The organism is Marinomonas maritima (assembly GCF_024435075.2).
GTDB classification, from domain to species: Bacteria; Pseudomonadota; Gammaproteobacteria; order Pseudomonadales; family Marinomonadaceae; genus Marinomonas; species Marinomonas maritima.
The window spans coordinates 403,700-617,500 of the sequence record NZ_JAMZEG020000003.1; the positions used below are offsets into that span (position 1 = coordinate 403,700).

The 213,801-nt window shown below is 43.3% G+C and carries 186 protein-coding genes, 16 tRNA genes, 5 rRNA genes, 1 other RNA gene and 4 pseudogenes (1 of these 212 running past the window's edge); 90 read left to right on the forward strand and 122 right to left on the reverse strand.

What is annotated here, in order from left to right; genetic code table 11:
• Positions 1-284 precede the first annotated feature (284 nt).
• Both M3I01_RS14115 and M3I01_RS14120 read right to left on the reverse strand, forming a co-directional pair.
• Positions 285-830 (reverse strand): DUF2058 domain-containing protein, encoded by a 546-nt coding sequence (locus M3I01_RS14115; RefSeq protein ID WP_255896518.1) that lies wholly within the window; start codon positions 828-830, stop codon positions 285-287.
• Between the two features lie 169 nt (positions 831-999).
• Complete coding sequence (locus M3I01_RS14120) at positions 1,000-1,209, reverse strand: cold-shock protein (protein ID WP_024024079.1); 210 nt, start codon at positions 1,207-1,209, stop codon at positions 1,000-1,002.
• Positions 1,210-1,604: 395 nt separating this feature from the next.
• Between M3I01_RS14120 and M3I01_RS14125 the strand changes: the two genes are divergently transcribed.
• A complete protein-coding gene (locus M3I01_RS14125) occupies positions 1,605-2,552 on the forward strand; it encodes an IS30 family transposase (RefSeq protein ID WP_255896519.1) in 948 nt (315 codons plus the stop codon).
• 529 nt (positions 2,553-3,081) lie between these two features.
• On the opposite strand, the gene rrf (M3I01_RS14130) is transcribed toward M3I01_RS14125, so the two are convergent.
• The 8 genes from rrf (M3I01_RS14130) to M3I01_RS14165 all read right to left on the reverse strand — a co-directional run bounded on the left by rrf (M3I01_RS14130) (position 3,082) and on the right by M3I01_RS14165 (position 12,077).
• Positions 3,082-3,196 (reverse strand): 5S ribosomal RNA (gene rrf / locus M3I01_RS14130).
• A gap of 217 nt (positions 3,197-3,413) precedes the next feature.
• Positions 3,414-6,312: ribosomal RNA gene (locus M3I01_RS14135) — 23S ribosomal RNA — on the reverse strand.
• A gap of 289 nt (positions 6,313-6,601) precedes the next feature.
• Positions 6,602-6,677, reverse strand: a tRNA-Ala gene (locus M3I01_RS14140).
• Positions 6,678-6,700: 23 nt separating this feature from the next.
• Positions 6,701-6,777: transfer RNA gene (locus M3I01_RS14145), tRNA-Ile, on the reverse strand.
• Between the two features lie 74 nt (positions 6,778-6,851).
• A 16S ribosomal RNA gene (locus M3I01_RS14150) occupies positions 6,852-8,391 on the reverse strand.
• The 16S, 23S and 5S rRNA genes sit together here with 2 tRNA genes alongside, the layout of an rRNA operon.
• A gap of 417 nt (positions 8,392-8,808) precedes the next feature.
• A complete protein-coding gene (locus M3I01_RS14155; protein WP_255896520.1) occupies positions 8,809-9,981 on the reverse strand; it encodes a sodium ion-translocating decarboxylase subunit beta in 1,173 nt (390 codons plus the stop codon).
• Between the two features lie 18 nt (positions 9,982-9,999).
• Positions 10,000-11,793: a sodium-extruding oxaloacetate decarboxylase subunit alpha gene (oadA, locus tag M3I01_RS14160; RefSeq protein ID WP_255896522.1), complete on the reverse strand. Its 1,794-nt coding sequence runs from the start codon at positions 11,791-11,793 to the stop codon at positions 10,000-10,002.
• A gap of 32 nt (positions 11,794-11,825) precedes the next feature.
• Entirely contained in the window at positions 11,826-12,077 is a 252-nt protein-coding gene (locus tag M3I01_RS14165) for an OadG family protein (RefSeq protein ID WP_255896523.1), read from the reverse strand.
• A 241-nt stretch (positions 12,078-12,318) separates the two neighbouring features.
• Here M3I01_RS14165 and M3I01_RS14170 point away from each other — a divergent pair, with 241 nt between their 5' ends.
• Positions 12,319-13,236, forward strand: a complete 918-nt coding sequence (locus M3I01_RS14170) for a tRNA dihydrouridine synthase (RefSeq protein WP_394358980.1) — start codon at positions 12,319-12,321, stop codon at positions 13,234-13,236.
• 65 nt (positions 13,237-13,301) lie between these two features.
• Here the strand turns inward: M3I01_RS14170 and M3I01_RS14175 are convergent.
• From M3I01_RS14175 to M3I01_RS14215, 9 genes are all read right to left on the reverse strand, one after another.
• Positions 13,302-13,378: transfer RNA gene (locus tag M3I01_RS14175), tRNA-Arg, on the reverse strand.
• 60 nt (positions 13,379-13,438) lie between these two features.
• Positions 13,439-13,515, reverse strand: a tRNA-Arg gene (locus tag M3I01_RS14180).
• 60 nt (positions 13,516-13,575) lie between these two features.
• Positions 13,576-13,652 (reverse strand) — tRNA-Arg (locus M3I01_RS14185).
• A gap of 61 nt (positions 13,653-13,713) precedes the next feature.
• Positions 13,714-13,803: transfer RNA gene (locus tag M3I01_RS14190), tRNA-Ser, on the reverse strand.
• 74 nt (positions 13,804-13,877) lie between these two features.
• Positions 13,878-14,072 (reverse strand): carbon storage regulator CsrA, encoded by a 195-nt coding sequence (gene csrA, locus M3I01_RS14195; protein ID WP_255896524.1) that lies wholly within the window; start codon positions 14,070-14,072, stop codon positions 13,878-13,880.
• Positions 14,073-14,215: 143 nt separating this feature from the next.
• Positions 14,216-15,457, reverse strand: coding sequence for an aspartate kinase (locus M3I01_RS14200; RefSeq protein ID WP_255896526.1), 1,242 nt, complete (start codon positions 15,455-15,457; stop codon positions 14,216-14,218).
• A gap of 46 nt (positions 15,458-15,503) precedes the next feature.
• Complete coding sequence (gene alaS / locus M3I01_RS14205) at positions 15,504-18,122, reverse strand: alanine--tRNA ligase (protein WP_394358981.1); 2,619 nt, start codon at positions 18,120-18,122, stop codon at positions 15,504-15,506.
• Positions 18,123-18,332: 210 nt separating this feature from the next.
• Positions 18,333-19,433: an alanine racemase gene (gene alr, locus M3I01_RS14210; protein ID WP_275565147.1), complete on the reverse strand. Its 1,101-nt coding sequence runs from the start codon at positions 19,431-19,433 to the stop codon at positions 18,333-18,335.
• A 9-nt stretch (positions 19,434-19,442) separates the two neighbouring features.
• Entirely contained in the window at positions 19,443-20,699 is a 1,257-nt protein-coding gene (locus M3I01_RS14215) for a D-amino acid dehydrogenase (protein ID WP_255896528.1), read from the reverse strand.
• Between the two features lie 197 nt (positions 20,700-20,896).
• Between M3I01_RS14215 and M3I01_RS14220 the strand changes: the two genes are divergently transcribed.
• Positions 20,897-21,352, forward strand: coding sequence for a regulatory protein RecX (locus M3I01_RS14220; protein WP_255896529.1), 456 nt, complete (start codon positions 20,897-20,899; stop codon positions 21,350-21,352).
• Between the two features lie 92 nt (positions 21,353-21,444).
• Here M3I01_RS14220 and M3I01_RS14225 read toward each other — a convergent pair whose 3' ends face one another.
• The 3 genes from M3I01_RS14225 to M3I01_RS14235 form a co-directional block, all read right to left on the reverse strand.
• Positions 21,445-23,043, reverse strand: coding sequence for a coiled-coil domain-containing protein (locus M3I01_RS14225; protein ID WP_255896530.1), 1,599 nt, complete (start codon positions 23,041-23,043; stop codon positions 21,445-21,447).
• Between the two features lie 214 nt (positions 23,044-23,257).
• Complete coding sequence (gene recA, locus M3I01_RS14230; RefSeq protein ID WP_275565148.1) at positions 23,258-24,331, reverse strand: recombinase RecA; 1,074 nt, start codon at positions 24,329-24,331, stop codon at positions 23,258-23,260.
• Positions 24,332-24,424: 93 nt separating this feature from the next.
• Positions 24,425-24,919 carry a CinA family protein gene (locus M3I01_RS14235; protein ID WP_255896531.1) on the reverse strand — a complete coding sequence of 165 codons (495 nt, stop codon included), beginning with the start codon at positions 24,917-24,919 and terminating at the stop codon, positions 24,425-24,427.
• 79 nt (positions 24,920-24,998) lie between these two features.
• Between M3I01_RS14235 and mutS the strand changes: the two genes are divergently transcribed.
• On the forward strand, positions 24,999-27,629 hold the full coding sequence (mutS, locus tag M3I01_RS14240) for a DNA mismatch repair protein MutS (RefSeq protein ID WP_275565149.1): 2,631 nt from the start codon (positions 24,999-25,001) through the stop codon (positions 27,627-27,629).
• Positions 27,630-27,762: 133 nt separating this feature from the next.
• Positions 27,763-28,086 carry a ferredoxin FdxA gene (fdxA, locus tag M3I01_RS14245; protein WP_112140874.1) on the forward strand — a complete coding sequence of 108 codons (324 nt, stop codon included), beginning with the start codon at positions 27,763-27,765 and terminating at the stop codon, positions 28,084-28,086.
• 535 nt (positions 28,087-28,621) lie between these two features.
• Here fdxA and M3I01_RS14250 read toward each other — a convergent pair.
• Entirely contained in the window at positions 28,622-29,842 is a 1,221-nt protein-coding gene (locus tag M3I01_RS14250; protein ID WP_255896533.1) for an EAL and HDOD domain-containing protein, read from the reverse strand.
• A 149-nt stretch (positions 29,843-29,991) separates the two neighbouring features.
• Here M3I01_RS14250 and ilvD point away from each other — a divergent pair, with 149 nt between their 5' ends.
• The 3 genes from ilvD (at position 29,992) to M3I01_RS14265 (ending at position 34,021) form a co-directional block, all read left to right on the forward strand.
• A complete protein-coding gene (gene ilvD / locus M3I01_RS14255) occupies positions 29,992-31,836 on the forward strand; it encodes a dihydroxy-acid dehydratase (protein ID WP_275565150.1) in 1,845 nt (614 codons plus the stop codon).
• Between the two features lie 90 nt (positions 31,837-31,926).
• The gene (locus tag M3I01_RS14260; protein ID WP_255896534.1) at positions 31,927-32,769 is read left to right on the forward strand and encodes a 23S rRNA (adenine(2030)-N(6))-methyltransferase RlmJ; all 843 of its coding nucleotides are present in this window, start codon (positions 31,927-31,929) and stop codon (positions 32,767-32,769) included.
• 28 nt (positions 32,770-32,797) lie between these two features.
• Entirely contained in the window at positions 32,798-34,021 is a 1,224-nt protein-coding gene (locus M3I01_RS14265; RefSeq protein WP_255896535.1) for a sensor domain-containing diguanylate cyclase, read from the forward strand.
• A 64-nt stretch (positions 34,022-34,085) separates the two neighbouring features.
• Here the strand turns inward: M3I01_RS14265 and M3I01_RS14270 are convergent.
• Together M3I01_RS14270 and M3I01_RS14275 are read right to left on the reverse strand one after the other, a co-directional pair.
• Positions 34,086-34,509, reverse strand: a pseudogene (locus tag M3I01_RS14270) (secondary thiamine-phosphate synthase enzyme YjbQ).
• Positions 34,510-34,514: 5 nt separating this feature from the next.
• Positions 34,515-35,024, reverse strand: a complete 510-nt coding sequence (locus tag M3I01_RS14275) for a dihydrofolate reductase (protein WP_255896536.1) — start codon at positions 35,022-35,024, stop codon at positions 34,515-34,517.
• A 172-nt stretch (positions 35,025-35,196) separates the two neighbouring features.
• Here M3I01_RS14275 and M3I01_RS14280 point away from each other — a divergent pair, with 172 nt between their 5' ends.
• Positions 35,197-36,048, forward strand: a complete 852-nt coding sequence (locus M3I01_RS14280; protein ID WP_255896537.1) for a thymidylate synthase — start codon at positions 35,197-35,199, stop codon at positions 36,046-36,048.
• A 61-nt stretch (positions 36,049-36,109) separates the two neighbouring features.
• On the opposite strand, the gene lgt is transcribed toward M3I01_RS14280, so the two are convergent.
• From lgt to M3I01_RS14295, 3 genes are read right to left on the reverse strand one after another with little or no spacing between them, the layout of a single operon-like run.
• Complete coding sequence (gene lgt / locus M3I01_RS14285) at positions 36,110-36,907, reverse strand: prolipoprotein diacylglyceryl transferase (protein WP_255896538.1); 798 nt, start codon at positions 36,905-36,907, stop codon at positions 36,110-36,112.
• Between the two features lie 27 nt (positions 36,908-36,934).
• The gene (gene ptsP, locus M3I01_RS14290; protein WP_255896539.1) at positions 36,935-39,220 is read right to left on the reverse strand and encodes a phosphoenolpyruvate--protein phosphotransferase; all 2,286 of its coding nucleotides are present in this window, start codon (positions 39,218-39,220) and stop codon (positions 36,935-36,937) included.
• A 49-nt stretch (positions 39,221-39,269) separates the two neighbouring features.
• On the reverse strand, positions 39,270-39,755 hold the full coding sequence (locus M3I01_RS14295) for an RNA pyrophosphohydrolase (protein ID WP_255896540.1): 486 nt from the start codon (positions 39,753-39,755) through the stop codon (positions 39,270-39,272).
• 135 nt (positions 39,756-39,890) lie between these two features.
• Here M3I01_RS14295 and M3I01_RS14300 point away from each other — a divergent pair, with 135 nt between their 5' ends.
• The gene (locus tag M3I01_RS14300) at positions 39,891-40,547 is read left to right on the forward strand and encodes a histidinol-phosphatase (protein ID WP_255896541.1); all 657 of its coding nucleotides are present in this window, start codon (positions 39,891-39,893) and stop codon (positions 40,545-40,547) included.
• Positions 40,548-40,666: 119 nt separating this feature from the next.
• Here M3I01_RS14300 and M3I01_RS14305 read toward each other — a convergent pair whose 3' ends face one another.
• The 10 genes from M3I01_RS14305 to recJ form a co-directional block, all read right to left on the reverse strand.
• Entirely contained in the window at positions 40,667-41,863 is a 1,197-nt protein-coding gene (locus tag M3I01_RS14305) for a class I SAM-dependent rRNA methyltransferase (RefSeq protein WP_255896542.1), read from the reverse strand.
• Between the two features lie 146 nt (positions 41,864-42,009).
• The gene (locus tag M3I01_RS14310) at positions 42,010-43,077 is read right to left on the reverse strand and encodes an ABC transporter ATP-binding protein (protein WP_255896543.1); all 1,068 of its coding nucleotides are present in this window, start codon (positions 43,075-43,077) and stop codon (positions 42,010-42,012) included.
• 40 nt (positions 43,078-43,117) lie between these two features.
• Positions 43,118-44,782: an ABC transporter permease gene (locus M3I01_RS14315; protein WP_275565151.1), complete on the reverse strand. Its 1,665-nt coding sequence runs from the start codon at positions 44,780-44,782 to the stop codon at positions 43,118-43,120.
• Between the two features lie 74 nt (positions 44,783-44,856).
• Positions 44,857-45,924: a Fe(3+) ABC transporter substrate-binding protein gene (locus M3I01_RS14320; RefSeq protein WP_275565152.1), complete on the reverse strand. Its 1,068-nt coding sequence runs from the start codon at positions 45,922-45,924 to the stop codon at positions 44,857-44,859.
• 245 nt (positions 45,925-46,169) lie between these two features.
• Positions 46,170-46,997: an HDOD domain-containing protein gene (locus M3I01_RS14325; RefSeq protein WP_255896546.1), complete on the reverse strand. Its 828-nt coding sequence runs from the start codon at positions 46,995-46,997 to the stop codon at positions 46,170-46,172.
• A 143-nt stretch (positions 46,998-47,140) separates the two neighbouring features.
• Positions 47,141-48,346 (reverse strand): UbiH/UbiF/VisC/COQ6 family ubiquinone biosynthesis hydroxylase, encoded by a 1,206-nt coding sequence (locus M3I01_RS14330; protein WP_255896547.1) that lies wholly within the window; start codon positions 48,344-48,346, stop codon positions 47,141-47,143.
• A gap of 31 nt (positions 48,347-48,377) precedes the next feature.
• Positions 48,378-49,685, reverse strand: coding sequence for an aminopeptidase P N-terminal domain-containing protein (locus tag M3I01_RS14335; RefSeq protein ID WP_275565153.1), 1,308 nt, complete (start codon positions 49,683-49,685; stop codon positions 48,378-48,380).
• 14 nt (positions 49,686-49,699) lie between these two features.
• Positions 49,700-50,290, reverse strand: a complete 591-nt coding sequence (locus M3I01_RS14340) for a UPF0149 family protein (protein ID WP_255896550.1) — start codon at positions 50,288-50,290, stop codon at positions 49,700-49,702.
• A 126-nt stretch (positions 50,291-50,416) separates the two neighbouring features.
• On the reverse strand, positions 50,417-51,259 hold the full coding sequence (gene folD / locus M3I01_RS14345) for a bifunctional methylenetetrahydrofolate dehydrogenase/methenyltetrahydrofolate cyclohydrolase FolD (protein ID WP_255896551.1): 843 nt from the start codon (positions 51,257-51,259) through the stop codon (positions 50,417-50,419).
• Between the two features lie 120 nt (positions 51,260-51,379).
• On the reverse strand, positions 51,380-53,104 hold the full coding sequence (gene recJ, locus M3I01_RS14350; protein WP_255896552.1) for a single-stranded-DNA-specific exonuclease RecJ: 1,725 nt from the start codon (positions 53,102-53,104) through the stop codon (positions 51,380-51,382).
• 184 nt (positions 53,105-53,288) lie between these two features.
• Between recJ and M3I01_RS14355 the strand changes: the two genes are divergently transcribed.
• Both M3I01_RS14355 and M3I01_RS14360 read left to right on the forward strand, forming a co-directional pair.
• A complete protein-coding gene (locus M3I01_RS14355; protein ID WP_255896553.1) occupies positions 53,289-53,597 on the forward strand; it encodes a hypothetical protein in 309 nt (102 codons plus the stop codon).
• 77 nt (positions 53,598-53,674) lie between these two features.
• Positions 53,675-55,672, forward strand: a complete 1,998-nt coding sequence (locus M3I01_RS14360; protein ID WP_275565154.1) for a methyl-accepting chemotaxis protein — start codon at positions 53,675-53,677, stop codon at positions 55,670-55,672.
• A 125-nt stretch (positions 55,673-55,797) separates the two neighbouring features.
• Here M3I01_RS14360 and M3I01_RS14365 read toward each other — a convergent pair whose 3' ends face one another.
• The 10 genes from M3I01_RS14365 to ffh all read right to left on the reverse strand — a co-directional run bounded on the left by M3I01_RS14365 (position 55,798) and on the right by ffh (position 65,074).
• A complete protein-coding gene (locus tag M3I01_RS14365; RefSeq protein ID WP_255896556.1) occupies positions 55,798-56,850 on the reverse strand; it encodes a GGDEF domain-containing protein in 1,053 nt (350 codons plus the stop codon).
• Positions 56,851-57,030: 180 nt separating this feature from the next.
• Positions 57,031-57,750 (reverse strand): 16S rRNA (uracil(1498)-N(3))-methyltransferase, encoded by a 720-nt coding sequence (locus M3I01_RS14370; RefSeq protein ID WP_255896557.1) that lies wholly within the window; start codon positions 57,748-57,750, stop codon positions 57,031-57,033.
• A gap of 88 nt (positions 57,751-57,838) precedes the next feature.
• Positions 57,839-59,224 carry a threonine synthase gene (gene thrC, locus M3I01_RS14375; RefSeq protein ID WP_255896558.1) on the reverse strand — a complete coding sequence of 462 codons (1,386 nt, stop codon included), beginning with the start codon at positions 59,222-59,224 and terminating at the stop codon, positions 57,839-57,841.
• A gap of 13 nt (positions 59,225-59,237) precedes the next feature.
• Positions 59,238-60,539, reverse strand: a complete 1,302-nt coding sequence (locus tag M3I01_RS14380) for a homoserine dehydrogenase (protein WP_275565155.1) — start codon at positions 60,537-60,539, stop codon at positions 59,238-59,240.
• A 144-nt stretch (positions 60,540-60,683) separates the two neighbouring features.
• Positions 60,684-61,385, reverse strand: coding sequence for a thioredoxin fold domain-containing protein (locus M3I01_RS14385; RefSeq protein WP_255896560.1), 702 nt, complete (start codon positions 61,383-61,385; stop codon positions 60,684-60,686).
• 112 nt (positions 61,386-61,497) lie between these two features.
• Entirely contained in the window at positions 61,498-61,860 is a 363-nt protein-coding gene (rplS, locus tag M3I01_RS14390; RefSeq protein WP_112140923.1) for a 50S ribosomal protein L19, read from the reverse strand.
• A gap of 69 nt (positions 61,861-61,929) precedes the next feature.
• Positions 61,930-62,682, reverse strand: a complete 753-nt coding sequence (trmD, locus tag M3I01_RS14395; protein ID WP_255896561.1) for a tRNA (guanosine(37)-N1)-methyltransferase TrmD — start codon at positions 62,680-62,682, stop codon at positions 61,930-61,932.
• A gap of 22 nt (positions 62,683-62,704) precedes the next feature.
• Positions 62,705-63,250: a ribosome maturation factor RimM gene (gene rimM, locus M3I01_RS14400; protein ID WP_255896562.1), complete on the reverse strand. Its 546-nt coding sequence runs from the start codon at positions 63,248-63,250 to the stop codon at positions 62,705-62,707.
• Between the two features lie 15 nt (positions 63,251-63,265).
• Positions 63,266-63,514 carry a 30S ribosomal protein S16 gene (gene rpsP / locus M3I01_RS14405; RefSeq protein WP_112140929.1) on the reverse strand — a complete coding sequence of 83 codons (249 nt, stop codon included), beginning with the start codon at positions 63,512-63,514 and terminating at the stop codon, positions 63,266-63,268.
• 177 nt (positions 63,515-63,691) lie between these two features.
• Complete coding sequence (gene ffh / locus M3I01_RS14410; RefSeq protein ID WP_255896563.1) at positions 63,692-65,074, reverse strand: signal recognition particle protein; 1,383 nt, start codon at positions 65,072-65,074, stop codon at positions 63,692-63,694.
• A gap of 130 nt (positions 65,075-65,204) precedes the next feature.
• Between ffh and M3I01_RS14415 the strand changes: the two genes are divergently transcribed.
• The 3 genes from M3I01_RS14415 to M3I01_RS14425 all read left to right on the forward strand — a co-directional run bounded on the left by M3I01_RS14415 (position 65,205) and on the right by M3I01_RS14425 (position 67,855).
• Positions 65,205-65,987 carry a cytochrome C assembly family protein gene (locus tag M3I01_RS14415; protein ID WP_255896564.1) on the forward strand — a complete coding sequence of 261 codons (783 nt, stop codon included), beginning with the start codon at positions 65,205-65,207 and terminating at the stop codon, positions 65,985-65,987.
• A gap of 68 nt (positions 65,988-66,055) precedes the next feature.
• Positions 66,056-67,309: an HlyC/CorC family transporter gene (locus M3I01_RS14420; protein ID WP_255896565.1), complete on the forward strand. Its 1,254-nt coding sequence runs from the start codon at positions 66,056-66,058 to the stop codon at positions 67,307-67,309.
• 9 nt (positions 67,310-67,318) lie between these two features.
• Positions 67,319-67,855: an NUDIX hydrolase gene (locus tag M3I01_RS14425; RefSeq protein WP_255896567.1), complete on the forward strand. Its 537-nt coding sequence runs from the start codon at positions 67,319-67,321 to the stop codon at positions 67,853-67,855.
• Positions 67,856-67,915: 60 nt separating this feature from the next.
• Here the strand turns inward: M3I01_RS14425 and M3I01_RS14430 are convergent, their stop codons facing one another.
• A complete protein-coding gene (locus tag M3I01_RS14430; RefSeq protein ID WP_255896568.1) occupies positions 67,916-68,872 on the reverse strand; it encodes a LysR family transcriptional regulator in 957 nt (318 codons plus the stop codon).
• 225 nt (positions 68,873-69,097) lie between these two features.
• Between M3I01_RS14430 and M3I01_RS14435 the strand changes: the two genes are divergently transcribed.
• Positions 69,098-70,078, forward strand: coding sequence for a 2-dehydropantoate 2-reductase (locus tag M3I01_RS14435; protein ID WP_255896569.1), 981 nt, complete (start codon positions 69,098-69,100; stop codon positions 70,076-70,078).
• A gap of 67 nt (positions 70,079-70,145) precedes the next feature.
• On the opposite strand, the gene M3I01_RS14440 is transcribed toward M3I01_RS14435, so the two are convergent.
• The 6 genes from M3I01_RS14440 to hpaE form a co-directional block, all read right to left on the reverse strand.
• Positions 70,146-71,174: a TRAP transporter substrate-binding protein gene (locus M3I01_RS14440; protein ID WP_255896570.1), complete on the reverse strand. Its 1,029-nt coding sequence runs from the start codon at positions 71,172-71,174 to the stop codon at positions 70,146-70,148.
• 85 nt (positions 71,175-71,259) lie between these two features.
• On the reverse strand, positions 71,260-72,615 hold the full coding sequence (locus M3I01_RS14445; protein WP_394358982.1) for a TRAP transporter large permease: 1,356 nt from the start codon (positions 72,613-72,615) through the stop codon (positions 71,260-71,262).
• The gene (locus tag M3I01_RS14450; RefSeq protein ID WP_255896573.1) at positions 72,590-73,126 is read right to left on the reverse strand and encodes a TRAP transporter small permease; all 537 of its coding nucleotides are present in this window, start codon (positions 73,124-73,126) and stop codon (positions 72,590-72,592) included. Before M3I01_RS14450 ends, M3I01_RS14445 begins: the two co-directional genes overlap by 26 nt.
• 154 nt (positions 73,127-73,280) lie before the next feature.
• The gene (gene hpaD, locus M3I01_RS14455; protein ID WP_255896575.1) at positions 73,281-74,210 is read right to left on the reverse strand and encodes a 3,4-dihydroxyphenylacetate 2,3-dioxygenase; all 930 of its coding nucleotides are present in this window, start codon (positions 74,208-74,210) and stop codon (positions 73,281-73,283) included.
• A 27-nt stretch (positions 74,211-74,237) separates the two neighbouring features.
• The gene (locus tag M3I01_RS14460; RefSeq protein WP_255896577.1) at positions 74,238-74,618 is read right to left on the reverse strand and encodes a 5-carboxymethyl-2-hydroxymuconate Delta-isomerase; all 381 of its coding nucleotides are present in this window, start codon (positions 74,616-74,618) and stop codon (positions 74,238-74,240) included.
• Between the two features lie 73 nt (positions 74,619-74,691).
• Positions 74,692-76,155 (reverse strand): 5-carboxymethyl-2-hydroxymuconate semialdehyde dehydrogenase, encoded by a 1,464-nt coding sequence (hpaE, locus tag M3I01_RS14465; RefSeq protein WP_204359765.1) that lies wholly within the window; start codon positions 76,153-76,155, stop codon positions 74,692-74,694.
• A 293-nt stretch (positions 76,156-76,448) separates the two neighbouring features.
• Between hpaE and M3I01_RS14470 the strand changes: the two genes are divergently transcribed.
• The 9 genes from M3I01_RS14470 to M3I01_RS14510 all read left to right on the forward strand — a co-directional run bounded on the left by M3I01_RS14470 (position 76,449) and on the right by M3I01_RS14510 (position 83,768).
• Positions 76,449-77,186, forward strand: a complete 738-nt coding sequence (locus M3I01_RS14470; RefSeq protein WP_255896583.1) for a fumarylacetoacetate hydrolase family protein — start codon at positions 76,449-76,451, stop codon at positions 77,184-77,186.
• Between the two features lie 11 nt (positions 77,187-77,197).
• On the forward strand, positions 77,198-77,959 hold the full coding sequence (locus M3I01_RS14475) for a fumarylacetoacetate hydrolase family protein (protein WP_112140954.1): 762 nt from the start codon (positions 77,198-77,200) through the stop codon (positions 77,957-77,959).
• Positions 77,960-77,982: 23 nt separating this feature from the next.
• On the forward strand, positions 77,983-78,786 hold the full coding sequence (hpaH, locus tag M3I01_RS14480; RefSeq protein WP_255896585.1) for a 2-oxo-hept-4-ene-1,7-dioate hydratase: 804 nt from the start codon (positions 77,983-77,985) through the stop codon (positions 78,784-78,786).
• Between the two features lie 77 nt (positions 78,787-78,863).
• Positions 78,864-79,673 (forward strand): 4-hydroxy-2-oxoheptanedioate aldolase, encoded by an 810-nt coding sequence (gene hpaI / locus M3I01_RS14485; RefSeq protein ID WP_255896592.1) that lies wholly within the window; start codon positions 78,864-78,866, stop codon positions 79,671-79,673.
• A gap of 26 nt (positions 79,674-79,699) precedes the next feature.
• Positions 79,700-80,602, forward strand: coding sequence for a 4-hydroxyphenylacetate catabolism regulatory protein HpaA (gene hpaA, locus M3I01_RS14490; protein ID WP_275565156.1), 903 nt, complete (start codon positions 79,700-79,702; stop codon positions 80,600-80,602).
• 4 nt (positions 80,603-80,606) lie between these two features.
• Entirely contained in the window at positions 80,607-81,050 is a 444-nt protein-coding gene (locus M3I01_RS14495; protein WP_255896595.1) for a GlcG/HbpS family heme-binding protein, read from the forward strand.
• 16 nt (positions 81,051-81,066) lie between these two features.
• Positions 81,067-82,497, forward strand: coding sequence for an aldehyde dehydrogenase family protein (locus M3I01_RS14500; RefSeq protein ID WP_255896596.1), 1,431 nt, complete (start codon positions 81,067-81,069; stop codon positions 82,495-82,497).
• 82 nt (positions 82,498-82,579) lie between these two features.
• Positions 82,580-83,422, forward strand: coding sequence for a Bcr/CflA family efflux MFS transporter (locus M3I01_RS14505; protein ID WP_255896597.1), 843 nt, complete (start codon positions 82,580-82,582; stop codon positions 83,420-83,422).
• 10 nt (positions 83,423-83,432) lie between these two features.
• The gene (locus M3I01_RS14510; RefSeq protein WP_255896599.1) at positions 83,433-83,768 is read left to right on the forward strand and encodes a hypothetical protein; all 336 of its coding nucleotides are present in this window, start codon (positions 83,433-83,435) and stop codon (positions 83,766-83,768) included.
• Between the two features lie 182 nt (positions 83,769-83,950).
• Here the strand turns inward: M3I01_RS14510 and M3I01_RS14515 are convergent, their stop codons facing one another.
• The 3 genes from M3I01_RS14515 to M3I01_RS14525 all read right to left on the reverse strand — a co-directional run bounded on the left by M3I01_RS14515 (position 83,951) and on the right by M3I01_RS14525 (position 85,656).
• Positions 83,951-84,526: an NAD(P)H-dependent oxidoreductase gene (locus M3I01_RS14515; RefSeq protein ID WP_255896600.1), complete on the reverse strand. Its 576-nt coding sequence runs from the start codon at positions 84,524-84,526 to the stop codon at positions 83,951-83,953.
• Between the two features lie 37 nt (positions 84,527-84,563).
• Entirely contained in the window at positions 84,564-84,941 is a 378-nt protein-coding gene (locus tag M3I01_RS14520; protein ID WP_112140970.1) for a MerR family transcriptional regulator, read from the reverse strand.
• Positions 84,942-85,131: 190 nt separating this feature from the next.
• Positions 85,132-85,656, reverse strand: coding sequence for a GNAT family N-acetyltransferase (locus M3I01_RS14525; protein ID WP_317133931.1), 525 nt, complete (start codon positions 85,654-85,656; stop codon positions 85,132-85,134).
• 399 nt (positions 85,657-86,055) lie between these two features.
• On the opposite strand from M3I01_RS14525, the gene M3I01_RS14530 reads away from it, so the two are divergent.
• From M3I01_RS14530 to hpaR, 3 genes are all read left to right on the forward strand, one after another.
• Complete coding sequence (locus tag M3I01_RS14530) at positions 86,056-87,225, forward strand: p-hydroxyphenylacetate 3-hydroxylase oxygenase component (RefSeq protein ID WP_255896603.1); 1,170 nt, start codon at positions 86,056-86,058, stop codon at positions 87,223-87,225.
• A 69-nt stretch (positions 87,226-87,294) separates the two neighbouring features.
• Complete coding sequence (locus M3I01_RS14535; protein ID WP_255896604.1) at positions 87,295-88,209, forward strand: p-hydroxyphenylacetate 3-hydroxylase reductase component; 915 nt, start codon at positions 87,295-87,297, stop codon at positions 88,207-88,209.
• A 351-nt stretch (positions 88,210-88,560) separates the two neighbouring features.
• Entirely contained in the window at positions 88,561-89,082 is a 522-nt protein-coding gene (gene hpaR / locus M3I01_RS14540) for a homoprotocatechuate degradation operon regulator HpaR (protein WP_255896606.1), read from the forward strand.
• A gap of 26 nt (positions 89,083-89,108) precedes the next feature.
• Here hpaR and M3I01_RS14545 read toward each other — a convergent pair whose 3' ends face one another.
• From M3I01_RS14545 to M3I01_RS14565, 5 genes are all read right to left on the reverse strand, one after another.
• Complete coding sequence (locus tag M3I01_RS14545) at positions 89,109-89,954, reverse strand: DUF72 domain-containing protein (protein WP_255896608.1); 846 nt, start codon at positions 89,952-89,954, stop codon at positions 89,109-89,111.
• A gap of 11 nt (positions 89,955-89,965) precedes the next feature.
• A complete protein-coding gene (locus M3I01_RS14550) occupies positions 89,966-90,910 on the reverse strand; it encodes a LysR family transcriptional regulator (RefSeq protein WP_255896610.1) in 945 nt (314 codons plus the stop codon).
• Positions 90,911-91,188: 278 nt separating this feature from the next.
• Positions 91,189-91,527: a RidA family protein gene (locus M3I01_RS14555; protein WP_255896612.1), complete on the reverse strand. Its 339-nt coding sequence runs from the start codon at positions 91,525-91,527 to the stop codon at positions 91,189-91,191.
• Between the two features lie 31 nt (positions 91,528-91,558).
• A complete protein-coding gene (locus tag M3I01_RS14560; protein ID WP_255896613.1) occupies positions 91,559-92,809 on the reverse strand; it encodes an NAD(P)/FAD-dependent oxidoreductase in 1,251 nt (416 codons plus the stop codon).
• A 266-nt stretch (positions 92,810-93,075) separates the two neighbouring features.
• A complete protein-coding gene (locus M3I01_RS14565; RefSeq protein WP_255896614.1) occupies positions 93,076-94,107 on the reverse strand; it encodes a histone deacetylase family protein in 1,032 nt (343 codons plus the stop codon).
• Between the two features lie 780 nt (positions 94,108-94,887).
• On the opposite strand from M3I01_RS14565, the gene M3I01_RS14570 reads away from it, so the two are divergent.
• The 4 genes from M3I01_RS14570 to M3I01_RS14585 all read left to right on the forward strand — a co-directional run bounded on the left by M3I01_RS14570 (position 94,888) and on the right by M3I01_RS14585 (position 98,005).
• Complete coding sequence (locus M3I01_RS14570) at positions 94,888-95,691, forward strand: transporter substrate-binding domain-containing protein (protein WP_255896615.1); 804 nt, start codon at positions 94,888-94,890, stop codon at positions 95,689-95,691.
• A gap of 175 nt (positions 95,692-95,866) precedes the next feature.
• Positions 95,867-96,523, forward strand: a complete 657-nt coding sequence (locus M3I01_RS14575; protein ID WP_255896616.1) for an amino acid ABC transporter permease — start codon at positions 95,867-95,869, stop codon at positions 96,521-96,523.
• Positions 96,524-96,535: 12 nt separating this feature from the next.
• The gene (locus tag M3I01_RS14580; RefSeq protein ID WP_275565157.1) at positions 96,536-97,189 is read left to right on the forward strand and encodes an amino acid ABC transporter permease; all 654 of its coding nucleotides are present in this window, start codon (positions 96,536-96,538) and stop codon (positions 97,187-97,189) included.
• A 36-nt stretch (positions 97,190-97,225) separates the two neighbouring features.
• The gene (locus M3I01_RS14585) at positions 97,226-98,005 is read left to right on the forward strand and encodes an amino acid ABC transporter ATP-binding protein (RefSeq protein ID WP_449405575.1); all 780 of its coding nucleotides are present in this window, start codon (positions 97,226-97,228) and stop codon (positions 98,003-98,005) included.
• Positions 98,006-98,076: 71 nt separating this feature from the next.
• On the opposite strand, the gene greB is transcribed toward M3I01_RS14585, so the two are convergent.
• The 8 genes from greB to dinB form a co-directional block, all read right to left on the reverse strand.
• Positions 98,077-98,586 (reverse strand): transcription elongation factor GreB, encoded by a 510-nt coding sequence (gene greB, locus M3I01_RS14590; RefSeq protein WP_112140999.1) that lies wholly within the window; start codon positions 98,584-98,586, stop codon positions 98,077-98,079.
• Between the two features lie 83 nt (positions 98,587-98,669).
• A complete protein-coding gene (locus tag M3I01_RS14595; protein WP_112141747.1) occupies positions 98,670-99,500 on the reverse strand; it encodes a mechanosensitive ion channel family protein in 831 nt (276 codons plus the stop codon).
• 36 nt (positions 99,501-99,536) lie between these two features.
• Entirely contained in the window at positions 99,537-99,851 is a 315-nt protein-coding gene (locus M3I01_RS14600) for a hypothetical protein (protein WP_255896618.1), read from the reverse strand.
• 59 nt (positions 99,852-99,910) lie between these two features.
• Positions 99,911-100,366: a DUF2489 domain-containing protein gene (locus tag M3I01_RS14605; protein WP_255896619.1), complete on the reverse strand. Its 456-nt coding sequence runs from the start codon at positions 100,364-100,366 to the stop codon at positions 99,911-99,913.
• A gap of 100 nt (positions 100,367-100,466) precedes the next feature.
• Positions 100,467-101,285: an inositol monophosphatase family protein gene (locus M3I01_RS14610; protein ID WP_255896620.1), complete on the reverse strand. Its 819-nt coding sequence runs from the start codon at positions 101,283-101,285 to the stop codon at positions 100,467-100,469.
• Between the two features lie 29 nt (positions 101,286-101,314).
• Positions 101,315-101,983, reverse strand: a complete 669-nt coding sequence (locus tag M3I01_RS14615; protein WP_255896621.1) for an alpha/beta hydrolase — start codon at positions 101,981-101,983, stop codon at positions 101,315-101,317.
• A gap of 91 nt (positions 101,984-102,074) precedes the next feature.
• Positions 102,075-103,055, reverse strand: coding sequence for a hypothetical protein (locus M3I01_RS14620; protein ID WP_255896622.1), 981 nt, complete (start codon positions 103,053-103,055; stop codon positions 102,075-102,077).
• A 73-nt stretch (positions 103,056-103,128) separates the two neighbouring features.
• Complete coding sequence (gene dinB / locus M3I01_RS14625) at positions 103,129-104,190, reverse strand: DNA polymerase IV (protein ID WP_255896623.1); 1,062 nt, start codon at positions 104,188-104,190, stop codon at positions 103,129-103,131.
• Positions 104,191-104,594: 404 nt separating this feature from the next.
• Here dinB and M3I01_RS14630 point away from each other — a divergent pair, with 404 nt between their 5' ends.
• The 7 genes from M3I01_RS14630 to M3I01_RS14660 all read left to right on the forward strand — a co-directional run bounded on the left by M3I01_RS14630 (position 104,595) and on the right by M3I01_RS14660 (position 108,490).
• Positions 104,595-105,236, forward strand: a complete 642-nt coding sequence (locus M3I01_RS14630; protein ID WP_275565158.1) for an LPP20 family lipoprotein — start codon at positions 104,595-104,597, stop codon at positions 105,234-105,236.
• 2 nt (positions 105,237-105,238) lie between these two features.
• A complete protein-coding gene (locus M3I01_RS14635; RefSeq protein WP_255896757.1) occupies positions 105,239-106,432 on the forward strand; it encodes a flagellar assembly protein FlgT in 1,194 nt (397 codons plus the stop codon).
• Positions 106,433-106,493: 61 nt separating this feature from the next.
• Entirely contained in the window at positions 106,494-106,724 is a 231-nt protein-coding gene (locus tag M3I01_RS14640) for a cell division protein ZapB (RefSeq protein WP_255896625.1), read from the forward strand.
• Positions 106,721-107,194: a hypothetical protein gene (locus M3I01_RS14645; protein ID WP_255896626.1), complete on the forward strand. Its 474-nt coding sequence runs from the start codon at positions 106,721-106,723 to the stop codon at positions 107,192-107,194. The genes M3I01_RS14640 and M3I01_RS14645 overlap by 4 nt, the downstream gene beginning before the upstream one ends.
• Before the next feature lie 5 nt (positions 107,195-107,199).
• Positions 107,200-107,367, forward strand: a complete 168-nt coding sequence (locus M3I01_RS14650; protein WP_255896627.1) for a hypothetical protein — start codon at positions 107,200-107,202, stop codon at positions 107,365-107,367.
• 13 nt (positions 107,368-107,380) lie between these two features.
• Positions 107,381-108,355, forward strand: a complete 975-nt coding sequence (locus M3I01_RS14655; RefSeq protein ID WP_255896628.1) for a ProQ/FINO family protein — start codon at positions 107,381-107,383, stop codon at positions 108,353-108,355.
• Between the two features lie 51 nt (positions 108,356-108,406).
• Positions 108,407-108,490: transfer RNA gene (locus tag M3I01_RS14660), tRNA-Tyr, on the forward strand.
• 265 nt (positions 108,491-108,755) lie between these two features.
• Here M3I01_RS14660 and M3I01_RS14665 read toward each other — a convergent pair.
• From M3I01_RS14665 to M3I01_RS14710, 10 genes are all read right to left on the reverse strand, one after another.
• On the reverse strand, positions 108,756-109,016 hold the full coding sequence (locus tag M3I01_RS14665; protein WP_255896629.1) for a hypothetical protein: 261 nt from the start codon (positions 109,014-109,016) through the stop codon (positions 108,756-108,758).
• 41 nt (positions 109,017-109,057) lie between these two features.
• Positions 109,058-109,133 (reverse strand) — tRNA-Lys (locus M3I01_RS14670).
• Positions 109,134-109,165: 32 nt separating this feature from the next.
• Positions 109,166-109,242: transfer RNA gene (locus tag M3I01_RS14675), tRNA-Pro, on the reverse strand.
• Between the two features lie 3 nt (positions 109,243-109,245).
• Positions 109,246-109,321, reverse strand: a tRNA-Asn gene (locus tag M3I01_RS14680).
• A 36-nt stretch (positions 109,322-109,357) separates the two neighbouring features.
• Positions 109,358-109,433, reverse strand: a tRNA-Lys gene (locus tag M3I01_RS14685).
• A gap of 14 nt (positions 109,434-109,447) precedes the next feature.
• Positions 109,448-109,523: transfer RNA gene (locus M3I01_RS14690), tRNA-His, on the reverse strand.
• 25 nt (positions 109,524-109,548) lie between these two features.
• Positions 109,549-109,625, reverse strand: a tRNA-Pro gene (locus M3I01_RS14695).
• 3 nt (positions 109,626-109,628) lie between these two features.
• Positions 109,629-109,704 (reverse strand) — tRNA-Asn (locus M3I01_RS14700).
• Positions 109,705-109,747: 43 nt separating this feature from the next.
• A tRNA-Ser gene (locus M3I01_RS14705) sits at positions 109,748-109,838 on the reverse strand.
• Positions 109,839-109,900: 62 nt separating this feature from the next.
• Positions 109,901-110,965 carry a polysaccharide deacetylase family protein gene (locus M3I01_RS14710; protein WP_255896630.1) on the reverse strand — a complete coding sequence of 355 codons (1,065 nt, stop codon included), beginning with the start codon at positions 110,963-110,965 and terminating at the stop codon, positions 109,901-109,903.
• A gap of 206 nt (positions 110,966-111,171) precedes the next feature.
• Between M3I01_RS14710 and M3I01_RS14715 the strand changes: the two genes are divergently transcribed.
• The 5 genes from M3I01_RS14715 to glsB all read left to right on the forward strand — a co-directional run bounded on the left by M3I01_RS14715 (position 111,172) and on the right by glsB (position 117,151).
• Positions 111,172-112,380: a glycine C-acetyltransferase gene (locus M3I01_RS14715; protein WP_255896631.1), complete on the forward strand. Its 1,209-nt coding sequence runs from the start codon at positions 111,172-111,174 to the stop codon at positions 112,378-112,380.
• On the forward strand, positions 112,380-113,405 hold the full coding sequence (tdh, locus tag M3I01_RS14720; RefSeq protein ID WP_255896632.1) for an L-threonine 3-dehydrogenase: 1,026 nt from the start codon (positions 112,380-112,382) through the stop codon (positions 113,403-113,405). The genes M3I01_RS14715 and tdh overlap by 1 nt, the downstream gene beginning before the upstream one ends.
• A 72-nt stretch (positions 113,406-113,477) precedes the next feature.
• The gene (nudC, locus tag M3I01_RS14725) at positions 113,478-114,281 is read left to right on the forward strand and encodes an NAD(+) diphosphatase (protein ID WP_255896633.1); all 804 of its coding nucleotides are present in this window, start codon (positions 113,478-113,480) and stop codon (positions 114,279-114,281) included.
• Between the two features lie 112 nt (positions 114,282-114,393).
• Positions 114,394-116,076 carry a choice-of-anchor I family protein gene (locus M3I01_RS14730; protein WP_255896634.1) on the forward strand — a complete coding sequence of 561 codons (1,683 nt, stop codon included), beginning with the start codon at positions 114,394-114,396 and terminating at the stop codon, positions 116,074-116,076.
• Positions 116,077-116,239: 163 nt separating this feature from the next.
• Positions 116,240-117,151, forward strand: a complete 912-nt coding sequence (glsB, locus tag M3I01_RS14735) for a glutaminase B (protein ID WP_255896635.1) — start codon at positions 116,240-116,242, stop codon at positions 117,149-117,151.
• Positions 117,152-117,223: 72 nt separating this feature from the next.
• Here glsB and ppnN read toward each other — a convergent pair whose 3' ends face one another.
• The 5 genes from ppnN to M3I01_RS14760 form a co-directional block, all read right to left on the reverse strand.
• The gene (gene ppnN / locus M3I01_RS14740; RefSeq protein WP_275565159.1) at positions 117,224-118,597 is read right to left on the reverse strand and encodes a nucleotide 5'-monophosphate nucleosidase PpnN; all 1,374 of its coding nucleotides are present in this window, start codon (positions 118,595-118,597) and stop codon (positions 117,224-117,226) included.
• A 114-nt stretch (positions 118,598-118,711) separates the two neighbouring features.
• Positions 118,712-119,863 carry a cell division protein ZapE gene (gene zapE, locus M3I01_RS14745; RefSeq protein ID WP_255896637.1) on the reverse strand — a complete coding sequence of 384 codons (1,152 nt, stop codon included), beginning with the start codon at positions 119,861-119,863 and terminating at the stop codon, positions 118,712-118,714.
• A 77-nt stretch (positions 119,864-119,940) separates the two neighbouring features.
• Positions 119,941-121,155, reverse strand: a complete 1,215-nt coding sequence (locus M3I01_RS14750; protein ID WP_255896638.1) for an MFS transporter — start codon at positions 121,153-121,155, stop codon at positions 119,941-119,943.
• An 86-nt stretch (positions 121,156-121,241) separates the two neighbouring features.
• Complete coding sequence (locus M3I01_RS14755) at positions 121,242-121,907, reverse strand: glutathione S-transferase family protein (RefSeq protein WP_255896639.1); 666 nt, start codon at positions 121,905-121,907, stop codon at positions 121,242-121,244.
• 333 nt (positions 121,908-122,240) lie between these two features.
• The gene (locus tag M3I01_RS14760; protein ID WP_255896640.1) at positions 122,241-122,654 is read right to left on the reverse strand and encodes an HPF/RaiA family ribosome-associated protein; all 414 of its coding nucleotides are present in this window, start codon (positions 122,652-122,654) and stop codon (positions 122,241-122,243) included.
• 126 nt (positions 122,655-122,780) lie between these two features.
• Between M3I01_RS14760 and nhaR the strand changes: the two genes are divergently transcribed.
• Entirely contained in the window at positions 122,781-123,677 is an 897-nt protein-coding gene (gene nhaR, locus M3I01_RS14765) for a transcriptional activator NhaR (RefSeq protein WP_255896641.1), read from the forward strand.
• 21 nt (positions 123,678-123,698) lie between these two features.
• On the opposite strand, the gene M3I01_RS14770 is transcribed toward nhaR, so the two are convergent.
• The 3 genes from M3I01_RS14770 to M3I01_RS14780 form a co-directional block, all read right to left on the reverse strand.
• Entirely contained in the window at positions 123,699-124,871 is a 1,173-nt protein-coding gene (locus tag M3I01_RS14770) for a hypothetical protein (protein WP_255896643.1), read from the reverse strand.
• A 128-nt stretch (positions 124,872-124,999) separates the two neighbouring features.
• Positions 125,000-125,076 (reverse strand) — tRNA-Arg (locus tag M3I01_RS14775).
• A 202-nt stretch (positions 125,077-125,278) separates the two neighbouring features.
• Positions 125,279-125,572, reverse strand: a complete 294-nt coding sequence (locus M3I01_RS14780) for a putative quinol monooxygenase (protein ID WP_255896645.1) — start codon at positions 125,570-125,572, stop codon at positions 125,279-125,281.
• 146 nt (positions 125,573-125,718) lie between these two features.
• On the opposite strand from M3I01_RS14780, the gene M3I01_RS14785 reads away from it, so the two are divergent.
• Positions 125,719-126,054 carry a c-type cytochrome gene (locus M3I01_RS14785; RefSeq protein WP_255896646.1) on the forward strand — a complete coding sequence of 112 codons (336 nt, stop codon included), beginning with the start codon at positions 125,719-125,721 and terminating at the stop codon, positions 126,052-126,054.
• 18 nt (positions 126,055-126,072) lie between these two features.
• Here the strand turns inward: M3I01_RS14785 and rep are convergent, their stop codons facing one another.
• From rep to M3I01_RS14805, 4 genes are all read right to left on the reverse strand, one after another.
• Positions 126,073-128,121 (reverse strand): DNA helicase Rep, encoded by a 2,049-nt coding sequence (gene rep, locus M3I01_RS14790; protein ID WP_255896647.1) that lies wholly within the window; start codon positions 128,119-128,121, stop codon positions 126,073-126,075.
• A 145-nt stretch (positions 128,122-128,266) separates the two neighbouring features.
• The gene (locus tag M3I01_RS14795) at positions 128,267-129,196 is read right to left on the reverse strand and encodes a bile acid:sodium symporter family protein (protein WP_275565168.1); all 930 of its coding nucleotides are present in this window, start codon (positions 129,194-129,196) and stop codon (positions 128,267-128,269) included.
• A gap of 540 nt (positions 129,197-129,736) precedes the next feature.
• Positions 129,737-131,728, reverse strand: coding sequence for a methyl-accepting chemotaxis protein (locus tag M3I01_RS14800; protein ID WP_255896649.1), 1,992 nt, complete (start codon positions 131,726-131,728; stop codon positions 129,737-129,739).
• Between the two features lie 248 nt (positions 131,729-131,976).
• Entirely contained in the window at positions 131,977-133,485 is a 1,509-nt protein-coding gene (locus M3I01_RS14805; protein ID WP_255896650.1) for a YifB family Mg chelatase-like AAA ATPase, read from the reverse strand.
• 111 nt (positions 133,486-133,596) lie between these two features.
• On the opposite strand from M3I01_RS14805, the gene M3I01_RS14810 reads away from it, so the two are divergent.
• Positions 133,597-133,812, forward strand: a complete 216-nt coding sequence (locus M3I01_RS14810) for a TIGR02450 family Trp-rich protein (RefSeq protein WP_176336839.1) — start codon at positions 133,597-133,599, stop codon at positions 133,810-133,812.
• Between the two features lie 65 nt (positions 133,813-133,877).
• Here M3I01_RS14810 and M3I01_RS14815 read toward each other — a convergent pair whose 3' ends face one another.
• A complete protein-coding gene (locus M3I01_RS14815; protein WP_112141131.1) occupies positions 133,878-134,111 on the reverse strand; it encodes an accessory factor UbiK family protein in 234 nt (77 codons plus the stop codon).
• A 505-nt stretch (positions 134,112-134,616) separates the two neighbouring features.
• Between M3I01_RS14815 and glnK the strand changes: the two genes are divergently transcribed.
• The 4 genes from glnK to radA all read left to right on the forward strand — a co-directional run bounded on the left by glnK (position 134,617) and on the right by radA (position 139,527).
• On the forward strand, positions 134,617-134,955 hold the full coding sequence (gene glnK, locus M3I01_RS14820) for a P-II family nitrogen regulator (RefSeq protein ID WP_024023270.1): 339 nt from the start codon (positions 134,617-134,619) through the stop codon (positions 134,953-134,955).
• A gap of 88 nt (positions 134,956-135,043) precedes the next feature.
• Complete coding sequence (locus M3I01_RS14825) at positions 135,044-136,309, forward strand: ammonium transporter (protein ID WP_255896653.1); 1,266 nt, start codon at positions 135,044-135,046, stop codon at positions 136,307-136,309.
• 211 nt (positions 136,310-136,520) lie between these two features.
• Positions 136,521-138,050 carry a bifunctional GNAT family N-acetyltransferase/carbon-nitrogen hydrolase family protein gene (locus M3I01_RS14830; protein ID WP_255896760.1) on the forward strand — a complete coding sequence of 510 codons (1,530 nt, stop codon included), beginning with the start codon at positions 136,521-136,523 and terminating at the stop codon, positions 138,048-138,050.
• An 88-nt stretch (positions 138,051-138,138) separates the two neighbouring features.
• Positions 138,139-139,527 carry a DNA repair protein RadA gene (gene radA / locus M3I01_RS14835; protein WP_112141137.1) on the forward strand — a complete coding sequence of 463 codons (1,389 nt, stop codon included), beginning with the start codon at positions 138,139-138,141 and terminating at the stop codon, positions 139,525-139,527.
• Between the two features lie 129 nt (positions 139,528-139,656).
• Here radA and M3I01_RS14840 read toward each other — a convergent pair whose 3' ends face one another.
• Positions 139,657-139,929, reverse strand: a complete 273-nt coding sequence (locus tag M3I01_RS14840; RefSeq protein ID WP_255896654.1) for a DUF1289 domain-containing protein — start codon at positions 139,927-139,929, stop codon at positions 139,657-139,659.
• Between the two features lie 49 nt (positions 139,930-139,978).
• Positions 139,979-140,596 carry a COG3904 family protein gene (locus tag M3I01_RS14845; protein ID WP_255896655.1) on the reverse strand — a complete coding sequence of 206 codons (618 nt, stop codon included), beginning with the start codon at positions 140,594-140,596 and terminating at the stop codon, positions 139,979-139,981.
• Positions 140,597-140,754: 158 nt separating this feature from the next.
• On the opposite strand from M3I01_RS14845, the gene M3I01_RS14850 reads away from it, so the two are divergent.
• Positions 140,755-141,819 (forward strand): GGDEF domain-containing protein, encoded by a 1,065-nt coding sequence (locus tag M3I01_RS14850; protein ID WP_255896656.1) that lies wholly within the window; start codon positions 140,755-140,757, stop codon positions 141,817-141,819.
• A 57-nt stretch (positions 141,820-141,876) separates the two neighbouring features.
• Here M3I01_RS14850 and M3I01_RS14855 read toward each other — a convergent pair whose 3' ends face one another.
• Positions 141,877-143,367, reverse strand: coding sequence for a CoA-acylating methylmalonate-semialdehyde dehydrogenase (locus M3I01_RS14855; RefSeq protein WP_275565160.1), 1,491 nt, complete (start codon positions 143,365-143,367; stop codon positions 141,877-141,879).
• Positions 143,368-143,578: 211 nt separating this feature from the next.
• Between M3I01_RS14855 and M3I01_RS14860 the strand changes: the two genes are divergently transcribed.
• The 4 genes from M3I01_RS14860 to M3I01_RS14875 all read left to right on the forward strand — a co-directional run bounded on the left by M3I01_RS14860 (position 143,579) and on the right by M3I01_RS14875 (position 149,929).
• Positions 143,579-144,487: a LysR family transcriptional regulator gene (locus M3I01_RS14860; RefSeq protein WP_255896657.1), complete on the forward strand. Its 909-nt coding sequence runs from the start codon at positions 143,579-143,581 to the stop codon at positions 144,485-144,487.
• A gap of 171 nt (positions 144,488-144,658) precedes the next feature.
• Entirely contained in the window at positions 144,659-145,771 is a 1,113-nt protein-coding gene (locus M3I01_RS14865; RefSeq protein WP_255896658.1) for an efflux RND transporter periplasmic adaptor subunit, read from the forward strand.
• Positions 145,771-148,860, forward strand: coding sequence for an efflux RND transporter permease subunit (locus M3I01_RS14870; protein ID WP_275565161.1), 3,090 nt, complete (start codon positions 145,771-145,773; stop codon positions 148,858-148,860). The genes M3I01_RS14865 and M3I01_RS14870 overlap by 1 nt, the downstream gene beginning before the upstream one ends.
• A gap of 85 nt (positions 148,861-148,945) precedes the next feature.
• Entirely contained in the window at positions 148,946-149,929 is a 984-nt protein-coding gene (locus M3I01_RS14875) for a LysR family transcriptional regulator (protein ID WP_255896659.1), read from the forward strand.
• 79 nt (positions 149,930-150,008) lie between these two features.
• On the opposite strand, the gene M3I01_RS14880 is transcribed toward M3I01_RS14875, so the two are convergent.
• Positions 150,009-150,230 carry a DUF1653 domain-containing protein gene (locus M3I01_RS14880; protein WP_176336257.1) on the reverse strand — a complete coding sequence of 74 codons (222 nt, stop codon included), beginning with the start codon at positions 150,228-150,230 and terminating at the stop codon, positions 150,009-150,011.
• A gap of 157 nt (positions 150,231-150,387) precedes the next feature.
• Between M3I01_RS14880 and M3I01_RS14885 the strand changes: the two genes are divergently transcribed.
• The 4 genes from M3I01_RS14885 (at position 150,388) to astB (ending at position 155,515) form a co-directional block, all read left to right on the forward strand.
• Entirely contained in the window at positions 150,388-151,401 is a 1,014-nt protein-coding gene (locus tag M3I01_RS14885; protein ID WP_255896660.1) for an arginine N-succinyltransferase, read from the forward strand.
• Between the two features lie 108 nt (positions 151,402-151,509).
• A complete protein-coding gene (astA, locus tag M3I01_RS14890) occupies positions 151,510-152,553 on the forward strand; it encodes an arginine N-succinyltransferase (RefSeq protein ID WP_255896662.1) in 1,044 nt (347 codons plus the stop codon).
• A gap of 92 nt (positions 152,554-152,645) precedes the next feature.
• A complete protein-coding gene (gene astD / locus M3I01_RS14895; protein ID WP_275565169.1) occupies positions 152,646-154,118 on the forward strand; it encodes a succinylglutamate-semialdehyde dehydrogenase in 1,473 nt (490 codons plus the stop codon).
• A 50-nt stretch (positions 154,119-154,168) separates the two neighbouring features.
• Entirely contained in the window at positions 154,169-155,515 is a 1,347-nt protein-coding gene (gene astB, locus M3I01_RS14900) for an N-succinylarginine dihydrolase (RefSeq protein WP_255896663.1), read from the forward strand.
• Between the two features lie 54 nt (positions 155,516-155,569).
• On the opposite strand, the gene M3I01_RS14905 is transcribed toward astB, so the two are convergent.
• From M3I01_RS14905 to cbiB, 6 genes are all read right to left on the reverse strand, one after another.
• Entirely contained in the window at positions 155,570-155,902 is a 333-nt protein-coding gene (locus M3I01_RS14905) for a DUF1904 family protein (RefSeq protein WP_255896664.1), read from the reverse strand.
• A 53-nt stretch (positions 155,903-155,955) separates the two neighbouring features.
• Positions 155,956-156,363, reverse strand: coding sequence for a DUF2914 domain-containing protein (locus M3I01_RS14910; RefSeq protein WP_255896665.1), 408 nt, complete (start codon positions 156,361-156,363; stop codon positions 155,956-155,958).
• Between the two features lie 192 nt (positions 156,364-156,555).
• Positions 156,556-157,053: a xanthine phosphoribosyltransferase gene (gene gpt, locus M3I01_RS14915; protein WP_112141174.1), complete on the reverse strand. Its 498-nt coding sequence runs from the start codon at positions 157,051-157,053 to the stop codon at positions 156,556-156,558.
• Between the two features lie 94 nt (positions 157,054-157,147).
• Positions 157,148-157,669, reverse strand: coding sequence for a bifunctional adenosylcobinamide kinase/adenosylcobinamide-phosphate guanylyltransferase (gene cobU / locus M3I01_RS14920; RefSeq protein WP_255896666.1), 522 nt, complete (start codon positions 157,667-157,669; stop codon positions 157,148-157,150).
• Positions 157,666-158,766, reverse strand: a complete 1,101-nt coding sequence (locus tag M3I01_RS14925) for an aminotransferase class I/II-fold pyridoxal phosphate-dependent enzyme (protein WP_255896669.1) — start codon at positions 158,764-158,766, stop codon at positions 157,666-157,668. The genes cobU and M3I01_RS14925 overlap by 4 nt, the downstream gene beginning before the upstream one ends.
• Positions 158,751-159,761, reverse strand: a complete 1,011-nt coding sequence (gene cbiB, locus M3I01_RS14930) for an adenosylcobinamide-phosphate synthase CbiB (protein ID WP_255896670.1) — start codon at positions 159,759-159,761, stop codon at positions 158,751-158,753. The genes M3I01_RS14925 and cbiB overlap by 16 nt, the downstream gene beginning before the upstream one ends.
• A gap of 86 nt (positions 159,762-159,847) precedes the next feature.
• On the opposite strand from cbiB, the gene M3I01_RS14935 reads away from it, so the two are divergent.
• On the forward strand, positions 159,848-161,341 hold the full coding sequence (locus M3I01_RS14935) for a cobyric acid synthase (RefSeq protein ID WP_255896671.1): 1,494 nt from the start codon (positions 159,848-159,850) through the stop codon (positions 161,339-161,341).
• Positions 161,342-161,453: 112 nt separating this feature from the next.
• On the opposite strand, the gene galE is transcribed toward M3I01_RS14935, so the two are convergent.
• Together galE and M3I01_RS14945 are read right to left on the reverse strand one after the other, a co-directional pair.
• Complete coding sequence (gene galE / locus M3I01_RS14940) at positions 161,454-162,476, reverse strand: UDP-glucose 4-epimerase GalE (protein ID WP_255896674.1); 1,023 nt, start codon at positions 162,474-162,476, stop codon at positions 161,454-161,456.
• 48 nt (positions 162,477-162,524) lie between these two features.
• A complete protein-coding gene (locus tag M3I01_RS14945) occupies positions 162,525-163,895 on the reverse strand; it encodes an MATE family efflux transporter (RefSeq protein WP_255896676.1) in 1,371 nt (456 codons plus the stop codon).
• Positions 163,896-164,137: 242 nt separating this feature from the next.
• On the opposite strand from M3I01_RS14945, the gene M3I01_RS14950 reads away from it, so the two are divergent.
• From M3I01_RS14950 to M3I01_RS14980, 7 genes are all read left to right on the forward strand, one after another.
• The gene (locus tag M3I01_RS14950; RefSeq protein WP_255896677.1) at positions 164,138-165,055 is read left to right on the forward strand and encodes a lysine exporter LysO family protein; all 918 of its coding nucleotides are present in this window, start codon (positions 164,138-164,140) and stop codon (positions 165,053-165,055) included.
• 106 nt (positions 165,056-165,161) lie between these two features.
• Positions 165,162-166,343, forward strand: coding sequence for a glycosyltransferase (locus M3I01_RS14955; protein ID WP_255896685.1), 1,182 nt, complete (start codon positions 165,162-165,164; stop codon positions 166,341-166,343).
• A 36-nt stretch (positions 166,344-166,379) separates the two neighbouring features.
• Positions 166,380-167,717 (forward strand): PIG-L family deacetylase, encoded by a 1,338-nt coding sequence (locus M3I01_RS14960; protein WP_255896687.1) that lies wholly within the window; start codon positions 166,380-166,382, stop codon positions 167,715-167,717.
• Between the two features lie 474 nt (positions 167,718-168,191).
• Complete coding sequence (locus M3I01_RS14965; protein ID WP_255896689.1) at positions 168,192-168,926, forward strand: FKBP-type peptidyl-prolyl cis-trans isomerase; 735 nt, start codon at positions 168,192-168,194, stop codon at positions 168,924-168,926.
• 244 nt (positions 168,927-169,170) lie between these two features.
• Positions 169,171-170,490 carry an O-antigen ligase family protein gene (locus tag M3I01_RS14970; RefSeq protein WP_255896692.1) on the forward strand — a complete coding sequence of 440 codons (1,320 nt, stop codon included), beginning with the start codon at positions 169,171-169,173 and terminating at the stop codon, positions 170,488-170,490.
• A gap of 44 nt (positions 170,491-170,534) precedes the next feature.
• Positions 170,535-171,950 (forward strand): undecaprenyl-phosphate glucose phosphotransferase, encoded by a 1,416-nt coding sequence (locus tag M3I01_RS14975; RefSeq protein ID WP_275565162.1) that lies wholly within the window; start codon positions 170,535-170,537, stop codon positions 171,948-171,950.
• A 212-nt stretch (positions 171,951-172,162) separates the two neighbouring features.
• Entirely contained in the window at positions 172,163-173,350 is a 1,188-nt protein-coding gene (locus M3I01_RS14980) for an IS4 family transposase (protein WP_255896701.1), read from the forward strand.
• A 65-nt stretch (positions 173,351-173,415) separates the two neighbouring features.
• On the opposite strand, the gene M3I01_RS14985 is transcribed toward M3I01_RS14980, so the two are convergent.
• Positions 173,416-174,363: an IS30 family transposase gene (locus M3I01_RS14985; protein WP_255896702.1), complete on the reverse strand. Its 948-nt coding sequence runs from the start codon at positions 174,361-174,363 to the stop codon at positions 173,416-173,418.
• 71 nt (positions 174,364-174,434) lie between these two features.
• Here M3I01_RS14985 and M3I01_RS18590 point away from each other — a divergent pair.
• The 3 pseudogenes from M3I01_RS18590 to M3I01_RS14995 form a co-directional block, all read left to right on the forward strand.
• Positions 174,435-174,563, forward strand: a pseudogene (locus M3I01_RS18590) (transposase); the annotation flags it as partial.
• Positions 174,564-174,569: 6 nt separating this feature from the next.
• Positions 174,570-174,719 (forward strand): annotated as a pseudogene (locus M3I01_RS14990) (transposase); the annotation flags it as partial.
• 39 nt (positions 174,720-174,758) lie between these two features.
• Positions 174,759-175,089: pseudogene (locus tag M3I01_RS14995) on the forward strand (IS4 family transposase); the annotation flags it as partial.
• A gap of 52 nt (positions 175,090-175,141) precedes the next feature.
• Here the strand turns inward: M3I01_RS14995 and dnaJ are convergent.
• The 3 genes from dnaJ to grpE all read right to left on the reverse strand — a co-directional run bounded on the left by dnaJ (position 175,142) and on the right by grpE (position 179,041).
• The gene (gene dnaJ / locus M3I01_RS15000) at positions 175,142-176,272 is read right to left on the reverse strand and encodes a molecular chaperone DnaJ (protein WP_255896703.1); all 1,131 of its coding nucleotides are present in this window, start codon (positions 176,270-176,272) and stop codon (positions 175,142-175,144) included.
• A gap of 174 nt (positions 176,273-176,446) precedes the next feature.
• The gene (gene dnaK, locus M3I01_RS15005; protein WP_255896707.1) at positions 176,447-178,360 is read right to left on the reverse strand and encodes a molecular chaperone DnaK; all 1,914 of its coding nucleotides are present in this window, start codon (positions 178,358-178,360) and stop codon (positions 176,447-176,449) included.
• Positions 178,361-178,462: 102 nt separating this feature from the next.
• A complete protein-coding gene (gene grpE / locus M3I01_RS15010) occupies positions 178,463-179,041 on the reverse strand; it encodes a nucleotide exchange factor GrpE (protein WP_255896709.1) in 579 nt (192 codons plus the stop codon).
• A gap of 185 nt (positions 179,042-179,226) precedes the next feature.
• Here grpE and recN point away from each other — a divergent pair, with 185 nt between their 5' ends.
• The gene (gene recN, locus M3I01_RS15015; RefSeq protein WP_255896710.1) at positions 179,227-180,897 is read left to right on the forward strand and encodes a DNA repair protein RecN; all 1,671 of its coding nucleotides are present in this window, start codon (positions 179,227-179,229) and stop codon (positions 180,895-180,897) included.
• A 72-nt stretch (positions 180,898-180,969) separates the two neighbouring features.
• On the opposite strand, the gene fur is transcribed toward recN, so the two are convergent.
• On the reverse strand, positions 180,970-181,380 hold the full coding sequence (gene fur, locus M3I01_RS15020; RefSeq protein ID WP_112136384.1) for a ferric iron uptake transcriptional regulator: 411 nt from the start codon (positions 181,378-181,380) through the stop codon (positions 180,970-180,972).
• 69 nt (positions 181,381-181,449) lie between these two features.
• Here fur and M3I01_RS15025 point away from each other — a divergent pair, with 69 nt between their 5' ends.
• Positions 181,450-181,767 carry an outer membrane protein assembly factor BamE gene (locus M3I01_RS15025; RefSeq protein WP_255896711.1) on the forward strand — a complete coding sequence of 106 codons (318 nt, stop codon included), beginning with the start codon at positions 181,450-181,452 and terminating at the stop codon, positions 181,765-181,767.
• On the opposite strand, the gene M3I01_RS15030 is transcribed toward M3I01_RS15025, so the two are convergent.
• The 3 genes from M3I01_RS15030 to M3I01_RS15040 are packed head-to-tail and all read right to left on the reverse strand — an operon-like array spanning position 181,764 to position 183,841.
• Positions 181,764-182,048: an RnfH family protein gene (locus M3I01_RS15030; RefSeq protein WP_255896712.1), complete on the reverse strand. Its 285-nt coding sequence runs from the start codon at positions 182,046-182,048 to the stop codon at positions 181,764-181,766. The two genes, M3I01_RS15025 and M3I01_RS15030, sit on opposite strands and share 4 nt — an antisense overlap.
• Positions 182,038-182,481 carry a type II toxin-antitoxin system RatA family toxin gene (locus M3I01_RS15035; protein WP_255896713.1) on the reverse strand — a complete coding sequence of 148 codons (444 nt, stop codon included), beginning with the start codon at positions 182,479-182,481 and terminating at the stop codon, positions 182,038-182,040. Before M3I01_RS15035 ends, M3I01_RS15030 begins: the two co-directional genes overlap by 11 nt.
• 1 nt (position 182,482) lies before the next feature.
• Positions 182,483-183,841 carry a sodium-dependent transporter gene (locus tag M3I01_RS15040; RefSeq protein WP_255896715.1) on the reverse strand — a complete coding sequence of 453 codons (1,359 nt, stop codon included), beginning with the start codon at positions 183,839-183,841 and terminating at the stop codon, positions 182,483-182,485.
• A 181-nt stretch (positions 183,842-184,022) separates the two neighbouring features.
• Between M3I01_RS15040 and smpB the strand changes: the two genes are divergently transcribed.
• The 10 genes from smpB (at position 184,023) to M3I01_RS15090 (ending at position 192,834) form a co-directional block, all read left to right on the forward strand.
• Positions 184,023-184,502: an SsrA-binding protein SmpB gene (gene smpB, locus M3I01_RS15045; RefSeq protein WP_255896716.1), complete on the forward strand. Its 480-nt coding sequence runs from the start codon at positions 184,023-184,025 to the stop codon at positions 184,500-184,502.
• Positions 184,503-184,590: 88 nt separating this feature from the next.
• Positions 184,591-184,952: a transfer-messenger RNA gene (gene ssrA, locus M3I01_RS15050) on the forward strand.
• Between the two features lie 283 nt (positions 184,953-185,235).
• Positions 185,236-185,883 carry a hypothetical protein gene (locus tag M3I01_RS15055; RefSeq protein WP_255896717.1) on the forward strand — a complete coding sequence of 216 codons (648 nt, stop codon included), beginning with the start codon at positions 185,236-185,238 and terminating at the stop codon, positions 185,881-185,883.
• A 215-nt stretch (positions 185,884-186,098) separates the two neighbouring features.
• Positions 186,099-186,710, forward strand: a complete 612-nt coding sequence (locus M3I01_RS15060; RefSeq protein ID WP_255896718.1) for a Yip1 family protein — start codon at positions 186,099-186,101, stop codon at positions 186,708-186,710.
• 308 nt (positions 186,711-187,018) lie between these two features.
• Complete coding sequence (locus M3I01_RS15065) at positions 187,019-189,817, forward strand: monovalent cation/H+ antiporter subunit A (RefSeq protein WP_255896719.1); 2,799 nt, start codon at positions 187,019-187,021, stop codon at positions 189,815-189,817.
• On the forward strand, positions 189,817-190,182 hold the full coding sequence (locus tag M3I01_RS15070) for a Na+/H+ antiporter subunit C (protein ID WP_255896720.1): 366 nt from the start codon (positions 189,817-189,819) through the stop codon (positions 190,180-190,182). The genes M3I01_RS15065 and M3I01_RS15070 overlap by 1 nt, the downstream gene beginning before the upstream one ends.
• Positions 190,183-191,694, forward strand: coding sequence for a monovalent cation/H+ antiporter subunit D (locus tag M3I01_RS15075; RefSeq protein WP_255896721.1), 1,512 nt, complete (start codon positions 190,183-190,185; stop codon positions 191,692-191,694).
• Positions 191,691-192,176, forward strand: a complete 486-nt coding sequence (locus M3I01_RS15080) for a Na+/H+ antiporter subunit E (RefSeq protein ID WP_255896722.1) — start codon at positions 191,691-191,693, stop codon at positions 192,174-192,176. The genes M3I01_RS15075 and M3I01_RS15080 overlap by 4 nt, the downstream gene beginning before the upstream one ends.
• The gene (locus M3I01_RS15085) at positions 192,170-192,439 is read left to right on the forward strand and encodes a K+/H+ antiporter subunit F (protein ID WP_255896724.1); all 270 of its coding nucleotides are present in this window, start codon (positions 192,170-192,172) and stop codon (positions 192,437-192,439) included. Before M3I01_RS15080 ends, M3I01_RS15085 begins: the two co-directional genes overlap by 7 nt.
• An 8-nt stretch (positions 192,440-192,447) precedes the next feature.
• Positions 192,448-192,834, forward strand: coding sequence for a Na+/H+ antiporter subunit G (locus tag M3I01_RS15090; RefSeq protein WP_255896725.1), 387 nt, complete (start codon positions 192,448-192,450; stop codon positions 192,832-192,834).
• Here M3I01_RS15090 and amt read toward each other — a convergent pair.
• Together amt and M3I01_RS15100 are read right to left on the reverse strand one after the other, a co-directional pair.
• A complete protein-coding gene (gene amt / locus M3I01_RS15095; RefSeq protein WP_255896726.1) occupies positions 192,812-195,868 on the reverse strand; it encodes an ammonium transporter in 3,057 nt (1,018 codons plus the stop codon). The two genes, M3I01_RS15090 and amt, sit on opposite strands and share 23 nt — an antisense overlap.
• Positions 195,869-196,121: 253 nt before the next feature.
• Entirely contained in the window at positions 196,122-198,149 is a 2,028-nt protein-coding gene (locus M3I01_RS15100) for a hypothetical protein (protein ID WP_275565163.1), read from the reverse strand.
• A 398-nt stretch (positions 198,150-198,547) separates the two neighbouring features.
• Here M3I01_RS15100 and M3I01_RS15105 point away from each other — a divergent pair, with 398 nt between their 5' ends.
• Positions 198,548-198,841: a hypothetical protein gene (locus M3I01_RS15105; protein WP_255896728.1), complete on the forward strand. Its 294-nt coding sequence runs from the start codon at positions 198,548-198,550 to the stop codon at positions 198,839-198,841.
• A 32-nt stretch (positions 198,842-198,873) separates the two neighbouring features.
• On the opposite strand, the gene M3I01_RS15110 is transcribed toward M3I01_RS15105, so the two are convergent.
• A complete protein-coding gene (locus M3I01_RS15110) occupies positions 198,874-200,391 on the reverse strand; it encodes a Ppx/GppA phosphatase family protein (protein ID WP_255896730.1) in 1,518 nt (505 codons plus the stop codon).
• Positions 200,392-200,923: 532 nt separating this feature from the next.
• Between M3I01_RS15110 and rho the strand changes: the two genes are divergently transcribed.
• Together rho and M3I01_RS15120 are read left to right on the forward strand one after the other, a co-directional pair.
• A complete protein-coding gene (gene rho, locus M3I01_RS15115) occupies positions 200,924-202,189 on the forward strand; it encodes a transcription termination factor Rho (protein WP_217909077.1) in 1,266 nt (421 codons plus the stop codon).
• Between the two features lie 143 nt (positions 202,190-202,332).
• The gene (locus M3I01_RS15120) at positions 202,333-203,061 is read left to right on the forward strand and encodes an NAD(P)H-flavin reductase (RefSeq protein WP_255896731.1); all 729 of its coding nucleotides are present in this window, start codon (positions 202,333-202,335) and stop codon (positions 203,059-203,061) included.
• 92 nt (positions 203,062-203,153) lie between these two features.
• Here M3I01_RS15120 and M3I01_RS15125 read toward each other — a convergent pair whose 3' ends face one another.
• Both M3I01_RS15125 and mqo read right to left on the reverse strand, forming a co-directional pair.
• The gene (locus tag M3I01_RS15125; RefSeq protein ID WP_255896732.1) at positions 203,154-203,432 is read right to left on the reverse strand and encodes a hypothetical protein; all 279 of its coding nucleotides are present in this window, start codon (positions 203,430-203,432) and stop codon (positions 203,154-203,156) included.
• Between the two features lie 100 nt (positions 203,433-203,532).
• Positions 203,533-205,011 (reverse strand): malate dehydrogenase (quinone), encoded by a 1,479-nt coding sequence (mqo, locus tag M3I01_RS15130; RefSeq protein ID WP_394358983.1) that lies wholly within the window; start codon positions 205,009-205,011, stop codon positions 203,533-203,535.
• A 402-nt stretch (positions 205,012-205,413) separates the two neighbouring features.
• Here mqo and M3I01_RS15135 point away from each other — a divergent pair, with 402 nt between their 5' ends.
• Positions 205,414-205,821 carry a CBS domain-containing protein gene (locus M3I01_RS15135; RefSeq protein ID WP_255896733.1) on the forward strand — a complete coding sequence of 136 codons (408 nt, stop codon included), beginning with the start codon at positions 205,414-205,416 and terminating at the stop codon, positions 205,819-205,821.
• Here the strand turns inward: M3I01_RS15135 and hslO are convergent.
• On the reverse strand, positions 205,818-206,693 hold the full coding sequence (gene hslO / locus M3I01_RS15140) for an Hsp33 family molecular chaperone HslO (protein WP_255896734.1): 876 nt from the start codon (positions 206,691-206,693) through the stop codon (positions 205,818-205,820). The genes M3I01_RS15135 and hslO overlap by 4 nt on opposite strands.
• 231 nt (positions 206,694-206,924) lie before the next feature.
• On the opposite strand from hslO, the gene M3I01_RS15145 reads away from it, so the two are divergent.
• The 3 genes from M3I01_RS15145 (at position 206,925) to ppk1 (ending at position 212,346) form a co-directional block, all read left to right on the forward strand.
• Positions 206,925-208,850, forward strand: a complete 1,926-nt coding sequence (locus tag M3I01_RS15145) for an ATP-binding cassette domain-containing protein (RefSeq protein WP_275565164.1) — start codon at positions 206,925-206,927, stop codon at positions 208,848-208,850.
• Positions 208,851-208,983: 133 nt separating this feature from the next.
• The gene (gene hemB / locus M3I01_RS15150) at positions 208,984-209,973 is read left to right on the forward strand and encodes a porphobilinogen synthase (protein WP_275565165.1); all 990 of its coding nucleotides are present in this window, start codon (positions 208,984-208,986) and stop codon (positions 209,971-209,973) included.
• 153 nt (positions 209,974-210,126) lie between these two features.
• Complete coding sequence (gene ppk1 / locus M3I01_RS15155; protein WP_275565166.1) at positions 210,127-212,346, forward strand: polyphosphate kinase 1; 2,220 nt, start codon at positions 210,127-210,129, stop codon at positions 212,344-212,346.
• A 328-nt stretch (positions 212,347-212,674) separates the two neighbouring features.
• Here ppk1 and rrf (M3I01_RS15160) read toward each other — a convergent pair.
• Both rrf (M3I01_RS15160) and M3I01_RS15165 read right to left on the reverse strand, forming a co-directional pair.
• A 5S ribosomal RNA gene (gene rrf / locus M3I01_RS15160) occupies positions 212,675-212,789 on the reverse strand.
• Between the two features lie 217 nt (positions 212,790-213,006).
• A 23S ribosomal RNA gene (locus M3I01_RS15165) occupies positions 213,007-213,801 on the reverse strand; it runs 2,102 nt beyond the window's last position.

Consider the following 213,801-nt stretch of genomic DNA (forward strand, 5'->3'; position numbering starts at 1 on the left):
ATTAAAAAAGGATATTGAGTGTCATATAAATATCGTAAAAATAAATAAAATTGCTATTTTTCAACCGCTTAAATATCTTAAATTTAAAAACAAAATGAAATGTGAATTTTTTTACTTTAATGACACTTTAGAATGCATTTTTTGAAAATATTGCGTAAACACACAGCGGATTTTCGAAGAAAGGTAACAATTAAAGTGGAATGATTTTAGAGAAAGACGAAGAAATCAAAGTAGAAATGAGCTAGAGGGTCAGAGACCCCCCCTTAGGCGTGTAAAAAAATCTTTTACCACATTAAATCATCAGGAATTTGAAAGTCTGCATAGGGGTCATTATCAACACTCTCGACACGATTATTACAAACAAGTACGTACGAAGAATCCCGCTCATTAATCTTCACAGCAACCGGTTCAGGAATAAGTTCATACTGCTGATCAAGCTTAATGATAGCCAAGCGCCCACGGCTCAAATCATCATGCATTGACTGACTAATATACAGTTTTTTCACTTTTTTATTATCAGTAAAGTGATAAGCAATATCGCCATTTTCTTTTCGAACACGATTTTGATTTATCATCTGACGAATTTGCCCTTGCACCGCTTTAGACTCAGCAAGCTTTTGTCGCTCCAAATTCAAAGCTCGATCTTTCTCTGCTTTATCATCTCTTTGACGCTTCAGCTCTTCCAAACGCTCATCATGATCAGTGGTAACAATTTTGCCTTTTTTAACTTTTTGTTTATGTTGTAAGGTCTCTGCTTTTAATTTTTTAACCTTCTTCTTATCAACGAGACCTACACCCAACAACTGCTCTTGTAATGACTTAGCTGCCACAATAATTAACCTCCGTAATACCAACCAGAATATAATTAACAACATCAAACTGGATATAGAAAAGCCTTAGTATTGAAAGACCCTATCTCGATCTATAAAAACAAAAAAAGCGACTTAAAAGTCGCTTTTTAGCATTCGCACTGCTGAGAGAATCCTCAGCAACGTTACCTTATAAAGGTGTAACGTTTTGAGCTTCAGGGCCTTTTTTGCCTTGAGCTACTTGGAATTCAACTTTTTGGCCTTCAGCCAAAGTTTTGAAACCAGAAGTGTTGATTGCAGAGAAGTGAACAAAAACATCAGGACCTGAATCCTGAGTAATGAAACCGAAACCTTTAGTTTCGTTGAAAAATTTTACTGTACCAGTTACTACGTCAGACATGTCTGTTTATCCTGTAGGTTAAGTTAATTTATACGTAAGTGCTATCACCTACGTTATAGTGCTAAAAAAACTCGGTATTACTTATGATTTAACAGGACGAACATACTGACGTATTATTCGCAACTCTGGACATAAATATTGCCAACTCTTTTAAACGAAGTTCATTCTAGCCCGCTTTGAATCTCTAGGTCAACTAAGTTTTGAAAAAAATATCAATAAAATGTTACCTGTAATCAGATAAGAACAGTAAAAACTGTCGGTATGAATTAGATAGATTTATTTTTTAGTTATGCCTAAATTCAGATAATAAGTGCGACACTGCAATAGAGGTGTAGAGGAAGCCAACTGCTGAAGTTGGTATGATTCTTCTTACCACAGAATGAAGCAGTACCAACATGAATTATCAGCAGTTGACCGAAGGCAAAAGATACCAGATTTCCGCTCTTTTAGGACAAGAAATATCAGTGGCAAATATTGCACGAACACTGAATTGTCATAGAGCGACGGTTTATCGTGAGCTAAAGCGGAATAAAAAAGTAACAGAATATTGCCCTGACAAAGCTCAAAGCGCTTTTTTAATACGGCGAAAAACATCCGCTAAATATCGTATATCATCAAAGACGATTGATTTTATTCGTATTTTAATTGAAATTGACTGGAGTCCTGAGCAAGTCTCTGACGTACTCAAAAACTGTGGTGTTCCTGTTAGTCATGAATGGATTTATCAGTACATCCATGATGACAAAAGAAACAAAGGGACACTTTATCGCCATTTGAGACAAGGAAAAAAACGCTACCGGAAAGGCCAGCGAACGAAAGCAGAAGTGATTAAAAACAAGGTCTCTATTGATGAGCGCCCAGCCATTGTAGAGACAAAAAAGCGTTTTGGTGATTGGGAAATAGACACTGTTTTAGGCAAACATGGAACAGGTTCTATCGTCACCTTGTTAGAAAGAAAGACGCGCTTTTACCTCATAAAGAAAGTGGATTCGAAATCAGCTAAAGATGTGACTCAAGCGACTATAGAGTTATTGATGCCGTTTAAAGATCATGTACACACGATCACAGCCGATAATGGCCGAGAGTTTGCCTACCATGCTGAGATAGCTGAAGCATTAAATACGAAAGTGTATTTTGCTCATCCATATAGCTCTTGGGAGCGTGGCGCTAATGAAAATAGCAACGGACTTTTAAGGCAGTATGTACCCAAAGGCACTGATTTAAGAGAAGTTACAGAAGAGAGAATACACTTCGCGATGAGACGAATAAACTATCGTCCAAAAAAGTGTCTAGGGTTCAAGCAACCAGCGATGGTTTTTAAAGAAATGTGCTTAGTTGCTTGAAATAAAAAGTGTCGCACTTCGGACTTGAATTCGGGTGAAACAAAACCCCTTCTCATCTATTTCATTTGATCCTGAGCAACACCGACAGCAATTTAAAGACGCCCTCACGGCACCTCAAAATGCTTCACCTAATGAGATTATGGCCTTATTAGGTATAACTTTTAATACTCAACGCGCTCTCCTAGCAGCTATCCAAACCGCGAAAAGGCGAGTACCGAAGTGCCCAACAAGTCCTACTCAGTGAGTTAGCAGACAACACGCGTTAATCCATATCCCGCCTATACAAAAGTCCACTTCAGAATGAAGCAGGCTTTTTTTGTGCATAAAAAAAGGCTTATCCCCAGATTAGCAAGAATACATGAGGGTATTTATACTGTAAGTTTGCATTCAATCACCTCACACACTATCAGGCATCTTTATGTTCCAGCACCAAGATAGACGACGCCTTCCCTGATCACTTTTCTTAACCATTTATTTCAGCCAAAAAAAAGCCCTGACAGCGTTAGCTATCAGGGCTCTCTTAATTTAAGCTTGACGACGACCTACTCTCACATGGGATCTCCCACACTACCATCGGCGATGGCGCTTTTCACTTCTGAGTTCGGGATGGGATCAGGTGGTTCAACGCCTCTATGATCGTCAAGCAATTCTGCTGCGTTCGTTCCGGTGGTGTCTTTAGATGATAATGTCTATCCTCTGTTTCTTCCCACCAAAACACGCGAAGACATGCTTGGATCTTTAACAATTCTTTTTTGAAATAACAATAATCAAGGTTAAACCGATGTTCATCATTGCTGATGTGTATCGTAATCTGTGTCTGTGTTTTTAAAGTATTATTCTTTAAAACCACTTTGGTGTTATATGGTCAAGCCTCACGAGCAATTAGTATTGGTTAGCTCAATGCCTCACAGCACTTACACACCCAACCTATCAACGTCCTAGTCTCGAACGGCTCTTTAGGGGACTTATGTCCCAGTGAGATCTTATCTTGAGGGAGGCTTCCCGCTTAGATGCTTTCAGCGGTTATCCCGTCCGAACGTAGCTACCCGGCAATGCCACTGGCGTGACAACCGGAACACCAGAGGTTCGTCCACTCCGGTCCTCTCGTACTAGGAGCAGCTCCTCTCAAATCTCAAACGTCCACGGCAGATAGGGACCGAACTGTCTCACGACGTTCTAAACCCAGCTCGCGTACCACTTTAAATGGCGAACAGCCATACCCTTGGGACCGGCTTCAGCCCCAGGATGTGATGAGCCGACATCGAGGTGCCAAACACCGCCGTCGATGTGAACTCTTGGGCGGTATCAGCCTGTTATCCCCGGAGTACCTTTTATCCGTTGAGCGATGGCCCTTCCATACAGAACCACCGGATCACTAAGACCTACTTTCGTACCTGCTCGACGTGTCTGTCTCGCAGTTAAGCGTGCTTTTGCCTTTACACTCTACGCATGATTTCCGACCATGCTGAGCACACCTTCGTGCTCCTCCGTTACTCTTTGGGAGGAGACCGCCCCAGTCAAACTACCCACCACACAGTGTCCTCGATCCAGATAATGGACCTGAGTTAGAACCTCAAACATACCAGGGTGGTATTTCAAGATTGGCTCCAATAGAACTAGCGTCCTATCTTCAAAGCCTCCCACCTATCCTACACAAATAGGTTCAAAGTTCACTGTGAAGCTATAGTAAAGGTTCACGGGGTCTTTCCGTCTAGCCGCGGATACACAGCATCTTCACTGCGATTTCAATTTCACTGAGTCTCGGGTGGAGACAGTGTGGCCATCGTTACGCCATTCGTGCAGGTCGGAACTTACCCGACAAGGAATTTCGCTACCTTAGGACCGTTATAGTTACGGCCGCCGTTTACTTGGGCTTCGATCAAGAGCTTCGCTTGCGCTAACCCCATCAATTAACCTTCAAGCACCGGGCAGGCGTCACACCCTATACGTCCACTTTCGTGTTTGCAGAGTGCTGTGTTTTTAATAAACAGTCGCAGCCACCTGGTATCTTCGACCGACTAGTGCTTACGGAGCAAGTCCTTCACACCGGCCGGCGTACCTTCTCCCGAAGTTACGGTACCATTTTGCCTAGTTCCTTCACCCGAGTTCTCTCAAGCGCCTTGGTATTCTCTACCTGACCACCTGTGTCGGTTTGGGGTACGGTCAATGTATATCTGAAGCTTAGAAGTTTTTCCTGGAAGCATGGCATCAACCACTTCGCCCAAAAGAGGGCTCGTCATCAGTTCTCGATCTTCCCACTAAAGGGAGGTGCCCGGATTTGCCTAAGCACCTAACCTACCGCCTTAAACACAGACAACCATCGCTGTGCTGGCCTAGCCTTCTCCGTCTCTCCATCGCAATATACATCGGTACAGGAATATTAACCTGTTTTCCATCGACTACGCATTTCTGCCTCGCCTTAGGGGCCGACTCACCCTGCCCTGATTAACATGGGACAGGAAACCTTGGTCTTCCGGCGGGGGAGTTTTTCACTCCCCTTATCGTTACTCATGTCAACATTCGCACTTCTGATACCTCCAGCCTGCCTTACAGCTTGACCTTCAACGGCTTACAGAACGCTCCTCTACCATGCCTAATAAATTAAGCATCCGTAGCTTCGGTGTACAGTTTGAGCCCCGTTATATCTTCCGCGCAGGCCGACTCGACTAGTGAGCTATTACGCTTTCTTTAAAGGATGGCTGCTTCTAAGCCAACCTCCTAGCTGTCTAAGCCTTCCCACATCGTTTCCCACTTAACTGTAACTTTGGGACCTTAGCTGACGGTCTGGGTTGTTTCCCTTTCCACGACGGACGTTAGCACCCGCCGTGTGTCTCCCGTAATTGCACTCATTGGTATTCGGAGTTTGCATGGGGTTGGTAAGTCGGGATGACCCCCTAGCCCAAACAGTGCTCTACCCCCAATGGTGAGATACGAGGCGCTACCTAAATAGCTTTCGAGGAGAACCAGCTATCTCCGAGCTTGATTAGCCTTTCACTCCTATCCACAAGTCATCCCCAGCCTTTTCAACGGATGTGGGTTCGGTCCTCCAGTTGATGTTACTCAACCTTCAACCTGCTCATGGATAGATCGCCCGGTTTCGGGTCTATTCCCAGCAACTAAACGCCCTATTAAGACTCGGTTTCCCTACGGCTCCACTACATGCTTAACCTTGCTACTGAAAATAAGTCGTTGACCCATTATACAAAAGGTACGCAGTCACGGAACTAAGTCCGCTCCCACTGCTTGTACGTACACGGTTTCAGGATCTATTTCACTCCCCTCACAGGGGTTCTTTTCGCCTTTCCCTCACGGTACTGGTTCACTATCGGTCAGTCAGGAGTATTTAGCCTTGGAGGATGGTCCCCCCATATTCAGACAGGATATCACGTGTCCCGTCCTACTCGTTTTCACTATAATGGCATTTTCGTATACGGGGCTATCACCCTCTACGGCGGCTCTTTCCAGAGCCTTCTACTAACACCAAAATAACTTAAGGGCTAATCCCCTTTCGCTCGCCGCTACTTAGGGAATCTCGGTTGATTTCTTTTCCTAAGGGTACTTAGATGTTTCAGTTCCCCTCGTTCGCCTCGTATGGCTATGTATTCACCATACGATACCCGCAAGCGGGTGGGTTTCCCCCATTCGGACATGTTCGGATCAAAGTCTGTTTATCGACTCCCCGAACCTTTTCGCAGATTACCACGTCCTTCATCGCCTCTGACTGCCAAGGCATCCACCGTGCACGCTTGGTCACTTGACCATATAACCCAAAGTAGTTTCATGCCGAAGCACTTACTAACGTTAGATCACAACCAAAGAGCTTTTGTATCTCTTTGGATTTACGATAATAGAAGTCACTAGGTTAAAGTGAACTTCCACCGGTTTAACACTTGATTTATCGTTATTTCAAAATTCGAATTGTTAAAGAGCAAGTTTAGTGCAAAGCACTAAGTCAGAGACTAAAAATCATCAAGCACTTGAAGTGTTGATGCTTAGTATCTTGCTTAGGACTCTAGCTAAATCTTTTCACACAGAAAATAAGTAAGAAATGGTGGAGCTATGCGGGATCGAACCGCAGACCTCCTGCGTGCAAAGCAGGCGCTCTCCCAGCTGAGCTATAGCCCCATATCTTTTACTTATCGAGTATTTGGTGGGTCTGGGCCGATTTGAACGGCCGACCTCACCCTTATCAGGGGTGCGCTCTAACCAACTGAGCTACAGACCCAAATACTTTCTGTGCTTCTTATAAATTAGACATCAGATAATTTGTGTGAACGCTCACCAGAGGTTTCTATCGTTTAAGGAGGTGATCCAGCCCCAGGTTCCCCTAGGGCTACCTTGTTACGACTTCACCCCAGTCATTGACCACTCCGTGGTAACCGCCATCCCCGAAGGGTTAAGCTAGCTACTTCTGGAGCAATCAACTCCCATGGTGTGACGGGCGGTGTGTACAAGGCCGGGAACGTATTCACCGTGACATTCTGATTCACGATTACTAGCGATTCCGACTTCATGGAGTCGAGTTGCAGACTCCAATCCGGACTACGACGTACTTTGTGGGATTCGCTCACTATCGCTAGCTTGCAGCCCTCTGTATACGCCATTGTAGCACGTGTGTAGCCCTACTCGTAAGGGCCATGATGACTTGACGTCGTCCCCACCTTCCTCCGGTTTGTCACCGGCAGTCTCCTTAAAGTTCCCACCATTACGTGCTGGCAAATAAGGACAAGGGTTGCGCTCGTTACGGGACTTAACCCAACATTTCACAACACGAGCTGACGACAGCCATGCAGCACCTGTCTCACAGTTCCCGAAGGCACCATCTGATCTCTCAAATGTTCTGTGGATGTCAAGAGTAGGTAAGGTTCTTCGCGTTGCTTCGAATTAAACCACATGCTCCACCGCTTGTGCGGGCCCCCGTCAATTCATTTGAGTTTTAACCTTGCGGCCGTACTCCCCAGGCGGTCTACTTATTGCGTTAGCTGCGCCACTAAGTCATTACAACCCAACGGCTAGTAGACATCGTTTACGGCGTGGACTACCAGGGTATCTAATCCTGTTTGCTCCCCACGCTTTCGCACCTCAGTGTCAGTATTAGTCCAGGGTGTCGCCTTCGCCACTGATGTTCCTTCCTATATCTACGCATTTCACCGCTACACAGGAAATTCCACACCCCTCTACCATACTCTAGCTAGCCAGTATCGGGTGCCATTCCAAGGTTGAGCCCTGGGATTTCACATCCGACTTAACAAACCACCTACGCGCGCTTTACGCCCAGTAATTCCGATTAACGCTTGCACCCTCTGTATTACCGCGGCTGCTGGCACAGAGTTAGCCGGTGCTTCTTCTGGGGCTAACGTCAAAGCAATGAAGTATTAATCCACTACTCTTCCTCACCCCTGAAAGTGCTTTACAACCCTAAGGCCTTCTTCACACACGCGGCATGGCTGGATCAGGCTTGCGCCCATTGTCCAATATTCCCCACTGCTGCCTCCCGTAGGAGTCTGGGCCGTGTCTCAGTCCCAGTGTGACTGGTCATCCTCTCAGACCAGTTAGAGATCGTCGCCTTGGTAGGCCTTTACCCTACCAACTAGCTAATCTCACGCAGGCTCATCTAATAGCGGAAGGCTCCGAAGAGTCCCCTCCTTTCCCCCTCAGGGCGTATGCGGTATTAGCATGCGTTTCCACATGTTGTCCCCCTCTACTAGGCAGATTCCTACGCGTTACTCACCCGTCCGCCGCTCGTCAGCAGGAGCAAGCTCCCCTGTTACCGCTCGACTTGCATGTGTTAAGCCTGCCGCCAGCGTTCAATCTGAGCCATGATCAAACTCTTCAGTTAAAAGTTTGCTCACTCAAATCTTATTACACTAACTATAACTTAATCGATTCGTCATCCCGAAGAACAACAAATCAACATAAAGCGATTGCCGTGTAGACTCTCGTAAGACTTCAATTTTTTTGATCAACTACATCTCGGTAAAACCGGTCTGCGATGATCTTCTGAAGCCTCTAGCGAGCGCCCACACAAATTATCTGATTATCTATTTTAAAGAGCGATCTGATCTTCGGTTCAACGTTCTTACTAAGTAAGTTACAAACTGTTGTTTGCGTCGTTGTCCGTGTCAGTGGAGGCGTATAATACAGCCTGAATCTTTTAGCGCAAGCCCTTTTTTAAAGTTTTTTACTTTTGTTTCGTTCACGTTACAAATAATAGAAAAGGCGCCTCTGCGCCTTTTCTATAATAGTGATTAGATTATTAGCCACCAACGTAACTAAGCATAACACCTGCAGCTACAGCAGAGCCGATAACACCTGCCACATTTGGCCCCATAGCGTGCATCAGTAAAAAATTCTGTTTATTAGCTTCAAGGCCAACTTTATTAGCAACTCGAGCCGCCATAGGCACCGCCGATACACCCGCCGCACCAATTAATGGATTAATTGCTTCAGCTGAAAATCTATTCATCAGTTTTGCCATCAAAATACCTGCAGCAGTACCGATAGAAAATGCAATCAATCCTAAACTCAAAATCCCTAAGGTTTCTAAATTCAAAAAATCCTCGGAACTTAATTTCGAACCAACCCCTAAACCAAGGAAGACAGTCACAATATTAATCAAGGCATTTTGCGCCGTATCACTTAAGCGATCCACCACACCACATTCACGCATCAGATTGCCAAAACAAAACATACCCAAAAGAGGTGCTGCCGAAGGCAAAAACATAGCAACCAAAATAATTACTACGAGAGGAAAAACAATCTTCTCTTTCTTCGTTACTGGCCTTAGCTGCTCCATCTTAATAGAACGCTCTTCTTTAGACGTCAGAGCTCGCATAATTGGAGGCTGAATAAGAGGAACTAACGCCATATAAGAATATGCAGCCACAGCAATTGCACCCAGCAAATCAGGAGCAAGGCGACTGGCAACAAAAATAGCCGTCGGACCATCTGCACCACCAATAATACCGATCGCAGCCGCATCAGCTAGAGTAAAGTCCATTATTCCAGACGCACCCAACAATACCGCACCAATAACCGTCGCGAAGATACCAAACTGAGCAGCAGCACCTAACAACAAAGTTTTAGGGTTAGCCAACATAGGACCGAAATCCGTCATAGCCCCCACACCCATGAAAATAATCAAGGGAAACAGGCCAGTCTCAATACCACCATGATATATATAGTATTGCAGACCACCCGGTGAAGTCATGTGTCCAGCAGCGTCATAAACAGGCGCCGCCATAAATCCTGCACCAGGTATATTTACCAAAACCGCACCAATACCAATTGGCAAAAGAAGCAACGGCTCAAAACCTTTTTTTATTGCCAAATAAACCAGCAACAAACCAACACAGATCATCACAAACTGACCGAGCTCAAGCTGATAAATACCGGTATCGTGATAAAGATTAAGTAATTTGTTTTCCATTTTTTATACTTTCCCAGACTACAAAGTAAGAAGTGACTGACCCACTTGCACAGAGTCGCCTTCTTTCACATTAATGGAACCTACCACACCAGATTTAGGCGCTGAAATCTCCGTCTCCATTTTCATGGCTTCAAGAATGATCACAGTATCACCTTCTTCAACTTGCTGACCCGGCGACACCAAGATCTTGAAAATATTACCCGCTAACGGAGAAGGAACATCCTCACCTGAGGTCGATACAGGAGTAACGGATTGCGCAGGCGCGCTTGTAGCACTAACAGCAGGCTGAATATTACTAACATCACCACCCTCCAACACCTGAACTACAAAACGCTGGCCTGACACCTCAACCGTGTAAACACTCGCCTCAGATGCGGAAACAACAGAAGCTGGCTTATCAACAATAGTTTCTTCTAATGTTGGTACAGGCTCAAAGACACTTGCATCACCACGATTCTGAAGAAATCTCAGACCTATCTGTGGAAACAAAGCATAAGTCAGCACATCATCAATTTGATCATCCGCCAATTTGATATTCTTCTCGCGTGACAAGCCAAGCAACTCTTCGGTCAACTTATCCATTTCTGGAGATAGTAAATCTGCAGGGCGACAAGTAATCGCCTCAGCACCATCCAACACTCGAGCTTGAAGCTCCTTATTGAATTCTGCTGGCGCGGCGCCATACTCCCCCTTCAAAATACCAGCCGTTTCTTTTGAGATGGATTTATATCGCTCACCCGTCAAAACATTTAACACAGCTTGAGTTCCAACAATCTGAGATGTTGGCGTAACAAGAGGGATCAAACCTAAATCTTCACGAACTCTTGGAATCTCTTTTAACACTTCATCAAACTTATCCGCAGCACCCTGCTCTTTCAGCTGACCTTCCATATTAGTCAACATACCGCCAGGTACTTGAGCAATAAGAATTCGTGAGTCCGTACCACGAAGAGAACCTTCAAATTTTGCGTATTTCTTTCTCACTTCGCGAAAGTAAGCAGCAATCTCTTCCAATAAAGCCAAATCCAAACCAGTATCTCGGTCCGTCCCTTGCAATGCAGCAACAACAGATTCAGTCGCCGTATGCCCATATGTCATCGACATAGAAGAAATGGCCGTATCAACACGATCAATTCCCGCTTCGACTGCCTTTAGAATTGTCATATCAGACAGCCCAGAAGTAGCATGCGCATGTAACTGAACTTCTAACTGAGTTTGCGCCTTAAGCAAACTCACCAATTCAAAAGCATCGTATGGCGTCAGAATGCCAGACATATCTTTAATAGCAATAGAGTCAGCCCCCATATCCTCAAGCGTCTTTGCATAATCCACCCAATTCTGAGTGGTATGCACTCGACTCTTGGTATATGAAATAGTGCCTTGAGCATGCTTACCTTGTTGCTTAACCGCTTTAATCGCCGTCTCTAAGTTACGAGGGTCATTCATCGCATCAAAAATACGAAAAACATCTACACCATTAAATGCGGCTCGCTCAACAAATTTATTTACAACATCATCAGCATAATGGCGATAACCTAATAGGTTCTGGCCACGCAATAACATTTGCTGCGGTGTTTTTGGCATTGCCTTCTTAAGCTCACGAATGCGCTCCCAAGGGTCCTCACCAATAAATCGAATACAGGAATCGAACGTTGCACCACCCCAAGACTCAAGCGACCAAAAGCCAACTTGATCAAGCTTTTCAGCGATAGGAAGCATATCGTCAATGCGCATGCGTGTTGCAAACAAGGATTGATGAGCATCACGCAAAACGACATCGGTAATGCCTAGAGGTTGCTTAATTAGTGTCATGTTCAGCCTCAAAGAAATTAAATATTAGTAAGTTAAGAGTTTTTATTGTTTCTATGCTGATGCACCGCAGCGGTAATCACCGCCGTCAACTGCGCATCCACACCAGACGAATTAGAAGCGCCAGCCGCAGGCCGTGCTACTATCTCAGGTAAAACTTCAGGGAAAAAATAATTTAACAGGCGTGACATATAGCCTGTAGCGAAAATCAAGACAACCAGAAACAGAAAAACAAAACCCATTCCCAAGACCATCAACCCCAAACCATCTTCAAATAACCCGCTCATAGCATCGATACCTTTGCTTTCAACTTGTTTGTACTGATTAGATATGCTCAGATGCACATCAAATAATATTAGTTATTATTTATTAGCTATAATTTTTACCACAAACCAGAACAGTTTCATATTTTTTTTGCATAACAGTTAGACTTATTTCGTGAACAATTCCTCAAAAGCACCCTTACTCTTGAAAAATACCAGTCCAAATAATCAAATAATACTCGCTGTCGCTCCAATGGAAGGTGTCATGGATCACACAATGCGCAAACTGCTTTCGCAAATTGGCGGCATGGATTACCTCGTCTCAGAATTCGTCCGAGTCACCCAATATTCAATACCAGCGCACACTTTTAAGCGCCTTGTTCCTGAAAACAAAAACAAGGCAGAAACAGAACACAACCACCCCGTTCACACACAGCTTCTAGGAAGCAACGCCGAGCTGATGGCTGAAAGCGCCTTCAACGCCGTAAAAGCTGGAGCTACCCATATTGATGTCAATTTTGGCTGCCCAGCAAAACGCGTAAACGGCCACGGCGGAGGCTCAGTCTTACTGCAAACTCCAAGCGCTCTTTACGACATAATGCACGCCATCCGAAAAACACTACCGACAAACATTCCAGTATCAGCAAAAATACGCTTAGGGTACGAAGATGAAGCATTATTATTTGATAATGTTGCTGCGATAGAAAGTGCAGGCACAGGAAAATTAACCATACACGGCAGAACTAAAAAAGATGGTTACAAGCCACCTGCACGCTGGGAAAAAATAGGAGAGATACAAGATAAAACTAAAATGACTGTGGTGGCAAACGGTGACATTGTCGATGTGGGCTCCTTACTGAGATGCCAAGCCATTACAGGGTGCAACCACTTTATGATTGGCAGAGGATCACTTAGCAATCCATTCATTTACCAGGATCTAAGAGCCGCCATTCGAGGCAACACCATAGAGAACCATCAGCGTGAATTAGTCACGCTTTTCACACACTACACAAAAAGCCTACAACAAGACTATGACGAAGTAGCAACACTAGGAAGACTAAAACAATGGTGCGGACATTTGCGCTTTGAATTCGATGCCATAAGAGAAAATCTACAAACACTAAGACGCTGCAAAAGCGTGAGTGAACTATCACTAGCAATAGAATCAATTACAGAAGCATGAAAAAACAAAAGACAGAATACAGAAAATAAAGAAATATATTGAATTAACTAGGAGGGAAGTGAAAATGGTGCACCCGAGAGGATTCGAACCTCTGACCGCTCGGTTCGTAGCCGAGTACTCTATCCAGCTGAGCTACGGGTGCATAGCAATATTTTTACAAGAAATATTCTAAAGAGGACAACCTTAAAATACTTTTTTTAAATGGTGCACCCGAGAGGATTCGAACCTCTGACCGCTCGGTTCGTAGCCGAGTACTCTATCCAGCTGAGCTACGGGTGCATAGCATATCTTTTCACGAAGTATTTAAAAGTGGATAGCTTAAAAATACTTTATTTGGAATGGTGCACCCGAGAGGATTCGAACCTCTGACCGCTCGGTTCGTAGCCGAGTACTCTATCCAGCTGAGCTACGGGTGCACTACAACAATTCCAGCCTTTTTAGTTCAGAAAGAATAGTTTCTGAAAAGACAAACTTGAATGGCGGAGAGTGAGGGATTCGAACCCTCGATGAGTTTCACCCCATACTCCCTTAGCAGGGGAGCGCCTTCGGCCACTCGGCCAACTCTCCAAACAAGTGCGGCGTAGTATATACGGCTAAAAAATCATGTAAAGACTTTTTGGCGATTTATTTAAAAAATAATATTAAGAGTCTTGAACATCAGGCTGCTGCCCTTGCTCTTGTTGAATGCGAAGATAGATTTCTTCACGATGAACAGACACATCTTTAGGTGCATTAATACCAATGCGTACCTGATTGCCTTTTACACCTAATACAGTGACAGATACTTCATCACCAACCATTAATGTTTCACCCACTCGACGAGTCAGAATAAGCATAAAAATATCTCCCTGTAATAGCTTTTAATCGTTATATAGAAGAATTGCCCCACACACACTGTAGGGCAATTCCTACAAAGCTAATTGTAGCTTCTCAATAAAAATTAAACCATCCATAATGACAGGCTTTATGTATCCAATTGTTACGCCTCTCGAACACTAGATGTCACATCACTCAATTTAAACGCAGAGTGCAACGCCCTAACCGCTAACTCCATGTATTTTTCATCAATAATCACAGACACTTTAATCTCAGAAGTAGAGATCAGTTGAATATTAATTGACTCCGCCGCTAAAGCCCTAAACATAATACTTGCCACACCAGCATGCGAACGCATCCCGACACCGACAATAGATACTTTTGCTATTTTTGCGTCAGAAAGTACAGCAATCGCACCAAGCTCTTTCGCGATACCATTCAAAGTGGACAATGCTTGATTGTATTCATTGCGATGCACCGTAAAAGTAAAGTCGGTTGTACCATCGACAGACACATTTTGAACTATCATATCCACTTCAATATTCGCATCACTAATAGGACCAAGGATCCGCGCAGCAATACCTGGAATATCAGGCACACCTTTTAGAGTTAACTTAGCTTCATCTCTATTGAATGCAATCCCAGAAACCGCTGGCTGCTCCATACTATTACTCCCCTCAGTTGTTATCAACGTACCTTCACCCTCAACAAAACTAGACAGCACCCTAAGTGGCACTTGATACTTGCCAGCAAACTCTACAGCGCGAATCTGCAATACCTTAGAGCCCAGGCTTGCCATTTCCAACATTTCTTCAAAAGTGATCTTATCCAAACGTCGTGCACTGTCTACCACGCGAGGGTCCGTTGTATAAACACCATCCACATCGGTATAAATTTGACACTCATCTGCTTTTAAAGCAGCCGCCAAGGCGACCCCTGTCGTATCAGAACCACCACGACCCAGCGTCGTAATATTGCCAAATTCATCTGAACCTTGAAACCCTGCCGCCACGACCACACGCCCAGCGTCTAAATCTGCACGCATCGCCTCGGTATCAATTTTTTGAATTCTCGCTTTACCATGTGCGCTGTCGGTCGTAATACGAATCTGCGAACCAGTATAAGAACGAGCATCAAGACCACGCTTCATTAGCGCCATAGACAAAAGCGCAATCGTAACCTGCTCCCCCGTTGACAACAGGACATCCATCTCGCGCGCACTAGGTGAATCACTAATGCTTTTAGCAAGATCAATCAGCCTGTTGGTTTCACCACTCATAGCAGAAACAACAACAACAATGTCATCACCTTGCTGCTTGTACTTATAAACCCTATCAGCAACCGCCTCAATACGCTCAGCGGTGCCTACCGAAGTTCCGCCGTATTTTTGAACTAACAACGCCATAATCTTTCCATTACCTACATTCAAGGCTCAAATCGAGCGGACCTATTTATACCCGTTCAACAACCCAATCAGGCACCAATGCCAGCGCATTAGCCAAACCATCGGGATTATTACCGCCAGCCTGAGCCATATCAGGACGACCGCCACCCTTACCATCAACCAAAGGTGCGACCATCTTAATAAGGTCGCCTGCTTTAATTTTTTTCGTTAGCTCTTTAGTAACACCAGCAATCAAGCTAACTTTGCCATCGTTAACAGCCGCAAGCAAAATAACCGCCGACTCTAACTTGCTCTTCAATTCATCCAGCAAATCACGAAGCTCTTTTGGATCAGCAACCTCGACCTGAGCAACCAGCAATTTACCACCTTCAATCGCAACTGCTTGAGACGCCAAATCCGCCCCCGCCAAAGCCGCCATTTTACCTTTCAGTAAATCCAGCTCTTTTTGCAGGCTACGGGCATGTTCATTCAAGGCAACCACTTTATCGAACGTATTTTCTTTATTACCTTTAACCAATCCAGCCACATTACTTAATAGCAATTCAGTGTGACGAGTACTATCGATAGCCGCTTTTCCGGTTAACGCTTCGATTCGACGAACGCCAGCAGCAATGCCACTTTCCGTAATAATTTTAAAGAGACCAATATCACCCGTGCGCTTAACATGCGTACCACCACACAGCTCGATAGAATAGTCCGCTCCCATGGTCAATACGCGCACTTCGCTGTCGTATTTCTCACCGAACAACGCCATCGCACCTTTTTCTTTGGCCGATTCAACGTCCATGATGTCGGTTTCAACAGGACGATTTAGACGAATTTGCTCGTTTACCATGTCTTCGATTTGCTCAATTTCAACCGCAGTAACGCCTTCAAAATGAGAAAAGTCAAAACGCAAACGCTCAGAATCAACCAACGACCCTTTTTGAGTCACGTGATCACCCAGAATACGACGCAATGCTTCATGCATTAAATGTGTAGCAGAATGATTCAACGTTGTTGCCATACGCATCGAGCGATCGACTTCACCCGTCAGCACGTCGCCAACCGATAAATGACCTTCCTTTAACTCACCTTGATGCAAGTGCGCCTTGGCTTGTTTCGTCGTATTAGCCACTTTGAACGCACCAGGACCTCGCAACCAGCCCTTATCGCCGACCTGTCCGCCAGACTCACCGTAAAAAGGCGTACTTTTTAAAACAACCGCTGCAAACTGCCCCACTTCAATAGAGTCTACGGAAACACCATCCACAAGAATGGTTTCAACTTCACATTGACCAGCTAAGTCATCGTAACCTGTAAATTCGGTGACACTGTCGAGCGTGACGCTGCCAGACATGTCCATAGAGAAGTTACTAGCAGAACGCGCTCTAGCGCGCTGTGCATCCATCGCCACTTCAAAACCAGCCTCATCTATTTCAAGACTGTTTTCACGGGCAACGTCATTGGTCAAATCTGCAGGGAAGCCAAATGTGTCATACAATTTAAAGACGGTTTCACCTGGAATGATTTTTTTATCGCCCAGCTGTGAGATTGCCTCTTCGAGAATTTTCATACCTTGATCAAGCGTCTTCGCAAACTGTTCCTCTTCTTTCAGAAGAATAGACGCAACACGGTCTTTCAGCTTCCGCAATTCTGGGTAGGCATCACCCATCTCAAGATCTAACGCATCTACCAACTTATGAAAGAAAACACCTTTTTTACCCAATTTATTTCCATGACGAACCGCACGACGAACAATGCGACGTAAGACATAACCACGGCCTTCGTTAGAAGGGATAACACCGTCCACGATCATAAAGGAACAAGAACGGATATGATCGGCAATAACACGCAATGACTGAGCACTTAAATCGTCAGTACCTACTAATTTTGCAGCAGCCTTGATTAAATTCTGAAACAAATCAATTTCGTAGTTGCTGTGTACGCCTTGCAGAATCGCCGCAATACGCTCTAACCCCATGCCCGTATCAACAGAAGGCTTAGGCAACGGCACCATAGTGCCGTCCGCAGAACGATTGAATTGCATGAAAACTACGTTCCAAATTTCAATAAAGCGATCGCCATCTTCTTCCGGAGAACCTGGAGGCCCACCCCAAATATGCTCACCATGATCGTAAAACACTTCAGAACAAGGACCGCAAGGACCAGTGTCGCCCATCGCCCAGAAGTTATCTGACTGAAAACGTCCACCTTTGTTATCACCAATTCGAATAATTTTCTCTTTTGGCACACCAATCATGTCATGCCAAAAATCAAACGCTTCGTCATCGTCTGCGTAAACCGTCACAAGTAGCTTTTCTTTTGGCAATTTCAAAACGTCAGTTAGAAATTCCCAAGCGTAAGTAATGGCTTCTTTTTTGAAATAATCACCAAAGCTGAAGTTACCCAACATTTCGAAGAACGTGTGATGGCGCGCTGTATAACCTACGTTTTCGAGGTCATTGTGCTTACCACCTGCTCGAACACAACGCTGAGAGCTGGTCGCACGTGTATATGGACGCTGATCTTCGCCCAGAAATACATCCTTAAACTGAACCATACCGGCGTTTGTAAACAGCAAAGTTGGGTCATTGCCCGGAATCAATGAGCTGGATTCAACAATCTGATGTTGCTTACTTTCAAAATACGATAAAAATGACTGGCGTAATTCAGAACTCTTCATAATGGGGTGAGTCTCTATCTCTATTTTCTAGACGAATTGGATTGCGTGAATGGCAGAATAATTAAAACCTATTCGATGCAACGAAAAGCACAAAATAGTACACGCAAAGGATAGGTGTTTTCAAAAGAAACCGTAGGAATTTAGAGGTTATTTTGTGCAATTCTTAAACTAAAGCCTCTATTCCAGAAAAAATGAGGCTTTAGTTGGCTGTTAGGATTTGATTTCGCTAACCGTATGGTACTGATAACGAGGCCGAGTGGTCATTCTAGTCACCAATTCATAACCTATGGTACTGGCATAATCCGCGACGCTTTCAACCGGAATACTCCCCCCCCACAACACAACCTCTTGACCAATCTCAAAAGACTGACTGGCATCAGCAAAACGGACCGTAATCATATCCATCGATACTCGCCCAGCCAACATAGCAGGAGACGCGTTCACCTCTAATGGCGCACCGCTTTGAGTATGGCGAGCATAACCATCACCGTACCCAACAGCAACCGTCGCCAACTGGTGATCTTCTGCAGCCTCATAAGACAGGCCGTAACCGACCTTTTCACCCTTTTTCAAAGAGCGCACAGAAATAACCTTAGATGTCAATGTCATTGCTGATGCCAACCCCAACTGCTGACCCGTCAAATCAGCAAATGGCGATATGCCATACAACATGATTCCTGGGCGAATCCAGCCGCCCTCAGGGACAGCCCACTTCATGATCGCCGCTGAATTTGCCACACTTGCCTCAATGGTGCCTATTTCTTGACGCACTTTTTCAAAATACGTCAGCTGCTCCATGGTCGCGATATCAGATAAATCATCTGCACAGGAAAAATGCGTCATTAACAACACATCACCCACCAGATTACTTTCTCTGAGCTTCTTAACCAAATCACATGCACCCGCTTTATCTGCGCCCAATCTACGCATACCAGAATCTAGCTTCACAAATATTTTTTCAATATTTACTTGGCTAGCCAACAACCAATTCAGCTGTTGAGTGTTTTCAATTGCTGCCCAAAAGCCATGCTGTTCACACAACTTCCATTCATACTCTTCGAAAACCCCTTCAAGCAACATAACAGGAGAAACAATACCTGCCTCACGCAGTGCTAGCGCTTCTTCTATCGCAGCAACAGCAAAAGCATCTGCTTCATTATCAAGGTGTCGAGCAACTTCAATCGCACCGTGCCCATAAGCATTACTTTTAACGACAGCAAACGCTTTACACGTCGGCTGAAGCTTTTTGGCATAACGATAGTTCTGCAAAATAGCATTCAAATCTATCGTTGCGGTTAGTGGCCTTGCCATTTCAAGTCCTTATTTTTTATAACGTTTAACAGACAAATCCTGAGAGTTTATCTGTGTTTCATCACCAGCAATGATATCCGCAATAACAGCTGCAGAACCACAACTCATTGTCCAGCCAAGCGTTCCATGTCCTGTATTCAAATACAAACCATCAATACCGCTAGCACCAACAACCGGTGTGCCATCTGGCGTCATCGGACGCAACCCAGTCCAATACTCAGCTTCTGATAGGTCACAGCCTTTACCAAATAAATCATTTACAACATGACTAATCGTCTCTGTTCTGGATTTAGGCAAGTCCAAGTTATACCCAGTGAGCTCAGCGGTTCCCGCAGCACGAATACGGCCACCAAGACGCGTTACCGCCACCTTGTAAGTTTCATCCATCACTGTCGAAATTGGCGCATAAGCAGCGTCTAAAATAGGAACCGTCAAGGAGTATCCTTTCACTGGATAAACAGGAATATCGATATCACACGCTTTAAGCAGCTCCTTTGAATAACTACCTAAACAAACAACAACACTATCGAACACTTGTAGCCCTTGCTCGGTGATAACGCCATTCAACTTATTCGCTTGGGTACTTAATGACTTAATATCCGAATTAAACTGAAAGGTAACCCCCATTTCTTCACACGTTTCTTTCAGCGACTGACAGAACAAATAGCAATCCCCTGTCTCATCTCCTGTTAATCTCAATCCACCTTTGAATTTTTCAATCACAAGGCGAAGGCCTGGCTCGAGCTCAACAATCTGTTCTGGTGATAACACCTGATGGGGTACACCCAGCGCCTTTAAGACTTTGATGTCTTTTTCTGCTGCATCAACCTGCTCTTCTTTTCGAAAAAGTTGCAACGTCCCACCCTGTCCATCCTGATACTGAATTCCAATGTCTTTTCTTAAGGATATAAATTGATCACGACTGTATTCTGCTAACGCCATCATTCTGGATTTATTTACGCTGTATGCATCGTTATTACACTGCCCCAGCATTTTAACCATCCAGCTTATTTTTTTGATTTCTGGCTCAGCGCTCACCCTCAATGGAGCATGTTTTTGCATTAACCATTTAATGGCCTTTAAAGGAATACCTGGCGCAGCCCAAGGAGCCGAATACCCTGGAGAAATTTGCCCAGCATTAGCAAAGCTGGTCTCTAAAGCTACGCCAGGCTGACGATCAATGACCGTAACCTGAAAACCTTTTTTAACCAAATAATACGCAGTAGTAAGGCCAACAACACCAGCGCCAAGCACACAAATCTTCATAGAAACACCCCCAAATAATGGCAAAGTCATATCCCCCATAATCACATAAGATTTGCAGTTTTATCACCTTATTTATGGTGCATATAAAGAATAAAAAACCAAAAATTATTAAAACTAAAGTCTAATAGGATATTTCAGAAAAGACACTATTAACCTGATAAAATACCCACATTACAAAGACACGAAGAACAAACGACATGAAAGAACAGAAGATATCAACACTTGACCAAGCCCTGTCTCTATTAAGCCATAGAGAACACAGCTCAAAAGAACTGGCCACTAAATTAAAAGCAAAAGGGAACACGGAAAATGAAATCAGTTCGACTATTACACACCTTCAAGACATAAATTATCTCAATGACCAGCGCTTTACTGAAGTTTTTATAAGAAGCAGAATAAGTAAGCCCCTCGGCGTGAACCGAATACTACAAGAGCTCGTTCAAAAAGGCATCGACAAGGCTGAAGCTAATGAAGCCATTACAGATGCAAATGCTGACTGGTTCGAATTAGCAAAGAAATTAAAAGAAAGAAAATTTGGAGAAGAAACTAGTACAGACTTCAAAGAAAAAGCCAAACAGTCACGCTACCTACAATATCGTGGCTTTGACTTCGAACAAATTAAATACGCCATATCCCCATCAGATGAATACTAAAAATAATATTTTTAAAATACAGCCAAACCATTTTTTAAAAATGGCCCAGAGCATTAGCAGAGATGTATTAGCTAGTACGTCAGAGACCAGTTTTACAACCCATCTTCTTTAGCCATCAACGCCGCCAGATAGCGCTCCTCCATTTCTACATAGTTTTTTTGAACAGACTCAATTTTTCCATCCAATTCATCTATCTTACCCTGCAGTTTAGTAAATTCTTCCGATTGAACTTGCCCATCGTACAAATCAACTTCTAGACGCTTTCGTTCAGCCTCCAATTCATCATTAATCTCGCGAAGGTTTTCAATTTCCTCTAAGTCTTTGTTAATCAAAACATCCATTTCCAGACTTTCATCACTTGCGGCGTCCATAATCGAGTCTGGGTGAAGCAGCTTATGCTCAAGACTTTCACGCAAGACCTGTGCCTTCTCCAAATCCATTTCCAGCATTTCCACATAAAGCTCAGACTCATTCACCATTAAGCGTAAAGAACTCAGCTTTGAGGTCTGCTCACTCGCAAAAGCGTCGGACTCTTCAGTAAATGAGTCGTGATGAAGCAAATCTTCCATTTTTTTCATGGTGTTGCGCTCTTCATCAAAAACACCATATATATCCATCCCTTGAGTGAGGTCTACACCTTGTTTTTCAAGCAGAGCTTCTTTCTGCCTCAATGCCTCATCACGCTTAACAACATCAATATTTAAGTTATATTTAATCGCCTGTAAACTTTCCAGCTTCCCTTCTAAGCGCTTAACCACTCGACCACTTTCTAATAGCGATTTTTCTAGTCTGACGATATAAACATCATAGGCACCAATGTGCTTTCCATCACCTTCATGATCCAACTTAGCCTTACGAACATGTTCTTTTAGATCCGCAATGATGGTTTTTTGATAAGCAGCTAATTGCTTAAGGTCTGCCACTTTATCGTCCAACTCAGAACGAACAGAATGTAAGAAAACAGATTCATCGGCATCACTCAAAAATGCCTCTAGAGCATCAACGTAAAGCGCATTATCACCCTCTTCCTTAACTTCAGCTAAATGAAGCTTCAACCGTTCTGCAAACTCACACATACTTGCCATTTCAGCCCGAAGCAAGGCAAGCGCCCCATCCAACTCTCCCTCTTTGGCCAGCTGTTCTTGAAGTTTTTCGAGTTGTAAATTCAATTCAGATGTAACATTTACTTGGGCAAACACTTTTTCGCTAGTTCTTTGAATAACCTTATTTAGCTCTCGCAGTATAGTTTGATTTACTTTTAGCGCTTTCAAAAGCTCATCAACTTCCTGAGCCCGATCAATTTTATCCAAAATGCCTTTAAATGCCCCTAAGAGCGCTAACACGTCCGAATTAGGCACCGATTGCTCAATAACATGTATTTCGACATCCAAAAAAATTGCCCAACAAGACAAAGCAGCACGCCCCTGAAAGTCAGACTTAGGTAAATTTTCAAGAAGCTGAGTACAGATACTTCGCTGTTGATCCAACAAAATCAGCCATTGCTTTTTTTCTTCCGTTGAAGCCTCTTTCAAATCATTTTTTAATCTCTTCTGCTTACTAGGTTTATCATCTGCAATATTATTAGTTCCAGAAACTGACTTTTTTAGCGATAAATACCGCCTTAGAACAAATATGAATATCACCAAAAAAAGCACACTTGATGCAATAAGTCCCCATTGCCAAATCAACATATTCTCAAAATCCCGTTTAACACAAAAAACCAGAAAAGAACCCTAGTGGCGACTACACAGCAACAAGGCTTCTGAAAATAAACAATAATAGAAGGATATATCTCAAGAAACCATCAAACCACACTTTAAAACGCATTTACCACAAAAACAAAAAAAGCAGGCACAAGGCCTGCTTTTCAAAAAACAAAGTTTTTCGTAAACGATATGTTTCGTTCTAGAAGTCGAGTGACTCTTCAGCTGCCTCTTCTACATCAGCGGTTTTAGCATCTACCTTGCCTTCGGGTTTGGTTTTCTTAGGCAATAGATCTTCACGTACTTTCGCTTCTATCTCTTTCGCCATGTCTGGATTATCCGATAAATATTGTGCGGCATTGGCTTTACCCTGACCAATTTTATTACCAGCATAAGCGTACCAAGCACCCGCTTTATCCACAAAGCCTTGCTTAACACCTAAGTCGATAATTTCTCCCATGCGGTAAATACCTGCACCGTAGTGAATTTGGAACTCCGCTTGTTTAAATGGCGGTGCAATTTTGTTTTTCACCACTTTCACGCGTGTCTCGTTACCAATCACTTCTTCACCTTGCTTAACCGATCCGATACGGCGAATATCCAAACGAACTGAAGAGTAGAATTTAAGCGCATTACCACCGGTTGTCGTTTCTGGGCTACCAAACATCACACCAATTTTCATACGGATTTGGTTAATAAAGATAACAAGACAATTGGCATTTTTGATCGAGCCCGTTAATTTACGCATTGCTTGAGACAACAAGCGAGCTTGAACACCAACAGAAGAACTCCCCATTTCGCCTTCAATTTCTGACTTAGGAACAAGCGCGGCGACCGAATCAATGATGATCACATCAACACTGTTCGAACGGACCAACATGTCCACAATCTCAAGTGCTTGTTCACCCGTGTCTGGTTGCGAGATCAGTAGATCGGCAATATTAACGCCAAGCTTTTCTGCATAAGAAGGGTCAAGCGCGTGCTCCGCATCAATAAATGCACAGGTTTTGCCTTGCTTCTGAGCTTCTGCAATAACACTTAAGGTTAATGTTGTTTTACCTGAAGACTCTGGTCCGTATATTTCACAGATACGACCATAAGGAAGTCCACCCGCACCAAGCGCAATATCCAGACCTAACGATCCAGTAGAAACCGTATCAATATCAAGCTTGGCACCTTCGCCCATCTTCATGATGGCGCCTTTACCAAATTGACGCTCGATTTGAGACAGCGCTGCGTCCAGCGCCTTTTTCTTGTTGTCTGCGATAGATGACATAATGGAATCCTTGTGGCTAATTTTCGTTGGGGTAACTCTAGCGTTTTTTTTTGAGAAGCTCAAGAAATACTGTATATAAAAACAGTATTATTTTTAAAGATTATTAAGCATTTCTTTTACCCCTTGAAGAGCCGCCAAAACTGTTGCCTCTCTGATAGCTTGTCTATTTCCCGAAAATTGATAGCGCGTTACTTTGACGGGTCGCCCAGTTAACTGCCAACCAATATAAACACAGCCAACCGGCTTTTCTGGCGAGCCTCCCGACGGACCAGCAACACCACTAACCGCAACCGATAGGTCACCACCTAGTTGTAAAGCGCCAGCACACATTTCCTTCACCGTTTGCTCTGAAACAGCACCAAAGGCCGATAAAGTCTCCGCTTTTACAGATAAACCCTGTATTTTTGCTTCATTTGCGTAGCTAATTACGCCACCAAAAAACCATGATGAGCTACCCGCTACGTCGGTACATACGGCACCGATAAGGCCACCAGTACACGATTCTGCGGTCACTAATAAAAGATCTTTTGCCTTTAACATCTCGCCAACTTGGTCGGCTGACTGTGTCATTTTTTGCATCTGATTCATTATGTTTATCCCTTAAATCCTGAGCCAATATCCCGTAGAATAACGCTCTATTTTTTGGATCACAATCGAGCATCGCAAAATGAGTAAAGTAACAGAAGATAACCATACACCGATGATGCGCCAATACTTCGGCCTTAAATCTGAGCATCCAAACCAATTATTATTTTACAGAATGGGAGATTTCTACGAGATTTTCTATGACGATGCCAAACGTGCCTCTCAATTGCTTGATATCACACTCACGTCTCGTGGTCATTCTGGCGGCAAACCTATTCCAATGGCGGGCATTCCTTATCACGCTGCCGAGAACTACATTGCTCGTCTTGTTCGCATGGGCGAATCGGTTGTGATTGCAGAACAAACTGGCGACCCAGCCACCAGCAAAGGACCTGTTGAGAGAAAAATTGCTCGCATCGTCACGCCAGGTACCATTAGTGACGAGGCCTTTTTGGAAGAAAAGCGCGAAAATTTACTGTTGTCTCTTGCCCATCAATCTCGCAAAGGCCTCGATGTTTTTGGTTTCTCTTACCTTGATATGGCAAGCGGCCGTTTTTGCCTGTTTGAAGTAGATGGTCATGAAGCACTTGCCAGCGAATTACAGCGTTTATCGCCTATGGAGATTTTAGTCTCCGAAGACTTCCCGGCACGAGATAGGTTAAAACTTGAGAAAGGTGTCTCAGAGCTTGGCCCTTGGCATTTTGATTATGAATCCAGCTACCGCCAATTAATTCAGCAATTTAACACCAAAGACTTATCTGGTTTTGGTTGTGAAGCCCTCACCGCTGCCATCGCGTCAGCGGGCGCATTACTTCAATACGCCAAAGACACTCAGCGCTCAGCGTTACCCCACATTCAATCTATTATGGTTGAGCATAAAGATGACTCAGTATTAATAGACGGCGCCACACGACGAAACTTAGAAATAGACATTAATTTAACCGGTGGCACCAGTAACACCTTGGTGGAAGTGTTAGACGAATGTGCCACACCAATGGGCAGTCGTTTATTGAAGCGCTGGTTGCACACGCCGATCCGTGACTTAAACGAGATTCAATCACGCCAAAAAGTGGTTGCAGAATTACAAGTAAAACAAGCTTACGATACGCTGAAAACGCCATTGAAAAAAATTGGCGACTTGGAACGTATACTTTCTCGCGTCGCCTTACGCACAGCTCGACCTAGAGATTTATTGCGCCTAAAGTTTGCTCTTGAGGCTGTACCTGAAATCAATACTTTATTAGAAAACACCACAGCGGAACGACTCTTAGAGCTCAATCAGCGCATTCTTGCTCAACCAGAAATCACCCAAATTTTGTCACAAGCACTGGTTGAAAACCCACCTTCTGTGGTTCGCGATGGCGGCATTTTCGCAAAAGGTTACGACGACGAACTCGATGAACTCCTATCTCTATCCACGAATGCGACGGATTTTTTAGCGGAAATGGAGCGCAGCGAAAAAGCACGCACTGGCATTAGCTCACTAAAAGTCGGATTTAACCGTGTTCATGGTTATTACATTGAAATCAGTCGCCTGCACTCAGACCAAGCACCAGTGGAATACATTCGTCGTCAGACCTTAAAAAATGCTGAGCGCTTCATTACACCTGAACTAAAAATATTTGAAGACAAAGCACTCAGCGCCAAGTCCAAATCACTCGCAAGAGAAAAAGAGCTTTACGAAGGGCTATTAGATCGACTCAATGAAACGTTAAGGGAATTACAAACCACCAGCCAAGCGCTCGCTCAACTTGATGTGATGAACAATTTTGCAGAACGTGCTGATGCCTTGAGTTTTACCTGCCCAGAATTACACAACCGAGGCGGCATTCAAATCACGGGCGGCCGCCACCCGGTAGTGGAAGCCGTCATTTCTGAACCTTTCGTTCCCAATGATCTTGAACTCAACAACAAGCGCTCTTTGCTGATGATTACCGGCCCTAATATGGGCGGTAAGTCGACCTATATGCGACAAATTGCCTTAATCACCTTATTGGCGCACACCGGCAGCTTTGTTCCAGCCGAGTCCGCATCGATATCCGTGGTGGATCGTATATTTACTCGTATGGGCTCATCGGACGATCTTGCCGGTGGCCGCTCGACCTTTATGGTCGAAATGACAGAAACCGCCAATATTTTAAATAATGCCAGCAAAGACAGCTTGGTGTTAATGGACGAGGTAGGACGAGGCACCAGCACATTTGATGGATTATCTCTGGCTTGGGCGGCGGTGGATTATCTCGCTAAAGAACTAAAATGCTACGTACTATTCGCAACGCATTATTTTGAACTAACAGCCTTAGCGGACCAACTCGACAATGCGGCCAACGTTCACCTAACTGCTACAGAGTACGAGGATGAAATCATCTTCCTTCATAAGGTACACGAAGGCCCTGCAAGCCAGTCGTACGGACTACAAGTTGCTCAACTTGCTGGTGTACCGCGTGGCGTTATAGGTCATGCTAAACAAAAATTAAAAGAACTGGAAGTCGTTACTGGTATTAATCTTGAAGGCACAACCCTTCATAGCGATACAAGATCGCACTCAACTAAGACCCAAGAAAACAAAATGAGCTATCAGCCACAACAAGTCGACATGTTCGCCCAAGCAGAACAAAATGCATTAAAAAATGCGGTTGAAGCACTTGATTTGGATAACATGACGCCACTAGAGGCGATTAGCGCTCTTTACAAACTAAAATCTCAGTTGTAGTTGATATAAGCTGCTGTCGATATAAGCTAATAGCAGATAAATGTAGGTTATTCGCGATTGTTGCTTGCTGCGAAATAGCCTATACCTCTAAAATAGTGCGCAATCATTTTTATAGCTTGTAAGGAGAAGTCGAATGGCTTTCATCGTTACCGATAACTGCATTCGCTGCAAATACACCGACTGTGTTGAAGTTTGTCCTGTTGACTGCTTCTACGAAGGCCCAAATTTTTTAGTCATCAATCCAGATGAATGTATTGACTGTGCATTATGCGAGCCAGAATGCCCAGCAAATGCCATCTTCTCTGAAGACGAATTGCCGGAAGATCAAGAAGTATTTGTAGAGCTAAACAGAGACCTATCTTTGATATGGCCTAACATTGCAGAGAAAAAAGACGCACTGCCTGATGCAGCACAATGGGATGGTGTGGAAGACAAACTGGAACATTTAGAACGTTAATTTGATGTACTAAGCCTATAAGGAAGCGACCATAGTGTCGCTTTTTTTATATCTGATAGGTTATCTACTATAAGACAAAAACAAAAAAAGGGTGGCTTTTGGCCACCCTACATTTTGCTCACATCCTGTTAAGCAACTCTTCCGATGAGTAAAACATCACTGTTCGCTTCATCATGAAGCATCCAAACAATCCTTATTACATGGCGCCTTCCATCGAACCACGGTATCTCTTTGAACAATCCTTTGTTCTCAAACATCCAAGTTCGATCCTAAATACCGTCACTGGTATCGTATTCAGCACATCATGCGCTTTTCATCCATGAAATCCGTTTGGATAAGATTAATTTACCAGTTTTAACCTGATTCTCAAAATCGGAAAAATAAAGAGTAGAATATAGATTTTCTTTATTTATCAAATAGATACATTAAAATTACAGCAGTAAGTTATATTTGATCACATAACAAACGGAGAAAGCCTACAGGCGCGTAAGATATAGACTACGAGCACTCAAGGCTCAGTACCGATGTGAACGTCTTATATCGCAACAAGAAACTCATCTACCCATTTAACAGCACTCAAATAGGTGGTCTTCAAATCCTCAAAATCTTGCTGGTCTTTAATGATCCGACCATTATTATAATATTCCACCAAATCAAGAGCATTACCCACTCGACCAGAGCGATGCATAATGGCGTTAATAAATTCATTGGGCAAAGGCAGCTCTCCAAGAACTTCATCCAGCTTCATTCCTGTACACACATCAATCATAGACAACATTCCCGCTAAAAAATATTTGTCTTGATTATCGTACCCTCGGCTTTTGGCAAACAATTCTGCATGCTTAGCCCGCACCATAATTTGCTCAAGCAGCACGTGCCTATCGCCAACCATTTCAGACATTAACAATAAATTAGTCAGTGATTTAAGCTGCTCAACACCAATCAACATAATGGCTAAACGAACAGAATCTACTGATGCAACCAGACCGGTCAAAGGAGAATTCAAATAACGCAGTAGCTTATGCACAAGCCCAGCATCTTGACTAACAATTCTCTCCAGTTCATCCACACTAAATGAAGAAGTATTCAATAATGACGACATAATTTGCAGGAGTGTCATACTGTTTACTTTGGAGGTTTTGCTGGTTATGACTTCTGGTCTTTCAAAAAAATAACCTTGAAAGTATTCCACACCCAACAATCGGCAAAATTGATAATCTTCCCACGTTTCGACTTTCGCAGCGATAATTTTGACGTTGAAACCTTTTAGCGCTTCAACTTGTTGATGAAATTTTTCATTGCCTAACGTTAGCATATCCAATTTAACGTATTCGGCCAGATCAATAAAAGGCGTTAATTTACTGTGAAAAACGAAATCATCTAATGCAATAGAGCAACCAGCCTTAACCCAATGCCGTAAAGACGACAGTAGAATAGCATCGAAGCCTGCGTCTTCCATCACTTCAATAATAAGGTTTTCTTTATGAATAGGCATCCCGTTAGGACTTAATAAATACGCTCTAGGGAAGTTAACAAACGCTTTATTAGAGCCCACTAAATTCTCTATACCAAATTCAAAAAGACTAGCAGAAATCACTTGGGCGGTCGCACCTACGCCATCAATCACATCCGCCTGCATGGCGATAGGGTTCTTACGGTATAAAAGTTCATATCCCATAACAGAAAGATGACTATCGACAATAGGCTGTCGTGCCAAGGAAACATTAGAGTGAGCTAATAACACATTTTCGTTCATATCATTTCCGCTTAACAACGAGCACCAATAAAGCAACAGTAGCGTATTTTAATAGTGTCTCAATATTGCCTAAAAATTGCCATTGGGCATAGACAATAATCTTGGTAACATGGGTAACTATATAAAGCAAAAAAACTGTGGGGAAAATAATGCCAGTATACCGCTCCAAGACAACTACCTCCGGCCGTAATATGGCAGGAGCTCGTGCGCTATGGCGCGCCACCGGAATGACAGACGATGATTTTCAAAAACCCATCATCGCAGTGGTCAACTCTTTTACACAATTTGTACCCGGCCACGTTCATCTAAAAGATATGGGCCAACTAGTTGCTCGTGAAATTGAAGCTGCAGGTGGCGTAGCAAAAGAGTTCAACACTATTGCGGTAGACGATGGTATTGCAATGGGTCATGACGGTATGTTGTACAGTCTTCCTTCACGCGATTTGATTGCAGACTCAGTAGAATACATGGCCAATGCGCATTGCGCTGATGCCCTCGTTTGTATTTCTAACTGTGACAAAATCACACCGGGAATGCTGATGGCGGCGATGCGTCTTAACATTCCTGTTATTTTTGTTTCTGGCGGACCAATGGAAGCCGGCAAGACAAAATTATCCGAAAACAAGCTCGACCTAGTCGATGCCATGGTAATTGCAGCAGATCCAACTGCATCAGATGAGAAAGTGGCTGAGTACGAACGCTCTGCTTGTCCAACCTGTGGTTCTTGTTCTGGCATGTTTACCGCCAATTCAATGAACTGTCTAACTGAAGCGCTAGGCCTAAGCCTGCCTGGCAACGGCACAACATTGGCGACACATTCCGACCGTCGTCGTTTATTCCTAGAAGCCGGTCGTCGCATTGTCGACATCACAAAACGTTTCTACGAAAATGATGAAGCTAATTGGGCGCCACGCGCTATTGCAAGCTTTGATGCCTTTGAAAATGCGATGACACTAGACATTGCAATGGGTGGGTCAACCAATACCATTCTTCATCTATTAGCGATCGCTCTTGAAGCAGGCGTAGACTTTACGATGGAAGACATCGACAGGTTGTCGCGTCGCGTCCCTCAGTTGTGTAAGGTCGCACCCAACTCGCCTAAATACCATGTTGAAGACGTCCATCGAGCAGGCGGTATTTTTGGCCTGCTAGGCGAGCTAGATCGTGCCGGTCTATTGCACAACCAATGTCATACCGTTCATTCTAAAACATTGGAAGAAGCGCTTGAAACATGGGATATCATGCGTTCACCAACGCCAGAAGTGATTGAATTTTACAAAGCGGGCCCCGCGGGTATTCCAACACAAACCGCGTTTAGTCAATCGACTCGCTGGCCATCTTTAGACGGAGACCGTAAAGACGGTTGTTTCCGTTCTATTGAAAATGCTTTCTCTTTAGAAGGCGGGTTAGCCGTATTGTACGGAAACATTGCGCTAGATGGCTGTGTTGTAAAAAGCGCCGGCGTCGACGAATCTTGCTTAGTCTTTGAAGGCCCGGCCCACATTACTGAATCGCAAGACGAAGCCGTTAAGAACATTCTTGATGACAAAGTCAAAGCGGGCGAAGTGGTTATCGTGCGCTACGAAGGACCAAAAGGCGGCCCGGGCATGCAAGAAATGCTTTACCCAACCTCTTACATTAAGTCTAAAGGCCTAGGCCAAGCCTGTGCACTTTTAACGGATGGACGTTTCTCTGGTGGTACTTCCGGCTTGTCTATTGGTCACGTGTCTCCTGAAGCAGGTGCTGGCGGAGCAATCGGATTAGTAGAAAATGGCGATATTATCCGTATCGATATTCCAAACCGTACTATTAACGTATTGCTAAGCGACGAAGAACTACAAGCTCGCCGTGACGCGATGAATGCAAAAGGCGCAGATGCTTGGAAGCCCGCAGAAGTACGCCCTCGCAAAGTCTCTCCGGCATTGAAAGTGTATGCTCACTTTGTCACCAGTGCAGACAAAGGTGCCGTACGCGACATCAGTAAAATAGACTGATTTATAAGATAATACGTAAAAGGCCGCTTTGCCATATTAGGCTTGCGGCCTTTTTCATTCATAACGAGATTACTCACGACAGGACACAGCATGCTCAGCTATCGCCATATTTATCATGCAGGCAACCACGCTGATATTTTAAAGCATTTGACGGTAAGTCAAATCTGCCGCCATTTTATAAAAAAAGACGCGCCCTTTTTCTATTTAGATACTCACGCTGGCATTGGTCAATACTCATTAAACTCTGAGCAAGCGCAAAAGAATAAAGAGTTTCACTCCGGCATTGCTCGTCTATTTACCGAAGACAACCTACCAGAGCCTTTAGAAAATCTGTTAGACATTGTTCGGGAAATGAACCCTGCAGACGCGCTAAGTTTTTACCCTGGCAGCCCAAAGATTGTTGACTACTACGTACGTCAAAAAGACAAACTACACTTATGCGAGTTGCATCCGAACGACTATCCAACGCTGGCTGCGTTGTTCCCAAACAAACGTAAAGCCAATGTCGTCAAAGACGATGGTTTTACCGCCGTAAAAGCCATGCTGCCCCCGCCACAAAAACGCGGATTTGTTTTGATGGACCCACCGTATGAAGTCAAAAAGGACTACCAATATGTGGTTCAAGCATTGGAAGATGGCTACAAACGTTTTCCTCAAGGCACCTTCGCTATCTGGTATCCAGTGTTAAATCGCCAGCAAGCAAATACCTTTTTGAATTCGATAAAAGCAACAAAGATTCGCAATGTTCTTTCGCTCGAACTCTGTATTAGAAACACAGAAGAAGAGCGCGGAATGGCAGGAAGCGGTATGATCATTGTTAATCCGCCTTGGACTCTCGAAAAAGAAGCCAACGAATTTTTACCAGTGCTAAGCAAGCTATTAGCAGAAGACAGCGAGGCGGCATATCAAGTCACTTGGATCACGCCAGAATAATCCATCACCATTATAAAGGAGCGCGTTTATGAGTACCCCTTTCGAATTAGCGTTTAAGTACATGCCTACGCCCGCTTTTATAGTGGAGAGCAGTAGCGGAAAATTAGTGTCATATAATCACAACTTTGAAGTCTTGTTTGAGAATTTCAACGCAACACCTTCGAATACATGGGAATCTCTTTGTGCGGATGCCACGTCGGTCGAAGATTGGCACAAGCTCAACACCGAGATCCAAAACGGCAGTATCGAACGCTGTGAAAGTTTGATCCGAGTCGGTAACAAGCTAGTCACCATGCAACTTGAGCTGCAGCATCTTGGCGAATCGGTATTAGCTTGCGTTTACAATACCGATCACATGGATTTTTCAGCAGCTGAAAATACGCTACTTAAATTCGCCCTAACCGAATCATCTGCAGGCTTGTGGATTTGGGAAACGGAATCAGATTTGGTTTCTTGCTCAAAATCCATCGCAATGTTACTAGGGATTCCACAAGAGAAAACACCTCAATCAACTGCGGAATGGCATGCCATTGTTCATCCTGATGACGTTAAAAGATTAGGAGATTTGGTTGATGAGCATGTCGCTCACAATCAAGACTACTATGAAGTCGAATACCGGATTCAGAAGAGTGATAAAAGCTATTTGTGGGTCAAAGAGCGCGGAAGAACTTACTCAAAAAAAGTCGATGGCAGCATTAAAAAAGTCATCGGATTTGTTGTCGATATTAGCCATCAAAAAGCCCTTGAAGAACACCTCAGAAACCAAGCTACTTTCGATGAACTGACTGGTTTGTTAACAAGAGGCGCAGCGCTTACACACTTTAAAAAACAACTAGGATTGGCAAAGCGTCAGTATACGCCACTGACTATGGCTAAAATACACCTTGATGCCAACGACCGACTGTCGACGCTTTCCATGGAAGCCCGTAACATTGCAATTCAAACTTCGGCTCGACATATCTATAAAAAGATCAGAGAAGCCGATGTACTAGCACGCGTTGAAGGGGATAAATTACTATTACTGCTACCCAATACCAGTGTCAAAGAAGCCAAAAAATTGCTTAACCACATCATCAACCCAACCGAAGATGAAAAAACAGTCTTGTTAGAAGGCAATTCAGATCCTATGGATTTTTGTATTGGAATTGCAACCTTCCCAGAAGATGGTGAAACCATTGATGAGTTGGCTTTAAGCGCCAACCAGGCGGTGGAAGATGGACAAGCCAAAAGCAAGCAGATCGTCGTTAATTAAAGTCTATAAAACGAATAAGCGACATGCTCATCAGTATGTCGCTTATTACTCTCTTGTATTACCTTCATTTGCAAGGTTCGCCCTGCAAGGTCAAAACAATACATCTAACACCACCATGATCTCGATGTTCGCCTAAATAAGCGCCCTGCCAAACGCCTAAGTACAGTTTTTTATCTCGAATAGGAATAGTCAAAGAAGAACCCAGCAGACTGGCCTTAATATGTGCTGGCATCATCTCCTTCATACACATGTTCATAATACGGCTGATTTTCTGGCACCATATGAGAAAAGTGACGCTCCATGTCGCGCCTTACTGAAGGATCAGCGTTTTCGTTAATGCTTAAAGACGCAGAAGTATGAAGCAATTGAACATGCAACAAACCAATAGAGACAGGCGACATATTACGTAAAGCAGCCTCAATTTGATCGGTGATCAAATGAAAACCTCGACGCATCGCTGGTAATTTAACCTCAACTTGCTGCCACATACGGATTACTCTGCGCTGGTTCTTTGATATACCGAGAAACGATAGTCGTATGGATTAGGCCCTTCTGCCGCAAACATTTCTTCCCCCATCAAGGTAAAAGACGGCCAATCTACTTCTGGGAAAAACGCATCGCCTTTTACATCGGCGTCCACATGGGTAATGTACAAACGATCAGCACGCTCAAGTGCCAACTGGTAAATCTGAGCACCACCAATCACCATGACTTCTTCTTGACCATTTACCAAGCAAATATCCTCACCGAGAGAGGTAGCGTCTTCCAAAGAAGCCACCACATCAATCCCTTCTGCCTGATAAGCAATATCACGACTGATCACAATATTTCGACGGCCCGGCAATGGCTTACCAATAGATTCAAACGTTTTTCGCCCCATCACAATAGGTTTGCCCATGGTCGCCTTTTTGAAATATTTCAAATCATTCGGCAAGTGCCAAGGCAACGAGTTATTAATACCTATGGTTCGGTTAGTAGACATAGCAACAATCAGTGACAACATAACAAGCACCTTTCTTGTAAGACAGCCTGACTCTTGAGATCAAAGAGTAAGAGCTTCTGATATAATCGATAATAATCATTATACCTATGGCAGCTTAGAATGCATTTCCTAGACATACTTAAGGAGACGCTAAGCTCCTGTCGCCATTAAATACAAAACAAGGTAAGTCTTAATGAAACAATATCTAGACCTTTGCCACCGCATCGTCAACGAAGGCGAATGGGTAAGCAATGAACGCACTGGTAAACGCTGCTTAACGGTTATTAATGCCGACCTCACCTACGATGTGAGCAAGGGCGAATTTCCGCTCGTCACTACGCGTAAAAGTTTCTGGAAATCCGCGATTGCCGAAATCATTGGTTATTTAAGAGGTTACGACAACGCCGCCGACTTTCGTGCACTGGGTACTAAAACATGGGACGCAAATGCTAATCAAAATGAGGTTTGGCTAAACAACCCTTACCGCAAAGGCGAAGATGATATGGGACTTTGCTACGGCGCCATTGGCCGTCACTTCCCAAAGCCAGACGGCGGCCATATCGATCTATTAAAGCAAATCGTCGACGACCTAACCCGTGGCGTAGATAACCGTGGCGAAATCCTCACCTTTTACCATCCAGGTGCTTTTCATATGGCTTGTCTTCGTCCGTGTCTGTACAGCCATCATTTCTCGCTACTTGGTGACACTCTTTACCTAAACAGCACTCAACGCAGCTGTGATGTTCCGCTGGGGCTTAATTTCAATATGGTTCAAGTTTACGTGCTCCTAGCCATCATCGCGCAAATCACGGGCAAAAAAGCAGGCCAAGCGTTCCACAAGATAGTGAACGCTCACATCTACGAAGATCAGCTAGAATTGATGCGTGACGTGCAGTTAAAGCGCGAGCCTTACCCACTACCAACACTAAAAATCAACCCAGAGATTAAAACACTAAAAGACATAGAAACATGGGTTACCATGGACGATTTTGAAGTGGAAGATTACCAATTTCACGACCCCATCGCCTACCCATTCTCGGTGTAGAAATGCTTAGATACAAAAAAACCAGCCACACGGCTGGTTTTTTTATATCTATTCTAAAGTTTTAATTTTTCGGAAATGTTTTCAACTTGAAGCCTGCGATAATTAAACCGGCACCGACAATAACCATAGGCAAAGACAGCAGTTGTCCTTGCGTCAGCCAACCAAAAGCAAGGTAACCAATTTGACTGTCTGGTTCGCGCACAAATTCAACTAAGATTCTAAAAATACCGTAGCAAAGTAGGAAGATGCCGGAAACACAATAACGAGGTTTCGTTTTTTGAGAAAAGAACCATAAAATGCAAAACAGCGCGACACCTTCTAATGCAAATTGATACAGCTGAGAAGGATGACGAGCAAGTTGTAATGGGTCAGTAGGGAAAACCATTGCCCAAGACACATCTGTTGGCTTGCCCCACAGCTCACCACCAATGAAATTACCTAACCGCCCAGCACCTAAACCAATCGGAACAAAGGGTGCAATGAAATCGGTCACATCAACAAGGTGCTTTTTGTAGCGGCGAGAAAAAAGAAGCATGGCAGCAATCACGCCCAATAAACCACCATGAAAAGACATTCCGCCTTCCCAAATACGTACTATTATAAGTGGGTTATCAATGAACGCAGGAAATTGATAAAATAAAATATAACCAACACGACCACCTAATATAACGCCAAGTGCACCATAAAATATGGCATCACTGACCATCTCTGGTGTCCAAAGTCCGTTAGAACGCTTAGCTCGATACATGCCGAAAAAATACGCACCGGCGAAACCAATTAGGTACATAATGCCGTACCAATGCACGGAAATCGGCCCTATCGATACAGCAATAGGGTCAATGTCTGGATATGAAATCATAATTTTGTAATAAACCTCAGGTAGATATTAATCCACATTCGTGGTTTTGGATGGACGTATCAAGCGTTCAATATTGGCTTCACGCATGAGTCTTGTCATGGTTTGTGTGACCGCTTCTGCATGAGAAAGTTTCATCACCTCATCAAGCATGTCCTGAGCTTGTTTCATGGATATATTTCGAATAACCGCCTTCACTTTAGGCAAGCTGGTCGAACTCATGGATAACACCTCGTACCCCATCGCCATTAACAAAATAGCGCCCATCGGATCACCCGCCATTTCACCACACACACTTAATCCAACACCTTCTCCTCTCACCTGATCAACGATGCTAAGCAACGCACGTAAAACAGATGGATGAAACGAGTTATATAAGTCAGCAACGCGAGGATTATTTCGGTCTACCGCCAGTAAGTACTGAGTCAGATCGTTCGTTCCGACGGATAAAAAGTCGACCAGTTCAGACAATTCTTTGACTTGATAAACTGCGGCGGGAATTTCTATCATGACACCGACGCGAGGCATTTTAACGTTATAACCTTCTTCTTTTACCTCTGCATAACCTCGACGAATCAAGGCCAACGCCTCTTCTACTTCCGCTACATTCGAGATCATCGGCAACATAATTTTCAAGTTATGCAGATCGGCACTGGCTTTTATCATGGCACGAATTTGTGCCATGAAAATTTCCAGATGATCGAGCGTCACTCGTATCCCACGCCAACCTAAGAAAGGGTTTGCTTCATTGATAGGGAAATAAGATAACGCTTTATCACCACCAATATCCAGCGTACGAACGGTTACTGGCGCTGGCGCGAAACCTTCTAACTGTTGGCGATAAATAACAACTTGTTCAGCCTCGGTCGGAAAACGATCCCGCACCATAAAAGGCACTTCTGTTCGATAAAGACCAATGCCTTCCGCGCCACGATCCAAAGATCGTGCAACATCGGCTGACAACCCCGTGTTTACAAATAAAGATAAACGCTGACCATCTAGAGTTTCACAGGGTAAATCTCTAAGAGCTTCATATTCTTCTTCTAGTTGACGTTCTTCATCTACAATTTGCTGGTAGTTTTCTATCAGCGCTTCAGATGGATAAGTAAAGATTTTCCCAAGATAACCATCGACAATAAGATCGACTTTATCTAATTGGGCATAAGGTAAGTCCAGCGCGCCCATGACAGTTGGTATACCCATAGCTCGCGCTAAAATTGCCACATGCGAGTTACCAGACCCCATAACAGAAACAAGACCTTTGATCTTATCAATTGGGATTTCACCCAACATCGAAGCCGTCAGCTCCTCACCGATAATAATAGACGGCTCGCTAAAGCGCTCAGCAACATTCGGCGCTTTCTCTTGTAAATGAGACAGTATACGGCGACCAAGATCACGAAGATCAGACGCGCGCTCTCGTAGGTAAGGATCATCCATGCGATTAAACTGGGCAATGTGTGCCTGGATAACTTGTCTTAATGCGCCTTGTGCCCAGTTACCTTCTTTGATTTTTCGAACGATTTCGCCAGCAATGGAGTTATCATCCAATATTTTAAGGTACACATCGAAAAGCGCTTTTTCATCGACAGAAAGATGCTGGCTAATACGATTGCTAGCCCGGCGAATATCCTGTCGAACGGCATCAAGTGCTTGATAAAAATCTTGAATCTCTTCATCAAAATCAGTGGTACGACGATCCGGAATAACATCCAAATCGGCTGGAGGGAAAATGACAATGCCACGGCCAATCGCAACACCAGAACTACCAGGAACGCCCTTATAGCGAAAATCAGAGCCACTAATAGCATTAGAGTTTAAACTGGTAATAGCCCCTGTCGCTTCAGCGTGAGCAATAACACCTGCTAATTGCGCAGACAAGGTAATCAGGAAAGCTTCTTCACCTTCATCGAAGCGACGCTTGTCTTCATGCTGTACAACCAGCACACCCAAGACTTGGCGATGATGAATAATAGGCACGCCTAGGAAAGAGCGGTAACGCTCTTCACCTGTACCGTTTAAATAATGGAACGAAGGATGAATATGGGCGTCTTCAAGGTTAACAGGTTCTGCTCTTCGGCCAACTAAACTGACCAGACCTTCATCGGACTTTAAACTAACACTACCAGCAACATCCGCATTTAAACCGCGGGTTGCCATCAAGACATAATCCTTTGTATTGGCGTCTACTAGGTAAATAGAGCACACTTCTGCTCGCATCGCCCTACGAACCCGTCGGACAATAATATCCAACGCAGCCGGTAAAGACTGCGCTGCAGTCACCTCTTGTGTGATACGTCTTAACAAACCTAGCATAGCGCTCCCATCAATCTACATAACCTCCATTATTAAGCCTGTCAGTTTATCACTTTTCTAGTCGACGATGTGCGCTAGGAATAAGCTCTTTTAAGGCTCGTCGGTAGACGTCTTTTTTGAACGCTACCACTTGGCCAAGAGGGTACCAATAACTTACCCAACGCCAGCCATCAAATTCAGGAGTTTCAGTTCCATCCACGCACACAGAAGCATCAGGACAACGAATAGACAGAAGAAACCACTTCTGCTTTTGTCCAATACATAAAGGCTTACTATTGTGTCTTAGCATGCGCTTAGGAAGACGATAACGCAGCCAACCGCGGGTTTTTCCAACGATTTCAACCTGATGTGGATCCAGCCCTACTTCTTCTTTTAGTTCTCGAAATAACGCTTCTTCCGGTGTTTCGTCAGATTTAATGCCGCCTTGGGGAAACTGCCAAGCATTTTGCCCAACACGTCTCGCCCAAAGAAGCTGGCCACGCTCGTTCATCAATATGATGCCCACATTCGGTCTGTATCCGTCTGCATCAATCACGAGCCATCACCTTCTTATATAAGAATAAATTAGATTCATTGTTCCATAATTCCCCCATCCGCACAATTAAGACTACTGTTATTTATTATCGCCAAGGCTATAATTCGCGCACTTTAGAAGAATTGAGGACAGCTTGTGACACTCGCAATATTTGACTTAGATGGCACCTTATTAAACGGTGACAGTGATTACACTTGGGGACAATTTCTGGTTGAGAAAGGGTTAGTCGATACCCAAGCATACAAAGAAGCGAACGATAAGTTCTTTAAACAATACCAATCAGGCACGCTGGATATCCATGAATACCTAGCGTTTAGCCTCGCGCCATTAAAGCAATTCTCCAGCACTGAGCTTAACCACTTACATCAGACATTTATGCAAGAAAAAGTGCAACCGATGATGTTAAAAAAAGCGAAAGATTTGCTAAAAAACCATAAAAATCAAGGCCATTTCTTACTAATGATCACCGCCACCAACCAATTTGTTACTGGTCCAATCAGTGATATTTTAGGCATGGATCACATTATTGCACCGATACCAGAAATCATTGACGGCCATTACACAGGAAAGATTATCGGCGTTCCCAGCTTCCAAGAAGGCAAGGTAACACGCTTAAACGAATGGTTAGCCGAAACAGGACACACAATGGAAGGCAGCTATTTTTACAGCGACTCACGAAATGATTTGCCACTATTGGAATTGGTCGATCACCCTATCGCCGTTGATGCTGATGAGACACTGACAAAAATTGCACAAGACCGAGGCTGGCAACATATTTCCTTACGAGATTAACTTACGCCACCCACTGGTAAAGCGTTCGCTAAAACAAAAAACGCGGTTAGAAAGGCTCTAACCGCATTTTTTCTTAGTATCTTGGCAATGATCTGACCGATCAAATTCAATCAATACACTTATAAGCCCATATTGTTGTGAATTCGATAAAACAAGGCTTTCAAGTATTCTGTTTCTTCAATCGCAGGATGCACTGGATGATCTGGCGCTTGCGTACCGCGATAAATAAGCTGGGAAAAGCGTTCTAGCTGACGACTATTACTTCGAACAAGGTCATGTAAACGCGCTGTTTCAAGGTGCATAGAGCAAGACGCCGAGACCAAAACACCACCTTTTGCGACCAATCTCATCGCCAATTGATTGGCTCGATGATAAGCCCCTTCACCTGCTTTAATGTCTTTACGACGTGCAATGAAAGCTGGTGGATCCATAACAACCACATCGAAGCGTTGCTTGTCGTCAATCAAAGACTGCATGGCTTCAAATGCGTCGCCATGCATCAAGTTAGAGCCACCTTCATACTGATTCAGTTGTAAGTTGCCTGTCACATAATTAAGCGCTTTTTCAGAAGCATCAATAAAAGTCACATCTGTGGCGCCAGCAGAAGCCGCCTGAACACCCCAACCACCAACATATGAGAATACATCTAGCACTCGTTTACCGTCGCAAAAATTCTGCATGGTTTTACGGTTTTCACGGTGGTCATAAAACCAACCTGTTTTTTGACCATCCCAAACTGGCGCTTCGAATAAAACGCCATTTTCCTGTAAGAAAACCGTTTCTGGAACCGTTCCAAATGCTTCTTCAACGTAGCTATCTAGACCCTCGATTTGGCGCATTTTACCGTCGTTTTTCATCAAAATAGCAGAGGGTTTCACAACATCTTGCAAAGCTTCAATGATTTCGTTTTTTACGCGTTCCATGCCTGCCGTCGAAATTTGAACAACAAGAATGTCTGCAAAACGATCCACAACCAAGCCGGACAACCCATCAGAGTCACCAAAGACAAGGCGATAATACGGCGCAGGATACGTCATTTCACGTAATGACAAGGCAATATTAAGACGATGGGACAATGTAGACTTATTCAATACAGTATCAGTGCTACGGCTAATCAGCCGTCCACAAATTAATGTATTAGGGTTTATCATGGCGATACCAAGAGGTTTTCCTTGTGCTGTTTCGACAACAACCTGATCCCCTGGCGTAAATTGCTTTAATGGCGTCGCTGAGGTATCCACCTCATTGCTATAGATCCATTGATGCCCAGCTCGAAGACGGCGATCAGCCTGACCCTTTAGTCGAATAACACTCAAAGTTTTCACCCAGTATATGTTTAAAAAAACGCTATTATAGAGACTCTAGAATCAATTGCCATTTATTAAGGAAAGTTACACAACAGAAATTACTTGCTTTTCAAAAGACAAGCATTCTCTAAATACTATAAAATCGCAGACGCTTACTAACGCGGAAAAAGCACCAAATGGTCTAAATGAACACTTAATCCAATTTTCTGCCCTAAAGCGTGGTTATGATGGGAAGAAGCAAAGCAATAAACCACTTTACCGGAAGACAGTTTTACTCGATATAGAAAATGCGATCCACGGAACCACTTACTCACAATAACACCGACGAATGCACTATCATCGTCGTGCAAAATATCATCGGGACGCACCAATAAATCCACCAGCGCATTATCTGCGAACCCATGATCTAGGTCGCCACGAATATTACCTAGATCAGAATGCACACAGTCTGGCCCGCATACGGTAGCAGATAAAAAATCTCCATGACCAATAAAGCTCGCAACAAACCGTGTTTCTGGACGGTGGTAAATTTGATACGGAGACCCTGTTTGATGGATTACGCCAGCGTCCATAACGGACACTTGATCCGCCATGGCAAACGCTTCCATTTGATCATGCGTCACCAAAAGCGCACTCATTCTTTCATGCTGCAATATGTCGCGTATATCCGGTACCAATTCTTCTCTTAATTTTGCATCAAGGCCAGAAAAGGGCTCGTCCATTAGCAGTAATTTTGGCTTAGGCGCAATCGCTCTTGCTAGGGCAACACGCTGTTGCTGCCCTCCTGATAATGAATGAGGATAACGCGATTGGAAGCCCGCTAAACCAACCAGTTCTAATAAATAGGCAACACGTTCCTGCGCACTTTCTTTTGACCAAGATGACAAACCAAAAGCAATATTCTGTGCGATAGTCAGGTGCGGAAACAAGGCAATGTCTTGAAACACCATACCGATATGACGATCTTCTGGATTAACGCTAAGCGAAGAATTAGAAATAATCTGATCATCGATTATTATTTCGCCCGTCATTAGAGACTCAAAACCAGCAATCGCACGCAGCAAAGTCGATTTTCCACAGCCACTAGGGCCTAGTAAACAACCAATTTGCCCTTCCAATAACTGAAAAGCTGCATTTTTGACCACCACGCCACCATCATAACCAACCGACACGTTGGTCAGTGTCATTTCTTTCAACGTTTTATGAAGGGGTAACGAGGCCATATTGAATCCTATTTAGAGTGTTCACTAGTTAAAGTACCCGTTATTTAGAGTAATCCGTGCGTGAAGAAATGGAACGACTCAGTAAAATTACTGGCACTAAGCCCACCAGCACTATCATTAACGAAGCAGGAGCCGCATCCACAAGTCTTTCATCAGAAGCTAATTCAAATGCTCTGACTGCCAGCGTATTAAAATTAAATGGCCGAAGCACTAAGGTCGCTGGTAACTCTTTCAATACATCGACAAACACAATTAATATTGCCGTCAGAACAGAGCCTTTTAGAAGAGGAATATGAATCCGCGTCAGCACCTTAAAAGATGACATTCCAAGCGATCGGCCTGCCATGTCCATACTAGGCTTAATTTTTCCCAAGCCATTTTGTACCGCGCCTAAAGACACAGCCATAAAACGAACCGTATAAGCAAACAAAAGTGCGACCAAGGTACCTGAAAAGATCAAACCGACTTTGTCACCACTGTAGTACTTCACTAAATCAATAATTCTATGGTCAAGCCAAGCTAATGGCACAATAGTACCAATGGCAATAATTGTACCCGGCAAAGCATAACCTAAACCTGCAATACCCACCGACACACCCACACTACGACTGTTATTCAAACGGATGGCATAACTGAGTACCAACGCCAAACTCACCACAATCATTGATGCGATAGCAGCAAGATAAAAGGAGTTCCATGCCAGCTGAATAAAATTTGCTCCCGGCCGGTCTGCTTTAAAAATAGCCCAGTACGCCAATACACTAACAGGGATAATGAAGCCAACCAGAATAGGCGCCAGACAAAAAGCACTAGCGAAAATACCGCGACCGCCTTTTAGGGCCATTCGTCGGTTACTCGCCTTTTTCAGCCCAGAAGCATGATAGCGAATACGGTGTCGTGAATATCGTTCTAGTAAGATCAGCATGGCCACAAACATCAACAACACTCCCGCCAACTGTGATGCTGCGGCTACGTCACCAAAACCGTAAAAAGTACGCAGAATGCCTGTCGTAAAAGTATTTACACTAAAATATTGCACCGTACCGTAATCCGCTAATGTTTCCATAAGCGCCAAAGTAAGGCCGGTCACAATAGCAGGACGCGCCAGTGGCAGAGCAAGCTTAAAAAAGACAGCACGACCTGAGTAACCCAATGTACGGCTGACTTCTAAGGTGTTTTCAGACTGCTCTAAAAAGGCAGCACGGCTCATTAAATAAACATAAGGATACAGAACCAAGGTGAGCATCACCATGGCGCCTCCAAGCGAACGTATTTCAAAGAACCAATATTCGCCGTAACGCCAGCCAGTGACATCTCGAATAAAGGTTTGCACCGGACCCGCAAAATCCAGTACACCAGTGTAAGTATAAGCAATAATGTAAGCTGGCACGGCCATTGGTAACAGCAGCGCCCAAGATAGAAGTGAACGTCCTGGAAAGTCACACATGCTGGTCAACCAAGCACACGGTACGCCAATGACCAACACGCCAATTCCCACTCCCAGCATAAGTAAAAGTGAATTCGAAATGTACTCAGCCAGCACGGTATCGTAAAGGTGTCGCCACACATCACCATCACCGATCAGGACGTTGACCAACACAACCAATATGGGCAAAGCCAAAATGGCCGCAATAAGCATTGCAGCCATTTTTAACCCGTTAAATTTAGGTTTACTTGCGACACTAGAATGAGCTGAATCAGCCATTAACTATTAAAAATCCTATCAGAAAGCTCATTTCAAAGAGCCAATTTCAGAAAGCTCGTGTTACAGAGCCAAGGTTACTTCCAACCAGCGATGTCCATAAGCTCAACCGCTTCACGGTTATTGTCACCCAATTGACTTAACGAAATGGTATCCGCTCGAAACGTTCCAAATGGCGCCAACATTTCTGGCGCTCCAACGTCTTTTACAACAGGGTATTCATTATTTACATGCGCATACCATTCCTGAGAGGCACGATTGGTTAAAAATTCAAGCAGTAAAGTGGCGTTTTCAATATTCGTTGCGGCAGCGGTAATACCAGCACCACTGACATTCACATGAGCACCGCGTTCACCTTCACCTTGATTTGGCCAGAATAATTTTACGCTGTTATACACCGCTCGTTCATCCGCGCTATCACTCTGCCCTAAGCGGCCGTAATAATAAGTGTTTGCCAATGTCAGATCACAAACACCGGCTGAAACGGCTTTCAATAAATCAATATCACCACCAAAAGGGGGGCGAGCTAAGTTAGATACCAAGCCTTTAATCCAAGTTTGTGTGTTCTCACGACCATCCGCTTCTAACATAGACGCAACTAAAGATTGGTTATAGATATTGGCAGAGGATCGGACACAAATACGCCCCTTCCACTTCGAACTAGCGAGGTCTTCGTAGTTTGACAGGTCTTTCGGAGATACTTTATTAGGGTTATAAAAAATAACACGAGCACGTTGAGACAAACCAAACCAGTAACCATCACTGTCGCGTAAATGACTTGGAATGTTAGTATTTAAGACATTATTATTAAGAGACCGCAACACACCAGCGGCCTTTGCACGGTGTAAACGGCCAGCATCAACGGTAATGAACATATCGGCAGGACTGGCATCGCCTTCAGCTTTCAATCGGCTCAATAACGCATCGGCTGAGCCGGTTATCAAATTTACAACAACATCATTTTCTTTCGAGAAAGTATCCAGTACTGGTGCAATAAGAGACTCCTTTCTAGCAGAGTAAATATTGACCTCTCCTTTCGCCTGCAAACCAGTAGAAATAAGTAAAGATAATGCCAGAGTGATTAATCCAGCCCTTTTGAAAAAAAGCTTACGCTCTATAATATGAGTTGTTTTATGTGACTTCATCGCCGTACTCACCTTCCATAATTTGAAAACATTCTCTACGTATCACAGACACTTCCATGCATCATAGACAAAGAAAATAGGGCCAGAAAAAATGAGACAAGAAATTAGCACAACACAATACTAAACACTAGCGATTATCATTTATTCAAGTGGCCCATAAAGCACACCAACGTATTAATAATAATTGGGAAATTAAATCACCTTTCCAATCAAACTAGCCGATTCAAAAGGGCAATCTAGAAGCATTAATGAAGCAATTGATTAAGTTCATCACCGATCATAAGTGCATCGTCTAGTTCATACACAATGCCTTCAGGCAAGCCCGCCGCTTTAGCCACTGCCATAGGAAAACCTTCTCTCACTAAGTCGTAGTCACGATCATTACGAATACAGGCATTCAAATAACAGGCTAAATTTAAAACGCATGCCAATGGTTTTGGTTCATCATTATCAAATGGTCGCTTATGATGTTGTATTGCGTCACCAAGCCCAGCAGGAAACTTCCACAGATCCATTAACGCCTTCCCTGCATCCTGAGATGTAAAACCAAGTAAATCGTTTTCTGCCTTCACTCGGCTCGCTTTGCGATTTGCGACCAAAACCTGAATCTCTTTTGCGATCTGTGGTTCGGTAAGATGTAAAAGTAAACGGCCTATATTATGCACAATCCCTACCGTGAATGCTTCGTCAGCTTCAACCAAAGAAGTCCGCTTTGCGACCCATTGCGCCAGCTCAGCAACACGAAAAGAATCGGCCCAAAATTCAGATAACTTAATACCTTCTACGCTGGTCACAGAGTTAGAAAAACCAGAAGCGATTACCAAGGTTTTCAGTTTATCGATACCCAATAAAACCGTCGCTTCATCGATAGAAGAGATCTTTCTAGACAGACCAAAATACGCGGAATTTACTACCCGCAACACTTTTAGTGAAATCGTCTGATCGTGGGAAACCCTTTCAGCAATATCCGAATACTTTGCATTTGAATCGTTAAGAAGCTGAATCAGTTCGCGGACGACGTCGGGGACATTGGGGAGTTTATCCGTTTGTTTTAGAAGATCTTGGACTTGCATTCCATTCCGCCTTGTACAGTGTTTAGTGATGTATTTAGTTATGCAGAGTATGACAACAATCGTTTTTTTCAAGAAAAAATACGTAGTGTATTAAAAAAAAGTGGCGTATTGCCATTATAAGTAACGTAGATAATGAGGATGTATCAAGAAAAAGAAGCTAGCCCTGCCGCTCGAGCAATCAATCTTTTCTTTAACGCCACATCGTGATTAAAACGTTTCATTCCAATATTTCTGAGCTGAACAAACACTGGCTGCTGTGTCGAAAATAAACGTTTGAAAGCCTCCATCCCTACCGACATGGCAATGTTATCTAGCATTCTAGCTCGCTGATAACGTCTTAGGACGTTACTGGCACCCAAATATTCTCCTCGACGATGCGCCTTGCTTAATACTTCCACCAATCCTTTAACATCAGAAAAACCTAGGTTTGCACCCTGCCCTGCTAAAGGATGGATCGTATGCGCGGCATCACCGATCAAAACCATACCTGGTTTTACGTACTCTTTGGCATGACGTTGTCGCAATGGGATCGATTGACGGGCTTGCGTAACCCCCAAGACATCAAATCGTTTATCAATAGCGTAGTGCAAACGACGACAAAAGGCGTCAACCTCTAGCGCCATCAATGATTCGGCTTCTTTGGGTGGTACAGACCACACGATGGACACAAAATGCTTTTGATCAACACTGGGTAATGGAAGGAAGGCTAAAATACCTTCTTCGCCAAAACTTTGCCACGCGGTGTTTTGATGTGATTTATCAATTTCTATGGTTGCCACTATGGCACTATGGCCATAATCCCACTCGACCGTATCAAACGCATTCTCTGTACGAAGTTTGGACATGGCGCCATCAGCAGCCACTATTGCCTGAGCTTCTAATACGTGACCCGAAGACAGCTCAGCCCTAACACCAGATTCACTCAGCTCATGAGACTCTAGAGTATCACTCAAATAAAGATCGATGTTTTTAACACCTCGAATTTTCAACATAAGCTGTTGATTCAAAACCGTATTTTCAACCAAACAACCTAGTTCAAGCATCGATGTTGTTTCAGCGTTAAAATCAATATGACCGTCACCAAGGCCATCCCAAACAACCATATTGTCATAAGGTGCTATGCGGTCTAAGGGAATGCCTTGCCATACGCCGGCCGTTTCAAGCAAGGCTTTTGACTGACTGGAAATAGCACTGACTCTCGAGTCATAAGCGGGGGGCGTAGACAAACGATAATCACCATCGTGTTTATCCACAAGCGCAATTCGTAAAGAAGATTTAGCCAACAATATCGCCGACAGAGCGCCCACCATACCAGCACCAACGATAATCAGATCGTACGACTTAGCCATCTAACCTTACTCCAACGCTTCGCGTTTTTGATTAACGATTCTCAGCCATTAAAGCTTCAATCTCTTTAATTTCTTTTGGTAGGCCATGCGTTAATACATAAGGGCCATCAGCACGAATTTGCACATCGTCTTCAATTCGAATCCCTATACCCCGCCATTTTTCATCAACCGACTGATTATCAGCAGAAATATACAATCCCGGCTCAATCGTCAACACCATGCCTTCCTCAAGTAAACGCGACTCACCCGAAATTTTATAAGCGCCGCAATCATGCACATCAAGCCCTAACCAATGCCCTGTATTGTGCATGTAAAAATCTCGATATGCCTTGCTCTCGATCAGCTGATCAGCATCCCCCATTAATAAGCCATGAGTGACCAGACCTTCTGTTAACGTTCGTACCGCTGCATTGTGACAAGCTTCATAAGGGGTTCCCACGGTAAGCTTTTCCATACCGGCATGGTACGCATCCAATACCACTTGATACAACGCCGCTTGGGGCTCACTGAACTTGCCATTCGCGGGAAAAGTTCGCGTAATGTCGGCGGCGTAACAGCCTAATTCCGCGCCAGCATCAATCAAGATAAGATCGCCATCTTCAATGACTTCATCATTTTTGATGTAATGCAGCACACAAGCATTGCTACCAGAAGCCACTATGTTGTTGTACGCAGGTTGTCGCACGCCGGATTTCATAAAGACATAATTAAGCTCAGCTTCGAGCTGATACTCATTCATTCCAGGACGAACGGTACGCATCGCCTGTTTATGAGCCTCAACACTAATTTGTGCGGCCGTTTCCATAATGGCCGTTTCTTCAGCGTCTTTTCGCAAACGCATTTCTGAAACCACAGGTGCCAGATCGATAAAATTCGTCGGTGCCACCGCGCCCATTCTAGCGCGAGCCGCAACGGCACTGCGCCAAGTAGCGATTTTTTCTCTTAAAGTGGAATCATCAAATAAATAAGCAACGTGTAATGCGCCATCCAATGCAGCAAAAGCGACACGGTCTAACTCATCCAACGCCACGGCTTCATTTGCACCAAAGTTCGCTATTGCACCTTCTATACCGAAACGAAAGCCATCCCATTGCTCTTTCTCAGGATCCTTCGGTAAAGTCACTAAGGTCATATCGCCATGCCCATGAATCAAGGCATACGCACTGGGTTCTGGAAACCCGGTTAAATAGAAAAAGCTGCTATGAGGACGAAACTCATACTCGCAATCATTACTACGAGTTGACAACTCACCGGTACGCAGAATAACCACACTATTTTCAGGTAAGGATTGCATCAAACGCTCACGGCGCGCCTGATAAATTTGAGTTTCGATTTTCATAAAAGGTCTCGCTTTTAATGTAATGAATTCTTCTTGGTATGATCCACATCGGGATTGATAGCATGATGTTCTGTGTACATCATCATCGCTGACAATCTCACGTATTCAACCAATTCAGTTAAGTCTGCTTCATTGTCATTGCTGTCTTCAAGAGCACGCATTTCGGCTTGCATACCCGATATATTGGCAAAGTCACGAAGGATTTGTTTGGTTTCATCCGACAAAGTATTTTTTTGCCCAGATAAGCCATAGCCTGCTAAAAAGCCATGCGCCCATTGCGATAAGGTCACACCTCTTTCGCACAAATCGGCATCTTCATCTGAAATACTCGGCACAAGCGCAAACTCACCATTTTGAAGCAGAGTCAGCGTCGCGGTATAAAGCTCAACGATAACCACACGGCTAGCGTCTTCTTTCCACCCTTCAATATCACAAAACTCCACCACCATGGTAAGCCAATCTTCCAATGGCAAAGTCACACCAGAAGCCAGGTAGCCACACAATTGACCGTGTAATTCTGACGGCGAGGCCGTAATGGATTCTGTAACAAAAACATCGGCGATCAAATCGAAGTCCAACGCATCTTTTAACATTTCTGTGGACATATAATGTCTGCCTATTTCTGTTCAATTCATAAAAAAATAAGCCGCACCTAATGGCGCGGCCTTTCTGTCCCATTTTTCGACTCTATATCAATAATATGGGGCAGCGATACAAACCTTTCAAGCCCATTAGCCTAGTTGTTTAAGGCCAGACTCTAGCGTTTGCAAAATCAGTGTATTAATCGTCATTGGTCCAACACCGCCTGGAACTGGTGTATAAGCCGTAATGCGGTCAACTAAAGGCGCAAGCTCAATATCACCGACGCCACCAGGGTGATAACCCGCATCAACCACAACCGCGCCGTCTTTGATCCATTCAGCTTTGATGAACTCAGGTTTACCCACTGCCCCAACAATAACGTCGGCTTGTTTTACAAACTCAGATAAATTTTGCGTACGAGAATGGCAAATAGTGACGGTAGCGTTGGCATTCAACATCATCATTGCCATAGGTTTACCCAAAATCGGGCTGCGACCAACCACAACAACATGCTTACCTTCTAGATTTACGTCATAGGCTTCAAGTAAACGCATGATACCAGCAGGCGTTGCCGCGCCGTAAGCCGGTTCTTTCATCGCCATACGACCAAAGCCAAGACAAGTAACACCATCAACGTCTTTATGAGCCGCAATCGCATCAAAGCAAAGGCGTTCGTCAACTTGTGCTGGCACCGGATGTTGCAGCAAAATGCCGTGTACATCTGGGTTATTATTCAATTCATTGATTTTGGTTAAAAGCTGCTCTGTCGTCGTAGTTTCTGGCAATTCAATTGCCATAGAATCCATACCTACTCGACGACAAGCGTTGCCTTTCATTTTTACATAAGTGGCTGATGCTGGATCAGCACCCACTAAAATGGTCGCTAAAATTGGCGTGCGGCCGGTACGCTCTTTAAGCTCGGCAACTTGAGCTTGTAAGCGGTTTTCAGTTTCTTTGGCGCAAAGTTTGCCGTCAAGAACCAGTGCTGTCATGAATGAGCTCCAGTAAAAATAGAGTGATGTATGAGGGAGGCGCATTATACCTCAACTTTTGATCCGATACGCAGTGCCAAATCCAATTTGTTCGGCAAAACCCCAATCTTCGCGTTTGCTTTAAGCGGGCTCTAAATAGTCCACTAACAACTGCAAATTACGTTGACCTCGAAACTCATTGATATCCAGTTTATAAACCAGACGCGCTTGTGGCGACTTGTCATTGGGCCATTTTTCCAGATCCACAAAAAAACTGATCGCGTCTAATAAAAGACCGCTTTTTGGTTCACGCACCATCAATTTAAGATGCTTTTCGCCAACAATCCGCTGCTGCAAGATATCAAATACACCATCAAAGCAAGGCTCTGGAAACATCTGCCCCCAAGGCCCAGACAACCTAACTTGCTCTGCAAAACTCAAACTAAAGTCTTCTGGGGCTAGAGGTCCATCCGTCATAAGCGTCGCCTCTAGCTGCTCAGGTGTTACCCATTCAGTAATGATCGCATCAAACGCCAAACGAAATGCGTCATAATGAGATTCTTTAATCGACATACCTGCCGCCATAGCATGACCGCCAAACTTGCTCAGCAATTGCGGATAACGCTTGGCTAATAAATCTAAAGCATCCCGAATATGAACGCCGGGAATAGAACGAGCTGAACCTTTTAGTTCATCTTCACCGACTCGGGCAAACGCAATCACAGGGCGATGGCATTTGTCTTTCATCCGAGAAGCTAGAATCCCAATGACGCCCTGATGCCAATCCGCATCGTAAAAGCACATACCATTGGGCATGTCTTGTTCATCATCTAATAATGAAACCAACACTAATTCGGCTTGTTCTTTCATATCCGACTCGATCACTTTACGCTCACGGTTAAACTGATCGAGCTGCTGAGCATATTGGCGAGCTTGATGTGGATGCACCGCCAACAAACATTCAATGCCAACCGACATATCATCAAGGCGACCCGCCGCGTTTAGCCTTGGCCCAACAACAAAACCCAAGTCAGATGCTTTTAATTGGGTATGATCTCGATGACCCACCTCTAATAAAGCTAAGATACCAGGTCGTGCTAAGCCCGCTTGTATACGCTTAATGCCTTGTTGTACCAAAATTCGGTTGTTGGCATCCAAAGGCACCACATCGGCCACCGTTCCCAAAGCAACCAAATCCAAATAGTCAGCCATTTTCGGCTCAGGAATATGCTGCTCAATGAACCAATTTCGATGCTTTAATTCTGCGCGAAGTGCCGTCATCACATAAAATATAACCCCAACACCCGCTAAGTTTTTACTTGGAAAGCCACATCCAGGATGATTTGGGTTCACGATGGCATCGGCCATTGGTAAGCTATCACCGGGTAAATGATGATCGGTTACCACCACCTTCATACCATAAGACTTTGCGGCTAATACACCATCGATACTGGCAATACCATTATCGACCGTCACCAATACCGCCGGCTCTCTTTCTTTCGCCACCTCGACAATTTCTGGCGTCAGTCCATAACCAAATTCAAAACGATTTGGCACCAAATAGTCTGGCGAAATTGCCCCCATTGCCTCCAGAGCAAGAATACCAAGGCTGGTGCTAGTCGCGCCATCAGCATCAAAGTCTCCAACAATTAAGATTTTCTGCCCTGCCTCAATCGCATCCGCCAAAATACTTGCCGCTGTTTTTAAATCAAATAACGAATCCGGCCTTAATAAATGCGGCAGACGGTAATCTAATTCTCGGCCAGAATATACGCCACGCGCTAAAAAAATACGCCGTAAGCTCGAAGGCATGTCCACAGGTAAATCGTCATCACCTGCATGAAAAGATCGGTGTCTTATACGCATAGAAATACTCAAAAAAACAAATTTTCTTATAATAAAAGCAAAGAAGGGTAACACAATTGTATTATCGAAATTTACGGAAAGGTGATTAAATAATAGTAGCTATTGGCATTTTTTTGCTAAATTATCAAAGTCAGTCTATATATTTTGAATGAAGTAGCATCAACCAACTATTCTAGGATGAAAGATGGCCTTATCAATTAAAACACGTTTGATCACAATGGGCACCTTGCTAGCAGTGGTGCCAACCATAATTGCAGGATTAATTTTAAGTCAAAATGCACTAGACAAAGGAACAGATGCTCTCGTGCAAAGCACTAAAAAACAGCTAATTCTCTCAAGAGACCTTACTGCTCAATCAATCGAGACATATTTTTCCTTTATTGAAAAACAGGTCATCAGCCTATCTCAAAATAACAGCACAGTGGCGGCAGCAAAAGCATTCTCTGACGCTTTCATTGACTATTCTAAAGACAGCACTGACGAAAAAAACTGACTAATTACTATACTAATCAGTTTGATAAAAACTATCAGAGCCTAAACGCAGCTAAATCAAGCAAACCAGACGGGCTGTTGGCAAAACTGAGTCCTGTAGCCAAAGCTATTCAAACAACTTACATAGCCAATAACCCTGCACCACTTGGTGAAAAAGATACGTTAAATAAAGCGGGGGATGGTTCTGCATACGACAAAATACACCAAGAATTTCACCCTATGTTCCATCAATTCCAAAAAGAATTTGGCTTCTACGATATTTTTATTGCCGATGCCAAAACAGGTCATGTCATCTACAGCGTTTTCAAAGAACTCGACTTTGGAACATCTTTGATATCTGGACCGTACAAAGATACTGGACTGGCAAGTGCTTTTAAAAATGCCATTACTGGTAATAAACAATCTGCTACGTACCTAACTAAATTCGCACCTTATGGCCCATCCTACAATGCGCAAGCTTCTTTCATCTCATCACCCATTTTTAGTAACGGAAAGATCGTTGCTGTGCTCATTTTTCAAATGCCAATTGATAAAATCGATGACGTAATGACGCACGGTCAAACTTGGGAGAAAAACGGCTTAGGAAAAACAGGACAGACTTATCTTGTTGATCATAACAAAATGATGGATAGCAACGACCGTTCACTATTGCAAAATAAAGCCGCGTATTTAGAGAAAATTAAAGTATTAAATTTACCAAATAGTTCGATTGATGAAATTAATAGTCGCAATACAACTATTGGCCTTGTAAAAGTGAGTGGCACTGCCGTTAATGAAGCTATTGCAGGAAAAGAAGGCTTTACTATTGATATAAACTACCTTGGTGAACACTCTTTAAGTGCCTACAAACCACTCAAAATTAATGATATGAATCTGATAATCATTAGTGAAGAAAGCCAGTCAGAAGCATTTGAGCCGATGATAAGCTTAAGAAACAGTATCTATAAAACCCTTATCATCGTCTCTATCATTGCATTAATTGTAGGTGGATTACTAGGCCTTCTTCTATCCAGAGTTATCGTTCGCCCTATTGATGACATGGTCAAAATGATGCATGACATAGCCGAAGGAGAAGGCGACCTTACTCAGCGCTTACCAATCAAAAGTCAATATGAACTGGCAGAGTTGGCGAGGGGTATTAACTTATTTATCAATCACATTGATAAAACATTTTCGTCTATTCTATCTTCTGTCATTCGACTAAAACCTATTTCGGAAGACATGGCAGATGTAAATAGTAGGCTTGCAGCGGCAACTAACCAACAGAAACACCAAGCCGATAAAGTAAACGGCTGCTTGTCTGAAACCAATGAATCTACTAAAAGAGTGGAAGTAGAGCTTGAACAGATTAGCAAAGCTTCAACGCAAGGCAATATTATTGCGAATGACAGTGGACAAGTAGTAAATAAAGTAGCGATCACAATGAAAGAACTGTCGGTTGATATTACTCAAGCCGTTGACGCTCTTTCTAAATTAAAAGGAGATACCGACCGGATTGCAGGCATTATTGACGTCATCAATAGCATTGCAGAACAAACCAACCTATTAGCATTAAATGCTGCAATAGAAGCTGCCCGGGCGGGTGAAGCTGGCCGTGGCTTCGCTGTCGTAGCCGATGAAGTTCGCTCCCTAGCCTCTAAAACTCGCCAATCTACTGACGAGGTTGCCAGCATGGTTGGTGCGATTCAAAGCGGCACAATGGAAGTGGTCAAGCGCATGGAAACCAGTAAATCCAATGCAGAACAGTCTTCGGCACATGTTCAAGACGCAACCCAATCTTTGTCTCAAGTTAAAATGGCAATGGATACTATCTCGGAAAAAGTAACAAATATCGCTACTGCAATTACCAGTCAACAAAATAATTTTGTGGATGTGACCTCTCACTATCATCAGATGAGAAAGAGCTTCGTTGAAATCAATGAGCAGACAGAACACTCAATCACGGTTGGTAAGGACGTCATTCAACTGTCCGAAAACATTATGGTACACATTAATCGTTTTCAGGTAACCGATAAAAATTGGTCAACTGATCGAAGAGACCTTACCCGTCCTGTCATGGACAAAAAAGAAAGCTAAACGATAAAAACCCTGTATTAATAAGACTAAACAAGCAAAGACAAGATACAAAACAACCTTCTTGGTTTCTAAATAAAGAGACCAAGAAGGTTTTTTAATACCTTAAAAATCATTCGAGATGTCAGTTAACCTTTTCGTGTCTGATTTCGACCTGCGCGTTTCGCACTATACAAACGATTATCGGCAAGGGTTATTGTTTCTCTTAATGACGTAAATTCATTCATCGTGGCCACACCAAAACTCAGCGTCATACGAAACTTTTGATCCAAATATACAAACTCATGTTCTTCTACTTCCTGCCGAATGGATTCAGCTAAGTTAAAAGCATCAAGCTCTGTACAATCACATACAGCAACCAAAAACTCTTCACCTCCCCAACGAGAAGCCAATCCTCCTTTTGGCAGAGGTTTTTGAATAATCTTGCCCAACTCAGCTAAAGCGTAATCACCGACATCATGACCATACTCATCATTTATACGCTTAAAAAAGTCTACATCCGCCAATAATAAGTGATAGCTGGTATAAGTCGTGCCTTCTAAGCGTTGCATCATTCCTCTGCGGTTTAACAGTTCTGTCAAGGCGTCCGTATTAGCAACCAATTTAAGTTTTGCCGTCGTCTCTTTTAACTCTTGATTAGAGCGAGACATCGAATATTCATAAATGGCAGAAAGAAAAATAACAACCAAAAATGAAAATAGGATTCTAGATTTTAACGTAGGGTGGTAATCAGGCTCGACAAAATGACTGTCCATGAAGAACATAACAATCACTAGCGCTAGGGTAAAAAACCCAAGTTCTATCAGACCTCGCTTCAGACCATGTAAGAATAAAGCCACAGCAGGAAGACAATAAACCCAAACATGCCCAGTACCATGTACGCCACCCGTATAAATGAGATAAACCATCAATATATACAAAGGGTAAATAACAAAATTACCAGACACGGAATGATTATGAGTGTAACGCAAATAAATATGATTCATCGAATACAAAAAAGCGATGAAAATCAGCACTACACCGAGGACAACCTCTCCCTCATACAATGAAGAAAGGCCTAAAGGGAGCGTAAAAAGAACACCGACAGTCGCAAAAAGATTAACAATAAAAACTCGACGAGCATCCTCAGAGAACGCACCTTCATTTTTACCAACATAGAAAAATGTCAGCCAAGTAGACATCGTCTTATCTTTTATTCTATTTGTTTTAATGCGACTTACTTTTTTCGCCATCTATATTCTCTGATCTAGACAATCAAATCGTTACTTTACGAATAGACTTAATCCTACAGCAAAGTCTAAAATAGCTCCCTCTCTAATGCCACTCAGTTACAAATAACAACATTTCATGTATTTAACACCCTAAATTGGGTATAGACGCGACAATAATACAGGGACAACTGTTTCTACTTTTAAAATACGATCACCTAAATGAACAGACTCCATACCAGCCTCGTGCCACTTATCTACTTCGAATTCATTCCATCCTCCTTCCGGCCCAAGCGCGAGAACACACGGTTTTTGTATATCGATAGGGCAGCGTTTAGCTAAGTAAGGGTGGGCTAACAAGCCCACTTTATCCATCAGCAACGCCGGCAACTGATCTTCAACAAAGGGGCGAAATCTTGGTATCAAAGACCATGTCGGCATGACGGTGTCTTTTGCTTGCTCAAGCCCTTCAAGCAAACACTGTTGAATAGACTCAGTTTGTAACACAGGGCTCTGCCAATAACTTTTTTCCACCTTCGCAGAATGAATTAAATACAACTCCTTCACGCCCATTGCGGCAATGTTCTGCAAAGTTCGCTTAAGCATGTTGGGTCTAGGCAATGCCATTACCAAAATCATGGGTAACGGTTGAGGCGCAGGAATAGACAAACAAACAGAATGAATATACCCCAGCCGGTCTTCTTTCGGTGGTTCATACACTCCCTCGCCTATCTTTCCATTCAATATTCCCACTCTCAGCACATCGCCCTGCTTTGCTTTGATCACTTTCGAAATATGAGTTTGCTGCCGAGTATTTAGAGCATACTGGCCAGAATCTAATGTGTTTTTTGGGTCTAATAAAATGAGATTCATATGAGGGGCATGTAAAAGAGGAAAGAAACGGCCAGTTATTAATTGGCCGTTGTTACTGTTGCTAGATAATTCCTAGCCAAATCGTAAGTTATATTTTTTGCGTTACAAAAGCTTGAACGTCGCTCAGGCTATTATCAAGCACAGTGTAGGATTCCTCTCGTTCGAAAAGATCTGCCATGTGTTCAGGCAACACCGGCGTTTCACAGCCTGCTTTTTCAACGGCTTCAGGAAATTTAACCGGATGCGCAGTGGCCAATGTAATCATTGGAACTGATTTGTCTTTCCAACAATGACGAGCGGCCTCAAGACCAATCGCCGTATGAGGGTCAAGCAAGTACTGAGTCTTAGCAAAAACATCCGCAATCACGTCACACGTTTTTTCATCGTCCACTTTATAGCTATCAAAGTTCTCTTTCACGAACGACCAGGCTTGATCATCAAGAGAAACATCGCCTTTATTAAAGCGAGCCATCAAATCATCAATCTTGGCACCATCACGACCATGAGCATCGAACAATAGGCGTTCGAAGTTGCTCGATACCATAATGTCCATGCTTGGCGATAAAGTAACATTCAACGACTGACGACTCATGTCGTTCTGGGCAATCACACGATGCAAAATATCGTTCTTGTTTGTTGCTACCACGAGTTGATCAATTGGTAAGCCCATTTTTTTCGCCAAATATCCGGCAAAAATATCGCCGAAATTCCCCGTTGGAACCGAGAAAGATACCTTACGATGAGGCGCGCCAAGCGACAAAGCAGACGAAAAATAATAAACAATCTGAGCCATAATACGCGCCCAATTAATCGAGTTAACCGCACCCAGCTTGGCGCCTTTCAAAAAAGACTGATCGGCAAAGCTGGATTTCACCATACCTTGGCAATCATCAAAGTTACCTTTGACTGCAATATTAAACACATTATCATCGATCACCGTGGTCATTTGACGACGCTGTACTTCTGATACACGTTGATAGGGATGTAAAATAAAAATACTAAGGTGTTCAGAATGACGACAACCTTCAATTGCAGCTGATCCAGTGTCTCCTGACGTCGCACCAAGAATCACAAGTTTTTCTTTGCGTTCAGACAGAACATAGTCCATCAAACGACCCAGTAGCTGCAATGCAAAATCTTTAAACGCCAGTGTTGGACCACGGAACAACTCAAGTATCCATTCGTTATTACCAACTTGAACCATCGGTGCAATCGATGAATGATTGAAGCTAGCATATGCATCGTCAATCATTTTCTTAAATGCATCGGCAGGAATATCGCCTTCAACAAAGGGCCACATAATCTTAAAAGCGAGTGCTTGATAACTAAGGCTCGCCCATGATGCTATTTCTTCTTTGCTGTAATGTGGCAAGGTTTCCGGCACATACAAGCCACCATCATTCGCCAAACCAGCCAACAACACATCGCCAAAAGAAAGCGCAGGGGCTTTACCACGAGTAGAAATGTACTTCATATTTTGCTCTCTCTTACGCCAAGTTTTCGACGCGGATTCGTTGCACAGTTCCCGCAACGTCCGGCAAAGCTTCAATCGCTGCAATCGCCGCGTTCATGTTGCGTTCTTTTACATCGTGAGTCATCACAACCAAGGGCACTAACTCACTACCCTCACGCTCTCGCTGAATAAGAGACTCAATACTAATATCATTCATTGACAGAATTTGCGTAATATTAGCCAATACACCGGCGCGATCTTTAATCGTCATATTAAGGAAAAAACCACATTCAATTTCTTCTACTGGTAAAATCTGCATGCTGGATAAAGCGTCTGCTTGGAAAGCCAAGTGAGGAACACGATTAGTTGGATCTGCAGTTAATGTACGAGCAACATCAATCACATCCGCGACAACAGAAGACCCTGTTGGTAATGCCCCAGCGCCAGCGCCATACGTTAACGTCGGGCCAACCACATCACCTTGAACCATAATCGCATTCATAACGCCATTTACATTGGCTAGAAGCTGCTTACGGGAAATTAAGGTCGGATGAACTCGTAACTCAATGCCCATTTTTGAACGGCGCGCGATGCCCAAATGCTTAATCGCATAACCAAGTTCACTGGCAAAAGCGACATCTTCCGATGTAATGCGGCTGATGCCTTCTGTGTACGTTTTTTCAAACTGCAATGGAATACCAAAAGCAATGGACGCTAAAATAGTCAACTTATGCGCGGCATCAATGCCTTCAATATCAAACGTCGGATCTGCTTCAGCGTAGCCAAGCGCTTGCGCTTCTGCTAACACATCATCAAAATTACGGTTCTTTTCACTCATCTCAGACAGAATGAAATTACCAGTACCATTGATAATACCCGCCAACCAGTCAATTCTATTGGCAGACAGGCCTTCTCGTATCAACTTAATAATGGGAATACCACCCGCTACAGCCGCCTCGAAAGCAACAATAACGCCCTTCTCTTGGGCTCTTGCGAAAATTTCATTGCCGTGTTCAGCAATTAAAGCCTTATTGGCCGTTACAACATGCTTACCATTTTCAATCGCAGTAAGCACAAGCTCTTTCGCAACCGTTGTTCCGCCGATAAGCTCAAGAACAATATCTATCTCTGGATTATTAACCACATCAAAAATGTCGCGGGTAACGCTCACCCCGGAGGTGTCGCACATGTCATTGTCACGACGAGCACCTATCTGTTCGATAACAATACTGCGACCAACACGGCGTGTGATCTCTTCTGCATTATTACGTAGAATGCTAAAACTGCCGGACCCCACAGTCCCCAGCCCACAAATTCCGACTTTTACCGGTTTCAAAACAATACCCCACAGAGATAATTTAATTTTTATAGATCACTTAGTTAACTGAAAAACTGATTTATTATAACGCCAGTATCATTCAAACCCAACGTAGAAAAGAATGAAGAAGCCTCATGTTTAATGGAATATTTTGCGATAAGACTATAACCCAACTTCTTTTGCCAACTTATCTACAGGCAAATAACCCGGTAACAGCGTACCGTTGGGTAAAACAATAGACGGCGTACCTCGCACTCCCACCATCCGACCTAAATTAAATTGATCAGCAATTGGATTTGCACATTTATTTTCTGGTATTTTTTCTCCTAACTTCACTTTTGTTAGCCAAGATTTAGGGTCATCAGAACACCAGATGCTCACCATTTTATTATAAGCACCTGAACCAACACCCGCTCTAGGAAAAGCCACGTAGCGCACGGTGATGCCTCTTTCATTTAATGCTGGAACATCATTATGCAGCATTCGACAGTAGCCACAATCTACATCCGTAAAAACGGTAATATGGGCCTTCTCATCTTTCGCTTTATAAATAATCATTTGGGATTCTGGCAGAGCTTCAACCTTAGCAAGCTTCGCTTTCTCGGTTTCATTTTCTAATCGCTCACCATTAATTTTATACAAATCTCCTGCGACAAAATAACGGCCATCTGAGGTAACGTGTAGCGTCGGACCGCCATTCATCTCAGCAACATACAATCCTGATGCTTGGTGAAATTTAACACTTCCGACATCATATTGTGGTAGGGCTTTTTTTAAAGCGGAGAGGATCTGAGCTTCATCTGCCCAAATGGCATTAGAAAAAAGAGTTGAAAAAGCACATAAAAACAGAAAACGAGAAAACATTGACACATGACACCTCAAGTAAATAGGGAATTATTTACCATTAGGCCATAGATAAAGGGGTTAGTTCCATAAAAAAAGGCGACTCGCGTCGCCTTTTTTTAGAACAGAAAAATTAACGTTTTGCCAATTTCTCTTTGATACGTGCAGATTTACCAGAACGCTCGCGTAGGTAGTAGATCTTAGCTTGACGCACGTCACCGCGGCGTTTAACTTCGATGCTTTCAACCAAAGGGCTGTACGTTTGGAAAGCACGCTCAACACCAATACCGCTAGAAATTTTACGAACGGTAAATGCTGAGTTAAGGCCACGGTTACGCTTAGCAATTACAATACCTTCATAGGCCTGTAGACGCTCACGTGAACCTTCTTTAACTTTAACTTGAACAACAATAGTATCACCAGTCCCGAAGGCTGGGATTTCTTTTGTCATCTGTTCAGCTTCTATCTGCTGAATCAGTTTAGTTTTATTACTCATGGATGTGACTCCTAATGATATGGTTTCTTATCAGCATGAAGGCTCTTCTTTCTGATAAGCTCGCAATTCCTACTCTGCCGAGGTTGAATCTTCAGTTTCGCGAATAAACTCTTCTAACAACAACTGCTGTTCCTTGTCCAACTCAAGGTATTGCAGAAGGTCTGGCCGGCGTTCAAAAGTTCTTCCGAGCTTTTGCTTTAATCGCCAGCGCCTAATCTCCTCGTGGTTGCCACTAAGTAGCACAGATGGCACAGGTTCACCATTCAGTACTTCAGGGCGAGTATAATGCGGGCAATCCAACAAACCGTCAGCAAATGAATCTTCATCCGCAGACGCCTGCTTTCCTAACACTCCTGGAACCATACGAAATACAGTATCCATGAGTACCATAGCCGGCAACTCGCCACCACTTAGGACAAAGTCGCCAATTGACCATTCTTCATCAATCTGTGATTGAATTAAACGTTCATCAACGCCTTCATAGCGACCTGCTACCAGAATAAATTCTGCTTGTTTAGCAAGCTGCTGCACACCTTCTTGCGTTAGCGTACGCCCTTGAGGGGATAGATAAATAACTTTTGCATTGGGCACCGATACTTTGGCACTCGCAATGGCGTCTTTGAGAGGCTGCACTTTCATGAGCATCCCTGGACCACCACCATAAGGACGATCATCTACTGTTTTATGCTTGTCATGAGTAAAATCTCGTGGATTATAAAAATCCACCTCAACCAACCCAGACTTAATGGCTCTGCCTGTTACTCCATATTGGGTAATGGCCTGAAACATTTCCGGAAAGAGCGATATAACGCTAACCTTCACGTTGTGACCTCAGCTTATCTGTTTAAAATTCTGGATCCCAGTCAACTGCCATTTCCTGCTGTTCTAAATCGATGTTTAAAACATGAGTTCCTGGAGAATAAGGAATCAATCGCTCTTCACGATCAAAGCTACCTTCACACGCGCGGACAACAATCACATCATTCGCACCGGTTTCCATAATTTGAGAAACCTTCCCTAAGAGGACACCCTCTTTGGTAATAACCCTCAGACCTTCCAGTTGGCTCCAGTAATAATCACCTTCTTCCAATTCTGGTAGTTCTGCTGCATCAATATAAACGTCCATACCACAAATTTCTTTCACAAGGTCTCTGTCGCTATAGCCTATTACCGATGCCACCAAACCACGTCCTTGCAAACGCCCTTGGCTTAATTCTATGGTTTTCCACCCACTAGGAGTTTTCAACCACCAATGCTTGTAATCGAAGATTCCTTGCATTGGGTCAGTGTGTGAATATAACTTCACCCACCCCTTAACACCATAAACTGATGTAATGCGTCCAACGACAAGCGCTTGCTCAGGAGCGGCCGCTTGTTTTAATGCAGACATAGCACTACCTCAATATTAAGCGTTTTTGCCAGCATCTTTTACAAGCTGCGCAGCACGGTCAGAAAGTTGAGCGCCTTGGCTAACCCAATGATTTACGCGATCTAAATCGATGCGTAGACGTTCTTCTTGACCACGAGCAACAGGGTTAAAGAAACCCAAACGCTCGATATAACGACCATCACGTGCACGACGGCTATCAGCCACGTTCAAATGATAGAATGGGCGCTTTTTAGAGCCACCACGAGAAAGACGAATAGTTACCATATTATTGGTTCCTTATTGCTTAACGAAACGCCTCTTGCCGAGTCGATTTTTGACTCATACTACAAGAAGGCGGCATATTCTAGTCGATAAACTAGAAAAACGAAAGGGCGAATCACTCACCCAGACATTAAAAACGGCAGTTTTTTAACTACCGTTAATAAAAACAAGAAGATATGTTTAAAACTTAGGGAAATTTCCACCACCCGGCATGCCACCACCTGGCATCATTCCGCCTAAACCACGCATCATTTTTTGCATACCACCTTTAGCGGTCATCTTCTTCATCATTTTTTGCATTTGCTTATGTTGTTTAAGCAAACGATTCAAATCTTGTATCTGTAACCCCGCGCCCGTTGAAATACGTTTTTTTCGCGATCCATTAATAACATCAGGATTACGGCGCTCAGCTGACGTCATTGAATTAATTAAGGCTTCCATTTGAACGAACATTTTGTCATTCACTTTATCCTTAACATTACCCAATTGCCCCATGCCTGGCATTTTATCTAACATTGAGCTCATACCGCCCATGTTTTTCATTTGCTGAAGCTGTTCTTTAAAGTCTTCTAAGTCAAAACCTTTGCCTTTTTTCAGCTTCCCGGCTAATTTTTCAGCTTTTTCTTTATCTATTTTTTGCTCTGCTTCCTCTATTAAAGAAAGCATGTCCCCCATACCCAAGATACGAGACGCTAAACGATCAGGGTGGAAAGGCTCTAGCGCATCGGTTTTTTCACCAACACCTAAGAACTTAATAGGTTTACCAGTAATATGACGAACAGACAACGCAGCACCGCCACGAGCATCACCGTCAGTCTTCGTTAAGATAACGCCTGTTAAAGGTAAAACATCACCAAATGCCTTTGCAGTATTTGCGGCATCCTGGCCGGTCATTGCATCGACAACAAATAAGGTTTCGATTGGATTAGCCGCTGCGTGTAGCGCCTTAATCTCCGCCATCATGTCGTCATCAATGGCTAAGCGACCCGCCGTATCGACTATTAAAACATCTTTATGGGCTTTTTTTGCGTAATCAATTGCGCTGTTAACAATGTCAATTGGCTTCTGTGACAGGTCACTTGGAATAAAGTCAACACCCACTTCACCAGCAAGTGTTTCGAGCTGCTTAATAGCAGCAGGACGATAAACGTCTGCACTGACAACAGAGACAGATTTTTTCTCGCGCTCTTTTAAATACTTAGCCAACTTAGCAGCCGAGGTGGTTTTACCCGCCCCTTGCAAACCTGCCAATAAGATAACAGCAGGGCCAGCAACACGAAGATTCAGCCCATCGTTCGCCTGCCCCATTACATTTTCAAGTTCCTGCTTAACAATTTTCAGGAAAACCTGCCCAGGACTCAAACTTTTTGAGACTTCCGTCCCTATTGCACGCTCTCTGACGGCTTCAATAAAATCTTTGACTACTGGCAGTGCAACATCAGCCTCAAGAAGTGCCATACGCACTTCACGCAACACTTCTTTTATGTTGTCGTCAGTTAATTTAGCTCGACCTCGAATACGATCAAGCGAGGAAGTTAAACGATTCGATAAATTGTCGAACATATTGCCCTCAAATTTTGGCTCTAAATGGAAAAAAACCTACGGTTTCAGTTTATCCAAGGTGAAATTATCTCTATTATAACGGATAAATGTTTGTCACCCTATACCTTTACTCTTCGGAACCTTTAGTTTCATGATTCAATTATCGCTTTGGCTTGCTTGTATGGCTTGTTTGATCGCTGGCACAGCGTATTATCTTCGTCCGAAAAATCGTTCTACCCAGTATATTGGGGCGATGGCAATCGCCGTGCATACCTTTTCACTGACTCAATTATTACTTAACTATGACGGCTTTAATTTTTTAACCATAGGGCTTCTGATTGCCATTATCGGCAACAGCTTACTTTGGTTAAGTAATCGCGATAAAGATTTATCCCTATTACTAGGCACTGCTTTACTACTGAGTGCCATCATCATTGCTCTAAACGCCATTGAACCATGGGATTTAACACAGCTACACAGTAGCTCATGGGGCACTAGCGCCCACATACTTATAGCATCCGCTGCTTATAGTTTATTTACCACCGCTTGCGGGGTAGGAATACTCCTTTCTATTCAAGAGTACCAACTTAAGCACCATAAGCTTAAACAGTTACTGAGAGTCCCTCCATTACAAGTATTGGAGCAGTTAATGTTTGAGTTTATCTGGGCAGCCTTCATCTTGTTAACCGTCACAATAGCGACTGGGTTTTATTTTATTGAAGACATGTTTGCCCAACACCTCGTCCATAAGACATTCTTCACAATAGCTTCTTGGTTTGTTTTCGCAGGGTTATTACTAGGCAGACACCTTGTAGGCTGGCGTGGACAATTGGCGGTAAAACTTACCTTGAGCGGCTTCTTCTTACTAATGCTAGGCTATTTTGGCAGTCAAATTGTGCTACAAGTTTTATCAAACTCGTCGACAATGGGATAAAGTATGTTTGACAGTAAGACCTTAAGAACGAATAATCCATTTATCTACATAATTGAGGCGATCCCTTTTTGAACGAAGTACCCTTAGGTGTTCTTAGCGGAATACTTTTTTGTCTTATTTTACTTTCTGCTTTCTTTTCGAGTTCTGAAACAGGGATGCTGTCGATTAACAAATATCGACTAAAGCACCTTGTTAAAACCAAGAATCGATCCGCGATCAAGGTAAACTCCCTTTTAGAACGACCAGATAGACTTATTGGCGTCATATTAATAGGAAATAACTTTGTTAATATCCTTGCTTCTGCCATAGCAACCATCATTGCCGTTCGCCTCTGGGGCGATGCTGGTGTCGCAATAGCAACCGCCGCACTCACGATGGTGGTGCTGATTTTTGCGGAAGTAACACCAAAAACGCTGGCAGCAATACACCCAGAAAAAATCGCCTTTCCGGCCTCTTGGATTCTTGCCATTTTATTAAAGGTATTGTATCCACTGGTTTGGTTAGTGAATGGGTTGTCAAATGGGTTATTACGTTTAATCGGCGTTCATGCCTCTCAAAATAACAATACACTCGACTCTGAAGAACTGAGAACCGTTGTAAATGAAGCAAGTGGTCTCATACCAGCGGCTCACCAAGACATGTTACTTTCTATTCTCGACTTGGAGAAAGTGTCTGTTGAAGACATCATGGTTCCTCGGAACGAAGTGATCGGTATTGATATCGAAGACTCAATCGAAGAGATCATTGAGCAAATTTGCCAAAGCAGGCACACTCGTATGCCGGTTTATAATGGCGAAATTAATAAAGTCATTGGTATTCTTCATGCTAGACATGCGGCCGTTTTCCTTCGAGATCCGACGCCTTCTAAAGCAGCACTTTTAAAAGCGACTGTTGAACCGTATTTCATTCCTGAAAGTACATCATTAAACACAGTATTGCTCAATTTCCAAAAAGACCATCAACAGATGGGAATCGTGGTGGATGAATATGGCGACGTTCAAGGCATCGCAGCGCTAGAAGATGTACTCGAAGAGATCGTAGGCGAATTCACTCCGCCAACACAGGATGAAGAAGAAGAAATCCAAACACTAGATGATGGCTCTTTTAGAATAGAAGGTTCGACGCACATTCGGGAAATCAACAAAACACTCGATTGGCACTTACCGACTAACGGCCCAAAAACGCTGAACGGCCTCATTATTGAAACGCTAGAATTCATTCCTGAACACCCTATTAGTTTATGGGTGGGTCACTACATGATTGAAATTCAAGAAATAGAAGATAAAGTCGTCAAATACGCCAAACTTCGACTAAAGCGTTAAGGAAATATCATGAGATACTGCCCGCAATGCGGTCATGCCGTAGAAATGACAATCCCGGCTGGAGACAATCGTGTTAGAGCGGTATGCCCAAGTTGCGAGTATATAGATTATGACAACCCTAGAATCATCACAGGAACAATCCCCTTGTATAAAGGGCGACTTTTGTTGTGTCGACGTAATATCGAACCGCGCTTAGGTTTCTGGACACTGCCTGCAGGTTTTATGGAAAACCAAGAAACCACCAGTGAAGGCGCATTAAGAGAAACACTGGAGGAAAGCGGATCAATCGCTGTCTGTAAGCAAGCCTTCAGTATGATCAGCATCCCTCATATTAATCAAGTTCACTTGTTCTATCTTGCAGAGTTAGAGCGTGATGACTTCCACACCACAGAAGAAAGTTCTGAAGTGGCGCTTTTTGATCTAGATAATATTCCTTGGGATGAGCTCGCATTCAGCAGCGTCAGTAGAACAATAAAGCTATTCATTGAAGATCATAAGAATGAACACTACGGGTTTCATGAAGAAACCATTTTCATGAGTTCATAATAAAAATAGATCGTCATTCCTTACTCCCAATGCACACTTTCTAGTAACGCCCTAGTAAGCTTACGCGGTAGGATCACAAATATCACCTTGCCACCGACCAGCCTCACACTCTTGCTGAGTTACTTGGTGAATCAGCGGAACAACCGCTCTTAGTATCGCTGTTTCAGGGCGGCTCTGCGAGGTCGATATATATACATCTCGCCATAATGTCGGTTCCACGATCTCCAAAGCATGAATCTGATCCGTCTTTTGTAAATGATAAAAAGCTGAAGTGGGTGACAATAAAATACCATACCCATCCATTACATAACGCAGCGTCGTCATCAATTGCCCGAAAGCAGGTTTGTGAGGCACCCTGATCCCAGTCTTTGCTTCATACTGACGCAAGATATAACCTAATGAATCCCGCTCCCCTGTCACAATGACTTCGTGGTTCGCCAACTCGGCAAAAGTAATCGTCGACTTCGCTCTTAGCGCTTTGTGTGATGGCACTTTCGGATCGCAGCCCATGGAAATAAAAAGTTTTTCTCGAAACAGTTTTTCTTGACGCATTTGGCTTAAGTCACTGCCATCTGGAGATGATATAGCCACATCAATTTCTCCTGCCAACAGTTGATTAGACAAGCTATAAGATAATCCAGTATAGAGTTCCAACTTGATCTGAGGATAGTGCTGCTCAACCAAAGCCAATAAGGGAACAGAAATAATATTTCCTATAGGTTGAGTCATGCCTATAGACAACTGACCGGTAGGCTCTCTTTCGAATTGATGCACATCAAACTTCGCCTGTTCGACTTGGCGAATAATCGACTCTGCATGTGCTTTAAAAATCAATCCGCTTTCTGTCAATACCACACCACGAAAGCTGCGATTAAACAATTTCGCGCCAAGCTCATGCTCTAAATTTTCAATCTGCAGCGTAATACTTGGTTGAGCCACATCTAATGCCCGCGCCGCGGCTGCGATGCTATTAATCTCCGCGGTTTTAAGAAAAAATCGTAACTGTTTAGTATTCATAATCAAATGGGTACATAAAAAATATAGAGCTTCACCATAACCATTTTTAATTTTTATAGCCAGCCACTTATTTAACATGTTAATGACAATCAATCTACTTCAAAGCAAAGTGCTCCATAAAAACCTATAAGCACCACCATATTTTTTAGTGTTTTGCTCTCACCATGCTTTTTTTAACATGTTGATAAACATAGACAATACATAGATAAAAAAGGAAAAATAATAATGAAAATATGTATCGTAGGCGTTGGCGCTATCGGCGGTTTTATTGGCGCTCGTCTTGCTACAAACAGCCAGTTCACTGTTAATGCATTGGCTCGCGGTGAAAGCCTACGTGCGCTCAACGAACATGGTTGGCGATTAGAACAAGACGGAGAGATCATTCAACGACCTTGTGTTGCTGCAGAATCCGCTGTCGTATTAGGCCTTCAAGACGTTATCTTCATCGCGTTAAAAACGCCAGCTCTAGCGCAAGTTCTACCAACCTTAGCCCCTCTTATTAATGAAAATACACTGATTGTTTCTGCTATGAATGGCATTCCTTGGTGGTTTTTCCGAGATCTTGAAGAACAATCCAACCTTCCCTTTCACTCCGTGAACCCTAAAGGCGCTCACAATCTAGCAGTTCCCTACAAAAATATTATTGGCCTAGTCGTCCATGCCGCCGCCACACGCACGAAACCTGGCTTTATTCAACATAAGGCAGGCAATCATCTGCTTATTGGGGAGCCAGAAGGCGGGAAGTCGGCCAGAGTTCAAGCGCTTGCAGACACGCTCACTAAAGTGGGTTTTGACTGCCATCATTCATCGAATATTCGCTCTGAAATTTGGTTTAAATTGTGGGGCAACATGACCACAAACCCAATCAGTGCAATAACCGGCGCAACAGCGGATAAAATCCTTCAAGACCCCCTCGTTCGAAAGTATTGCTCTGCCGTTATGAATGAAGCAGCTATTTTAGGCGAGCAGATTGGTTGTCAGATCAATGAAGACCCAGAGAGCCGTCACGAAGGCACAGAAAAGCTAGGGGCGTTTAAAACCTCCATGCTACAAGACGTAGAAAACGGTCGCGCCATAGAACTAGACTCTATTCTAGGCATCGTTTATGAACTCGCACAAAGACTTGAAATAAGTACGCCTAACATTGAATCTCTGTTTGGCTTAACCAGGTTATTTGCAAAAACAAAAGGTTTATACGATCAATAATAAATGAAAGCGCCTTAAAAAACGCCCGATGGTATTCATCGGGCGCTTTAGTCTAAACGTCGCTTCATTACTTTTCGCTGTTAATGTCCTTCACGTATTGACGAAATGCTGCCAATCCGGCTTCTACATCAACATCACGATCTTTTACTGAATCCATCCAAAGCTGATCAATGCCTTTTGCCAATTTATTAAGATCTTTTACTCGTTGATCATCTTCGGCCAGGAACACCACATTGACGCCATTAGATTTGGCTTCCAAGATACCATTTTCATCTGCTTTACCCCAAGCAGCACCAGCCAGTCTAGATAGTTTCTCACCAGAAACGCTTATTATAGCGTCTTGGTCTTTTTTACTCAGACTTTCAAATGTGTCAACATTCATAACAACACTAAACGCCGTTGTGTATAGGCCTCTAGGAAATAAGGTCAAATCAGAGCTTATTTCACTCAAACGGAGAAACTTTTGCTCCTGCACTGGCAAGAAAGTACCATCAACAACGCCTTGCTGCATCATTTCATACGACTTAGGAGCAGGCGCTGCAACTGGCGTTACCTCTAAACGTTCAGCAAGGTCATTGATCAAACCGCCGCCAACACGCATTTTTTTACCTTTTAAATCGTCCAGCGAGTTAACAGGGAATTTGGTATGAAGTTGCCCCGGGCCGTGAACAAATAAAGCCAACAACTGCAAACCATCATATTCACCAGCCGATTCAAAATAATTTTTGTATGTTCTCCATAATGCCACTGACCCAGTTTCGGCGTCTGTGATTTCACCAGGAATTTCAGCCACACTGGTAAGCGAGAATCGGCCCGGAAGATAAGCATTCACACTAAAACCAACGTCATAGACGCCATCCTCTACTGCATCAAAAATCGTCTTCGGGTGTCCTGTGTAGTTCTCAACAATAACCTCAACACGACCCTCTGTTGCTTCTTCTACCCACTTTGCCCATATCGGCCAAACCGTCTCATTTTGTGGATTAGTCGGTGGCAACCAAGTCGCCACACGTAACGTCGTTTCAGCGGCCGTGGCGGAAAGAGAAAGTACAGCGCCTGCGGTGACACAAAGTAGGCTCTTCTTAAAATTCATCATTTTTATTATTCCTATTTTTATGAATTATAGTTGTCGTCACTACTTTTAAGATAAGAACAATAGCGACTCTGTCTGTAAAAAGGGTTTATCTATAAAGCAACTCGGGTAAAAACATCGACACTTGAAAAACAAAAACAATAATCAACAACCGAATAATATCCACACACCAGAACGGCGTAACGCCTTTAAAAATAGTGGCTGCTTTGACGTCTTTAAGCACCGCACTGAGCACAAAGACATTCATTCCAACAGGCGGTGTTATCAAACTAATTTCTGTCACTACAACCACCACGATACCAAACCAAACCAGATCAAACCCTAGACTGGATACCAATGGATAGAAAACAGGCACAGTTAACAGCAACATCGAAAGGCTCTCAAAAACCATCCCAAGCACAATGTAAATGCCAAGAATGACAAGAATCACCACCATCGGAGTAAGTTCTAATGCCGTCACAAAATTCAACAAAGCATCAGGCAAACCGGCACGATTGATAAAATCAGAAAAGACAAGCGCGCCTATTATCACACTGAACAACATCGCAGACGTTCTAACCGTATCAATCAGCGTTTCATAGACAGCAAGAAAACTCAGGCTACGACGAGCAAAGCCGATAATTAACGCGCCACCAGCGCCAATACCGGCCGCTTCTGTTGGTGTGAAAACACCAAGGTAAATTCCACCCATGACAATCGTAAAGAGTAATAAAACACCCCAAATACCTCTTAGCGCAATCATGCGTTCTTTGAATGTCATACGTTCTCCAGCAGGACCCGCCGAAGGGTCTCGCCAAACGACGTAACGTACCGCGCCCATATAGAGCAATATCCCCAAAATTCCTGGAATAAAGCCCGCAGCGAACAACTCACGAATACTGGATTCTGTTAATAAACCATAAATAACTAAAATCACACTCGGTGGAATCAAGATCCCCAAGGTACCGCCCGCTGCAATAGAAGCGGTCGCCAGTCCATCTGAGTAACCGAACTTTCGCATAGGAGGCATCGCCACTTTCGCCATGGTGGCCGAGGTCGCCAAACTGGAGCCACAAATGGCTGAAAAACCACCACACGCCAAGACTGTTGACATGGCTAAGCCACCTTTACGGTGACCTAAAAAAGCATAAGATGCGTTATACAATTCCTGAGACAAACCAGAACGAGTAACAACGTTACCCATTAAAATAAACAGTGGAACGACGGACAAACTGTACTCTTGCACGGTTTCAATGACACGATTGGACGCCAAAGTAAGCGATGCCGTCCAACGAAAAGAAAAGACATTATCGAACCCAAGACCTTGCAAAATAGCAAAACCAAAAAAACCCACCACACCCATTGCAAACGCAATTGGCATACGCAGAACTAAAATCAAAAATAAAAGAGTGATAAAAGCGAGTAATATTACTGACACACTATTCTCCAACCTGCTGTGAAACATCGTTTTTATCGGTAAGCACTCGATAAGCACCGTAAGTGAGCATACACGCGGCCGTCAGCCAGCTCATAATGGCAATATATTGAGCAATATACCCAGCAGGCAATCCAAGGTACTCAGTCACTTCTCCACGGCGCAGAGAACGCTCGGCCAATTGATAAATACGAACCGCTAAGAAATAAAACGAAGTAGAAATAATGAAAACGGAAAAAATACCAAGCACTTTAATGACACGTTTTCCTAATACAGGGTCAAGCAAATCCACCACAACATGGCTACCACGCCATGTCATCACTGGCATTTGAGCAAATACCATGACAGCCAAGCCAAGTTGCGTTATCTCAACAGCACCATCAATTGAATTATTGAAAAAATACCGCCCAACAACATCAAAACAGGTCAGTAACACAAGTAATAACAACACTACAGCCGAAATCCCTTCAAGCACCAAGCCCATCCATCGATACACATTGGGCTCAGGATAATGTCTTTCTATCCATCCATTTAATTGCATGGAAACTCCTAGTGAATACGCTAATTATTATTTTAATTTAGTTATCATGTTAACTAATCGATTGTGAAAATCAAACCTCTTTTGATTAGAAAATAATCGAATAGGCAGAAATCAAGTCGTTTTCAAGGCTTCAAATAACGCCAATTCAACCGGATCACAAACGGCTTTTTCCGTAGACAAAAGCATCATTTTCTACTGATGCCTGTGGGCCAGGAACCGCCTCACCCGTTTGTGGCGAGACTGGAAAAATAGCATTGATCTGGCCGGTACCTGACGCACCAAAGTAAGGGGTTAACACTTCGACTTTCTGATCATAGTCCGACCAACCCAGTGCACCTAATAGCATAGCTGTATCGTGCATAAAGCCCTCACCGTGGCCTTTTGCCGCGTATTCAGGCAGCATTTCACAGAATGTTTTCCACTCTGCGTTTTCCCACATATTCACAACAGAATGATCAAGAGATTCTAGGAAAGGACTCCAAACTTTATGAGCAAAATCCGGTGCCGTGCCATTTTGAGCAAAACGATGCGATAAAGACCCACTCGCTAAAATAGCCACGTTGCCCTCGTACTCTTTCTCTATTGCTTCGCGTAATGCCCAACCAAAGCGAGCAGAATCGTTTAAGTAATGCACCGTTAATAAAGCAGATACCGAAATCACCTTAAAATGCAGATCTGGATTCATGTAGCGCATGGGCACAAGCGTGCCGTATTCAGGAGCCAGAGTGGTATCGTCATGGGCTAAGGTTTCTACACCCTGTTCATTACACACTTTGGCAATGATTTTACCCAACTCAGGGTTGCCATGGACTTCATAAGGCATGTTCTTAATAAAATGCGGCAACTCATTACTGGTATAGGTGCCTTTAAAATGCGGCGCACAGTTAATGTGGTAATTTGCATTCACCAACCAATGCGTATCAAAAACAATAATGGTATCGACGTTTAACGCTTTACAGCGTCGAGCAATCTCATAATGCCCATCAATGGCGGACTGACGAGTTCCTTTACGAGGACCATCCAACTCAGAAAGATACATGGACGGTACATGCGTAATTTTTGCGGCTAATGCTAACTTACCCATTGGGAAAACCTCTTAACTTTGCATGGTCTATTTAAATAGAGCATGTATATTATTTTTATTAAATTTAAGAACGGGATGCAATTCGGTTAATTCAAATGATATTTGGCAATAACTTGTATCAGTAATGGGTTTCATCCAATCACAGAGTATTTCAAACACCTTCTCTGCCACTTCTTGGCGCAATTCCATACTGCGTCCATGGCCAATTTTTAACGTCAAATTAAGCAGCGAGAAATCTTCTCGGCCATCGGCAACACGGTAGTCATCACAACGAATCGCACGGCTACGCACACCACCTAATGGAAAAGCCCCCGTTGACACAATGTACTCATGAAACGCTTTAAACAACGGCTGAAAGTCTAACTTATCGTCTAGGTTCGCCGAGTATTCAATAATAAAATGTGGCATTCACGTCCCCAAAAATAGCATTTCTCAAAAAAGAGAAAATCCGTTTCCTCCTTCACTAACGTAACACCTTGAATTAAACACCCCACTTAGGAATATGATGACTTCCCATGCTGATGCAAACGTTCTTCGGCTCACAGAAAATTTCGTAGCTGTAGGTTCCACCTTCACGACCGGTACCAGAGGCTTTCATGCCACCAAATGGCGTACGCAAGTCTCGAACGTTTTGACTGTTAACAAATATCATACCGGCTTCAATACGGCGAGCGATGCGATGCACCTTACCGTTATCTTGAGTCCATAGATAAGACGCCAAGCCATAATCGTTGTCATTGGCCATGCGGATGACATCTTCCTCATCTTTAAATGGGATCAATACCGCCACAGGACCAAATATTTCTTCACGGGCAATGCGCATGTCGTTGGTCACATCACGGAATGCCGTTGGACGAATAAAGTGCCCTCCTTTAAGGTGATCTGGCAAGGCTGCCGTTGGCTTCTCTGGACCACCCGCAATCAGCGTTGCGCCTTCTGCAATGCCTGTTTTGATATAACCTGTGACTTTGTCCCAATGCTGTTGGCTAATCAACGCACCAACTTTAGTGTTCATGTCTGTTGGATCACCAACTTCAATTTTGTCGGCTCGAGCGGCAAAATCTGCGCAGAATTTATCGTAAATGGTTTCTTGTACAAAGATTCGAGACCCAGCGGTACAGCGCTCTCCATTGATAGAGAAAATACCAAATACGGCCGCATCAAGTGCGCGCTCATAATCACAATCATCAAAAATCATCACGGGGGATTTGCCGCCCAATTCCATAGAAAACTTCTTCAACCCTGCCGTCGAAATAATGTGTTTGCCAGTAGAAGTACCACCGGTGAACGAAATTGCCGCCACATCAGGATTAGTAATCAAGGCATTGCCTGTGGTGGCACCAAAACCATGAACGATATTAAATACCCCCGCTGGAATACCTGCTTCCATGGCTAACTTACCAAGAAAATCGGTCGTCAAAGGGGAAAGTTCAGACTGCTTCATCACCGCCGTATTACCCAATGCCAAGCAAGGCGCTGTCTTCCAAGTTCCCGTCATAAACGGCACGTTCCACGGTGAAATAAGCGCACAAACACCGGTAGGTTGATACAAGGAGTAATTCAACATTTGATCGTCCATAGGGTAAGTATGGCCGTTCATTTGCTTCGCCATTTCAGCAAAGAAATAAAAATTATTTGCTGCTCTAGGCACCAGTGCATTTTGCGTTTGATACAAAGGCAAACCCGTATCAGCGGTTTCCATTTGCGCCAGCGCTTCCACATTATCGGCGATTAAATCACCCAATTTGGTGATGATTTTCGAACGCTTCGCCACCGGCATGTTTGCCCAAGCAGGAAACGCGGCTTTCGCTGCCGCAACCGCTTCAGCCACTTGAGCATCCGACGCGTGCGCTACTTCCGCCAACATCTCACCCGTGGCTGGATTAAACGTTTGGAAGGTCTCTTTGCTTTCAACCCATTTGCCATTGATTAAATTTTTTATCATTTTTATTGCCCCTTCAAAGCCGGTTTTCTTCTTCTGCGCCTTCTCTTTAAGTGCCGCTAAAAAGCGCTCTAAATAAAGTAAAGCGGTGTAAAACTTATTAACATGTTAAGTAAATTATGCCTCATAGAAGAAATTGTCAAGACACAAAAATAGAAGAAAACCAATTTATTGCATTCAATTTGTATTTAATTCTGTCCGTTTATTTTTCAACCAAAGATCATTTTTTGAGTTGACACAAGAAGATGATTAAGTAAATATAATTAACATGTTAAGCATATTAGGACGATTATCCCATGCTCCATTACAAAACAAGAAAAAATGATCAAGTGATCAACTTACAAGCAAAAGCCCCATTTGAAGTAGCGTTAGAAGGTGGCCTTCTTCCTGCCGTAAACGGTGCAGTCATTGGTGTTGCGTTAAATGACAAAATCCTCTACCAATCGTTAGAAACACAATTTAACGAAAAGCCTCACGTTAGCCCGCCAAAAACACCGGTATTGCATATAAAGACCGACAACACACACATTGGTTATGGCGACGCGATTCGCATTCCAAGTGACATGGGTGCTGTTTTTGCTGGACCATCATTAGGCATTGTAATGGGCAAAAAAGCGTGTCGAGTGACGGAAGAAACCGCCCTTGATTACGTGCAAGGTTACACCATCGTCAATGAGGTCAGCCTAGCGGAAACATCTTTCTATCGCCCTGCTGTAAAAGCCAAATGTCGTGATACGTTTTGCCCAATCGGGCCTTGGGTAATGGACGCAACGGATCTAGATTCACCACAAAATCTGGCCATTAAAACCTACATCAATGACACGCTTTGCCATGAAACCAACACCAATCAGATGGTTCATAGCATCGAGCAAGTAATCGCCTATATCAGTAGTTTTATCACCCTAGAGGTCGGCGACATGATCATCGCTGGTACACCACTGCGCACCGAAAACCTTGAAATAAACACAGGTGACGTAGTCATGGTCGAGATTGAAAAAGTCGGCCGTTTAGTTAACCCAGTGGTAGCAGAATAGGAGTGATGACAATGAAACGCGCACGAATTTTATTCAATGAAGAAACGTTAAACGTAACCATCAACAATGACGGAAAAGTCGTCACTGAGAAAGGCACTGTATTGGAAGAAGGTTCTTTTACTTGGCTACCACCTTGTGAAGGGAAAGCCTTTGTACTGGCAATTAACTACGCAGACCACGCCGCCGAATTGTCTTTTAAAGCACCGGATGAGCCTTTAGTGTTTCTAAAATCCAGCAACACCTTGATTGGTCACAACCAAAAAACCTACCAGCCAGACAACATCGATTTCATGCATTACGAATGTGAGCTGGTGGTGGTCATCGGTAAAGAAGCGAAAAACGTCTCCCTAGAAAGCGCCATGGATTACGTAGGTGGTTACACAGTCGGCAACGACTATGCCATTCGTGATTATCTCGAAAACTACTATCGCCCTAACCTACGAGTAAAAAGTCGAGACACCTGCACGCCAATCGGCCCTTATATTATTGATGCGGCAGAAATACCCGATCCTCATAACCTTGCGATCCGCACTTACATTAACGGTGAGTTGAAACAAGAAGGTTCTACCAAAGACTTAATCTTCAATGTGCCTTATTTGGTGTCTTACTTGAGCAACATCATGACACTGACACCGGGCGACATGATTTTCACGGGCACACCAGAAGGCCTTGCCCATGTGTACCCAGGAGATGAAGTCATTGTAGAAGTGGAAGGTGTTGGCAGACTAAAAAATACCATTATTTCCGAAACAGACTATCTAAACAGCCTCTAATAAAAACAAAAAAGGAATTGACCATGTTATCCACTGACATCATTAAGCAATGTGCTCAACGCTTACATCAGGCAGAAAAAAAACGCGTTCAAATTCGTCAAATATCCTTGGATTATCCCGACATTGAGATCGACGACGCCTATGCAATTCAAAGCGAATGGTTAAAGATAAAACTGGCGGAAGGTCGTAGCATCATCGGTCACAAAATTGGCTTAACCTCGCGCGCCATGCAGCAAAGTTCGCAAATTGACGAACCCGATTACGGCACCTTACTGGATGACATGTTGTATCACGATGGTTGTGAGATCGACACGGACAAATTCATCGTGCCGCGCATCGAAGTCGAATTGGCTTTTATCTTGAAGAAGCCACTAAAAGGCCCAAACTGCACCATGTTTGACGTGTACAACGCGACAGACTACGTGGTTCCAGCTCTTGAACTGATTGACGCTCGCAGCCAATCCATTGATCCAGAAACCAAACGTCCGCGTTTGGTTTACGACACCATTTCAGACAATGCGGCAAACGCAGCGATCATTCTAGGTGGTCGCCCTATCAAAATCGATGAAATGGACTTACGTTGGGTGTCTGCCATTATGATGCGTAACGGCGTCATTGAAGAAACAGGCGTCGCCGCTGCCGTACTCAATCATCCGGCAAATGGAGTCGCTTGGTTGGCCAACAAACTGGCGCCGTTTGATGTAGAGCTGGAAGCGGGGCAGATTATTCTCGGTGGCTCTTTCACTCGTCCAACGCCAGCACGTAAAGGCGATACCTTTACTGTCGATTATGGCCCTCTAGGGACAGTATCCTGCTACTTTAAGTAACAGGATTTCTTTAAATAAAAGTGATTATTTAAGTAACTGATAGAACATAATGTCAAAAAAAGACTGAGGAACATCGGATGAGCGCGCCAAAAAACGAATTTAAGATGGCTCTTAAAAACCGTGAAACACAGATCGGTTTATGGCTTGGTCTTGCCAATCCCTACACAGCCGAGCTGATAGCGTCAGCAGGGTTTGATTGGTTATTGATAGATGGTGAACACGCACCCAATACCTTGCAAACCATGCTAGGTCAATTGCAAGCCATCGCGCCTTATCCTAGCCATCCGATTGTGCGTCCCGCTTGGGCAGACCATGTCAGCTTAAAGCAAATCCTTGACCTTGGTGTACAAACTGTTTTGGCACCCATGATCGACAGCGCCGAACAAGCCGAGCAAGTTGTCAAAGCCACACGTTATCCTCCACAGGGGGTTAGGGGTGTCGGTAGTGCTTTAGCGCGTGCTTCTCAGTTCAATCGCACACCCCATTATTTAACAACAGCCAACGATGAGATTTGTGTACTGGTGCAAATTGAAACGCTTGCTGGCGTCAGCGCACTGGACGATATTTTGGACGTTGACGGTGTTGACGGTGTATTCATTGGTCCGGCGGATCTAAGTGCTTCAATGGGTTTTATTGGTCAACCCAATCACCCTGACGTGGTCGCGGTCATCGAAGCTTGTATTGCTAAAATCGTTGCTAAAAACAAAGCACCAGGAATTTTAATGGCCGCGGAAGATCAAGCTAAACGCTACATTGCTCAAGGTGCGCTGTTCGTCGCGGTCGGTAGTGACACGGGACTACTGATGAATAGCACAAAGACACTTGTGGAAAAATACAAAGCAAACACAAGCATCAGTGATGCTCCAATTAGTAGCTCCGTCTACTAAGCTCTGTTATTGCGTAGTGAGAACTGATGATGACTAAAGAATGGATTCCTAACCTACAGATAGGCCAAGATTACGATAATAAATATCGTGATGCGGACATTCATTTTGATCGTCTTGGTACGATGGCCGACTTCTTTGGTCGGGATATGCCTGTACATATGCACGCCGATTTTTGCCAAATTCATTTTGTATTGTCAGGCAAGACCCAATTTAATATCGACCAAAATCAGTACAAAACTTCCGACGCCGCCATTTTTTACACACCACCAGCGACGCCACATGCGTTTCTTACCGAAGCGAATGCACCCGGCTACGTGCTGACTCTACATCATTCTATTGTGAATGCACTAGCAGAAGAATTGGGCGGTCACACACAAAACCGTTTCTTGATTTTGCCAGTCTGCCTTACGTCTGCCGACATGAGCTCAGAGAAAGAAAAAGTCTTTAAAACGACATTAGCACTGATTGATATCATTAAATCCGAATGGGGCAGCGAGCTCCCCCACAAAAATGACGCTATTCTAGGCCTAATTAAAGTATTGCTACTGAACATTTTTAGATTGTCTGAGTCAGGTGAAAAGGCCAATAGCAGCACACGCCATGAGGTCGAAATTTATAAGCACTTTAATCGCCTTGTGGAGGAAAACTATAAAGCAGAGAAAACCATTTCCTTTTATTGTCAGCAACTTGATATCAATGAAAGTCGTTTAAATTATGTCTGCAAAAAAGTCTCTGGCGCACCGCCTAAAACCATTATTAATAGCCGTGTCATTCTGGAAGCAAAGCGGCACATTGTTCACGCTAACCGAAGTTTGAACGAATTATCGTATGACCTTGGGTATTTAGACCCTTCTTATTTTTCTCGTTTCTTCCAGATCAAAACAGGGCTGACACCCAGTGAATATAAAAAACAAAATAACCAAGGGTAATACAATGCTGAATGCGATTCGACAGACAAAAGAGCTCAGCCACGAGTCCGCGGTACAAATGTGTCTTGCCGCCATAGCCCATGCCAACGCCCTGCCCGCGACTATTGGCGTCGTTATCTTAACGCCGTCTGGTGTGGAACTGGCAGCTGTCCGCATGAACAAGGCCCCGCTTCATGCATTGGGTATTGCTCGTAAAAAAGCGTACACCTCAGCCAGCTTTAACGTCTCCAGCCTGTCTTGGCAGGAAAAGCTCAAGCATAAGCCCAATACCATGAGCGCGCTATTAAGAGAAGACAACTTCACCTATTTGGGTGGCGGCCTGCCTGTCATCGTAGACAAAGAGATTCTCGGCGCCATTGGCGTATCAGGCGCGACGGAACAACAAGACATAGAGTGCGCAGAATACGCTATCAAAAAATTATTAAGCTCACTCTCTCCATCAACATAACAAGAGAAATATCAAAATGTTGCAATCAAGCTACCCTTTTTACCTCGCTAACAAGCCCGTATATGCCAATCAAGATCTAGCGGTTACTAATAAATACAACAACCAAATCGCGACCCATGTGGCAATGGCGAGTACGGCCGATATAGACCAAGCCATAGCCGCCGCGGACAAGGCAAAACACGCTATGCAAGCCTTGCCAGCGTACAAGCGTCAGGCGATTTTGCAACATTGCATCACGCGCTTTAAAGAACGCTTTGAAGAGCTGGCTTATGCTCTTTGCATCGAAGCGGGAAAACCAATCAAAGACTCACGCGGTGAAGTAACTCGTCTGATTGATACTTTCCAAATTGCAGCCGAAGAAGCGACTCGAATCTATGGCGAAGTCATGCCAATGGATATTTCGCCTCGTTCTGAAGACTATCAAGGCATGTGGAAACGCGTCCCTATCGGGCCATGCTCATTCATCTCACCGTTTAACTTCCCGCTGAATTTGGCAGCTCATAAAATCGCGCCCGCCATTGCGGCAGGCTGTCCGTTTATTTTAAAGCCTGCCAGCTTGACACCAGTAAGCGCTTTAATTGTGGCGGAGATTCTAGCCGAAACCGATTTACCCGAAGGTGCATTTTCCATATTGCCTTGCCATCGTGATGGCGCAGATTTATTTACCACCGATGAGCGCTTAAAACTTTTGAGCTTCACCGGCTCCCCTGACGTTGGTTGGGCATTAAAAGCCAAGGCAGGCAAAAAACCGGTGGTATTAGAACTTGGTGGCAACGCCGCTTGTATCGTGGATCACGACACGGATCTAGACGATGCCGTACAACGCATTATCTTCGGCGCTTACTATCAGTCAGGACAAAGTTGTATCAGTGTGCAACGTATTATTGTTCACGAATCCCTGTACGACGACGCTAAGGCTCGCCTCATAAAAGCGGTAAACAACCTCGTTATGGGTGACCCGTTAGAGGAGGCCACTTTCATCGGGCCGATGATTTCTGAAAAAGAGGCCGCTCGCTTACACGGCTGGGTCGAAGAAGCACGCAATGGTGGCGCAACGGTGTTGGCTGGCGGTCACCGCGAAGGCGCGATGCTGGAAGCCACTTTGCTTGAAAACGTAAAACCAGAGATGTCTATTTCGTCTCAAGAAGCCTTTGGCCCTGTGGCCATTTTGTCTAAATTTACTGACTTCGACGCAGCACTGGAAGAAGTCAATAACTCGGACTTTGGATTGCAAGCGGGCATTTTCACCAAGGATATTTACAAGGCTTACAAGGCATGGGAAGTGCTGGAAGTGGGCGGTGTTGTGATTGGCGATGTGCCTTCTTGGCGCGTTGATCACATGCCTTATGGCGGTGTGAAAGACAGCGGTTTAGGACGTGAAGGTGTGCGCTTTGCCATTGAAGATATGACAGAGCTAAAACTGATGGTGCTTAGAACGCCAAAATAAATCATTGTCGTCACCGTAAAAGCCGATAACAGCACATGTTATCGGCTTTGCACTTTGCCAAATAGATTATCAGAGACTCGTTATGACGAACGCCCATACCCAGCCACCCTCTAAATGGATGATCCCTCTGCTCGGCTATTTGGTGTCTTTTGGACCACTGTCCATCGACATGTACTTGCCCAGTCTGCCCACTATTGCCAATGATCTGGGCAGCTCTCAAGTGACTATTCAATACACGATTACAACATTCTTGTTTGGCATGGCGATAGGCATGCTGTTCTTTGGCCCCATGTCCGATTTGATGGGTCGCAAAAAGTTACTGCTCATCGGCACGACTTCCTACGTCAGCAGCAGCATTGGTTGCGCCTTGGTTAATAATGGCGAATCCTTAATTCTATTACGCTTTTTGCAAGCACTGGGCGCTGCCGCTGCAGGGGTATTAGGACGTGCCTTAGTCCGAGATTTATTTCCGCTCGATAAAGCCGCGGGGATTCTTTCCAATATGCACATTATCTCCATGGGCGTGATGCTAATGTCGCCCATTTTAGGCGCCTATATTGTTACTTGGCTGGATTGGCGTTGGATTTTCTATTTTCTCTCGGCGCTTTCTTTTCTGGGCTTAATCGGGATTTTTTTCATCATCCAAGAATCGACAATCAACATCACCACCAAGACAAGCATTCGTAGTTATTTGGCTGTTTATGGCGAGTGTCTAAGCAATAAAAAAGTCACTTTTTATTTACTTGCCAACGGTTTTTCTTTTGGTGGTATGTTTGCCTTTATCGCGGCATCGGCCTTCGTCTACATTGACTTTTTCGGTTTTTCTGAAACCACTTATGCCATCGTATTTTCCTCTAATATTGCCATGGTGATTGCCGCGACCTTATATCAACAAAGTTTTGGTGAGCCGATTTACTGTCTATAAAGCATTACGAGTGACATCCGCTACGTCGTTAAGTGCGACCTTAATGATTTTTATCGTCGCCCTCTTTTTCCCAAAAAATGTGTCACTCTTTATAGCCGTAACCATGTTATACATCAGTGTAACGGGCGCTATCGGCGCTAATAGTTTGGCGTGTTTGTTTGACTTAAAGCCATCAAGAGCAGGCACGATGGCAGGACTGCTTGTTTCAACTCAGTTTATTGTGGGTGGCATTGTCAGCGCCGTCACCAGCTTGATATTTGATGGTTCCGCGAGCTCATTACTCGTGATGATGGGGATTTGCGGAGGGCTGAGTTATTTATTTCACCTTATATCCCAAAGGCCATAATGAAAGTCGCACTTCTTATCTGAAACTAAGGAATAGTGTTCTAGAAGGATATTCTGCTGTGCAAAAACAACTGGGATGTATTTACGTTGGTAGGGGAAATGTACGCGTAAGAAGCAATAAAAAAAGAACATATACATGTTCTTTTAGAAGGAATTTTACTGCCTCAGCCTACACCAATTACGTTATTGGCCTTTACTGGCCATTTCCTGAACCGTCTTTTCCCAATGCAATTTGTCTTCAGCGTTCGACCCGATAATAGAACCAAAAAGATTCGTTTCTGCTTTTTCAAAACCGCAAAACTGTAGAGTATAAAGATCCAGTTGTGCGAGAGCGGGAGCGGCCTGTTCTTCTGCATAGTCTGATGGTGCATCCATCGTAACAATGATCCTAGACGTTTTTCCTTTCAGTAATGGCAATGGTAAAGGATTATTGCCTTCGTATTTGAATGAAAAACTAGGTAAAAACGTTCTATCAAATAAACCTTTTAGTTTTGCTGGTAGACCACCCCACCAAATGGGCGTGATAATCACGATGTGGTCAGCCCATAATATTGCTTCTTGAAAACCCACTAAACAAGGCTCTAACTCTTGCCTAGCATCGTAGCCACAATCAAGACTTGGATTGAATTCCATATTTGATAAATTAAAGCGTCTAACATCAAAATGCTCACTTGCTTTAATGTCATAGAGGTCACCTAAATGCTGGCAATAACTATTGGGTTTGGGGTTTCCACCTAGAGCGACTATTTTCTTTGTCATCTTACTCATCTCCTATGTTGTGAGTCTGACAACCATTCTAATCTCTGCCCTTAGGGGGAGAGTCAACATGTAATGGACAAAAATCTATCGTTAACAAACACGTTTCGACTCTTTTCACTTTAATATTTAAATCATCTACCTTTAGTAATAACTGCTGCTTAAGCTCTAATAGAAATTTTCCAACGCCCGACCAGTCAACATCGCCATTTTTATAGACAATTGCACTTTTTAGCTGCGATAACGTGACGCCTAGTAGTTTTGCCTCTTTAATCAAGTTTAGAATATCGAGATGTGACTCATTATAGACTCGATATTTTCCTTTTCTTGGTGGTGGCATGATCAAGCCCTTTTCCTCATATAGACGAATAGCTTTGATTGAAAGCCCTGTTATTTTCGCTACTTCACCTATGTACATTTTCACCCCTAAGCTTATAAGGAGACTGTTGGAATACTCTATTCTCAGCCTGTTTATTAAATAAAAACCACACTATTTGACATCGACTTGAGATTCAATAGGTCAGGGTCGACGCTCAGGCAACGGTACTTTGTGTGCTTGGGCGTCGTGTTATCTGTGAAAATTTTACTTTAGAGCTAAAGAAGTATAACTAACGAGTATGCTCGAAGCGTAGATTGCCGTCATCAACGCCAACTTCCCTAAAACCATTAGAAATCAACACTTTTTTAGACGCTTCATTGTCCGGAGCGGTATGAGCAACAATACTGTTTGTTTGGTCAAAGGAAGATGCATGTAAAACAAGCGCCTTCACTATTTCTGTCGCATAACCCTGTCGCTGCCACTCAGGCAGCACAGAATAGCCAATTTCTACTACGCCATTGCTATCTGGGGGACCAAAATAGCCACCAGAACCAACAAGAACCCTTTTCCTTGAAACGGGATCAATATTTATTGCATACCAGCCATACCAACCCTTAGCGGCTTCACCACCATTCTCGAAACAGGAAAGAAAAAACACCATGGCATCTCGGTCGTATTCACCAGGAGGCCAATCACTTGAAACATCTGCATTTAATTTTTCAGAAAGTAGCTGTGGTGTTTCAAGCTCTATACGAATATGGGTTGATGAGGATGATATTAGTTCGATGCGATCTGATATTAAATTTTTAATAATTTTAGTTTACTCCACTATTAGAATTTGTAATGCATAACAGTCCAATAGTATGCATGTGAATTCATACAATTGAAGATTCTCTTAATGTAACTATAAACAACTGAATTATAAGTATTTTATAAGCCTAATCATAATAAATTAAAACAAATACAACTGGTATTATAAAAAATTATGAACCTTAAAATGAGCTTATTTTTCGTACTCTCTACACACTGCAATGACATAACGCGCATCAATGCTGTCGCCAACTTAATCTCAAGCCCTCTTCCAATCCTCTAATATTCTAGAAAAGTACCAGCAATTATCTCAAATCTGCATTCTCTTCTGTCGTCATAACGCGAATACTTTAAACATCGATTTTTACTCAAGTGCCATACAAAAATAATTAAGGTAAATACCATGCAAAGAGCCAATCCACTACTTACCCAACTACAAACTGTCTTACCTAAAATAGCAGAGAATGCGCCTTTGGCCGAAGAGCTTCGCCAAGCACCACAAGAAAGTATCGATTTACTCAAGCAAGTCGGCCTTCATAAAGCATTTTTACCTAAAGCCTACGGTGGCTACGAAGTATCTCTGCCTGAGTTTGGTGACTGTATTGTTGCTCTGGCGGGGGCTTGCGCCAGTACCGCGTGGGCATTTAGCTTGTTATGCACGCACAATCACCAAATTGGTCTGTTCCCTAAGCAAGCACAAGATGACATATGGAAAGACGACCCAGACGCATTAGCCAGCAGCAGTATTGCGCCTTTTGGCAAATATCAAGAAGCCGACGGTGGCGTGATGTTCACTGGTGATATGCGTTGGAGCAGCGGTTGTGATCATGCCCAATGGGCGCTTTGTGGCTTCTTGCGAGATAACGCAGAAGGTAAAAAAGACCATTGTTTCGCCTTGATTCCTGCGACGGATTACACCATTGATGACGATTGGCAAGCCGCAGCGATGAAAGGCAGTGGTACAAAAACGCTCGTGATTCGCGACAAATTTGTTCCAGAGCACAGAATTCAAAAAGCCAAAGATATGATGGAAGGTAAGTCGGGTGGCTTTGGCTTATACCCTGACAGTAAGATCTTTTACGCGCCTTACCGCCCTTATTTTGCATCCGGCTTTTCGGCTATTAGTTTGGGCATTGCAGAGCGCATGTTGGCCGTCTTTAAAGAAGCAACTCAAGGCCGAATTCGGGCTTATACTGGCGCTAAGGTGGGTACCGCTACGCCCGCTTTGTTACGTATTGCCGAATCGTCTCATCAAGTCATGGCGGCACGTGCTTTTCTAGAAAAAACCTGGGAAGACCACGCTGAATACGCCGAAGCTCAGCGTTACCCAGATCAAGCCAAATTAGCCGAGTGGCGTACTAATCAAGCTTACGTCGTCAAAATGTGCATTGAAGCCGTTGATCGTTTGTTCAGCAGCATGGGGGCAAGTCATTGGTATCTTGATAAAGAAGCTCAGCGGTTGTTCCGCGATAGCCATGTCACCGGCGCTCACGCTTACACGGATTACGATGTGTGTGCACAAATATTTGGTCGGGAATTGATGGGATTAGAACCAGACCCAAGCCTTCTTTAGGTTACGACGACTGCGCTCGTGACATCGCGAGCGAGACCATCAGACTAAATAAGAATAAGAGAGAAGATTATGAACTTCGATGCAAAAGATTTTAGACGAGCACTCGGTAACTTCGCTACTGGTGTGACCGTAGTGACCGCTCAGGACGCAGAGGGTAATAAAGTCGGCGTCACGGCAAACAGCTTTAATTCCGTTTCGCTAGACCCACCCTTGGTTTTGTGGAGTTTGGTGAAAACCTCTAGCAGCTATGACATCTTTGAAAAATCGGAACATTTTGCCGTCAATATTCTAGCCGCTGACCAAATCGATTTATCCAATAACTTCGCCAAGCCCAGTGATGATAAATTTGCTGGTATAGAATATGACCTTGGCGCTGGCAACAGCCCTATTCTTAAAAACACCACGGCAAACTTTCAGTGTGAAAAGCATCAAGTGATCGACGGTGGTGACCATTGGATAATGATTGGTAAAGTGGTGGCTTTTGAACATGTTGGCCGTAACCCATTACTGTATGTTCAAGGCAGCTACGCAGGTGCGATTCCCTTCACTGGGTCTGCGTCATCCGATCACACAGTCGTACCAGCCGACACGTTAAAAAGACTGAATAACAATGCGTTCTATTTAATGAATAAGGTTTTGCAAAAAATTCAGGAAAACTACTTACCAAAACAAGCATCGATTGGTTTAAACACCAGTGAAGCTCGCTTACTGTTGGTGTTGAGTGACACTCAAGAAGTCAGTCTTGATGAATTAAAAGAATTAGTCACTATACCCGCTACTGATGTGGCGTCGGGGATAGAGCGCTTAACGCAAACAGGTCTAATCACTCAATCATTAGCATTAACGACAAAAGGCCAAGACATGGCAGCGCGGTTGTGGGACATCGCTAACAAACAACAAGACGATATTTTTGGTGCGTTTAGCGACGAAGACTACAGCCAATTCAAACAGCTAATGCAAAGCGTGTTAAAACAACTTAACTAATCTGTACATTAGGTTATTGGCTTTCTTTACCAAGTACCGCCAAAAAGCAAAGATCCCTTAATCGGGATTTTTTGCTTTTTTAATCTACGAATGACACTCTTCTCCAGCATGGCCACTGGCTTAATAGATGGTTAGCAACTTTTCTATGGTGTGATTTTCGCTCAATGCATCCCTCTCATTGTTAACTCAACACCCAAACTCGTATTTTTTCTGATGCTCACCTGCATGGGCCTCGCTGTTTGGGTACACCTAAGGCATTGGTCGAAATGCCACTCAGCCAATTGAAAATAACGAAACGACTTGGAAGCGCCAAATAACTTAATGTTTAATCTATGCAAGCTGGCAAGCATTTTGCTATATTGGGTAGTTAACATATTAAGTAGTTTTGTTTTTATCTTTAAAATCAATCCGCACGCCCAACGCCATAACCAAGTTGTTATTAAAAACCCTATGAAAAAACTAGAAGACTCTCTGACGCTACAACTATTGAGATCGCGCGAATCAGCGATGCAATTCTTCCGACCCATTCTTCAGGAAACAGGCTTTACAGAGCAACAATGGCGAGTTATCCGAGTACTGAACGATAACGGTCAGTTAGATGCTAAACAGCTTGCAGAACGCTGCTGTATTTTAAGCCCCAGTTTAACGAGGATTATCAGTCGCTTCGAGTCCGACGGACTCATTATTCGAAATCGCTCAGAGCATGATCAACGTATCACCTTGTTGTCACTTAGCGATAAAGCCACGGCAATTTTTAAAGAAGTCAGTCCTAAAATAGACCAAGCTTACGCCAGTTTGATTGGTAAATTAGGAGAAGAAAAGATGCAGCAACTGAGCCGATTACTAACGGAAGTGACTCGCTTAACCCCATAACCAAACTAACATTTAAAAAGCCTTAATCACCACAGACTCGTCTGTTCCTGACTCTGTGGAAGCTGCAATACAGGCTGATAATTTGGGTTCAAAAGCTGAATTTTTTGATCCAGCTGAGACGCGAGAGTGGGCGCGGCGATGTTATCAGATGAATGTACAAAAACGAACGGAGACAGGCCTTCTAGCAACCACTGAGACAACTTGGCCGCCCATTGCTCTAACCAAACATCATTTCGCGGTAAATCCGGATGGCCAATAAAACGAATCACTGGATGCCGAGCCGTCGCAACAGGATGACAAGGCACTCTTGGTTTTTTACTTTGCGCATCGACTAAACTCTCGCAGTACGCTTCTGTCGAAAATACAGGCCTCGAATCCATCACGACTCTGTTCACACCACACTCAGACAGACCGGTTAATAAATATCGCTCTGTGTGTGTTTTATCAAAATACACTAAATGGCGCACTTCAACCGACAAAGGCGTCGCTAATGTCCACATGTCACACAATGCCAACACTTTATCAAGAGCGCGCTCATCACACGTGGCGGGGAACTGCAACATTGTCGGGCCAAGCTTACGTTGCAATGGCTGCAGGGATTCGATAAACGCCAACCAATCCTGCTGAATGTCGTTCCAAGGTCTATCAGAAAAACGATGTGTTACGGTTTGAGGGGCTTTAAAACAAAATTGAAAATCATCCACAACCGCATCAAACCAACGTAATAACTGAGTCTGTTCGACTTTCGTATAAAACGTACTACCGACTTCAACGGTGGAAAAAAACGTTGAATAACGGCCGATTCTTTCGGAAGAAGAGAGTGCACTGGGATAAAGCCAATTCACCCATGCGGGATGTTGCCATTGGGCCATACCATAGCGAATCATTCGTTTATAGACGGGTCGTTTACTGCGATATCGAACTCTACAATTTCTTCGATAAACTTCGCTTCTATGAGTGACAACATTCTGTGCTTATGCCAAAAAATATGAACAGGTATGTCCGCAACTCCTTCTTTGGGTGGTAAACGCCTAAGCTTGGATTCTAGGTAAGTCGCGGCAATAAATTGGTCAGGTAAAGCACCAATACCGTATCCAGTATAAATCAGACGAACCGCTTCATCTAAGTTATTGGTATAAGCACTAACGCGGCCAGTTAAGCCGTTAGCTTCTTTGAATAATGTAATCGGAGAGAGAACATCACCAATCTCTTCACTAACCAACGCAATGAAATCTTCTTGCAATAGGTCATTTAAACTCAAATTGGATGCTGAAAACAAAGGGTGATGATAGCCACAATATAAATAAAATCGTTGTTCAAATAATAATTTTTGATTCAGTATTTCAGGTGTGTGTCTACCTAAGCAAATACCAATGGCAGGATTTTTTTGTTTGATATCATTTAAAATATCTTTGCTTGATTTTACAATCAGGTCCAACGTTATATTTGGGTATTTTTTTTTAAAATAGACGAGGAAATCATTGTATTTTGGGTTGTGAATTCGGCTGGCTACTAAAAGCTTAATCTCACCTTCTAAAAGGTGTGAGTTACTTCCTTTCATCGCCTCAATGGAGGTGATTTCTGTGAAAATCGTTTGAGCGACTTGCAAACAGTAATGCCCAATTGGTGTAAGTTTTAAAGGCTTGGTATTACGTATAACAAGTTGGCTTTCAATCTTTTCTTCTAACTTTTTGAGGCTTTGACTGACTGCCGATTGGGTAATATTTAAACGGTTAGCTGCAGCACTAACACTACCCTCTTCATATATAACAATGAGTACATGAAGCAACGTCCAATTCAAACTATCTGCTAATTTTTGTTCTATCATAAAAATCACAGCACTTATATTTTAGATATGTTTATATCTGAAAAATGAAAAACACCGAAATTAGTTACGTTTTTTTCTATCTAAAATCACATAATTTCGGTGAATTTTTCATCATATTTTCAGTTGATAGTACAACATAGTTAGATACTGCGCAGCTTTTCTCTTATTTATGATGTCGTTTGAAATGTAAAAAATCGTTCATGTCATAAGGTTCAAAATTATGGCCAACATCGGCTTTTCAACACCGCCAATGATTGAAGATTTGTGCACTTGAGCCCTTACTCAGCAGCGATAACTGTGATCTCCACCAACAGATCAGGGTGCGCTAAAAGTGACTCACCGCACGCTCTAGCAGGAGGTATTGTATCGTCAAACCACTTATCCCAAACGGCGTTCATCGCCTCAAAGTCGGTCATACTTTTCAGCCATACGGTGGCTGATAGTATTTTTGATTTATCACTGCCCACTTCTTCTAACAATGTTTTTATTTTACTCAAACAGGTTAATGTCTGGGCAGCCACATCTTCATCAATGGCTCCAACTTGACCTGACAAATAAATCGTTTTGTTGTGAGTAACAATTTGGCTCATACGTTGGTTATACTTAATTTTTTGCATTGGTATTTATTCCTATTTCATAATTTTTTTATTACATGCTAGCAAAACGTTGAGCGCCAAATGGGCTAACGTCTACCGTCACGGGTTTATTGTGAATTAACTCTTCAATGATACGTCCTGTAATGGGCCCCAGCGTGAAGCCTTGGTGACCATGCCCGAAAGCGAACCACAAATTAGCGTGTTTACCGGAAGCTCCTATCACAGGCTTCATATCAGGCATACAGGGTCTAGACCCACACCATGGTTCACTTTCTACTTGATCGTTCAACGGTAAGATTTTTTTAGCAAAAGCCAACACAGCAGACAGTTGCCCTAAGTCTTTACCCGCTTCCATCAACGTCATCTCTGCACCTGTGGTAATGCGAACACCTTGCTGCATAGGCCCCATCACAAATCCTTTATCAACATCTACCAAGCTATGGTGAATAGTATTTTGATCTGTCGTTTCAAAATGTTGGTGATAACCGCGCATCGGAAATAAAGGTAAATCATAGCCTAAAGGTTTTATCAGTTGGTTAGACCAAGGTCCTGCTGCAATCACTAAATGATCACTATAAAAGGTATCGCCATCGGTTATTACTTGCCAGCCATCACCGCTGGGCAAAACTTCTTGAACGCTATACTCACCTATTGAGCCCTGCATATTTTGGAAGCTTTTAGCATAGGCTTTCACTAAGGCTCCGGGATTCGAAACTTGCCACGAGTTTAACCAGTGAATGGCACCAATAAACCCTTCAAAGTTACCATTAGGTTCTAATTTTTTTAATGCTGCCAACGAGAGAATTTGATGTTCAACCCCCTGTTCACGTCCACTCTTAGCCGCTTCAACGGCCGCCTGAAATTTGGCCTGCGTTCGATGCATTTCAATCCAGCCATCACGCCTGATCAAATTTTCGACGTTGGCTGCCGTGATCATTTCCTGATGTTCGCGCGTACAATGTTCAATGAGAGTCTGCCACTCTTTCTCTATTTTTTGGACAGAAGTCTGCGCTGAAAAACGCCAGTACTGTAGTAACGCTTGGCGATACTGTAGGAGCGCAGGCCAACGGTAACGGATATCGGTATTTTTATTAGGTAATACTTTCAACAACTCAATCGGCTGTCTTGGAAAAGGATGAACATGAATCGCCTCTCGTTGGATCAGCCCAGCATTACCGTAGGATGTTTCAGATCCTGGTAATTTTTTATCAATTAGTAGAACCTTAGAATTATTTTTCTGAAGGTGCCACGCAATCGATGTCCCAACCATACCAGCACCAATAACAATGACTTCATAGCGCATAGCGTATTTCCTTTACGATGGGTGTATAAAAATCACACATTCTTCGACATGCATATCCGGCCGACAATAGCTTTATAATAAATAAAGACATAATAAACAGGCCTAATATATCTAAAACGAGACATAATAACCATCAACATAATGAATGAAAAAAATCAATTCAGTAATAAAAAATAACAGCCAATATAATGAATGGTTAAATATTATGTAATAGTTCAATCAAAGAATAAAAAACATAATGAAATAAATACATATAAATATTATTTTTATTCTGATATAAATCCGGACAAAAATGCCTGTAAGTTTTCACTCAGCTTTTCTATACAGTAACCACCTTCTACTAAAACAATAATGGGCTTATTTAATGCTTTCATTTTCTTTGCTAATGCCATGAAGCCCTGTGTACTGACATAACACTTAGCTTGTGGATCGTCTTTATAGACATCAAAACCCAAGACATGAACGACCACATCTGGATTAAATAATGTTACATTCTCGAGCGCTTTATCCACATAACTAAAGAACCCCTTTTCATCTGTACCATGAGGCATCGGATAGTTAATATTATAGCCATAGCCTTCACCCTGGCCTTTTTCGTGCTCGTGACCTGCAACCACTGGATAAAAATTAATCGGACTGCCATGTACAGAGGTATACAGTACATCTTTACGATCATAAAAAATTTCTTGTATGCCCTGACCGTGATGCATATCCGTATCAATAATGGCAATCTTTTGAAATTTCTGACGCAAATGCTGAGCAATAATCGCCGCATTATTTAGGTAGCAAAAACCGCCCGCTGAGCTTTTTCGAGCATGATGGCCTGCCGGTCTCGTTAAACATATTTGAATGTCATTCTGCGGTATTTCTTCCTTCAATAATGCGTCCGCCGCATTTAATGCGGTTTGAGCAGACCAGTAGATAGATGTCCACGAGTACTTGCCTATTGGGGCACTACCATCCGCTTGATATTGAGCTGCTTTTGCCAAGATACCAAGTCCAGCATTATTCGTTGACGCATAAATTGAGGTCTGAACCTCTTCGCCCATCTCCTCACCCAACGCTGTCCATTCATCGTAACCGTGTTTTAGAAAATCAACATAGCCGAAATCATGTATTGCTAAAATAGGGTCAATACCTATTTCCTTAGCATCTGTGACTTTTAATCCCATTACTTCAGGTGCCTTTAAGAGCTCAACCAATCTCTCAGGCATTTCTTGCGGCTGGCGCATTTTCCCTCGAGAATAATAACCTTTAGGCTTATGAAGCTTTTGATTTTCGTGACTGTATATTTTCATATTGCTCGCTCTATTAATTCTTAGAAGAACCATCATGACGTCAATATTAAGCGTCAAGATTTCATTATAAAAAGTCAGTTAAAACCATATGAAATCTAAATGATAAACTTTCTTATTAAATATTATTTTTTCGCTTTCCAGTCAATATATTGCCCCCTATATTTAAGGTCAAATTATATAAAATAATATAGGGTATTAGCTGAGCTAATATCATTAATATAAAAACATCTAAAAAACACTTTATGAGTAAATAAAGAACATATTACGTTGAAATTATTTTTTAGTTGTTCATATAATGAATTAAATCAGAAAAACTCCACCTTGTTTTTGATAATGGAAAACACAATGTTTAACCATGCTATTTTTTACTTGATTAGTGATGACATGTCATTTTTGAGCTATACCAATGGCATTTATATCCGGGATACTAAAAGGTGTCGGCACATTGATACTCACTCTGAAGCCATCACCTACAATTTTGAACACGATCATCCCACCGTAAGCGCGCCATGATCAGGCAACTCGCAAGCCAGATTGTGCTGATCATTTAGTCAATCTGACTCTCGGTGAACTGGATAAAGTATTCTTTTGTAGGCAGTGGTTAAAAAGTAATAAGAACCTGTAACTAATATCAAAAATTCAGAAGGTGATGGGCAGAAATTAAATATATCGACAAGTAATCCTCACGTAAGAAGACCAGTTTTTAAGCAGTATAAAAAGTTGCGGTGCATAATAATAATATGCATCGTTTTATAAAATAAACTGAATGGGAATAGCAATATGAAGGCATTTACTAAAAAAATATCTCAATCTCTAGCTGCTGCCGCAGTGGTTGCAAGTGCAGTATCAATGATGGCTATGCCAGTGCAGGCCCGCGATCTAAATGACATTCGTAACGACGTATTTCAAGTGGTTAATTCCGGTGCTTACCCTCCATTTAGTTTTGTTGACATCAAAGGCAATCTAGTCGGTTTCGATGTTGATATTGCCAAGGCTCTGGCTGAAAAGATGGGCGTAGAAGTTAACGTACAGTCATCTCCTTGGAATGGGATTATCGCCGCCATGGTCGGTGGCCGTTTTGATGCCTGTATTTGTAGCATGAGTGACACTGAAGAGCGCCGAAAAGCGGTTACATTTACCGACTCTTACTACAGCGCAGGTCTAGCGGTTTGGGTAACGGGCGATACTGACAATGTTAACGGCCTTGATGATTTCTCAGGCAAACGAGTCGGCTCGACCTTGGGTGAAACGGGGAACCAGTGGGCCGTGGAAAATGCTAACGGTAATTGGCGCAACCAGACCTTTCAAGGATTACCTGACATGATGAATGGCCTAACCACTGGACGCATCGATATTATGATCGCTGACGATGTACCGGTAATGGTTGCCATTAGAGAAAACAATGCCGATATTAAAATGGTAGACGTTGGTAAATTACCGCGCTTCCCTGCCGCTATCTCCATTCAAAAAAATAAACCAGAACTGCTTGCAGCACTTAATAGCGCTTTATCAGAAATCAAAGCGGATGGCACATACCAAGCCATTGTCGACAAGTGGATTGGTAAAGGTGCCAATATAGAATAAAGACAAACAAAAAGTGAGCCCATTACAGCGAACACTTTGGGTCTCACTTTTTTGGTCAACACTTTGAACGTTGGCGCGCATAGCGCGAAGCTTAATCGCGGTAACTAAGACACCATGCGTCACTGGTGATTAACATTTGTACGTTTCATCACTGAAAAAATAAAAAGGTAAGACCATGGATTTCAATTTAATGGTCGAGATCACGCCCCTATTGATCAAGGCGGCCTGGATCACGATCGATATTTCTGCCCGTTCACTCTTCTTTGGGTTCTTTGTCGCGTGTGGATTGGTATTTTTGCAGTCTTTCCGCTTTGCTCCCATTCGCTGGTTTGCACGTGGCTATATCAGCGTCATTCGCGGAACACCCTATTTTGTTCAGTTGTTACTGGTGTTTTATGGTGGACCTAGCATTGGCTTACGACTTGACCCTATTACCTGCGGCGTTTTTGTCGGCGCGTTTAATATTGGCGCCTATATGAGCGAAGCCATTCGCGGCTCCATCGAATCTGTGAATAGTGGCCAAACCGAAGCAGCACGATCACTAGGGTTTGGCAGAGTACAAACATTGGTATCTATTGTGTTACCACAAGCGGCTGCATTGATGATTCGTTCTGTCGGGGTACTGGCTATTGTTGTCGTAAAAAACTCCTCTCTGGTTTCCATCATATCCGTGGTTGAATTGACTTATGAAGCACAACGTTTGGTTGGTTCGACCTATAAACCCCTAGAGATTTTCACTCTCAGTGGATTGATGTACATCATCATCGTTTACGCCGTTATGGGTATTATCGAATTAGCCTATCGTCGCGCAATGCGCTACACAACTTTATAGGAGGTCACACAGATGGAATTTGATTTCACCCCGGTAATAACCTACTTCCCAACTTTATTACAAGGCCTTGGTGTGGGTCTTCTCGTGGCTACCATCGTTGCTTTTATGTCGATTGTAGGAGGGCTATTGGTAGCGGTCATCTCAATTTATGTTAATAAAGTGGTGAGCTGGCCTTTGCGCTTTTTTATCTGGCTGTTCATGACGACACCGCTGTTGCTTCAGCTCTATTTTTTGTATTTTGGACTCGGCGAGTGGATTCTCATTCCGGCTATCCTCGTTGGTATTCTTGGACTCGGTTTTCACTACATGGCTTATAATGCCGATATTTTCATTGCCACGATAAAGTCAGTGTCAAACGGTCAGTATGAGGCGTCACGATCACTTGGCTTTGGGCATGCTCGTACTATTTTCTACATCATTGTGCCGCAAGCTTTTATTCGTTCGATCCCGCAACTTGGCAATAATATGATTTTGATGGTGAAAGACACCTCAGTCTTATCTGCTATTGGTGTCGCTGAATTAGTGTATGCCTCCCAGTATGCCATCAGCGTTACATTCCGACCATTTGAGTTCTTCATCGTTATTGCAGTGATGTATTACATGGTTAATATTTTTATGGAACTTGGCCAAGCTTGGCTAGAGCGGAAAACGGCTTATCGTCGCTAAAACTTAACCGATTACAGAGAAAGGGTAGGAGACAAAATGAGTACTGAACATCAAACCGATACTCCGATGATAGAAATCCGTAATGTATACAAGCGTTTTGGCGATCTAGAAGTGTTAAAAGGCATCGACTTGACGGTGAATCGCGGAAAAATCATATCCATTATTGGCCCTTCTGGCTCCGGAAAAAGCACTCTACTACGTTCAGTCAACCACCTTGAGGTGATTGACCAGGGTTCGATATTTCTTGACGGAGTGCAAGTAAATCGACCTGATATGAAGGGCTTAGCATTTGAACGACACATTAACCACATCCGTCAAAATATGGGCATGGTGTTTCAACACTTCAATCTCTTCCCCCATCTATCCACCATTGACAATGTCACCTTGGCACCACGCAAACTAAAGGGTATGGAGCCAAAAATGGCCCGCGAATGGGGCATGGAACTGCTTGATCGAGTTGGCCTTGCTCAAAAAGCAGATGTGTTCCCTAACTGGCTATCAGGTGGTCAGAAGCAACGAGTGGCCATTGCTCGGGCGCTGGCAATGAAGCCTAAAGTAATGCTGTTTGATGAGGCAACATCCGCCTTAGATCCAGAACTCGTTGAAGAAGTTAACTTGGTAATGCGTGGACTAGCAGAAGAACACATGACCATGTTGATTGTGACCCATGAAATGGGGTTTGCTCGCGATGTTTCGGACTGGGCTATGTTTATGGACGGCGGAGTGGTAGTTGAAGAATGTCCTCCACAGAAGCTTTTCAGCAATCCAGACCAAGAACGCACCCAAAACTTCTTGAAGAAGCATTTGAAGGGGTAACAAATTGGCTCTGACGTCTAACCCTGTCAGAGCCTCTTATTGCATTATCACAGAACTAAATGCCACGGAAGTCATACCGAAACCTGACGATATTCGATGGCGTCAATGAAATAGGTTTTCTCCCCTGCGGCTAAGCGAATAACAACCTCATCGCCTTGTTGTTTTTTCAGTAATGCCTTGGCCACTGGAGAATCTATACTGATATAAGAAAAATCATGATCTAACTCATCTGGCCCAACAATTCGATGTGTGCGTAATTCCCCCTCTTCATTCTCTAGGGTTACCCAAGCACCAAAAAAAATTCGAGTCTGATCCGCTGGCAAACGATCAACCACGGTACAGACATCCAAACGTTTTTCTAAATATCGAACACGACCATCAATTTCGCGTAACTGCTTCTTGCCATATATGTATTCTGCGTTTTCTGAACGATCACCTTGCGCTGCGGCTTCTCGAACCGTTTCAGTCACAGCAGGACGCTTCTCTTTCCACAAAAATTTTAATTCAGACAATAAGGTTTGAGCACCTTCTTTGGTGATATAGGCAGACTTTGGCGGAGAGGGTGGGCGATAACGACTCATGAAAAAAACTCAAAGGTGGAGTTATTAAAAATAAAAATGCCGTCGGGTTAAACACCCAACGGCATTTTACTTAAGCAAGAAGATTAAGATTCTTGTTTATGAACATGCACATCCATTTGTGGATATGGGATGCCAACACCACGCTCGTCAAATGTGTATTTGATTTTTTCCAACAAATCCGCCCGCACGGTCCAGTAATCGCCAGACGCAACCCAAGGGCGTAAGAAGAAATTCACTGAACTATCCGCTAACTCAGACACCGCAATGACACAGGCAGGGTCTTTTAAAATACGTTCATCCGCATTAACAATGTCTTCCATAATTTGTTTTGCTAGACGAATATCAGCGTCATAACTGATACCAACAACAAGGTCTAAACGACGAGTCGACTCTCTTGAAAAATTCACGATGGAACCGTTCATCACTGAGGAGTTCGGCACGATAATCACACGATTATCAGGTGTCTTGAGGTAAGTATGGAACAACTCTATACGATTTACGGTTCCCATTTGACCACCCGCATCAATAAAATCACCTGAACGGAATGGGCGTAACAAAATAATAAGAACACCAGAGGCAAAGTTTGACAACGAACCTTGCAATGCAAGGCCAACCGCTAAACCCGCAGCACCCAAAATCGCAATAAAGGATGTCGTTTCAACACCAATTTGCCCAAGCGCCATTAAGGCAATACCAGCAAACATTAAGGCGTATAAAATACTCGATGCAAATCCCGCAACCGCTTTATCAACAGAAGACTTAAGCAGTCGATTTTCACACCATTTGGCTACTTTAGAGGCAATATATTTACCTACAAAGAAAATAACAATGCCAACAATTAAGTTCATAACACTATCAACTAACCAAGGCATTAACTCAGAGCCTTGCTCAAAAAACGCCTGCATATCATTCATCATACCTAAACCCATCCACTTCAATTATTAACTTAATCAGACCAAATAATCCGTTTTAAACCGCCATTCATCCAGCAGTACTTCCAATCGTTGAATCCCACTTTTATTAAAAGACACACAAGAGTGCCCATCCACTAAGCACGTCCCTCTAACCCCAAACTCATCAAGCAACAAGCATTGCTCTCGCAGAACATCTAACGCTTCATTATCTCTAATGTTCATGCCAATGAAAGCATGCCACTCATGTTCGGGCAAACACCCTTGAACAGCCCTTACTAATAGATCGACACATTGTTCTTTTGTTAATCTATAGTAAGGGACTTTTGACTTATGACGAATAAAAAAAATCATCAAACAAGCGAAAAGTAGAAAGAGAAAAACAATAGATACAAGCAACTCAATCAGCATCGCTAAAAAGAGTAAGCCATTAATGCCACTTTGGCGCGTGCCAGATGCTCAGCATGTTCTTTTTCATACGCGTCCATTTCTTTACTAAATTTCACCTTTGCTTCTTTAGGTAAGTCTTTCCATTGCTCATGCGTTGGAATATGCAGCGTCTTTTCCGTAACGATATAAAAAGCAGAAATGTCCTCATGCTCCGATAAATCTTCACTCAATTGATCAAGTAAGTTCTTGATTCTAATGCTCGCTTCAATCCAGTTTATTTCATCCGTGCCCGCCACTTTTAGCAGTACACGAATGCTGTCAATACGCTTTTGGCGCTCTTCAATAAAGCGATTTTCTCCCGCCAGAATACTATCTTCTCGATGTCGGTTTAACTTAAGTTGGTGACGAATAAACCAAATAGAAACCGCCATAATCCCAACAGATAAAAGTAAAGCTATTAAAAATGCAGTAAAAGACATAATTCATCCAAATAAATAAAAATATACCGTCTGGTCACCATAATGATCTGCCTGTATTGCAGTTATACCATCATACCGATTACCAGTACTCAGAGAACGCTCAGAACGGTGCTGAAATATCTAACACGTTCAATAAGTCATCATAAAGCGCAGGCGTCGAGACCAAAAGCCCCTCACCATTCACTACCTCAGGCCAAGCACCAGTTTGGGGCAAATAACCTCCAACCGTTGCTCCTGCTTCTTCTGCAATCAGAGCCCCAGCCGCCATATCCCATGGTTTTACGCTTTCAAAATAGGCATCCAAACGTCCAGCTGCTACCCAACATAAATCCAGTGCCGCTGAGCCATTGCGGCGGATATCTTGGCAATGATGCAGCACACGAGAGACACGCTCCAATATGGGAGACAACGCTGTTTTTTGATAAGGGAAACCCGTTGCTACCAATGCGTTCCTAAGCTCTTTGGCGCCAGAAACCGACAGCTTTTTATCGTTACAATAAGCACCTTCCCCTTTAACGGCCCAGAAGCACTCACCTAAAAAAGGCGCATTCACTACACCTAAAATACGTTGCTGACCGATAAAAAGGCCAATCGACACGGCAACATGAAGATGACCATGAGCAAAGTTTACCGTACCGTCAATCGGGTCAATCACCCAAACTGGCGTTTCATCGGCAATGTCCCCTAGATTCATATTAGGAGACGATTCTTCTGACAAGATACGATGAGAAGGATAACGCTCAGTAATACTCGAACATAAGTACTGATCGACCGCTAAATCCGTCGACGTTACCAATTCATGATCCGTTTTATAGTCGCGGACAAACGCTGAACTTTGCCTCGCTTCTATGACTAACCCCCCTGCCGTTATCGCAAGATTTTTCGCAAACCCCAACCACTCTTCATGCTCTTTAGACATAAAAAACACCTTGTATAAAATAGGGAGGGTTAAGCCAATCTAGCATTTACCCAGTTTGAAATATCCTTTACTTGCTCAGGGCAAACAGCATGAGGCATATCATAACTCTGATACGAAACCGCAAAGTTTTTTGATAGCAGACGATCACGAGCTTGTGTTGCCAACACCGGAGCTACTACAGCGTCTTGTGAACCATGATGAATCAAAATTGGAGTCTTACCATTAGAACACTCCGACGCATCCGGTACGTCATCGCCATTTACTAGATAAGTTGATAGCGCCATGACGCCCGCTAATGTGTGCTGAGTTCGTAACGCGGTTTGGTAAGCAATCACCCCACCCTGTGAAAACCCAGCAACTATAATACGGCTAGGGGGAATCCCTTTATCAATTTGATCCTGTATCAAATCCGCCACTTGGCAACAAGACTCATCAATATTTGCCATGTCTACTTTTCGATCTAGCGTCATTTCATAAATGTCGTACCACGCACGCATAACCATGCCACCGTTTACCGTCACGGGACGCTTGGGAGCATGAGGAAAAACAAAACGCACTTTGAGATCTGGTGACAACGACATAGCCGGAACCAAGGATTCAAAATCATGCCCGTCTGAACCAAGACCGTGCAACCAAATAATAGCCGCATCCGGCTCACTGTTCGTTTCTACTAAGACAGATGGCAGTAATTCGCTCATTTTTAACACTCCAAAAAAATAGGCTATCGCAATTTGCCATAGCCTATCATATTGACGTTTTTCACTCGACTGTTGACGAGTAACTAGCTGTCTAATGCTCAACGGGGAAGCGCATTTCGACCACCTCCTGATTTTTATTTAATTTAAAAAGAACATCTGCACGTTCCGGCATCACAGCCAACATATGACGAGTCAAGCGTTCGTAATATTGCATAAAACGTTTTAATTCATTACAAGACATTATTTTTAAATCAATCGTATCAAGTAAGATCCCATGAATGTCATGAAGATGGTCTTCCAACATTCGCTCCTGTTTATTACGCCAATGATAGACAACATCATAACTAGGCGCTTGCATCCATGTCATAAGATCAATTTTTGCAAACAGCGCCTTATAATCGTCTTTCAACAACTGGTTAACAGTGTTTCGCCACAATCCATCGGCATCCATTTCCTCCTCAAGTTGATTTATCGGACGATACAGAGTGTCATTGATAGGCGGTGCACCAACACACCACCCTTCGAATAAAACCACATCAACGGGGCCTTGAACTTCTTGCCATAAATGCACCGCTTTTCGATCATCAACCGATTTATCAAAACAGGGAAACTTCATTACCTCCCCATCCTTCAGATTTTTCAGCCTTTCAAAAAGCGTCAACGCAAAAGCAACATCATGCGTTCCAGGCACACCTCGTACAGAAAACATAGAGGTCGTTTCGTTAGCAAATTTAAGCCGATCATGATGCGTGCTGTATAAATCGTCTAAACTCAACACAATACAATTCAGATCAAAACCTTTATTCAATATACGACTAATAACACTACAAAAAGTTGTCTTGCCGCACCCTTGCGCACCGCCAACTCCAACAATTAAGGGCCCTCTTCCACTCTCCGCTTTTTGGCTCAACCAAGTGGCAAAAGGCAGGTACAAAGGATCCATCTGATCAATCAATGACGCATCCGCATACAAACAACTCAGGGTTTGTTCCACTTCAAAGCGTAATCGATGGGACAAAGGATCGGGCATACTTAGATTCGTACTGCTAAATTTTTCCTGCCGTTTTAACATAATGAACACCTCCTTCACGTTTTACTCTGCTGAGTATAGTAAGCCTTGAGAGGATTGATCAAATTTTACACAACTAAAAGAAAGGTAAGGTTAACTGAAGCGGCTTTGGTGGTGACAATCGATACCCAACACCAATAAGACGTACCGGACGTCGGTAACGCTCGTATGCTTGTTGCAATAACGTCAAAAACACGTCATCAGATAATTTATTTTTTATGGGCTGCTCTATCGTTGTTTGCTTAAAGTCATCAAATTTCATCTTGAGATAATACTTACTAAGTTGTGATTCAAAGTTTCGCCCTGTCATACGTTTTTTTAAATCGCTTAGCAAAATAGGCAACACTGTTTGGCATTCTTTGAGGTCCGGTAAGTCTTTTGAAAAAGTATGCTCGACTGAAATGCTTTTTCTTTCTCGCGATACGGAAACAGGACGATCATCAATACCAAGTGCAAACTGAGACAAACGAAAAGCCATGCTGCCGAAGTTTTTTTGTAACACAGCAAAGTCTAATGTTTGTAAGTCAGCGCAGTTGAATACACCCAATGCCGCCAACTTTTCCTGTGCTACACGACCAATACCAGAAATTGACTTAACAGGTACCGTGGAGACAAATTCAAATTGCTTCTCAGGCGTTACTACTGTCAAACCGTCCGGCTTATCCCAATCACTTGCCACCTTCGCAATGAACTTATTAGCCGCCACACCCGCAGAAACCGTAATACCAACTTCCAACCATATTCTTGAGCGTATTTCCTCAGCAATCCGTGTGGCGCTGCCTTGAAAGTGTGGCGAATCTGTCACATCAAGATACGCTTCATCCAAGGATAAAGGCTCAATAATATCGGTAAATTCTCGGAAAATAGCGTGCATTTGCGTAGAGGCCGTTCGGTACTTATGCATATTACCGGGTAACACTCTCAATGCAGGGCATAGGCGTTTGGCAACCGATGTCGGCATAGCGGAGCGAACGCCATAAACTCGAGCAGCATAATTCGCTGTAGAAAGAACACTGCGAGTATTTTCCGGCCCTCCAATGGCGATAGGAATATCTCGCAAGCTTGGGTCATCGCGCATTTCTATAGCAGCGTAAAAACAATCCGCATCAACATGAATAATTTTGCGATTTTGCGACATAGCCTTCAAAAAAAACTGTATAAAAAAACTGTATAAAAAAACAGTATACACCAATTAATCACTTCCACTCCACACCACAAAAAATGCAATTTTTTTCTCTAGAAAAAACACTCTCACTATAAAATGTTCTAAATAATTTGAAAAAATGCACCTAAAGAACCGTTTTACTATCAAAAACAAAGAAAAAGCGTTTTTTTCGATGCCCAAACATGGACGCTAGAGCGTAAAATGGTTTACATTTTGTTCATTAGATTAGCCATGTTGAAAAACAAAGGGATTTTCGAACACATTATTCAGTTAATTCCTGCAGCATTAACTCGCTCAATTGAAACAGCACTATGCAACACATACTACTTTTCAACGCAGGATATCAAGGCAAAGACATCCATATAAAGGGCACCACCATGACACTAACACTTCGAATTTTTTTAATAGCCATAGGTGCAATAACGCTCGCCGGTTGTCAAAATCTTAACCAACCAGGGACCGCTGGAACAGGCAGCCCTTGTACTACTGTCTCACCGTGTAACGGTAATACTGTTGGAAATAGTAATAGTGCACCTTACGGTTACGCCCAAAACGGCGCACTAAATGCAAACAACACCATTGCCGTTATTAAACAAGAGCCTATTATTGTCACTGCCACTGGCTACGCTGCCACAATGACAAACAAGCGCTTATCCAAATCTCAAGCTCGTATCATGACCCTGCGTAGTTCAATGCTAGATGCTTACCGAAACTTATCTGAACGAGTTTATGGTTTGAAAATCGACGGTTCCAGCTCATTGAGCAACATGGTGATGCAAAACGACGAACTAAGAACCTATGTAGATGCGTACTTGGTTGGAGCCAAAGTGGTGTCACAACGTGAGCATGAAGACGGTACATTCGAAACCGTCGTAGAAATGGCACTGCAAGAAAATTTTCGTCAATGTTTGAGTTCTAGCAGCGTACAAACAGATCCGAACTGTAAAATTCAACCCGGTTACCGCGCAATAAACGTTCAGAACTCTACACCGACGACTAACTTCTATAGTATTGAATAATGATGTCGTCCTTGAAATATTTATTAATCGTCTCTATTGCCTTATCTTTGCCTCTCACCGTTTTTTCAAAAACGGTTGATGCGGTCGGTGAAGCGGTTATTTATAACAACGACGTTTCCGATGCGCGCTATAGAGCGACTCAACAAGCGATAAAACAAGCTGTGCTTGAGTCAGGCTCTAGAGTCAATGTTAAAGATGAACTTTATAATGGCGAGCTTGAATCTAGCCTAGAAATACGAAGCTCTGGACACGTCCAAAAGGCTCGTATCATTTCTGAAGAACAAAACGGCGATTTCCTTAGGGTCGTTGCTCGTGTAGATGTCACACCAGACTCTCAGTGCAGCACTGGCCCAACAAGTTATTATAAAAAAACCGTTGGCATTACTGGATTTGAGCTACAAACACCTCAGCAAGCAAGGCTGGGGGAGCTGAGCAATATATCCAGAGAGCTCCCCAAAGGCCTAGCGGATGAAATAAATAAACAGGGCTATCTACGAGCGCTGACAGCCACAAACATTGCTATCTATCCCGACCTATTAAATGCGCCTTCTTCCACCAACTATGATGGCTCCTTAACGAACGTCACACGAATCAGCGAACAACTTGGCGTTCAATATATTGTTAGCGGCGTTATTAGAGATATTGGTGAAGTCTATTTAAGACGTCCTAATGATAAAGACGAAAAAGACGCTTTAGACGAAGGAATTGATAAAGAAAGGAACTTTGTGGTCGATATATATATATATGATGGCTTCAGTGGCGCGCTATTGTTCGAGCACAGATACAGCGAGATAGGGAACTGGGACATATCCGATCACGCAAGAATTGGTTTTGGAAGCGCAAAATTCTGGACAGTGCATTATGGAAAAGTAGTACAACAAGCATTAAAAGAAAGCGCTTTAGATACAAGTGAACAGCTTCGATGTCAGCCTTTTATCGCTAATATTTTTCGAACCGAAGGCAACAGAATACATATATCAGCAGGGTCATTAGCAGGAGTCAAACAAGGTGATAAGTTCAACGTTTATCGTCGTTATGAAGTGTTTAATCAACTTCAATCCGCTCAAACTCAGCTGAATAATGCAAATATCAGTGTTACAATAAAACAAGTACAACCCAACTTCTCAGTTGGAGAACTTGTTGTTGACTCTCACATTTTAAACGTTCAACAACAAGATGTCGTAATAGCCTGGTAATTTTTATATAACTACGCCCACACAACCAAGGGCGATTTTTTTGATTTTTAGGACAGATACAATGAATAACGAACTACTACACCACTTAGAACAACGCATCAATGAAGCTGTAGAAGAGATTGGTTCACTACGCAAGCGCATTGCTGAATTAGAAATGCAAAACTACGAACTTAGCGAAGAAAAAAATGATATTCAAAACGCGCTAACTCAAACAAAAGAGCAGCAATCTAATTGGGAGTCTTCTCTTTCCCAAATGCTGAACCGCTTAAACCAAATGGATGACAAAAAATGAAATCACTTCTACTTGCAGCTTTAGTTCTAGTTAGTGCGAACGCATCAGCTGAAGGTCAAATTGCGAGTCTAGTAAATTTTGAATCCACAGCAACTCGACCAGACAGTAGCAACGAACAGAGCAATGTTACCTCCATAGGCTACGTCGCAATGGAGTACACCCTGCCTGAAAACATCTCTTTTTATGGTGGCTTTTCATTTGTCATTGGGGAGGATTTTGAAAGCGGCGCGACGGTAGGATCTCGATTTTATAGTGCCACTCCAGCCTTTCAGATATTCCCAGGCATTCCAATGTGGTCATTTATTGGCGGCGGCATTTCATTTTTAGAAGACACCGTATACTACCCAGAAGCCGGATTTCGTATCGCAGCTTCCGACACATCGCGACTAGATATATATGTAAAGATACTAAATAGTAGCAATGAAACCTATGACAAACACGTCATGATCGGTGCAGGGCTTACCTTCTAAGCAAAATGAAATTATTACCTATTTTTATCGTTGGCTTCTTAATTACGACGATTTACGTTTGGCAACAAAACGGAGACATTATTTCTGTCACCCTACCGAACGAAGATCAGCAAAAAGAAATGATTGGCACAAGCAATACACCAAGTATTCCGCTGACTCCAATAAAAAATTGAGCTTTGTTTTTTTATGGAACAACTTATTGCCAAACTCGAAGCAAGGATTAACTGGCTAACAAAGCAGCTAGACAATGCTAACGAAGAAATACAAAAATTGAACGCAAAGAACACCCCTTCCATTGAGTACAGTGCATCGATGGATTTATTGCAACATATGGCAGGTCGCTCAACAGAAGATCAACTGCAGCTTTACATTGAAGACTCACTTGACCTTTTAAACCCAGCGCCCGCCCCTAAGCAAGCAATTAAAGTAGATGCGGCTGAACACCAACTCAACTTTGACTTATTGCACGAGCATGCTGATAGCAGCACCACAACCACGACAACAGAACAGATTGATTACATGACCACACAACAACCTGAGCTTAACGGCTTGCAAGAAGACGACAAACTAGTCGATAACGACACTAGCGTACCAGAAGCAAGTGACAGCACGACTAAGACCGCGACCCTGACGCCAGAGCAAAAGAAGCGTCAAAAAAATCAAAAGAACAATCGCCGTCTTATCAAAATGCTTGAAGACCGTTATCCCAAAGCGTTCGACTGGAATCAACCTAAGCCACTGAAGGTCGGTATAGACAAAGATATGGTACTGGACGATGACTTCAATACCAGCAAGCAAAAACGGGCCCTCGCAGCCTACACGCGCTCAGACAGATATAAGAAGTGCCTTCTATCTGGCCAGCCTCGAGTTGACCTAGAGGGTGTCGCTGTTAACAACGAACCTGCTTTACCCGAATCAATGATTCCTAAAAAAGCAAGGGCCACGCCCACCAGCAGACCTACAACGACTAGCAGACCAGCAAAAGAGAAAACAGCCTCAGCCCAGCCAGCAAGAAGCAGACAAAAGCCTCAAGCTAAAAACGACATCAAACCAAAAGCTAAAAATGTCAAAAGCGCACCGAAGACAGAAGATATTTATGATAATTTGTCTCCAGAAGAGCGCATGAAAGCAAAACTGGAAAAACTATTAAATAAATCCTAAAAAACTATTTACATAGTTAGGCGCGGCATATACTATGTGCCGCGCTGCTGTGGAGGGGTTCCCGAGTGGCCAAAGGGAGCAGATTGTAAATCTGCCACGAAAGTTTCGGTGGTTCGAATCCACCTCCCTCCACCATTAGCGCTTTTCTTTATAGATCAGCATCTTATCTATAAAATCATAATTTCTTTTCTAGAAATCACCAAAGCACTCTCGAACAACTATCTATATTAAAGCAAAAAATCACTCCGAAAACTCACCACCAAAAAAATTACGCACAACTCTTTACCCGACTACAGAAAAACAACACTCCAAACCACAAGCCCTCACACAGCCTCCATATATCCAAAACTAAAAACACCCACTCACACCTTTCGCACACCCAAAACATCCAAATACACCTTCACCAACCCCATAGAAAGCCAACCCCATAGAAGACGATAGACGATAGACGATAGACGATAGACGATAGACGATAGACGATAGACGATAGACGATAGACGATAGACGATAGACGATAGACGATAGACGATAGACGATAGACGATAGACGATAGACGATAGACGATAGACGATAGACGATAGACGATAGACGATAGACGATAGACGATAGACGATAGACGATAGACGATAGACGATTTTAAATTGCTATCTAGAAAAAACAAGGAATAACACGAAGAAAAGGAGAAGTATTTTATGAGAAGAATGGTGGGCCGTACTGGATTCGAACCAGTGACCAATTGATTAAAAGTCAACTGCTCTACCAACTGAGCTAACGGCCCGCTCATAAACTTTGTATTTTATAACGATCTAATGGTCGGAGTAGAGAGATTCGAACTCCCGACATCCTGCTCCCAAAGCAGGCGCGCTACCAGACTGCGCTATACTCCGAAATGGCTCCTCGAACTGGACTCGAACCAGTGACCCAATGATTAACAGTCATTTGCTCTACCAACTGAGCTATCGAGGAATTAATCAGATAATGCAAGGTTTAGCATTGGGATAGTGGTGGGCCGTACTGGATTCGAACCAGTGACCAATTGATTAAAAGTCAACTGCTCTACCAACTGAGCTAACGGCCCGACTATCAGAGTAATGGGGTGGACGATGGGGCTTGAACCCACGACCGCCGGAATCACAATCCGGAGCTCTACCGACTGAGCTACGCCCACCATTACTAGGTGATGATAAAATTAATGGTCGGAGTAGAGAGATTCGAACTCCCGACATCCTGCTCCCAAAGCAGGCGCGCTACCAGACTGCGCTATACTCCGATCTGGCTCCTCGAACTGGACTCGAACCAGTGACCCAATGATTAACAGTCATTTGCTCTACCAACTGAGCTATCGAGGAACTAATTTTATCTTGTTCGCAACAACTTTCCTAATTAGGAAGCTGGCGGAGGAGGAGAGATTCGAACTCTCGGTAGGCTATTAACCTACGCCAGTTTTCAAGACTGGTGCATTAAACCGCTCTGCCACCCCTCCGTTGCGAGCGAGGTGTATAATACTGATTTGAGATTTCAGTGCAATGTTTTTTTGAAAAAAACTTAACTTTTTTCACTTACATAGCCTTGGTCAGGCGCAGAACGAATCCAAACATTAGAATACCAGTAATAATGCTTACCCGAATTATCCGGCATAGTGCAGTTGATTCGACCACGACCAACGCCGAAAGGCTTACTCGCTGTGGCGATCACCTCTTTTTCAGACACCCAATCTAATGACGCTTTACCCTGTCCTGCCACGTAACACACCAAGTCTTTGGTGCGATATTTGCCCTCTTTAAACGTTAAGCCAATAGACACAGGTTTGTCTGTCGCAAAATCACCGCCTGTTACCTCTGCAAGCAAAGGCATTGGCTTCGCATTTAGCTTAGTTTTTAGCGTAGATAATTTTGCATACGCTCCCGAAGCAGGAAAACGGGGTAGGTTTTCAAAATCAGAGTCCGCGCTCACCACACCAGATTGCTGCCCAAACGCCATTACGCCTCTTTCTTCCATCATGGTTCGAATCGTACGATTAGATTCACCATAGGGATAAGCCAGCATTTTAGGTGAATGTCCTAGATTTTTAATGAGCAGCGCTTCAGCCGTGTCCACTTCTTTTCTCATTCGTGACAACCAAGCCTCGTCAGACTCACCTTCTTCTTTGCGCAACATATAAGGATGGCGAATAGTATGGTTCGCAAACACGCCACCAGACACTTCCATCTCTTTCATTTGTTCCCATGTTAAAAAACTACGACTTTTGCGTTCAACAGGTTCAGTATTAATGAACACAGTAAAAGGAAAGTTCCTTTCTTTTAAGATAGGAAAGCCTGCTTGATAAATACTACGATAGGCATCATCAAAGGAAATCGCGACGGCTTTTTCAGGTAATGCCTTATGGGCTTTTAAATCATCCAATGCAGAACGCAGATCAACCACCTGAAAACCAGCGTTTTTCAAATAGTCCATGTGCTCAGTAAATTGCTCTGGCGTAACAGAAGTCGATTTAGGTGAACTGACACTAACATGGTGATACTGAAGAACAGGTAAATAATCCTGAGCTTGAACCGCCAGACTGGCGCTCATTGCACCAAACAAGATGCCGTAGTGAAACTTTGACAACATGCCTTTTCCTTATTGGTTAATACTTGTCCTCATTCTACGCGACGAATAGACAGGATGACCAGTGCAGCAACCAACGATAGACACAAACTGTTATGGCCATATTGCTACGCCACTGCATCTACTTTTATTCAAGCCTCAGCCCTACACTCATTGAACACATATCACTCATTATCAACATTAAGAATAGGTAAATCAGGAATAACCGCATGAGCAGAGCTGAATTTCACACGCAACTCGACACACAACTACAAACGCTTAAACAACAAGGCCTCTACAAACAAGAGCGCCCTCTTATTACACCTCAAGCCAGTCAAATTACGACAGCAGACAATCGCCCGTTAATCAACTTATGTGCAAACAATTATCTTGGGCTAGCGAATGACAGCGAAGTAACAACAGCGGCACATAAAGCACTAGACGATTATGGCTATGGTATGGCCTCTGTCCGTTTTATTTGCGGCACTCAAAGTATTCACACCGAGCTGGAAAAAAGCCTCAGTAACTTCCTACAGATGGAAGACACCATCCTGTACTCATCTTGCTTTGATGCCAATACCGGACTGTTTGAAACACTCCTAGGAAAAGAAGATGCGATTATCAGTGACGCACTGAACCACGCCAGCATCATTGACGGTATTCGCTTATGCAAAGCAAAGCGCTATCGCTATGCTAACAATGACATGAAAGAGCTCGAGGCAAATCTTCAACAGGCCGACAAAGAGGGGGCTAAAACCAAGCTCATCGTCACTGATGGTGTTTTTTCCATGGACGGCATTATTGCGGATCTAAAATCCATCTGCGACCTTGCGGACAAATACGATGCGCTGGTCATGGTAGATGACTCCCACGCAGTTGGTTTCTTAGGTGAGAATGGCCGTGGAAGCCATGAATATTGTGGCGTACTAGGCCGAATCGACATTATTACTGGTACATTAGGAAAAGCCCTTGGGGGCGCATCAGGGGGCTATACCAGTGCCTCTAAAAACATCGTTGATTGGTTGCGTCAACGCTCTCGCCCCTATTTGTTTTCTAATTCCTTGGCGCCTGTTATTACCGCCACCAGCATAAAAATTCTTGAATCACTTCAAAAAGGGGATGCAGCTCGTCAGCAGCTAAAAAACAACAGCCAATATTTTCGTACCAAGATGAGTGACTTAGGCTTTAACCTAGTACCTGGTGACCACCCAATCATTCCCGTTATATTAGGAGACGCAACACTCGCTCAAGAGATGGCAAATGCGCTATATATAGAAGAGATTTTTGTCACCGGATTTGCTTATCCCGTTGTGCCGATGGGAAAAGCTAGAATTCGAACACAAATGTCAGCTTCACTAACAACGGAACAACTCGATCAAGCCATTACTGCTTTTGCGAAAGTCGGTCGCAAAATGGGTATTATTGAAGGAATAAAATAATGAAAACGCTTGCTAAGCTTCATGCCGAAAAAGGCATTTGGATGACAGAAGTAGCCCAACCAGAATGCGGCCACAATGATGTTGTTATCAAAATACGCAAAACCGCTATTTGCGGAACAGACATGCATATTTATCATTGGGACGACTGGGCACAAAATACCATCCCTGTACCCATGACCGTCGGTCATGAGTTTGTTGGTGAAATCACCGAGATTGGCCCAGAAGTATCAGGGTTCAAAATCGGCGATCGCGTCTCAGGCGAAGGCCATATTACCTGTGGCCACTGTCGAAACTGTCGTGCAGGACGTCGCCACCTTTGCCGTAAAACATTGGGCGTTGGCGTGAACCGTACTGGCGCGTTTGCCGAATATTTAGTCATTCCCGCCAGCAATGCCTACAAAATTCCTGACAACATCAGTGATGAAATGGCGGCAATCTTCGACCCGTTTGGAAATGCGACTCATACCGCCCTATCTTTTGATTTGATCGGTGAAGATGTCTTAATCACCGGCGCAGGCCCCATTGGCGCCATGGCCGCCGCCATTGCAAAGCATGTTGGTGCTCGCAATGTGGTGATTACCGATGTAAATGATTTTCGCCTAGAGCTTGCGAAAAAAATGGGCGCCACTCGAACGGTAAACGTTAGCAAAGAATCTTTGAAAGACGTCATGAATGAAATAGGAATGCACGAAGGCTTTGATGTTGGATTGGAAATGTCCGGCAATGATCAAGCATTTCGCTCTATGTTAGAAAATATGAATCATGGCGGAAAAATTGCCATGCTCGGCATTCCAGCAAAAGACACGCTCATAGATTGGAACCAAGTCATTTTTAAAGGCCTGATCATTAAAGGTATCTATGGACGTGAAATGTACGAAACTTGGTACAAAATGGTCGCTATGTTGCAATCTGGTTTAGACATCAGCCCCATTATTACGCACCGCTTTAATGTGGACGAATTCCAAAAAGGCTTTGAGACTATGGCGTCAGGCCAATCTGGCAAAGTGATCTTGGATTGGAATTAAATCCGCTAGGTTATTGCGCCTAGAAGATGATCGCGTTAGCGTAATTCTTTTAGACGCAAACAGAGCAAGAACATGTTAGAAATTGGTACTCAAACACACCCGCTCCCCCATCAAGACGCACTCTATGTGTTGCTACATCGTAATCAAGTACTGGTTGAACAAGACAATCTTTTTTTAATACCTTTCACACACTTTCAGCCAAACTCGAAAATGAGCGCCATTTACTGTGGACAGTGGCAGGGCCAAGATGTCTTTGTTTGCCGTTTTGAATCCGTACCAAAAGGCTTTTCGGAAATAGGCCTAAGAGAACTGCTCTTCTTACAAGATCAGGACCATTACCTTCTATTAAGTCGCGCTCATCAATTATCAACGTGGGACAGAGACCATCAATTTTGTGGACGATGCGGAACACCCATGCAAGAAAAACACATAGCGGAACACACTAAGATTTGCCCGACGTGCAATTTGCGTCATTACCCACGAATTTCGCCTTGCATCATTGTATCAATCTGTAAAGACGACCATATTTTACTGGCCCGTGGACTGCACGCACCCAAAGGTAAATTCAGTAATATTGCGGGGTTTGTCGAAGCGGGTGAAACATTAGAGCAAGCTGTGGCACGTGAAGTGCGCGAAGAAGTAGGACTTGAAATCACCAACATTCGCTATGTAGACAGTCAACCTTGGTCTTTTCCTCATCAACTTATGGTCGGCTTTTTTGCGGATTACGTTGCTGGTGAAATCACTCCCGCGCCAGGAGAAATTGATGAGGCAGATTGGTACCACATCGACAACTTACCTCACATACCCAACAGCGCGACCATTTCAGGACAACTAATCACGCATCATATTGCGCATATTAACAATAAAAAATAGTTCATAAATAAAGCAGCAGTAAGTAAGTAAATACTTACCGCTGCTTGCCATATTATTGTCATAATTAGCCGTTACTGTAGCCGCACTCATTTTATCCCTCCGGAGAAAAACCATGCGTTTACCCATTGCGTTACCTTTATGTGCCACCGTGGCATTACTTGGTGGCTGCGCCACGTCTAATAATGAACAAGCTGGCGCCACGACTTCCATCGAATTAAGTTTCCTCGGTCGTTATGAGTCAGGCATTTTTGATGGCAGCGCGGCAGAAATAGTGGCATACGATGCTAAAACGCAAGAAACCTTTGTAATAAACGCCAATTCGGGCAAAGTCGATGTGCTGTCCATGAGCAATCCCACTGCACCATACAAAATCAAAACGCTTGATGTCAGTGCAGACGTGGCCGCGTTAACCGGTTTATCCCTTGGCGCTGCCAATAGCGTTAGTGTCCATAGCGGCATCATGGCCGCTGCCATTGAAGCCAAGCCAAAACAATACATGGGCTATATCGCTTTTTATAACATCAATGACCATGCCTTTATCACTGCCGTAAAAGTCGGCGCACTACCAGACATGGTGACCTTCTCGCACGATGGCAAACAGGTGATTGTTGCCAACGAAGGCGAGCCTAATGATGAATACACCGTCGACCCAGAAGGCAGCGTAAGCATCATTACCTTACCCAATGACATCACGACATTAACGCAAAGCGATGTCACTCAAGTGACGTTTCGTGATTTCAACAACGGCGGTTCTCGCGCGTCAGAACGACCTGACGGACTGCGTATTTTCGGCCCTAATGCCAGTGTTGCTCAAGACTTAGAGCCAGAATATGTCACGGTTTCTAAAGACAACCGCTATGCCTTTGTGTCATTGCAAGAAAACAACGGTATCGCCAAAATCGATCTGATGAAAAAGTCGGTATCCACTATTTGGGCATTAGGCACAAAAGACTATAACCAAACGGGCAACGAACTAGACGTCAGCGACAAGGATAAAACCATTCAACTGCAAAACTGGCCAGTATTAGGGCTATACCAACCTGACACCATCGCCTCTTACACCGTATCAGGTAAAACCTACTTAGTAACAGCAAACGAAGGCGATTCAAGAGACTACAAAGGCTTCAGCGAGGAATACCGTGTGAAAGAGCTAGCCGACGAGCTAAACAGCCGTCTCGCCCTAACCAGTCCGCTAAAACACGAGATCGAAGGCAAACTAGACGATCCGAAAAACCTTGGTCGCATGAAATTTACCAGTACGCTAGGCGCGCAAGATTGCAAACTCACAAAAGGCACACCGAATAACTGTACCTACACACAACTGTATGGCTACGGTGCGCGTTCTTTTTCCATTTGGAGCGGCGACACTGGCGAGCAAGTATTTGATAGTGGCAGTGATTTCGAACGCATTACCGCAAAAGCATTGGGCGAAAAAGGCTTCAATGCTTCAAACGACTCAAACAAAACAGATGCACGCAGTGATGACAAAGGACCAGAGCCTGAAGCCTTAACCGTAGGTCAAATCGACGGTCGCACTTACGCTTTTATCGGCCTTGAACGCGTGGGCGGTATCATGGTGTATGACATTACCGTACCCAAGAAAAGTCAGTTTATTCAGTATTTAACCAGCCGAGATTTCGACGCCAAAGTAGATACCTCTGCAGCAGGCGACCTTGGGCCTGAAGGCATGGCTTTTGTTTCAAAAGAAGACAGCCCAAGCGGGCAGGCATTATTGATTGTTGGCAATGAAGTAAGCGGAACCACCTCCGTTTATGGCATTTCACCCAGTAAATAAAAAATCTTGAACTCAGTATTTCAGCCCCCTTTTTGGGGGCGTTTTACGTTTAATATAAGCCGAAATTCTACTAGGGATTTCATCTTACTGTCTCTATACTAGCCAGCAAATTGAATTCGCTTTCATCGCTTATTCACCCCCCTAAAATGACACTGGGAACAACGTGGAAGAATTACTTCGCTCAATTGAAAAAAAAGTGAGACCATTAATTGGCTTAGGGAAAGTCGCCGACTACATACCGGCGCTTGCAAACATTGACCCCAATCAATTCGGCATTGCCATCTACAGTAATGACGGAAAGCTTTACCACACAGGTCAAGCCAAGAAGAACTTCTCCATTCAAAGTATCTCAAAAATCTTTAGCTTAACCCTTGCCATGAAACATTATGGTGAAGATATGTGGGAGAGAGTCGGTAGAGAGCCATCTGGCAATCCCTTCAACTCACTGGTGCAGTTAGAGTATGAGAAGGGCATTCCACGTAACCCCTTCATTAATGCGGGCGCACTTGTCGTCAGCGATATGAACCATTCACGCTTTGCATCTCCACATTACGCTATGCGAGAATTTATTCGCCGCCTAGCAGGAAATTCTAAATTACGTTCCGATAAAGTCGTTTCCAACTCAGAGTACGAGTTTCGCGCACGCAACGCGTCTATGGCGTATTTGATGCAAGCATTCGGTAATTTCGAAAACGATGTAGAAGCAGTATTGCACAACTACTTTGATAACTGCGCCATGCGCATGAACTGCATTGATCTTGCGAAAGCCTTTAGCTTTTTAGCCAATAAGGGCTACTCACACCATTCTGGTGAACAAGTACTCACTCGCCGTGAAACCACTCAAGTCAATGGTTTACTCGCCACCAGCGGGCTCTATGACGAAGCAGGAAATTTTGCCTATCGTGTGGGTTTGCCGGGAAAGAGTGGCGTTGGCGGTGGCATTATAGCCATAGTACCAAATCGATTTTCTATCTGTGTTTGGTCACCAGAGCTGAATGAATCAGGCAATTCATTAGCGGGAATGGCCGCACTGGAAGCGCTATCCGAAAGCAACGGTTGGTCCGTATTTGGCTAGTGAGCAGATTTCATATTCAGAGACTAAAAAGGCCTCATGAGAGGCCTTTTTCATTTATTAACTAAAATAGTTCTAATCGGTGATCACTTTATAGCAAGGCACATACTCGCTACCAGGAAGCTTCATTCGTTGTTGAAGTACAAAAGCTTGCAACAAGGCATCTAGTTTAGTCAACAGGGCTTTATCGCCATGAATCTCGAACGGGCCAAACTCTTTAATATACGCTACGCCTTGCGCTTTCACGTTACCCGCTACGATAGACGAAAACGCACGACGTAAATCTGCTGCCAATAGATGCGTTTCTTGATTAAAAGTTAGATTCAACTCACGCACTTTTGCATGCGTTGGCTCAAATGGATGCTGAAATTCTTCTGGGATATGCAGTTTCCAGTTGTAATAAAATGCATCTTGATGCGCTTTACGATACTGACGTACCTCCTCCATTCCCTGCTTCATAACCCGAGCAACTTCCACTTCATCTTCAATTACAATACGATACTTATTCTGCGCTTCAGCGCCCAATACATCACCGATAAACGCATGAATCTGTTCGAAGTAATCAGCGCTTTCTTTTGGCCCTGTAAACACCAAAGGAAAAGGCACATCCGCATTTTTAGGGTGCAAAAGAATGCCCAAAATATAGAGAATTTCCTCAGCAGTTCCGGCACCACCTGGGAAAACAACAATGCCATGTCCAGCACGCACAAACGCTTCAAGACGTTTTTCGATGTCTGGCATGATGACTAACTGATTCACAATGGGGTTTGGCGACTCGGCGGCAATAATGCCAGGTTCGGTTAACCCAAGATAAACACCATTCTTAATCCGCTGTTTGGCGTGAGCAATCGCAGCGCCTTTCATCGGCCCCTTCATAGCCCCTGGTCCACAGCCAGTACAGATATTCAATTCACGTAATCCAAGCTCATGACCAACACGTTTAGTGTAATCGTACTCATGGCGAGCGATAGAATGGCCGCCCCAGCACACAATCATGTCTGGATTTTGAATGCGACGAAACACATCCGCATTGCGTAATAATTCAAACACCACATTGGTCAACTTGGTTGAGCTGGCATTCTCTAAGCCACTCGCAAGACTGTATTCATGTTGTGTAAAAATAATGTCTCGCAATACGCTAAACAGCATTTCGCGGACGCTGCTAATCATCTTGCCATCAACAAAGGCACTGCCCGGGGCATTTTTCAACTGCAACTTAACACCGCGCTCTTGTTGCACAATGCGGATTTCAAAATCGTTAAACTCGTCCATGGCCTCCTGCGGATCATCGGAATCACTACCGCAATTCAAAATCGCCAAAGCACAACGATGGAACAAATCGTGAAACGGTCCAGACTCTTCTGACAAACGAGCCATTTCATCTTGCGATAACATCTCTAACGCACCTTTTGGTGCGACTAACGCGTCAATGCGATCTTCATACTGCATGACCGCCCTCCTCTATTTTCATTTTATTAGTGTCATCCAAATATATTGGTTACGTATGATCCTTTTATCAAGCTTTAACGAAAAACTTAGCAAAAATAGTCACAATGAAATCAATTATTTAGAACTTTCCTTAGAACGTAACCGCTGATAATAAAACGATTTCATTTCAATTAGACGACTGTACGTACGGCGAAACTCAAACAATAAAGACCCATTCAAATACAAACTTTCCAAAGGCAAAGCGGCGTTTAACAACAATACAACTTGATGGTCATAACACTCGTCTACCAAGCTAATGAATCGGCGAACGGCGTCATCGTTTATACCTAACGACACCGCTCGTTCACCGGTTTGCCCAGAACCAATCGCACCGTCTTCTGTGCCTCGCGCTTTAATGTGTTCGAACGGTTCGCTGCTTAGCTCAGGAATTCCCGTTAACATAATATAAGGGTAACGCTGGGCTAACTCTATGTAGTCCAACGCCGAACGAGGTCCACCACACAGAGCATAAAAATCAAACCATGCCATATTGTCTGAGACCTGAATCACATCAATAGCACGACGACAAACGGATAAAGGCAGCGAAAACACCTCACCTTTTGATAATTGATCAAACAACACCACCATATCCTGTTCATCTTGAACAAAGTATATGGCATTAAACCCTGTATGACGCAGCCGATGATCCTGATCACCACCAAGGTGAAGCTCACTTAAATTGGCTTGTAGTTGTGCAATCGCAGGGGCAAAGCGCGCTTTTTGCAACTGACTCTGAAAAAGGTTCTCAATTGCTATATTAGACGTCGCCACCAGCACCACACCTTCTTCAAACAAAGCGTCGGTTAAACCACCCAACAGCATGGCGTCACCGATGTCTGAAACAAAAAATTCATCAAAACACAACACGCTGCATTCTGACGCCAAGCGCGTCGCAATGCCTTTTAAAGGATTTTTTTGCCCAAAAGCCAGATTCAATTCACGATGCAAACGCGCCATAAAATGATGAAAATGCAGCCGTAGGCCCACACCTTGCGGTAAACACTCATAAAATAAATCCATCAAAAACGTCTTACCGCGACCCACATCACCCCACATATAAACGCCTTTAATTTGCGTCCGTGGCTTTTCGCTGGGTCTATTCGTACTTTGTTGAATCAACTGCTGAAAAACACGTTCTAGCTCAAGTAACGCGGGTTGCTGGCGTTCATCATACGTCACCTCGTGACGATCTAACCGAGCTTGATACACTTGTAAAGGAGAAGACATAAAATAATCGTAACTTAAAAAAAGAGGCAGCTTGCTCCGCTTGAAATAACCATCCTCAAACGGGGCAAAAGAAAACGTTACACCATTGCGGTACGAAGCCGCGCAATAGGACGATCATCAATGAAGACATGAAGCAACGCGGTAATCAGCGCGATAATACAAGCAGCCCACCAGACAACATCGTACGAGCCTGTTTGGTCGTAAAGATAACCACCTAACCAAACACCGCTAAACGACCCTAGCTGATGACCTAGAAAAACAATACCGTACAGTAACCCCATATAACGCAGACCAAACATTTGCGCCACGATGCCAGAGGTTGGCGGCACGGTCGCTAACCAAAGCAATCCAGTCACAATTGAAAATGCGTACACAGAATAAGTGGTCATGGGGAAATACATAAATGCCGCAATAGACAGCGCTCTTAATGCGTAAATAATGGCGAGCAATTTTTTCTTCGAATACTTTCCAGACCAAGATCCCGACAACAAACAGCCGAAAATATTAAACAGTCCAATCAAAGACAAACTCGCCACCGCAACTTCCGACGAAAAACCTTGATCAGACAAAAAAGGCGGCATGTGAACCGTGATAAAGGCCAACTGAAAGCCACAAACAAAGAAACCGATCACTAACAACCAATAATGAGAGTAAGCGCTGGCTTCTTGCAACGCTTCTTTCATGGTTTGTGACACGCTTTGAACGGCGTTGCCCGACACGTCATTAGACTGGCGAAATGGACTAGACAGCAACACCATCATCAAGGCACATAACGCCATCAACATCAGCGCTGTGCTCCACCCGTAAGCGGAAATAAAGCCTTGAGCAACCGGAATCACTAAAAGCTGTCCCGCCGAACCTGCCGCACTGCCTAAACCTAAAGCAAAAGAGCGCTTCTCTGGAGACACCATACGCGCCATAGCAGGCAAAACAACGCCGAAGCCCGTCGCCGATATCCCCATGCCCATTAGGAAACCGGCGCCCATATTTAAGCCGAACACACCGTCTGCCGTGGCCGTCACATACAAGCCTAACGCGTATAACACCGCGCCAATCCAAATGGTTTTTAGCGTACCAAAGCGATCGGCAAACGCGCCAGCAATTGGTTGAGACAACCCCCACCATAGATTCTGCAACGCCAAAGCGAACGCGAATACCTCACGACCGTAACCAAATTGGTTTGAAATGGGCGCCATAAAAAAGCCCATCGACGAGCGCAAACCAAAGTTTAGCGCCAGAAGAAGGCAAACAAGAGCAATCGAAATGCTGAGCAATTTAACAGGACGCGACATGAATGTTTCCCTAACAAAGCCAAACCGTGAAAAAACATTCCGTCATCATATTCATGCCTTGTTCATAAGTCGAGCAGGATAACCGCTTACATCGTCATGAAAGCACCGCCTTTAGTGATCGATTTTTGATACGCAGCTTGCGCCTCGACTTGCTTAATAAAGCGTGCAATATTCGGAAACTCAGACAAATCCATACGCGTACTAGATGCTTGCAGTGGAAAACTCATTTGAATATCGGCGGCGGTTAATTCCTCGCCAACAAACCAAGTATGCTCACCCAGCGTTTTTTCAATAAACTGCATTTGTGGCTTAATGCGCGGCATGATGAATTTCTCTTGAACCTTATCCGTTAAGGCTTTGGCAATCGGCTTAACAAAAAAGGGCATTGGATTTTTAGGCACCTTCATCATCACTAACTTCATCACCAATAACGGCATCAAAGAGCCTTCAGCAAAATGCAGCCAGTAACGATAATCCAGCAAGGGCTGTCCTTCGGTTGGTCTTAATCGTTTCTCTGTATCATATTGATCTAAAAGGTATTCAATAATAGCGCCGGACTCAGCAACGGTTATATCACCGTCGGTGATCACTGGGGCTTTGCCTAGCGGGTGTATCTTTTTAAGGGACTCTGGCGCTGAAGCAGAATCTGGGTCACGTTTGTATTCAACCATGTCATAATCCAAACCAAGCTCTTCTAATAACCATAAAATACGCTGAGACCGAGAATTGTCTAAATGATGTACGGTAATCATATAACCTCCTTATTGCTTTATCGAAAATGGGTTAACGCTGTGAACGTTTCACAACACAGTTTATACGACGTATTGCGGAAACAAGATGACAAACAAAGAATAAACCTACAATAAAGCCAACCACAACAGCCTATGCTGCTATTTCTTAACCCCGCCAACTATTCATTAAGACAAAGCTCGGCCATCGAATCTAGACGGCTTTAAGCCTCGGCAGCCTTGCTATGCCAACCTTACAAACCGCTCGTGCTACAAAGCAAAAAAAGGCGAACCCGTTTACTGGTTCGCCTAAAGCGGTTGTTACTTTTATCAATTCGAGTAATCAGTGGCGATCACTCAGCCATGTTGGTAATAGCCGTATTCGTTTTCGTATTCTTCGTAGATGTCGCGGGGCATTTTCTTCTGCAGTTTCATCTTATGGAAAGCCGCTTTTAATCGTGTGGCCTTGTGTTGTAATCGCTCAATACGTCGTGTCACGGTTTGACTCGTGCGACTAGCCGCGCTGTCTATTGCAGCATACATATCGGCCTGTTGTTCGCTGATTACCACTTCTTTTTGGCCATTGAGTTTGACCAAAACTTGGCAGTGTTTGTCTTCACCGCCTTTCGGACCGTTCACGTCAGTCAACGTGACCGTCACTCGTTCAATATTGTCATAACGGGAATTCAATGCAAAATTAAGACGACGTTTCACATAAGCTTTAAGGCTTTTAGTAAGAGCTAGACGACGTGCTTGTACTTGGATTCTCATCTTGTTCTCCTTTCACTCATGAATGAGTAAGTTATGTTTGAAGCTTCAACTTACTCACAAAAACCCATAAGATATAATCGAATTATTTATGTAAACACTCAGTTTTTTTCGAAGTATTGGTGAAATATGATCAATTTCAAACATTTACATTATTTTTGGATGGTGGCTAAACAAGGCAGCATTACAAAAGCCAGTGAACATTTGCACATTACACCGCAAACCATCAGTGGACAGATCAGCTTATTGGAGGAACAACTGGGTAAAGACCTGTTTAATAAGGTGGGTCGCAACCTCGCATTGACCGATACAGGTCATATGGTACTGAGCTATGCGGATGAAATATTTTCCTTAGGCAGTGAGTTGGAACAATCCGTGCGTATAGCATCAACAGATAGAACTCAATTACTGCGTGTCGGCATTGCGGATTCAATACCAAAATCCATTGCTTATCGCTTACTGGCTCCAGCTATGGCGCTAGATGTTCCAATACGTTTTGTCTGTAAAGAAAACAGTCTGGAAAGCTTATTAGGCGAATTGGCGTTGCATAAATTGGATCTTATTATCGCCGATGGTCCGATTCCGCCACATTTGGGTGTGCGTGGCTTTAATCACTTTCTGGGTGAATGTGGTACGTCTTTTATGGCTGCACCAAATCTAGTTGAACAAGGTAAAGCGGATTTCCCAAGGAGCCTAATCGGCTTGCCTTTTTTGATTCCGAGTGATCAATCTTTAATACAAATTCAACTCTTACAATGGCTAGAAAAACACCATATTCATCCGAAAATCATGGGCGAATTTGACGACCGAGCATTAATGAAAACTTTTGGTCAAGCTGGCACCGGTGTGTTTATCGTGCCATCGGCCATTGCTAGTGAAGTGGCGACGCAGTTTCAAGTTGAGGTCATCGGCAGCACCGAAGAAATACGCGAGCAGTTCTTCGCCATTGCCACCGAGCAACGCCTGTCAAATCCAGCCATTGTTGCCATTACTGACGCGGCGAAAGGCTGGTTAAAACATAACTAGAAAAGCATAAATAATAACGTTTTACAGACTCTCTTTTACGCCTTGTTTAGCTAGCGCCATCAGATCAGACGGTTTCATTTGCCAAACCAATTTAAACCCTTTTGCGCCTAAATAAAGAAACAACACTGGGATAAGTACAGTATTGAAGGCAAACAACGCCAGCAAGGTGAGAAAGTCGTTTACCAAGCCATTCAGTGTTTCCACGTAATGGCTTATTTTGTCTTTGAAATGACCAAGGCCAAAAGCACTTTGTTTAATAGATGAGAAAAAGCTTTGGTCTTCTACTGTGAAATTGTCTAGGTCACCAATGGATTGCTGTAAGGCGTTGATCTTGTTTTGAGAGGCCTTGATTTGTTGTTCAGTACGTTGGCGTTCATTCATTAAAAGGCTTTGCTGTATTCGTAAATCAGCAAGTATTTCATCATTATTGAACAGTATATCCAAGGTAGACAAGGTCTCTTTACGCCCTGATATTTGGCGATTGAGAGAATCATTTTGAGTGCTCAAATCCACCAAGCGTTCATCATGGCCCGATAATGTTTGCTGCTGTTCATTCTGTTTGATTTGTAACGCCTGTTTGTCTTTATCAAGGGATTGTTTGAGATCAGCCGCTACGCCTAATCCCGTTGTCACCTCGTTCATATCCTTAGAGTGCACTTGAATTTTATCCATGGTCTGCGTCTTTTCATCATTCAAAAACGACGCATCAACCAACGCAGACAACAAAACCACCAGTACCAATAAAAACTTTGCACCTACTGCGGTGACAAAGATTTTATAAGCCACTTCGGTAAAACGACTTCTCACCCAATACAAGTAACCAAACAACAAACCAGACAGAGTCACAAAGGCTTTGAAATACACAGTAGAAATGATTTTCAGCAGAATGCTTTGGAAAATAAGCGACGACACCGCGACTTTCATTACATCGGAAAAATCTTCGATCATGTCGTTAAAAGGATCTAATAACTCACCGATAGTAACCGAACTGACAAACACACTGATTTGAATACTTTGTAATACAGACACCGTGGCATTGAACAATTTGGCCAAGCCAAATGCGCTTAACGCCTGCACCAAAGATGAGGAGACATAATCAGACGCCTTGGCATCTAATAAGCCCCACCAAGAAAAGACAATCACCAACACAATGGCAACGTAATAACCGTTAAATTTGCTTAGTCGCTTAATCACTTTTCGCCCTCATCTTTCGTACCTCCATTTATACCAGCTAACAAGATTGGATAGTGAATAAAGACAAACACTGGATTAGAAAAAAAAGAGTGGATAGTAAGAGTAAAGGATAAAATTTTGTAAATAAATGGTGCGCCCGAGAGGATTCGAACCTCCGACCTTCGCCTCCGGAGGGCGACGCTCTATCCAGCTGAGCTACGGGCGCATTATGATTGTGTGGTGCTCATTCTGTTGCAAGGTGCAAACAAGGCCATCACAAATTGGTGTACGTATTCTAAAGGAAATCACTCAGGATTCCAGTGCTTAAAGCAATAAAGAACAGATATACGCTGTTTTTTATTGCTTTGGTATCACTCTGCTTTTCTCGCGAGCTATTTATACTGCAAACCACTCGCTCATGGAAAAAATTAGCCTATCTTATGCAATTCAGTCACATCAAATTCAGCAATAACGTCTTTGGTCACGTCTAAAAACGTCTTGATATGATCCGTTTTCATATGGTCTTGCCACACATCGTAGTCGGTCCAGCGTTCGAAGTAGACGAACGCTTCCGGAGTCTTGTTATTTTGGTGAAGGTCATATTGCAAACAACCCACTTCCGCGCGGGTTGGCACCAATAAAGCTTCTAGAGCGGCTTTTAAGGCTGCACTTTTGCCAGAGTGCGCGCGAATGTTGGCGACGAGTACGAGTTCAATGGTCATGTTGGTTTCCTTGTCTAATTAACGTGTTACAAAAAAATAAAGTAAAGGTGAGGTACAACGCTAAACAAAAAAATACGCGAGTAGATTCAGGCCTTTGTGTTTAAATAACGGTATCGTTTTTGACTCTCAATCACTAAGGATTCATTGTGACTGTTTCTATCCCGCCTTTCATTAAACATTTTAGTATTTTTGGTGGCGTTTGTTTTGCCCTAGGACTTTCTTCGCTGGCTGGTGCAGCGCGCTCTGGTGAACAAGTTTTTAATGCTTCTTGCATTGCTTGCCACATGAGTGGTGTGGCAGGGGCACCGAAAATTGGTGACCATGCTGCCTGGCAACCGAGAATAGAAAAAGGCATAGACACGCTGTTAAAAGACGCCATCAGCGGCATAAAGGCCATGCCGCCACGAGGTTTGTGTTTTGATTGCAGTGATGATGAGTTAAAACTCGCTATTGAATACATGATAGACAACAGCAAAGACTAGGGTTTTCAGCGTTGTACGCTAGCCGTTTAACATGGCTTTTAATGCCGACAATGATGCCTGACCACGTTCTTTTTTAGCGCTCTCCCCTTCGTCGCCGCGACCTTCCCAAACCAAATCTTCTTCTGGCAGTTCATCAAGGAACCGGCTTGGTAAACAGTCAATTTCTTCACCGTATTGTCGGCGCTTCGCGGCCATGGTGATGCATAAGGTTTTTTTCGCCCGTGTTATGCCAACGTAAGCCAAACGACGCTCTTCTTCTATGTCGTCGTTTTCTATACTGTTCCTGTGGGGCAAAAGTTCTTCTTCACAGCCGATCAAGAAAACATGCGGGTATTCCAGACCTTTGGAAGCATGAAGCGTTAACAACTGTACTTTATCTTCGTCTTCCTCTTCTTCTTGACGCTCTAGCATATCAATCAATAACAGCTTGCTAATCGCCTGATCCAAGCCCGCGGTTTCGTCTTCTTCCCACGCCGATTCCATCATGCGTTGAATAGAATCCAGTAAGAAGCGCACGTTTTCGATGCGACGATCGCCCGCTTTAGACGAAGACGTTTGTTCCTGAATCCAGCCGTAATAGTCCATGTCATGAATCATTTGCTCAATCACAGGAACAGGCGACGCCCCTTCTAGACGTTTACGTAAGGTAGACATCCAACTCTCGAAGTCTTGCAGACTTTTCAGCGAGCGCCCTGTAATGGTTTCTTCTAGCTCTTTGTAACCCGACGCTTCAAACAAGCTCACACCGCGTTCAGTGGCAAGATTACCGACTTTTTCTAAGGTCGCAGGGCCGATTTCTCGTCGTGGTAAATTCACTACTCTCAGAAAAGCATTATCATCTGACGGGTTTACTAACAGACGTAAATACCCCATCAAATCTTTGATTTCTGCGCGGGAGAAGAAAGACGTGCCACCGTTCATTTTGTAAGGGATTCGGTAGGCTTGCAGTTTAATTTCCAATAAACGCGCTTGGTGATTGCCTCGATATAAAATGGCAAAATCTCGATACGGGATCTCATAACGCAAATGACGAGATTGTATTTCAGCCGCCACACGTTCCGATTCTGAATCTTCGTTTCGAGTGACCATTACGCGGATCGGGTCGCCTATTTCATGGTCACTCCACAAGGCTTTGTCATGAATATGAGGGTTGTTTGCTATTAACGTATTAGCGGCTTTTAAGATGGTCTTAGTCGAGCGATAATTTTGCTCTAGCTTGACCAGTTTTAAGTTTGGATAATCGACCGACAAGCGCTCTAGGTTTTCAGGACGCGCACCTCGCCATGCGTAGATGGATTGGTCATCGTCGCCCACTAAGGTAAAGCAACGTCGATAACCGGCTAATAAACGAATCAATTCATATTGACTGCCGTTGGTGTCTTGGCACTCATCCACCAGTAAATAGCGGACTTTTTTCTGCCAACGATCACGCAACCCTTCATCTGCCATTAACAAGCTGACGGGAAGCAAAATAAGGTCATCAAAATCCACCGCATTATAAGCGCGCAAATAACGCTGATATTGCGCGTAAACTTGCGCCGCCAACAAAAACTCTTCGGTATCGGCGTTGGTCATGGCTTCTTGCGGTGTTGTTAAGTCGTTTTTCCAATTGGACACTGTGTTCTGACAATAGGCCGCAGAGTCCGTTTGACCATTAAATTCTTTGTTCAGAATTTCTTTGATCAAGCTGAGGGAGTCTTGGGAATCAAATAGAGTGAAGCCTTCTTTCAAACCCGCTCGGCGGAACTCTTTGCGTAGAATGCGTAAGCCTAAATTATGAAAAGTAGAAATGCTTAAGCCTCGGCTTTCTTGTTTAGAAAGCATACCAACAACACGCTCTTTCATCTCGCGGGCGGCTTTATTCGTAAAGGTTACCGCGATGATGCTGTTCGCTTTATACCCACACGTTTGAATCAAATACGCGATTTTCGTCGTGATCACGCTGGTTTTTCCTGACCCTGCTCCAGCCAATACCAGTAATGGTCCATCAATATTTTTGACCGCATCAAGTTGGCGCTCGTTTAGATTTCTCAAACGTTGGGATATGGAAGGAAGGGACTCACTCATGGAAAAACTCTGGCTTGTGCGGCGGTTAAAAATCAGTACTAAGTGTACCCGACATTGCATCGACTCGCACTGACATAACCGTTCGAACAGACACAAAAAAGGGACACTAAAATGGCGTCCCTTTTATTATTGATTGCTTACACGCTTATTTAGAGGTGTCTTCGCTGTTATTTTCCAAAACAGGTCGACGACTCCAATAGCTCGCCAACAATGATCCCGAAATATTGTGCCACACACTAAAAATAGTGCCTGGTAATGCTGCCATTGGCGTGAAAAATTTCACCGCCAACGCCGCCGCCAAACCTGAGTTCTGCAAACCCACTTCGAACGCAATCGTACGACATACACGGGCATCAAAACCAAGTAAATAAGTTACCCAGTAGCCTAATGTCAAACCAATCGCATTATGGATAATTACAGCAGCCGCTACGATGAGGCCAACTTGAACAATTTTAGATGCACTCAAGGCCACGACAATCGCAATGATAAGGACAATCGCGAACATAGAAATATAAGGAAAAATTGGTTCTGCTTTGTATACAAATTTTGAGAACAACGTATTAATCAACACACCCGCCGCAACAGGTAACAATACAATTTTGAGTAGGCTCAACAACATACCAGCTACTGGTACATCTACACTTTGACCTATCATCAAAGATACCAAGAAAGGTGTTAGTATCACACCAATCAAGGTCGAAATCGCGGTCATGGAAATAGACAACGCCGTATCGCCTTTCGCCAAATAACACATCACATTCGATGACGTACCGCCTGCCACGCTGCCAACCAACAACATACCAACGGTCAGTTCCGTATCAAAGCCAAACGCGAACGCCACACCAAACGCCGCTATCGGCATCACTAAAAATTGCAGAATAACACCCACACCAACGGCTTTACGGTTTTTTAAAACCTGTTTAAAGTCTGTTGGGCTTAGGGTTAATCCCATTGCTAACATAATGACCGTCAGTAATGGAACAATTTGAGTTTTCAAGCCGACAAATAAATCCGGTTGAAAAAAAGCAAGCACAGAAAGTAACAATGCCCATAGGGGGAACAGCTGAATAACCATAATGTATAACTCCATTTATGCCACTCTGCTTTGCCAAAGATAAGTCAGCAACAGCGAATACGTGACCACAATTAATTATTATTAATCCCATCATACATAACCTACTCATGACTTTATTTTATGCGGCAAAACTGCCACTTAGCCATCCACACAAGTAGGGAAATAAAATAAGGGCAAAGAGTGTAACGAAATGAAATCGGTTAAAACAGCTTTTATGCTTGGCTAACATTCTTAAAAGTAAACCATTACCACTCACCATTCATTTGAAAAATGGATTACAGCTAAGCGGAAAAGCTCTTGGTCTTACCTGACTTTATAATGTCGTCCCTACCAATGTAAAAAAGGTCATCATGTTGACATGATGACATGATGACCTAATTTTGAGAAACGCCTATCCAGTGCAGGAATTTGGATCATTAATGACCGCTCATCGTTTCTGTAGACAGTATATTTTCGTTCAACTATTTTTAAAAAATATCGCCCCTAGTGCGACTTGGCCCGAATCTTATATCGCATAGAGCCAAGTCAACACTCATACCGCTACACTTTAAACTTGTTAATAAGCGCGGCTAATTTTTCGTTAGAACTAGATAATACATCGTTTATTTGGTGTGCCTTAACACCACTGGCGACCAACGTCTCAACCACTTCTCGTATTGCAACCATGTTGCTATCGATGTCATCCGAAACCTTACTTTGCTGGGTGGCCGCGACAGCAATTTCAGCACTAAGCTCATTAATACGGCCGACCGAGTCTGCGACTGAATCGACACTTTCATACGCTTTTTTCGTACTTTCAATCGCGTTATCACAACTGTTTTTAGTCACATCCATAGCAGACACCACACTATCAACGCCTACTTGTAACTTGTCCAACATGTCGTTTATTTCGATCGTACTGGTATGTGTACGGCTCGCAAGTGTTCTAACTTCGTCGGCAACCACGGCAAAGCCTCGACCTTGTTCACCAGCACGAGCGGCTTCAATTGCTGCGTTTAATGCTAGAAGGTTCGTTTGCCCCGCAATTTCTCCAATAACACTCAGTATTTCTGTAATTTCAATCGCATTATTTTTAAGCTGAAGCACCTTATCAGTAGATGATTGAACATCATCTGACAGCTTAGAAACTTTTTCAGTTGCCGATGTTAATTCTGTTTTTGATAACTTAGTATTTTCGTTCACTTCTCGAACAAGCGTAGCGCTTTTTCTTGAATTTTCTGCAACTGCACCAGAAGAAACACTCATTTCATTTATGGCAGTTACCGCTTGTAATGTCTCGGCCGAGTGTCTGTCTAATGACGTGTTATTTTCAATAACCTGTTGATTAAGCAACTTAATACTTGAATCAATCTGCTTATTTTCACCAACTACTTCTGAAATTAATCGTTGTAGAGATTCGATAAAATGATTCACCGACTGGTTAATTGATGCTAATTCATCTCCCTTAGATGTATCCAATCGTTGTGTTAAATCCGCATCGCCAGACGACAGCTGATCAAGGTTTTGTCTGACCAATTTAATTCTTGAGAATAAAACACCAATAACAAATATCACTACAATGAGCATCAATATAAATAGAGGTATTTGAATGCTAAACAAAGTAAACATGACACTGTTGGATGCTTGGTTCAAACTATTAGTCGGCACGCCAACCGCCATAAACCAAGGAGTATTACTAACAGGTATAACGATGAGTGTATGATTCTGTCCATTGTTTTCATACTCTCGCTCTAAGCGACCTGAACTTAATGTATTATCAGAAACAACTGAATTTATAGTATTAATAAACGCTAAATTTGAAATATCACTAACATTTTTTAAAATAATATCCTTATCATAATTAGGCAAATTACTGACTATTTTGCCACTCGCTTCAAATATCATGACATCCCCCCCAACTTCTTGGGTGAGATCTTTCACTAAAGAATTGAAAAAGCCAAGGGTAAGATCTATTGTTGAAACGCCATAAGGCTCGCCATTCTTGTATATTGCCATTGCACAATTAGTGCGCGCTTCGTAGCCCGCATCCGCATACGCTGGCCACCATTTACAGGTCCCCTTAGGCACATTCAATGCTTGCTTGTACCATCCTTGTTCATAATAGTTTTCTTTCGCTTCCTTACTGTTCCAAAATGCACTTTCGGTCATTTTGTTGCTGCCGTTTCTCACGTAAAAACTACTGAACCTATCAACAGATTTATCTCGTGCATATGGCAATGGCCATATACCGCCACCAAAAACGGCTTTTCTACCATACTGGTCAAGTATAGATGGTAAAAATTCGTCAATTTGTTGAGAGGTAAAATCAGGAATCACTTGCGTAATTGACCGAGACTGCGCTTCAATTTTTACAAGCTCCAAGCTTATCTTCTGGCTCATGTTTGTAATGTCTTTATATACACCAGATTTTTCTAGCTGATACAGTTTTGGTGCAACAAAAGTCTTAAGCCCCGCAACCGTTAGCAATGAAGCAATAACGACAAAGCAGATAAAACCTAGAATATAACGTTGGTGTAAAGATTTAAAACTCATACAAGCTCCCATGAAATAATATTTTTATAATCCAAAGATTCGCACATCAACAATTAAATAGCCAGTTGCTTAATAAACAAAAAAACCTTGATTCACTGTGGTTTACCTATGCACTCGATTAAAATAGTAGTCCATAATTTGACGTAATAAAAACGTCTCATTTTACTAAATACGTTATTGAACTTATATCTGCCGAAGTTGATATCAAATAATCCATCTCAACCCAAATAAGAGTTAGCTTAAACGTATTAAGAAACCGCCATAGATAAAGTTTTTTCCATTTTTCGGTAACTTAACGATTCCATTAAATGTGCTCTAGTTACTGGCGAGTCGCTAAGGTCAGCCAAGGTCAGTGCGACTTTTAACACCCGATGATAAGCACGGGCTGACAGCTTTAATTTTTCTAACGCTTGCTGCATAAAGTGTTTATCCTCGTCGCTTAGGGCGCAAATAGATTCTAGCTGTCGTCCACTTAACAAAGCATTTTGTACACCTTGGCGCGCTCGTTGCCTTGCTACCGCTTTTTCAACGCGTACACGAATACTGGCGCTGCATTCACCCTCTTCTTGAGCATTCACTAAAACAGTAGAAGGCAGTGGTGGCACTTCCACGTGCAAGTCGATACGGTCTAAAAAAGGCGCCGAGAGTTTTTTAAGGTACTTTTGACTGGCACTGGATTGGTAATAATCTTGTCCACCGTTATAAGCTTCGTTGCTGGCGTTCATCGCGGCAACCAGCTGGAAGCGCGCTGGAAAGGACATCTGTCCACGCGCCCGTGAAATATGTACTTCACCGCTTTCTAACGGTTCTCGCAAAACCTCTAACACCTTACGATCAAACTCTGGCAGCTCATCAAGGAACAAAACACCACAATGCGCCAAAGAGGCTTCACCCGGTTTAGGAATGGAACCACCTCCGACAAGCGCCGCCGCAGAACAAGTATGGTGCGGAGAGCGAAATGGGCGTTCTGACCAATGCCAATCCAATCCCATTTTTCGTCCCGCGACCGATTGAACCGACGCCACCGCGAGCGCTTCAGCTTCGGTCATGGCCGGCATAATGCTGGGCAAACGCGATGCCAACATGGTTTTTCCTGTACCTGCTGGACCAATAAAAAGAAGATTATGACCGCCGGCCGCCGCGACTTCCAAGGCTCGTCGCGCTTGATATTGGCCTTTCACATCCCGCATATCTTTGTGATCTAAGGGTAACGGCGCCGTCGGTTTAGAAACACAGGCAGGTAGTTGGCTTAATTTTAAAAGGTGCGCGGTGACTTGAGTAAGGTGTTTTGCAAACACGGCATCACTTTCAACCAAAGCCGCTTCTTGTTGATTGTCTTCTGGAAGAATCAGTTGTCGATTAGCCTGATGACAAGCAATCGCCGATGGCAATAAACCTGGCACACCACGAATATCCCCCGATAACGCCAACTCACCAATAAATTCGATATCTTGAAGATTCACTTCACCTAATTGACCTGAAGCCACCAGCACACTGATCGCAATCGCTAAATCATAACGACCACCTTCTTTGGGTAAATCCGCAGGGGCAAGGTTAATGGTGACTCTTCTGGTAGGAAATTCAAAATGGCTATTAATAATCGCGCTACGCACACGATCTTTTGCTTCTCGAACCGCCGCTTCTGGCAATCCGACAATATTTAACGACGGTAAACCGTTCGATATATGGGTTTCGACTGTGACTAAAGGGGATGCCACACCCACTCGGGCACGACTGTAGATGGTTGCTAAACTCATGATCACTCCTTGATCCTATTTAAAAATGTTCTTTTTATCGTGAAAAGCAATCCGGCCCTTCACTTCTTTCGTATCTTTGTTTATCTACGCTTACGAGGTTACAAACGCCACATGCATCAAATAAACCCAAATAAATTACTTTTGTCTAAATGGACATCAACGTCACCACAATACAAAGAGAAGCATTTTATCGTCACCAAACTCATTCGGGATGAAGAAGAAACGGTTATAGAGTGCGTTCTTGAAGCCGTGATAAACAAAAACCAACATACCACACCTTGGCAAGTACTGAAGTCGTCAGACAACTGGCAACAAGGCTGGAAGTGAATAGCTACTCGCTTTCTGTCTTTTGATTGGCGCTCATCTACCCTTATGAGCGCCTTTTTTATACGCTACTTTTCCAGTTCATTTAAACGCGCTTCTAATATGGCCAATTTTTCACGATATTTTGCCAACATAGCCGCCTGTACTTCGAACTCTTCTCGTGTAACCAAATCCATTTTGCTTAATGTATTTCGGGCAACTTCGTGTAGTTGCGCCTGAATTTCTGCTTTAGGTAGCTTACCAATTGTCTCTGCGGCTTGCTCTAATCCGGTGCCCAACTGCTTTATAAATTGATCTATCATGTCATTCCCGTTTTTAACATTTACAATGCCTATTAGTATAGAAGCCTAAGGAAGGTGCAAACAAGTCATCTATTATGCATCTTTAAATAAGGACGTTCTCCTAAGCATAAAAAAATCGGTCTATCGCACAGGCAAGGCGCCTCTTTTCTGTGCATTAAATCACCATTCAGCGACCTTTATGAAAGCACTCCCCCTAAATAAGGCACACATAAAACGCGCCACTGTGTGTTTTTTCTGATCAAAAGCAACAAGGTAAGGCGCTTACTGGTAGATCACTCTCTTCTTTGATAGATCAACCGCACCATGTTAACGCAGCGCACTATAAAGACACCCCAATATGCCGCACTAAATAAAGCCAACTGCGGCTCTTTATAATTCCAATAAGTCGACAATATCCTTACAAAGCCTTTGTTCTAGGGGTGCATCAATATATGGCACGCATATTGAATAAAGCTAACTACCTGCGATACGACAATAAAACTGACTTTTAAAGGAGACAGTGGGTATGAAGCTTATAACTGCCATCATCAAGCCATTTAAATTGGATGATGTTCGAGAAGCACTTTCTGAAATTGGTGTTCAAGGTATCACCGTAACAGAAGTAAAAGGTTTCGGACGTCAAAAAGGCCACACAGAACTATACCGCGGCGCTGAATATGTAGTGGACTTTTTACCTAAGGTAAAAATCGAACTAGCGATTGCAGACGACATGACTGACCAAGTCGTTGAGGCCATCACTGGCGCAGCGAACACGGGCAAAATCGGCGACGGTAAGATCTTTATCGTTAACCTTGAACAAGCGGTTCGTATTCGTACCGGAGAGACTGGTGTAGAAGCAGTTTAACCATTGCTCGCTATTCTTAATGAAACATTAAATTAAGAATTTTAATAAGACACTGCTCAAATGATACAAGCCTTTAGGGGGGCGAAACATGCAAGATCAAATTTTTCACTTACAATATGCCATGGACACCTTTTACTTCTTGGTGTGTGGCGCACTGGTTATGTGGATGGCAGCGGGATTTGCCATGTTGGAAGCAGGTCTAGTACGTGCTAAAAACACCACTGAGATTTTAACTAAGAACGTGGCATTATTTGCCATCTCTTGCATCATGTATCTCGTTTGCGGTTACTCCGTCATGTACGGTGGTGAGCTGTTTCTAACGGGTATTCAAGATGTAGACGTAACGTCTACTTTAACAGACTTCTCTGGTCGTGACGGCGGTTTTGAAGGCGGCTCAATCTACTCTGGCGCGTCTGACTTCTTCTTCCAAGTTGTGTTCGTTGCAACAGCAATGTCTATCGTCTCTGGCGCCGTTGCTGAGCGTATGAAGCTTTGGTCTTTCCTTGTGTTTGCGGTGGTAATGACAGCGTTCATCTACCCAATGGAAGGTAACTGGACGTGGGGCGGCGGTTCTGTCTTCGGCATGTATAGCCTTGGCGACCTAGGTTTCACTGACTTTGCAGGTTCCGGTATTGTTCACATGGCTGGTGCCTCTGCCGCATTGGCTGGTGTATTGGTGCTTGGTGCTCGTAAAGGTAAATACGGTCCTAACGGTGAAGTGCGTGCCATTCCTGGTGCTAACTTACCGCTTGCGACACTGGGTACTTTCATCCTTTGGATGGGTTGGTTCGGTTTCAATGGTGGTTCTGTATTGAAACTTGGCGATATCGCCAGCGCTAACTCGGTTGCAATGGTGTTCTTGAACACAAACGCAGCGGCAGCAGGCGGCGCAATTGGCGCACTTATTCTAGCTCGTATCTTATTCGGCAAAGCCGACCTAACCATGCTTCTAAACGGCGCATTGGCTGGTCTGGTTGCTATTACAGCAGGTCCTGATACACCTTCTGCTCTTGGAGCAACGTTAATCGGTCTAGTTGGTGGTGTGATTGTTGTTGTGTCTATCCTGACGCTAGACAAGCTTAAAATTGATGACCCAGTGGGCGCTATCTCTGTTCACGGTGTTGTGGGTCTTTGGGGCTTGCTAGCAGTGCCTCTTACAAACGATGGTACAACATTCGGCGGACAAATCGCTGGCGCATTGACTATCTTCGTTTGGGTATTCTTCTCTAGCCTAGTGGTTTGGCTGATCATCAAAGCCATCATGGGTGTTCGAGTGACGGAAGAAGAAGAATACGAAGGTGTTGACCTTTCTGAATGTGGTATGGAAGCGTACCCAGAATTCAGTAAGTCATAATTCCAACATTATCGTAAAGACTCTTTTCTAACCCAAAAACCCTCGCTTCGGCGGGGGTTTTCTTTTTTCCTCTATTTAAATAAAAATTAACACCCTCATCACATAAAGAAGCGGTATTATCATGTCATATAAAGACACCACTGCACTGCGAAATCGATACTGGAAATAATAGTATTCAATACAACCGCAGGCAGACAACACAGCAGAGGACATCATGCTAGAAGACTTACATTTAAAAATTCGAAATTTAACCAACAATGATTACGAACAAATAAAGATACTGATGGATAAGGTCTACCATGACATCGGTGGTTCTTGGCCTAAACACACCATACACCAGCTGGTAAAAGATTTTCCTGAAGGACAAATTTGCCTAGAAGATCACGGCAACATTGTGGGTATTGCTCTGTCGGTACAAGCCAACTACCAACGCTTTAGTAACCCACACACATACGATGATTTGGTTGACCAAAAAGAAAACATTCTGAATGACCCTGAAGGCGACGCCATGTATGGTCTGGATGTGCTTATTTCACCAGAATATCGTGGTTATCGTTTGGGCCGTCGTCTTTATGAAGCGCGCAAGGAGTTGTGCCGTCAGCACAACCTACGTGCCATTTTAGCCGGCGGGCGAATTCCCAATTATCACCAACATGCACACAATTTATCACCCGCAGAATATCTAGAGTCAGTGCGTGAAAAAAAGATCTACGACCCTATTTTAACTTTCCAGCTTTCGAATGATTTCCAAGTTACTCGATTGCTAAAACGTTACTTGCCAGAAGATGAAAAGTCACAAGGCTATGCAACGCTTTTAGAGTGGAAAAATATTTTTTACGAGCCAGAAACCAGCGTTATTCGTACACGTAAAACACAAGTTCGTATTGGTGCGATTCAATGGCAAATGCGGGAAGTCGCCAGTGTGGACGAATTACTCACACAAGTTGAATACTTTATCGATGCCGTATCCGATTACAAAAGCGACTTTGTATTATTCCCAGAATTTTTTAACGCACCGCTTATCGGTTTAAGCCCAGACCAAAATAACCAAACCGAAGCCATTCGCTTTTTGGCAAGCTTTACTGAACGTTTCAGAAATGAAATGTCACAACTTGCAGTGAGTTATAACATCAACGTTATCACTGGTTCCATGCCATTGATGGAAGACGATATTCTTTACAACGTCAGCTATTTATGTCGCCGCGACGGCACGGTAGAAGAACAGAAAAAAATCCACATCACTCCGCATGAACGTCGTGACTGGATCATTCAAGGTGGCAATGAACTGCGCGTCTTTGACACCGACGCAGGGCGTGTTGGTATCCTGATCTGCTACGACGTTGAGTTCCCTGAACTTGGGCGTTTACTCGCCCAACAAGACATGGACATTCTCTTCGTTCCTTTCTGGACTGACACAAAAAATGGTTACTTACGGGTACGTCATTGCGCTCAAGCCCGTGCGATTGAAAACGAATGTTATGTGGTTATTTGTGGTAGCTGTGGCAACCTTCCACAGGTTGAAAACTTGGACATTCAATACTCACAAAGCTCTGTCTTTTCACCATCTGATTTCTCTTATCCCCACGACGCCGTCATGGCGGAAACGACACCCAATACTGAAATGATCATGTTCGCAGATCTTGATCTAGATAAGTTGAAATTAACGCGTAGCGAAGGTTCCGTTAACAATTTGAAAGACCGTCGTACCGACCTTTACTCTGTAAATTGGCACAAAAAGTAATCATAACCTTGTGATAACATGGACGTTATCGCAACTTAATGACGGGGAGCTGCTGCTCCGCTCCTTCCGATGATACAAAGAGACTCTCATGGCCAAAGCAAAAACCGCTTTCGTATGCAACGAATGCGGAGTTGACTACGCAAAATGGCAAGGACAATGTCAAGCCTGCAATGCGTGGAACTCCCTATCTGAAATTCGACTTACCTCTGGAAAAACCTCTGCGCGCGTCTCTGCGAGCCAAGATCCACGCTACCAAGGCTATGCTGGCGCCGTCACTGGCATCCAAAATTTATCCGATATCGATTTAGGCGATGTACCCCGATTCAGCTCTGGTGCTAACGAATTTGACCGAGTATTGGGCGGCGGTTTAGTACCTGGCGGTGTTGTGTTAATTGGTGGTTCACCCGGCGCTGGTAAAAGCACGCTATTATTACAAACCATGTGCTGGCTCGCACAACAACAAAGCGCCTTATATGTGACGGGAGAGGAATCCTTGCAGCAAGTCGCCATGCGCGCCCAACGTCTTGGCTTGCCTACACAAAATCTCAAAATGCTGTCCGAAACCAATGTGGACGCCATTTTAACCATCGCTCAACAGGTCAAGCCTAAAGTCATGGTCATTGACTCTATTCAGGTCATGCATTTGGATGGCGTTGAATCCGCGCCTGGCAGCGTGTCGCAAGTAAGAGAAAGTGCCGCGGTCTTAACGCGTTTTGCAAAACAAACGCAAACGGCGGTGTTGCTCGTTGGTCACGTCACCAAAGACGGCACCCTTGCTGGACCGAAAGTCCTTGAACACATGGTCGATTGTTCGGTGTTATTAGAAGGTTCTGAAGATTCTCGTTTTCGTACATTGCGCGGCATGAAAAACCGCTTTGGCGCCGTCAATGAACTTGGCGTTTTTGCCATGCTTGAAAATGGCTTAAAAGAAGTTAAGAATCCCAGCTCCATTTTCTTAAACCGAAGCAATCATCCTGCGGCTGGCAGCCTAGTTGTAGTGGTATGGGAGGGCACCCGACCCTTATTAGTAGAGCTACAAGCCTTGGTCGACGATTCGCCACTTGGTAATCCAAGACGCGTTACGGTTGGGTTTGATCATAATCGACTCGCTATGCTGTTAGCAGTATTACACAAACACGGCGGTTTATTAACGTCTGATCAAGATGTGTATTTGAACGTGGTGGGCGGGGTTAAAGTGCTGGAAACCAGCGCGGATCTTGCGGCCATTGCGGCTGTTGTCTCTAGCTTCCGAGATCGAGTTTTACCCCATGACTTAGTCGTGATGGGCGAAGTCGGCTTATCCGGTGAAATTCGCCCTGTCCCATCAGGGCAAGAACGTATTAGTGAAGCGGCCAAACATGGATTCACCAGAGCCGTCGTGCCAAAAGCTAACTGTCCGAAAAAGCCGATTGAAGGCATGAAGGTCATTGGTGTTGAACGTCTGTCAGAAGCCTTAGACGCCATTTTTGAAGACTAGTCTTTCTTTACGACGTCACGAGCGAATCCAAGACGAGGCAAAAACAGACGAAAAAAACGGAGTTTATGGGTTATAAATGAGTATTTTGAGTCTGTTTTTAACAAAGTATTGGGGAGCGCAGTCGTCGTTCTATTCAAACAGGTCCGCGATAAGTTCATCTTCCATACCATAAGGTAATGCCTTGGCAGAAGCGGCGTCTAATCTTTCTTGACGGGCCTTAAGTAAGCGTACTCGACGATGTTTGCACAGATCTAATACTTGATGACGCGCTTCATTGGATAACGAAAACCAATGAAAGCGCTCATCTCGACTGCGCAAACATCCTTTGCAAAAGCCTTTTGTACTGTTCTCACACACACCTCGACAAGGGCTTTCTATGGTAAACAGTTCTATTTGTTCCATAATCCCTCCCTGTGGACATGTTCGCTTTTAAACGACTAGATTTTCAATTTTATTGTGTGGCAAGCTGATAATCATACGTTTCTTCGGGTGATAAAAAATACACTCTATCGGCGGGTGCCGCATCCAGTGAGAACCAATAAAAGCGCTCTGGCACCCCCATTTCTAGATAAAAATTAACATACACTGCGTGTATCGAATCGGCAACATTGACGTTCGCCGCTTTCATTCTTGAACCATCAGACCAAGCATGTACACCAACGCCAGCACCCGCTCCAATGGTTCTTTCCACGCCACCTAAGAATAGATCAACACCACCGGAAAGCACATAACCGGTCTGCGCTATGTGAGTATTCAAACCTAAACGACGAATCAAACGCGCGCCCTCCATCGTAGCGTGTTGATCCACAGACCCAGGAATATCGACCAACACCAAGTCCGTTACATTGGGGTTTTGTTTTATTAAGTGGCTCAATTCTTCAACTAAATTGCTATCAAGTACACCAGACAAGTAAGCACTATTTTCTTCAATATCTATGACTAAACCGTCGGTCATATCAGACTCTGTTTTTTTATTTACAGCCAATTCTGAACAAGCGGTTAAAAATGACGCTATCATTAGGTATAAGAACAGTGATAATAGAACAACATTACGCTTTTTCTTTTCCATATTACGTCCGATAGCTTAGGAAAGATTTTTTTAGTATTACTGAAACAAAACACATTCTGTATCGTAACTGTGACTTTATGTTGTCGCTATCGAAGTGCAATGAATCAAAAATGCTTTTTATACTGTATTAATTTCACCAGTCAAGGATTACAGCGCCCGTGGTAAATAACAACCCAGTAAAACAACCCCATTCTTTTACGTCAAACAACGCCTTCAATAACTTTCAGCAAACGTCTAATATTTTCAATATCGCGTCTGCGACTGGGTCTATTGCCCATTTCATTTTCATTTTAATATTTTTCTATATTGATCAAACAACGCTTGCCTGGATAAATATCTTCAGTGTTTCTGCATGGCTACTGACATTTTGGTTTAACCGTATTAGACGTCATGACATTTCTATTTTGATCATGAGCGCAGAAGTGTTAGCTCACGCTTTAGTCGCCACCAGCGTATTAGGTGCAGACGCTGGATTTCAATATTACCTTTGGCCAATGGCATTGCTTGTGATGGCGATTCCATCACTTAGCGTGACTTGGTCTACGATAATCGCTTTTTCTCATATAACAACCTTCACATTACTCACTCTTTTTTGCCACACCAGAGTGCCAAATTTAGACTCTTACTACATACTCATTTTTCTATTAAATTTAGCAAGTGCCAGTATCCCCTTCATTGCCACAGCTGCCATTTCTCGCTCAATTTATGCAAGTCAATATTCTGTTATGACAAAACTGGCCGAAAAAGATGCGCTAACCCAACTGTTTAATCGTCGTTTTGGCCTTGAAGCATTGAACCATTATGTGAATCAACCAGATGAAAACAGAGTACCTTTTTGCATCAGCTTAGTCGACGTTGACCAGTTCAAATTAGTAAACGATCAACTAGGGCATAGCAAAGGAGACGAAGCACTTATAAAAATATCAAGCTACCTCTCTAAATCCATGCGGGAAACAGACATATCAAGCCGCTGGGGAGGCGAAGAATTTTTATTCATCTTTCCTAATGTTGAACTTCACCAAATTCGACAACGTATCGAAAAAATATGCCATGACATGCCTAGCCATATTTTCTTAGAAAATTGGGATCAGGCAATTAGCTGTAGTTTTGGTCTGATTCAAGTAGCCCAAAATGAATCCGCTGAAGACGCATTAAAACGAGTCGATGATTCTCTTTATCAAGCCAAAAAAAATGGTCGCTACCAAGTGGTAAGCGACCAATAAAAACAGCGCTATCAGTTTTGATAGCGCTGCCTGGGATGCATCTAGATCAGACTGACATTAAGACGGAAAAGAAAAGCTCTTACCTTCACGTATTCCCGCCGAAGGCCAACGCTGTGTAATGGTTTTGCGTTTTGTGTAAAAGCGCACAGCGTCTGGACCGTAGGCATGTAGATCGCCAAACAAAGAACGCTTCCAACCACCAAAACTGTGATACGCCACAGGCACAGGTAAAGGCACATTAATGCCAACCATACCCACTTCAATATGATCCGAAAAGTAACGCGCGGCTTCGCCATCACGGGTGAAAATACAGGTTCCGTTACCGTATTCATGGTCGTTAATCAGCGTCATCGCTTCTTCCATGGTATCAACACGAACCACTTGCAAAACTGGACCGAAAATTTCTTGCTGATAACTCTCCATCTCTTTGGTTACACCATCGATTAGGGTCGCACCAACAAAGAAACCTTTTTCATAACCTACGACTTGTGGATGACGGCCATCCACCACAATGGTTGCGCCTTGTGATTCCGCGCTATCAATAAAGCCAACCACTTTTTCTTTATGTTCTTTGGTAATGACAGGACCAAAATCATTGGTTTTGTCTGAGCATTCACCTACTTTTAGCGGCTTCATAGCCTCAGCCATCTTACTAATCAAAGCATCACCAGCTGCCTTACCAACGGCAACGGCAACCGACAACGCCATACAACGTTCGCCTGATGAGCCAAAGGCCGCGCCAAGCAACTGACTCACTACGTTATCCATATCGGCATCTGGCATCACAATCGCGTGGTTTTTCGCGCCACCTAATGCCTGACAACGCTTACCGTTAGCGCTGGCTTTGCTGTAGATGTATTCCGCAATGGGCGTGGAACCAACAAAGCTCACGGCTTTTACCCGCTTATCTTCCAATAAGGTGTCAACAGCGACTTTATCGCCATTTACCACATTAAAAACACCCGCTGGTAAGCCCGCTTCATGCAACAATTCAGCAATAAACAAAGCGGTACTTGGGTCGCGTTCAGAAGGCTTTAAAATGAACGTGTTCCCACACACGATTGCCATCGGAAACATCCATAACGGCACCATGGCAGGGAAGTTAAATGGTGTAATCCCGGCAACTACGCCAAGTGGCTGAAACTCACTCCAAGAATCAATATTCGGGCCAACGTTTTTGCTGTACTCACCTTTTAATAGCTCTGGCGCACCACATGCGTATTCAACGTTTTCAATGCCTCGCTGTAATTCGCCCGCCGCATCGTGGCAAATTTTGCCATGTTCAGCGCCAATCAATTCACAAATTTTATCTGAGTGTTTTTCCAATAACGCTTTATAGTTAAACATGATTCGGGCGCGCTTTAATGGCGGCGTATTTCGCCACTCAGGGTAAGCCGCTTGCGCTACCGTAATGGCCTCTTCTACGGTTTCTTTTGAAGCAATAGCGACTTTTTTCGATACTTCTCCCGTTGCCGGGTTAAACACATCTTGAGTGCGTGCGGCTTGCTGTGACCGTTTACCGTCGATCAAATGTCCGATAATTTCCATGAGCGCTCCCTATTTATTACGTTAAGTCGTTAGGCTAAATTTTCTCATCAACATTCGTTGCTATGAATACTGTGCATTGACACTACTATGCCAAGAGGAATAGATTATAAAAACTCGAATCTATTAACGCTTAGTTAACTCTTTACTTAACTAAACGAATCTACCATGAGCAATGGCACAACCTGCGTTGTGTCTATCATTAGGATCAACAATGAATAAGTTTAAAAGTCAGGTAAGCGACGCCGATCTTAGAATTTTGCGCATCTTTAGAACCGTCGTGGAATGTGGTGGTTTTTCCGCTGCTGAAGTCGAGCTCAACATTAGCCGAGCCGCTATTAGCATCGCAATATCTGACTTGGAAACCCGTCTCGGATTTAGACTTTGTCAACGAGGCCGGTCTGGCTTTTCCCTGACAAACGAAGGCAGCCAAGTTTATGACTTTACGTTGCAATTACTGTCCTCTATCGAAGACTTTCGCACCAATATCAATGCCCTCCACCAGCATTTAAAGGGCGAGCTAAACATTGGTATCACAGACAATTTAGTCACTCTGCCTCATACTCGAATAACAAGAGCATTGGCCGGCCTCAAAGATAAAGGTCCGCAAGTCACAATTAATATTCGTATGATTCCACCCAACGATGTGGAAAGAGGGGTATTAGATGGTGGACTGCAAATTGGCATTGTTCCAGACCTCAAAATTTTAAGCGGATTAGATTATCACCATCTTTACCAAGAAGAGTCCAAGCTCTACTGCAGTGATACTCATCCTTTATTTACCTTAGGCGACAAAAAAATCACCAAAGCCAAACTAAAAGAGTTTGATGCCGTTTTGCCTGCCTACGCACAAACACCAGAAATTAAAAGCCAACACCAACCTTTAACGGCAAGTGCGACAGCGACAGACCGAGAGGGGATCGCTTTTCTCATATTGACGGGGCGTTATATTGGTTTTTTACCCGACCATGTGGCCGAGCACTGGATTCGTGATGGCCGAATGCGCGCCCTCTTGCCGAATGAATGCCATTACATCACTCAATTTTCTGCCATTACCCGAAAAGGCGCCCGCGCCAATCTTATTCTAGAAACTTTCTTAGAAGAGCTAGAGAGAACCCAGTAATGGTATGAAGCTCGGTACATAAAAAAACAACTATGCTTGAAATGAGATTACAAAAAGATTAGATAGTCACAAGGGGAATATCTTTAATATATATTTAAAAATTCATATCCGGCAGTAAGAGATATAAAATACTTTCATCTAATTATTTTCAAAATACTTACGGAGTAATAAATGAACCGCGTAAAGCGTATAAATATGATAGCTGGGGCCACCCTCGCCGCTACATTATTCCTAACGGGTTGCTCATCAGATGAAAATGAAGTCTCTGTAGAGAAAGAAATCATCCGACCAGTCAAACTCATTACCATCGGCTCAACAGATGCTATTAACATTCGTCGATTTCCTGCAGAACTAAAAGCCAGCAAAGAAGCCGATTTAGCGTTTCGTGTTGGCGGCCAATTAATGAATATTCACGTGGTTGCGGGACAGCGAGTGACAAAAGGAGAATTACTCGCCGCGCTTGACCCTACAGACTTCTCCCTGCAAGTAGAGCTTGCTGAAGCCAATCAACGTCTTGCGGAAGTGCAATTCAACCGTATTCAGACAATGTTAAAGCAAAACGCGACAACAAAATCCCAATACGATTCAACAAAAGCGACATTGGATCAGGCAAACAATGCCCTGCAATCTGCAAAAAACCAGCTTAAATACACTAAGGTTTATGCTCCGTTTAGTGGCGTCATTTCGTCCGTTGTAACAGAGAATTTCCAATATGTCAGCGCCACTCAGGCTCTAATGCATATTCAGGACATCGACAACCTTGATATTGAATTCCAAGTCCCTGAAAGCCTTGTCGTCAGCATAAAAAATACTCAAACAGACTACATGCCTAAAGTGGTTGTGGATGTTGCACCAGATGAAGAGCTGTATGCAGCTTACAAAGAACACAACACAACACCAAATGAAACGACAATGGCTTATGAAGTCACACTGCATTTGATTCGAAAAGAAGACAAAACTCATACGCTATTGCCAGGCATGACAGCCAATATCGACATCAACCTCAATTCACTTTTGGGTGTACAAAAGCACGTTGTTATTCCTGTTGAAGCGGTACTTCGCCATGAAGATACCAGCACAGGAAAATCAAACAGTACGGTTTGGGTGTTCAACAGTAATACCAAGAAAGTAGAAGCTCGTTCAGTACAACTGGGAACCTTGCAAGGGAATCTAATTGAAATAAAATCGGGGCTAAATACCGGTGATCAGATCGTTGCGGCCGGTGTAAACAGCTTAACAGACGACATGCAAGTTCGCCCTTGGACACGTGAGCGAGGCTTATAATGGATATTGCTGCTTACTTTATAAATCGAAAAGTCACCAGCTGGATGCTCACACTGATCTTATTGATCGGTGGTACGATTGCATTTACCAATCTTGGTCAGTTAGAAGACCCTGAATTTACCATCAAAGATTCTCTTATTATCACCTACTACCCGGGCGCTTCGCCAGAGCAAGTAGAGGAAGAAGTAACCTACCCTATTGAACGTGAACTGCAAAACTTACCTTACGTTGATAAAATCACGTCAACGTCAAAAGCAGGTTATTCGAAAGTTCAACTAACCATTAAAGACACTTATCGTGCCAAAGAACTAAAACAGATCTGGGATGAGGTTCGTAAGAAAATTCGCGATATTTCTGGAGCTTTCCCCTCTGGCGTTGGCTCACCGATCGTGTTGGATGATTTCGGTGATGTATACGGCGTCATGCTCGCTATCCACGGTGAAGGCTATCCTTACAAAGATTTAGAAAACTATGTCGACTACGTAAAACGTGAATTGGTTCTAGTAGAAGGTGTGGCGAAAGTCACGGTGGCTGGCGAGCAAGATGAGCAAGTAACCATCGAGATTTCACGGGCAAAATTGGCCAACATGGGCATTGCGCCAAGCCAATTAGAAGTGCTATTGAAAAACCAAAACAGCGTGTCAAACGCGGGACGCGTTAAAGTCGGAAGCGAATACATACGCATTAGTCCGACAGGGGAATTCAAAGATATTTCAGAACTTGAAAACTTAATTGTCGGAACGCCTATCGACGGTAACCTCATCCGCTTAAAAGATGTTGCGACCATTAAACGAGAATACGTTGAGCCTAAAACCCATTTGGTCGACTTCAACGGTGCCAAATCTCTTTTGCTTGGTGTTTCTTTCTTATCAGGCGTTAACGTCGTAAAAATTGGCGAGACATTAGAGCAAAAAATTGCAGAACTAGAATACCAGCAACCGATTGGGCTGAGCATGGAGCCAATCTATTTCCAATCAAAAGAAGTTGACCGCTCCGTGTCTGATTTCTTGCTAAACCTAGCCGCGGCTGTTGGCATCGTTATCCTTGTGCTGTTGGTTTTCATGGGCATTCGCTCAGGCATCTTGATTGGTATCGTTCTTTTATTGACCATTCTGGGTACTTTCATCGTAATGGACTATTTTAAGATCAACCTACAACGTATCTCGTTAGGTGGTTTGATTATTTCCTTAGGGATGTTAGTTGATAATGCCATCGTAGTGACCGAAGGGGTTCTCATTGGCCTACAAAGGGGCATGACAAAAGTCCAGGCCGCGAGCGCTGTGGTAAAGCAAACTAAATGGCCTTTATTAGGCGCTACTGTTATTGCAGTGACGGCTTTTGCGCCAATTGGCTTATCTCCAGATGCCGTTGGTGAGTTTGTTGGCTCACTCTTTTATGTGTTGCTGATTTCGCTGTTATTAAGCTGGTTCACCGCCATTACTCTCACGCCTTTCTTTTGTGATCTGTTTTTCAAAGAGAGCATCGCAAAAGCCAAGAATGAAGAAGGCGAATCAGAAGAGCCGACTGATCCGTATAAAGGCTTCATTTTCACAGGTTATAAATGGCTATTAGATAAAGCCATGCGCTTTAGATGGATCACCGTTATTTTGCTGGTTGGTTGCTTATTTGTATCCGGTTGGGCGTTCCAATTTGTGAAACAAGCTTTTTTTCCACCTTCGACAACGCCAATGTTCTATATGGACATTCAGATGCCAGAAGGTACGCACATTGAAGACACTTACGAAAAAGTCCGTGTTATTGAAAAAGAGCTATTGAAAGACGATCGCATTGAATACGTCACTTCGACGACAGGTCAAGGCGCCTTGCGCTTCATGTTGACCTACAATGCTCAGCAGGCGAACTCTAGCTATGCCCAATTTATTGTTCGTACGAAAGAAAAAGAAGCGATTCCAGGGTTATTAAAAGACCTGTATTACACAATGCAGGAAGACTACCCTGAGTTAGAAGTGAAACTGCAACGCCTACAGTTAGGGCCCGACAGTGGCGCAAAACTTGAAACGCGCATAAGCGGTCCTGATCCTAAACTTTTGCGTCAATTTAGCGCGAAAATTCAAGACATTTATCGTAATGATGGTGGCCTAGAAAATATTAAAGACGATTGGCGTCAACCCGTTAAAGTACTTCGTCCTATCTTTAATGATGCTCAGGCCCGACGTTTAGGCATCAGCAAAACCGAACTGGATGACGTTCTACTGACTAACTTTACTGGCTCACAAATCGGCTTGTATCGTGAAGGCACAGATCTTCTTCCTATTATTCGTATCGCGCCAGAAAATGAACGCGTTTCCATTGACCAAATCCGTGATTTGCAGATTTATAGTCCAGCGTCGGGTTCTTACGTCACACTCTCCACGTTGGTTTCTGGCTTTGAAACCGTATGGGAAGATCCGATCATTGAGCGCCGAGATCGTAAACGCACGATCACTGTCATGGCTGATCCCAACATTTTAGGTGATGAAACCGCCATGGCAATATATGGTCGTACTAAAGCGGATATTGAAGCCATCAAATTACCGCCGGGTTACACCCTAGAATGGGGTGGTGAATACGAAAGCAGCACCGATGCACAAGCAAACATATTCAAGGCATTGCCTTTGGGTTATTTGTTTATGTTCATCATTACTATTTTGTTGTTCAACTCGATTCGTGTACCACTCACAATTTGGTTTTGTGTCCCACTGGCCTTAATTGGCGTGTCCACTGGATTGCTCGTAATGAACTCCGCATTCAGCTTTATGGCACTACTCGGATTTTTGAGTCTGTCGGGGATGACGGTGAAAAACGGCATTGTACTGGCAGATCAAATTAACTATGAATTCGATCAAGGAACCGAAAAGTACGAGGCTATTTTCAATTCCGCAGTAAGTCGTGTTCGTCCCGTTTGTATGGCCGCTATTACCACCATACTCGGTATGATTCCATTGCTTTACGATGCGTTCTTTGAAGGTATGGCCGTTGTTATTTCTTTCGGTCTGGGTTTTGCCACAATATTAACCCTCATAGCGGTACCCGTTTTTTACACACTATTATTCCGTGTTAAATACCGCTCATACCGCGATTTTGATTAACTTCTAATCGCGCAATGAAGGAGAGTCTTGTCGTCCTAGTACGTCAAGACTCTTTCTTTTTACCCTTTACTCTATCGAGAAGATTATGCATCTAGACGACATCTTAAAATTGGATATTAAGTTACTCGTCGCCTTCGTTACCATCATGGAAGAAGGCAGTGTGTCACGCGCTGCAGAAAGGTTAGGCGTCACTCAGCCGGCGCTGAGCAAAAGTTTACAACGACTCAGAGAGTTATTTAAAGACTCATTGTTTACTCGCCAAGCATATGGGTTAACGCCGACCGCTAAGGCCTCTGAATTACAAGACCAAATACAACCTATTTTAAATTCACTATCGGAATTAATGAGCCCCAATTCGCTAGACATCAAAAATTTAGACAGGCGCTTTAAATTACGAGCAGATGAGGGCGATTTAGAAAACTTCATTGAGCCACTGTTAGCATCATTACAATACCAAGCACCAGGGATTCGCTTATCTATTAATTCATGGGGAGATTCTCAACTGGATGAGCTCGTTTCTGGCAACGTTGACCTTGGAATTATGCGGATTAGCAACACTCCTGGTAATATTCGTAGCAAGCTAATAGGGTATATGGAAGCTTGTATTATCTTGAGCGAAGCGCACCCGTTGTTTCACCAAGATGAGATATCGGTGACAGACCTTCTTGCGCATAATGTAGTCACCCATCACCTACGCAGCAGCCATCGCAACAGCTCTTTTTCAAAGACAGAACAAAAGCTCAAAAAACAAGGTCATATATTAGAACCCAACCTAGAAACAGACAGCTTGATGGTAGCGATGCAAGCGGTAAAGCGCGGCATGGCACTGGTCACGTCACGTTCAATTGGCGATTTATTTCTAAACGTTATGTGTGAAAAGGCCAATTTCTATCCAGTCAAATTATTACCGATCCCCAAAGAAGTATTGGAGCTTGACGAATATAATGGCCGACACCCTATTCATATTTTTTGGCACGAACGCTTCAACAATGACCTTGCTCATCGCTGGCTTAGAGAGCAAATTATTTTCTTTATGCGCGAATCACCTTGGATGCACTTACCTGATTAAATAAACGCCTGATTAAGCAACCGCCTGACCAAATAAACATCAGATTCAATGGCAGCCAAACCAACAAGCAATGTATCAATCATCCCGCGTCGCGCTCGGCTCTCACCCAGTCAAAGCGCGAAATGCTTTCCCCGTCGATTTCAACCGACTCTTTAAACATGGTTAGCGGTCTAGCCCACCAGCCAAAATCGCCATATAAAGCCTGATAAATAACCAAACTCTCTTCTGTTTCACTGTGTTTTACCACACGTTCAACCCAATATTCAGCGCCTTTATAATGCTGATATACGCCAGACTTCATCTTTCATCCTTCTATACTTTTAAAAAATCGACCAAAAATAGCCAATATCCGGAAAAACTTGTCGCCAATAAGAAAGTTACTCTCTTACGAACTTTGTCGTTCTCAGTAATAATACTTAACACATTATCGCTTATAACGAATTTTTCAGGGATTTAATATGTATCTAGTACGTCCAGTAGATTTTGCAGATCTTCCCGCGCTGGAACGCCTTGCTCAACAGGTCGGTATTGGTATTACAAATTTCCCCGCGAACAGAGAGCGCTTAAACGACAAAATTGCCTCATCGCGCCGTTCTTTTCAAACGGATGTTGTACAGCCAGGGGATGAATCCTACTTGTTTGTGCTGGTCGACACCAGCAACGATAAAATAGTCGGTTGTTGTGGCATCGATGCCATGGTCGGTGCTGATGCCCCTTTTTATAGCTACCGTATTGATGAAGTGGTTCACGCTTCCCCTCAACTGCAAATTCACAATCGTATTCCAGCCTTGTATTTATGCCATGACTACAGCGGCACAAGCCGTCTTATTGCTTTGGTCGTCGACAAAGCACACCAAAATCCGCTTGCCATGTCGTTGTTGTCAAAAGCTCGATTGCTGTTTATCGCTCGTTACCCTGAACGTTTTACTAAACGTCTCTTTGCTGAGCTTCGCGGTGAAAGTGACAAACAAGGCTACTCTGCTTTTTGGGATGCGCTAGGAAAACATTTTTTTTCCATGGACTTCCAAAAAGCCGACTACCTTTCAGCAGTAAGTAATAAACATTTTATCGCAGATTTAATGCCTCGTTACCCTATTTATGTGCCTACTTTGCCAGAAGCCGCACAAGACGTTATTGGTGTGATCCATGAAGACTCCAGCCAAAGCGCAGATATTCTATTAGATGAGGGGTTTGAGTTTCGAGGTTATGTGGATATTTTCGATGCAGGACCAACCATTGAAGCCAGAACAGAAAGCCTTAACACCATCACTCAGCAAAAAACAGGCAAGGCCCTTGCACTAACTGATACATCAAAAGGTGCCATGCACCTTATATCGGCGGGTCATTTAGACAGTTTTCGAGTCACAGCAGCACCAGCAGAGCCACAAGTTGCCGGTTTAGCCTTAGAAAAAGTAACACAAGAACAACTCGCTATTTCAGCAGGCCACCGCATTCAGTGGGTCGCTCTGTAAACAACAACTTACTAGAGACTTTTGCACTTTGCCATATGCGCATCAAAGGCAAAGCAAAGGTCTTAGCACCGTAAAAACGGTTTAATTAAACACGAGAGGAATACCATCATGATGGTCATACGCCCAATTTGTCAAAATGACCTAAAGTCACTTTATCGACTTGCTGAAAAAACGGGGGTGGGTTTCACCTCTCTTGTGCCAGACGAAGACATTCTACAAAAGAAAATCGATGGTGCGGTTCGTTCTTTTGCTAAAGATAATGTCACCAAACCGAGCAATGAAGACTACCTGATGGTGCTAGAAGACAGCACAACAGGCGACATTGTGGGTACATGCGGTGTATTAGCGACCGTTGGTTTAGATGAACCATTTTACAGTTACCACTTAGGTACCATTACTCATGCTTCAAGAGAGCTTGGTGTCCATAACGCCGTACCAACGCTTATTTTGAATAATGACTTCACGGGTTGCAGTGAAATTTGCACGTTATTTTTAGAAGAGGACTTCCGCCATTCTAAAAATGGTCAGCTATTGTCTAAGGCACGCTTTATGTTCATGGCGCAATTTCCAGAGCGCTTTACTGAAAAGGTCTTTGCTGAAATGCGCGGTGTGAGTGATGAAAACGGCGTGTCACCTTTATGGGAAAGCCTTGGACGTCACTTCTTTTCCATCGACTTTAAAGAAGCGGATGAATTAACAGCTCAAGGCAACAAACAATTCATCGCTGAATTGATGCCAAACAACCCTGTTTACGTGAACTTGCTGCCAAAAGAAGCCAGAGACGTTTTGGGACAGGTTCATCAAAATACGGTTCCAGCGCGTCGTCTACTAGAGCAAGAAGGCTTTCGCTACGAGAATTACGTCGACATTTTTGATGGTGGGCCCAGCCTAGAAGCGCGTGTTCAGGATATTCGCGCCGTTCGTGATAGCCGCCTATGCCTTGCTAATATTGGCCAACCCAAAGGAATCGGAGAAGGAAGCTATTACCTCGTTTCCAACGCAAAAGTAACGGACTTTCGTTGCATCTTGGTTCAACGATCAATACCACCTGGCAGCGCCATGACTTTGACTCAAGAAGAAGCAGACAGCCTGTGTATCATCACTAAAGAACCGGTACGAGTCGTCGAATTATCACCTTATTCAAGGGGCTAATTATATCGCCCTTTGCGTGAATGGACTCCCTATTTTAGGGACATCAATCAACAACCACTTACGCAACATTAAAAGGAGTCATTATGAACACCATGAAACAAGCACATTACATAAACGGCCAATGGCTAGCAGGCGAAGGCCAATTATTCCGCTCTATTGATCCAGCGGACGCCAGCGTAGTATGGCAAGCAAACACGGCGGCGACGAGCCAAGTTGATCTTGCCATCAAGGCTGCCCGCAGCGCATTCCCAACTTGGGCCAATCGTCCGTTAGAAGAGCGTTTGACCATTATCGATGCCTTTGCCGCCCTAGTAAAAGAACACAGCGAAACCATCGCGACCGCCATCAGCCGAGAAACAGGCAAGCCAATTTGGGAAACTCGTACGGAAGCGGCCGCAATGGTCGGTAAAGTGGCTATCTCAAAACAGGCTTATCACGAAAGAACCGGTGAAAAAACCACACCGATGCCAGGCGCTACTGCACGTTTACGCCACCGTCCACATGGCGTTGTGGCCGTTTTTGGTCCTTACAACTTCCCCGGTCATCTACCGAATGGTCACATAGTACCGGCGCTGATTGCTGGTAATACGGTTGTGTTTAAGCCCAGCGAACAAGCCCCTGCCACCTCCGATTTGATCCTTCAACTATGGGAACAAGCGGGCTTGCCGGCTGGCGTGTTAAACATGGTACAGGGCGAACGAGAAACTGGCGTTGCCTTAGCAAATCATAACGGTATTGATGGTCTTTTCTTCACAGGAAGCCCACAAGTCGGACACATTCTACATAAAGACTTTGCAGGGCATCCAGGCAAAATTTTGGCCTTGGAAATGGGCGGCAACAACCCTCTTTTAGTGTCTGAAAAAATCGCTGATCAACGCGCCGCCGTGCATGAAATCATTCAATCAGCCTTTATTTCAGCAGGTCAACGCTGTACCTGTGCGCGCCGTTTATTACTGCCTAAAGGCCAGCTTGGCGATACCATTTTGCAATCTCTAGTAACCGCCACTAAAGCATTGAAAATTGATCGTTTCGATGCCAGCGAACAACCTTTCATGGGGCCTGTTGTTTCTGCTCAAGCCGCAGATGGTTTGATGCAAGCTTATCAAAAACTGGTTGCATTAGGCGCTACGCCTGTCTTAGAAATGACCCGCGGTGACAGCAAAACCGGTTACGTTACACCAGGTATTATCGACGCGACCGACATGCTAGAGAACTTACCCGATCAAGAATACTTTGGCCCTTTATTGACGGTTATTCGCTACGACTCTTTGGATCAAGCCATGAGTATCGCGAACAACACGCAATTTGGCCTCTCTGCGGGTTTATTGTCCGATGATAAAACCGAATACGAGTGGTTCTTGCAACACAGTCGTGCTGGCATTATCAACTGGAACCGTCAAACCACTGGTGCGTCAAGCAACGCTCCCTTTGGTGGAACAGGCGCCAGCGGCAACCACAGAGCAAGCGCTTACTACGCTGCTGATTACTGTGCTTACCCGGTTTCTAGCATCGAAGCAGACAGCTTAACCATGCCAGAAAAACTGGGGCACGGTCTAACGTTATAGTGTAAAACAAAGACCTTAGCACTTAGATAATCAACACGATTGAGGTAATTATGAACACAGCGACAGAAGCCAATTTTGATGGCTTAGTGGGCCCAACCCACAATTACAGCGGCCTTTCTTTTGGTAATGTCGCTTCTTTAAACAACTCAGCACGATCATCAAACCCAAAAGCCGCAGCTAAACAAGGCTTAACCAAGATGAAAGCCTTGGCGGACATGGGCTTTGTTCAAGGCGTACTAGCGCCTCATGAACGCCCACATATTCCGACGTTGCGCCGTCTTGGTTTTTCTGGCAGCGATGCCAACGTATTAGAACAAGCCGCGAAGCAAGCTCCTAAGCTTTTGGCTGCGGTGAGTTCCGCCTCTTGCATGTGGACAGCCAACGCTGCCACCGTATCACCAAGTGGCGACACGGTTGACGGCCGAGTTCACTTCACTCCGGCTAACTTAGTTAATAAGTTTCACCGTTCGATCGAACACGAAACCACAGGGACCATTTTACAGGCCACGTTTAAAGATGATAAACACTTCGCTCATCACGCCGCATTACCAAGTGTTGATCATTTTGGTGACGAAGGCGCCGCGAACCATACGCGTTTTTGCCACGGTTATGGCGAACAAGGCATTGAGTTTTTTGTTTATGGAATGGAAGCTTTCAACAACAGTGGCCTTCGCCCAGCAAAATTTCCTGCTCGTCATACCTTAGAAGCATCACAAGCCGTTGCTCGCCGTCATGGATTATCGCCGGATCAAGTGGTTTACGCTCAGCAGAATCCAGCGGTTATTGACGCGGGAGTTTTCCATAACGACGTTATCGCCGTGGGCAATCGCAATGCGCATTTCTATCATCAAGAAGCGTTTCTAGACACCGCTCAAATGAAACAAGATTTGCTAACAGCGTGGGGAGACAGAGCCTCTCAGTTTCACCTGATTGAAGTGCCAAGCGCTTCGGTATCGGTACAAGATTGCATTCAGTCTTATCTGTTTAACAGCCAGCTATTGAGCCGTGGCGACAATGACATGGTATTGATCGTACCGGGAGAATGTGAAAATAACCCTGCAGTTTGGGCATATCTAAACAGTTTAGTTGCAGGCAACTCACCGATCAATGAAGTGAAAGTGTTTGACCTAAAACAAAGCATGAGTAATGGTGGTGGACCAGCTTGCCTTCGACTTAGAGTGGCCTTAACCGACGCTGAGCGCAACGCGATTAACCCCTCCACACTGATGAATGACGCGTTATTTGGACAATTAAATGATTGGGTAGACAAGCATTACCGTGATGAACTGCATGAAGCGGATCTTGCTGACCCTAAACTGTTAATAGAAAGCCGACATGCGCTAGATGAACTGACCCAAATAATGAATCTCGGAAGTGTTTACGAATTTCAAAAGTAACATTAACAACCCCCTCCCAACCAAAGGGAGATTGGGAGGGGGTTGTTCTAATAGCTAAAAATGCTCGCCGTTTTCGTAATAATCTTTGCCTTGTAGGTCGTGGAACAACACGGTTATGTCTTGTCCACTGTCAACCAAGGGTCTAATCAACTCCTCGATGATCAAAGCCACTTTTCGTTTTACTTCATCGCCTCGATCAAACCACAGCACATCAAAAAAGGGATACGCAGGAGAAGCGCCACCAACGGCAAGGTAGGTCGTTGGCTGATACTCAAGCGTAAAATGCGAATTAGGCGTATCCGTCATTTCTGCCAAATTCTCAATCAATATATCAGCAACAGACTCTAGTTCGTCAAATGCTAAGCCGCGTACACGTATATGAGGCATAACTGTCCTTATCTATAACGTTCAATTAATCACGTTCAATCGCGAATGAATGGTTAATATTCATCCACATAATCAAATGAATGTGTCTCAACGATGTTTCCATCAAGCACAATGTCCACGCTCCACTTACCATCAAACCCAGGCATCAAACGCTTGCTTGACCAAACACGCCAGCGATCACCACCAATATCAAAAGCAACATCCGCCTGTTCTTCTCCGTCCAATTTCCAACGGTGAATCACTTGGCTGTCAGACATTCCTCGTAAATCTGTGAAAAAATAGACGCGTTGGATCTCACCATACTCTACTTTTACAACGGGGCCGATATCATCAATCGGCTCTCGATCAATAACATCGGTTGAAAACTGAGCTCGGGCAACGGTGCCTTCAGCCCAAACGGGTAATATCGTTAAAAACGATAAAAATCCAGCGAGCACAACTCGTGTTAGCGTCTGCCACATAGTAAAATCCTATTATGTTTTTCGTTGAGGACCATAAGAACACGGTTTTTCACACTGTATTTTTTATGATAAATCTAAGGATAAAGTTAGCTTAAAATGATGTAAAAAAAACGAGAGTTTTGTGTAATTTTGCAATCTCTCTCGTTTTTTAACTGTAAATACATGACAGGAAATAGACACGAGGGGTAATACTTATTTTTCCTGACGATCCGCTAACGGCGTCGAAAACGTGTATTCCATATCCCAAGGGAAACGAATCCAAGTATCTTGGCTCACTTCAGTGATAAAAGTATCAACCAATGGTTTACCGGCAGGCTTGGCATAAATCGTTGCAAAATGCGCTTTTGGCAACATTTCGCGTACTTTCGCCGCTGTTCGTCCCGTGTCTACAAGGTCATCAACTAGGATAAAACCTTCGCCGTCCCCTTCCACACCTTTCAAAACGCTCAATTCGCCCTGTTTCATCGCTGCGTCGCCTTGTTCGTCAGCGCCATAGCTGACAATACAAATTGTATCAATCAAACGTATGTCCATTTCCCGACACAAAATAGCCGCTGGCACCAAACCACCGCGAGTAATCGCGATAATGCCTTTCCAAGGACCTTGTTCAAGCAATCGCCAAGACAAAGCACGCGCATTTCTATGCAACTCTTCCCATGATACTGGAAAATCTTTTGAATAAGGGATCATCAAGGCTCCTACGCTTTATTAAGCTATCGGTTATCGTGTTTCAATATCTATAATGATAGAAACCACTCATTATTACCAAAAATATTGAATTACACTAGAAGGGAGGGGATTTTAACGGCATAGGCAGTCCCGCCGCAACAAAAGTTACCCGATCGGACAATTTAGCCAATGCTTGGTTCATCGCACCCGCCTCATCGCCAAAGCGCCTAGCTAGCGCATTCATCGGCATAATCCCCAAACCCACTTCGCTGGAGACCAAGACCAAGTCCCCTTGAAACTGCTCGACGGCATCCAATAATACGGCTTTTTCCTGCTGTAATCGAGTCTCATCTTCTAAGCACAATAAGTTCGTCAACCACAGAGTAAAGCATTCTACAATCACCGCTTGGTCCGCTGAGTTCATTCTATTTAGCACGCCTGCAAGCGCCAATGGCTCTTCTATTAATTGCCACTCTTGAGGGCGATTCTCTTTATGCAAACGCACTCGGTCGGCCATTTCGTCATCCCACACTTGAGAGGTCGCAACATAACAAACTGGTTTACCGGAAGCGGCCACTTGCTCTTGAGCAAAGGCACTTTTTCCACTGCGTACGCCACCAAGCACTAAATGTTTCATGCTAACTCTCGTCCTCCTGCGCTTTTTAATAGTCGAATCAATGCTTTATCCAAACCGTCAATTTCGCTCATCGCAGGCAATGCCACACGAATCCAGCCATCACCCAAGCGAGTATGAATGCCAACTTGATGTAGCATTTCAAAAACTTGTACGGCGTATTCATGACTTTCGAGCGTCCAAGTAATAAACAATGGATGTATCACACTGTCTTGGGAATCAAAAATAGTATTAAATTTTGGCATGACACGTTCAATAAACACGGCTTGTCGGGCGTTTAAAGATTGTAATGCTTGTACTTGCCACACCACATCGGTAAACGCCAAACTCACTAAGTGCAAGCTCGGTGTCGCGACAGGCCAAGGTCCTAAAAGGTTTTTAAAAGCGCTTTGCCATTTCTTCGCACAAAACACAAAACCCACTCGAGCTCCGGCGAGACCAAAAAACTTTCCGACTGACCGAAGGACAAATAGAGACTCAGGCCAATGGAATTGCGATACATCAGCCAACAGACTTCGCTCAGGGCAAGGATCAATAAAGGCCTCGTCAACCACCAAACTCGCGCCCTGCTTTTCAGCGTGATCAATCAACGTCGATAACGTAGACGCTGGCGTCCATTCTCCCGTTGGGTTGTTTGGCTGAATGACTACGGCGACCGCAAAACTCTGCTCAAGCAACTCTTCCAGCACGTCATAATAAACAAGTTCATAACCCCATTTCTTCCAAGCAAACGCGTGTTCTTGGTAACCTACACGAGGCACAAAAACGCGCAGATCGCTTAACGGTTTGGACTCACGAAGAAGAATCGGTAAAGATTCAATAATATGCTGAGAGCCTGCACCAATCGCAATAGGCCGACAACCGTAATAGCCTTCGGCAACGTCCAGTAAAGCCACTTGATCGGGTAAATCCATCCATAAAGACGAATCTATCTGAGGAATAGGCCAAGGCTCACGATTACACGCCGAAGACAAATCCAACCAGCTTAGTGCTTTATCGCCTACTTTTCGTTGCCAGCCAGCCAAATCACCGCCGTGTTTTGGTGGTGTTAGATCTAATGCAGAAACCACTTGTTGAGAAGACATTAAATCAATAGACATATGACCAATCCCCATAAAACCACGCTTTTATCCACCAGCAATATCGCCTTTTTCAAATGATGAGGCATTGGCATATCTCCCTCTTCTTCACCAAGAATGGGTCTGGTTTCCATTTTTCCAAAATACGGCGCTTCGCCGCCTAATTTAACCCCTAATGCTCCAGCACCGGCGGCCATCACAGGACCTGCATTCGGGCTTTTCCAGCGAGCAGAAGGACGACGTGAACTGCGAATGGCTGCATGCCAATTTCCACAAATTGCATACGTGTAAACCACCAATCGCGCGGGCAGATAATTTAACACATCATCAAAGCGCGCCGCGAACCAACCAAAATACAATAAAGACGCCGTTTTATAACCCCACATGGCATCTAGGGTATTGGCCAAACGATACAAGAGCACGCCCGGCGCGCCCAGTATTAAGAAACAAAAAATCGGGGCGAAGATCGCATCGCTGCCATTTTCCAATACGGACTCAATGCCTGCTTTCGCCACGGCAGATTCGTCTAAATTTTGCGTATCACGGCTGACGATATAACTCACCGCAAGGCGCGCTTCATCCAACTTTTCAGTGCTGTCCTCAAAGTTAGACAGCGATGCGGATAAAGGCGTGTAAATAGCCAAAGCATGCTCACGTAGACTTTGCCAACCGATGGCAAAATACAGCACCAACACCGACAACACGTTATCCAGCCAATCTGGCGACAAGTAAAGCAGCGCGATCAGAATCAATAACCAAGGCAACACGACAATCAGCCAAGCCAGCACACCTACCATTCGCTGTCGCAACGGGCTCGCGTCTAAAGCTAATTGACTGTAGTGACGACAAAGGTCGACCCAACGTCCAAACCAAATAAGCGGATGCCAGCTTTTTGGCTCGCCTAATAGTCGATCCAGCGCCAAGGCAGCAAGCAGAATCACACTGGTGGTGGAGAACACCCCAAAGAGATCACCAAAGAAACCATCAAAAATACTGTCTAAATTAGAAAGGGTCATAAATATAGGTCGTTTTTTCACTTAACAAGACAAGAAGGTAAGGTAGAATTCTATCACCTAATTGATTTAAAGCGTGATGAACCTGAATGCCAGCCTTTAGTTTAATGATCCAAGGCACCACCTCGGATGCCGGAAAAAGTACTCTCGTCACCGCCTTATGCCGTTTATTCGTCCGTCGCGGCATTAACGTCGCCCCGTTTAAGCCACAAAACATGGCACTGAACAGCGCTGTCACGCAAGATGGCAACGAGATTGGCCGAGCTCAAGCCGTCCAAGCTTACGCGGCAGGGCTTGAACCGCACGTGGACATGAACCCGATTTTACTCAAACCCAACACAGACACCGGCGCGCAAGTCATCATTCAAGGCAAAGCCATCGGCAACATGAACGCAGTGGGTTATCACGAATACAAAAGCATCGCCAAAGTCGCCGCGTTAGATTCGTATTATAAACTCGCTAATCAATATCAAGCCGTTCTAGTAGAAGGCGCTGGCAGCCCAGCTGAAATAAATTTACGCGCTCGCGACATCGCCAATATGGGTTTTGCCGAAAGCATTGATTGCCCCGTTATTATCATCGCCGACATCGACAAAGGTGGCGTTTTTGCACATCTCGTCGGCACGCTGGATTTACTCAGTCAAAGCGAACAAGACCGCGTCATCGGCTTTGTCATTAATCGCTTTCGAGGTGATATCAGTTTGCTGCAATCTGGCCTGGATTGGCTAGAAGAAAGAACGAGGAAGCCAGTGTTGGGCGTTTTACCCTACCTAAAAGGCTTTCATTTAGAGTCAGAAGACGCCGTCGCAAAAAGCCCTCAAAAGAACAGCGCAGACACTCAGCTCAATGTGGTCATTCCTATTATGCCTCGCACTAGCAATCACACAGATTGGGACGCACTTCGCTTGCATCCAAACGTACAGGTCACACTGGTTGGCGCCAACGAGCCTATTCCACCCGCCGACTTAGTGATTTTTCCTGGCAGCAAAAGCGTACAAAGTGATCTCGCTTTTTTACGTCAAGAAGGTTGGGAAGACTATTTGAGTAAACACCTACGATACGGCGGTAAGGTCATCGGGATTTGCGGCGGCTTTCAAATGCTCGGCGAGCAATTACTGGACCAGTTAGGATTGGAAAACCAACACGCTAACACCCAATCTCAAGGTTTCGGTTTTATTCCAATGGAAACGGTATTGGAAAAAGACAAACAACTAAAACAACGACAAGGCACGCTGTCTTTTGGTGAACAAATAGCCAAAGTAACGGGCTACGAAATCCACTCGGGGGTGTCGAGGTTTTCATCTACAGTAAACCACTTCGCCACACTCGAAAAGGATGAAAAAGAAGGTTTTATCTCCGAAGATAACCATATTATCGGCACCTATCTGCACGGAATTTTTGACCACCCGGAAGCACTGAAAACATTATTAAACTGGGCAGGCGTCAAACAAGGACAAGACTTCGATTACGACCAACACCGAAACAGTGAAATCGACCGACTCGCCGACAGCACAGAACAACACATGAACATCGATGCCTTGATTGAACAATGTAAGGTATTTTCTCAAATAAAAAACACTTAGTGATTAAACGTCGCGCTACAACACAACCCACACAATGCGAAAACATCGTTTTTGTAGGTTAGTCCTCAGGCTGGCAAGATCTTAATCTAATGATAATAACAACCGACACGGATTATGAATGGTATCCGTTGGGATTTTTACTTTGCCAATTCCACGCATCACGACACATGGTTTCTAGCGAAAACTGCACTTTCCAACCTAACTCATTAGCGGCTTTTTGTGGATTTGCATAAGACTCTGCGATGTCACCTGAGCGTCTTGGCATAATCTCGTAAGGAATAACACGGTTAGAAGCTTTCTCAAATGTCTGAATAACATCGAGCACACTTGACCCTTGCCCTGTTCCTAAGTTGTAAGCATCAATGCTTTTCACGGTTTGGCTTGCGAGTTTTTCAAGCGCCTTAATATGACCCAATGCCAAATCCACTACATGAATGTAATCTCTGACACCTGTACCATCTGCCGTTGGGTAATCGCCACCAAACACACTTAAAAATTTTCGCTGACCTACTGCAACTTGAGTAATAAATGACATCAAATTAGTGGAAATCGCATTAGCGTCTTCACCGATCAAGCCACTTGGATGAGCGCCCACCGGATTAAAATAGCGTAGTAAAGCAATACTCCATCGTGGATCAGAAACAAAGGCATCTTGTAAAAACTGCTCTATCATCACCTTAGTACGCCCATAAGGGCTGGTTGAGCTTAAGGGAAAGTGCTCTTGATATGGTGCCGAGTTATCATCACCATAAACAGCCGCAGACGAGCTAAAAACTAAATCGAACACACCATGGTTTGCCATAACGTCCAATAAAATCAAAGTGCCTGTCAAATTATTATGGTAATACGACAAAGGAATATGAGTAGACTCACCAACGGCTTTCAACCCAGCAAAATGAATAACGGCATCTATCTGATATTTAGTGAAGACGGTATTTAAGGCGACACGATCAAGTAAATCTACCTCATAAAAAGTAGCACTTTTATCGGTGATACTCACAATTCGATTTAATACTTCTGAATGGGAATTACACAGGTTATCAACAATAACAACATCGTAGCTTTGGTTTAATAACTCAACACAAGTATGACTGCCAATAAAGCCTGTTCCACCAGTAACCAAAATAGTCTTCATGCTGTTCTCTGTAAAATAATTACTCTTATTTAACATAACCTCTCAGCGCTATGCTACTTCCCTTGGTGAGGCAATTCGTTTGCCTTCGAATCGACGCAATACCACTTGAAAGCGTAAAACCAATATCACGGACAACAAAGTCAAACCCGCGCCTAAGCCGATGTAGAAACCGCGCAATGATAAGGTTTCAGACCATGGGCTGTAATGAGATAGCCAAAAGCCAAGCGGGATACTCAATCCAAACAAAGACACGCCAAATGCGATCATGGAAGATCGAGTGTCGCGGAACCCTCGCAATGCTCCCGTAAAGACTGTCTGCAGCATATCAGGCAATTGATAACAGGATGAGATAAGTAAGATACTCGCTGCCAAAGCGACAACTTGCTCATTACTACTGTAAATATACGGAATCTGGTTATGAAACAGCTGCGTAATAATAAAACACACACTCACGTAAGAAAGTCCTATTAAGATAATCACCCGAATACGCTTCCTAACACCTTCAACACCTTCTTTTGACATGGCTTTCGCCACCACAATCGCGGTCACGGCGCTCATTGCCATCATAGGGGTAAATAAGAAAGAGGTGTAAGACATAACAATCTGGCCACCGCCTAGCGCCAAATCTCCAAAAGAAGAGATCAGCCACGTCATAGACGAGAACAAGCCCACTTCAAAAGCAAAAGCAAAGCCAGCAGGCGCTCCGACGTTAAGTAGAATCGAGAATTTCCGAGTGTAGCGCCACACCAAACGAGTAAACAGTGGCGTTTTATTAATAAAGCGATCGTAAACAAAAAACAGTGATACGGCTAAATACAAAGACAATGACGATGCCAGCGCCGCGCCTTCCGCCCCCATTTCTGGAAAACCAAACTTGCCAAATATAAGCACATAGTTAAATAAAACATTCAACGCTAATCCGGTGCTCGCCACAAATAATGGAAATCCAGGGCGTCCAGCGGCTTCAAATAAGTTTTTATACGCGGTCATTAACGCCAACATAGGCAAAGCAGGCGCGAAAATATATAAATAACTGACGGACACGAGACGGGTTTCTTCTTCTGTCGCCATGAAGCGTGCGAAGTGAGGCAGTACAAACACCACGATCAAACTCGCAAACAGTCCAAGCACCACGGATAAACCAATGGCTTGTGACATGTATAAATTCACCAGCTTAGGTTGTCGACCGTGTAAATGGCGTGTGACCAAAGGTGTAATACCGAACGTTACGCCAATAAGAAAACAACCAACCGGTAGCCATAAACTAGACGCCAAACCCACGGCAGCCAAATGCAGCGCACTGTAATGACCCAGCATAATGGTATCCACCACGCTAATGGATAGCTCCAGCGTCATGGTCAATACCATAGGAAATAATAAATGAAGAATTTCTTTTAACACCGTAAAACGCTTAACCACACATCACCGCCGACTATCCATAGAAAACATCCAAAAACAACCGAGTAATTTAACACTGATTATCAAACATTGCACCGTTGGTCAGGTTTATTTCGCATTTCCATCCCGTAGCCCGAATAAGGCGAGGAACGAGGCGTAATCCGGTGTTTACCTCGAACAAAACACACGACTTGTATTTACATGCCAATACCGAGAAAATGTCGCACAACAATTGATTCACAGTATAGGACGACCATTCATATATGACTATTCTCTCGACGCTCGGCCCGTTATTAATCGCTTTATTATTTGGTTACTGGGTCAATATCAAGGTATTTACCCCCTCTCGTGTAGCAAAAGGACTCGAACAACTGGTTTATGTCATCCTAGGGCTAATAGGATTCAGCCTTGGTGCTTTAGATAATCTTGCCGAGAAACTCTTAATTGCAGGTTATCAAGCCATCGTGCTTTTTATTTTGGTCAGCGTATTTAGTTTAGCCGGATTGTATTTTAGTGGCTTACGATTTGGAGGTACCCATTCAGATCAATTAGCCCAAGCACCCGCTAGCAGTAAACAACACGCGCTAATGGATGCAGTAAAAACCATCGCTTGGGTTATTGGCGGTGTGATCGTCGGCATTTTTGCTAAAGACTGGCTAACGGGTGTAGATGACATAGTCACAGGCTTGCTTTACGTTTTACTCTTTTTGATTGGCTGCCAACTTCGCCAAGGTAACCATCGCCTACGCAAACTCTTTTTAAACTCACAGGGCGTCATTATTGCTTTTGTTACTATTTTCACTACGCTGTTAGCGGGCTGGATTGGAAGTTTTGTATTAGACCTCAGTTGGAACCAAGGCCTTGCCGTCGTCGCAGGCTTCGGTTGGTACAGTTTATCCGGCATTCTTATCACCGGCTTAGGCGACCCAGTACTAGGCACCACGGCGTTTTTACTGGACCTTGGACGAGAAATCCTCGCCCTGATGTTGATACCTTTCCTCGCCAAGCTCAACAGCCACATGTCGGTTGGCTATTCTGGCGCAACGGCGATGGACTTCACCTTACCTATACTTGGTAAATTTCATGGGGCGCAAATCATTCCCGTCTGTATCGCCAGTGGTTTTATTATGAGCATCCTCGTGCCTATACTTATTCCCTTGTTTATGGGTATAAGTCACTAAGAATTAGTAGCGTTTATAAAACACTCAATGAGAATAAAGTAATAATGTCATCAATAGCGAAATGGCTATTTTATGACATGTTGTATTGGATTTTTTAGGAGGCTTGATGAAAATTGCGGTTGTTGTGAACTGTTTAAAAGTTGGCGGCATGGAAAGGGTAGCCTGTAACCTATCCGATGCATTTGCAAAACAAGGCCACGATACTCATCTGATCTACCTGAAAAATCGTAAGGTAGACGTTTCACCCAATGACCCCAGAGTCACGTTGCATCTTTTTGCGTTACAAAGAATGGTAATGCTCAGCGGCATTGGCTGTATTTGGCTGGTGCTATGCAAACTATTGAACGTCATTTTTCGTAAAACGTTTGTCTTGTTTTTTGCCTATGCAGAGGCCATCGCTTTTTCTTATAAACTAAAACAATTAGAAAAAAAAATCGGGCGATTTGATCTGATTGTTTTTCGTGGACAAGGCACCTTTTCACATATTTGGCCCCTACAAGACCCACGTTTCGTCTTTGTCTGTGAGAGCATGCAGAATAAGGCTCATTATGGTGCTCATTCAAAACGTATTTTTTCTTGGTTGTTTTCAAATCGACGTATGGTATGTGTATCAGAAGCGGCGACATCATCTTTTATAGATTTAATACAGACCTACAATATACCTTGTAAAAGCGTATCAACTATCAGCAATCCTAATGACTATAAAAAAATACGTCAGGATGCCTCTATCGCATCGGATGATGTCGACTATCACACAAAGCCCTACATACTGGGTTTAGGCCGTTTAGTGAACGGTAAAAACTTCCCCCTACTCATAGACGCTTATCATTATGCTCGGGAACACTTTGACATACAGCAAGATTTGGTGATCGTTGGTGAGGGCAGAGAAAGAGCTACAATCGAAAAAAAAATCAAACAGCTAGGATTAGAAACAAGTGCCTTTCTCAAAGGTCAGCAAAGCAATCCGTTCCCTTGGTATAAAGGCGCAGACGTTTTTGTATTAAGCTCAAAAAGCGAAGGTCTCGGCATGGTCATCATTGAAGCGTTAGCCTGTGGCACTCCAGTAGTCGCAACAAATTGCCCCGGTGGCGTTTGCGATATTATGCAAGGAGAGTTGAGTCGCTACTTAGCCGAACAGACGGTGATATCACTTGCTGAAAAAATAGCGCTGGCCTTAGAAAAAGACCAATCCGTTGCTTGGAGTCAAGACGTCGCCAAATCGTTAGAGAAATTTGATGGGGAATTCATAGTGAAACAATATTGCGACGCCTACTTATCTCATTCGTAAGCGATAGCCAACACACTATTTTATAAGAATAAACATATGAAAAAACTTGATTATCAGTACGCGTTGAAGCCTGACTGGCAAAGTGACGCAAGACTTGAAAAACAGACAACAGACAACCAAAGTAATATTGTAAATTTAACGTTATCGGATAACACAGGCTTCGCTGAATTAAACCCTGAACAATACACTTGGCTTTTGTCATTTACTTATCAATCGACCCATAAAAAAAAATCTGGGTCTGTGTGTGTCATATTAGAAAATAACGAACAAAATACCGTCAACCATCGACAATACTTTGAAGCAGGAGAAACAGGAACTAGATACTTAAATCTGAGTGGCCTTCTTGCTGATTATCAAACTCTCAGCCAATGGCAATTGGTATATGATCATTGCCTGTTAATGCCCGACGCGACATTGTTAGGATTTAAAAAACCAGATATTCACCATGGACCGATATTAATCATTGCCCCACACGCTGACGATGCAGAATTAGCTGCGTATGGTGTTTACAGTGATTTTTCAGATCAAGTGTGGATAACAACCATCAATGCAGGCCAAAATGTTCAATCATTAGACAGACAGTACATCACAGGCCTTGATGATAATTTAAAAGATGCGGTTTCTCGAAAAGCTAAGATCAGAGCATGGAACAGCATGACGACACCTCTTCTTGCTGGCGTAAAGTTTGAGAGATTATCGTCGCTTGGCTATTTTAACTTAACAAAAAACACATTTTATAACGCATCTGAAAAACAGCAAAATGACAGTGTATGCCCTGAGTTGACTCCGGCGATCAGTCGAGCATTGAACACCATGACACTTCCAAACGATGAATCAAATATTAGCTCGGGGAAGCGACTCGTTGACGATCTCGCCAGTTTGTTAGACCAGATAAAGCCAACAAGTGTTTTTGTTACCGACCCAGAAATAGACCCTCATCCAAAACATATTATGTCAGCTCATGCACTCGCCTTAGCGATCCAACAAAGCGGCCACATTCCCGATCGAGTCTTCATGTATGTAAATCATTTACGCAAGATCAAGAAATTCCCTTATGGTCCCGAACATGCCCGTACAGCGTTACCGCCTTGGTATGAATCTACATCGAAATTTGGGCACTATTCTTGCTATAGCCATCAATTAACATTAAAAACACAAAAAGAGAAAGTGGTCTCTTTTGATTCAATGCACGATTTACGCAGTAAACCCAGAATTCAAAAAATGCTAAAAGCATGGTGGCATAAAAAGGTTCTAAAAAGTGGTTATCAGTTTTATGGTTATCACCATTACTTCCAGACCCACATCAAAGCAAATGAAGTATTCACTTTTGTCGATGGCAAAACCTTCAGTGACTCCTTGCTTCAAAAAGAATAATAACCACCAGCAAAGTATGTAGACGATGAAAATGGTCAACATAAGATATTTGTCAGTTTACTGTAAGGGTTAGCGGATAAACAAAGTGGGTTTAGCAAACACCGTCATGGTTTTGTAAAATCGATTGTCTCACATAAGAATAGCGGATTAGTCTCACTTCACGTCTTGTGTTTTGTGGAACCATTCTTGAAATCAAAAAAGATCTTTTGAAACTCGAACAAAGTGTGCAGGTGAAGGGGTCACTTTGGTAAAGTGAGAACATAAAAATTGGCATAAACAGCCTACCTTATGTTAGAACACTTATGTTACAAAGGTACAACGGATCTGATTTTGCAAAGCACAAGGCGTATATCATTGTTCCTGCTTTGTTTTCGCCCCATGAAAAGCTGATCAAAATACTGTGCAAATCAAATTCCGTCTTAATGCTTTAGATCACTCAGTGATAAACCCACAAATAATGGAACACCTTTCCTTATGAAAAAAATAGTTATGAAAAAAACTCTGATTGCGGCGCTGGTTATCTCTTCCGTTTCTTTTGCGTACGCTGATGACAGTGCAATTAAACTGGACTCTAAAGAACAGCGTCTTGGCTACAGCATTGGCACCATGTTTGGAACGCGTATGTCACAAGACTTCTCTGACCTAGACATGAAAACCTTCATGGCAGGCTTCCAAGACTCATTTGCTGGAAAAGAAGGTAAAATGACCATGGATGAAGTGTCTCAAACCATCCAAACGTACCAGCAAGAACAAATGGCAAAAGCTCAGCTTGAAGAAGACAAAGCAGCTGAAGAAGCACAAGCGGCTTCTGCTGCTTGGTTAAAAGAGAAAGAAGCCGAAGAGGGTGTGAAAAAAACCGAATCCGGTTTGCTTTATAAAGTCATCACAGTGGGCAAAGGCGAAAAACCAAGCGCAACAGACACGGTTAAAGTGGATTACGAAGGCAGCCTAAGTGACGGAACCGTATTCGACAGTTCATATAAGCGTGGCGAAGCAATCACTTTTCCACTTAACGGTGTTATCCCTGGTTGGACTGAAGGTTTACAACTTATGCCAGTTGGCTCTAAATATGAGCTATATATCCCATCCGACCTAGGATATGGCCCAGGTGGAACTGGCCCTATTCCAGCACATGCCGCATTGAAATTTGTTGTTGAATTGCACGAAATTCAACAAGCAGATGCGCCAAAAGAAGAAACTAAAAAATAGAAACTAAAAAATAGAAACTAAAAAGCATCCTCTTACTGAATTAAAAAATGACCGTCATCATTGACGGTCATTTTTTATCTAAATAATTTCGAGCTAAAGCAAACATTTATTCATAATCAAGCAAGTCGACTATTAAGATGAATATCTTATATACCCATACCAACAACTTTTTGTATACTTACGTGCAAATTACACTTTTGGATTGACCTGTGATCTATCCATGTATACAAAACATGAGTTTAAAATGACATCAGCTTCTACCATCCTAACCAATATATTCAAACGTCGTACTTCAGTAGAACAACCAACATGGCTGGTTGTATTAGGAATCTTGACCGTCACCATTTATGCATTTTCTCGTACTGGCTTTCCAGAAGCAGCCAAAATTTCATCTGCTATTGCCTTCTTTACAGGCTTCTGGGGACTTTATAAATATGGTAGCCAAGTAAACAGCCATATACTACTGCGTTTTGTCTGGATAGCAGTCATCTTTCAGTTCATAGCATGGGGACTATCTCTGTACGTCACTCCTGAATGGGCTGAAGATACCCCTCAATTAGACAAAGTGACCCGCTGGTTTATTTTTATCCCATTTGCTTGGTGGGTTACACAACGCAAAAATTCTATTTGGCTAGTATGGAGCAGTGCAGCATTAGGTATATTAGTATCTCCTTGGGTAACAGGTGATGGTATACCAGAATTCATTAGAGGCCTAAATGGGGAGCGAGTGTTCTTTGGGCTTCGTCAAGCACAGCATACAAGTTTATTTTTCGGCGTTATTTTAATTGGTTTAATGTGTTTTGCTCGGCCAATTTTTCAAAAAAACAAATGGTTAATAATTCCTCTCATTATAACTTTTTCCTATTGTCTTTTAATTATTTATATCAATTCTTCCCGCCAGGCATGGCTATCACTTTTATTAACTATTTTTTTGGTAGCAACGTATTTCACCTTGAAGCGTTTTAATAGAGCACAGCCAAAGAAAAAAATAATCACTGGAACCCTATTTTTCATTGGCTTATTCAGCGTCAGCATTCTCCTAACCAGTAGTGATACAATGGTAAAAAGAGTGATGAAGGAAAAAAGTGCGTTAAATGCAATAGCAACATTAAACTTTGATGATGTACCTTATTCTAGCTTTGGCATACGTTTGCATAGCTGGATAGCGGCAACTGATTTTATTGCAGAAAAACCATTATTTGGCTGGGGGGATAATGGCAAAAGCTTAGTCATGAAGCACACCGAATGGCTGCCAGACAATATAAGAAATAATTTTGGACACCTACACAATACCTACATTGAACTCTTAGTAAACTATGGCATAGTTGGACTTGTCTTTTACCTTAGTATATGGGTTTATATAGGAAAACGCCTTTACAAACAAATAAAGACAGGGAAAATAGAAAAAGAAATTGGTTATTTTTTCACTAGTTTTTTAATTTTTTGGAGCATTATGAATTGCTTCGAAGCCTATCAAAATTTTTGGACTGGCTCTTTTTTCTTTATAGTTTTTATGACTGGTATTCAGTCAAAAATATGGCGTGCTGAATATAAACTCGTTTGAAAATAACGTCTACCATAAACGAAAAAATAATATATGAGAATCTTGTGAAACAAGGATTAGCGCTAAAAGAACACAGCACATTGCTCAATATAATACTTCGAAGTATAGACACACTTGCTCTTTTACTATCTGGTTTATTTTGCTTTTGGTTAAGATTTTCTGACCTAAATCTTGATATAACTTATAAAAATGTATTACTTCTAGAGATTTTATTAGGTGCTACCTGCCTTTCTTTTACAGGTGCATATCGAGCTTGGCGAGGATCATCTTTTTCTAGCGAAGTCCAGTGTGTTATAAAGGCTATATTAGGGAGTTTTTTACTTCTAATAATGAGTGGCTTTATCACCCAGTCCTCTGACAACTACTCTCGAGTATGGGTCGTTTCTTGGCTACTTACATCAACCTTTTTTATTCTAGGTTACCGGTTTACCCTCAGGCAATCACTTGGAATATTAAGATCAAAAGGCTACAACATAAGACGAGTTCTTATTATTGGAAATGAAGAGCTAGGACAAAGTGTCGCCAATAAGCTTATCCAAAATCCTGAAATGGGGTTAGCTGTAACTGGCTTTATAAGCGACAATAAATCAAGCTCAAAAAGCTCGTTGATAGAATCAATACCTACCCTAGGTAATTTAGAAGACATAGATAGACTAGTTAATGAAATGCATATAGACCAAGTTTGGATTGCGCTACCTATGAATGAAGTAAAAAAAATGGAGAAGGTACAATCCGCACTAAGAAACAGCTCTATAATAATTCGAATGGTACCTGATATTTTCGGTTTCCAATTATTAAACCATTCTATAACTGAAGTTGCTGGCCTACCCATTATTAATTTATCAACATCACATATGATAGAATCAAAATATCGATTACTTAAATCACTTGAAGACAAAATACTAGCCTTTATAATTATAATTTGTATTAGTCCAATATTACTTGGACTAGCCATCGCAATTAAACTGACATCCAAAGGCCCTATTCTATTTAAACAATATAGAACAGGTGTTAATGGAAGAGATTTTAAAGTTTACAAATTTCGTTCTATGATCGTTCATTATGAAAGTGACGGGGAAATAACTCAAGCAACGAAAGACGACATCAGAATAACCTCTATAGGGCAGTTTATGAGAAAAACATCTTTAGATGAACTCCCTCAATTTTTTAATGTACTACAGGGAAGAATGTCTATTGTAGGTCCACGCCCTCATGCACTAGCGCATAATGAACATTACAAGATATTAGTAGAATCTTATATGCAACGCCATATGGTTAAACCGGGCATTACAGGCTGGGCGCAGGTAAATGGCTTCAGAGGAGAAACCGATACTTTAGATAAAATGGAAAAAAGAATTGAATATGATCTTTTTTATATTGAAAACTGGTCGGTATGGTTTGATCTGGAAATAATTTTTATGACTTTATACAAAGGATTTATTCATAAAAATGCACTTTGATTTTAAATGCGGCGCTAAAAAGATAAAGAAATAATGTAATAGTTGGACTTCCCAGACTTTACTAACTAGACACCTATTGACGTTAAAATCTAGTTAAACCCTGAGGTATCCCCACGAATTTGATATAAATAACAATTAGTTAACATAAGAAGGGAACGTTCATGGCCCTTGGTGATCAATAATTTCGCCAAAAACAATCAAACACGAGAACCATGAACGCGACATCTATTCTGAACAAAATCCTTCCATTTGTCAGCCCAAATATGCATAAAACTCGACGCAAGGCGCTATCAGCTTGTGTACTCAGCTTAGCGCAAGGCAATCTTTGCACCGTGACTAGTATCGGTCGAGGCATCCAATCAAAAGCGTACGAAAAGCACCGCATTAAACGCTCAGACCGATTGCTCTCCAACCCGAATTTACACCACGAGGCATTATCGATTTACGCTTATATCTGCCGACTCTTTGTGATTCAAACGCGTCCAATCATTAGCGTGGACTGGTCTGATTTAGATGCTCGTGGACAACACTTTCTAATTCGTGCCAGTACGGCTTTTGAGGGGCGATCCATTACGCTTTATGAAGAAGTGCATGACAAGCTCACAAAAGAAAAGCCTAAAACACATCGACAATTTTTAAGCGTTTTAGAAGCACTGCTTCCAAGTAAAGTAAAGCCCATCATTGTAACGGATGCTGGATTTAAGACACCTTGGTTAGATGAAGTTGTGAAACAGGGCTGGGATTATGTCGGACGAGTCAGAAGGCCGCGTAAGTACTATGATGACTCGCTTCAAGCTTGGCGCTGCATATCCACTTTGTTCTCTAGTGCTAATCAAAAACCTAAGCATCTAGAGCTTAAACATCGTCAATCTAGTCCGATCACCAATCAGTTTGTTCTTTACAAGAGCCCACCTAAAGGGCGTCACTCCATCAATCAAAAAGGTAAAAGACGTGCTTCTTTATCTTCGCTTACCGCAGCCAGAGGTGCAAAAGAACCTTGGTTATTAGTGTCTTCTCTTCCCGTGAACCGTCTTTTTGCGAAACGTTGCGTCAAAGCATATGAAACGAGAATGCAAATTGAAGAAGGTTTTCGCGATATGAAAAGCAGCCGATTCGGCTTGGGATTTGAGTTGAGTTATACATCAAAGATAGAACGGCTAAGCAACTTAATCCTGCTTACAACTGTCACTGCGCTTCTGCTTGTTTTAGTCGGTAAAGTCATAGAGCTGGCAGGCTATGCAAAACGCTTCCAAGTGAACACTCTACGTAAGCGAAGAGTTCTGTCACACTTTTACCTTGGGAAACGAGCCATTATGACTCGTTTCCAGATATCAAAAAAGGAATGGCAGGACGGCATCAGGCAACTAGTCCAGCAGCTAAAACAAGGAGCCTATTCATGAGTAAATTTGTGGGGATACCTCAGAGTTAAACCCGAATTCAAGTCCGAAGTGCGACACTTTTTATTTCAAGCAACTAAGCACATTTCTTTAAAAACCATCGCTGGTTGCTTGAACCCTAGACACTTTTTTGGACGATAGTTTATTCGTCTCATCGCGAAGTGTATTCTCTCTTCTGTAACTTCTCTTAAATCAGTGCCTTTGGGTACATACTGCCTTAAAAGTCCGTTGCTATTTTCATTAGCGCCACGCTCCCAAGAGCTATATGGATGAGCAAAATACACTTTCGTATTTAATGCTTCAGCTATCTCAGCATGGTAGGCAAACTCTCGGCCATTATCGGCTGTGATCGTGTGTACATGATCTTTAAACGGCATCAATAACTCTATAGTCGCTTGAGTCACATCTTTAGCTGATTTCGAATCCACTTTCTTTATGAAGTAAAAGCGCGTCTTTCTTTCTAACAAGGTGACGATAGAACCTGTTCCATGTTTGCCTAAAACAGTGTCTATTTCCCAATCACCAAAACGCTTTTTTGTCTCTACAATGGCTGGGCGCTCATCAATAGAGACCTTGTTTTTAATCACTTCTGCTTTCGTTCGCTGGCCTTTCCGGTAGCGTTTTTTTCCTTGTCTCAAATGGCGATAAAGTGTCCCTTTGTTTCTTTTGTCATCATGGATGTACTGATAAACCCATTCATGACTAACAGGAACACCACAGTTTTTGAGTACGTCAGAGACTTGCTCAGGACTCCAGTCGATTTCAATTAAAATACGAATAAAATCAATCGTCTTTGATGATATGCGATATTTAGCGGATGTTTTTCGCCGTATTAAACAAGCGCTTTGAGCTTTGTCAGGGCAATATTCTGTTACTTTTTTATTCCGCTTTAGCTCACGATAAACCGTCGCTCTATGACAATTCAGTGTTCGTGCAATATTTGCCACTGATATTTCTTGTCCTAAAAAAGCGGAAATCTGGTATCTTTTGCCTTCGGTCAACTGCTGATAATTCATGATTGCAGTGTCGCACTTATTATCTGAATTTAGGAATAAGAGGTGTTTTATGAAGTCCAAACGTTCCCCCCGAAGAGTTCAAAAGAGAAGCGGTTAAGCAAGGTTATTCTGTTGCTGAAGTAGCTCAACGGCTCGATACGACTACTCATAGTTTATACGCATGGTTAAAAAAACCATTATCTGATCGGGCGGCTGAGGACTTACGATTGTTAGAGCGCATAAAAGAATGTCACATTGCCAGCGGAGGAACCTATGGAAGTCCATGGATACACCGCGATCTTCGTGATGAGGCGGAAATTTGTAGTGTGCATCGTGTCGCTAAAATCATGCGTAATAACAACATTAAAGCCCAGATTGGCTATAAGCGTCGTCATATCAAAGGCGGTAAAGTAGGTAAGAAAGTCGATCTAATCTACCAAGAAATGTGGGGGGATGTTGCTTGCCTACAACATTGTGCGTCGAGAGGCGAGTCATGCGGCAGCATCACATGGTCAACGAGCGAGCGATGTGCGCTTAAAAATGGCGTTTACTTTTATTGCTTCCAACGTGATCGTGATGGCAGCCGCTAAGCCAGAATTGAAGACAGGAATGCGCCTTAAGGAGCTAAGGTCTGGGGTGTGTAATTTGTTTTTGGAGCGAAAGAAAGCGAGACCTAGTAGGCCTCGCTTGGTCAAGCAATCAAAGACGAGATATCCGGTATCTCCTAATGCTGTTCCGCTTAAGTGAACAGCATTAGCCAAATAGGCGCCTTTTATAAACGATAGGAATAACAAACCTTTTATTTCTTAATGTCGTCAAAGAAACGCTTCACACCATCAAACCAATTTTTTTGCTTAGGTGAGTGATCTGTTCCCTCTCCCATGCTTTCAGACAATTCTGTGAATAACTCTTTTTGACGAGAAGTAAGGTTCACCGGTGTTTCGATCACAGCCTTACAAATCAAATCACCCACTGGACCGCCACGCACAGGCTTAACGCCTTTATTACGAAGACGAAATAATTTCCCTGACTGACACTCAGCCGTCACCTTCAGACGTACACGACCATCTAGCGTAGGCACATCAATTTCACCACCCAACGCGGCCGTAGTGAAGCTGATAGGTACTTCACAATATAAGTTCGCACCATCTCGTTCAAAAATACTGTGCGGCTTCACCGATACTTGAACAAACAAGTCTCCTGATGGTCCGCCATGCGTTCCGGCTTCACCTTCACCAGACAAACGAATACGATCGCCTGTGTCTACGCCGGCAGGAATTTTAACATTAAGTGTTTTGTACTCTTGCACTCGACCTTGGCCATGGCAATCATGACAAGGATCGCTGATAACTTGACCGGCACCATGACACTCTGGACACGTCTGCTGAACAGAGAAAAAACCTTGTGACATGCGGACTTGGCCTGCGCCACCACACGTACCACAGGTTTTCGGCGTTGAGCCTTTTTTCGCACCAGAACCTTCACACTTCTTACAATTCACCAGCGTTGGTATACGAATTTTTTCCTCGCATCCCCAAACTGCTTGTTCAAGGTCAAGCTCTAATGTGTAACGCAAATCGGAACCACGACGAGTTCGGCTTTGACCGCCACCACCACCGCCGCCAAAGATGTCACCAAACACATCACCGAAAACATCACTAAAACCACCCGCTCCAGCACCACCGCCGTAACCTCCGCCCTGACCATTAACACCTTCATGGCCAAATCGATCATAGGCTCCGCGTTTTTCATCAGAAGACAGGATTTCATACGCTTCAGCCAGCTCTTTGAATTTATCAAGTGCTTCTGGGTTATCTGGGTTTTTATCTGGATGGTACTTATTCGCTAAAGAACGATAAGCTTTTTTAATATCTTTCTTATCCGCGCTTTTGGCCACCCCAAGAACGTCGTAATAGTCTCTTTTGCTCATCGAAGGCATTCCTGAATTAAAAAGTCCGAATTAAAAAATCTGAATTGAAAAGTCCAAATCTAAAGAGTCTGCAAAGTCGTCAATCTAAGACATTACAAATAGCAAAACACGGTCCTAAAACCGTGTTCGCTATCAACAACCCTTTTTGACAAGGGCAAAAATAAGGTTTAACGCTTATTTTTTATCGTCTTTTACTTCTTCGAACTCGGCGTCAACCGCATCATCCTGAGACTTAGCTTGTTCACCTTCAGCTGGCTGTTCGCCGGCTTCTGCTTCTGCATACATCTTCTGAGCCAAAGTACCAGACGCTTGAGTCAACGCATTCGTTTTCTCTTCGATCTTCTCTTTGTCGTTAGACGTTAACGCTTCTTCAAGCTCAGTGATCGCTGTTTCAATCGCTTCTTTCTCTTCTGCTGTTGCTTTGTCGCCAGCATCAACCAACGTTTTACGAGTCGCGTGAATCATGCCATCAGCTGTGTTGCGAACTTGTACAAGCTCTTCGAACTTACGATCTTCTTCCGCGTTTGCTTCAGCGTCTTGAACCATTTTTTCAACTTCTTCATCGCTTAAACCAGAAGAAGATTTGATAACGATAGACTGCTCTTTACCGGTTGCTTTGTCTTTCGCAGACACACTCAAGATACCGTTGGCATCAAGATCGAAGCTTACTTCAATTTGTGGCACGCCACGTGGAGCAGGTGGAATGTCAGCCAAATCGAAACGACCTAGAGATTTGTTCTGAGACGCTTGCTTACGCTCACCTTGCAATGCGTGGATAGTTACCGCATTTTGGTTATCTTCCGCTGTAGAGAAAGTCTGAGATTTCTTAGTAGGAATCGTCGTATTTTTCTCGATCAACGCCGTCATTACACCACCCATTGTCTCAATACCTAGAGACAGTGGCGTAACGTCTAGAAGAAGAACGTCTTTTACATCACCAGAAAGTACCGCACCTTGGATAGAAGCACCAATGGCAACCGCTTCGTCTGGGTTCACGTCTTTACGTGGCTCTTTACCGAAGAATTCAGTTACTTTCGCTTGCACTAGTGGCATACGAGTCTGACCACCAACCAAGATAACTTCATCGATATCAGCAGCAGTCAGATCAGCATCTTTCAATGCTTGACGGCAAGGTTCAAGAGATTTCAATACAAGCTCTTCAACCAAAGACTCCAACTTAGAACGAGTCAATTTCACGTTCAAGTGTTTAGGACCAGACGCATCAGCTGTGATGTAAGGCAAGTTAACTTCTGTCTGAGAAGAAGAAGACAATTCAACTTTGGCTTTCTCACCTGCTTCTTTCAAACGTTGTAGTGCAAGTGGATCGTTATGCAGATCGATACCAGACGATTTTTTGAATTCAGCTGCTAGGAATTCGATAACACGCATATCGAAATCTTCACCACCTAGGAAAGTATCACCGTTTGTAGACAATACTTCGAATTGCTTCTCGCCATCTACGTCAGCAATTTCGATGATAGAAATATCGAACGTACCACCACCAAGGTCATAAACTGCGATAGTAGAATCGCCAGTGCTTTTATCTAGGCCATAAGCCAAAGCAGCTGCTGTTGGTTCGTTGATTATACGTTTCACTTCTAGACCAGCGATTTTGCCAGCGTCTTTTGTTGCTTGGCGCTGAGAGTCGTTGAAGTAAGCAGGGACAGTAATAACCGCTTCTGTTACTTTTTCGCCTAGGAAGTCTTCTGCTGTTTTCTTCATTTTCTTAAGAACTTCAGCGGAAATTTGTGGTGGCGCTTTCTTCTCGCCTTTCACTTCTACCCATGCATCGCCATTATCAGCAGCTACGATTTTGTAAGGCACCATAGAGATGTCTTTTTGTACAACATCATCTTTAAACTTACGACCGATCAAACGCTTAACTGCGAACACAGTATTTGTTGGGTTTGTTACCGCTTGACGCTTAGCAGATTGACCGACTAACACTTCACCATCATCTGCATAAGCAACAATAGACGGTGTGGTGCGATCGCCTTCAGCATTTTCAATTACACGTGCTTTCTCGCCATCTAATACGGCAACACAAGAGTTCGTTGTACCTAAATCAATACCAATGATTCTACCCATGGTTTGTCTCTCCAATAAATTCGTTTATTACAATGATGATTCTGTATTTGGGTCCGCTTTTTTATATTTCAAGCGCTTGGTGTCAAAAAAATGACAGGCAATTTAAGCCGCGCTTGAAACAACAACCATTGCCGGACGCAATAGACGGCCATTGAGCGTATAACCTTTTTGCACAACATCCATTACCGTGTTTGGCTCTAACTCAGGGTTTGGCACCATGGTAATAGCTTGATGTAATGCAGGGTTGAAAGGTTCGCCATGTGGATCAACCACGACCACTTCAAAACGCGCTAAGGTTTCAAGCAAGTCTTTTAACGTAAGCTCAACACCGTCACGAACAGGGTCTGATTCACCCGTTTCAGGAGCCGATGTCAACGCTCGTTCAAGGTTATCCGCAACATTCACAATTGATTTCGCAAATTTTTCGACACCAAATTTATGTGCCTTTTCAACATCTTGCTCCGCACGACGGCGCACATTTTGCGCATCGGCATGAGCTCGAAGTGCCGCTTCTTTATACTGAGCGACTTCTTCTAATGCTTTTGTAAGCTCATCATTTTCAGTAACTTCCTCTAAAAGCTCTGCTTCAGGCTCCAAAAGTTCTTCTACTGCTTCGTTTTGCGTTTCGCTTTTCAAAACTTGCTCCGCGTCTAGATTAGGATTTTTTTGCTGCTCACTCATTCTTTAACTCCAAATAACAGAAACAATTCTTTCTCTGTGCTGGTTATATGGGGACAGCTTTTTGCCTTTCAATACTAAAACCGCATTAATTTCATGGGAATTAAATTTGCGAACTAGTCTTGTCAAAAAACAGCCAACTACTGTATAAATAACCATATAAAATATTTTCTTTCTCGGAGCACTCTATGCTGACCAGTATCGCTATCTCCAACTTCGCCATTGTTGAATCCCTAGAGCTGGAATTCAAAAAAGGCATGACCGTGATTTCAGGTGAAACGGGCGCCGGTAAGTCCATTATGGTGGACGCCTTGTCTTTATGCTTAGGTGATCGCACTGACGCTGCGGTTGTAAGGCATGGCGAAAAAAGAGCTGACATAAGCGCCAGCTTCGATATACAGCAATACCCTCACGTTCATAAATGGCTTGAGGAAAGAGACCTAGAACATGACCAACACTGCATACTACGTCGCGTTATCAGCAAGGAAGGTCGTTCGAAAGCGTATATAAATGGCCGTCCTTGTACCTTAAGCGACTTAAAAGAAGTGGGCAGTCAACTTGTTGATATCCACGGACAGCACGAACATCAGTCTTTATTAAAAAAGAATGCTCAAAGACAACAACTTGATGCCTATGGCCAGTTAACCGACTTAAGTAAAAAAGTAAACCAGCAATACGCTGTTTGGCGACAACTAAAAGAAGAACTGTCCGCTCAACAAAATCGATCATCTGAACAGAATGCTAAAATTCAACTCCTCGCCTATCAAGCTCAAGAATTCCAGCAGCTTGATCTGCAAAAAGGTGAGATTGAAGCACTGGAAAACGAGCAAGCCTTTTTATCCAACATTGCTGATTCGCAATTTAAAGCCTATCAAGCCAGTGGCATTTTGATTGACAGCGACGAAGGCAACGTTTGCTCTTTATTACATCAAGCCATTAATAGCGCCAATCAAATCAACCCAACCACGAAAGAGCTCGAAAGCGCGCTCGATATGATGAATACCGCGCTTATTCAAGCCCAAGAAGCCGCGGATAGCTTACATCACTACCAAGATACGCTGGAGCAAAACCCAGAACGCCTCACCGAGGTAGAGCAACGCTTATCCGATATTTATGAAACGGCTCGAAAACACAGAACACTCCCAGAAACACTTTTAATACTGCGAGAAAGTGTCGAGACAGAATTGAATAGTCTGCAAGGCAGTGAAGAAAGCCTAGAATCACTGAAAGAAAAAGAAGAACAAGCCTACGAATCCCTAACTGCACTCGCCACAACATTGACCGAAAAACGAATAACAGCAAAAGACGACCTCGCTCAAAAAGTGGAAGAACAAGTTCATGGATTAGGTATGCCTCATGCCCGCTTCTTTATTCAGTGCCAACCACTTAATCAAGTGACGGCCAATGGGTTTGAAGACATAGAATACATGATCGCCTCAAACCCAGGACAGCCAGCTCAACCACTACGTAAAGTAGCATCGGGCGGTGAGTTGTCACGAATCAGTTTAGGTATCCAAGTGGTCACCGCGCATACATCAATTATTCCGACCTTGGTATTTGACGAAGTCGACGTTGGTATCAGCGGCGGTATCGCCGAAGTAGTTGGTCGCATGCTTCGCTCTGTTGGCAAACGCGGACAAGTTTTCTGCGTGACTCATTTAGCTCAAGTCGCTGCACAAGGTAATCAACACCTACGCGTCAGTAAATTAGTTGCGGACGAAGCAACATCATCACAAGTGGCATTATTAAAGGACCAAGAACGCACTCACGAAATTGCACGCCTATTAGGTGGGCTAGAACTTACAGAGCAAACCCTAGCGCACGCTCGTGAAATGCTTGGGAATGTTCAGTTACAGTAACAAGAAATTAAAAAAAGGGCTTAAACTCTGCAGTTTAAGCCCTTCACACTCACTAATAACGCAATAAAGCGTTTATTTTTTCTTTGGACGTACATACATAATCAAGCTGTGATCTTCAATATCGAAGCCATGTGCTTCAGCAATTTCATGCTGGCGTTGCTCAATAATAGGATCAACGAACTCAATTACTTTACCCGTCTCTAAACAAATCATGTGATCGTGATGATCACCTTTCGCTAGCTCAAAAACAGCTGTGCCCGCTTCAAAGTGATGGCGCTGAACCAAATCAGCTGTTTCGAATTGAGTTAAAACACGATAGACCGTTGCTAGGCCTACGTCTTCACCTTGATCGAGCAGGGTACGATAGACATCATCCGCGCTCATATGGCGGTCACCTGCAGTCTCAAGAATTTGTAAAATTTTCACTCTTGGCAAAGTTACCTTGAGTCCCGCTTTCTTTAGCTCTTGATTTTCGCTAGTCATGAGTCATTCTCTATTCGATCTTATTGATAATTACTTTATCATTAGCATACCAGAGTAAGGATAATACAAATGAAAAAATCAGTTTTTATACTATGCGCAGCACTTTCACTTGGCGCATGCAGTTTATTTCCACCACCTTACAAGGTTCCGGTAACACAAGGAAACCTTATAACGAAGGAACAGTTGTCACAGTTACAAGTTGGCATGTCAGAATCTCAGGTAACTTATCTATTGGGGAACCCAATGTTAAAAGATACCTTTAAACCAGACGAGTGGCATTATTTATACACCTCTCGATATGCAGCGCCAGATACCAAAAAAAGTGATGCTAACGACCTAGTATTAATTTTCAGCAATGGCGTTCTAACACAAATCAAAAACAACTAACTTTTTGTTGTTTTTGCTGCTCGGTTGACTCTAGCTTGTTTAGGGTCAACCGTCAGTTCACGATACAGTTCAACGCGCTCGCCTTCTTTTAACACTTGTTCTTCTGCATTACGCACCGTTTTTCCAAAAATACCCACTTTAATAGTTTCTACATTCACATCTGGGAAAAAAGCAGTAATATTGGAATGACGAACAGCATTGCGAACGGTACAGCCCTCTTCAACCTCCAACGTAATGATTTTTTGCTTATTAGGCAAAGCATAAGCCACTTCAACTCTCATACTGTTCACCGTATACCACTTTTGCACGCTTACTAAAAGAATCCACCATCGTATTGGCTATCTGACTAAACACGCCACCAAAAGCAAATTTCAGCATGCCGCTTAATTCAAAGTTAATACTCAACATAATTTTACAGCTAGTCGGTGTCAGCTCGGTAAAAGTCCATACTCCGTGTAGACTTTTAAATGGCCCTTGTACTAAGGTCATTTCTATTCGGCTGTAGTTTTCCAAAGAATTCTTTGTCGTAAAGGATTGCCGCACTGGCCCTTTACCCACATCCAAAGACGCGACGATTTCAGTCGGTGTTCTCGAAATCAGTGTAGAAGCCAAACACCCTGGTACGAACTCTGGATAACCATCGATATCATTAACCAATGCAAACATCTGTTCGCAGCTGTAATTAACATGAGCAAAACGCTCTATATGACTCAAACTAAACTCCTATCCAACCTACAAAGGTAATCACCAACATAGCAGGAATACTGATGTATTTTAACGTCTTATACCACCATTGGAAATGATTAGCCTGTTTCGTAATCATCTCATTTTGCAACATAGAATGCGGTATAAACCAAGCCACCAAAACAGACAATAATATCGCACCAACAGGCAAAAGAATCAGAGATGTAAACTCGTCTAACAACTCAAAAAAATTCATCCCAAAGATAATTTTGCTGTCCCAGTGATTAAAAGACAACAACACCGCAATACCAATCAACCAGACAGTCATTCCCATTAAAAAAGCCGCCTTCAAACGCGCAATGTAAAATTTCTCATGCAACCAAGCAACAAACAATTCCAACATTGATATAGCAGAAGTTAACGCAGCGACCACCAATAGTAGAAAGAAAACACTAGCAAAAAACTGGCCGCCTGGAAGACTACCAAAAATGATAGGCAAAGACACGAAGGTCAAACTTGGGCCCGCCTCCACATCGATTTGAAAGGAAAAGACTAACGGAAAAATAACCAAACCGGCCAAAATTGCCACCAGCAAATCCACTCCAACGACAATACTACAAGCACGAGCAATGGACATCCGCTTACTCATGTAAGCGCCATAGGCAAACATCGCCCCCATACCAACACTCAAACTAAACAGAGCAAGTCCGACAGCGGCAAGAACAACCTCAAACGTAATATCCTGCCAAGACCAACGAAACATAAAGTCCATTGCTTCAGATGTATTCCCGATCATCATGGAATAACTGGCCAGCAGAATCAAACTCACTACTAGAGTAGGCAACAATAAACGAACAACCGCCGACAATCCACGGGTAACAGACTGACCAACCGTCAACACTACCAGCGCAATAAAAACAGAATGCCAGAGCAACATCTCCGTTGGGTCTGATAATAAATCCCCAAACATAACGACAGCACCAACCTGGGTAATCTCTTTGAAATCACCCGATAAAGCACGCTCTAAATACGCAAGGGACCATCCCGCAATGACACTATAGAAAGTCAGAATTAAAAAACCCGTCACTCCTGCCAACCAAGGCACAAACACCCAAGCTTTATGAACAATGCGACGCTCACTTAAATCATTTACCGTATCAATAGGGTTAGAACGAACTGTGCGGCCCAACGCCACCTCTGCCATTAATACAGGAAGACCAACCAACAACAAACACAGGCAATACACCAACAAAAAAGCACCGCCTCCGTTTTCCCCTAAAACATAAGGAAATTTCCAAATATTCCCAAGCCCTACTGCCGATCCACTGGCCGCAAAAATAAATATCCATGGACTTGACCAGATACCTTGTAAACATCGACTTTCAGGCATAAATTTAAGCTCTAAATACACAACAAGTGTTTAAGGAAAGGAGGAAGATGTAGACGAGGCCAACAAACCCACAAGACCTAACCAGACAAATTAATTAACAAGTGCGAATTTTCTAACATTCAGGCGCATACCTCAAGAAAAGCATAGGTTTTTGCCGCTATCGACCGTATAATTTCTAACTATGAGTAAAGTAAAGAAAAAATCCAGTAGCACGGGCACTATTGCGCTAAATAAACGTGCAAAATTTGACTACTTTGTTGACCAGAAGTTCGAAGCCGGACTGGTTTTATCTGGTTGGGAAGTAAAAAGTCTGCGCGAAGGCAAAGCTCAATTAGTAGACGCCTTCGTTATCATTCACCAAAACGAAGCATGGCTTGTTGGTGCGCGTATTGTGCCACTACTTAGTGCTTCAACACACGTAGTCTGCGAGCCAATGCGCCAACGCAAACTGCTATTGAATCGCAAAGAGCTTGAGAAAATCATTCAAGTGACAGAACAGAAAGGCAAAACCTGTGCGGCCATGGCGCTGTACTGGAAAGGCAACAAAATCAAGTGTGAAGTGGCCTTAGTAACCGGTAAAAAAGACCACGACAAACGCGACACAGAACGAGACCGTGATTGGTCAAGAGACAAAGAACGACTAATGAAGCACAACATCTAACACTCTATTTCAATCGTGTAGATACGGAATATTTCAGCGTTATGTCTAGCGTAAACACATTGTTTCCGTTAGAATTGAGTTACTTTTTGGGGGCGACATGGTTTCGACGTCGGTTACAAACCCAAAGGTGCATGTCGAGAGTGATGCGTGATCTCGTTAATCCCCCGCATCAATTTTATAGTCGCAAACGACGAAAACTACGCTTTAGCAGCCTAAACCGCTGCTAGTGTGCTGCCCTCAGGTTGCTTGTAGCCAGAGATTCTGCAGTATCATAAATTACTAGATGCTAACCGATGCCCCGCCTAGGGATAAGGTTCTAAGATTAAGTAGGCTCGCCATTAACACCCTGTCCTTCGGGCGGTTCGTGGTCAAATAATTGAAGTGACTATGCATGTAGAGCCGATGGCAGAGGACTGACGGACGGGGGTTCGACCCCCCCCGCCTCCACCAATTAAACGGTTGTTTTTAGAAGGGTTTGCACTTTTAAAAAGGAACTGGATGCACGTATGAAGCATCAAATTTAAAACCACCTTCGGGTGGTTTTTTATTGCCTATCACTTATGTTCGCTCACTTAATTACCACGCTTAGCGGCCTTCAACTCTCTCATTTAAGTGCTACGTTAAAGTAAGGTTTTTGAAAAAGGCGTGGAAGCTGGGTTTTATACCTCCGTTTTGATCGTCAGGTATGTTTTTATATGTGTCGGATATTTGATAAGTAATGGAGAAGGCTAGTATGAAGTTTTTCACATTTTTGATGCTGTTTTCAGCGCTCCTAGCGGGCTGCTCGTCCAACATTAAGCTGTCTGGCCAAAATGTTAGCAATGTTGACTCGAATGTGAATATTGATAAATCTGCCGCTATTGCTGTGGTCTCAAGCGAGGAAGGTGATCCGCTCACCAACAAACGCTACATTCCCAACATTATAAGTGCATTCAAAGAACGCGGTTTTACTAATGTCTCTGAAACACAAAACAACCCAGATTATCGCCTAGTAGTGAACTTCACCTTAGAAACCAAGACTGAAACAAAACAAGTTCCTATTTTCAATAACGAGCGAAACCGCCCTTATACCATTTGCCGCAGAAATGCCGACTCGAACACACGAACCTGTATCACTCGCTATCGACACTTTATGGAACCCATCGTTAGTGGCTACAAAACGATAGACACGCCAACGAATATTTATACTTTTCAATTCAAACTGACGGACAAACAGAATAATCTTATTTTGGACTCGACCAATACCGTAGTTCATGCGAGCTGTTCAAAATGGAAAATGTTCGAGTTCTTAGCAAAAGATGCAATCGTTAGAGCTAACTTTAATAATCCAGTAGACAAACCTTACGCTGTCGAGATGAAACAAGATTACAACTGCCAATAAAGTTGTTCCATAACAATGAAGCACAAATGAATTTTGACCTGCTTTACTCCTTTATCACCCTAAAGCTTACTTTTTTATAAGAAAAAATTATTACCTTTTTCGTTTTTTCTTACGTATCTATCTATACTGCATATAAGCCACTTTTGTTTGGGCGTGGCTGCATCAGGAGTTTTTCCAAATCCATTACGCTCACGTTGTGAAGCAAGGGGGAATCCATGATCAATCATGTTTGGGGTCTTATTCATCATCCAGATAAGGAATGGCGAGCTATTAATGAGGAACATGAATCCGTAAGCCACATGTTCTATCACCATGTCCTTTGGATGGCAGCAATTCCAGTGGTGAGTACTTTCATTGGAACAACACAATTTGGTTGGACATTTGGAGGCAGTGAAGCGATTAAGGTTTCTTTTATGGATGGCCTTAGTTTGGGGGTTTTGTTTTATGTGTTGATTCTCGCTGCTGTGGCAATGGTCGGTAGCTTAATTCATTGGATGGCTCGAAATCACGCCAACCGCCCACCTCGCCAAGAGTGCATTGTATTTGCAGGCTATATTGCCACGCCAATGTTCTTAAGCGGTCTATTTGCCATATATCCGATCATTTGGCTGTGCTTACTCGCTTGCGTGGCTGGCGTAGCCTATACAGGCTACTTACTTTATCGAGGCACGCCAAGCTTTTTAGGCATCAGTCATAAACAAGGATTTATACTTTCCAGCACGACATTAGGCATTGGGGTTTTGGTATTAGAAGCCTTGCTCGCCGCGGTGGTTTTGCTTTGGAGCCTAGGGTCTGAGCATAGTATTGTTTGGAGTTTCTTTCAGTAATTGACCCTTTTTACACTTAGATAGCTAAAGCAGATGCCTCTTCTTCAGCAAACGACGGAACTTTTTCCGTCGTTTGCTTTCCTACTCTCCCTTATCCTTGTGACTAATCTGTGGTATTTTTTCCTGCGGAAGGTGGTTTTAGGCTATTGATTAGATTAGTAAAAGGCTATGCTTGTTAAGTAATTGCCCTATGCGTTCTCAGGGTCATGAATAGAAATCACATTTAGAGACAGTTTGTTAGGAACAACAACCATGCTCACACCGCAAATGCATCTTGTATATTCACTAACTAGAAAGGAATTTTGTCCTTGAGCTCACTTATCTGGCTTCCTTTTCTTCCTTTATTGGGTACGTTGATTCCGCTTATTTCAGCTCGCTTAAGCCGAACTGCCTGTGCCTTTATGACGGCGACGTTGCCCGCTTTAACCTTATTTTTAATTCTTTCTCACGCTGGGGATATCTTTCAGGGCGAGCGCTTCCAAGCGGCAATTCCATGGATTCCTGCTATTGGACTAGAGCTTGCCTTTCGTTTAGATGGCCTTGCGTTGCTATTCTCTATATTAATTCTTGGCATTGGCTTACTCGTCATCCTCTATGCCCGCTATTACCTATCGGCTCAAGATTCAATTGGTAAGTTTTACGCCTATTTAATTTTATTCATGTTTTCTATGTTGGGTGTTGTTCTATCTGACAATTTGATTCAGTTATGGTTTTTTTGGGAATTGACCAGTATTAGTTCCTTTCTACTGATCAGTTTTTGGGGTCACAAAACGGAAGCTCGAAAAGGCGCAAGAATGGCGCTTACTGTCACCGGCGCTGGCGGCTTAGCACTTCTAGCAGGCTTGCTCATATTAGGCAATACTGTCGGCAGCTTTAGTCTTCAGGACATTTTAGACAATGGCGATCTAATCAAGGCCAGTGCGAATTACCCTATTATTGTTGTATTGATACTGCTTGGCGCTTTTACTAAATCCGCACAGTTTCCTTTCCATTTTTGGCTACCCAATGCCATGGCAGCACCAACCCCTGTCAGTGCCTATTTGCATTCCGCTACCATGGTGAAAGCGGGTATCTTTCTAATGGCTCGGTTTTACCCAGCGCTAGCAGATACTAATTTATGGTTTTTAATTGTGAGCCTAACAGGCCTTGCAACTTTCCTTGTCGGCGCTTACGTTGCACTGTTCCAACATGATCTAAAAGGCCTTTTAGCCAACTCAACTATCAGTCATTTGGGCTTGATTACATTATTATTGGGTATGGGAACAGATCTTGCGGCCGTCGCTGCCATTTTCCATATTATTAACCATGCGATCTTCAAAGCATCGTTGTTTATGGCGGCAGGGATTATTGACCACGAATCTGGCTCACGAGACATGCGTCAGCTAAACGGCTTGTGGAAGTACATGCCTTATACTGCAACGCTTGCCATGGTGGCCTCTGCGTCGATGGCTGGCGTACCATTAATGAATGGTTTCTTATCCAAAGAAATGTTCTTTACCGAAACACTGCACCAAGCATCGCTGGGGTCTTTGTCTTGGTTTATTCCAGTATTAGCCACGTTAGGTGGTGTATTCGCTGTCGCTTATTCCACGCGCTTTATTCACGATGTATTTTTTAACGGCGAGCCGATTAACCTACCAAAAACACCGCACGAACCACCACGCTATATGCGCGTTCCAGTGGAAATTTTAGTCGCCCTGTGTCTGCTAGTCGGTATTTTCCCAAGTTTGGTAGTAGGTGATCTTTTGTTGGCGGCCGCCAGCGCGACATTAAATGGGCCAGCTCCGAGCTACAATCTTGCTATTTGGCACGGCTTTAATTTTCCTCTCCTAATGAGTGTGATCGCTCTCATCGGTGGATTATTCATGTATTACAGCCGTTCGCATTTGTTTAAATTTCAAGCACAGTTCCCAGTCAATGATCCTAAACTGGTTTTTGAAGGCATAATCCAATCTCTTACTACGAAAGCAAGCCGCATTATTACCATGACAGAAAATGGCTCTTTACAGCGCTATATTTTCTTCGTTCTAAGTTTTGCCGTCATTATGACAGCGTCGTCGCTAATGAAACTGAACACCACCGCCGGACAGCGCCCTGAAATCCCAGTCGATGCACTATCAATCACTTGTGCTGTTTTGCTATGCCTTTCCGCTCTGGCCACTGTGTTATGGCACAGAAGACGTGTCGTCGCTTTGCTCACGTTGTCCGTCGTAGGCTTAATCGTTTCCTTGGCGTTTGCTCAATTTTCTGCACCAGACTTGGCGCTTACTCAGTTATCCGTTGAAGTGGTTACCGTCATTTTATTAATACTGGCTTTATTTTTCTTACCACAAAAAACGCCGAAAGAGTCATCTCCTCGCCGTGTGGTTCGAGATTTGAGTCTGGCCTCATTAATTGGTGGGATAATTGGTACGATTTGTTATGCCTTGATGACTCGCCCTCTCGATACGATTTCAACCTTCTTCACTGAGAATAGTAAAACCGGTGGCGGCGGAACCAATATTGTTAATGTTATTTTGGTGGATTTTCGTGGCTTTGATACCTTAGGCGAAATCACCGTGTTGGGCATTGCCGCGCTAGGCATTTATAAGCTGATTGCGAGAATGCGTCTCTACATGCCATCCAGTGACGACAACGGACTGACTTGGTCCGAAGACAGATACCCAATTTTATTAGCCGTAATATCACAAAGTTTATTACCACTGGCACTGTTGGTATCAGCGTATATTTTCTTACGTGGTCACAACATGCCTGGCGGTGGCTTTATTGCAGGCCTGATCACATCGGTCGCGATTATTCAGCAGTACGTCGCTCATGGTGTGGTGTGGATTAAGACACGAATCAAATTGGATTATCAGATCATGATTGGTTCTGGTATTGGTATCGCGACATTAAGCGGTCTCGGTAGCTGGGCCTTCGGACATACTTTCTTGTCATCTTGGTTCGATTATTTCTATTTGCCCGTCATCGGGAAGTTCGAATTAGCCAGTGCCATGGTATTTGATCTTGGGGTTTTCCTCACGGTCGTTGGTGCTACCATGCTGATCCTTGCCAATCTCGGACAACTAACAACCAGTGAGCGCCCTGTTCAAAAGGAGCATGAGTAATGGAAGGTTTGTACGCATTTTGCGTTGGTTTATTAACCGCCTGTGGTGTTTTTCTTGCGTTACGAGGCCGTAGTTTTTCCGTGGTTATCGGGTTAACGCTCTTATCTTACGCCGTAAATTTGTTTCTGTTCGCAAGTGGACGACTCAAACTCAATGCAGCGGCGGTGCTTGGTCAGTCTGAACAGTATAGCGATCCGCTCCCTCAAGCATTGGTGTTAACCGCCATTGTTATTGGTTTTGCAATGACCGCTTTTGCGGTGATATTGGCAATGCGTGCACGTGCTGATTTAGGCAATGATCACGTTGATGGCACGCTACCAACTCAACCTGGCGATGCCTCTGCAAAATCAGGAGGGAGTCAATAAATGCAACATCTCAGCATTTTTCCGATTCTGATTCCTTTGCTGTTTGGCGCGCTTATGTTGCTGCCGCCCATCTCGCGCGATATCAATTCACAGCGAGTCGCCTCGATTATCGGCACGTTATTTCTTCTTATTTCGTCAGCTGTTTTGCTTTATAAAATCAATGCTGAAGGCGTTCAACTTTATGCACTAGGCGGTTGGCAAGCGCCCTTTGGCATCGCTATTGTAGCGGATAAAGTATCTAGCCTACTCGTGCTACTCACTGCATTTTTAGCGTTTTGCGTTATGTTGTATGCCGTTTCGGGACAAGATAAAGGCGGTGCTTATTTTCATCCCTTGTTCATGTTTCAAATTATGGGGATCAACGGTGCGTTTTTAACGGGTGACATATTTAACTTATTCGTCTTTTTTGAAGTGTTATTGATCGCTTCATATGCCTTATTAATTCACGCTGGCGGTAAACAAAAAACACAAGCGGCACTGCATTATGTCATTCTTAATTTAGTTGGCTCTAGCCTGTTCTTATTTGGTCTTGGCATATTATACGGCACCCTTGGCACGCTAAATATGGCTGACATGGCCGTGAAAGTCGGGCAACTTCAAGGTGAAACTGCGACATTGGCAAAAACAGGCGCATTGCTATTATTGGTCGTATTTGGTTTAAAAGCCGCCATGCTACCCATGCATTTTTGGCTTCCTAAAACCTATGCCAGTGCCAGCGCACCAGTGGCCGCCTTATTTGCCATTATGACAAAGGTAGGTATTTACAGTATTTTCCGCGTCTATACTGTTATATTTGGCGAAAATGCTGGCGAACTAGCGAATATTGCGACGCCTTGGTTATGGCCTTTGGCTTTGCTAACAATCACTATTGGTAGCATCGGCGTGTTTGCCAGTCCAGGCATCAAGACACTAAGTGCAAATTTGGTGATTGTGTCTAGTGGTAGCTTGCTCGCTTGCGCAGCAATCAATTCCGAAGCCGCTACCTCTGCTGCTCTTTATTATATGATCCACAGCACATTGACATCGGCGGGGCTCTTTTTATTAGCGGATGTTATGGCTCGTCAACGAGGCAAAGCAGAAGATCGCTTCGTACGCTCTCGCCCTTTTGTTCAACCAAGGTTATTAGGTTTTGCCTTTGCGATTGCGGCAATGGCGATCATTGGAATGCCGCCGCTGTCAGGCTTTGTCGGGAAAATAATGATTCTGCAAGCAACTCAGTCTACCGCACAAACCATGTGGGTTTGGCCTCTAATTCTTATTGGTAGCCTCGCCGCTTTGATTACTTTTTCTAGAGCGGGAACCACATTGTTTTGGCGACATAATGGCACAATAGCAACCGACGCCGAGCCGGCAAAAACAACTGAAATAGTCAGTATTGCACTGCTATTGCTGGCTTCTCCAGTATTGGTTTTATTCGGTGGTTATATCACTGAATTCACTCAACAAGCGGCCTACTACCTGCACGACATTCAATCTTCCGCTTATGATTTATTACCAGGAGTGGCACCATGAAGTTTTTCCCTATGCCATTCCACAGCTTATTACTGTTTGTAGTTTGGCTGCTACTGAATAATTCTATCAGCGCAGGGCACATCGTCTTGGCAACTTTTTTTGCCATTACAATACCTTGGCTCGTTACAGGCATGCGCGACGAACACCCTAAAATACTTAAGCCTTGGCTGGCTATTCGCTATGTACTAATGGTGATGAAGGACATACTTACTGCTAACGTGGAAGTGGCATTGCTAATCATTGGGCCAATTAGAAAACTCAATCCTGGCTTTGTTGCTGTCCCTATTAATGTCGGTTCAGACCTAGGGATTACTATTTTGGCCAGCACTGTTTCTCTTACACCAGGAACCGTCAGTGCAGAGGTATCGAAAGACAAAGCGTGGCTTTATATTCACGCTCTTCACTTAGACAATGAAGCCGAGCTTATTGAATCCATCAAACAGCGTTACGAAAAGCCAATCAAGGAGATTTTTGGATGCTAAATTTAACCATCACTATTGTGGCTGTTTGCATTTGCATCGCTTTGATTTTGAATTTATGGCGGCTACTAAAAGGCCCTACCATCTCAGATCGAATTCTGGCGCTGGATACCATGTACATAAATGCTATTGCACTCATTTTGCTATACGGCATTTACATAAAAAGCGCTTTGTATTTTGAAGCGGCGGTATTAATTGCCATGTTAGGTTTTGTCAGCACGGCTGCACTATGTAAATACTTACTTCGCGGCGACATCATAGAATAGGATTAATTATGCCTTTTTATCTAGAAATTATCATCTGCGTATCTTTGCTAATTGGCGGCCTATTTTTATTAATAGGTTCTTACGGTCTCGTACGTTTACCTGATATTTATATGCGTTTACACAGTCCTACCAAAGCCTCAACACTCGGTATTACAGGCGTTCTGGTTGCATCTATGGTCTTTCAAAGCCACCTAAAAGGAGCGCTTTCGATTCAAGAATTGCTCATCACCCTATTTCTTTTGATTACTGCTCCGGTTGCCGCCAATATGATTGCTAAAACGGCCCTTCATCAACGCACTAAATCATTAGAGAGGACCCAAGGCCAAGACCTTATGGAAACGATTCGCAACCGAAAAACACCAGTAAACCAACCTAAGCCACCACATAATCCTTAACCAGCAATTTAGCAATCCCATTACTTTTCATTGGTTTATGATAGTAATACCCTTGGAAAATTTCACAGCCTAGAGACTTTAACATCTCGGCTTGTGGAGCGGTTTCTACGCCCTCCGCAACAATAGCGAGTTCCAGGCTTTGCGCTAGGTGAATTATTGTTTCACAGATTTTAGTATCTTCCACATGACTATCGCATTCTTCAACAAAAGACTGGTCAATTTTCAAAATATCCAAAGGCAAACGCTTTAAATAACTCAGCGATGAATAGCCGGTTCCAAAATCATCCACTGATATTTTAATGTCTAACGCTTTCAGTTCTGTCATGACGTCGATACAACGCTGGATATCTTTCAGTAAAACCCCTTCCGTAATTTCAATCTCTAGCCAACACCCTTCAATACCGTAATATTCCAACTTCTGTGCAATATATGGTACCAAAGAGTCTGATACTAGATGTCGTCCAGAAAGATTCACTGCAATAGAGACAATTGTTAAGCCTTGATCCCGCCAGCTTTTTTGCTGTTTTAACGCTTGGTTGATAACCCACTCATCTATCTTGATTATTAAACTAGATTCTTCAGCAATGGGAATGAATTCAGATGGAGGAATTAGCCCTTTGATCGGATGATTCCAGCGGATTAAGGCTTCTAAACCTAAAATCTTATCTTTCTCCATGAATACTTTTGGCTGGAAAACCAAATGAAAGTGTCCTAATGAAAGCGCTTCATTAATCTCTTTCTCAAAGCCGAATTTTTTTATGGTGACATTGACCATTTCTGCTGTGAAAAATTGCGCATTATCACGCCCTTTTTCCTTTGCCCAATACATGGCAATATCAGCTTGTTGAATCAATTTATCCGCATCAATGCCAAGTTGATCGGAGAACGAAATTCCAATACTGGTAGGAATAGTAAGGCACTGCTCGTTAAGTTGAACGGGCAGACGCATCGCACTAAGAATGTCTTGAGCGCGCTGCGATAAGCGACTTTCTGTCACTTCTTCTGTCATCATAAAGACAAATTCATCGCCGCCCCAACGGGCAATAACATCATGTTGATCTGATACAGCGATTAAGCGTCTAGCAACTTCACACAACAACTCATCGCCTGCTTTATGCCCAAGTGTGTCATTAATAATCTTAAAGTTGTCTAGATCCAAGAACAGCAAGCCAACGGCTGTTTTCTGCTTGGTGGCAAACAATAATGAGCTCACCAGTGCATCCATTAAATAGGTTCGATTGTATAAGCTCGTCAGAGGGTCGCTGTAAGCCAAAAACTTCAAACGCTCCTGCAGCTTCACATGACGCGTCATATCTCTAATATGAAGCGTGTACTCACTTTCTATGGACGATTCTGAATTTGCTTTGGTAATGGCAATTTCTGCCGGAAAATGATGGTTTTGACCACGCTGTAAACGAAACGGATTGCGTCGGTTAAGGATCAAACCACTTGATGAAGAAAAACCTGAGTTCAAACTTTCAAATATTTTATGTCTGTCGTCTTCAAGAATGAAGAGACCAATAAAGCTTTTTCCTTCTACTTGTTTCTTCAAACACCCAAAAGTACGCTCGGCGGCTGGATTAAACTCCATAACCGAACCAAAACGATTGATAGTCACAATACAGTCCATCGAAGAGTTCAAAATCGCAGACTTGCGCATTTCACTTTCTTGAAAACGAGTTAGTGCATCATCACGCTGTGCTATTTCACTGCTTACCCGATTGATAACTTGATTGTATTTACGTGCAATCTGTCCTACTTCAGTAAAAGGTTCTTCTGGTACCGGCGTTGAAAAGTCAGCATTATTTTGTTGATACTGCATGGATGTCAGCAAATCAAACATTTCTGTTGTCGCCCGATGCTCTGCAACATTTAGTCCTTGCTCTTCTTGTTCTTTACTTGCTCGTAATGGCATAAAACGATTCAACAACCACATGCAGGCATAAGCAACACAAAAACAATATAAACCAATGACAACAACACCTAAGGCTTGCACCCAAAGCTGACCAAAAAAGCTTAATCCATTATCTATTTTGTCGGTTTGACCAAATAAAGCCACACTCAACGAGCCCCATATGCCAGCGAATAAATGCGCAGGGACAACATCAAGTGCATCATCGAGACGCCAGCGTTCCATCAATAAACTGCCGTAGTACACCACGACACCAGAAACACCACCGATGATAATTGACGCTCCAGGAGAAACAACATGACAAGAAGCTGTAATACCAACTAGACCGGCTATGGTGCCATTCAGTACAAAACCGACTTCAACATAACCGTCTCTGAAATAATTGATAGCCGCTGCGACCAAACCTCCCCAGGCTGCAGATACGAAGGTATTTAGGATAATTAAGGGAACGGCGTCGGTTAGCGCCAAGGTACTTCCACCATTAAAGCCAAACCATCCAAACCAAATTAATAAAACCCCCAAAGCCGATAAGGGAAGGTTATTTCCAGGCGGTAAACGAATTCCCTGCTCAAAACGCCCCAAGCGTGGACCAATAATGATAATGGCCGCTAATGCCACCCAACCACCAACCGAATGCACAACAGTAGAGCCAGCAAAATCCACAAATCCAAGCGCTTCAAGCCAACCCTGAGGCCCTTCTGAAGAGTAAACACTAGACCAAACCCAATGCCCAACAATAGGATAAATTAGTGCACTTAATACAACCGTAATAGCTAAATAGCCCATAAATGTCATGCGTTCAGCAACCGCTCCTGACGTGAGCGTTGCTGCTGTACCACAGAACATCATTTGAAAAAGAAAGAAGCTAATTTCCCAAGGTGTATGTTGTCCATCAAACAAAAAATCACTGGTGCCAAAAAAACCCGCTATAGAATCACCAAACATGATGCCAAAACCAAAGAACCAGAATAAAGTCGTCGAAATAATAAAATCGGATATATTTTTTGCCGCGACATTAATGCTGTTTTTACTGCGAATACGTCCACTTTCTAGACATAAAAAGCCCGCTTGCATCATAAAAACAAACGCCGAAGCGATTAACAACCAATAAAATTCTGCCATATACATCCTAGATAATGAAAAACGCACCAAAAAGATTCATACCAAATAGGGCAGCACAACTGCAGCTCACTAAAACCACTATCAGAATAAGAATACAAAAATAAGAAACAATTAAGCGGTTCTGCTTTGAAGGCATTCAATAGTTAAGCCAACTTTGGAAATTGACTCGTTTCGCGGTCCTATAAAAACAAAAAAAGGCCACCTTAATAGGTGACCTTTTAAAAATAAACATCTCGACACGACTTAGACAGTACTAGCCATTGAGAGTAAGTACTTTTGTTTTGCTAATACGATGACGATAAATTTCTCGAAGATACTTGATCGCATTCTTCACGTTATTAATATCCAAACGAATATCATTGATAGAAACAAAATGCTGGCTGTTATCAATCAACTCACGATATTTTTTCTCGTACATTGGCTTAATGGCATACCAGTTTGTGTCCAAAATTTTCGCTGGGTTTTCATACGTCGTAAAGAATTTATCCACTAACGATTCATCAAATTCTTCATCTTGAATCATTTGTATAATCGCATTGTCTATTTCATCCGTGTATCGGTAATCATCACGAGCAAAACAACGCTTCATGTAAGCAACCATCAGCGTTAAAAAGTCATCACTCAAACAAGGGCTTTTCGCAATAAGCGTTGTCAAAGACAAGTTTGCTGAAGCCCCAATCACAAGTGCGTAGCGCTTTAACGTGGTATTAGGACATAAACGGTTCAAGTGCATTTTCAAACGATTCAATGCAGTGAAAGACAGTTTGTAATCTCGTGGCAAAGAAATGATAGACACAATTGACGAACAATTTTTAAAGAAATGCAGATGATTCAATGTACTCGCATCATAGCCACTTTTACGATAATTCTTAATGGCTTCACGGTATCGTTCTGATTCAACAGGTAGCACACTGACACCTTCAATCGCTGACGTGTCATTATTAAAATGTGGCAACTCAATGGAGCGACAGAACAAATCATCTATATCAACACTGTCTTGATGCGTACCTTCATTGACCACACTTTCGGCATAAGCCACCGCAACTGGGCCAGCTAAACTCATAAATAAGTCATTAGCATCAAGGCGAATTGTTTCAGCAATATCAATACCAGCACGACGGAAGTAGTCTTCATCGTAGTCTGTTGTCACCGCCTGTGCAGTCAGAATGTTGAAAATTTGCTGTGAAATATACTGGTTAGCGTATTTCTCCATGGTGTTTACATCGATATTATCAGCATCACCACCGTCTTCCTCTTCCGCATAACGCATTATGTCGTTAGAAATCAACATCATAGAATTCCAAGGGCGAATGCGTTCCATTACATCGGCAGGTACTTCGTCCTCTTCACGCTCTTCGTTATACGAAAAGTTCCATTCTTCTGAAATGTACTTGGTTAACAAACGCCCTGCGTTAATATGCAATGCTTCTGAAATCTCAACATTTTTCCCAGAAATATTAGGAAGGATACAGATTCCAGAGGTGAAAATAGGTTCAAATACAAAACTATGACGCTTATCAACCAATGGATTCTGATCTGAACGATAATCGAATGTTTTACTTAAGTACGAAAATTGTTGCGCAAGACCAAATTCAGACGCCATCCCCGAACCAGTACCACCACCCGCACTGAATATATAAAAATAAAGACGCGATTGATTCGCTTTAATGCCACAAGAATCAACCAAATAAGAATGCATGTGTTTCCAATTTTCATTTTGGAATGTTGTCGCATCTTTATTGAGAATAATTTTCGCTAGATATTGCCCTAGAATAGGCGCATTACCGGCACCACCCGCATGCACTTCAGACAAGTCCATTATTTGCAGTTTTGAGTATTCTTCTAAAAACTTAGCCCGGCCGACTTGGTTCGAAAAACGAATTCGCCCTTCAATGTCTTTATCTAAATCGCCAAGTAATACGATAGGTTCAATTAGGAATACCGGCTTAAAGCCATCTTTATCTTCAAGCGGTAAATGTTTGCGAATCCAACGCATAGGCCGGAACTCACGTTCGCTATCTAACATTTCCTGGCTTTCCACTTCACGCATATAGTTTGTTCTGGCGTCGTAGACTAACGATGCGACATCCAATGCGATGTTGGAGCCACAACGTCCTAAACCAATGAGGCAAACAGATGGGAACACCTGTTCATTAACGCCATTATCTTCTGGTGATTGAGGATGAATTCTATTTCGAACTATGTCTAAATTTTCTAAGATTTTTTCTAGATTTGTCTCAGTAAAATAAAGGTGTTCTATTGGGAGATTTTCTTGGCTCATGCGGCATCCTTTTTGAAGCGAATTACTTACAACAGACAATCATTCACGGTATCAAAGATAACAGCATGATATAAAGCAGAACGCTCACCTGTTAAATGCACCATTTATTAGTGCACCTTGCTGACGAAAAATTTAGTAAACAATATCATCCTTATATAGCAATGACACTAATATGGTGAATGAGAACATAAAATAAATAGAAAATTAGGATTCATTCTGTATAAGTGAATCAATTAAAAATAGAAAGCAACGACAGGCATGTCGCTTTCTTACCCTCAGCATAAACATTATTTTGCTGTATAAAAAAATTTAAAAAAGAGCAGTAAAACACACACACCGGTCATTTTTTATACTATTCTATAGGTGGTATTTTAAATTTTGATACTAAGGTGGCTGTTTTGTCGATTTCATCAGTAACATCAAGCAATCATTTGTATCTGCCTGCCTTACCAGTACAGGCAGAAGCTAATGCGCGCCCAGATTCTGAGAACCGACAAGATCCAGTTCAATTATCTGATCGCGCTAAACAGCTACTGTCCGCTCCAATTCAACCAGAAAAATCAGAAGTAAAAGACGAGTCGGGAAAAGAATCGGTACAAATCTCATCCAGTATTGGCAGGCTTTCTCGAGTGACCGGATTACAAAGAGAGGACGTCGCGGCGCTATATAGATCAATTGATCAGTTGACCTAACTATTTTCGACTCTTTGTAGACACCAATTCATTTAACTAAACGTCAACGTGTATCCATCCGCCACTAAAGATTCCGCTTCGCGCTGCAAGTTGGCCAATGTTAACGGTCTGCTATCTAGCCATTCTGGCAAGAATTCAGCATGAAGTGTTTTATTATCGGCTTTCAACGTGAAAATAGGCATATCGCCTTCTTTCCTATCGTGATGAAGTAAAATGGCTAATCTCAATAGAATTGATAATCGATCTAAATCTTGTTGATCACTTTTTGTAAAACGATAATCTAGCGATTGAGTGAACTTACGACGATGTCGCAAGATTAAGTTTGCTAACGCTTGCTGCTCTTGCTGGGAGAAGCCAGGCATGTCTGACTCTCTAATAATATAAGCACCATGCTTATGATATCGGCTATGGGAGATACCCGCTCCGACTTCATGAAGAAGACCCGCCCAACGAAGTAAATCTTCGCTGGATATACTGTTTAAGCTCCAATTATCTCGCACTTGAGCCAAAGCGGACAGCGCAGTATGTGTCACAAGTTTCGCTTGTTCTGTGTCAATATGGTATTGATTGAGCATGTAATTGACGGTACGTTCACGAATATCCGTTTCTGCGTATCGGCCCATAATGTCATAAAGCACACCTTCTCTTAGTGCACCATTTGAAAAGTCCATTTGCTTAATGTCAAAACACTCAAACACCGCCGTTAAAATGGCAATACCCGCTGCAAAGGTATTTTTACGTTCAGGCTTGAGCCCTGGTAAATCGATATTATCGACATGACCAGCCAAAAATAACGCTTTTTGAATCTGCTTAAGAGCTTTTGGTGTGATACCTTTTTTGCTCCAATTGTTTTCCTTAACAATATTGAAGGCTGCCTTAACCGTTCCTGATGAGCCGATTGAGACATCCCACGTTTCATCAAGGTAATCATCTTGAATACTTAGCAGCTCTAAACGCGCCGCAGTAACCGCTTTCTGAAAATTAGACTTATTAATGGTGCCATCACCAAAGAAACGCTGATTGAAACTAACGCACCCCATGTGAAGACTTTCCGTTAATATAGGCTCAAGCTGCCTACCAATAATAAACTCTGTACTACCACCACCAATATCTACCACTAGTCTTTTGGCTTCACCATGATCCATGGTTCTTGAAACACCAACATAAATAAGACGTGCCTCTTCTCGTCCCGCGATGATCTCAACAGGGTGACTCATGATATCCATCGCTTTACCAATGAAGTCATAGCGGTTTTTGGCAACCCTAAGCGCGTTCGTCCCAACAACACGAACAGAACCAGGCGGCATATCCTCAATCACTTGTGCAAATTGGGCTAAACAGTCCAAGCCTCGTTGCTGTGCAGCGTCATCTAAGTGACCATTTACCAAGCCAGCAGCCAACTGAACTTTTTCTCCAAATTCTCCAGTGATACGCAATTGACCATGGGTAACTTGAGCGACAACCATATGAAAGCTATTTGACCCAAGGTCAATAGCGGCAATTTTTTCGAAAGGAAAGTCATGAGATTGTTGCAAAAAGAGTGATTGCATTCAGAAAGCCTTATATTGCAGAAGTCTTAATAAGGAGAACAGTATATCAGTTACTTGGCTATGTCATTGCCAACAAAAAATCAAAAATGACGGATGATTCAATGAAATTTTCATTAAGTTTAGCGGTTTTTTTCGAAAAGCAAGGATTACTAAGACCTTAATTCCAATAAAACACCAAGCAAAGTTCTAAATATCCTGTTTTTGATCAAATTTTTATCAGAAAATGTTTTTTTCCTAAATTTCACTATAGACCTCGCCTTTAAGTCGAACTATAGTATGGATGGTCTTAATAGTGATAAAGCAGTAAGCTGATCACGTTTAGATTCCAATCAAATTGTTTCGCGCTGTATTGGCTTCTGCCTTATCCGGGCTAGCTTAAACCAGAACAAAAGTATAACCATATTGTTTTGCGTTTTTTGGTGCCGAGTAGCTGATACATTGTAAAATACTTCCAGACTCACATTATTGTTACTTAATGATTAACTCTAATTCCGTCAATCTTCCTCAAAATGAGCTAATACAAAATCCGCTTATGAACCTTACCGACTTAAAACAGAAATCAGTACACGAGCTTTTAGAAATCGCAGCAGAAATGGGCCTAGAAAATATGGCTCGTTCTCGCAAACAAGATGTTATTTTCTCAATCCTAAAGCGCCATGCGAAAGGTGGGGAAGACATTTATGGCGACGGCATCTTAGAGATTCTTCAAGATGGCTTTGGGTTTCTACGCTCGCCTGACTGCTCATACTTAGCAGGACCGGACGATATTTATGTATCACCAAGCCAAATACGACGCTTTAACCTGCGTACTGGCGATACCATTGCCGGAAAAATTCGCCCACCTAAAGATGGTGAGCGCTACTTTGCCTTATTAAAAGTCAGTGAAATAAACTTTGATAAGCCAGAAAGCGTACGAAACAAGATCCTTTTTGAAAACTTAACACCTTTATTCCCTGATGAACGTTTATTGATGGAAGCTGGCAACGGCTCTACTGAGGACGTCACATCTCGTATCATTGACCTTGTTGCCCCTATGGGTAAAGGACAACGAGCGTTGATCGTTTCTCCCCCGAAAGCGGGTAAAACGTTCATGCTGCAAAATATAGCAAACGCCATTACTCGTAACAGCCCTGAATGCCACTTAATCGTATTACTTATTGATGAACGTCCTGAAGAAGTAACCGAAATGTCTCGTACCGTACGCGGTGAAGTGGTTGCCTCGACGTTTGATGAGCCGCCAGCTCGCCATGTTCAAGTAGCTGAAATGGTTATCGAAAAAGCAAAACGCTTAGTTGAGCACAAACGTGACGTAGTCATCCTTTTAGACTCCATTACCCGTTTAGCACGTGCCTACAACACGGTTATTCCATCCTCTGGTAAAGTATTAACAGGTGGTGTGGATGCGAATGCATTAGAACGCCCAAAACGCTTCTTCGGTGCAGCACGTAACATCGAGGAAGGTGGTAGCTTAACTATTATCGCTACTGCGCTTGTCGATACTGGCTCAAAAATGGATGAAGTTATCTTTGAAGAATTCAAAGGTACAGGTAACTCTGAATTACATCTTGATCGTAAGATCGCTGAGAAGCGTACATTCCCTGCGATTAATATTCGTCGTTCAGGGACTCGCCGTGAAGACCTACTAACGTCTGAAGACGAACTACAACGCATGTGGATTCTTCGTAAGTTATTAAACCCTATGGAAGACGTGGCAGCGACTGAATTCTTAATCGACCGCCTAAAAGTCACTCAAACAAACGATGAGTTCTTTGAGTCAATGAAAGGCAAAAATAAATAAGCAGACTTTTCTGTGGCAAAAAAGCCTGCAACAAAAAAACCACTTTCTGAAGTGGTTTTTTTTTACTTACATCATCAACTTAATACATTATCAATGTCCGCCTGCTTTCCATAAGAGCGTGCGACTTATATTGGAGTAGTCATATGAAAGAGATTACCGCGAAGGTAAACGCTGTTGAGCTCATTAACAAGGATGTCTACCAAATAACGTTACAAGTAGATGATCTGGAATTTTCTGCTGGCCAATACCTAATGGTGGTATTACCAACGGGCGAACAAGTTCCCTACTCTATCGGTAGTACACCGCACGAACTGCCTAACATTACTTTATATGTACTTGTTTCTGACGCTGCATCACTGGCTAGCAAAGTCATTGAATATATTAAATCTAACGCCAGTATTACGATAAAAGCACCGGGTGGAGACTGTCATATACACAATGGTGTTTTAGACAGTAACCCAGAGCATATTTTGCTCATCGCAGGCGGAACTGGCTTCTCTCAGATAAAAAGTTTGTTCGGCGACTTAGTTGAACAAAATTTCACAGGAAAAGTATCATTTTACTGGGGACTAAGAACCGCCGATGATGTATTCGCGAAAGACTGGCTAGAAGAAGCACACAAATATTCACCTTTTTCATTGGATGTCATCGTGAATGAACAAAGTGATCAGTGGCATGGAAGAAGCGGTTGGTTATATGAAGCCATTCTAGCAGATAACCCAGATTTAAACCAAAGTGTGGCTTTCATCAGCGGGTCGGTTGGTATGGTATACGGCACGCTTGACCAATTAGAATTAAAAGGTTTGAGCATCGATCGATGTTTTTCGGATGTTTTCGCCTATGCCCCACATCCTGATAAACCCGTTCTGTAATACAAATACATTCGCAAAAAATTAACATTCAAAAAGGCAGACAATAACCCATTACCTGCCTTTTTGAATCATTGTATGCACGTGAATCAGCGTTATGACGCTATCTCTTTTTTACAGACCACTTCCCACAATGCGGTAATATTTTCCTGATCTGATTCTATTACACCCTCTACTTCGAGTGTTTCTTGCAGAATGGTAGTGAAGGCATTATCAAATACCTTTTGCCCTTCTCCTTCGGTGCCGCTATGCAGGCCCAAAAGCCCTAAAAGGTAAGCGCAATAAAAAAGCTGATCTCCTTCTTCTGCATGATGTTCCATTTCTCGTAATCTGTCACAAAGTTGGTCTGCGCGCTCAGCAAAAGTTATTGTCATATTCAATCTCAATATTGATTTTTTCATTGTTCTATTAAAAAATACAAAAAAGCTGGGGAAGTTTCCCAGCTTTTTAAAAGACTTACCACTTCAATATATATTAAGGCTTTAAGTTTAGTGTCGCTAAAGTGTGTGCACGAATAGAAAGCAGTAAGTCCGTATTTTCTACCAATGATTCACCGTACGAAGGCACCATGATTTTCATTTTTGTTTGCCAATCTAGCGTTGAAAAACGCTCTTGAAAACAACGTTCTAAAATACCAATCATAGTATTTACAGTTGTTGAGGCTCCAGGTGAAGCACCAAGTAAAGCGGCTAATGAACCATCTTCTGTTGTAATTGCCTCAGTTCCAAACTCCAGTTTACCACCCAGTTTATCGTCTTTTTTAATGATCTGAACACGCTGTCCAGCATAGGCAAGTTCCCAATCTTCATCCTTCGCATCGGGGAAAAATTGACGTAACGAATTACAACGGTCCTTATGGGATTGCATCACTTCACTAATTAAGTAACGAGTCAAATCCATATTATTCTTACCAACACTTAACATTGGCTTAATATTGTCAAACCGGACACTTTTAGGCAGATCGAAAAATGATCCCGTTTTCAAAAACTTAGTCGTAAATCCAGCAAATGGGCCAAATAAAATGGCTTTTTTTCCGTCAATAATACGTGTGTCTAAATGCGGAACAGACATAGGTGGCGCACCAATAGGCGCGGCTCCGTAGACTTTTGCAAAATGCTGCTCAACCAATTCAGGTTTTTCACACACTAACCACTGACCACTAACAGGAAAGCCGCCAAAACCTTTACTTTCTTCTACTTCCGCCATTTGTAATAAGGGTAAAGCGCCACCGCCGGCACCTAGGAAAACAAATTTAGCATCAATAATTTTACGGGTACCATTTAGCTCAACCGTGACATTCCATCGGCCATCAGACCTTTTCTCTAAGTCTTTTACCTCACAGTTTAGATTAAGGTCAAAGTTCTCCAAACCCTCTAAATGTTTACTCATATTACGAGCAATAGCGCCAAAATTCACATCGGTACCATGCTCGATACGTGTTGCGGCAAGAGGCTCACTTTCAACACGATTATTCATGATGAGAGGCATCCATTCCTTCATCTTTTCACGATCTTCCGTGTATTGCATTTCTTTAAAGGCAGGATGTGCACTCATCGCTGCGTGGCGCGCTTTTAACATATTTACGTTGCGCTCACCCCAGACAAAACTTTGATGAGGAACGCGATGAATAAATTCTTGAGGTGCAGGCATTAAACCTTGTTCTACAAGGTAAGACCAAAACTGAAGACTGATTTCAAAGGCCGCATTAATATCCACTGCCTTGTCTATATTGACGGAGCCATCATCATTTTCAGAAGTATAATTAAGCTCGCAATAGGCCGCATGGCCTGTTCCAGCATTGTTCCAGCCATCTGTACTTTCTTTTGCGACGCTGCCCAAACGCTCAACCATCATCATGGTTATGCTAGGATCCAATTGCTTTAGTAACACGCCTAGAGTGGTGCTCATAGCACCCCCTCCGACTAGTAAAACGTCTACAGAACTTAAGGTCATATGATTTCGCCGTGTCATAGCCAATTGTGGATTTAAGAGTGATTTAGAAAGGAGGCTTTTGGCCAGCAGTAAATGTATCAGTGGGTACTGCTTTACTTTCTTCACACTCTTCTCAGTAAACCTTTATCTACACTAAATATACTGTGTTAAAGGATACTAAACAGGTGTAGCTTAATTATACGGATTTTGAAGGCAATGTCTTGAGACCTTAATGTAAGAATGTAGGTATATACGCATTTCCATTTTCAAGATACCCCTCATTTTATTGACTTTAGCAGCAAGAAAGACGATGTTAACAACATTAACAAAAAACATGCTTTTATTTTTCTGCTATATCTAAATAATAATGTTCGGTATAAATATACTAAATCCTCTTAATCCAGAACCTGAGGGCATATGACAATGAAAGCTCAAGATATCATGATAACCAATGTCATCTGCGTCGATATGGATGAGCGTTTACCCAATGTAAGACACATAATGGAAAAAAATGGCTTTCATCATCTACCCGTCACCGAAAAGGGTAAACTAATCGGTATTATTTCAGACAGAGACCTTTTACGTTTTATAAGCCCTTTTATTGACAGTGCTTCCGAGCAACCTAGAGATTTAGACACACTAAATCACGCAGCCCATCAAATAATGACGCGCCAACCAATCTCAGTAAAAGCAGAAACATCGATAGAAGAGATCGTCACTTGGTTTAAGCGAGTGGACATATCTTGCCTTCCTGTCATCGATGATAAAGAACAGGTCATCGGCATAATATCGTGGCGCGACCTTGTGAATCACGCCACATTTAAAACCTAGTGCGTTTTGGATTGATCGCCTAGCATATCCGTCAAATCGCCTTCCGTGAATTCGTATTTCTCTGCACAAAATTGACAGTCCACTTTCACACTACCTTGTTCAATCAAGAGCTCACGAATTTCTTCAGAACCCAGTGACATAACAGCATCTAGTGTGCGCTGACGAGAACAAGAGCAACCAAATTGCATTGGCTTAGTGTCATAAAGGCGAACTTCTTCTTCGTGATACAAACGGTGCAATAACGACTCAGTCTCAAGACCAAGTAACTCTTCTTCTTTCACTGTAGAAGCGAGATGAGTAAAACGCTCCCAAGCGTCTTCATCGCCTTCTTTTGCTTGTTCTAGTGGCAATCTTTGTAAAAACAAACCGCCACATTGAGCGCCATTCGCCGCTAGCCAAACTCGGCTAGGCAATTGCTCCGATTGAGAGAAATACTGCTCAAGGCATTCTGATAAAGTATCGCCAACAATCTCGACAATCCCTTGATAACGCTGACCATTACGCGGCTGAATCGTAATCGCCAAGTAACCTCCTTTCAAGACGTCTTTTAAGGAAAAAATGTCAGGAACGGCTTGGCTTTCATCCCATTGTGCTATACCACGAAGGTTCTGATGCTCGTCACATTCCGTCATAAGAGTTGATAAAAAGCCATTCCCTTTAGCCTGAATAGAAAGCACGCCATCGATTTTCACAATATCTCTTAATAGCGCAATAGCTGCCACAAATTCACCCAGAAGTTTTTCTAGTGACAGTGGATATTGTTTACGTTTAATAATCTCCTGATAAGCACTATTTAATAACACACGCTCACCACGGACATTGGTGTTATCGAATGAAAAGCGTTGTATTTCGTTTATGGTTACATTATTCACAAAGCGCACCTTGCCCAGCCAAAAAGCCTGAGTAAAAAAGTTCAAATTAATATTACCGCTATTTTACCCTTGAGCAACCTAATCATCTACTTTAAACCGTGTATTAACTGGGAATATGCACGCTTGCTATTTCGTTTACGTTGACAGCACTCTAAAATGTTCCACATTGTATTCAATAATGAAGCGCCTAATTTTACTCCTCATAATAGAGGTAAGAGATTCTTAGTTTTTATGATCCAATTTTCTGAAGTTAGCTTACAACGCGGTACTCAATTTTTATTAGAAGATGCCGACCTTACTATTTTTGAGGGTCAAAAAGTCGGCCTTATTGGCGCTAATGGTGCAGGGAAATCTTCCTTATTTGCCATGATCAAGGGCGAACTACATGCCGATACTGGTGAGGTTATTCTTCCGGGTCAGCGGCGTATTGCTTTTATGGCGCAAGAAGTTGAGGAAACACAACGGTCAGCATTGGATTATTGCCTAGACGGTGATGACAGGCTCCGAATGATAGAAAGTAATATTATTAAATCGCAGGCTAACGGTGACGATCACGCTCATGCAAACTGGCTAGGCGAGTTTGAAAACGCTCAGGGCTACACAGCCCACTCCAGAGCGGAAACACTCCTACAAGGTTTAGGCTTCAAGATGACAGACATGCACAGACCGGTGTCTGACTTTTCCGGTGGTTGGAGAATTCGTCTTAATCTTGCCAAGGCGTTAATGTGCCCTTCCGATGTCCTTTTACTCGACGAACCGACCAACCATTTGGATTTGGACGCAGTAATGTGGCTGGAGAACTGGCTACGCCAATACCCCGGCACCTTATTATTGATTTCCCATGACCGAGATTTCCTAGATGGCATTTGCAGCCATATTGTGCATTTGTATAAAAAAGGGCTCGTGCTTTATAAAGGCAACTATTCCAATTACGAACGTCAACGGGCTGAACACCTTGCTCAACAGCAAGCTAACCATGAAAAACAAGTAGAAAAACGTGCTCACCTTCAGCAATACGTCGATCGCTTTCGTTTCAAGGCCGACAAAGCCAAACAAGCGCAAAGTCGCTTAAAAATGCTTGAAAAAATGGAGATTATCGGCCCTGCTCATATCGACTCTCAATTTCAGTTCTCCATTCCTGTTGCTGAAAAAACGTCACAGTTGTTAATTAATTTATCGCAAGCGGACTTGGGCTATACCTCAGAATCAGGCGTAAAGACCACCCAGCTAGGCAACTCCAATTTTGCGCTTCGAGATGGTCAGCGTGTTGGCTTATTGGGGCCAAATGGCGCGGGGAAATCCACGCTAATAAAGTCCATTGTGGGTGAAATTAACCTTCTTTCTGGTGATCGCATTGCTGGTGAAAATCTAAAGATTGGTTATTTTTCACAGCATCAGTTAAGTGCACTAGATTTAGACGCTTCGCCGCTATTACACATTCAACGACTGTCGCCTAAAGTATTAGAAAGTGACATTCGCCGCTATTTAGGCGGTTTTGGATTTATCGGTGACGATGCCCTACGAGCTGTAAAAGGTTTTTCTGGTGGAGAAAAAGCACGCTTGGCTCTGTCATTAATCTCTTGGACAAAGCCCAACCTTTTAGTGCTCGATGAGCCGACTAACCACCTCGACTTAGATATGCGTCAAGCATTAACTGAAGCACTACAAGAATTCCCTGGCTCCATTTTATTGGTGTCTCATGATCGCCATTTACTCAACAGTACAGTCGATGAATTTTACCTAGTTGCAGACAATCAAATACAAGCCTTCGACGGGGATTTACCCGCCTACCACGCTTGGTTACAGGCAAGGCAAGTCAGTGCAGCGCAAGCTGAAAAAGGCGAATTGAATACGGGTAAAATTGAAAAAACTGATCGTAAAGAAGAGCGTCGAAAAGCTGCAGAAATGCGTGAAAAACTACGACCTCTTCATAAAAAAATCGAGCGGTTTGAAAAGGCAGTACATACCGCTCAAGAGCATCTCGATAAAATCTCAGACGCGATGTCTGATGCAACGCTTTATGAGTCAGAACAAAGAAATAAGCTACAAAGCCTATTAAACGATGAAGCTAAATGGAAGAAAGCTCTAGCAGAAAGTGAAGAAGCTTGGTTCGAAGCACAAGAAGAGCTAGAAGAAGCCGAAGCTCTGTTGCTATAAAAGAACAAATAAGAGAATAAGTGCCAGTAACCCGTAAAGTATTGCCTTAACACAAAGCTTTTATATAGACACTGACTTAATATTGTAACAACACTAAAGTATATTCACATACAGCGAAAAGGAGAGATATTGGATGACGTTTCCATACACTCGTATGCGCCGCATGCGTAAAAATGATTTTTCTCGCCGCCTGATGCGCGAACATCGCCTAACAGCAGATGATTTAATCTATCCTATGTTTATTATCGAAGGAAGCAACGTTCGCGAAGCGATTCCTTCTATGCCGAATATTGAACGAGTTTCTGTCGACTTACTGCTCAAAGAAGCAAAAGAACTAGTCGAACTCGGTATCCCAACAATCGCATTATTTCCTGTTATCACAGGAGATAAAAAATCCTTACTCGCCGAAGAGGCTTATAACCCGAATGGGTTAGTGCAACGTGCGGTTCGCGCATTAAAAGATGCGTTTCCTGAACTTGGTGTACTAACCGATGTGGCACTAGATCCTTATACGACTCATGGTCAAGACGGCATCATTGATGACACTGGTTATGTTCTAAATGACATCACTGTTGACACACTGGTGAAACAAGCCTTATCACACGCCAAAGCGGGCGCTGACGTCGTTGCACCATCGGACATGATGGATGGTCGCATTGGTGAAATTCGCAACGAACTCGAAGCCGAAGGCTTTATTGATACTTTAATCATGGCTTACGCTGCCAAATTTGCTTCTGCGTATTATGGCCCATTTCGTGATGCGATAGGCTCAAGTAGCAATCTAGGTAAAGGCAATAAATACACCTACCAAATAGATCCAGCAAACTCAAACGAAGCCATCCGTGAGGTTATGCTAGATTTAGACGAAGGCGCCGATATGGTCATGGTAAAACCCGGCATGCCTTATCTAGACATTGTTCGTCGAGTAAAAACAGAGCTTGAAGTGCCTACCTTTGCTTATCAAGTAAGCGGAGAGTACGCCATGCATATGGCCGCCTTCCAAAATGGATGGCTGGATAAAGACACAGTTATGATGGAATCTCTCCTTGCATTTAAGCGTGCAGGTGCAGATGGCATCCTTACTTATTTTGCAAAAGATGCAGCACGTCTGTTGAAAAACTAGAAGCCCTACGCTTTTCGTTTAAATAAACCCACAGAATCGGTGACCAGCAGGCTGCATTGGTGTAATTTGTTATGACATGCTTACATGCTGTAGGCGAAAAGAACAAAGATACCAACATCATCATTAAACGGTATTTGGAGATAATAAAAACACATGTCTGAGCAGTCTGTGAATGAAATAGAAAAAAAAGAGTCGACCTCTCCCCAGCCTATAGAGCTAGATGCTGAGCTGGTTTTAGAACCCATACCTGAGCAACCACTAGATCCGAATAAGATCGCTATCGAAGAGCGTTTGCCAGAAGAAATTGACTTAGCTGATCCAGAACTCTACTTTAATCGTGAATTAAGTCACCTGCAGTTCAATGCTCGAGTACTTGAACAAGCGATGGATGAAAACCACCCCATCCTAAATCGGTTGATGTTTCTGTGTATCTTCAGCTCAAACATGGACGAGTTTTTTGAAATTCGAGTTGCGGGTTTAAAAAGCCAACTAGAATACAGCCGTGAAAAAAACGGACCGGATGGAATGCATCCAAAGAAAGTATTAGGCTTAATCAGCGAACACGCTCATAAGCTAGTACGCCGTCAATATCGTATTCTTAATGACATTATCTTACCAAAACTTGCCAAAGAAAACGTGAAGTTTATCCGCCGTACTGTGTGGAATGAAAAGCAAGCCGCTTGGGTAAAACGTTATTTCCGAAACGACGTGCTTCCTATCATTAGCCCAATAGGACTCGATCCCGCACACCCGTTCCCAAGGTTAGCAAACAAAACCTTCAATTTCGTCGTTGAACTAGAAGGACGTGATGCCTTTGGTCGAGAGAATGGCCTCGCTATAGTACCAGCACCAAGTTCATTACCACGTTTAGTCAAACTTCCAGATGATGTTTGTGAAGGTGGAGATAATCTAGTTTTCCTTTCCTCTATTATTCATGCTCATGCTGATCAATTATTTCCAGGCATGACAGTCAAAGGCTGTTTCCAGTTCAGACTAACACGTAACGCAGACTTAGAAGTAGACTCAGATGACATCGGTGTCGATTTAGCAGGTGCCTTGCGTACAGAATTACAAAGCCGACATTATGGTAGTTCTGTCCGATTAGAAATTGCTGAAAATTGCCCTCCACATATTGTTGATTCTTTACTAAAACAATTTGATTTAGAGCAACAAGACTTATATCGCATTGATGGCCCAGTCAACTTAAGCCGTCTTATGGCAGTGCTTGAATTAGTCGATCGCCCAGATCTTATGTACCCTCCTTTTTCACCAGGCCTACCAAGAAAATTGGCCAGTTCTGGAGGATTATTTGAAGCGATTCGCCAGCAAGACTACCTACTAATGCACCCATTTGAGAGTTTTTCACCTGTCATCGATTTTCTGAGTGAAGCAGCTAAAGACCCAAGTGTTGTAGCGATTCGCCAAACACTCTATCGAACTGGAGCTCGCTCTCCCATCGCTAATGCCCTTGTAGAAGCGGCCCGTAATGGCAAAGAAGTTACTGTCGTTATTGAGTTAAGAGCCCGATTTGACGAAGCCGAAAACTTAGCCTTAGCAAGCCGCCTACAAGACGCTGGCGCCATTGTTGTTTATGGTGTTGTTCGTCATAAAACTCATGCGAAAATGATTCTTATCGTGCGTAGAGAAGGTACTGATCTTACGCGCTACGTTCATTTAGGAACTGGCAACTATCACGCAGGCAATGCTAGGCTTTATACAGACTACAGCTTCATGACATGCAACAAAGACATTGGCGAAGATGTTCATCGTGTATTTCAGCAACTAACAGGAATGAGTAAAGAACTTAAAGTTAAAAAGCTATTACATGCGCCATTCACTCTTCGCGATCGTCTACTTGAGATGATTAACCGTGAAGCAGAAAATGCACAAAAGGGTGAACCATCGCGCATCATTATAAAAGTGAACTCCCTAACTGAGCAAAAACTTGTACAGTCTCTCTATAAAGCATCTCAAGCTGGCGTTAAGATTGACTTAATTATTCGAGGTATCTGCACGCTACGTCCTGGAATAAAAGGGATATCTTCTAACATCCGAGTGCGAAGTATTATAGGACGTTTTCTTGAACACACTCGTGTTTACTATTTTTATAATAACCGCAATCCACAGGTCTATCTATCCAGTGCAGACGGGATGGATCGAAACTTAAACAACCGCATTGAAGTCGCATTCCCTCTACAGGATTACAAACAAACTCGTCGAGTGAAAAAAGAACTTGAGTATTACCTAACAGACAATACTCAAAGCTGGATTCTACAAAGTGATGGCTCTTACCAGCTATCTAAACCACGAAAAGGTGAGTATCGGAGTGCCCAACGAGCCCTACTGAGTGAGTTAGCAGACAACACGCGTTAACCCTTATCCAAGGTACATTTAACCTTGAGTGCATAACATAACGAGTTAATAACAAGAAGGTCGCCTAGCGGCCTTTTTTATTACCTGATGCCTCGCTTGTGACTTCAGCTTTTCGCTTTATAAGCGACATGAAAGTACAAAACCTAGCATTGAATCCATTCAGGCGTGTTTACAGATGCATTTAGCGTACAAAACCATCGCTAGACTCTTGAAGGTAAGATGGCGCCTTGATCGTAAATGATGACTTCCCTGATCACTTTTCTTAACCATTTATTTCAGCCAAAAAAAAGCCCTGACAGCGTTAGCTATCAGGGCTCTCTTAATTTAAGCTTGACGACGACCTACTCTCACATGGGATCTCCCACACTACCATCGGCGATGGCGCTTTTCACTTCTGAGTTCGGGATGGGATCAGGTGGTTCAACGCCTCTATGATCGTCAAGCAATTCTGCTGCGTTCGTTCCGGTGGTGTCTTTAGATGATAATGTCTATCCTCTGTTTCTTCCCACCAAAACACGCGAAGACATGCTTGGATCTTTAACAATTCTTTTTTGAAATAACAATAATCAAGGTTAAACCGATGTTCATCATTGCTGATGTGTATCGTAATCTGTGTCTGTGTTTTTAAAGTATTATTCTTTAAAACCACTTTGGTGTTATATGGTCAAGCCTCACGAGCAATTAGTATTGGTTAGCTCAATGCCTCACAGCACTTACACACCCAACCTATCAACGTCCTAGTCTCGAACGGCTCTTTAGGGGACTTATGTCCCAGTGAGATCTTATCTTGAGGGAGGCTTCCCGCTTAGATGCTTTCAGCGGTTATCCCGTCCGAACGTAGCTACCCGGCAATGCCACTGGCGTGACAACCGGAACACCAGAGGTTCGTCCACTCCGGTCCTCTCGTACTAGGAGCAGCTCCTCTCAAATCTCAAACGTCCACGGCAGATAGGGACCGAACTGTCTCACGACGTTCTAAACCCAGCTCGCGTACCACTTTAAATGGCGAACAGCCATACCCTTGGGACCGGCTTCAGCCCCAGGATGTGATGAGCCGACATCGAGGTGCCAAACACCGCCGTCGATGTGAACTCTTGGGCGGTATCAGCCTGTTATCCCGGAGTACCTTTTATCCGTTGAGCGATGGCCCTTCCATACAGAACCACCGGATCACTAAGACCTACTTTCGTACCTGCTCGACGTGTCTGTCTCGCAGTTAAGCGTGCTTTTGCCTTTACACTCTACGCATGATTTCCGACCATGCTGAGCACACCTTCGTGCTCCTCCGTTACTCTTTGGGAGGAGACCGCCCCAGTCAAACTACCCACCACACAGTGTCCTCGATCCAGATAATGGACCTGAGTTAGAACCTCAAACATACCAGGGTGGTATTTCAAGATTGGCTCCAATAGAACTAGCGTCCTATCTTCAAAGCCTCCCACCTATCCTACACAA

Bases quoted from the DNA above. Each gene is read 5' to 3' on its own strand.
- M3I01_RS14120 (WP_024024079.1), bottom strand. From the start codon at position 1,209: ATGTCTGACGTAGTAACTGGTACAGTAAAATTTTTCAACGAAACTAAA.
- M3I01_RS14125 (WP_255896519.1), top strand. From the start codon at position 1,605: ATGAATTATCAGCAGTTGACCGAAGGCAAAAGATACCAGATTTCCGCT.
- M3I01_RS14155 (WP_255896520.1), bottom strand. From the start codon at position 9,981: ATGGAAAACAAATTACTTAATCTTTATCACGATACCGGTATTTATCAG.
- oadA (WP_255896522.1), bottom strand. From the start codon at position 11,793: ATGACACTAATTAAGCAACCTCTAGGCATTACCGATGTCGTTTTGCGT.
- M3I01_RS14165 (WP_255896523.1), bottom strand. From the start codon at position 12,077: ATGAGCGGGTTATTTGAAGATGGTTTGGGGTTGATGGTCTTGGGAATG.
- M3I01_RS14170 (WP_394358980.1), top strand. From the start codon at position 12,319: ATGGATCACACAATGCGCAAACTGCTTTCGCAAATTGGCGGCATGGAT.
- csrA (WP_255896524.1), bottom strand. From the start codon at position 14,072: ATGCTTATTCTGACTCGTCGAGTGGGTGAAACATTAATGGTTGGTGAT.
- M3I01_RS14200 (WP_255896526.1), bottom strand. From the start codon at position 15,457: ATGGCGTTGTTAGTTCAAAAATACGGCGGAACTTCGGTAGGCACCGCT.
- alaS (WP_394358981.1), bottom strand. From the start codon at position 18,122: ATGAAGAGTTCTGAATTACGCCAGTCATTTTTATCGTATTTTGAAAGT.
- alr (WP_275565147.1), bottom strand. From the start codon at position 19,433: ATGGCAAGGCCACTAACCGCAACGATAGATTTGAATGCTATTTTGCAG.
- M3I01_RS14215 (WP_255896528.1), bottom strand. From the start codon at position 20,699: ATGAAGATTTGTGTGCTTGGCGCTGGTGTTGTTGGCCTTACTACTGCG.
- M3I01_RS14220 (WP_255896529.1), top strand. From the start codon at position 20,897: ATGAAAGAACAGAAGATATCAACACTTGACCAAGCCCTGTCTCTATTA.
- M3I01_RS14225 (WP_255896530.1), bottom strand. From the start codon at position 23,043: ATGTTGATTTGGCAATGGGGACTTATTGCATCAAGTGTGCTTTTTTTG.
- recA (WP_275565148.1), bottom strand. From the start codon at position 24,331: ATGTCATCTATCGCAGACAACAAGAAAAAGGCGCTGGACGCAGCGCTG.
- M3I01_RS14235 (WP_255896531.1), bottom strand. From the start codon at position 24,919: ATGAATCAGATGCAAAAAATGACACAGTCAGCCGACCAAGTTGGCGAG.
- mutS (WP_275565149.1), top strand. From the start codon at position 24,999: ATGAGTAAAGTAACAGAAGATAACCATACACCGATGATGCGCCAATAC.
- fdxA (WP_112140874.1), top strand. From the start codon at position 27,763: ATGGCTTTCATCGTTACCGATAACTGCATTCGCTGCAAATACACCGAC.
- M3I01_RS14250 (WP_255896533.1), bottom strand. From the start codon at position 29,842: ATGAACGAAAATGTGTTATTAGCTCACTCTAATGTTTCCTTGGCACGA.
- ilvD (WP_275565150.1), top strand. From the start codon at position 29,992: ATGCCAGTATACCGCTCCAAGACAACTACCTCCGGCCGTAATATGGCA.
- M3I01_RS14260 (WP_255896534.1), top strand. From the start codon at position 31,927: ATGCTCAGCTATCGCCATATTTATCATGCAGGCAACCACGCTGATATT.
- M3I01_RS14265 (WP_255896535.1), top strand. From the start codon at position 32,798: ATGAGTACCCCTTTCGAATTAGCGTTTAAGTACATGCCTACGCCCGCT.
- M3I01_RS14275 (WP_255896536.1), bottom strand. From the start codon at position 35,024: ATGTTGTCACTGATTGTTGCTATGTCTACTAACCGAACCATAGGTATT.
- M3I01_RS14280 (WP_255896537.1), top strand. From the start codon at position 35,197: ATGAAACAATATCTAGACCTTTGCCACCGCATCGTCAACGAAGGCGAA.
- lgt (WP_255896538.1), bottom strand. From the start codon at position 36,907: ATGATTTCATATCCAGACATTGACCCTATTGCTGTATCGATAGGGCCG.
- ptsP (WP_255896539.1), bottom strand. From the start codon at position 39,220: ATGCTAGGTTTGTTAAGACGTATCACACAAGAGGTGACTGCAGCGCAG.
- M3I01_RS14310 (WP_255896543.1), bottom strand. From the start codon at position 43,077: ATGGCCTCGTTACCCCTTCATAAAACGTTGAAAGAAATGACACTGACC.
- M3I01_RS14315 (WP_275565151.1), bottom strand. From the start codon at position 44,782: ATGGCTGATTCAGCTCATTCTAGTGTCGCAAGTAAACCTAAATTTAAC.
- M3I01_RS14320 (WP_275565152.1), bottom strand. From the start codon at position 45,924: ATGAAGTCACATAAAACAACTCATATTATAGAGCGTAAGCTTTTTTTC.
- M3I01_RS14325 (WP_255896546.1), bottom strand. From the start codon at position 46,997: ATGCAAGTCCAAGATCTTCTAAAACAAACGGATAAACTCCCCAATGTC.
- M3I01_RS14330 (WP_255896547.1), bottom strand. From the start codon at position 48,346: ATGGCTAAGTCGTACGATCTGATTATCGTTGGTGCTGGTATGGTGGGC.
- M3I01_RS14335 (WP_275565153.1), bottom strand. From the start codon at position 49,685: ATGAAAATCGAAACTCAAATTTATCAGGCGCGCCGTGAGCGTTTGATG.
- M3I01_RS14340 (WP_255896550.1), bottom strand. From the start codon at position 50,290: ATGTCCACAGAAATGTTAAAAGATGCGTTGGACTTCGATTTGATCGCC.
- folD (WP_255896551.1), bottom strand. From the start codon at position 51,259: ATGACAGCACTGGTTCTTGACGGCAAACTTTGCGCCAAAGAAACTGAA.
- recJ (WP_255896552.1), bottom strand. From the start codon at position 53,104: ATGCGTATAAGACACCGATCTTTTCATGCAGGTGATGACGATTTACCT.
- M3I01_RS14355 (WP_255896553.1), top strand. From the start codon at position 53,289: ATGGCCTTATCAATTAAAACACGTTTGATCACAATGGGCACCTTGCTA.
- M3I01_RS14365 (WP_255896556.1), bottom strand. From the start codon at position 56,850: ATGTCTACTTGGCTGACATTTTTCTATGTTGGTAAAAATGAAGGTGCG.
- M3I01_RS14370 (WP_255896557.1), bottom strand. From the start codon at position 57,750: ATGAATCTCATTTTATTAGACCCAAAAAACACATTAGATTCTGGCCAG.
- thrC (WP_255896558.1), bottom strand. From the start codon at position 59,224: ATGAAGTACATTTCTACTCGTGGTAAAGCCCCTGCGCTTTCTTTTGGC.
- M3I01_RS14385 (WP_255896560.1), bottom strand. From the start codon at position 61,385: ATGTTTTCTCGTTTTCTGTTTTTATGTGCTTTTTCAACTCTTTTTTCT.
- rplS (WP_112140923.1), bottom strand. From the start codon at position 61,860: ATGAGTAATAAAACTAAACTGATTCAGCAGATAGAAGCTGAACAGATG.
- rimM (WP_255896562.1), bottom strand. From the start codon at position 63,250: ATGTCTGCATTAAAACAAGCGGCCGCTCCTGAGCAAGCGCTTGTCGTT.
- rpsP (WP_112140929.1), bottom strand. From the start codon at position 63,514: ATGGTAACTATTCGTCTTTCTCGTGGTGGCTCTAAAAAGCGCCCATTC.
- ffh (WP_255896563.1), bottom strand. From the start codon at position 65,074: ATGTTCGACAATTTATCGAATCGTTTAACTTCCTCGCTTGATCGTATT.
- M3I01_RS14415 (WP_255896564.1), top strand. From the start codon at position 65,205: ATGATTCAATTATCGCTTTGGCTTGCTTGTATGGCTTGTTTGATCGCT.
- M3I01_RS14425 (WP_255896567.1), top strand. From the start codon at position 67,319: ATGAGATACTGCCCGCAATGCGGTCATGCCGTAGAAATGACAATCCCG.
- M3I01_RS14430 (WP_255896568.1), bottom strand. From the start codon at position 68,872: ATGAATACTAAACAGTTACGATTTTTTCTTAAAACCGCGGAGATTAAT.
- M3I01_RS14435 (WP_255896569.1), top strand. From the start codon at position 69,098: ATGAAAATATGTATCGTAGGCGTTGGCGCTATCGGCGGTTTTATTGGC.
- M3I01_RS14440 (WP_255896570.1), bottom strand. From the start codon at position 71,174: ATGATGAATTTTAAGAAGAGCCTACTTTGTGTCACCGCAGGCGCTGTA.
- M3I01_RS14445 (WP_394358982.1), bottom strand. From the start codon at position 72,615: ATGTTTCACAGCAGGTTGGAGAATAGTGTGTCAGTAATATTACTCGCT.
- M3I01_RS14450 (WP_255896573.1), bottom strand. From the start codon at position 73,126: ATGCAATTAAATGGATGGATAGAAAGACATTATCCTGAGCCCAATGTG.
- hpaD (WP_255896575.1), bottom strand. From the start codon at position 74,210: ATGGGTAAGTTAGCATTAGCCGCAAAAATTACGCATGTACCGTCCATG.
- M3I01_RS14460 (WP_255896577.1), bottom strand. From the start codon at position 74,618: ATGCCACATTTTATTATTGAATACTCGGCGAACCTAGACGATAAGTTA.
- hpaE (WP_204359765.1), bottom strand. From the start codon at position 76,155: ATGATAAAAAATTTAATCAATGGCAAATGGGTTGAAAGCAAAGAGACC.
- M3I01_RS14470 (WP_255896583.1), top strand. From the start codon at position 76,449: ATGCTCCATTACAAAACAAGAAAAAATGATCAAGTGATCAACTTACAA.
- M3I01_RS14475 (WP_112140954.1), top strand. From the start codon at position 77,198: ATGAAACGCGCACGAATTTTATTCAATGAAGAAACGTTAAACGTAACC.
- hpaH (WP_255896585.1), top strand. From the start codon at position 77,983: ATGTTATCCACTGACATCATTAAGCAATGTGCTCAACGCTTACATCAG.
- hpaI (WP_255896592.1), top strand. From the start codon at position 78,864: ATGAGCGCGCCAAAAAACGAATTTAAGATGGCTCTTAAAAACCGTGAA.
- hpaA (WP_275565156.1), top strand. From the start codon at position 79,700: ATGATGACTAAAGAATGGATTCCTAACCTACAGATAGGCCAAGATTAC.
- M3I01_RS14495 (WP_255896595.1), top strand. From the start codon at position 80,607: ATGCTGAATGCGATTCGACAGACAAAAGAGCTCAGCCACGAGTCCGCG.
- M3I01_RS14500 (WP_255896596.1), top strand. From the start codon at position 81,067: ATGTTGCAATCAAGCTACCCTTTTTACCTCGCTAACAAGCCCGTATAT.
- M3I01_RS14505 (WP_255896597.1), top strand. From the start codon at position 82,580: ATGACGAACGCCCATACCCAGCCACCCTCTAAATGGATGATCCCTCTG.
- M3I01_RS14515 (WP_255896600.1), bottom strand. From the start codon at position 84,526: ATGACAAAGAAAATAGTCGCTCTAGGTGGAAACCCCAAACCCAATAGT.
- M3I01_RS14520 (WP_112140970.1), bottom strand. From the start codon at position 84,941: ATGTACATAGGTGAAGTAGCGAAAATAACAGGGCTTTCAATCAAAGCT.
- M3I01_RS14530 (WP_255896603.1), top strand. From the start codon at position 86,056: ATGCAAAGAGCCAATCCACTACTTACCCAACTACAAACTGTCTTACCT.
- M3I01_RS14535 (WP_255896604.1), top strand. From the start codon at position 87,295: ATGAACTTCGATGCAAAAGATTTTAGACGAGCACTCGGTAACTTCGCT.
- M3I01_RS14545 (WP_255896608.1), bottom strand. From the start codon at position 89,954: ATGGCCCAATGGCAACATCCCGCATGGGTGAATTGGCTTTATCCCAGT.
- M3I01_RS14550 (WP_255896610.1), bottom strand. From the start codon at position 90,910: ATGATAGAACAAAAATTAGCAGATAGTTTGAATTGGACGTTGCTTCAT.
- M3I01_RS14555 (WP_255896612.1), bottom strand. From the start codon at position 91,527: ATGCAAAAAATTAAGTATAACCAACGTATGAGCCAAATTGTTACTCAC.
- M3I01_RS14560 (WP_255896613.1), bottom strand. From the start codon at position 92,809: ATGCGCTATGAAGTCATTGTTATTGGTGCTGGTATGGTTGGGACATCG.
- M3I01_RS14565 (WP_255896614.1), bottom strand. From the start codon at position 94,107: ATGAAAATATACAGTCACGAAAATCAAAAGCTTCATAAGCCTAAAGGT.
- M3I01_RS14570 (WP_255896615.1), top strand. From the start codon at position 94,888: ATGAAGGCATTTACTAAAAAAATATCTCAATCTCTAGCTGCTGCCGCA.
- M3I01_RS14575 (WP_255896616.1), top strand. From the start codon at position 95,867: ATGGATTTCAATTTAATGGTCGAGATCACGCCCCTATTGATCAAGGCG.
- M3I01_RS14580 (WP_275565157.1), top strand. From the start codon at position 96,536: ATGGAATTTGATTTCACCCCGGTAATAACCTACTTCCCAACTTTATTA.
- M3I01_RS14585 (WP_449405575.1), top strand. From the start codon at position 97,226: ATGAGTACTGAACATCAAACCGATACTCCGATGATAGAAATCCGTAAT.
- greB (WP_112140999.1), bottom strand. From the start codon at position 98,586: ATGAGTCGTTATCGCCCACCCTCTCCGCCAAAGTCTGCCTATATCACC.
- M3I01_RS14595 (WP_112141747.1), bottom strand. From the start codon at position 99,500: ATGAATGATATGCAGGCGTTTTTTGAGCAAGGCTCTGAGTTAATGCCT.
- M3I01_RS14600 (WP_255896618.1), bottom strand. From the start codon at position 99,851: ATGATTTTTTTTATTCGTCATAAGTCAAAAGTCCCTTACTATAGATTA.
- M3I01_RS14605 (WP_255896619.1), bottom strand. From the start codon at position 100,366: ATGTCTTTTACTGCATTTTTAATAGCTTTACTTTTATCTGTTGGGATT.
- M3I01_RS14610 (WP_255896620.1), bottom strand. From the start codon at position 101,285: ATGTCTAAAGAGCATGAAGAGTGGTTGGGGTTTGCGAAAAATCTTGCG.
- M3I01_RS14615 (WP_255896621.1), bottom strand. From the start codon at position 101,983: ATGAGCGAATTACTGCCATCTGTCTTAGTAGAAACGAACAGTGAGCCG.
- M3I01_RS14620 (WP_255896622.1), bottom strand. From the start codon at position 103,055: ATGTTAAAACGGCAGGAAAAATTTAGCAGTACGAATCTAAGTATGCCC.
- dinB (WP_255896623.1), bottom strand. From the start codon at position 104,190: ATGTCGCAAAATCGCAAAATTATTCATGTTGATGCGGATTGTTTTTAC.
- M3I01_RS14630 (WP_275565158.1), top strand. From the start codon at position 104,595: ATGACACTAACACTTCGAATTTTTTTAATAGCCATAGGTGCAATAACG.
- M3I01_RS14635 (WP_255896757.1), top strand. From the start codon at position 105,239: ATGTCGTCCTTGAAATATTTATTAATCGTCTCTATTGCCTTATCTTTG.
- M3I01_RS14640 (WP_255896625.1), top strand. From the start codon at position 106,494: ATGAATAACGAACTACTACACCACTTAGAACAACGCATCAATGAAGCT.
- M3I01_RS14645 (WP_255896626.1), top strand. From the start codon at position 106,721: ATGAAATCACTTCTACTTGCAGCTTTAGTTCTAGTTAGTGCGAACGCA.
- M3I01_RS14650 (WP_255896627.1), top strand. From the start codon at position 107,200: ATGAAATTATTACCTATTTTTATCGTTGGCTTCTTAATTACGACGATT.
- M3I01_RS14655 (WP_255896628.1), top strand. From the start codon at position 107,381: ATGGAACAACTTATTGCCAAACTCGAAGCAAGGATTAACTGGCTAACA.
- M3I01_RS14710 (WP_255896630.1), bottom strand. From the start codon at position 110,965: ATGTTGTCAAAGTTTCACTACGGCATCTTGTTTGGTGCAATGAGCGCC.
- M3I01_RS14715 (WP_255896631.1), top strand. From the start codon at position 111,172: ATGAGCAGAGCTGAATTTCACACGCAACTCGACACACAACTACAAACG.
- tdh (WP_255896632.1), top strand. From the start codon at position 112,380: ATGAAAACGCTTGCTAAGCTTCATGCCGAAAAAGGCATTTGGATGACA.
- nudC (WP_255896633.1), top strand. From the start codon at position 113,478: ATGTTAGAAATTGGTACTCAAACACACCCGCTCCCCCATCAAGACGCA.
- M3I01_RS14730 (WP_255896634.1), top strand. From the start codon at position 114,394: ATGCGTTTACCCATTGCGTTACCTTTATGTGCCACCGTGGCATTACTT.
- ppnN (WP_275565159.1), bottom strand. From the start codon at position 118,597: ATGCAGTATGAAGATCGCATTGACGCGTTAGTCGCACCAAAAGGTGCG.
- zapE (WP_255896637.1), bottom strand. From the start codon at position 119,863: ATGTCTTCTCCTTTACAAGTGTATCAAGCTCGGTTAGATCGTCACGAG.
- M3I01_RS14750 (WP_255896638.1), bottom strand. From the start codon at position 121,155: ATGTCGCGTCCTGTTAAATTGCTCAGCATTTCGATTGCTCTTGTTTGC.
- M3I01_RS14755 (WP_255896639.1), bottom strand. From the start codon at position 121,907: ATGATTACCGTACATCATTTAGACAATTCTCGGTCTCAGCGTATTTTA.
- M3I01_RS14760 (WP_255896640.1), bottom strand. From the start codon at position 122,654: ATGAGAATCCAAGTACAAGCACGTCGTCTAGCTCTTACTAAAAGCCTT.
- nhaR (WP_255896641.1), top strand. From the start codon at position 122,781: ATGATCAATTTCAAACATTTACATTATTTTTGGATGGTGGCTAAACAA.
- M3I01_RS14780 (WP_255896645.1), bottom strand. From the start codon at position 125,572: ATGACCATTGAACTCGTACTCGTCGCCAACATTCGCGCGCACTCTGGC.
- rep (WP_255896647.1), bottom strand. From the start codon at position 128,121: ATGAGTGAGTCCCTTCCTTCCATATCCCAACGTTTGAGAAATCTAAAC.
- M3I01_RS14795 (WP_275565168.1), bottom strand. From the start codon at position 129,196: ATGGTTATTCAGCTGTTCCCCCTATGGGCATTGTTACTTTCTGTGCTT.
- M3I01_RS14800 (WP_255896649.1), bottom strand. From the start codon at position 131,728: ATGAGTTTTAAATCTTTACACCAACGTTATATTCTAGGTTTTATCTGC.
- M3I01_RS14805 (WP_255896650.1), bottom strand. From the start codon at position 133,485: ATGAGTTTAGCAACCATCTACAGTCGTGCCCGAGTGGGTGTGGCATCC.
- M3I01_RS14810 (WP_176336839.1), top strand. From the start codon at position 133,597: ATGCATCAAATAAACCCAAATAAATTACTTTTGTCTAAATGGACATCA.
- M3I01_RS14815 (WP_112141131.1), bottom strand. From the start codon at position 134,111: ATGATAGATCAATTTATAAAGCAGTTGGGCACCGGATTAGAGCAAGCC.
- glnK (WP_024023270.1), top strand. From the start codon at position 134,617: ATGAAGCTTATAACTGCCATCATCAAGCCATTTAAATTGGATGATGTT.
- M3I01_RS14825 (WP_255896653.1), top strand. From the start codon at position 135,044: ATGCAAGATCAAATTTTTCACTTACAATATGCCATGGACACCTTTTAC.
- radA (WP_112141137.1), top strand. From the start codon at position 138,139: ATGGCCAAAGCAAAAACCGCTTTCGTATGCAACGAATGCGGAGTTGAC.
- M3I01_RS14840 (WP_255896654.1), bottom strand. From the start codon at position 139,929: ATGGAACAAATAGAACTGTTTACCATAGAAAGCCCTTGTCGAGGTGTG.
- M3I01_RS14845 (WP_255896655.1), bottom strand. From the start codon at position 140,596: ATGGAAAAGAAAAAGCGTAATGTTGTTCTATTATCACTGTTCTTATAC.
- M3I01_RS14855 (WP_275565160.1), bottom strand. From the start codon at position 143,367: ATGGAAATTATCGGACATTTGATCGACGGTAAACGGTCACAGCAAGCC.
- M3I01_RS14860 (WP_255896657.1), top strand. From the start codon at position 143,579: ATGAATAAGTTTAAAAGTCAGGTAAGCGACGCCGATCTTAGAATTTTG.
- M3I01_RS14865 (WP_255896658.1), top strand. From the start codon at position 144,659: ATGAACCGCGTAAAGCGTATAAATATGATAGCTGGGGCCACCCTCGCC.
- M3I01_RS14870 (WP_275565161.1), top strand. From the start codon at position 145,771: ATGGATATTGCTGCTTACTTTATAAATCGAAAAGTCACCAGCTGGATG.
- M3I01_RS14875 (WP_255896659.1), top strand. From the start codon at position 148,946: ATGCATCTAGACGACATCTTAAAATTGGATATTAAGTTACTCGTCGCC.
- M3I01_RS14880 (WP_176336257.1), bottom strand. From the start codon at position 150,230: ATGAAGTCTGGCGTATATCAGCATTATAAAGGCGCTGAATATTGGGTT.
- M3I01_RS14885 (WP_255896660.1), top strand. From the start codon at position 150,388: ATGTATCTAGTACGTCCAGTAGATTTTGCAGATCTTCCCGCGCTGGAA.
- astA (WP_255896662.1), top strand. From the start codon at position 151,510: ATGATGGTCATACGCCCAATTTGTCAAAATGACCTAAAGTCACTTTAT.
- astD (WP_275565169.1), top strand. From the start codon at position 152,646: ATGAAACAAGCACATTACATAAACGGCCAATGGCTAGCAGGCGAAGGC.
- astB (WP_255896663.1), top strand. From the start codon at position 154,169: ATGAACACAGCGACAGAAGCCAATTTTGATGGCTTAGTGGGCCCAACC.
- M3I01_RS14905 (WP_255896664.1), bottom strand. From the start codon at position 155,902: ATGCCTCATATACGTGTACGCGGCTTAGCATTTGACGAACTAGAGTCT.
- M3I01_RS14910 (WP_255896665.1), bottom strand. From the start codon at position 156,363: ATGTGGCAGACGCTAACACGAGTTGTGCTCGCTGGATTTTTATCGTTT.
- gpt (WP_112141174.1), bottom strand. From the start codon at position 157,053: ATGATCCCTTATTCAAAAGATTTTCCAGTATCATGGGAAGAGTTGCAT.
- cobU (WP_255896666.1), bottom strand. From the start codon at position 157,669: ATGAAACATTTAGTGCTTGGTGGCGTACGCAGTGGAAAAAGTGCCTTT.
- M3I01_RS14925 (WP_255896669.1), bottom strand. From the start codon at position 158,766: ATGTCTATTGATTTAATGTCTTCTCAACAAGTGGTTTCTGCATTAGAT.
- cbiB (WP_255896670.1), bottom strand. From the start codon at position 159,761: ATGACCCTTTCTAATTTAGACAGTATTTTTGATGGTTTCTTTGGTGAT.
- M3I01_RS14935 (WP_255896671.1), top strand. From the start codon at position 159,848: ATGCCAGCCTTTAGTTTAATGATCCAAGGCACCACCTCGGATGCCGGA.
- galE (WP_255896674.1), bottom strand. From the start codon at position 162,476: ATGAAGACTATTTTGGTTACTGGTGGAACAGGCTTTATTGGCAGTCAT.
- M3I01_RS14950 (WP_255896677.1), top strand. From the start codon at position 164,138: ATGACTATTCTCTCGACGCTCGGCCCGTTATTAATCGCTTTATTATTT.
- M3I01_RS14955 (WP_255896685.1), top strand. From the start codon at position 165,162: ATGAAAATTGCGGTTGTTGTGAACTGTTTAAAAGTTGGCGGCATGGAA.
- M3I01_RS14960 (WP_255896687.1), top strand. From the start codon at position 166,380: ATGAAAAAACTTGATTATCAGTACGCGTTGAAGCCTGACTGGCAAAGT.
- M3I01_RS14965 (WP_255896689.1), top strand. From the start codon at position 168,192: ATGAAAAAAATAGTTATGAAAAAAACTCTGATTGCGGCGCTGGTTATC.
- M3I01_RS14970 (WP_255896692.1), top strand. From the start codon at position 169,171: ATGACATCAGCTTCTACCATCCTAACCAATATATTCAAACGTCGTACT.
- M3I01_RS14980 (WP_255896701.1), top strand. From the start codon at position 172,163: ATGAACGCGACATCTATTCTGAACAAAATCCTTCCATTTGTCAGCCCA.
- M3I01_RS14985 (WP_255896702.1), bottom strand. From the start codon at position 174,363: ATGAATTATCAGCAGTTGACCGAAGGCAAAAGATACCAGATTTCCGCT.
- dnaJ (WP_255896703.1), bottom strand. From the start codon at position 176,272: ATGAGCAAAAGAGACTATTACGACGTTCTTGGGGTGGCCAAAAGCGCG.
- dnaK (WP_255896707.1), bottom strand. From the start codon at position 178,360: ATGGGTAGAATCATTGGTATTGATTTAGGTACAACGAACTCTTGTGTT.
- grpE (WP_255896709.1), bottom strand. From the start codon at position 179,041: ATGAGTGAGCAGCAAAAAAATCCTAATCTAGACGCGGAGCAAGTTTTG.
- recN (WP_255896710.1), top strand. From the start codon at position 179,227: ATGCTGACCAGTATCGCTATCTCCAACTTCGCCATTGTTGAATCCCTA.
- fur (WP_112136384.1), bottom strand. From the start codon at position 181,380: ATGACTAGCGAAAATCAAGAGCTAAAGAAAGCGGGACTCAAGGTAACT.
- M3I01_RS15025 (WP_255896711.1), top strand. From the start codon at position 181,450: ATGAAAAAATCAGTTTTTATACTATGCGCAGCACTTTCACTTGGCGCA.
- M3I01_RS15030 (WP_255896712.1), bottom strand. From the start codon at position 182,048: ATGAGAGTTGAAGTGGCTTATGCTTTGCCTAATAAGCAAAAAATCATT.
- M3I01_RS15040 (WP_255896715.1), bottom strand. From the start codon at position 183,841: ATGCCTGAAAGTCGATGTTTACAAGGTATCTGGTCAAGTCCATGGATA.
- smpB (WP_255896716.1), top strand. From the start codon at position 184,023: ATGAGTAAAGTAAAGAAAAAATCCAGTAGCACGGGCACTATTGCGCTA.
- M3I01_RS15055 (WP_255896717.1), top strand. From the start codon at position 185,236: ATGAAGTTTTTCACATTTTTGATGCTGTTTTCAGCGCTCCTAGCGGGC.
- M3I01_RS15060 (WP_255896718.1), top strand. From the start codon at position 186,099: ATGATCAATCATGTTTGGGGTCTTATTCATCATCCAGATAAGGAATGG.
- M3I01_RS15070 (WP_255896720.1), top strand. From the start codon at position 189,817: ATGGAAGGTTTGTACGCATTTTGCGTTGGTTTATTAACCGCCTGTGGT.
- M3I01_RS15075 (WP_255896721.1), top strand. From the start codon at position 190,183: ATGCAACATCTCAGCATTTTTCCGATTCTGATTCCTTTGCTGTTTGGC.
- M3I01_RS15080 (WP_255896722.1), top strand. From the start codon at position 191,691: ATGAAGTTTTTCCCTATGCCATTCCACAGCTTATTACTGTTTGTAGTT.
- M3I01_RS15085 (WP_255896724.1), top strand. From the start codon at position 192,170: ATGCTAAATTTAACCATCACTATTGTGGCTGTTTGCATTTGCATCGCT.
- M3I01_RS15090 (WP_255896725.1), top strand. From the start codon at position 192,448: ATGCCTTTTTATCTAGAAATTATCATCTGCGTATCTTTGCTAATTGGC.
- amt (WP_255896726.1), bottom strand. From the start codon at position 195,868: ATGGCAGAATTTTATTGGTTGTTAATCGCTTCGGCGTTTGTTTTTATG.
- M3I01_RS15100 (WP_275565163.1), bottom strand. From the start codon at position 198,149: ATGAGCCAAGAAAATCTCCCAATAGAACACCTTTATTTTACTGAGACA.
- M3I01_RS15110 (WP_255896730.1), bottom strand. From the start codon at position 200,391: ATGCAATCACTCTTTTTGCAACAATCTCATGACTTTCCTTTCGAAAAA.
- rho (WP_217909077.1), top strand. From the start codon at position 200,924: ATGAACCTTACCGACTTAAAACAGAAATCAGTACACGAGCTTTTAGAA.
- M3I01_RS15120 (WP_255896731.1), top strand. From the start codon at position 202,333: ATGAAAGAGATTACCGCGAAGGTAAACGCTGTTGAGCTCATTAACAAG.
- M3I01_RS15125 (WP_255896732.1), bottom strand. From the start codon at position 203,432: ATGACAATAACTTTTGCTGAGCGCGCAGACCAACTTTGTGACAGATTA.
- mqo (WP_394358983.1), bottom strand. From the start codon at position 205,011: ATGACCTTAAGTTCTGTAGACGTTTTACTAGTCGGAGGGGGTGCTATG.
- M3I01_RS15135 (WP_255896733.1), top strand. From the start codon at position 205,414: ATGAAAGCTCAAGATATCATGATAACCAATGTCATCTGCGTCGATATG.
- M3I01_RS15145 (WP_275565164.1), top strand. From the start codon at position 206,925: ATGATCCAATTTTCTGAAGTTAGCTTACAACGCGGTACTCAATTTTTA.
- hemB (WP_275565165.1), top strand. From the start codon at position 208,984: ATGACGTTTCCATACACTCGTATGCGCCGCATGCGTAAAAATGATTTT.
- ppk1 (WP_275565166.1), top strand. From the start codon at position 210,127: ATGTCTGAGCAGTCTGTGAATGAAATAGAAAAAAAAGAGTCGACCTCT.